Origin of the sequence: Pseudomonas putida, from assembly GCF_030159595.1 — a bacterium.
Lineage (GTDB): Bacteria > Pseudomonadota > Gammaproteobacteria > Pseudomonadales > Pseudomonadaceae > Aquipseudomonas > Aquipseudomonas putida_AC.
In genome coordinates, this window is record NZ_BSKJ01000008.1 from 112,630 (window position 1) to 312,515 (window position 199,886).

Annotated in this window: 173 protein-coding genes, 3 tRNA genes and 3 pseudogenes (1 of these 179 running past the window's edge); 82 read left to right on the forward strand and 97 right to left on the reverse strand. The window is 62.2% G+C overall.

What is annotated here, in order from left to right; genetic code table 11:
• Positions 1 to 1,019: the 3' portion of an OprD family porin gene (locus tag QQL85_RS18605; RefSeq protein ID WP_105947381.1), read on the forward strand. It extends 301 nt beyond the left edge of the window; 1,019 of the gene's 1,320 nt are visible here — the last part of the coding sequence; its start codon lies off the left edge, out of view; it ends in the stop codon at positions 1,017 to 1,019.
• Between the two features lie 30 nt (positions 1,020 to 1,049).
• Here QQL85_RS18605 and QQL85_RS18610 read toward each other — a convergent pair whose 3' ends face one another.
• The 3 genes from QQL85_RS18610 to QQL85_RS18620 all read right to left on the reverse strand — a co-directional run bounded on the left by QQL85_RS18610 (position 1,050) and on the right by QQL85_RS18620 (position 4,946).
• Positions 1,050 to 2,717 carry an FMN-binding glutamate synthase family protein gene (locus QQL85_RS18610; protein WP_284355408.1) on the reverse strand — a complete coding sequence of 556 codons (1,668 nt, stop codon included), beginning with the start codon at positions 2,715 to 2,717 and terminating at the stop codon, positions 1,050 to 1,052.
• Positions 2,718 to 2,854: 137 nt separating this feature from the next.
• A complete protein-coding gene (locus QQL85_RS18615) occupies positions 2,855 to 4,222 on the reverse strand; it encodes an ATP-binding protein (protein WP_284355409.1) in 1,368 nt (455 codons plus the stop codon).
• Between the two features lies 1 nt (position 4,223).
• Positions 4,224 to 4,946: a response regulator gene (locus tag QQL85_RS18620; protein WP_284355410.1), complete on the reverse strand. Its 723-nt coding sequence runs from the start codon at positions 4,944 to 4,946 to the stop codon at positions 4,224 to 4,226.
• A gap of 140 nt (positions 4,947 to 5,086) precedes the next feature.
• Here QQL85_RS18620 and QQL85_RS18625 point away from each other — a divergent pair, with 140 nt between their 5' ends.
• Positions 5,087 to 7,384, forward strand: a complete 2,298-nt coding sequence (locus QQL85_RS18625; RefSeq protein WP_284355411.1) for a TonB-dependent siderophore receptor — start codon at positions 5,087 to 5,089, stop codon at positions 7,382 to 7,384.
• A 184-nt stretch (positions 7,385 to 7,568) separates the two neighbouring features.
• Here the strand turns inward: QQL85_RS18625 and QQL85_RS18630 are convergent, their stop codons facing one another.
• The 11 genes and pseudogenes from QQL85_RS18630 to QQL85_RS18675 form a co-directional block, all read right to left on the reverse strand.
• Positions 7,569 to 8,369, reverse strand: coding sequence for a TylF/MycF/NovP-related O-methyltransferase (locus QQL85_RS18630; protein WP_284355412.1), 801 nt, complete (start codon positions 8,367 to 8,369; stop codon positions 7,569 to 7,571).
• A gap of 21 nt (positions 8,370 to 8,390) precedes the next feature.
• Complete coding sequence (locus QQL85_RS18635; RefSeq protein WP_284355413.1) at positions 8,391 to 9,131, reverse strand: phytanoyl-CoA dioxygenase family protein; 741 nt, start codon at positions 9,129 to 9,131, stop codon at positions 8,391 to 8,393.
• A 708-nt stretch (positions 9,132 to 9,839) separates the two neighbouring features.
• A complete protein-coding gene (locus tag QQL85_RS18640) occupies positions 9,840 to 11,021 on the reverse strand; it encodes an SAVED domain-containing protein (RefSeq protein ID WP_284355414.1) in 1,182 nt (393 codons plus the stop codon).
• Positions 10,990 to 11,496 (reverse strand): Mov34/MPN/PAD-1 family protein, encoded by a 507-nt coding sequence (locus QQL85_RS26660; protein WP_093976203.1) that lies wholly within the window; start codon positions 11,494 to 11,496, stop codon positions 10,990 to 10,992. Before QQL85_RS26660 ends, QQL85_RS18640 begins: the two co-directional genes overlap by 32 nt.
• A complete protein-coding gene (locus tag QQL85_RS18645) occupies positions 11,493 to 13,226 on the reverse strand; it encodes a ThiF family adenylyltransferase (RefSeq protein ID WP_284355415.1) in 1,734 nt (577 codons plus the stop codon). Before QQL85_RS18645 ends, QQL85_RS26660 begins: the two co-directional genes overlap by 4 nt.
• Entirely contained in the window at positions 13,223 to 14,236 is a 1,014-nt protein-coding gene (locus QQL85_RS18650) for a nucleotidyltransferase domain-containing protein (protein ID WP_284355416.1), read from the reverse strand. Before QQL85_RS18650 ends, QQL85_RS18645 begins: the two co-directional genes overlap by 4 nt.
• 194 nt (positions 14,237 to 14,430) lie before the next feature.
• Positions 14,431 to 14,706, reverse strand: coding sequence for a hypothetical protein (locus QQL85_RS18655; protein ID WP_284355417.1), 276 nt, complete (start codon positions 14,704 to 14,706; stop codon positions 14,431 to 14,433).
• Positions 14,703 to 15,629 carry an integrase domain-containing protein gene (locus QQL85_RS18660; RefSeq protein ID WP_284355418.1) on the reverse strand — a complete coding sequence of 309 codons (927 nt, stop codon included), beginning with the start codon at positions 15,627 to 15,629 and terminating at the stop codon, positions 14,703 to 14,705. Before QQL85_RS18660 ends, QQL85_RS18655 begins: the two co-directional genes overlap by 4 nt.
• A 478-nt stretch (positions 15,630 to 16,107) precedes the next feature.
• Positions 16,108 to 16,395: pseudogene (locus tag QQL85_RS18665) on the reverse strand (tyrosine-type recombinase/integrase); the annotation flags it as partial.
• A gap of 251 nt (positions 16,396 to 16,646) precedes the next feature.
• Positions 16,647 to 16,722 (reverse strand) — tRNA-Thr (locus QQL85_RS18670).
• Between the two features lie 98 nt (positions 16,723 to 16,820).
• Entirely contained in the window at positions 16,821 to 17,069 is a 249-nt protein-coding gene (locus QQL85_RS18675) for a hypothetical protein (protein WP_284355419.1), read from the reverse strand.
• Between the two features lie 520 nt (positions 17,070 to 17,589).
• Here QQL85_RS18675 and QQL85_RS18680 point away from each other — a divergent pair.
• A complete protein-coding gene (locus tag QQL85_RS18680) occupies positions 17,590 to 17,865 on the forward strand; it encodes a DUF3077 domain-containing protein (RefSeq protein WP_284355420.1) in 276 nt (91 codons plus the stop codon).
• A gap of 350 nt (positions 17,866 to 18,215) precedes the next feature.
• On the opposite strand, the gene QQL85_RS18685 is transcribed toward QQL85_RS18680, so the two are convergent.
• The 5 genes from QQL85_RS18685 to QQL85_RS18705 all read right to left on the reverse strand — a co-directional run bounded on the left by QQL85_RS18685 (position 18,216) and on the right by QQL85_RS18705 (position 22,522).
• Positions 18,216 to 19,421 (reverse strand): methyltransferase, encoded by a 1,206-nt coding sequence (locus QQL85_RS18685; RefSeq protein WP_284355421.1) that lies wholly within the window; start codon positions 19,419 to 19,421, stop codon positions 18,216 to 18,218.
• A gap of 127 nt (positions 19,422 to 19,548) precedes the next feature.
• Entirely contained in the window at positions 19,549 to 20,238 is a 690-nt protein-coding gene (locus QQL85_RS18690) for an ABC transporter permease (protein WP_012270083.1), read from the reverse strand.
• The gene (locus QQL85_RS18695; RefSeq protein WP_284355422.1) at positions 20,238 to 20,930 is read right to left on the reverse strand and encodes an ABC transporter permease; all 693 of its coding nucleotides are present in this window, start codon (positions 20,928 to 20,930) and stop codon (positions 20,238 to 20,240) included. The genes QQL85_RS18690 and QQL85_RS18695 overlap by 1 nt, the downstream gene beginning before the upstream one ends.
• 54 nt (positions 20,931 to 20,984) lie before the next feature.
• A complete protein-coding gene (locus QQL85_RS18700) occupies positions 20,985 to 21,737 on the reverse strand; it encodes an ABC transporter substrate-binding protein (protein WP_284355423.1) in 753 nt (250 codons plus the stop codon).
• Positions 21,738 to 21,748: 11 nt separating this feature from the next.
• The gene (locus QQL85_RS18705; protein ID WP_003255746.1) at positions 21,749 to 22,522 is read right to left on the reverse strand and encodes an ABC transporter ATP-binding protein; all 774 of its coding nucleotides are present in this window, start codon (positions 22,520 to 22,522) and stop codon (positions 21,749 to 21,751) included.
• Positions 22,523 to 23,164: 642 nt separating this feature from the next.
• Here QQL85_RS18705 and gabP point away from each other — a divergent pair.
• Positions 23,165 to 24,550 (forward strand): GABA permease, encoded by a 1,386-nt coding sequence (gene gabP, locus QQL85_RS18710; protein WP_284355424.1) that lies wholly within the window; start codon positions 23,165 to 23,167, stop codon positions 24,548 to 24,550.
• 66 nt (positions 24,551 to 24,616) lie between these two features.
• Here gabP and QQL85_RS18715 read toward each other — a convergent pair whose 3' ends face one another.
• The 6 genes from QQL85_RS18715 to QQL85_RS18740 form a co-directional block, all read right to left on the reverse strand.
• Entirely contained in the window at positions 24,617 to 25,060 is a 444-nt protein-coding gene (locus tag QQL85_RS18715) for a hypothetical protein (RefSeq protein WP_284355425.1), read from the reverse strand.
• A 59-nt stretch (positions 25,061 to 25,119) separates the two neighbouring features.
• On the reverse strand, positions 25,120 to 26,100 hold the full coding sequence (gene ppk2, locus QQL85_RS18720) for a polyphosphate kinase 2 (RefSeq protein ID WP_284355426.1): 981 nt from the start codon (positions 26,098 to 26,100) through the stop codon (positions 25,120 to 25,122).
• 170 nt (positions 26,101 to 26,270) lie between these two features.
• A tRNA-Phe gene (locus QQL85_RS18725) sits at positions 26,271 to 26,346 on the reverse strand.
• A gap of 90 nt (positions 26,347 to 26,436) precedes the next feature.
• The gene (locus QQL85_RS18730; RefSeq protein WP_086976938.1) at positions 26,437 to 26,709 is read right to left on the reverse strand and encodes an oxidative damage protection protein; all 273 of its coding nucleotides are present in this window, start codon (positions 26,707 to 26,709) and stop codon (positions 26,437 to 26,439) included.
• On the reverse strand, positions 26,706 to 27,773 hold the full coding sequence (gene mutY / locus QQL85_RS18735) for an A/G-specific adenine glycosylase (RefSeq protein WP_284355427.1): 1,068 nt from the start codon (positions 27,771 to 27,773) through the stop codon (positions 26,706 to 26,708). Before mutY ends, QQL85_RS18730 begins: the two co-directional genes overlap by 4 nt.
• Positions 27,770 to 30,004: an AsmA family protein gene (locus QQL85_RS18740; protein WP_284355428.1), complete on the reverse strand. Its 2,235-nt coding sequence runs from the start codon at positions 30,002 to 30,004 to the stop codon at positions 27,770 to 27,772. Before QQL85_RS18740 ends, mutY begins: the two co-directional genes overlap by 4 nt.
• Positions 30,005 to 30,251: 247 nt before the next feature.
• Between QQL85_RS18740 and QQL85_RS18745 the strand changes: the two genes are divergently transcribed.
• The 6 genes from QQL85_RS18745 (at position 30,252) to hisF (ending at position 35,122) form a co-directional block, all read left to right on the forward strand.
• The gene (locus QQL85_RS18745; protein ID WP_284355429.1) at positions 30,252 to 31,913 is read left to right on the forward strand and encodes an OFA family MFS transporter; all 1,662 of its coding nucleotides are present in this window, start codon (positions 30,252 to 30,254) and stop codon (positions 31,911 to 31,913) included.
• Between the two features lie 169 nt (positions 31,914 to 32,082).
• Positions 32,083 to 32,676, forward strand: coding sequence for an imidazoleglycerol-phosphate dehydratase HisB (hisB, locus tag QQL85_RS18750; protein WP_009682881.1), 594 nt, complete (start codon positions 32,083 to 32,085; stop codon positions 32,674 to 32,676).
• Positions 32,677 to 33,315, forward strand: a complete 639-nt coding sequence (gene hisH / locus QQL85_RS18755) for an imidazole glycerol phosphate synthase subunit HisH (protein ID WP_016714499.1) — start codon at positions 32,677 to 32,679, stop codon at positions 33,313 to 33,315. It abuts the gene before it with no gap.
• Entirely contained in the window at positions 33,316 to 33,576 is a 261-nt protein-coding gene (locus tag QQL85_RS18760) for a DUF2164 domain-containing protein (protein ID WP_274082274.1), read from the forward strand. It abuts the gene before it with no gap.
• Positions 33,577 to 33,603: 27 nt separating this feature from the next.
• Entirely contained in the window at positions 33,604 to 34,341 is a 738-nt protein-coding gene (hisA, locus tag QQL85_RS18765; RefSeq protein ID WP_016714501.1) for a 1-(5-phosphoribosyl)-5-[(5-phosphoribosylamino)methylideneamino]imidazole-4-carboxamide isomerase, read from the forward strand.
• A gap of 10 nt (positions 34,342 to 34,351) precedes the next feature.
• On the forward strand, positions 34,352 to 35,122 hold the full coding sequence (hisF, locus tag QQL85_RS18770) for an imidazole glycerol phosphate synthase subunit HisF (protein WP_013970495.1): 771 nt from the start codon (positions 34,352 to 34,354) through the stop codon (positions 35,120 to 35,122).
• Between the two features lie 36 nt (positions 35,123 to 35,158).
• Here hisF and choV read toward each other — a convergent pair whose 3' ends face one another.
• The 3 genes from choV to QQL85_RS18785 all read right to left on the reverse strand — a co-directional run bounded on the left by choV (position 35,159) and on the right by QQL85_RS18785 (position 38,211).
• Positions 35,159 to 36,337: a choline ABC transporter ATP-binding protein gene (gene choV, locus QQL85_RS18775; RefSeq protein ID WP_019471303.1), complete on the reverse strand. Its 1,179-nt coding sequence runs from the start codon at positions 36,335 to 36,337 to the stop codon at positions 35,159 to 35,161.
• On the reverse strand, positions 36,334 to 37,182 hold the full coding sequence (choW, locus tag QQL85_RS18780; protein WP_174244689.1) for a choline ABC transporter permease subunit: 849 nt from the start codon (positions 37,180 to 37,182) through the stop codon (positions 36,334 to 36,336). The genes choV and choW overlap by 4 nt, the downstream gene beginning before the upstream one ends.
• Before the next feature lie 81 nt (positions 37,183 to 37,263).
• Entirely contained in the window at positions 37,264 to 38,211 is a 948-nt protein-coding gene (locus QQL85_RS18785) for a choline ABC transporter substrate-binding protein (RefSeq protein ID WP_284355430.1), read from the reverse strand.
• Between the two features lie 453 nt (positions 38,212 to 38,664).
• On the opposite strand from QQL85_RS18785, the gene QQL85_RS18790 reads away from it, so the two are divergent.
• Together QQL85_RS18790 and QQL85_RS18795 are read left to right on the forward strand one after the other, a co-directional pair.
• The gene (locus tag QQL85_RS18790; protein ID WP_284355431.1) at positions 38,665 to 40,041 is read left to right on the forward strand and encodes an L-serine ammonia-lyase; all 1,377 of its coding nucleotides are present in this window, start codon (positions 38,665 to 38,667) and stop codon (positions 40,039 to 40,041) included.
• Positions 40,042 to 40,552: 511 nt separating this feature from the next.
• Positions 40,553 to 41,659 (forward strand): GlxA family transcriptional regulator, encoded by a 1,107-nt coding sequence (locus tag QQL85_RS18795; RefSeq protein ID WP_264387346.1) that lies wholly within the window; start codon positions 40,553 to 40,555, stop codon positions 41,657 to 41,659.
• 120 nt (positions 41,660 to 41,779) lie between these two features.
• Here QQL85_RS18795 and QQL85_RS18800 read toward each other — a convergent pair whose 3' ends face one another.
• The 5 genes from QQL85_RS18800 to choX form a co-directional block, all read right to left on the reverse strand.
• Complete coding sequence (locus tag QQL85_RS18800) at positions 41,780 to 42,037, reverse strand: hypothetical protein (RefSeq protein WP_012270100.1); 258 nt, start codon at positions 42,035 to 42,037, stop codon at positions 41,780 to 41,782.
• Positions 42,038 to 42,291: 254 nt separating this feature from the next.
• The gene (locus tag QQL85_RS18805) at positions 42,292 to 42,765 is read right to left on the reverse strand and encodes a thioesterase family protein (protein ID WP_284355432.1); all 474 of its coding nucleotides are present in this window, start codon (positions 42,763 to 42,765) and stop codon (positions 42,292 to 42,294) included.
• Positions 42,766 to 42,775: 10 nt separating this feature from the next.
• Entirely contained in the window at positions 42,776 to 43,741 is a 966-nt protein-coding gene (locus QQL85_RS18810) for an L-carnitine dehydrogenase (RefSeq protein ID WP_284355433.1), read from the reverse strand.
• Between the two features lie 19 nt (positions 43,742 to 43,760).
• A complete protein-coding gene (locus QQL85_RS18815) occupies positions 43,761 to 44,645 on the reverse strand; it encodes a 3-keto-5-aminohexanoate cleavage protein (RefSeq protein ID WP_060499148.1) in 885 nt (294 codons plus the stop codon).
• A gap of 123 nt (positions 44,646 to 44,768) precedes the next feature.
• A complete protein-coding gene (gene choX / locus QQL85_RS18820; protein ID WP_284355434.1) occupies positions 44,769 to 45,713 on the reverse strand; it encodes a choline ABC transporter substrate-binding protein in 945 nt (314 codons plus the stop codon).
• 147 nt (positions 45,714 to 45,860) lie between these two features.
• Here choX and QQL85_RS18825 point away from each other — a divergent pair, with 147 nt between their 5' ends.
• Positions 45,861 to 46,805 carry a GlxA family transcriptional regulator gene (locus QQL85_RS18825; RefSeq protein WP_284355435.1) on the forward strand — a complete coding sequence of 315 codons (945 nt, stop codon included), beginning with the start codon at positions 45,861 to 45,863 and terminating at the stop codon, positions 46,803 to 46,805.
• A 45-nt stretch (positions 46,806 to 46,850) separates the two neighbouring features.
• Here the strand turns inward: QQL85_RS18825 and QQL85_RS18830 are convergent, their stop codons facing one another.
• On the reverse strand, positions 46,851 to 47,252 hold the full coding sequence (locus QQL85_RS18830; protein WP_284355436.1) for a lysozyme inhibitor LprI family protein: 402 nt from the start codon (positions 47,250 to 47,252) through the stop codon (positions 46,851 to 46,853).
• Positions 47,253 to 47,537: 285 nt separating this feature from the next.
• Between QQL85_RS18830 and QQL85_RS18835 the strand changes: the two genes are divergently transcribed.
• From QQL85_RS18835 to QQL85_RS18865, 7 genes are all read left to right on the forward strand, one after another.
• Positions 47,538 to 48,515, forward strand: a complete 978-nt coding sequence (locus tag QQL85_RS18835) for a dipeptidase (protein ID WP_033703163.1) — start codon at positions 47,538 to 47,540, stop codon at positions 48,513 to 48,515.
• A 76-nt stretch (positions 48,516 to 48,591) separates the two neighbouring features.
• Positions 48,592 to 49,122 (forward strand): DUF5943 domain-containing protein, encoded by a 531-nt coding sequence (locus tag QQL85_RS18840; protein ID WP_016497619.1) that lies wholly within the window; start codon positions 48,592 to 48,594, stop codon positions 49,120 to 49,122.
• Between the two features lie 15 nt (positions 49,123 to 49,137).
• Positions 49,138 to 51,198, forward strand: coding sequence for a dimethylglycine demethylation protein DgcA (gene dgcA, locus QQL85_RS18845; RefSeq protein WP_284355437.1), 2,061 nt, complete (start codon positions 49,138 to 49,140; stop codon positions 51,196 to 51,198).
• Between the two features lie 48 nt (positions 51,199 to 51,246).
• Complete coding sequence (dgcB, locus tag QQL85_RS18850) at positions 51,247 to 53,199, forward strand: dimethylglycine demethylation protein DgcB (RefSeq protein WP_284355438.1); 1,953 nt, start codon at positions 51,247 to 51,249, stop codon at positions 53,197 to 53,199.
• Positions 53,199 to 54,431 (forward strand): electron transfer flavoprotein subunit alpha/FixB family protein, encoded by a 1,233-nt coding sequence (locus QQL85_RS18855; protein ID WP_284355439.1) that lies wholly within the window; start codon positions 53,199 to 53,201, stop codon positions 54,429 to 54,431. The genes dgcB and QQL85_RS18855 overlap by 1 nt, the downstream gene beginning before the upstream one ends.
• 10 nt (positions 54,432 to 54,441) lie before the next feature.
• A complete protein-coding gene (locus QQL85_RS18860; RefSeq protein WP_284355440.1) occupies positions 54,442 to 55,212 on the forward strand; it encodes an electron transfer flavoprotein subunit beta in 771 nt (256 codons plus the stop codon).
• Between the two features lie 818 nt (positions 55,213 to 56,030).
• Positions 56,031 to 56,798: an RHS repeat-associated core domain-containing protein gene (locus tag QQL85_RS18865; RefSeq protein ID WP_284355441.1), complete on the forward strand. Its 768-nt coding sequence runs from the start codon at positions 56,031 to 56,033 to the stop codon at positions 56,796 to 56,798.
• 34 nt (positions 56,799 to 56,832) lie between these two features.
• Here QQL85_RS18865 and gbcA read toward each other — a convergent pair whose 3' ends face one another.
• Positions 56,833 to 58,125, reverse strand: a complete 1,293-nt coding sequence (gene gbcA, locus QQL85_RS18870) for a glycine-betaine demethylase subunit GbcA (protein WP_284355442.1) — start codon at positions 58,123 to 58,125, stop codon at positions 56,833 to 56,835.
• A gap of 295 nt (positions 58,126 to 58,420) precedes the next feature.
• Here gbcA and gbcB point away from each other — a divergent pair, with 295 nt between their 5' ends.
• Positions 58,421 to 59,521, forward strand: a complete 1,101-nt coding sequence (gene gbcB, locus QQL85_RS18875) for a glycine-betaine demethylase subunit GbcB (RefSeq protein ID WP_284355443.1) — start codon at positions 58,421 to 58,423, stop codon at positions 59,519 to 59,521.
• Between the two features lie 39 nt (positions 59,522 to 59,560).
• Here gbcB and QQL85_RS26800 read toward each other — a convergent pair whose 3' ends face one another.
• Positions 59,561 to 60,433, reverse strand: a complete 873-nt coding sequence (locus tag QQL85_RS26800; protein ID WP_409347974.1) for a methyl-accepting chemotaxis protein — start codon at positions 60,431 to 60,433, stop codon at positions 59,561 to 59,563.
• Positions 60,416 to 61,186, reverse strand: a pseudogene (locus tag QQL85_RS26805) (MCP four helix bundle domain-containing protein); the annotation flags it as partial. The pseudogene QQL85_RS26805 and the gene QQL85_RS26800, both read right to left, overlap by 18 nt.
• Before the next feature lie 275 nt (positions 61,187 to 61,461).
• On the opposite strand from QQL85_RS26805, the gene QQL85_RS18885 reads away from it, so the two are divergent.
• The 4 genes and pseudogenes from QQL85_RS18885 to QQL85_RS26815 all read left to right on the forward strand — a co-directional run bounded on the left by QQL85_RS18885 (position 61,462) and on the right by QQL85_RS26815 (position 64,047).
• On the forward strand, positions 61,462 to 61,689 hold the full coding sequence (locus QQL85_RS18885; RefSeq protein WP_284355445.1) for a hypothetical protein: 228 nt from the start codon (positions 61,462 to 61,464) through the stop codon (positions 61,687 to 61,689).
• Positions 61,686 to 61,988 carry a cell division protein ZapA gene (locus QQL85_RS18890; protein ID WP_284355446.1) on the forward strand — a complete coding sequence of 101 codons (303 nt, stop codon included), beginning with the start codon at positions 61,686 to 61,688 and terminating at the stop codon, positions 61,986 to 61,988. The genes QQL85_RS18885 and QQL85_RS18890 overlap by 4 nt, the downstream gene beginning before the upstream one ends.
• Positions 61,989 to 62,154: 166 nt before the next feature.
• Positions 62,155 to 63,183 (forward strand): annotated as a pseudogene (mcpH, locus tag QQL85_RS26810) (methyl-accepting chemotaxis protein McpH); the annotation flags it as partial.
• Positions 63,184 to 63,318: 135 nt separating this feature from the next.
• Positions 63,319 to 64,047, forward strand: a complete 729-nt coding sequence (locus QQL85_RS26815; RefSeq protein WP_434482151.1) for a methyl-accepting chemotaxis protein — start codon at positions 63,319 to 63,321, stop codon at positions 64,045 to 64,047.
• Between the two features lie 153 nt (positions 64,048 to 64,200).
• Here QQL85_RS26815 and QQL85_RS18900 read toward each other — a convergent pair whose 3' ends face one another.
• Positions 64,201 to 65,241, reverse strand: a complete 1,041-nt coding sequence (locus tag QQL85_RS18900) for a low specificity L-threonine aldolase (RefSeq protein WP_284355448.1) — start codon at positions 65,239 to 65,241, stop codon at positions 64,201 to 64,203.
• A 339-nt stretch (positions 65,242 to 65,580) separates the two neighbouring features.
• On the opposite strand from QQL85_RS18900, the gene QQL85_RS18905 reads away from it, so the two are divergent.
• The 7 genes from QQL85_RS18905 (at position 65,581) to fdhA (ending at position 74,582) form a co-directional block, all read left to right on the forward strand.
• Entirely contained in the window at positions 65,581 to 66,834 is a 1,254-nt protein-coding gene (locus QQL85_RS18905; RefSeq protein ID WP_003255681.1) for a serine hydroxymethyltransferase, read from the forward strand.
• 15 nt (positions 66,835 to 66,849) lie between these two features.
• Entirely contained in the window at positions 66,850 to 68,100 is a 1,251-nt protein-coding gene (locus QQL85_RS18910; RefSeq protein WP_016484536.1) for a sarcosine oxidase subunit beta family protein, read from the forward strand.
• A gap of 14 nt (positions 68,101 to 68,114) precedes the next feature.
• Positions 68,115 to 68,450 carry a sarcosine oxidase subunit delta gene (locus QQL85_RS18915; RefSeq protein ID WP_284355449.1) on the forward strand — a complete coding sequence of 112 codons (336 nt, stop codon included), beginning with the start codon at positions 68,115 to 68,117 and terminating at the stop codon, positions 68,448 to 68,450.
• A complete protein-coding gene (locus tag QQL85_RS18920) occupies positions 68,447 to 71,461 on the forward strand; it encodes a sarcosine oxidase subunit alpha (RefSeq protein WP_284355450.1) in 3,015 nt (1,004 codons plus the stop codon). The genes QQL85_RS18915 and QQL85_RS18920 overlap by 4 nt, the downstream gene beginning before the upstream one ends.
• A gap of 182 nt (positions 71,462 to 71,643) precedes the next feature.
• The gene (locus tag QQL85_RS18925) at positions 71,644 to 72,276 is read left to right on the forward strand and encodes a sarcosine oxidase subunit gamma (protein WP_198749670.1); all 633 of its coding nucleotides are present in this window, start codon (positions 71,644 to 71,646) and stop codon (positions 72,274 to 72,276) included.
• Between the two features lie 12 nt (positions 72,277 to 72,288).
• Complete coding sequence (gene purU / locus QQL85_RS18930) at positions 72,289 to 73,146, forward strand: formyltetrahydrofolate deformylase (protein WP_284355451.1); 858 nt, start codon at positions 72,289 to 72,291, stop codon at positions 73,144 to 73,146.
• A gap of 236 nt (positions 73,147 to 73,382) precedes the next feature.
• Positions 73,383 to 74,582 (forward strand): formaldehyde dehydrogenase, glutathione-independent, encoded by a 1,200-nt coding sequence (gene fdhA, locus QQL85_RS18935; RefSeq protein ID WP_009683378.1) that lies wholly within the window; start codon positions 73,383 to 73,385, stop codon positions 74,580 to 74,582.
• A 56-nt stretch (positions 74,583 to 74,638) separates the two neighbouring features.
• Here the strand turns inward: fdhA and QQL85_RS18940 are convergent, their stop codons facing one another.
• A complete protein-coding gene (locus QQL85_RS18940; RefSeq protein ID WP_284355452.1) occupies positions 74,639 to 75,520 on the reverse strand; it encodes an RHS repeat-associated core domain-containing protein in 882 nt (293 codons plus the stop codon).
• 245 nt (positions 75,521 to 75,765) lie between these two features.
• On the opposite strand from QQL85_RS18940, the gene QQL85_RS18945 reads away from it, so the two are divergent.
• On the forward strand, positions 75,766 to 76,347 hold the full coding sequence (locus QQL85_RS18945; RefSeq protein ID WP_284355453.1) for a DUF2780 domain-containing protein: 582 nt from the start codon (positions 75,766 to 75,768) through the stop codon (positions 76,345 to 76,347).
• Positions 76,348 to 76,451: 104 nt separating this feature from the next.
• On the opposite strand, the gene QQL85_RS18950 is transcribed toward QQL85_RS18945, so the two are convergent.
• Complete coding sequence (locus QQL85_RS18950) at positions 76,452 to 77,339, reverse strand: acyltransferase (protein WP_284355454.1); 888 nt, start codon at positions 77,337 to 77,339, stop codon at positions 76,452 to 76,454.
• 182 nt (positions 77,340 to 77,521) lie between these two features.
• Here QQL85_RS18950 and QQL85_RS18955 point away from each other — a divergent pair, with 182 nt between their 5' ends.
• Positions 77,522 to 78,022 carry an ATP-dependent zinc protease family protein gene (locus QQL85_RS18955; RefSeq protein WP_284355455.1) on the forward strand — a complete coding sequence of 167 codons (501 nt, stop codon included), beginning with the start codon at positions 77,522 to 77,524 and terminating at the stop codon, positions 78,020 to 78,022.
• Positions 78,023 to 78,117: 95 nt separating this feature from the next.
• On the opposite strand, the gene QQL85_RS18960 is transcribed toward QQL85_RS18955, so the two are convergent.
• The 5 genes from QQL85_RS18960 to aceE form a co-directional block, all read right to left on the reverse strand.
• Positions 78,118 to 78,741 (reverse strand): glutathione S-transferase, encoded by a 624-nt coding sequence (locus QQL85_RS18960; protein ID WP_284355456.1) that lies wholly within the window; start codon positions 78,739 to 78,741, stop codon positions 78,118 to 78,120.
• A 3-nt stretch (positions 78,742 to 78,744) separates the two neighbouring features.
• On the reverse strand, positions 78,745 to 79,413 hold the full coding sequence (gene msrA / locus QQL85_RS18965) for a peptide-methionine (S)-S-oxide reductase MsrA (RefSeq protein ID WP_284355457.1): 669 nt from the start codon (positions 79,411 to 79,413) through the stop codon (positions 78,745 to 78,747).
• Positions 79,414 to 79,581: 168 nt separating this feature from the next.
• Positions 79,582 to 82,272 (reverse strand): putative bifunctional diguanylate cyclase/phosphodiesterase, encoded by a 2,691-nt coding sequence (locus tag QQL85_RS18970; RefSeq protein ID WP_284355458.1) that lies wholly within the window; start codon positions 82,270 to 82,272, stop codon positions 79,582 to 79,584.
• A 283-nt stretch (positions 82,273 to 82,555) separates the two neighbouring features.
• The gene (gene aceF, locus QQL85_RS18975; RefSeq protein WP_284355459.1) at positions 82,556 to 84,196 is read right to left on the reverse strand and encodes a dihydrolipoyllysine-residue acetyltransferase; all 1,641 of its coding nucleotides are present in this window, start codon (positions 84,194 to 84,196) and stop codon (positions 82,556 to 82,558) included.
• Between the two features lie 13 nt (positions 84,197 to 84,209).
• Positions 84,210 to 86,855 (reverse strand): pyruvate dehydrogenase (acetyl-transferring), homodimeric type, encoded by a 2,646-nt coding sequence (aceE, locus tag QQL85_RS18980; protein ID WP_284355460.1) that lies wholly within the window; start codon positions 86,853 to 86,855, stop codon positions 84,210 to 84,212.
• 383 nt (positions 86,856 to 87,238) lie between these two features.
• Here aceE and glnE point away from each other — a divergent pair, with 383 nt between their 5' ends.
• The 8 genes from glnE (at position 87,239) to QQL85_RS19020 (ending at position 97,256) form a co-directional block, all read left to right on the forward strand.
• Positions 87,239 to 90,172, forward strand: coding sequence for a bifunctional [glutamate--ammonia ligase]-adenylyl-L-tyrosine phosphorylase/[glutamate--ammonia-ligase] adenylyltransferase (gene glnE / locus QQL85_RS18985; RefSeq protein ID WP_284355461.1), 2,934 nt, complete (start codon positions 87,239 to 87,241; stop codon positions 90,170 to 90,172).
• 123 nt (positions 90,173 to 90,295) lie between these two features.
• On the forward strand, positions 90,296 to 91,345 hold the full coding sequence (gene waaF, locus QQL85_RS18990) for a lipopolysaccharide heptosyltransferase II (RefSeq protein ID WP_284355462.1): 1,050 nt from the start codon (positions 90,296 to 90,298) through the stop codon (positions 91,343 to 91,345).
• On the forward strand, positions 91,346 to 92,404 hold the full coding sequence (gene waaC, locus QQL85_RS18995; RefSeq protein ID WP_284355463.1) for a lipopolysaccharide heptosyltransferase I: 1,059 nt from the start codon (positions 91,346 to 91,348) through the stop codon (positions 92,402 to 92,404).
• Complete coding sequence (locus QQL85_RS19000) at positions 92,404 to 93,528, forward strand: glycosyltransferase family 4 protein (RefSeq protein ID WP_284355464.1); 1,125 nt, start codon at positions 92,404 to 92,406, stop codon at positions 93,526 to 93,528. The genes waaC and QQL85_RS19000 overlap by 1 nt, the downstream gene beginning before the upstream one ends.
• Positions 93,525 to 94,331, forward strand: coding sequence for a lipopolysaccharide core heptose(I) kinase RfaP (gene rfaP, locus QQL85_RS19005; protein WP_284355465.1), 807 nt, complete (start codon positions 93,525 to 93,527; stop codon positions 94,329 to 94,331). The genes QQL85_RS19000 and rfaP overlap by 4 nt, the downstream gene beginning before the upstream one ends.
• Positions 94,331 to 95,065 (forward strand): lipopolysaccharide kinase InaA family protein, encoded by a 735-nt coding sequence (locus QQL85_RS19010; protein WP_284355466.1) that lies wholly within the window; start codon positions 94,331 to 94,333, stop codon positions 95,063 to 95,065. Before rfaP ends, QQL85_RS19010 begins: the two co-directional genes overlap by 1 nt.
• Positions 95,062 to 95,814 carry a lipopolysaccharide kinase InaA family protein gene (locus QQL85_RS19015; protein ID WP_284355467.1) on the forward strand — a complete coding sequence of 251 codons (753 nt, stop codon included), beginning with the start codon at positions 95,062 to 95,064 and terminating at the stop codon, positions 95,812 to 95,814. The genes QQL85_RS19010 and QQL85_RS19015 overlap by 4 nt, the downstream gene beginning before the upstream one ends.
• Positions 95,814 to 97,256: a lipopolysaccharide kinase InaA family protein gene (locus tag QQL85_RS19020; RefSeq protein ID WP_284355468.1), complete on the forward strand. Its 1,443-nt coding sequence runs from the start codon at positions 95,814 to 95,816 to the stop codon at positions 97,254 to 97,256. Before QQL85_RS19015 ends, QQL85_RS19020 begins: the two co-directional genes overlap by 1 nt.
• Here QQL85_RS19020 and QQL85_RS19025 read toward each other — a convergent pair.
• The 8 genes from QQL85_RS19025 to QQL85_RS19060 form a co-directional block, all read right to left on the reverse strand.
• Positions 97,217 to 100,246, reverse strand: coding sequence for a dermonecrotic toxin domain-containing protein (locus QQL85_RS19025; protein WP_284355469.1), 3,030 nt, complete (start codon positions 100,244 to 100,246; stop codon positions 97,217 to 97,219). The two genes, QQL85_RS19020 and QQL85_RS19025, sit on opposite strands and share 40 nt — an antisense overlap.
• Before the next feature lie 71 nt (positions 100,247 to 100,317).
• Entirely contained in the window at positions 100,318 to 100,494 is a 177-nt protein-coding gene (locus QQL85_RS19030) for a hypothetical protein (RefSeq protein ID WP_284355470.1), read from the reverse strand.
• A complete protein-coding gene (locus QQL85_RS19035; protein ID WP_284355471.1) occupies positions 100,491 to 101,603 on the reverse strand; it encodes a PepSY-associated TM helix domain-containing protein in 1,113 nt (370 codons plus the stop codon). The genes QQL85_RS19030 and QQL85_RS19035 overlap by 4 nt, the downstream gene beginning before the upstream one ends.
• A 56-nt stretch (positions 101,604 to 101,659) precedes the next feature.
• A complete protein-coding gene (locus tag QQL85_RS19040) occupies positions 101,660 to 104,095 on the reverse strand; it encodes a TonB-dependent siderophore receptor (protein ID WP_284355472.1) in 2,436 nt (811 codons plus the stop codon).
• Positions 104,096 to 104,203: 108 nt separating this feature from the next.
• Positions 104,204 to 105,160, reverse strand: a complete 957-nt coding sequence (locus QQL85_RS19045) for a FecR domain-containing protein (RefSeq protein ID WP_284355473.1) — start codon at positions 105,158 to 105,160, stop codon at positions 104,204 to 104,206.
• Entirely contained in the window at positions 105,157 to 105,675 is a 519-nt protein-coding gene (locus QQL85_RS19050; RefSeq protein ID WP_284355474.1) for an RNA polymerase sigma factor, read from the reverse strand. Before QQL85_RS19050 ends, QQL85_RS19045 begins: the two co-directional genes overlap by 4 nt.
• A 134-nt stretch (positions 105,676 to 105,809) precedes the next feature.
• Positions 105,810 to 106,520 carry a 3'-5' exonuclease gene (locus tag QQL85_RS19055; protein WP_284355475.1) on the reverse strand — a complete coding sequence of 237 codons (711 nt, stop codon included), beginning with the start codon at positions 106,518 to 106,520 and terminating at the stop codon, positions 105,810 to 105,812.
• The gene (locus tag QQL85_RS19060; RefSeq protein ID WP_284355476.1) at positions 106,517 to 108,454 is read right to left on the reverse strand and encodes a DUF294 nucleotidyltransferase-like domain-containing protein; all 1,938 of its coding nucleotides are present in this window, start codon (positions 108,452 to 108,454) and stop codon (positions 106,517 to 106,519) included. The genes QQL85_RS19055 and QQL85_RS19060 overlap by 4 nt, the downstream gene beginning before the upstream one ends.
• A gap of 116 nt (positions 108,455 to 108,570) precedes the next feature.
• Here QQL85_RS19060 and QQL85_RS19065 point away from each other — a divergent pair, with 116 nt between their 5' ends.
• Positions 108,571 to 109,110: a response regulator gene (locus QQL85_RS19065; RefSeq protein ID WP_284355477.1), complete on the forward strand. Its 540-nt coding sequence runs from the start codon at positions 108,571 to 108,573 to the stop codon at positions 109,108 to 109,110.
• A gap of 138 nt (positions 109,111 to 109,248) precedes the next feature.
• Here the strand turns inward: QQL85_RS19065 and QQL85_RS19070 are convergent, their stop codons facing one another.
• A complete protein-coding gene (locus QQL85_RS19070) occupies positions 109,249 to 111,426 on the reverse strand; it encodes a malate synthase G (protein ID WP_284355478.1) in 2,178 nt (725 codons plus the stop codon).
• A 449-nt stretch (positions 111,427 to 111,875) separates the two neighbouring features.
• Between QQL85_RS19070 and QQL85_RS19075 the strand changes: the two genes are divergently transcribed.
• Entirely contained in the window at positions 111,876 to 112,394 is a 519-nt protein-coding gene (locus QQL85_RS19075) for a glycine cleavage system protein R (RefSeq protein ID WP_284355479.1), read from the forward strand.
• A 248-nt stretch (positions 112,395 to 112,642) separates the two neighbouring features.
• Here the strand turns inward: QQL85_RS19075 and rarD are convergent, their stop codons facing one another.
• The 4 genes from rarD to QQL85_RS19095 form a co-directional block, all read right to left on the reverse strand.
• Positions 112,643 to 113,530, reverse strand: coding sequence for an EamA family transporter RarD (rarD, locus tag QQL85_RS19080; RefSeq protein ID WP_284355480.1), 888 nt, complete (start codon positions 113,528 to 113,530; stop codon positions 112,643 to 112,645).
• Positions 113,531 to 113,594: 64 nt separating this feature from the next.
• Entirely contained in the window at positions 113,595 to 114,569 is a 975-nt protein-coding gene (locus QQL85_RS19085; protein WP_284355481.1) for a serine/threonine protein kinase, read from the reverse strand.
• 162 nt (positions 114,570 to 114,731) lie between these two features.
• Positions 114,732 to 115,496, reverse strand: a complete 765-nt coding sequence (locus QQL85_RS19090; protein WP_284355545.1) for a TOBE domain-containing protein — start codon at positions 115,494 to 115,496, stop codon at positions 114,732 to 114,734.
• A 59-nt stretch (positions 115,497 to 115,555) separates the two neighbouring features.
• The gene (locus QQL85_RS19095) at positions 115,556 to 116,287 is read right to left on the reverse strand and encodes a ComF family protein (protein WP_284355546.1); all 732 of its coding nucleotides are present in this window, start codon (positions 116,285 to 116,287) and stop codon (positions 115,556 to 115,558) included.
• Between the two features lie 89 nt (positions 116,288 to 116,376).
• On the opposite strand from QQL85_RS19095, the gene bioB reads away from it, so the two are divergent.
• The 9 genes from bioB (at position 116,377) to QQL85_RS19140 (ending at position 126,713) form a co-directional block, all read left to right on the forward strand.
• Positions 116,377 to 117,435, forward strand: a complete 1,059-nt coding sequence (gene bioB / locus QQL85_RS19100) for a biotin synthase BioB (RefSeq protein ID WP_016497669.1) — start codon at positions 116,377 to 116,379, stop codon at positions 117,433 to 117,435.
• A gap of 1 nt (position 117,436) precedes the next feature.
• Complete coding sequence (bioF, locus tag QQL85_RS19105) at positions 117,437 to 118,609, forward strand: 8-amino-7-oxononanoate synthase (protein WP_284355482.1); 1,173 nt, start codon at positions 117,437 to 117,439, stop codon at positions 118,607 to 118,609.
• The gene (locus QQL85_RS19110) at positions 118,602 to 119,333 is read left to right on the forward strand and encodes an alpha/beta fold hydrolase (RefSeq protein WP_284355483.1); all 732 of its coding nucleotides are present in this window, start codon (positions 118,602 to 118,604) and stop codon (positions 119,331 to 119,333) included. The genes bioF and QQL85_RS19110 overlap by 8 nt, the downstream gene beginning before the upstream one ends.
• The gene (gene bioC, locus QQL85_RS19115) at positions 119,326 to 120,144 is read left to right on the forward strand and encodes a malonyl-ACP O-methyltransferase BioC (RefSeq protein WP_284355484.1); all 819 of its coding nucleotides are present in this window, start codon (positions 119,326 to 119,328) and stop codon (positions 120,142 to 120,144) included. The genes QQL85_RS19110 and bioC overlap by 8 nt, the downstream gene beginning before the upstream one ends.
• A 10-nt stretch (positions 120,145 to 120,154) precedes the next feature.
• A complete protein-coding gene (bioD, locus tag QQL85_RS19120) occupies positions 120,155 to 120,835 on the forward strand; it encodes a dethiobiotin synthase (RefSeq protein ID WP_043202420.1) in 681 nt (226 codons plus the stop codon).
• 142 nt (positions 120,836 to 120,977) lie between these two features.
• Positions 120,978 to 121,274: a pyrroloquinoline quinone biosynthesis protein PqqE gene (locus QQL85_RS19125; protein ID WP_284355485.1), complete on the forward strand. Its 297-nt coding sequence runs from the start codon at positions 120,978 to 120,980 to the stop codon at positions 121,272 to 121,274.
• 289 nt (positions 121,275 to 121,563) lie between these two features.
• Positions 121,564 to 123,369: a phenylacyl-CoA dehydrogenase gene (locus tag QQL85_RS19130; RefSeq protein ID WP_284355486.1), complete on the forward strand. Its 1,806-nt coding sequence runs from the start codon at positions 121,564 to 121,566 to the stop codon at positions 123,367 to 123,369.
• 156 nt (positions 123,370 to 123,525) lie between these two features.
• Positions 123,526 to 124,809 (forward strand): GGDEF domain-containing protein, encoded by a 1,284-nt coding sequence (locus QQL85_RS19135; protein ID WP_284355487.1) that lies wholly within the window; start codon positions 123,526 to 123,528, stop codon positions 124,807 to 124,809.
• Between the two features lie 125 nt (positions 124,810 to 124,934).
• The gene (locus tag QQL85_RS19140; RefSeq protein ID WP_284355488.1) at positions 124,935 to 126,713 is read left to right on the forward strand and encodes an acyl-CoA dehydrogenase C-terminal domain-containing protein; all 1,779 of its coding nucleotides are present in this window, start codon (positions 124,935 to 124,937) and stop codon (positions 126,711 to 126,713) included.
• Positions 126,714 to 126,992: 279 nt separating this feature from the next.
• Here the strand turns inward: QQL85_RS19140 and QQL85_RS19145 are convergent, their stop codons facing one another.
• The gene (locus QQL85_RS19145; RefSeq protein WP_284355489.1) at positions 126,993 to 127,916 is read right to left on the reverse strand and encodes a LysR family transcriptional regulator; all 924 of its coding nucleotides are present in this window, start codon (positions 127,914 to 127,916) and stop codon (positions 126,993 to 126,995) included.
• Between the two features lie 210 nt (positions 127,917 to 128,126).
• Here QQL85_RS19145 and QQL85_RS19150 point away from each other — a divergent pair, with 210 nt between their 5' ends.
• Both QQL85_RS19150 and QQL85_RS19155 read left to right on the forward strand, forming a co-directional pair.
• Entirely contained in the window at positions 128,127 to 129,407 is a 1,281-nt protein-coding gene (locus QQL85_RS19150) for an aspartate aminotransferase family protein (protein ID WP_284355490.1), read from the forward strand.
• Positions 129,408 to 129,560: 153 nt separating this feature from the next.
• Positions 129,561 to 129,719, forward strand: coding sequence for a YqaE/Pmp3 family membrane protein (locus QQL85_RS19155; RefSeq protein WP_009681539.1), 159 nt, complete (start codon positions 129,561 to 129,563; stop codon positions 129,717 to 129,719).
• A 33-nt stretch (positions 129,720 to 129,752) separates the two neighbouring features.
• Here QQL85_RS19155 and QQL85_RS19160 read toward each other — a convergent pair whose 3' ends face one another.
• The 9 genes from QQL85_RS19160 to QQL85_RS19200 form a co-directional block, all read right to left on the reverse strand.
• A complete protein-coding gene (locus QQL85_RS19160) occupies positions 129,753 to 131,576 on the reverse strand; it encodes a S9 family peptidase (protein ID WP_284355491.1) in 1,824 nt (607 codons plus the stop codon).
• Positions 131,542 to 132,702: a pyrroloquinoline quinone biosynthesis protein PqqE gene (gene pqqE / locus QQL85_RS19165; protein ID WP_434482149.1), complete on the reverse strand. Its 1,161-nt coding sequence runs from the start codon at positions 132,700 to 132,702 to the stop codon at positions 131,542 to 131,544. The genes QQL85_RS19160 and pqqE overlap by 35 nt, the downstream gene beginning before the upstream one ends.
• Positions 132,674 to 132,949, reverse strand: coding sequence for a pyrroloquinoline quinone biosynthesis peptide chaperone PqqD (gene pqqD / locus QQL85_RS19170; RefSeq protein ID WP_284355492.1), 276 nt, complete (start codon positions 132,947 to 132,949; stop codon positions 132,674 to 132,676). The genes pqqE and pqqD overlap by 29 nt, the downstream gene beginning before the upstream one ends.
• Positions 132,946 to 133,701 (reverse strand): pyrroloquinoline-quinone synthase PqqC, encoded by a 756-nt coding sequence (gene pqqC, locus QQL85_RS19175; protein ID WP_284355493.1) that lies wholly within the window; start codon positions 133,699 to 133,701, stop codon positions 132,946 to 132,948. Before pqqC ends, pqqD begins: the two co-directional genes overlap by 4 nt.
• Before the next feature lie 9 nt (positions 133,702 to 133,710).
• Positions 133,711 to 134,622, reverse strand: a complete 912-nt coding sequence (pqqB, locus tag QQL85_RS19180; RefSeq protein ID WP_284355494.1) for a pyrroloquinoline quinone biosynthesis protein PqqB — start codon at positions 134,620 to 134,622, stop codon at positions 133,711 to 133,713.
• A gap of 79 nt (positions 134,623 to 134,701) precedes the next feature.
• A complete protein-coding gene (pqqA, locus tag QQL85_RS19185; RefSeq protein ID WP_003243383.1) occupies positions 134,702 to 134,773 on the reverse strand; it encodes a pyrroloquinoline quinone precursor peptide PqqA in 72 nt (23 codons plus the stop codon).
• Positions 134,774 to 134,944: 171 nt separating this feature from the next.
• Entirely contained in the window at positions 134,945 to 137,233 is a 2,289-nt protein-coding gene (pqqF, locus tag QQL85_RS19190; RefSeq protein ID WP_284355495.1) for a pyrroloquinoline quinone biosynthesis protein PqqF, read from the reverse strand.
• 76 nt (positions 137,234 to 137,309) lie between these two features.
• The gene (locus QQL85_RS19195) at positions 137,310 to 138,104 is read right to left on the reverse strand and encodes a carbon-nitrogen hydrolase family protein (protein ID WP_284355496.1); all 795 of its coding nucleotides are present in this window, start codon (positions 138,102 to 138,104) and stop codon (positions 137,310 to 137,312) included.
• 14 nt (positions 138,105 to 138,118) lie between these two features.
• Complete coding sequence (locus QQL85_RS19200; protein ID WP_284355497.1) at positions 138,119 to 139,801, reverse strand: flavin monoamine oxidase family protein; 1,683 nt, start codon at positions 139,799 to 139,801, stop codon at positions 138,119 to 138,121.
• A gap of 610 nt (positions 139,802 to 140,411) precedes the next feature.
• Between QQL85_RS19200 and QQL85_RS19205 the strand changes: the two genes are divergently transcribed.
• On the forward strand, positions 140,412 to 140,702 hold the full coding sequence (locus QQL85_RS19205; RefSeq protein ID WP_284355498.1) for a hypothetical protein: 291 nt from the start codon (positions 140,412 to 140,414) through the stop codon (positions 140,700 to 140,702).
• Positions 140,703 to 140,706: 4 nt separating this feature from the next.
• On the opposite strand, the gene QQL85_RS19210 is transcribed toward QQL85_RS19205, so the two are convergent.
• Positions 140,707 to 141,168, reverse strand: a complete 462-nt coding sequence (locus QQL85_RS19210) for an Lrp/AsnC family transcriptional regulator (protein ID WP_284355499.1) — start codon at positions 141,166 to 141,168, stop codon at positions 140,707 to 140,709.
• A gap of 135 nt (positions 141,169 to 141,303) precedes the next feature.
• Between QQL85_RS19210 and QQL85_RS19215 the strand changes: the two genes are divergently transcribed.
• From QQL85_RS19215 to QQL85_RS19225, 3 genes are all read left to right on the forward strand, one after another.
• The gene (locus tag QQL85_RS19215; protein WP_284355500.1) at positions 141,304 to 141,858 is read left to right on the forward strand and encodes a serine acetyltransferase; all 555 of its coding nucleotides are present in this window, start codon (positions 141,304 to 141,306) and stop codon (positions 141,856 to 141,858) included.
• A gap of 84 nt (positions 141,859 to 141,942) precedes the next feature.
• The gene (locus QQL85_RS19220) at positions 141,943 to 142,185 is read left to right on the forward strand and encodes a DUF4160 domain-containing protein (RefSeq protein WP_284355501.1); all 243 of its coding nucleotides are present in this window, start codon (positions 141,943 to 141,945) and stop codon (positions 142,183 to 142,185) included.
• Positions 142,182 to 142,712 (forward strand): DUF2442 domain-containing protein, encoded by a 531-nt coding sequence (locus QQL85_RS19225; RefSeq protein WP_284355502.1) that lies wholly within the window; start codon positions 142,182 to 142,184, stop codon positions 142,710 to 142,712. Before QQL85_RS19220 ends, QQL85_RS19225 begins: the two co-directional genes overlap by 4 nt.
• 17 nt (positions 142,713 to 142,729) lie before the next feature.
• Here QQL85_RS19225 and QQL85_RS19230 read toward each other — a convergent pair.
• From QQL85_RS19230 to rpsU, 5 genes are all read right to left on the reverse strand, one after another.
• Positions 142,730 to 142,806: transfer RNA gene (locus QQL85_RS19230), tRNA-Ile, on the reverse strand.
• Between the two features lie 16 nt (positions 142,807 to 142,822).
• Positions 142,823 to 146,566: a bifunctional diguanylate cyclase/phosphodiesterase gene (locus tag QQL85_RS19235; protein WP_284355503.1), complete on the reverse strand. Its 3,744-nt coding sequence runs from the start codon at positions 146,564 to 146,566 to the stop codon at positions 142,823 to 142,825.
• A gap of 127 nt (positions 146,567 to 146,693) precedes the next feature.
• Entirely contained in the window at positions 146,694 to 148,544 is a 1,851-nt protein-coding gene (gene rpoD / locus QQL85_RS19240) for an RNA polymerase sigma factor RpoD (protein WP_284355504.1), read from the reverse strand.
• Between the two features lie 67 nt (positions 148,545 to 148,611).
• Positions 148,612 to 150,594, reverse strand: coding sequence for a DNA primase (dnaG, locus tag QQL85_RS19245; RefSeq protein ID WP_284355505.1), 1,983 nt, complete (start codon positions 150,592 to 150,594; stop codon positions 148,612 to 148,614).
• Between the two features lie 302 nt (positions 150,595 to 150,896).
• Positions 150,897 to 151,112: a 30S ribosomal protein S21 gene (gene rpsU / locus QQL85_RS19250; protein ID WP_003255575.1), complete on the reverse strand. Its 216-nt coding sequence runs from the start codon at positions 151,110 to 151,112 to the stop codon at positions 150,897 to 150,899.
• A gap of 204 nt (positions 151,113 to 151,316) precedes the next feature.
• Here rpsU and tsaD point away from each other — a divergent pair, with 204 nt between their 5' ends.
• Positions 151,317 to 152,342 (forward strand): tRNA (adenosine(37)-N6)-threonylcarbamoyltransferase complex transferase subunit TsaD, encoded by a 1,026-nt coding sequence (gene tsaD / locus QQL85_RS19255; RefSeq protein ID WP_284355506.1) that lies wholly within the window; start codon positions 151,317 to 151,319, stop codon positions 152,340 to 152,342.
• Positions 152,343 to 152,345: 3 nt separating this feature from the next.
• On the opposite strand, the gene plsY is transcribed toward tsaD, so the two are convergent.
• Complete coding sequence (gene plsY, locus QQL85_RS19260; protein ID WP_284355507.1) at positions 152,346 to 152,915, reverse strand: glycerol-3-phosphate 1-O-acyltransferase PlsY; 570 nt, start codon at positions 152,913 to 152,915, stop codon at positions 152,346 to 152,348.
• A 74-nt stretch (positions 152,916 to 152,989) separates the two neighbouring features.
• On the opposite strand from plsY, the gene folB reads away from it, so the two are divergent.
• Positions 152,990 to 153,346, forward strand: coding sequence for a dihydroneopterin aldolase (gene folB / locus QQL85_RS19265; protein WP_284355508.1), 357 nt, complete (start codon positions 152,990 to 152,992; stop codon positions 153,344 to 153,346).
• Positions 153,337 to 153,846, forward strand: a complete 510-nt coding sequence (gene folK, locus QQL85_RS19270) for a 2-amino-4-hydroxy-6-hydroxymethyldihydropteridine diphosphokinase (RefSeq protein WP_284355509.1) — start codon at positions 153,337 to 153,339, stop codon at positions 153,844 to 153,846. Before folB ends, folK begins: the two co-directional genes overlap by 10 nt.
• Positions 153,847 to 153,894: 48 nt before the next feature.
• On the opposite strand, the gene QQL85_RS19275 is transcribed toward folK, so the two are convergent.
• The 11 genes from QQL85_RS19275 to QQL85_RS19325 form a co-directional block, all read right to left on the reverse strand.
• Positions 153,895 to 155,001 (reverse strand): multifunctional CCA addition/repair protein, encoded by a 1,107-nt coding sequence (locus QQL85_RS19275; protein ID WP_284355510.1) that lies wholly within the window; start codon positions 154,999 to 155,001, stop codon positions 153,895 to 153,897.
• A gap of 55 nt (positions 155,002 to 155,056) precedes the next feature.
• Positions 155,057 to 156,625 (reverse strand): SpoVR family protein, encoded by a 1,569-nt coding sequence (locus QQL85_RS19280; protein WP_284355511.1) that lies wholly within the window; start codon positions 156,623 to 156,625, stop codon positions 155,057 to 155,059.
• Positions 156,622 to 157,896, reverse strand: coding sequence for a YeaH/YhbH family protein (locus QQL85_RS19285; RefSeq protein WP_012270194.1), 1,275 nt, complete (start codon positions 157,894 to 157,896; stop codon positions 156,622 to 156,624). The genes QQL85_RS19280 and QQL85_RS19285 overlap by 4 nt, the downstream gene beginning before the upstream one ends.
• Before the next feature lie 133 nt (positions 157,897 to 158,029).
• A complete protein-coding gene (locus tag QQL85_RS19290) occupies positions 158,030 to 159,952 on the reverse strand; it encodes a PrkA family serine protein kinase (RefSeq protein ID WP_284355512.1) in 1,923 nt (640 codons plus the stop codon).
• A gap of 283 nt (positions 159,953 to 160,235) precedes the next feature.
• Positions 160,236 to 160,568, reverse strand: coding sequence for a thiosulfate sulfurtransferase GlpE (gene glpE / locus QQL85_RS19295; RefSeq protein WP_284355513.1), 333 nt, complete (start codon positions 160,566 to 160,568; stop codon positions 160,236 to 160,238).
• A gap of 14 nt (positions 160,569 to 160,582) precedes the next feature.
• Positions 160,583 to 161,449 carry a symmetrical bis(5'-nucleosyl)-tetraphosphatase gene (locus QQL85_RS19300; protein ID WP_284355514.1) on the reverse strand — a complete coding sequence of 289 codons (867 nt, stop codon included), beginning with the start codon at positions 161,447 to 161,449 and terminating at the stop codon, positions 160,583 to 160,585.
• Complete coding sequence (gene apaG, locus QQL85_RS19305; RefSeq protein WP_234228293.1) at positions 161,449 to 161,829, reverse strand: Co2+/Mg2+ efflux protein ApaG; 381 nt, start codon at positions 161,827 to 161,829, stop codon at positions 161,449 to 161,451. The genes QQL85_RS19300 and apaG overlap by 1 nt, the downstream gene beginning before the upstream one ends.
• Positions 161,830 to 162,035: 206 nt before the next feature.
• The gene (gene rsmA, locus QQL85_RS19310) at positions 162,036 to 162,839 is read right to left on the reverse strand and encodes a 16S rRNA (adenine(1518)-N(6)/adenine(1519)-N(6))-dimethyltransferase RsmA (protein WP_284355515.1); all 804 of its coding nucleotides are present in this window, start codon (positions 162,837 to 162,839) and stop codon (positions 162,036 to 162,038) included.
• A complete protein-coding gene (gene pdxA / locus QQL85_RS19315; protein ID WP_284355516.1) occupies positions 162,836 to 163,825 on the reverse strand; it encodes a 4-hydroxythreonine-4-phosphate dehydrogenase PdxA in 990 nt (329 codons plus the stop codon). Before pdxA ends, rsmA begins: the two co-directional genes overlap by 4 nt.
• The gene (gene surA, locus QQL85_RS19320; protein WP_434482150.1) at positions 163,822 to 165,141 is read right to left on the reverse strand and encodes a peptidylprolyl isomerase SurA; all 1,320 of its coding nucleotides are present in this window, start codon (positions 165,139 to 165,141) and stop codon (positions 163,822 to 163,824) included. Before surA ends, pdxA begins: the two co-directional genes overlap by 4 nt.
• Positions 165,122 to 167,959 carry an LPS-assembly protein LptD gene (locus tag QQL85_RS19325; protein WP_284355518.1) on the reverse strand — a complete coding sequence of 946 codons (2,838 nt, stop codon included), beginning with the start codon at positions 167,957 to 167,959 and terminating at the stop codon, positions 165,122 to 165,124. The genes surA and QQL85_RS19325 overlap by 20 nt, the downstream gene beginning before the upstream one ends.
• 130 nt (positions 167,960 to 168,089) lie before the next feature.
• Between QQL85_RS19325 and QQL85_RS19330 the strand changes: the two genes are divergently transcribed.
• Genes QQL85_RS19330 through QQL85_RS19340 form a run of 3 tightly spaced genes read left to right on the forward strand, consistent with a single transcriptional unit; the run spans position 168,090 to position 170,546 of the window.
• Positions 168,090 to 169,109 carry an aminoglycoside phosphotransferase family protein gene (locus QQL85_RS19330; RefSeq protein WP_284355519.1) on the forward strand — a complete coding sequence of 340 codons (1,020 nt, stop codon included), beginning with the start codon at positions 168,090 to 168,092 and terminating at the stop codon, positions 169,107 to 169,109.
• Positions 169,106 to 169,777, forward strand: a complete 672-nt coding sequence (gene murU, locus QQL85_RS19335; protein ID WP_284355520.1) for an N-acetylmuramate alpha-1-phosphate uridylyltransferase MurU — start codon at positions 169,106 to 169,108, stop codon at positions 169,775 to 169,777. Before QQL85_RS19330 ends, murU begins: the two co-directional genes overlap by 4 nt.
• Before the next feature lies 1 nt (position 169,778).
• Positions 169,779 to 170,546, forward strand: a complete 768-nt coding sequence (locus QQL85_RS19340) for a TerB family tellurite resistance protein (RefSeq protein ID WP_284355521.1) — start codon at positions 169,779 to 169,781, stop codon at positions 170,544 to 170,546.
• A 108-nt stretch (positions 170,547 to 170,654) separates the two neighbouring features.
• On the opposite strand, the gene QQL85_RS19345 is transcribed toward QQL85_RS19340, so the two are convergent.
• On the reverse strand, positions 170,655 to 171,653 hold the full coding sequence (locus QQL85_RS19345) for an alpha/beta hydrolase family protein (protein WP_284355522.1): 999 nt from the start codon (positions 171,651 to 171,653) through the stop codon (positions 170,655 to 170,657).
• 95 nt (positions 171,654 to 171,748) lie between these two features.
• Here QQL85_RS19345 and QQL85_RS19350 point away from each other — a divergent pair, with 95 nt between their 5' ends.
• From QQL85_RS19350 to trpE, 9 genes are all read left to right on the forward strand, one after another.
• Positions 171,749 to 174,136 (forward strand): PAS domain-containing sensor histidine kinase, encoded by a 2,388-nt coding sequence (locus QQL85_RS19350; RefSeq protein ID WP_284355523.1) that lies wholly within the window; start codon positions 171,749 to 171,751, stop codon positions 174,134 to 174,136.
• A gap of 7 nt (positions 174,137 to 174,143) precedes the next feature.
• Positions 174,144 to 174,776, forward strand: a complete 633-nt coding sequence (locus QQL85_RS19355) for a response regulator (protein ID WP_284355548.1) — start codon at positions 174,144 to 174,146, stop codon at positions 174,774 to 174,776.
• Positions 174,777 to 175,072: 296 nt separating this feature from the next.
• Positions 175,073 to 176,197 carry an ABC transporter ATP-binding protein gene (locus QQL85_RS19360; protein WP_016715779.1) on the forward strand — a complete coding sequence of 375 codons (1,125 nt, stop codon included), beginning with the start codon at positions 175,073 to 175,075 and terminating at the stop codon, positions 176,195 to 176,197.
• A 40-nt stretch (positions 176,198 to 176,237) separates the two neighbouring features.
• Positions 176,238 to 177,272 (forward strand): ABC transporter substrate-binding protein, encoded by a 1,035-nt coding sequence (locus QQL85_RS19365; RefSeq protein WP_284355524.1) that lies wholly within the window; start codon positions 176,238 to 176,240, stop codon positions 177,270 to 177,272.
• A 159-nt stretch (positions 177,273 to 177,431) separates the two neighbouring features.
• A complete protein-coding gene (locus QQL85_RS19370; RefSeq protein WP_284355525.1) occupies positions 177,432 to 178,679 on the forward strand; it encodes an ABC transporter permease in 1,248 nt (415 codons plus the stop codon).
• An 11-nt stretch (positions 178,680 to 178,690) separates the two neighbouring features.
• Positions 178,691 to 179,518 (forward strand): ABC transporter permease, encoded by an 828-nt coding sequence (locus QQL85_RS19375; RefSeq protein WP_284355526.1) that lies wholly within the window; start codon positions 178,691 to 178,693, stop codon positions 179,516 to 179,518.
• A gap of 197 nt (positions 179,519 to 179,715) precedes the next feature.
• On the forward strand, positions 179,716 to 180,390 hold the full coding sequence (gene rpe / locus QQL85_RS19380; protein ID WP_284355527.1) for a ribulose-phosphate 3-epimerase: 675 nt from the start codon (positions 179,716 to 179,718) through the stop codon (positions 180,388 to 180,390).
• Complete coding sequence (locus QQL85_RS19385) at positions 180,387 to 181,205, forward strand: phosphoglycolate phosphatase (protein WP_284355528.1); 819 nt, start codon at positions 180,387 to 180,389, stop codon at positions 181,203 to 181,205. The genes rpe and QQL85_RS19385 overlap by 4 nt, the downstream gene beginning before the upstream one ends.
• Before the next feature lie 69 nt (positions 181,206 to 181,274).
• Positions 181,275 to 182,756 carry an anthranilate synthase component I gene (trpE, locus tag QQL85_RS19390; RefSeq protein ID WP_284355529.1) on the forward strand — a complete coding sequence of 494 codons (1,482 nt, stop codon included), beginning with the start codon at positions 181,275 to 181,277 and terminating at the stop codon, positions 182,754 to 182,756.
• Positions 182,757 to 182,788: 32 nt separating this feature from the next.
• Here the strand turns inward: trpE and estP are convergent, their stop codons facing one another.
• The gene (gene estP / locus QQL85_RS19395; RefSeq protein WP_284355530.1) at positions 182,789 to 184,669 is read right to left on the reverse strand and encodes an esterase EstP; all 1,881 of its coding nucleotides are present in this window, start codon (positions 184,667 to 184,669) and stop codon (positions 182,789 to 182,791) included.
• Between the two features lie 370 nt (positions 184,670 to 185,039).
• Between estP and QQL85_RS19400 the strand changes: the two genes are divergently transcribed.
• The 4 genes from QQL85_RS19400 (at position 185,040) to QQL85_RS19415 (ending at position 188,394) form a co-directional block, all read left to right on the forward strand.
• Positions 185,040 to 185,633 carry an aminodeoxychorismate/anthranilate synthase component II gene (locus QQL85_RS19400; RefSeq protein WP_284355531.1) on the forward strand — a complete coding sequence of 198 codons (594 nt, stop codon included), beginning with the start codon at positions 185,040 to 185,042 and terminating at the stop codon, positions 185,631 to 185,633.
• Between the two features lie 9 nt (positions 185,634 to 185,642).
• A complete protein-coding gene (gene trpD, locus QQL85_RS19405; protein WP_284355532.1) occupies positions 185,643 to 186,692 on the forward strand; it encodes an anthranilate phosphoribosyltransferase in 1,050 nt (349 codons plus the stop codon).
• Positions 186,689 to 187,522, forward strand: coding sequence for an indole-3-glycerol phosphate synthase TrpC (gene trpC / locus QQL85_RS19410; protein WP_284355533.1), 834 nt, complete (start codon positions 186,689 to 186,691; stop codon positions 187,520 to 187,522). Before trpD ends, trpC begins: the two co-directional genes overlap by 4 nt.
• Before the next feature lie 167 nt (positions 187,523 to 187,689).
• Entirely contained in the window at positions 187,690 to 188,394 is a 705-nt protein-coding gene (locus tag QQL85_RS19415; protein WP_284355534.1) for a lipoate--protein ligase family protein, read from the forward strand.
• Here the strand turns inward: QQL85_RS19415 and crp are convergent.
• Positions 188,391 to 189,035, reverse strand: a complete 645-nt coding sequence (gene crp, locus QQL85_RS19420) for a cAMP-activated global transcriptional regulator CRP (RefSeq protein WP_019436724.1) — start codon at positions 189,033 to 189,035, stop codon at positions 188,391 to 188,393. The two genes, QQL85_RS19415 and crp, sit on opposite strands and share 4 nt — an antisense overlap.
• A gap of 191 nt (positions 189,036 to 189,226) precedes the next feature.
• Here crp and QQL85_RS19425 point away from each other — a divergent pair, with 191 nt between their 5' ends.
• Positions 189,227 to 189,649 (forward strand): OsmC family protein, encoded by a 423-nt coding sequence (locus QQL85_RS19425; RefSeq protein ID WP_016715792.1) that lies wholly within the window; start codon positions 189,227 to 189,229, stop codon positions 189,647 to 189,649.
• Between the two features lie 38 nt (positions 189,650 to 189,687).
• Here QQL85_RS19425 and QQL85_RS19430 read toward each other — a convergent pair whose 3' ends face one another.
• The 6 genes from QQL85_RS19430 to hemJ all read right to left on the reverse strand — a co-directional run bounded on the left by QQL85_RS19430 (position 189,688) and on the right by hemJ (position 194,114).
• A complete protein-coding gene (locus tag QQL85_RS19430; RefSeq protein WP_284355535.1) occupies positions 189,688 to 190,728 on the reverse strand; it encodes a DUF2157 domain-containing protein in 1,041 nt (346 codons plus the stop codon).
• 10 nt (positions 190,729 to 190,738) lie between these two features.
• Positions 190,739 to 191,386: a 2-polyprenyl-3-methyl-6-methoxy-1,4-benzoquinone monooxygenase gene (gene coq7 / locus QQL85_RS19435; RefSeq protein WP_284355536.1), complete on the reverse strand. Its 648-nt coding sequence runs from the start codon at positions 191,384 to 191,386 to the stop codon at positions 190,739 to 190,741.
• A gap of 65 nt (positions 191,387 to 191,451) precedes the next feature.
• Complete coding sequence (locus tag QQL85_RS19440) at positions 191,452 to 191,790, reverse strand: histidine triad nucleotide-binding protein (RefSeq protein WP_003255518.1); 339 nt, start codon at positions 191,788 to 191,790, stop codon at positions 191,452 to 191,454.
• Positions 191,791 to 191,853: 63 nt separating this feature from the next.
• Positions 191,854 to 192,636 carry an SDR family NAD(P)-dependent oxidoreductase gene (locus QQL85_RS19445; protein ID WP_284355537.1) on the reverse strand — a complete coding sequence of 261 codons (783 nt, stop codon included), beginning with the start codon at positions 192,634 to 192,636 and terminating at the stop codon, positions 191,854 to 191,856.
• 67 nt (positions 192,637 to 192,703) lie between these two features.
• Entirely contained in the window at positions 192,704 to 193,660 is a 957-nt protein-coding gene (locus tag QQL85_RS19450; protein WP_284355538.1) for an NAD(P)H-dependent flavin oxidoreductase, read from the reverse strand.
• 28 nt (positions 193,661 to 193,688) lie between these two features.
• Positions 193,689 to 194,114: a protoporphyrinogen oxidase HemJ gene (gene hemJ / locus QQL85_RS19455; RefSeq protein ID WP_284355539.1), complete on the reverse strand. Its 426-nt coding sequence runs from the start codon at positions 194,112 to 194,114 to the stop codon at positions 193,689 to 193,691.
• Between the two features lie 142 nt (positions 194,115 to 194,256).
• Between hemJ and argC the strand changes: the two genes are divergently transcribed.
• The gene (gene argC / locus QQL85_RS19460) at positions 194,257 to 195,291 is read left to right on the forward strand and encodes an N-acetyl-gamma-glutamyl-phosphate reductase (protein ID WP_019472953.1); all 1,035 of its coding nucleotides are present in this window, start codon (positions 194,257 to 194,259) and stop codon (positions 195,289 to 195,291) included.
• Positions 195,292 to 195,437: 146 nt separating this feature from the next.
• Positions 195,438 to 195,788, forward strand: coding sequence for an iron-sulfur cluster insertion protein ErpA (erpA, locus tag QQL85_RS19465; RefSeq protein WP_003255511.1), 351 nt, complete (start codon positions 195,438 to 195,440; stop codon positions 195,786 to 195,788).
• Positions 195,789 to 195,856: 68 nt separating this feature from the next.
• Here the strand turns inward: erpA and QQL85_RS19470 are convergent, their stop codons facing one another.
• The gene (locus QQL85_RS19470) at positions 195,857 to 196,948 is read right to left on the reverse strand and encodes an anhydro-N-acetylmuramic acid kinase (RefSeq protein ID WP_284355540.1); all 1,092 of its coding nucleotides are present in this window, start codon (positions 196,946 to 196,948) and stop codon (positions 195,857 to 195,859) included.
• Positions 196,949 to 196,951: 3 nt separating this feature from the next.
• A complete protein-coding gene (locus QQL85_RS19475) occupies positions 196,952 to 198,373 on the reverse strand; it encodes a peptidoglycan DD-metalloendopeptidase family protein (protein ID WP_284355541.1) in 1,422 nt (473 codons plus the stop codon).
• Positions 198,374 to 198,585: 212 nt separating this feature from the next.
• Here QQL85_RS19475 and tyrS point away from each other — a divergent pair, with 212 nt between their 5' ends.
• Positions 198,586 to 199,785, forward strand: coding sequence for a tyrosine--tRNA ligase (gene tyrS / locus QQL85_RS19480; RefSeq protein WP_284355542.1), 1,200 nt, complete (start codon positions 198,586 to 198,588; stop codon positions 199,783 to 199,785).
• The last annotated feature ends 101 nt before the right edge of the window (positions 199,786 to 199,886 follow it).

The following is a 199,886-nucleotide window of genomic DNA, read 5'->3' on the forward strand; positions in this document are numbered from 1 at the left end:
GCGTCGACTTCTTCAAGCCGCACGAAACCACCAACGCCGAAGGCAACGCCAGCTCGCCGCACAACCTGGCCCGCGCCGGTGCAGCAGTGAAATTCCGCATCTCCAACACCGTGCTGAAGTACGGTGACCAGATGCCAGCACTGCCAGTGCTGCAATACGACGATGCGCGTCTGCTGCCAGAAAGCTACACCGGTACCCTGATCACTTCCAAAGAGATCCAGGGCCTGGAACTGAACGCCGGTCGCTTCACCCAGGAAGCGCGCAAAAGTGCCGAGGGCCGCGATAGTGGCGGTCTGAAGTCGATCAACGTCTTCGGTGGTAGCTACAAGTTCACCGACAACTTCACCGCTTCGCTGTACACCGCCGACACCGAAGACGTGATGAAGAAGCACTACCTGGGCTTGAACTACGTCTTCCCGATTGCCAGCGACCAGTCCCTGACCCTGGACTTCAACGGCTACAAATCGGACATCGACAAGCAGTACGTCCAGGCTGCCGGCCTGAACGGCGACTCCAACACCATCTGGAGCCTGGCTGCCACCTACGCGTACGGTGCACACTCGTTCACCCTCGCCCACCAGCGCAGCACCGGCAGCACGGGCTACAACTACGGCTTCTACCAGAACGCCGGTGGCGTGGGTGACGGTGGTTCGACCATCTACCTGGCCAACTCGTACTGGTCCGACTTCAATGCCGAAGACGAGCGTTCCTGGCAGCTGGGCTATGGCCTGGACTTCGGTGCCTACGGCATCCCGGGCCTGACCTACAAGCTGGCCTATGTGGTGGGTGACAACATCAACACCCGTAACGTCGCCAACCCACAGGGCTTCGGCGAAGGTAAAGAGCGCGAGATCTTCAACCAGATCCGTTATGTGGTGCAGGACGGCCCGGCCAAGGACCTGTCCATCAAGCTGCGTAGCTCGTTCGTGCGTACCAACAACGCCGTCCAGCAGAACGGTTACAACGACGACGGCAACGAAGTCCGCGTGTTCGTCGAGTACCCGATCAGCATCTTCTGATCCTGGTCTGATGTATCGAACAGCCCTGGCTCATGCCGGGGCTGCTTCTTTTCGGCGCACGGCTTTTGCCGCAACCGGCATCACGTCGCCGCTCTCCGGCGCAAAACTGTCGCTGCGTGCCATCCGCCACATCCGCGCATAAAACTCGCTTTCAATCGAGCCACTGAGCAGTTCACCCGGCTTGAGGAATGTGTGCAGGTCCGAGAACAGCCCGATCTCGCTGGGGCTGATACGCCGAGCCAGGTGCTTGGGCTTGAGCTCCGAGGGATGCTCCAGGCCAGCAGCAGCCAGCATCTCGGCCAGTGCATGCAGCGTGTTGCGGTGGAAGCTGGCTACTCGCTCGGCCTTGTCCGGCACCACCAGGGCACGCTGGCGCAGCGGGTCTTGCGTGGCCACACCGGTCGGGCATTTGTTGGTGTGGCAGCTCTGCGACTGGATGCAACCAATGGCGAACATGAAGCCACGTGCCGAGTTGACCCAGTCCGCGCCAATGGCCAGTACGCTGGCGATATCGAAGGCACTGACGATCTTGCCCGCCGCGCCAATACGAATGCTGGAGCGCAGGTTCAGGCCCACCAGGGTGTTGTGCACGAACATCAGGCCTTCGCGCATGGGCACGCCCATGTTGTCGCTGAACTCGCGGGGTGCCGCACCGGTACCGCCTTCCTTGCCATCGACAACGATGAAGTCCGGCGTGATGCCAGTTGCCAACATGGCCTTGGCGATGCCCATGAACTCCCACGGGTGGCCCAGGCAAAACTTGAAACCAACGGGCTTGCCACCCGACAGCTCGCGCAGGCTGGCGACGAACTGCAGCAACTCCACGGGTGTGCGGAAGGCGCTGTGCGCTGCCGGCGAGATGCAGTCCTCGCCTACGCGCACACCACGGGTTTCGGCAATTTCGGGGCTGACCTTGTGCCCTGGCAAGATGCCGCCATGGCCAGGTTTGGCGCCTTGGCTGAGCTTGATCTCGATCATCTTCACCTGCGGCGAGCGCGCCTGTTCGGCGAAGCGCTGCGGATCGAAACGACCGTCCTCGGTACGGCAGCCGAAGTAGCCACTGCCGATTTCCCAGATCAGGTCGCCACCGTGTTCGCGGTGATACGGGCTGATGCTGCCTTCGCCCGTGTCATGGGCAAAACGGCCCATGCGTGCACCACGGTTGAGCGCTGCGATGGCGTTGGCGCTGAGGGCGCCGAAGCTCATGGCCGAAATGTTGAAGATCGAGGCCGAGTAGGGCAGGCGACATTGCGGCCCGCCAATGGCAATACGGAACGATGCCGGGTCTGGCGTGGCCACCGGCAGCATCGAATGGCTGATGAACTCAAAGCCCGGCTTGTAGGCATCGTTGAGCGTGCCGAAGGCTTTCTCGGCGCTTTCGTTCTTGGCGCGGGCGTACACCAGCGAGCGCTGTGAGCGGGAGAACGGCAGCTTGTCGTCGTCGCCTTCGATCAGGTACTGGCGGATTTCCGGGCGGATGGTTTCGATCAGGTAGCGGATATTGCCCAAAATCGGGTAGTTGCGGCGCACGGCGTGGTGGCTCTGGCGCAGGTCGTTCAACCCCACAAGGCTGAGCAGGGCGGTGATCAGCGTGAACGGCCAGAGCCAGGCATGCTGGGGCAGCAGCGGCAGGCTGGCGAAGGTGAACGACAGGCAGATGGCGAGGCAGGCGTAGCGGCTGGGCAGAGAGTGTTTCATGGGTCCATCGCAGGCAGGATGACCGGGCATAGGATAGGCAAAGGCGGGCAGGGGAAAACCTGGGTAATCGGTAAAAGACTGTTACCTGATTGCGTATTCCAGAGCGTTCGCGGTCCTACAGGGGACCGCGTCTGCCTTTAGATGGGCAGCAGTATGCTGACCCGCAACCCACCGCCTTCACGATTTGCCAGCATCAGCTCCCCCCCATGGCTGTTGGCAATCCGTTGAGCGATGCTCAACCCCAACCCATACCCACCGGAAGCCTGGTTACGCGACCCTTCACCGCGCACGAACGGGTCGGTGATGGTCGTCAGCAACGCTGGCGCAATCCCCGGCCCTCGGTCGTCTATGTGGATGAACACCCCCGTGGTAGCCCGTTCCAGTGTGACCGAAACGTCCTTGGCGTATCGCAGTGCGTTGACCAGCAAATTCTGCAGGCAACGCTGCAGCAGCAGGGCATCGAGCTGTGAATGACCCGCTTGGCCATGCACGGGTAGCGGTTCTTCAGGGGTAGCCAGTTCAGCGCACTGGCGTGCCACCAGCCGGTCCAGGTCCACTTGCTGCAAGTTAAGCTGTTCGCCTGCGCGCAGGTAGTCGAGTACCTGGCCGATCATGTCGTCCATCTGCGCAATGTTCTGCTGCAGGCGCTGTCGGTGCTCGTCGTCGGGCAGGCGCTCCAGGCGCAGGCGCATGCGGGTTAGCGGGGTGCGCAGGTCGTGAGACACGGCGGCCAGGAAGTAGGCCTTGTCGTTGACCATCGCAATCAGACGCTGTTGCATGGCGTTGAAGGCCTGGGCGGCCTGGCGCACTTCTTCTGGGCCATCCAGCGCCAATGGCGGCTGTTCCAGATTGCCGCCCAGGCCGCGTGCGGCATCGGCAAGGCGCCGCAATGGGCGCAAGCACAGGCGCACGGCAATCAGGCATACCAGCAACACCGCGACGATGCGCAGTGCATACACCCGCAACAGGTAATCGCTGATCAACACCCAGGCCGACTCGCCGCTCCACCCCTGCAACTCCTGGCCATCGATGGTTAGCCAATGGCCATCGGCCAACGGCACCGCGAACTGGATATGCGCCTGGGCCGTGCGCAGCCCGAACAGGCTGCGCCAGACGATCGGCTGACCCAGTTCATCGGTCAGTTGCACTTTCATCAGACGCACGTCCTGGGCATGCCCCAGTTCGTACTGGAGGGCCTGATGCAGCAGCAACTCGACACGCCTGCGCCCGCGGCGCTCGTCATGCTCCGCGGTGGGCAGGGTTTCGGCGCAACGCAACTGGTAGTGAGCCGGCACCTGCAGCGTTCCAGCATGGCAGTCGGCCTGGGCAATGAGCGGTGCACTGCGTGCGGCGATCAGCCGAATGGGGGCTTCGAGTACCTGGGCGAAACGCACATCGAACCAGATGCTGCTCGACATCAGCTGGATCACCAACGTACCGCTGACCATGATCAGCAGCAGCTGGCCAAACAAGGTGCGTGGCCACAGACGGCGAAGCCAGCGCATCTCAGGCATCCGCCACGTTACTGGCGATGCTCAGCAGGTAGCCTTCATTACGGATGGTGAGGATTTGCGCGGCACCTGCTGGCGCGTGGCGCAGGTGCTGGCGCAGGCGGCTGACGCACATGTCCACCGAACGATCATCGGGCAGGTGGTCGCGGCCGAACGCACTGCGGGTCAGCTGGTCGCGAGAAACCACACGGTTGTTGGCTTCCAGCAGTTCGCGCAGCACGCGGTAGTCGGAGCGCGGCAGGGTCAGGGTTTCGCCATCGGGGCGGGTGAGCAGGCGCTTCACATGTTCCAGGCGGAAGCCCGCGAACTGCTGGGCATCTACCACGGCAGGCTCTTCGGCGGGAGCGTCCAGGCGTTGCGGGCGACGCAGCACGGCCTTGATCCGGGCGATCAGCTCACGCGGCTCGAAGGGCTTGGCCAGGTAGTCGTCGGCGCCTACTTCCAGGCCGATGATGCGGTCCAGCGTGCTGCCCTTGGCCGACAACATGATCACCGCCAGGCCCGGGGTCGCTTGCAGCTGGCGGCACAGGCTGAGGCCATCTTCGCCCGGCAGCATCAAGTCGAGCACCACCAGCTCCACTTTGTGCCGGGCCAGCTGTTCGCGCATCCCTTCACCGTCTGCTGCGGCCAACACGGTATAGCCTGCATCTGTCAGGTAATCACAAAGAAGTTCGCGGATCTCGTCGTCATCATCGACAACCAGCAGGGTCGTGCTCATGTGGAAAAACACCTGTTCGGTGAGTGCCGGTGGCGCTCATTACGTTCAATTACATCCCCGTACATGTCGGGTCTGGAGCCCGGAGGGCCGATCCCTAGAATCCTAACAAAAAATCATCTGCAAATACGAATCCTTCCCAAATGAATCCCAAGAGCACCCCGAACGCCTTCACCTCATTCAGCCGAGGCGGTAGCCGCCTCAAGCCACTGGCCTTCTTCGTTGCCGTCACGATCAGTGGTGGTGCAATGGCCGCCGACAGCAAACCCCTGGAGCTGGACGCCACGCAGATCGAAGACAGCGCCCTGCTGCCCGCCGACGATGCGGGCCAGTTGGGCTACACGGTCGAGCGCACCCGAAGCTCCACCGGCCTGGCGCTGACGCCACGGCAGACGCCACAGTCGGTCACCACCATCACCCGGCAGCAGATGGATGACCGCGATATCCACACCATCGAGCAGGCGCTGGAAACCACGCCGGGCGTAACGGCTAACAAGTCCGAGGTAGGTGGGCGTACCGACTACCGTGCCCGTGGTTACTCGATCAGTAACTGGAAGGTCGATGGCCTGCAGACCCAGGGCGGCTCTGACTTCAGCGGCAGTGGCAACGCGCTGAACATGGACCTGTACGAGCGCATCGACATCGTCCGTGGCGCCAACGGCCTGCTGGGCGGCACCGGCGACCCGTCGGCCACCGTCAACCTGATCCGCAAGGCACCCACCAAAACCTTTGGCGGCAGCGCCTACGTCACCTACGGCAGCTGGGACAAACGCCGCCTGGGCGCCGACCTGAACCTGCCGTTGTCCGAAGACGGCCGCCTGCGTTCGCGCTTCGTCATGACCCAGCAGGACGCCAACTCGTTCCGCGACAACCAGTCCGAGCGCTCCCGCGCCGCGCTGGCCAACTTCGAATTCGACCTGGACGACGCCACTACCCTCGGCGCCGGCTACCAGTATGAGTACAACAAGGTTGTGGGCGGTGGCTGGGGCGCGAACATCCCGCTCTGGTACCGCGACGGCAGCAAGACCGACCTGCCGCGCAGCACCAACGTAGTGCCGAGCTGGAGCTTTGGCGAGTACACCACCCGCACCGCGTTCGGCTCGCTGGAACACCGCTTCGACAACGACTGGACCCTGGACCTGAAAGCCGCCCAGGCCACCACCGAGGCCTTGAACCACCGCGGTCTGGCGAAGGTCAACTCGGCCGGGCGCGGCACCTATGGCGGCTACTGGGACCAGGACGGCAGCGGCGCCGTGCTGAACGGCCTGCACAGCTCCAGCGACACGACCCAACAGTCGGCACAGATCGACCTGTCCGGCCCGTTCCAGCTGTTCGGCCGCACTCACCAGGCCATGGTCGGCTACAACGACAGCCGCACCGTGGGCTGGTCGCCCGAATACACCTGCACCATGGTTGGCGATGGCATGGCCAGTGCGCCCGCATTGGGTTGCCAGTTCCGCGCCAACAACGGCTTCCCGCTGACCGACTGGCGCAATGGCGTGGACGACGACTACGACATCATCGCTTCGCGCACTGGCCGCCACAGCAAGACCACCACGCGCCTGCAGGGCATGTACGCCGCTACCCGCCTGAGCATCACAGACCCGCTGTCGGTGATCGTTGGCGTGCGCACCAGCAACTACTCTTCCGTCACCCGCAGCGTGGCGGGTGCGCGCAGCAGCCAGGAAGAAAACGGCATCGTCACCCCCTACCTGGGTGCGGTGTACGACCTCAACGACAACTACTCGCTGTATGCCAGCTACACCGACATCTTCACGCCGCAAACGTCTGAAACCAGCAGCGGCAGCAAAGTGGAGCCGATTCGTGGGCAGAGCTACGAGACAGGTATCAAGGGTGAGTGGTTCGACGGCCGCCTGAACGCCTCGGCGGCGTACTTCCGCACCAAGCAGGAAAACAAAGCCGTACTGGACGGTGACCTGACCACGCCGACTGGTGGCAACGCCTACAAGGCCGGCTCCGGCCAGGAAACCGACGGTATCGACCTGGAAGTCGCGGGCGCCCTGACCCCGAACTGGAACGTGTATGCCGGCTACACCTACCTGCATTTCCGCCGCGTCGACAGCGACGGCCGCAGCGACCCGTCGCACCTGTTCAAGGCCTCGACCACCTACCGCCTGAGCGGACCGCTCGACCGCCTGACCCTGGGCGCTGGCGTTACTGCGCAAACCAACATCCGCGCCATTTCCAGCCCGGCTGGGCAGCCCACCAATGGCGTGAGCAACGGTGCCACCGACGTGAACTGGTCCGGCTATGCCATCTGGAATGCCATGGCCAAGTATCAGCTGACCGACGACACCAGCGTCAGCCTCAACGCCAACAACCTGTTCGACAAGCATTACTACACCCAGTACGGGTTCTATGCCGGGGCGATCTATGGCGACCCGCGCAACCTGTCGTTGACGGTAAGCACCGCGTTCTGACCAACGCCGTTCGGGGCTGCTTCGCGGCCCCATTCATCCGGCTATATACCGGGGGTGTTGCCCGTTTCGTGGAAAAACCGCAGTCCTTCGTGGAGATTTCGGCCTGCAGTAACGACAAAGCCCGAGGCGCATGCCCCGGGCTTTGTCGTTACTGCAGGCCCGCAAAGAGCCCGCTCAACCACGGTCACTCTTTGATGCAGTAGGCCGTCGGCGTCAGGCACCAAGGGAACTTGCGCAAGGTGACCTTGATGTTGCGCGACTTGACGAACTCATCGAACGCCGTCGCCTCACCACCCCATGGCGGCAGGCCGTACTCGTCGAACACCACCACGCCGCCCGGCACCACCAAGTCCCAGAGCTTTTCCAGGGTGTACAGCGTCGGCTCGTACAGGTCCAGGTCGAAGTGCAGCAGGTTGATACGCAGGCCAGGCGTGGCCTCCAGGAAAGGCCCCAGGGTATCCTGGACCCGACCCTTGATCAGCCGCGAGCGCTCCCGCGCCAGGATGTTGTCTTCGTTGAACAGCCGGGTCAGGGCGAAGATCTCGCCCTCGACCGACTCGGCCGACCAGCCGCCGGACTTCTTGTCGGCCTGCAGATCGTTGACCGCCACACCATCCTTGCTGTTGAAGTCGGACAGGCCTTCGAACGAGTCGAAGCCATAGACTTTCTTGGAGGTGTCGGTGGGCGCGAAGATCTCCAGGAACTTGTGGAAGGTGAAGAACGACACACCACGCGAAACGCCGAGCTCGACGATGCTCCCCGGCAGGTCCACGGTCATCTTGAACAGTTCGAAATGCGCCAGGAAACGCGTCATCAGAATCCGCTTGGTGTACACCGGCCAATGCGTCAGCGTGTGCAGCGTACCGTGCGGATACTGGGTTTGAATGTCTTCCAGATCGTTCCAGAACTTTTTGTCTTTGTCAGACTGCACCCCGTACATCTGTTCGAGGGGTGCGTCATGCGGGGTTAGATCCCAGATCGCCATAGACCACCTTTACTTTGAAAACTACAACGAAGAAACCACGTTGGGTTTGAACGCATGGCTGATGAATTCTGCATTGCCGAAGTCAGCGATCCTGATTTGGATGGTGAACCGCGAGTGTTGCGCGGACGCGACCGGCCGTGACTTGTGTAGCGTGTTGAACTTGAACAGCACCACATCGCCCGGGCAGCACAGCCCTTCGATGGATTGCGCGTGCGCCTGCGGAATAGCCTCGTCCAGCAGCACCGAGTCGGCATAGGTGACATAGGTGTCGCCGGGCCGGGTCCGGTATAGCCGCCCCTGGGTATGCCGATGGGAGATCAGGTCCAGGCCGCCGGTATTCTGGTCCACCGCCGTCAGTGGCACCCAGGCTACCAACGATTGCGGCGAACACACCGAAAACCAGTAATCCTGATGCCAGTCGAACAGGAAACGGTCCTCACCGAACGAGTCGATGCGGCAATTGATATCGATGATCGCCGGTGACGCCACGTTGCCATGCCGACGGGCCAACGCCAGCAGCTCGGGGGAGCTGGCCAGTCTTATCACCGAAGGCAGACGCTTGAAGGCGTTATAGAGCAGCCCGCCCAGTGCCCGGTCATGCGCCTTGAAATGGTTCCAGGCCGCATCCAGCGAGGCGAAGGACTGGCCCGCCAACTGGGCGGCGACGTCGAGCAGTTCCGTCTCGATACCTGAGATGTAAGGCTGGGGAATGGCGTTCGAGAAAATCTCGAAACCATCCGATTCAAGCGAAAAAGCACTCATAAGGCCCCTGCGACTTCCTGGACACGCGACTCTCTGCGCCGCCTCGTTTCTTCAGCGTTGGGCCTGCAGGCCATGGGTCATGGGCCATTGAGACGGCGGCAGCGCGTTGACTAGCTTATCGTCAGGCCTGGCGAAAGCTTGAGCGCGGCGCTCGCCCCCTGCCTCAGACTAGGGGGGGCGTTCAGGCCAACCCTATTCCCATTTGGGCATCATGTTGGCGTGCCAGTTGAGGGCAACGCTTTCGGAGCGTGCGCGCGTTAATTACGGCCTGGGCCTTGGTTTGTTGCTTGGACTGAATGGGGGCTATGCCGCTGGCGAGTTGCTGCTTGATCTTGAAGCGCTTGCGGCGGGCGTTGCTCTGCCCGGCCACTAGGTAGCTGCTGAGGGCGGTCAGGGCTTTGGGCACCAGGAGTCGAAAAAAAATATAAATATATGTTTTTTCGATGTTTTTTTATTCGAGGCTCAACTCTCTATCTCTAAAGCTACCCTTTGGCATTCTCTTGGTCTTCCATGCACTCAAGCGAAGTCGAACTAAGAGCGATTGCCTTCGATTTAAGTCTGCCTGTTGTGCTGATAAGTTGGTCACGGTTCTCCAGCTTCGTTAAACAACAGCAAACGGCTTAAAGTTTCGATTGCTGGAAAGGATCTATCGGCCAGAGGCAGCTGCTCGTGAACCTCCGTCGCGTAGCAGTCGCCTCACTGGTTTACCTACTTTAACTTCAATGCTCGCTTCCATTCGGGCGCCTGCCACTCCCAGACATAGATCTCCTCAAATGTCTTAGGTAGCAACATACGACCAATCTCGACGCTCGCCGATAATGGTGTCGCAGGATATAGATGCACTACCCGTGCCCCCGCTCCTGTCAGTCGCTGAAGGAACCCATCGAATTCACGGCGGAAGTTCAATAGGTGTGTTTCCTTTCGGATAATGCCGCGGTTCGGCAATTCAGCGCGGAACTCAACGACCTCATTGTCGACTGGAAATGCGACCTTACCCGAAATGCTCACGACCACCGACACCTCTCGCGGCAGCACTTTTGGCACGTCGTAGATGTAGCTGGGCTCAGGGCACGTCTCGCGCTTGTCCCATAACCAACCGTCGTTGGGCAGGTCCATAACGTTGGCACGGGTCTTGTCACCAATGAGCGCACCGAGCTTCATCAGCATCGGGATCGGTGCAAACCCGGCAATAGTTAAGTGCGCGTCGCCGTTACGGTCGACGAGCGCGGGCTGAATACGTCGGTCGTAGTGATCGGTCAGCGCCTTCTCCGCACGAGGCCAGAAGTCTGGGTCGTTGTCCTGGAAGTCAAAATCGCTGCGGTTGATGTGGATGTGGCTACCCTGAGGGAACAGTTTATAGTCGCTGTTCTCCAGCATCGCGAAGTGAATCTGCTCTACGTCGATGTTGGTTACATGTGGCCCAATGGGAAACGTCATCAGCAACGGCAAACTTTCCACCACGCCTGTAGCGGAATAGATGCGCTGGATACGAGCCTCATGCTCGCGTTTCATGGCTTGAAGCTGCGGAGTGGTGAACTTGTTCTTCTTTCCATGTCGGTCAATACGAGCGTGGCAGTCATAGCAAGCCAGCATCAGGTTGTTGACGTCCTTGGCTAATCGCTCCGACTCGCCCTTCACGCCTCGTGCGCCTCCAGGACTGTCCGCTATGATGTGCGCGTGCTCGCCTGTGAAGGCCCTTTCTTTGGTCAAGAAGTCACGTCCCACCGGCTTGCAGCAGCCGCGGAATTCACAGCGACCGGCAGCCGCCACCCAAAGGTCGCGGCGCACATCGACGGGAATGCGAGCGCGGTCCTGGGTTCGAGTTTCTTGCGTTTGAGCGGATGCTTTTACAGTCGCGTTACCCGGTGCCATTGCTTTCTTCGTTGCCAATCTTCTTCTCCGGTCTCAACTCTCTAAACGTGCCTCGGCGGCTCAGTGTCCAAATACGGATGCTGCGTGTGCCAATGATTGGAAAAAATAGGCGGTCGCCTTCAAACGTGTCCCCGGATACAGCCTGCTCCCAGTCTCGTCGGTCAATACTACTGGGCGTTGGGTCGAGTTCAGGGTGCGTGTGCCACAGTCCGAGGTAGGCCGACGTGTGCCCTTGCTCTAACCAACGCTGGCGCGCGATGTGCTCGTGTGTGGACGATCGAAAGAAACTGAACCTGCTGCGGCGGTCACTGCTCTGGGGCGTGGACACCTCGTCGACGACTACGTCGTTTGAGTCCAGTAGATGGCGGCCTAATAGAATTCCTCCGGCCTCGCAGTGCCACCACCGTTGCTGCGTATACGCTTGCATCTGTTGCAAGGCATGTTCGACGATTATGAGTCGCTGGGTCGGCGTGACACGGTAAACAAGTCTCATGTTGAACCTATTGGCGTGCGGCAGTGGCGGCACGCGCGCCCGAACACCTGCCGTGTCGCGTCTTCAGGGAGCGTTGTGCGCGCGGCCTGAAACCAAGGCGTTGTGCGTAACCCATGCTCGGCAGCTACTCGGCCCTCTCCTACCCAGAACCTATAGGACGGATCTCTACCTCGATTGCCAGCGGCCATCTCAGTCATCGCCGAAAGGATGTGCTCAGTCGCTAGCAATCCCGTGCGTCTGGCCTGGATGGGGCCGAACGGAACGAAAGCCCCGCCACAGCCCGTGAGATTACGTGTAACGGGCTGATTTGGTTCCAAAAAGGACGTGCGCGGCGCCAGGGATGGCAGTCCCTCATCGTCCCGATAGGCACAGTCTAGGCAGCCTTCACCGTTAGTCCACATCAACACCGAGTGTCCGCCCAAGTCCAAGGCCTCTAGCCAAGTAAAGACGATAGGCAGGTCAAAACGCTTGTCCTTGAGCGCCCGTGAAAATGATCGCTCGATTGACGGAGCACCGAACGCGAGAACAATGCCGTCATATTTGCTGAAATCAGCAGTTTTGAGCCAGTTTTGGGCTGTAGTGCAGACTGGAGTGATGTTTAGTCCTGGGTAACGTCGCTCCAGCGCCAGCTGTAGGCCAAGCGGCTTACCAAGATCGATGTACAGGGGCTGCAGAAGGTGCCGAAAGACGTTGTCTTCCGAATATTCATCGTGATCTACAACCGTGATCTTGCCCACTCCCGCCGCTGCCAGGGTATCCACTACGACACAGCCTATGGCGCCAGCTCCCAGCACAACCACATGCTTGCCGAGCAAGTCCAGAGACGCACCTCCGCGCTCGCGCATATAGCTGGGAGTATGACGGCGCATGGTCAGCGGTGTGACCGCTACCTTCCCGTCAACGATCCCGCGGTGAGCAACGAAGGCGATACCAACCAACGAGCGGCCGCCGGCTTGTCGAGGTACCGACACCAGCAGGGCCAGTTGCTTGGGGCCGTTCTTCGACGGACCGAACAACTCGCCCCATAACTTCAATTGGTCAGGCGACAGGCGTTGGTGAACATCCTCGATGAATGACGCCGTCAGCATATCTGGCCGAACGGGTGGTAATGCTAGCGAGTCGAGGTGAACGTATAACGCCCGCTGCCCCGCAAGCTTGTTGGTATGCACTTCCCAGGGCAAGTCAGTGTCGCGCTCCACGAAGTACCACTTCGATTTGCCAGCTTTCGAGTTCACGAACCCCTTGACCATGCGCGAGGTGCCGTCGACTTCGAAATAGGCGCGGGCACGCAGTGAGCCCGGCAGGTGCAGCCAGTACCCCTCGAGTTCGTTGAAGAACTCCACGTAGCCAGTGGTTGCATCCGCTGCTGAGTTCTCTAGCAGGTAGAATGCTTTGAGGACTGTGTGCGCGACAATGTCAGCGTGACGGCTAGGGTCGAGTGATAGTCCTTGGCCGTCGTCAATGCACACCACGCCGTTGTAGCTAACATGTGCGAGCGGTTCCTCCGGGGGCCGAGTCCAAACCTTCGGTAAGCGCAACTGCTCCTCATTGCAATCGACGTATATAGGCCAAGTGCGCGTTGGGCCTTTGAGCTCAACCCCCAGGCAATTCGGTGCTGGGTCGTCTAGGCGAACAACCACGATGCCATGCAAGCCGCAAGCAGCCATGACAGCCTCAAGCGCGTCATCGACCTTCGAGGGGGTGGCCGCCTCGATGGAGGACTCCGTCATGCAGAGTTTCCCGTGCTGATTACGGCGGGAGAGACCGCCCTAGCTGTCTCGGACTTCTCGGGTACCTTGAAGTCGTCGCCGAACTGCTTCTTCAAGTGCTTGCAGGCATCTTCGGGCAGTTCCTCGTCATAGGCCTTCTGCAGGGAATCGCGCAGTGTCTCGAGCTTCTCCTTAAAATTCTTCATCTGTGTGGCTGTTCGCATTGCCATCAGGTCGGAATACGGCTCCACGGGCAATGCGACCTTCATCCGTAGGTGCAGGCCTTCATCCTGGCTGAATTCGTAGGTGAACTGGCCTAGCATCGAATTAACCCAATCAAGCATCGCCAGCAAGTCGACAGGTTTGCCGGACGTGCCGAAGTTTGGCTTGAACCAGTGAAGTGCAGCCACGGTGAGGGCAATACTCAGCGGTGCGCCGGCGCTCTGAAACTGAACCTGTCTCCAACGTTTAAGGTAGCGGATGCAGCGGCGGTACTGGGCAAGCTTGCTGGAGTCGTCGAATGCACCGCAGACTCGTTTGGTCAGTTCTTTCGGGTCGGAGACCTCCCAAATACGGTGCTCCTCGGCCGAGCCCTCCTTGCCCTTGGCCAAGTAGAGCTTGCCATCATCGCCCTTGGTGTAAACGGCCAAATCGACGTGGTATGCAATCTCACCACCGCTCAAATAGTTGACGGTCACGCACGGCCGACGGATGACCACGGTGCGGAAGTTCGAATTCACCGCATCGCGCACCTTCTTCTTCAGTGCTACCGGGTCGGGGTATTCATCCTTTGTGCAGTCGAAGATGAGGCCAACGTCGATATCGAAGTTGCCATCCAGCGGCACCACACCGGTGTGCATGGAGTAACTACCCTGATTGAAATTGACGAAGGATGGCACGTCGTCGCCGAGCTTCTCCCTCAGCGCCGTAACGATGGTATCTCGCTTCTCGCGTAGGGTCGCTTTCTCATCATCCTCGTCGAAACAGATGGCGCTGTGAAAGTCTTCGAACTGTTTTTGCACTGACGGCATGCGCCCTCCTGAATCGTTGGTGTGTGGCCGCCTTTGAGCAATGGCTTCTGGGCGGTTTACCTGTATGTGAAGACTCATCCAAGTATTTCAAGGGATACTGCTTGCACATCTGCTTAGAGGAACCGGTTGCTCTGCTGGCCATGTCCGCTGAAGGCCGATTGCTTTTGGTTGTGGCCATCTGGTTCAGGTCCCGCTCAGAGATCGAAAACCCATGAAGTTTCTAGGCGTCGAGCGAGCAGCCGAACCGTCAGAACGTAGTAATAGCGCGTCGCCTCACTGCGCTGGCACATGTGATGTTCGAGAAACCAAGCCACATGCTTTCTCTGCCAAGCCCAGGGGGTCTCTCGCTTCCAGCGTTTTGCAATCTCAGTTTGGATAAGCTTCGCTTGACGCAGGTGGCGTTGACGCGTCGCGTGCGAGCCATTCAGGACGGCGGCTAAGAATAGCTCCATGTCGAATGTCTGACTCATGACTGTCCTCCAACGTAGGCAGCGACGACATCGATTCGACCGTGCCCCAGCTCATAGCTGATTTGCCTCCGGGCCTCACGATCTAGGTTCCTATCTGCCTGGCAACATAAGCCGCCGTTGATATGCGCAGGGTGTTGCGTGATTTGCTCATAGCGTTCACATGCGTACGCCGCTCGTAGCTCATGGAAGCCTTTGAGGTTGTGTGCATGCAGGACGTCCCGCGCTGGGCGGATGATTTCCTGCAGAACATTCAGACAGCTTTCGTCTGGCGCAATCAGGTTACGGCTACCTCCAGGCGACACTTGCCGTGCAAACCCAAGTGCGTCTTGAACATGGTGGTCTACCGCAATCCATCGTGGCGCTGAGGCGCCAGCTCGGCCGCCTTTGGTGCCATCTTGGATGTTGATCCTGCCTAGGTCGTTAGCCTCACGGCTCAGCCGTGGCAAGTCGGCTAGGATGGCCTCACGCAAGCGCATGCCGGTAGCTCGCGCCAAAAGAACAATCGCGGCGGCCCGTAGTTGTTGGTCGCAAAGAGCATCAACGATCCGCTTAACCTGTTCGCGGTCTTGGCCCTGAGGTACCGAGTGTCGAGCCCCGGTGCGCTGCATACCCAACGCCTTGCTCGGACTTGGCAACTTCACGTACTGATCACCGCGAAGCGCGGCCATGGCCCTGTTAACGCTGGATAGTTGATTTTGTGCGGTGCTAACAGCGAGATCACCGCGCCTAACCATGTCGTGCAGATACGCCGCATAGTCGGCCAGCACCTCCCGATCAATGAGCCGCGCATCATTGATACCGGGCCCTTGTTCGGAGCAGCACCACTTCACGAATGCCTGCCACCGATCACAGTGTGCCCTCACCGTGCCGTAGTGACCGCCGCCGAACATGTCTTTGAGCGCCAGTGGACCTGCGTAGCTCAATTGCCTGCCGTAGCCGAAATTACGGCCATCGCGTTTAGGTTGCTGCAGGGCAGCGAGGTACGGAGTATCTGGCGCACGAGCGCTATATGTGTAAGACCATCCATCACATGGGTAGTGACCGGGCGAGCTGCCGGATGCGAATCGCCCTTGGGCAGAACCACCGCCAAAACGGCGTGACCTTTAAGGTTCGGGCCACCTGGGTGCTGTCATCGACAGCGCTTGCAACTCCCGGTCTACGCCTGTGGACAATGTTCGTCAAGCAAAGCGATTTCAGGGATTTAGCGCCTGTGGATAAAACTATCCCCTGGTGGACATCACTGGTTTTCCACAGACGTACGCTGTGCCAGCGGTTTTTTTCTTAGGTATGGTCCTTTCAAACGGGGCGGCTTTGCAGCCCCGTTTGAAAGGACCCGCGTGGAGGAGCTTCTTGCGGTGCTGTGGGTAACTTCACAGCGAGTTGAGGTGGTGGTGCGGCGGGTTACTCGGTCCTCTTGGCACTGCGCAGGCGCGTGACGTTCTCGCCCGTCTGCTTGGCAAACTCATGCGGGGTCACATGGTCCTCGCGATTCGCCTCTAGAAACCGGCTCCACCAGGTCATGATCATCCGGCGTTCTTCGAGGAACTCGGCCTTGTGGGTATAAGCGGCCCGCACGTTGTTGCGTTCCTTGTGACTCATCTGCCGCTCGATAGCCGTCTCCGACCACAGCCCGGACTCGACCAGCGCACTGCACGCCATGGCCCGGAACCCGTGGCCGCAGATAGAGACCGTCGCCGTCGAAGAGCTTGTACTCGCGCTCTCTGGGCTTTGCGGTACGACAGGTGGTGTCTGTAAGCGGGGCAGTGGTGCGGGCCATAAGGGTAGTCTCCGATATCGAAACGGACCTCTATCCTTAAAACTACCCTTATTAGCGCTGGCTACCCTCGGAATCCGACGGAACGCCAAAACGAAAAAACCCGCCAGAAGGCGGGTTTTTCGGGGGTTCCAGAGATTTTGAAAGCCTTCTATGGAACCTTGAATGGTGCCGGCACCAGGAATCGAACCCGGGACCTACTGATTACAAGTCAGTTGCTCTACCATCTGAGCTATACCGGCAATGGGGCGTCATTATAACGATCGTTTGGCGCCTGTAAACCACTTCCTTGCAAAAGATCGCAAATGACCTAAGTCACCGCCCTAAAAGGAGAAATTTCCTACCAGCCACGGTGGATTGTGGTGACGCTTGGCTCGCTTTTGCCCGGGTTGAAGAACAGCTTGTCGTTGTCGCAGCCGCGCTTGCGGCAGGGGCTTTCGGCGCGCAGGGGTAGGCCGTTGTCGCCGCCCAACTGCATGCCGGGGTGGTTCCAGCCGAGGTTGCTGTTGGGGTGGGGCGAGGTGCCGTTGGCGCAGCCGGTCAGGGCCAAGGCGAGGGTCAGCAAGGCTAGGGGTTTGGCTTGGGTCACGATGGTCAGGTCCGTTGGTCCACTGTCGGTTCTGGCGCAACGCCAGAAGGTCGCGGGGCTGGCGGGCAGCGCGCGACGTCACTTTTTAATGATTTGGGGGAGGGATGATACACGGTTGCGGGGGTGGAGCATTAGCCTTGTGTTGCCTGATCGGGCCTCTTCGCGGGTGAACCCGCTCCCACAAGGACTGCGTAAGCGGCTGCAATCTGCGTAAGGTAATTCTGAACCATGGGGCCAGGAGCTTCAGGGGTTGGCTGCTTAGGAAGTATCCTACGCGCGCCGCCGAAGTATCGCTGTTGTCGGGGAAGTGGCTCACGGATACCGTTTTCGGGTCGCTCTGGCGACCGGGTGTGAGAACCTGACTCGAATAAGCGCTACCAGTCATGGTGGCCGTACGCGGGCAGACTTTGGTCTGGCCGGGCTTCCTTATTCACTCGGTTTCTCACCCCGCGTACGGCTGCCGCCCCAAATCCGTGAGAAAGATTTCTGGCAGTCCCTTTTCTCTGAATAAGGTTTTGCCATGAAAAAAGATGCTCCTGAGCCAATCACCACCGCAGGCGTAGAAACCTTCCTCGCAGCCGGTGACCCATCCCTCAATCTGCTACGCGTACAGCCCGGCGTCCCGGTCGATGCTGCCTATGAGCATGTCTCGATTCTGATGGGCTATATCAAGCACCTGGTACGCGAGGGGGATATGGAGGATGACCATAAATTCCTGGGTGCTGCCGATTACCTGTGCGATATGGCGAAGGCGCTGATGAACGATATCGAGATTGCCAAGAACAAGGCGCATTGACGATTGTGGGAGTGGGCACCGCGTTGGATGGCACGGGCTTCGCCCGTTTCGCGGGCAAGCCCGCTCCCACAGGAGTTGTGCAAATCTCAGGTTTTGAGCATGACCGACGATCTCGAATAGACCGTGCAAACAGCGCTTGCTACGAACCACAAGAAATGTTTATGCACAAGTGGCATTGACAGCTTGCGCGAAAGGCATGCCGGATTGCTGCGCCGCTGGTCTTTGCGCAAACGCCTGTTTTTACTGGGCTTGACGCATAAGCAGGAATAAGCCAAGCGCTTGAAATAGCGCCTGGATCCAACAGGTAATCAAAAGCTTGTTCACAGACTTATCCACAGGTTGTGCTGCGGCTAACGGTCGCGTTCCGCGAGGATAAGCAGGTTGCGCGGCGTCAGCGGGTAGTCGCAGAAAAGGCCCAGGCGCACCTCAAAGCCTTGTTCTTCGAGGAACAGGGCGCGATCGAGTACCAACCACAACTCCAACGGGCGGCGGAACAGGTTGCGCACGCGCTCCAGATTGCGCACTTCGGCCAGGCGTTGCCAGCCAGCGGCTTCCAGTGCGGCCCAGTCTGGGACACCCGTCAGTTGCAATTGCTTGAGCTCCGCGAGGTCGCGGCAGTACTGCTCGAAGGGCTTTTCCAGCCAGGCTACCGGCAGCGATGGCGTTGGCAGGTAATCGCCGCTCTCGCGTTGCTGGCGTTGTAGCAGGTCGAAGCCCAGGCGCCGGGCCATCGAGGTGTCACGTTGGCGCCGCACGCGAGCCCCAGCGGTGACGGTTTCGCTCAGGGGCAGGCCCAGGTCGTCCAGCGACAGCTGCAGGCTGGACGCTTGAGCGGCTGTGGATAACGCCTGGTATTGCTGCGCCGCAGTGCGGTTGTAGCAGCAGGGGGCTACGGCCAATTGCCGGCAACCTTGCTGGCTGGCCAGTTGCATCAGGCGTACATGCAGGTCGCCGCAGGCGTGCAGGGCAACCACGCTTTTATCACCCGCCAGGTGGCGGGCGCTGTCGCTGGCCATTACATCCTGATGCACATGCTGCGCTGGTAAGTGGTGGTGCGCGCTCAGGGCCTGGCCGGCGGTGACCAGTTCGGCATCGTACTCCAGGCAGGTCAGCTGCTGGCCGGGTTGCAACAGGCGGCGGCCAAGGTGGCCTTTGCCGGAGCACCAGTCCAGCCAGTGGCGGGGCTGGTGGTGGAAGGCCAGGTGGCTGGCGAAAGCTTCGATCTGCTGCCATTTGCGGCCGGGGACGGCGACGTCCAGGCGGTGGGCGGCGGGGGGCAGGTCGGTTGCCGGGAGGTGGCCGAGGGCGGCTAGCTGTTGGGCTTGCTGGGCCAGTTGTGGGAACGGGGCGGGCAAGGCATCAGCGGCGCTATCGGTTTCGGCGTCGGCCAGTGCGCAGTGGCGCAGGTGGTTGGCAAGCTCGGGGTGGGTGGTTTCCCAGTCCAGCTGCAAGGTGGTAAAGGGGCGGGGTTTCCACAGCTGTTGGTGCTCGATCAGGAACTGGTCGAGGGCCTGGAAGCGGGTGCTTAGGTGGTGGCTGTGGAGGTGGCTGGACATGGGAGGATTTGGTTTGGGTTTGAGGGCCATTTCGCGGGTGAACCCGCTCCCACAGGATTAGCACAGGTTTCAAGGCCTGTGATGTACCTGTGGGAGCGGGTTTACCCGCGAAATGGCCAGTAAGGTTTCAGCGACCCTGGCAGGCGTCGACGCGCAACCAGCGTTCCAGCAGCTTGAAACCTTGCACCAGCAAGAACGAGATCACCAAGTAGAACACGCCTGCGGCAAAGAAGATCTCCACCGGCAGGTAGGTACGGGCAATGATGGTACGGGCCATGCCGGTCAGCTCCAGCAGGGTCACGGTACTGGCCAGCGCACTGGCCTTGAGCATCAGGATCACTTCGTTGCTGTAGGCCGGCAGGCCAATGCGCGCAGCACGTGGCAGCATGATGTAGAACAGCGCCTTGCCCCGCGACATGCCCAGCGCCCGTGCCGCTTCGATCTCACCTTTGGGGATCGATTGCAGCGCGCCGCGCAGGATCTCGGCGATGTACGCGGCGGTGTGCAGGGTCATGGTCAGCACCGTGCACCAGAACGGGTCGCGCAGGTACGGCCACAGCGAACTCGAACGCACGGCATCGAACTGCGCCAGGCCGTAGTAGACCAGGAACAGCTGCACCAGCAGCGGCGTGCCACGGAAGAAGAAGATGTAGCTGAACGGCACGGCGCGCACATACCAGTGGCGCGAGGAGCGGGCGATGCCCAGCGGGATGGCCAGGATCAAACCGGCAACCACCGCAATGGCCACCAGCTCCAGGGTCAGGGTTGCGCCCTCGGCCAGGCGTGGCAGCCATTTGAAGATGACTTCCCAATTCATTATTCAGCCCTCGCAAAGCCGCGAGCGGCGCGTTTTTCCATGAAGTGCATGCCGGTCATGGCGATGACGGTCAGGCCCAGGTAGATGCACGCCGCGACCATGTAGAAGGTGAACGGCTCTTTGGTCACGGTCACGCCGATTTGCGAGTGACGCATGATTTCTTCCAGGCCGATCACCGACACCAGTGCGGTGTCCTTCATCAGGATCATGAACAGGTTGCCAAGGCCGGGCAGGGCGATGCGCCACATCTGCGGCAAAATGATCCGCGAGAGGATGCGGCCCTTGGAAAGGCCCAGCGCCAGGCCCGCTTCACGGTGGCCCTTGGGGATCGCCAGGATGGCGCCACGGAAGACTTCGGTGGCATAGGCGCCGAAGCACAGGCCCAGGGCGATGACGCCAGCAGCGAAGGCGCTGAGCTCCAGGCCCGGCATGTTCAGGGCTTCGCCGAGGCTGTTCATCAGCCCGACGGTGCCGAAATAGATAAGCAGCACCCACAGCAGTTCGGGCACGCCGCGAACCAGGGTCGAGTAGAAGCCGCCAAGCCATTGCAGCGGCTTGACCGGGGAGGTCTTGGCCAGGGCGCCGAGCAGGCCCAGCACCAGCCCCAGCAGCAAGGCGCAAAGCGCCAGTTTTACGGTCATCAGGGTGCCGGCCATCATGGCCGGACCGAATCCGTGCAGGTCGATATTCATGGGCAGGTCATTTTAGGGACCGGCGCGCCACGCGGGCGCGCCGGTCAGGGCGGGTCATTCGATGCTGAACGGGAAGTACTTGTCGTTGATCTTCTTGTACGTGCCGTCGGCTTTGATTTCTGCCAAGGCTTTGTTCAGGTCGTCGCGCAGCTTGGTGTCACCTTTGCGCACGGCAATGCCGATCTTGTCGCTGTCCATCACCGGCTCGCCTTTGAACTCGAAGTTCGAGCCGTCTTTGCTCTTCAGCCACTCGTACTGCACGTACTTGTCAGCCAGGATGCCGTCGATGCGGCCGGACACCAGGTCCAGGTAGGCGTTTTCCTGGGTGTCGTACAGCTTGACGTCGACGCCCTTGAAGTTGTCTTCCAGGTAGGTACCGGCCAGGGTAGCGCGCTGGGTGCCGATCGACTTGCCTTTCAGCGACTCTTTGTCAGTCTTGAAGTCGACGTTTTTCGGCGCGATGAATTGCAGCTTGTTGGAGTAGTACGGCTCGGTGAAGTCCACGGCCTGCTTGCGCTCGTCGGTGATCGACAGCGACGACACCAGGAAGTCGAACTTCTTGGCGTTCAGGGCCGGGATGATGCCGTCCCAGTCGGAGGTGACGACCGAGCACTCGACTTTCATCTTGGCGCACAGGGCGTCGCCGATGTCTTTGTCGAAGCCGACCACGTTACCGCTGGCATCCTTGTTGTTGAACGGTGGGTAGGCGGCTTCGATGCCCATGCGCAGTTTTTCTGCGGCCATGGCGTTTGCCGACATCACCAGCGTGGCAGCAGCTGCCAGGAGGAAATTCTTGTAAGTGTGCATGTATTGCTCCGTTAGCGGTGGCTGGACATGAATTGCTTGCAACGCGCCGAGGTCGGGTTTTCGAAGACCTGTTGCGGCGATCCCTGCTCTTCTACCAGGCCCTGGTGCAGGAAGACGACTTCACTGGACACATGGCGGGCAAAGCTCATCTCGTGCGTGACCAGCAGCATGGTACGGCCTTCTTCGGCCAATGCGCGGATAACGTTAAGCACTTCCTGGACCATTTCCGGGTCGAGCGCCGAGGTGGGCTCGTCGAACAGGATGACCTTGGGCTTCATGGCCAGGGTACGGGCAATGGCGGCGCGCTGTTGCTGGCCACCTGAAAGCTGGGCGGGGTAGCTGTGGCGTTTGTCGTAGATGCCGACCTTGTTCAGCAGGGCTTCGGCGGCTTCGATGGCCTCGGCCTTGCTTTGGCCGAGCACGCGGCGTGGCGCCTCGATGATGTTGTCGAGAATCGACATGTGCGGCCACAGGTTGAAGTTCTGGAAGACAAAGCCGATTTCGCTGCGCAGGCGGTTGATCTGGCGGTTGTCGGCAGCGATCAGGTCGCCGTTTTTGGCGGCCTTGAGCTTGAGGGCTTCGCCGGCCACCAGGATTTCACCCTGGTGTGGGTTTTCGAGCAGGTTGATGCAACGCAGCAGGGTGGACTTGCCGGAGCCGGACGACCCCAGGATGGAGATCACGTCACCGTCGCGAGCGGTCAGCGAAATACCCTTGAGAATTTCCTGCTCGCCGTAGCGTTTGTGCAGATTGCGGATTTCCAGCGCGGGCGTGGCCTGAGCCATGTGCGGTCCTCATGTGTTCGGGTGCGTTCCCAGCTGTTGGCGGCCTTCCTGGCGTGCGCCAAGCTAGCATAGCGGCATTATGGCGGCCAACAGGGTCGCTAGGGACTCGGGGCACTGGTGGGGCAGTTTGTCGCATCGCTACAGCGTAACGTCGCGCAGATGTCCGCGAAGGTGTCGCCCAGCACCAGAGCCTTGATGAAAAAAGGCGCGATGGTGCCAGCTTTGGTCGGCTCATGGAAGCGGTTTTAGACCTTTCGCGGGGTAAACCTGACTTATAGGCCAGACGATCCTTGTGGGGGCGGGGTTACCCGCCAAGGCCCCACTGAGGTGATCGGGTTGTACCTGTGGGTTGCGCTTTTTTGCATTGCGGTAGTGCATAGGTGTTACCGGGGAGCACCTTTGGTGCGTTTGTAAGTGGGTATTTCAGTAATCCGATGATTTGGCGCCCTTTCGGTCAGGGTGTGGCCGAAAGCCCTCCAAACCTTGACTTAAAGGGCCTGCAGAATTTTCTGACGAATGCATTCAGCACATGGCGCGCTTATTGCCAGTAGGAAACCGCCGATTGCAGCGACGCCTAGGTCAACCCCTGGCGCGCTCCGTACCCGCAGTCGGAGTGGTCCACTCCTTACAAAGGTAGTTTCAATGAGCGGTAACAATTCCAATGACCTCGCTCAGGGGCTCAAACAACGGCATGTCACCATGCTGTCCATTGCTGGCGTCATCGGTGCCGGCCTGTTCGTAGGCTCCGGCCACGCTATCGCTGCTGCCGGCCCGGCCGTGCTGCTGGCATACGCCGCCGCCGGTACGCTGGTCGTGCTGGTGATGCGCATGCTGGGTGAAATGGCGGTCGCTTCGCCAGACACCGGTTCGTTCTCGACCTATGCCGACCGCGCCATCGGCCGTTGGGCCGGCTTCACCATTGGCTGGCTGTACTGGTGGTTCTGGGTGCTGGTGATTCCGCTGGAGGCCAACGCCGCCGCCGCCATCCTGCATGCCTGGTTCCCTGCGGTCGACCTGTGGGCGTTCTCCCTCATCATTACCCTGGCACTGACCCTGACCAACCTGTGCAGCGTGAAGAACTACGGCGAGTTCGAGTTCTGGTTCGCCCTGCTCAAGGTGCTGGCGATCATTGGCTTCATCGCCGTGGGCTGCGCTGCCATGTTCGGCTTTGTACCGAACAGCCAGGTGAGCGGTGCCAGCCACCTGTTCGATACCCAAGGCTTCATGCCTAACGGCTTGGGCGCAGTGCTGGCAGCCATGCTGACCACCATGTTCTCGTTCATGGGTACTGAAATCGTCACCATCGCCGCTGCTGAGTCGAAGGACCCGGGCAAGCAGATCAGCCGCGCCACCAACTCGGTGATCTGGCGTATCTGCCTGTTCTACCTGGTGTCGATCTTCCTGGTGGTGGCCCTGGTGCCGTGGAACGACCCGGCCCTGGCCGAGACCGGTTCCTACCAGACCGTGCTGAGCCGCATCGGCGTGCCGAATGCCAAGCTGATCGTCGACATCGTTGTGCTGATTGCCGTGACCAGCTGCCTGAACTCGGCGCTGTACACCTCCTCGCGCATGCTGTTCTCGCTGAGCAAGCGTGGCGACGCCCCGGCCATCGCCCAGCGCACCACCAAGGCAGCGACGCCGCATGTGGCGGTTTTGATGTCTACCGCAGCGGCATTCCTCTGCGTGTTCGCCAACTTCGTGGCCCCGGCCCAGGTGTTCGAGTTCCTGTTGGCCAGCTCTGGCGCCATTGCGCTGCTGGTGTACCTGGTGATTGCTGTATCGCAGCTGCGCATGCGTGCTCAGCGTGAAGCCCGCGGCGAGAAGATCACCTTCAAGATGTGGCTGTTCCCGGGGCTGACCTGGGCGACCATTGCCTTCATCGTTGCCATTCTGGTGGTAATGGCGCTGCGTGAGGATCACCGTGCGGAGATCATCGCGACCGCGCTGCTGAGCATCGGTGTGGTGGCGGCTGGCTTGCTGGTGCACCGCAAGCGTGAAGCTGCCGGGCGGGTGGCGCTGGATAACTGATCCGCGCTGACTGAAATGAAAAGGCCGCGCCCTGTGAAGGGTGCGGCCTTTTTTGTTCTGGCCCTATCAGCCAAACTGTTTCTGCTGTTGCTGCTGCTTGGCCACCAGTTCGGACGCGGCGATGTAGGCATCCTGGAACTCGTCGCTCTCCAGCCAGGCCATGGTGGCCTCTTCGTCGGCGCCGTCCAGCCATTTGCGGTAGGCGGTGAACACCAGCACGATGTAGTCGGTGGCGTGTTCTTCCTTGTGCCCCTTGAGCACCAAGGCCAGCAGCGGGTCTACCAGGAATACCGAGATCATCGGTACCAGGCCGCCCTCCTGAGCTTCCTTCATCTTGTTGAACATCGCGTCGTAGCTGCCCGACTCCATGGCCTTGTTGTACACCTGCTCGACGCTGGCGCTGTCGCCGGCACTGGCTTTCACCGCTTGGCCGCTGCGTACCATGCGGTTCTGCTTGGCCTTGCTGGCGGCGCGCTTGGCGCGTTTCTGTTGCTTGGTAGGGGTGGCCATGGGGTGAATCCTTGGGGGGGCGGAAATTGCGCGTATTGAAGCGCAGCTGCCTCGGCGTTTCAACTCGCCAGTGGAGCCGGCTCATCCTCTTCGAACCCGCGCGATGCCCTGCCGACCAGCAGTTCATCTGGCGCATGGGCCACGTTATGGTCCTTGCCCGGGTAGTCCAGCGAGTGCAGGAAGTGGCGGATGCAGTTGATCCGCGCACGCTTCTTGTCATCGGACTTGATTACCGTCCATGGCGCATCGGCGGTGTCGGTGTGGAAGAACATCGCCTCCTTGGCGGCGGTATAGTCTTCCCACTTGTCCAGCGACTTGATGTCGATGGGGGACAGCTTCCAGTGCTTGAGCGGGTCGTCGCGGCGCGAGATGAAGCGGCGCAGTTGTTCTTCGCGGTTTACCGAAAACCAGTACTTGAACAGCAGAATTCCGCTGTTGCACAGCATGCGCTCCAGGTCCGGGGCTTGGCGCATGAACTCCAGGTACTGCAGCGGCGTGCAGAACTCCATCACCTTCTCGACCCCGGCGCGGTTGTACCAGGAGCGGTCGAAGAACACCATTTCGCCTGCGGTGGGCAGGTGCTGGATGTAACGCTGGAAATACCACTGGCCCTGTTCCTGTTCGGAGGGCTTCTCCAGGGCAACGATGCGTGCGCCGCGTGGGTTGAGGTGTTCCATGAAGCGCTTGATGGTGCCGCCCTTGCCTGCGGCATCGCGGCCTTCGAACAGGATCACCACGCGCTGGCCGGTTTCCTTCACCCAGCTTTGTACCTTCAGCAGCTCGATCTGCAGCGCATGCTTGGTCTTTTCGTAGTCCTGACGACGCAGGCGGGTGCGGTAGGGGTAGCTGGCTGGTAGGCGCGCCGAGGTGCTGTCTTCGTTGCTGCCCTTGGGGGCGGTGGCCACTTCCAGTGCGGCGGGTTGCTGGCTGATGGTGGTGATCGTCGGTTCCGGCTTGCGCTGGCGTGGGCGCCGGGTGCGGACTGGATTGGTGGCGGGTTCGCTAGGGGCGGGGAGCAGGAGGGGAGATTCTTCGCTCATGGAGGTCCTTGCTGATCGATTCGGATGTCCGTCTCTGATTCTGAAGGTGGGCGAATGCTGGCTATTTGATGCTGGTCAATGAGCAGAAATTGTAGACAACAAAAAACCCGCACTAGGCGGGTTTCTTGTTGTCGCTTCGGGTAACTTTGCAACCACCAGAAGCTTGAAGGTGGTGCCCAGAGACGGAGTCGAACCGCCGACACGAGGATTTTCAATCCTCTGCTCTACCGACTGAGCTATCTGGGCGACGAGGTGAATTAAATAGATTTCCGGACCGCTCGTCAACGACTTTTTGAAAAAATTTTAAATTAATTCCGTCGCTTACGATTTTTGGGGTCATTCGGCGGGTGGAACGTAGCCTTCCGCCTGCGCGTATTCTTCGCCGGCGAAAAACTTGTCCATCTCGGCCTGGAGGAATTTGCGGTCCTCGGCGTTCATCATGTTCAGGCGCTTTTCGTTGATCAGCATGGTCTGGTGCTTCTGCCAGTCGGCCCAGGCTTTTTGCGAGATGTGTTCGAAGATGTCCTGGCCCTTGGCACCGGGGTAGGGCGGGCGTTCCAGGCCTGGCAGTTCTTCATTGTACTTGCGGCACATCACGGTGCGGGTCATCGGGCGTCTCCTGCATTCAGTTCGTCGGCTGCGCGTTTGAGCAGCTTTTTGACCGGGGCGGCGAGGCCCAGGCGTGGCGGGGTGGCGAGGTTATACCAGAGCCAGTCGGCCTCGGCCATGTGCTGGCCGACCAAGTCGACGCGCACCAGCCAAGGCTCGATCGCCAGCTGGAAGTGGCTGAAGGTGTGGGTCAGGCTTTCCATGGCGTGGCTGTCAGCCAGGCGCAGGCCGTGCTGGTAAGCCAGGTCGTCGAGCTGGGCGATTTCGTCCAGCTCCGGCAGGCTCCACAACCCCCCCCACAGCCCACTGGATGGGCGGCGATAAAGCAGGATGGCGCCTTCGTGGTTGGCCAGCAATGGCATCAGCGTGCGCCGCTGCGGTAGCGCCTTGCGTGGCTTGGGCTCGGGGTAGCGGGTTTCTTCACCGTGCAGGTGCGCTTCGCAGCCTCGCTGCAGCGGGCAGATCAGGCAGCTGGGCTTGCTGCGGGTGCACAGCGTGGCCCCCATGTCCATCATCGCCTGGGTGTAGTGGTTGGCGCGCTGTTGCGGGGTGAAACGCTCGGCCGTGGCCCACAGCTGGTTGGCCACCTTGGGTTCGCCGGGGTAGCCGGCCTGTGCGGTGTAGCGGGCCAGTACGCGTTTGACGTTGCCGTCGAGGACCGGTGCGCGGATGCCCATGCTGATGCTGGCAATGGCGCCGGCAGTGGAGCGGCCGATGCCGGGCAGCTCGGTAAGCTGCTCGACACTGCGTGGGAATTCGCCGCCATGTTGCTCGACGACGATCCTGGCGGCCTTTTGCAGGTTGCGCGCCCGGGTGTAATAGCCCAGCCCCGTCCACAGGTGCAGCACTTCGTCTTCCGGCGCCTCGGCCAGGGCCTGCACGGTCGGCAGGGCCTGCATGAAGCGGTCGAAGTAGTTGAGCACGGTGCTGACCTGGGTCTGCTGCAACATGATTTCCGACACCCACACCCGGTACGGGGTGATGCCCTGTTGCCAGGGCAGGTCGTGCCGGCCGTGCTCGTCATACCAATCCAGCACAGCGCTGGAGAACTGCTCGGGGCTCATCGCTTGAACAGCCCCTTGAGCGCGTCTTTCACTTCCGGGCTCACTTTGTCTCCAAGTTTTTCTTCGATTTTTTCATCCACCTTGTCTTTCAGGCGGTTGCCGGCCAGCTTGGCGGCAACCTTGCCCATGCCGGCCTGATCCAGGCGGCAGGCCTTGGCGCCGAGTTCCAGCGGGCCACGGCAACGCAGGGGTACTTCAACGCCGGCATAGCGTTCGTTGACCTGGCAGGCCGGGTCCGGCATGGCGCGTTGGTCGCCTTCGACGATCACGCCGATGTTGTAGTCCATGCCCAGCACGCGCAGGTCGAGGTCGCCGTTACCGTTCACGGTCAGGCCCGGGATGCGCGCCTTGAGGTCCGGGTTGCTGGCAACGCCATTGCGCACCACCAGGCTGCCGCGCAGTTCCTGGAACGGGGTGTCCTTGCCGCGTGGCTCGCCGCTCAGGGTTTTGCGGTTGAGCGTGGCGATGGCCTGGCACAGCTGCTGTTCGAGGTTGGCATTGACCAGCACGCCGTCGTTGATGGTGAAGTTGGCGTTGCCATTGAGGGTGTCGACCAGAGCCTTCTGGCTGTTGCCGGTGGCGGTCAGGTCGCTGGTCAGGGTCAGCAGGCCCTTGACCGGTGGCGTCTGCTCCTTGCCTTCGGTCTTGATGAAGTGCTCTACCGGCACTCGCTGGATATTGGTGTTCACGCCCAGTTGTGGCACCGCAGGGCGCACGTCGACTGTGCCCTTGGCCTCAAAGGTGCCGTTGTACAGCTCGCCGCGCAGGGTTTGCAGGGTCAGCAGGCCGCCTTGGCCGATGGCTTTGAGCTGAGCGTCCTCGATCGGCAGCTTGTCCAGGGTCAGCGAGCCAAAGGCCAGGTCGGCTTGCAGGTCGAGGGCACGCAGGCGGTCGACCGGCAGCAGCTTGTCGTCACTCCAGGCCACTTGTGTCGGGGCATTAGGCAGCGGCGTAGTACCGGCACCGGCCACGGCGCTGGCTTCCTGTTGCTTGACCTCGGCCTGGCGTGCCGCAGTGGCACCCTTGGCCTCCTCGCTCTTGGCTGGCAAGTAGCGGTCGGCGTCAAAGGTATCGCCCTTGAGCTGCAGGCGCAGGGCCTGCTTGGCGAAGTCTTCCACGGCCACGCGACCGCTGAAGGTGCTGTCATCCAGTTTTACCGCCAAGTCTTCCAGGGCCAGGCTGTTCGGCGTGCCCTGCAGGCGGGTGACCAGTTCCAGCTTGGTGAAGGCTGCCGGGTCGTTGGTGGCCGGCAGCGGGCGGCCGATGCTGTCGAGGAAGGTGCGCAGGTTGAACTGGGCGATGGACAGGCCGCCGCTCAGTTGTGGCGCCTTGTCCAGGTCGCGCAAGTTCAGCTCGCCCAGGGCGCGCAGCTGGTTGGCCGAGACTTTCAGGCCGTTCCAGGAGGCGACATTGGCAGCCATATCCAGCAGCAACTGGCCTTGTGCAGCGAAGGTCACGGATTTGCCGCCGGTCGGCTCACCCGAGGTTTCGCCCGACAGGCGCATGTCTTCGAAGTTGTAGCGTTTGAGCTTGCGGTCGAAGCGCAGTTCACCGGCCAGCTCGGTACGGGCCTTGATGTTCGGCTCGCTGGCGCTGATGAAGGCGCTGGCCTTGAGCGGAATATTAGCGCCTTCGTGGACTGGACCGGTGCTCAGCTGGATGCTCTCGGCGCTGTAGCTTTGGCCGGTCTTGGCATCGGTGTACTGCACGCTGGCGTTGTTCACGGTCAGGCTGTCGATGTCCAGCTTGACGGCACGATCGTTGCCCTCTGCAGGTGCCGGCTTCTGCTCGGCGGGTGCACCGGCTGGGGTGCCGTTTTGCGCGGGCAGCGGCTTGCCGATGTCTTCCCAGTTGCCATGACCGTGTTCGTCACGGGCCAGCGTAAGGTTCAGGCCTTCAACGCGCACGTCGCTCATCTGCACTTCACGGCGCAGTAGGGGCAGCACACGTACAGACAGGCCGAGCATCTGCAGGTCGGCGAACGGCTCCTTGGGCTTGGCCAGGGTAGCGATGCTCGCTTCGTGAAGCTCCAGGCCCAGCCACGGGAACAGGCTCCAGCCGATATCTCCGTTGAGGGTCAGCTCGACGTGAGCCTTGTCGCGTGCCAGCTGGCGAATCTCGTCTTTGTAGTCGTTGGGATCAAAGAGGTGGGTCAGGGCGAAGCCCAGCGCCACGATGATCAGCAGCAACCCGAGAAGCCCCAGTCCCAGGATTTTGCCGAACGCTTTCATGGGCGAGTCCTTGTAGTCCGTTAGTGAAATTCAGGCGGCAGAGTATAACGCCGCAGTGGTTGTCCCTGCGTATTCGACCAGAGATACAGGGCATTTCTTACGCTTGCAGCAGATGGTACGGCTTTCGACAGGCAAACATGACCGTTTCAGCCAGGCAAAAATGAACGATATCAGATTGCGTTCACGCTACTTGATGCTGCTACCCTTGCGCCGCTTTGCGAGCCCCCCTATAAAAAGGATCAGATCCATGACCAGTACCGTCGCGACCGGCTCTGCGGCCAGTGCGCCTGGCTTCCTGTCGAAGGAACGCATCATCGCCCGCCCGGGCTTCAATCGCTGGCTGGTCCCGCCAGCCGCCCTGGCCATTCACCTGTGCATCGGCATGGCCTATGGCTTTTCGGTATTCTGGTTGCCCCTTTCTCAAGCTCTCGGCATCACCGCGCCTGTCGCTTGCGCGGCGGACATGGGCTTCATGGCCCGTATGTTCAGTGCCGAATGCGACTGGCCAATCTCGATGCTGAGCTGGGTCTATACCCTGTTCTTTGTTTTCCTGGGTTGCTCGGCGGCCGTGCTGGGTGGCTGGCTTGAGCATGCCGGCCCGCGCAAGGCCGGCTTGGTCTCGGCGCTGTGCTGGTGCGGCGGCATGCTGATCTCGGCCATTGGCGTGAAAACCCACCAGCTGTGGCTGATGTGGCTGGGCTCCGGTGTGATCGGCGGTATCGGCCTGGGCCTGGGCTATATCTCGCCCGTGTCGACCCTGATCAAATGGTTCCCTGACAAACGTGGCATGGCCACCGGCATGGCGATCATGGGCTTCGGCGGCGGCGCCATGGTGGGTGCGCCACTGGCCACTGCGCTGATGGGGCACTTTGGCAATGAGCACGAAGTGGGCGTATGGCAAAGCTTCGTCGCCATGGCGGCGATCTACTTTGTATTCATGACCGCTGGCGCCCTGGCTTACCGCGTGCCGCCAACTGGCTGGAAGCCCGAAGGCTGGGTCGCACCGGCCAAGAAAGCCGGCAATGCCATGGTCACCGACCGCCATGTGCACGTCAGTGTGGCCTGGAAAACCCCGCAATTCGCCTTGATCTGGCTGGTGCTGTGCCTGAACGTGTCGGCGGGCATCGGCATTCTCGGCATGGCATCGCCACTGCTGCAGGAAGTGTTCGCGGGCAAATTGCTGGGCAACGAGCTGACCTTCAGTGAGCTGAATGCGGCTCAGCTGGCACAGATTGCCGCGATCGCCGCCGGCTTCACCGGCCTGTTGAGCCTGTTCAACATCGGCGGGCGGTTCTTCTGGGCGTCGTTCTCCGACTACATCGGCCGCAAGAACACCTACTTCGCTTTCTTCGCCTTGGGCGTGGGCTTGTACAGCCTGGTGCCGAACATGGGGCACCTGGGTAACGTGGCGCTGTTCGTGGCCGCGTTCTGCATCATCCTTTCGATGTATGGCGGTGGTTTTGCGACCGTGCCGGCGTACCTGGCTGACTTGTTCGGCACGCAGATGGTCGGTGCTATTCATGGTCGTCTGCTGACTGCCTGGGCGGCGGCGGGGGTGCTGGGGCCGGTGTTGATCACTTACCTGCGCGAGTCTCAGTTGGCGGCGGGGGTGGAGCGGGCAGCGGCTTACGACATGACCTTGTACATCCTCGCGGGCCTGCTGGTGCTGGGCTTTGTCTGCAACATGCTGGTACGCCCGGTGGCCGACAAGCACTTCATGAGCGATGCCGAACTGGCGGCCGAGCGGGCGTTGAGCCATGACAAGGGCGCCGACAGCGCGCGGTCGTTGGAGTGGAAGGCAGCGCCGGGGAGCCTGCCGCTGGTGCTGCTGGCCTGGGCGGTGGTGGTTGTGCCGCTGGCCTGGGGCGTGTGGATTACCCTGCAGAAGACGGCGGTACTGTTCCATTGATGTTAGGGCGGGGGCTGCAATGCAGCCCCAATCACCCGGTTGTATAGACCTGTAGCGGCATCCAGCCCGCGTAATTCCTCGCTTTGCCATATGTCATCCGCGTTTCAAGCTGGCGCGTTCTGGGCCTATAATGGAGCCCTTTTCGCCCAATGATTTTGCGGAGCTGGTGATGGTCGAACGTAAGGCTTCCGTCGAGCGCAATACCCTGGAAACCCAGGTCAAGTGCTCGATCAACCTCGATGGCAGTGGCAAGGCCCGATTCGATATCGGTGTGCCTTTCCTTGAACACATGCTGGACCAGATCGCTCGCCATGGGCTGATCGATCTGGATATCGAGTGCAAGGGTGACACGCATATCGACGATCACCATACCGTCGAAGACGTCGGTATCACCCTGGGTATGGCATTTGCCCAGGCTATCGGTGACAAGAAAGGCATCTTCCGCTACGGCCACGCTTATGTGCCGTTGGACGAAGCACTGTCGCGCGTGGTCATCGACTTCTCCGGCCGCCCAGGCCTGCAGATGCATGTGCCGTACACCCGTGCCAGCGTCGGTGGCTTCGATGTCGACCTGTTCCAGGAGTTTTTCCAGGGCTTCGTCAACCACGCCCTGGTCACCCTGCACATCGACAACCTGCGTGGCCACAACACCCACCACCAGATCGAAACCGTGTTCAAGGCATTCGGCCGCGCCTTGCGCATGGCTGTGACCCTCGATGAGCGCATGGCCGGGCAGATGCCGTCCACCAAAGGGTGCCTGTAAATGCAGACGGTAGCTGTAATCGACTATGGCATGGGCAACCTGCACTCGGTGGCCAAGGCGCTTGAGCACGTTGGCGCTGGCAAGGTGCTGGTCACCAGCGACGCTGCGGTCATTCGTGAAGCTGACCGTGTGGTGTTCCCTGGCGTAGGTGCGATTCGCGACTGCATGGCCGAAATCCGCCGCTTGGGCTTCGACAGCCTGGTGCGCGAAGTGAGTCAGGACCGGCCGTTCCTCGGCATCTGCGTTGGCATGCAGGCACTGCTGGAGCACAGCGAAGAGAACGACGGTGTCGACTGCATTGGTCTGTTCCCCGGCCAGGTGCGCTTTTTCGGCAAAGACCTGAAAGAAGACGGCGAGCACCTCAAGGTGCCGCACATGGGCTGGAACGAAGTGGGCCAGACCATCGACCACCCGCTGTGGCACGACATCCCCGACCGTGCGCGTTTCTACTTCGTGCACAGCTACTACATCAATGCCGGCAAGCCGGGCCAGGTAGTCGGCCGCGGCCATTACGGTGTCGATTTCGCCGCTGCGCTGGCTGATGGCTCGCGCTTTGCCGTGCAGTTCCACCCGGAGAAGAGCCATACCCATGGCCTGCAGCTGCTGCAGAACTTCGTCGCCTGGGATGGGCGCTGGTAAATGAGCAGATCGAAGACCAAGGCCCCGGTCATTACCCTGGCCCCCGAGCAGGAGCGCGACGCGCTCGACACGCTCAAGCGCTTTCTCGAAGACCGTTTCGAGCTGCAGTTGGGGTCGTTCGAGGTGGCCGAGGTCCTTGATCTCTTCAGCAAAGAAATTGCACCCCATTACTACAACAGGGCGATTGCCGATGTTCAGCTGCACCTCAAGGAGCGGTTCGAGAGCATCGAAAGCGATCTGTGGGCGCTCGAAAAGCCCTGAAACCCTAAGAACAGACAGGTTCCCAAGATGCTGATTATCCCCGCTATCGATCTGAAGGACGGTGCCTGCGTGCGCCTGCGCCAGGGCCGCATGGAAGACTCCACGGTATTTTCCGACGACCCGGTGAGCATGGCCGCCAAGTGGGTCGAGGGTGGTTGCCGCCGCCTGCACCTGGTCGACCTCAACGGCGCCTTCGAAGGCCAGCCGGTCAACGGTGAGGTGGTCACCGCCATCGCCAAGCGCTACCCGACCCTGCCGATCCAGATTGGCGGCGGCATCCGTTCGCTGGAAACCATCGAGCACTACGTCAAGGCTGGTGTCAGCTACGTCATCATCGGCACCAAGGCGGTTAAAGAGCCTGAGTTCGTGGCCGAAGCGTGCAAGGCCTTCCCGGGCAAGGTCATTGTTGGCCTGGATGCCAAAGACGGCTTCGTTGCCACCGATGGCTGGGCCGAAGTCAGCGCGGTACAGGTTATCGACCTGGCCAAGCGCTTCGAGGCGGATGGCGTGTCGTCGATCGTCTACACCGACATCGCCAAGGACGGGATGATGCAGGGCTGCAACGTGCCGTTCACCAAGGCCCTGGCTGAAGCCACCCGTATTCCGGTGATCGCCTCGGGCGGCATCCACAACCTGGGCGACATCAAGGCCCTGCTGGACGCCAAGGCCCCCGGCATCATCGGCGCCATCACCGGCCGTGCCATCTACGAAGGCACCCTCGATGTCGCCGAGGCCCAGGCCTTCTGCGACAACTACCAAGGCTGAGGACTGAACCATGGCACTGGCCAAGCGCATCATCCCTTGCCTGGACGTGGACAACGGCCGGGTGGTCAAGGGCGTCAAGTTCGAGAACATCCGTGATGCCGGCGACCCGGTGGAAATCGCCCGTCGCTACGACGAGCAGGGTGCTGACGAAATCACCTTCCTCGACATCACCGCCAGCGTCGATGGCCGCGACACCACCTTGCATACCGTCGAGCGCATGGCCAGCCAGGTGTTCATCCCGCTGACCGTGGGCGGTGGCGTGCGTACCGTGCAGGACATTCGCAACCTGCTCAATGCCGGTGCCGATAAGGTGTCGATCAACACGGCGGCGGTGTTCAACCCGGAGTTCGTGGGCGAGGCGGCGGACCGTTTCGGTTCGCAGTGCATCGTTGTGGCTATCGATGCCAAGAAGGTGTCCGGGCCGGGTGAAGAACCGCGCTGGGAAATCTTCACCCACGGCGGGCGCAAGCCGACCGGGCTGGATGCAGTCGAGTGGGCGAAGAAGATGGAAGGCCTGGGTGCTGGCGAGATCCTGCTGACCAGCATGGACCAGGACGGCATGAAAAACGGCTTTGACCTGGGCGTTACCCGCGCCATCAGTGATGCGCTGGGTATTCCGGTGATTGCCTCGGGTGGCGTGGGTAACCTGCAGCACCTGGCCGACGGCATTCTGGAAGGGCATGCCAGCGCGGTGCTGGCGGCCAGTATCTTCCACTTTGGTGAGTACACGGTGCCTGAGGCCAAGGCCTACATGGCTTCCCGGGGCATCGTCGTTCGCTGAACCATTGATTGGGGCCGCAAAGCGGCCCCAATTGCTTCAACCGTGATTCTTGCCGAGCAGCGCGTGATAAAGCTCGGTATCCCCAAGAATCCCCACCACCCGGTCGTTATCCTGCAACACCAGCTTGTTGCCCGTCTGATAACGAATCTGCAGCGCCTCGCGCATGCCGATGTCGGCGTGCACCACGGTCGGCCTGCGTTCCAGCAGCTCCACATCCTGCCCCGGTGCCCAGTTCTGCATGTCCAGCCCGTTCTGGCCCTGGCGCGCACGCTTGAGCGCGCCTCCTTCGCCCAGGTCCAGCCACGAGTCGATACCCGGGTCCAGACACACCGAGCCATTGACCCGCTTGCAGTTGTCCAGGCTGCGCATCAGGCTGCGGCCGCACAGCACGTTCAGCGGGTTGGTGTGGGCAACGAAGGTACGCACATACTCGTCGGCCGGGTTGAGCACGATCTCTTCCGGCTTGCTGTACTGGATGATCCGCCCATCCTTCATGATCGCAATGCGGGTGCCCAACTTCAGCGCTTCGTCCAGGTCGTGGCTGACGAACACGATGGTCTTGCTCAGCTTGGCTTGCAGGCCCAGCAGTTCGTCCTGCAAGCCCTGGCGGATCAGTGGGTCGAGGGCCGAGAACGGTTCGTCCATCAGCAGGATGTCGGCATCCATCGCCAGCGCCCGGGCCAGGCCCACACGCTGTTGCATGCCACCAGACAGCTCGTCCGGCTTCTTGTTACGCCACTGGGTCAGGCCCACCAGCTCAAGCTTCTCGTCGACCAGCTTGCGCCGCTCTTTTTCCGGACGGCCCTGCATTTCCAGGCCAAAGCTGATGTTCTCGCGCACCGTCAGCCAGGGCATCAGGGCGAATTTCTGGAACACCATGGCAATGCGCTTGGTGCGCATCATCTTCAGCTCGGCCGGGGTGCAGTGGGCAATGTCGATGTGCTTGCCTTCGTGCTCGACGAACAACTTGCCGCGGCTGACGGTGTTCAGGCCGTTGATGCAGCGCAGCAGGCTCGACTTGCCCGAACCGGACAGGCCCATCAACACGCAGATCTCGCCCTTGTTGATATCCAGGTTGGCCTTTTCGACGCCCACCACCAGGCCTGTCTGCTTGAGGATCTGCTCGCGAGTCTTGCCTTGGTCCAGCAGCGACAGCGCCTCGCGTGGCTTGTTGGAGAAGATGACGTCGACGTCTTCGAAACGAATGATGCTCATGCCTCACCCCTTACCGGCAGTTCCGGTTGCTTGCAGATACGGTCGAGCATGATCGCCAGCAGCACGATCGCCAGGCCCGCTTCGAAGCCCAGGGAGATATCGGCGGTGTTCAGTGCGTTGACCACAGGTTTGCCCAAGCCGTCAGCGCCGACCAGGGCGGCAATGACCACCATCGACAGCGACAGCATGATGCACTGGGTGACGCCGGCGGCGATGCTTGGCATCGCGTGCGGCAGTTCGATGCGGGTGAGCAACTGGCGACGGGAGCAGCCGAAGGCCTTGCCGGCGTCCATCAGCTCTTGGGGCACGTCGCAGATGCCCAGGTAGGTCAGGCGGATAGGCGCGGCGATGGCGAACACCACCGTAGAGATCAGCCCCGGCACCACGCCCAGGCCGAACAGGGTCAGGGTGGGGATCAGGTAAACGAAGGTCGGCACCGTCTGCATCAAGTCCAGTACCGGCCGCATGGCGGTATAGAACATCGGTTTATGCGCGGCAAGGATGCCCAGCGGCACGCCGATCACCACGCACACCACCGTGGCGAAGGTCACCTGCGCCAGGGTTTCCATGGTTTCCTGCCAGTAACCCAGGTTGAGGATCAGCAGGAACGACAGGGCAACGAACACGGTCAGCGCCCATTTGCGCTGGATCAGATGCGCGAGGGCGGCAAACAGGGCAATCAGGACGAATGGGTTGAACCAGGTCAGGGCACTGGTGACACCATGAATCATGAATTCCAGGCCTTGGGCGATAGCATCGAAATAGTTGGCGCCGTTCTGGGTCAACCACTCGACAAATGAGGCGATGTACTGCCCCAGGGGTATTTTCTGATCGATAAGCATGATAGCGAGCTTCCACCTGCATAGATTGAAATCAACCCGGGGCAGGCACGGTCCTGCCCCGAGGTAGCGCTATTGCGAATTTCGTTATTGCGTGAGCTTGGCCTTGGCCGCCTCAAGGCCCGGTTTGCCATCCACGGTGGTCACGCCGGCCAGCCAGGCATCCAGCTTGCCCGGGTTGTCCTTGAGCCATTTCTTGGCGGCGGCCTCGGGTTTCATCTTGTCGTCCAGGACATAGCCCATCATGGTGCTTTCATCCTTGAGCTCGAACGACAGGTTCTTCAACAGCTGGCCAACGTTGCTGCATTCCTGTGCATAGCCCTTGCGGGTATTGGTCAACACGGTTGCCTTGCCGAAGTCGGGGCCGAAGAACTCGTCCCCGCCGGTCAGGTACTGCATCTTGAAACGGGTGTTCATCGGGTGCGGTTCCCAGCCCAGGAACACCAGGGCCTCGCCGCGTTTCTGCGCGCGGTCGACCTGCGACAGCATGCCGGCCTCGCTCGATTGCACGATCTTGAAACCGGCGTCTTTCAGGCCGAAGGCGTTCTTGTCGATCATGCTCTGGATGGTGCGGTTGCCATCGTTGCCGGGCTCGATGCCGTAGATCTTGCTGTCCAGTTCCTTCTTGAACTTGGGAATGTCGGCGAAATCTTTCAGGCCCTTGTCGTACAGCGCCTGGGGCACGGCCAAGGTGTACTTGGCGTTTTCCAGGTTGGCGCGCACCGTTTCTACGGTGCCGGCATCGCGGTACTGCTTGATGTCGTTCTCCATGGTCGGCATCCAGTTGCCGAGAAACACGTCCAGGTCCTTGCCGGTGGCCAGCGACTTGTAGGTCACCGGTACCGAGATCATGGTGGTGTGGGTTTTGTAACCCAGTGCTTCAAGCACAACGCTGGTGGTCGCGGTCGTGACTGTGATGTCAGTCCAGCCGACATCGGAGAAACGTACCGTCTGACACTGCTCGGGCTCGGCGGCCTGGGCCAGCAAAGGCGCGGACAGCAACGCAACCAGCAACAGCGAGGGTGAACCTTTCATGGATGGACTCCTGTGATTTTGTCTTCGGGTTCGCGTGGGTCGCCGGGCGTTCTGAGGGTCCGGTCGACCAGGCCTGCAGAGGGCAGGATGCGTGGCCGTGCTTTACGAGTCGCTTTCGATAATCCTCCAGCGCCGGGCAATCGCCTACTGGTAGGGTCGTATCCAGTACGGAACGGGTCGTATCCAGTAAGGGCGATGTCGCTTATGGATTTATCCACCCCCTCGGCCGCATTTTTGCGTCACCAGGCCGCCGGAAAGCGGCGTGGCGAGGGCCACTTCCCACACAAAAACAGCGCGGCGCTGCTGGACAAAAGTACGTCGGTTGCAGACGGCGAGGGGTGCGGTAAAAGCCCGATGATGCTGGCATTCAAGGCGGCCCGCTGTTTGAGCCTAGCAGCTGCCCCGCCCTGCGCATGGCGCGCAGAGACAAGCCCAGCAAGAGGTGATTCGACAATGGCCATCAGCGTGTTCGACCTGTTCAAGATCGGTGTCGGGCCCTCCAGCTCCCACACCGTCGGCCCCATGCGTGCTGGCGCCCTGTTCGTTCAGGGCCTGCGCGAACGCGGCGAGCTGGAACGTGTAAAACGGATCGAAGTGCGCCTGTACGGCTCGCTGTCGGCCACCGGCATCGGTCACGGCACCGACAACGCCACGGTCATGGGGCTGATGGGCGAGTGGCCCGACGCCATTGACCCGACCCAGATCGTGCCGCGTATCGCCGACCTGCGCGAAACCAACATCTTGCAGCTGGATAGCCGCCTGCCCATCGAGTTCGTCTGGGCCCGCGACATGCTGCTGTTGGACGAGAACCTGCCGTATCACCCCAACGCCATGACCCTGATTGCCGAAGGCGAGCAAGGCGAGTTGCACCGCGACACTTACTACTCGGTGGGTGGCGGCTTTGTGGTCGATGCCGCCCAGGCCGCCAGCGGTGTGCTGGATGCCGACCAAACGGTGCTGCCGTACGACTTCAACAGCGCTGCCGAACTGCTGCGCCTGTGCAAGCAAAACGACCTCAGCGTGTCGCAATTGATGATGGCCAACGAGAAGGTCTGGCGCAGCGAGGAAGAAATCCGCGCTGGCCTGTACAAGCTCTGGGAAGCCATGCAGGAATGCGTCAACAACGGCCTTAAATACGAGGGCACGCTGCCCGGCGGGCTGAACGTGCGCCGCCGCGCCGCCAAGCTGCACCGCAGCCTGCAGGAGATCGGCAAGCCTAACGTGATCGGCTCGACGATGAGCGCCATGGAGTGGGTGAACCTGTTCGCCCTGGCGGTCAACGAAGAGAACGCCGCCGGCGGGCGCATGGTTACCGCGCCCACCAATGGCGCGGCCGGCATCATCCCGGCCGTGTTGCACTACTACATGCGCTTCAGCGATGAGGTGAACGAGTCCAGCGTGGTCGACTACTTCCTGGCTGCCGCCGCCGTGGGCATCCTGTGCAAGAAGAACGCGTCGATTTCTGGTGCCGAGGTGGGTTGCCAGGGCGAGGTTGGCTCCGCTTGCGCCATGGCCGCTGCTGGCTTGGCCGAAGTGCTTGGCGCCACCCCGCCACAGGTGGAAAACGCCGCTGAAATCGCCCTGGAGCACAACCTTGGCCTGACTTGCGACCCGGTCGGCGGGTTGGTACAGGTGCCGTGCATCGAGCGCAATGCGATTGCGGCAGTAAAGGCCATCAACGCAGTGCAGATGGCCCTGCGCGGTGACGGCGAACACTTTATCTCCCTCGATCAGGTGATCCGCACCATGCGCGACACCGGCGCCGATATGCACGACAAGTACAAAGAGACCTCGCGCGGTGGCCTGGCGGTCAGCGCTATCGAATGCTGATTGCTTGATCCGCCCTCAAGGGCCCCTTCGCGGGTAAACCCGCTCCCACAGGTACTGCATTGCCCTCACAGGTGATGCTGTACCTGTGGGAGCGGGTTTACCCGCGAAGGGGCCCTTGAGGTTAATGCAGGTGCAACTTGATCACCTATGCTCCCTGATGGTGCAAGCGACGCCTACCGATCGTCGGGTGTCGTTATCAGTGCCTGTATTGTCGGTGACACTCAAGAGTGTCGTTTCTGGGCAACCTACACTGTGCGTGTCACCAAATTGCTCAGCCGTTACACGCACGGCGCCTAGCACGCCCGTTTGCGTACACCAGGCCAACTCGATCAAAGCACCTGATTTGCCGAGCAAAGGCGTCGTTTTCAGGTTTTTTTGTACAGCCGTTCAATTTCAGGCACGGCGTTTGCGTTGAGATTGGCAACCAAGCCCCAGCACATGAACCGGGGCCATAACAAGAAATCAGTGCCCGCCTGAGGCACGCCCTGCATTTGTGTGAGGAGAAATCGCGATGACGTCGTACACCTCCGGGAACCCAACCCAGAACCGCACAGCACCCCAGTCCATCGGGTTTCTTCTATTGGACAATTTCACCCTGATTTCCCTGGCGTCGGCCGTGGAGCCGCTGCGCATGGCCAACCAGCTGTCCGGTCGCGAGCTGTACCGCTGGCACACCCTGACCGTCGATGGCGGCCAGGTGTGGGCCAGCGATGGCCTGCAGATCACCCCGGACGCTGCAATCAACAATGCACCGCCTATCGATACCGTGATTGTCTGCGGTGGTGTTGGCATTCAGCGTTCGGTCACCCGCGAACACGTTACCTGGCTGCAATCTCAGGCGCGCCAGTCGCGCCGTCTGGGCGCGGTGTGTACCGGCAGCTGGGCACTGGCCTGTGCCGGTCTGCTCGACGGCTTCGATTGCAGCGTGCACTGGGAATGCCTGGCCGCGATGCAGGAGGCCTTCCCGCGGGTAAACATGAGCACCCGCCTGTTCACCCTCGACCGCAACCGCTTCACCAGCTCTGGCGGCACCGCGCCGCTGGACATGATGCTGCACCTGATCAGCCGCGACCATGGCCGCGAACTGTCGGCGGCCATCTCCGAGATGTTCGTCTACGAGCGCATCCGCAACGAGCAGGACCACCAGCGTGTGCCGCTCAAGCACATGCTCGGCACCAACCAGCCGAAGCTGCAGGAAATCGTCGCGCTCATGGAGGCCAACCTCGAAGAGCCGATCGACCTGGACGAGCTGGCGGTGTATGTGTCGGTTTCGCGTCGGCAGCTTGAGCGGCTGTTCCAGAAGTACCTGCATTGCTCGCCATCGCGTTACTACCTGAAGCTGCGCCTGATCCGCGCGCGGCAGTTGCTTAAACAGACGCCCATGTCGATCATCGAAGTGGCGTCGGTGTGCGGCTTTGTGTCCACACCGCACTTCTCCAAGTGCTACCGCGAGTACTTCGGCATTCCGCCGCGTGACGAGCGCGTGGGCTCCAATACCGCGCAGCAGGTGGCGATGATGCCGATTCCGCAGGCCATGACCCTGTCGCCGCACAGCGGGCCGATGGCGGCCCTGAGCCAGGCGCGCAACGAGTCGACGTTTGCCAGTGTAAGGCTCTGAAACAGCACTGGCCTCTTCGCGGGCAAGCCCGCTCCCAGAGGTACTGCACCGGATTCAAAAGCGGTGCGATACCTGTGGGAGCGGGCTTGCCCGCGAAGAGGCCAGTACAGGAAAAATCAGTTAAGCGCGTTTGTTGAATTGCGCCAGCGCTGGTAACAGCTGTTTGTCGATCGCCTGGCGCACCGCCGGCAGGATGGTCGCGCTACCTGTATACATCTGCTCCACCATCCCCTTCAGCGCCCGAGCATTAGGCTCGGTCAGCCCACGTACCACCGCTTCGCAGGCCTGCTCGGCACTGGCCCCGGCCGGAATCTCGAACCCGCGTGCGCGCAGGTGGCCTGCCAGGTCGTCTTGATCAATCAAATCCGCATGCATCATGGCTGTTGTCCCTTTTATCGCTAAGAGAGTGCTGCTGTGATTTACGACCGATTCTGTGACGCCCGCGACATACCCGCAACAACAAGATGTCGGCATGGCTGCTTTGGCTAAGAACAGGTCGTTTACGGCTAAATCCGCCCCGCGGGAACTGCGCACACTCAAGCCATCTACAGCAACCGAGGGTTTGGTCACCCTCATTCATGCACAGTGGATGTTGCTCGCTCTTGGCCCCGGATGCTCACGGCTTTCCGGGGTTATTTTTTTGGAAGGCCGATCACACGGCCTACATGAACGGGCGCTTGAAGTTGACGCTGTTCGTCCATCAGCCCCTGCAGTAACCCAGCGCTGTTCTCGCTGAACGGCACCGACTTCGGCCCTGCCAGGTCCACATGCAACAGCATTTGCTCACTGGCCGCCAGCACCTCGTCAAACCCAGCCCGGTGCAGGCTGTGGTAGACATGCAGGCGCTTGTGATCAAAACCGATGATCTGCGTCTGCACCCACACCTCGGTACCCAGCTTCACTTCATGCAGGTAGTTGATGTGCGCCTCCAGGGTGAACAGCGAGTTGCCGCTCTGCCCACGGCTGTCGGCGTCCAGGCCGATGCGCTCCATCAGCGCATCGGTGGCGTAGCTGAAGATCAGCAGGTAGAAGGCATCGCGCAGATGCCCGTTGTAGTCGACCCAGTCCTCCTGGACTGGGGTGCGGTAGGTAATCAGTGCGGGCATCGTGGCCTCCTCAATCGCTGAACGACATGCCGTGCTTTTCTTTACTGGTCTTCACCGCTTCCAGCACCGCCAGCAGGGTGTCATCACGATAGCGCTCCAGCGCGGCGATGCTGCGTTCGCCCAGTTGTGCCGAGGTGCCGTCCACCACATCGTCGATCAGCTTGTCGGTCAGCTCCGGTGCTGGCAGGTAGGTCCAGGGCAGTTTCAGCGCCGGGCCGAACTGCGACATGAAGTGGCGCATGCCGGCATCGCCACCTGCCAGGGTGTAGGTGAGGAAGGTGCCCATGAACGACCAGCGCAGCCCGGCACCGAAGCGGATGGCATCGTCGATCTCGCCGGTGGTCGCCACACCGTCATTGACCAGATGCAGGGCCTCGCGCCAGAGCGCTTCGAGCAGGCGGTCGGCAATGAAGCCTGGCACTTCCTTGCGCACATGCAGCGGACGCATACCCAGGGCGGTGTAGATCGTCTTTGCCGCCTCGATGGCTTCAGGCGCGGTGCGGCTGCCGCCGACTATTTCGACCAGCGGCAGCAGGTACACCGGGTTGAACGGGTGGCCGACCACGCAGCGTTCGGGGTGGGTGGAAGACTCATAGAATTCGCTGGGCAACAGGCCTGAGGTACTGGAGCCAATGATGGCCTCAGGCTTGGCAGCGGCGCTGATCTTCGCGTGGAGGTCGAGCTTGAGGTCCAGCCGCTCTGGCGCGCTTTCCTGAATGAAATCGGCGTCGCGCACGCATTCTTCGATGGTGGCAACAAACCTCAGGCGGTCTTGTGATGCACCGGCCACCAGGCCCTGTTTCTCAAGCGCCGGCCAGGCATTGGCAATACGCTTGCGCAGTGCCTGTTCGGCGCCGGGCGCCGGGTCCCAGGCGACCACGTCCAGGCCGTGGGCCAAGGCGCGGGCGACCCAGCCGCTGCCGATCACGCCGCTACCCAGGGCGGCGAAGGTCTTGATCTCGGTGATGAAGGGCATGCGAATTCTCCTGATGGTTTCAGCGGCGCTTGAGGTTCATTTTTTCCCGGCCTTCGGCTGGGGTCAGTACACGGGCGCCAAGGCGCGAGATGATCTCCACTGCGCGCTCGACCAACTGGCCGTTGCTGGCCAGCACGCCACGGTCCAGGTAGAGGTTGTCTTCCAGGCCCACCCGCACGTTGCCGCCCAGCAGCACGGCCTGGGCCGCCATCGGCATTTGCATGCGGCCGATGCCGAAGCCGGCCCAGGTGACGTTGGCTGGCAGGTTGTCGACCATGGCTTTCATGGTGGTGGTGTCGGCCGGGGCACCCCACGGGATGCCCAGGCACAGCTGGAACAGCGGGTCGTCCAGCAGGCCCTCTTTCATCATCTGCTTGGCGAACCACAGGTGGCCGGTGTCGAAAATTTCCAGCTCGGCTTTCACGCCCAGTTCGGTGATGCGTTTGGCTCCAGCGCGCAGTTGCGCCGGGGTGGAAACGTAGATCGAGTTGCCGTCGCCGAAGTTGAGCGTGCCGCAGTCGAGGGTGCAGATTTCCGGCAGCAGTGCCTCGACATGGGCCAGGCGTTCCAGCGGGCCGATCAGGTCGGTGCCAGGGCCGAACTCCAGGGGCGTTTCGCCGGGGCCGATTTCCAGGTCGCCGCCCATGCCGGCGGTGAGGTTGACGATGATGTCCACGTCGGCTTCGCGGATGCGTTCCATCACTTCGCGGTACAGCGCCACATCGCGGCTGAAACGGCCAGTTTGCGGGTCGCGGACGTGGCAGTGGACCACGGTGGCGCCGGCTTTGGCGGCTTCGACGGCGGCTTCGGCGATCTGTTTGGGGGTGACCGGGACCAGGTGGCTTTTCGAGGCGGTGTCGCCGGCGCCGGTGAGGGCACAGGTGATGATGACGTCGTGGTTCATGGTGCGGTTCCTTGTGGTGTCTGTGCTGGCCTTTTCGCGGGTGAACCCGCTCCCACAGGGGGCCGTATGGCCCCTGGCATATGCTTAACCTGTGGGAGCGGGTTTACCCGCGAATAGGACGGATCAGTTGGCGGTAAGCTTGAGGTTGTCCGCAGCCGGCTTGCCGTCGAAGGTGGTCACACCCTCAAGCCAGCGGGCCTTGTCCTCGGGGTGGTCCTTGAGCCACTGGCGGGCCGATTCCAGTGCATCCTTGTGGTCGAGCAGCGGCTGCATCATGCGGCTCTCGTCCTCGGCGCTGAAGTTCAGGTTGGCCAGCAGGCGGTGGGCGTTGGGGCAGCGTTCGGCGTAGTCCGGTGCGGTGACCGTCCATACCGTCGCGCGGCCTTCGTCCGGGCCGAGCGCATCCTGGCTCTCGCCCAGATAGGCCATGTCGATGTTCACGTTCATCGGGTGCGGCGCCCAGCCGAAGAACACCACGGCCTCGTTGCGGCGCACGGCGCGGTCGACGGCGGCGAGCATGCCGGCCTCGCTGGACTCGACCAGCTGGAACTTGCCCAGGTCGAACTGGTTCTTGGTGATCATTGCCTTGATCTGGGTGTTGGCGCCGGAGCCTGGCTCGATGCCATAGATCTTGCCGCCCAGCTCTTTCTCGAACGTGTGGATGTCGGCGAAGGTCTTCAAACCCTTGTCGTAGAGGTATTTCGGCACGGCCAGGGTGGCGCGGGCGTCCTCCAGGCTTGGCTTGTCCAGCACCTTGACCTGGTTGGCGTCGATGAACGGGGTGATGGTCTGGGTCATGATCGGGTTCCAGTAACCCAGGAACATGTCCAGGCGTTTGTCGCGGATGCCGGCGAAGATGATCTGCTGCGAGGCGCTGGTCTGCTTGGTCTGGTAGCCCAGTCCATCGAGCAGCACCTGCGCCATGGCGCTGGTGGCGATGACGTCGGTCCAGTTGACCACGCCCAGGCGGACGTTCTTGCAGGCCGCAGGTTCGGCGGCGTAAAGCGGGGAGGTGGCGATGCTGCTCAGGGCAAGGGTCAACAGGCTGCGGCGGATCAAGCTGTGCATGGTGGCTCTCCATCGGCAGTGCATATTGTTATGGGGTTCCGACCTCTCTGGGCCGTGTGAACACGCTACGCTGCTGAAAGGGTGAAAAATCGCACCCTGGCGACCAACACTTGCACGGAGGCGACCACCTTTGCCGTGGAGCATGCAATGCCGCAAAACATTCATTTCCTGCTGTTGCCCGGGTTCTCGGCCATGGGTTTCATCAGTGCCCTGGAGCCACTGCGGGTGGCCAACCGTTTCAAGGGGCCGTCGTATCGTTGGCAGGTACTGAGCCTGGATGGTGGGGCGGTGCAGGCCAGCAACGGTATGTCGGTGAACGCCGATGCGGCGTTGGCGGCGGGGGAGCCTGCCGGCATTTTGCTGATCGTGGCTGGCTTCGATCCGCTGGCCTGTTACGGGCCAGCGCTACAGCAGGTGCTACGCCGTCTGGACCATGACGGAGTGATTCTGGGTGGCATCGATACCGGTGCCGTGGTGCTGGCTGAGGCCGGCTTGCTCGACGGCCACCGCGCCACCGTGCACTGGGAGGCGCTGGAAGCGTTCAAGGAAAACTACCCGAGCTTGCAGGCGACCCAGGAGTTGTTCGAGATCGACCGGCGGCGCATCACCTGCGCGGGCGGCACGGCTTCGATCGACCTGATGCTCGACCTGATTGCGCAAGCCCACGGCAGTGAGCTGGCGGTACAGGTGTCGGAGCAGTTCGTGCTCGGGCGTATCCGCCAGCGACAGGACCACCAGCGCATGCAGATCGCCAGCCGCTATGGCATCAGCAACAAGAAGCTGGTGAAGGTGATTGGTGAAATGGAGCGCAACACCGAACAGCCGCTTAACACCCAGGTGCTGGCTGAGGCGGTGCAGGTGACCCGGCGGCAGCTGGAGCGGTTGTTTCGCGTGCACCTGGACGACACGCCAAGCGGGTTCTATCTGCGACTGCGGCTGGACAAGGCGCGGCAGTTGTTGCGCCAGACCGACATGAGTGTGCTGGAGGTGGGGGTGGCGTGCGGGTTCGAGTCGGCTTCGTACTTTACCCGCTGTTACCGGGCCAGGTATCAGCGTTGCCCGCGGGAGGACAGGTTGGCCAGGGCAGTTTAATTTCCTCCTGAACTGGCCCTAAGGCCAGTTCAGGAAAGCGGGATTTCACTGTTGACCAATGCTCTGCAAATACTCCGACCGGTCATCACTGCGCTGCGCCACGCAGGTATCCCAAGCCGCCTCGAACGCCTTGCTCCCCTGCTTCTCTGCATAGGTCTCGACCTTGCAATCCGCATCGCGCAGCTGCGTCCACAGCTTCTCGGCTGCATCCATGCGCCCGATCAGGGCGGTGGCCTGGTCGCCTTCGTCGGCATACTGGTCGCGAATACGCTGGATCAAGTCATCGTACGCCGCTTTCAGCTCACGCTCGGCAGTCTGCTTGTTGAACGCAGCGCAGGCGTAGGTTTGCTGGTCGGTCTCGACGTTGTCGCACGGGGTGCTTTCTTCCTCGCCGGCCTGGGCGCCCGATACGACAGCCAGCAGTACCAGCCATGCCAATGATTTCATCCGTTTTCTCCTCAACAGGCTGACGAATCGCAGGGATTCTCGCTCAGCCGAGCGCAAGGCGGTAGCTCTCTGACGAAATGTTCATAAAGCAGCCAGAAACGTCGTTATCGAGACTGTCTCTCATTGCCAGGCAGCGTGCCAGAGGGCGTGTTGTCGCGCATTGACGCTTTCGGCAAACCCCCTGTCGTTTTTGCATCGGGGCGTCGTTGGGCACAGGCATATGCTGGCCCCAAAGCGCCGGCAGAAGGTTTGGCGCGACCCAACTCAATAAAAGGGGACAGCCTGATGAGCCCAGCCGAACTTCACGCCGACAGCATCGTCATCGATGGCCTGATCATTGCCAAATGGAACCGCGAGCTGTTCGAGGACATGCGCAAAGGCGGGCTGACTGCGGCCAACTGCACGGTGTCGGTCTGGGAAGGTTTCAAGGCCACTGTCGACCAGATCGCCGCCAGCCAGAAGCTCATCCGCGACAACGGCGACCTGGTCATGCCGGTGCGCACCACCGCCGACATCCGCAAGGCCAAGGAACTGGGCAAGACCGGCATCCTCTTCGGCTTCCAGAACGCCCATGCCTTCGAAGACCAGATCGCCTATGTGGACGTGTTCAAGCAGCTGGGCGTGGGCATCGTGCAGATGTGCTACAACACCCAGAACCTGGTGGGCACCGGTTGCTACGAGCGTGACGGCGGCCTGTCGGGCTTCGGCCGCGAGATCGTGGCGGAAATGAACCGCGTCGGCATCATGTGCGACCTGTCCCACGTCGGCTCCAAGACTTCCGAAGAAGTCATCCTCGAATCGAAAAAACCGGTGTGCTACTCGCACTGCCTGCCCTCGGGCCTCAAAGAACACCCGCGCAACAAGTCGGATGAAGAGCTGAAGTTCATCGCCGACCACGGCGGCTTCGTCGGGGTGACCATGTTCGCGCCGTTCCTGGCCAAGGGCATCGACTCCACCATCGACGACTACGCCGAAGCCATCGAGTACACCATGAACATCGTCGGTGAAGACGCCATCGGTATCGGTACCGACTTCACTCAGGGCCACGGCCAGGACTTCTTCGAGTACCTGACCCACGACAAGGGTTACGCCCGTCGCCTGACCAACTTCGGCAAGATCATCAACCCGCTCGGCATCCGCACTGTCGGCGAGTTCCCCAACCTCACCGAAACCCTGCTCAAGCGCGGCCATTCCGAGCGCGTGGTACGCAAGATCATGGGCGAGAACTGGGTCAACGTCCTCAAGGACGTCTGGGGCGAGTAAGCCGCTCTCCAAGCCTGATAGCCCCTGCCAGCAACGCCGGGGCACCCACATAAAAAATTACTGGAGTTGAGTTTCCATGGCCAAGATCGCCCCGCAATTGCCAATCGAAGTCGACAGCGAGACCGGTGTCTGGACCAGCGACGCCTTGCCGATGCTGTATGTGCCGCGCCATTTCTTCGTCAACAACCACATCGGCATCGAGGAAGTGCTGGGCGCCGACGCCTATGCCGAGATCCTCTACAAGGCCGGCTACAAGTCCGCCTGGCACTGGTGTGAAAAAGAAGCCGAGTGCCATGGCCTGGAAGGCGTGGCGGTGTTCGAGCACTACATGAAGCGTCTGTCCCAGCGTGGCTGGGGCCTGTTCGAGATCCAGGACATCGACCTGGACAAGGGCACCTGCAGCGTCAAGCTCAAGCACTCTGCGTTTGTGTATGTCTATGGCAAGGTCGGTCGTAAAGTCGACTACATGTTCACCGGCTGGTTCGCCGGCGCCATGGACCAGATTCTCGCTGCCCGCGGCAGCTCGATCCGCACCGTGGCCGAACAGGTCTACGGCGGTTCGGAAGAAGGCCACGAAGATGGCCTGTTCGTTACAAAGCCGTTGTAAGCCGGAGATAGCGTCATGGCATTCGAAGCAATGTTCCAGCCGATTCAGATCGGCAAACTGACCATCCGCAACCGTGTGCTCAGCACCGCGCACGCCGAGGTCTACGCCACTGACGGCGGCATGACGACCGACCGCTATGTGAAGTACTACGAAGAAAAGGCCAAGGGTGGTATCGGCCTGGCGATCTGCGGCGGCTCGTCTGTCGTCGCCATCGACAGCCCGCAGGAGTGGTGGGCTTCGGTCAACCTGTCGACCGACCGCATCATCCCGCACTTCCAGAACCTGGCCGACGCCATGCACAAGCATGGCGCCAAGATCATGATCCAGATTACCCACATGGGCCGTCGCTCGCGTTGGGACGGCTTCAACTGGCCGACCCTGATGTCGCCGTCGGGTATCCGTGAGCCCGTGCACCGCGCCACCTGCAAAACCATCGAGGTGGAAGAGATCTGGCGCGTCATCGGCAACTACGCGCAGGCTGCGCGTCGAGCCAAAGAGGGCGGCCTGGACGGCGTGGAACTGTCGGCGGTGCACCAGCACATGATCGACCAGTTCTGGAGCCCGCGCGTCAACAAGCGTACCGACGAATGGGGCGGTACCTTCGAAGGCCGCATGAAGTTCGGCCTGGAAGTACTGAAAGCTGTGCGTGCCGAGGTCGGTGACGACTTCTGCGTGGGCATGCGTATCTGCGGTGACGAGTTCCACCCCGATGGCCTCAGCCATGAAGACATGAAACAGATCGCCGCCTACTACGACGGCACTGGCATGCTCGACTTCATTGGCGTGGTCGGCTCGGGTTGCGACACCCACAACACCCTGGCCAACGTCATCCCCAACATGAGCTACCCGCCGGAGCCGTTCCTGCACCTGGCGGCGGGTATCAAGGAAGTGGTCAAGGTTCCGGTGCTGCATGCGCAGAACATCAAGGACCCGAACCAGGCCACGCGCATCCTCGAAGGCGGCTACGTCGACATGGTCGGCATGACCCGTGCGCACATGGCCGACCCGCACCTGATCGCCAAGATCAAGATGGGCCAGATCGACCAGATCAAGCAGTGCGTCGGCGCCAACTACTGCATCGACCGCCAGTACCAGGGCCTGGATGTACTGTGCATCCAGAACGCCGCGACCTCGCGTGAATACATGGGCGTGCCGCACATCATCGAGAAGACCACCGGCGTCAAACGCAAGGTGGTGGTGGTTGGCGCAGGCCCGGCCGGCATGGAAGCAGCCCGCGTGGCTGCCGAGCGTGGCCACGATGTGACCCTGTTCGAGAAGAAAGACCAGATCGGCGGGCAGATCACCATCGCCGCCAAGGCACCGCAGCGTGACCAGATCGCCGGCATCACCCGCTGGTACCAACTGGAGCTGGCACGCCTGAAGGTGGACCTGCGCCTGGGTACCGCCGCTGACGTGGCCACCATCCAGGACCTGCGCCCGGACGTGATCGTGCTGGCCGTGGGCGGGCATTCGTTCCTGGAGCAGAACGAGCACTGGGGCGCCGCCGAAGGGCTGGTGGTCAGCAGCTGGGATGTGCTCGACGGCAAGGTTGCGCCGGGCAAGAACGTGCTGGTGTACGACACCATCTGCGAATTCACCGGCATGTCGGTGGCCGACTTCATCGCCGACAAGGGCAGCCAGGTGGAAATCGTCACCGACGACATCAAGCCGGGCGTGGCCATGGGCGGTACCACCTTCCCGACCTACTACCGCAGCATGTACCCCAAAGAAGTGATCATGACCGGCGACATGATGCTGGAAAAGGTCTACCGCGAAGGCGACAAGCTGGTGGCGGTGCTGGAGAACGAATACACCGGTGCCAAGGAAGAACGCGTGGTCGACCAGGTGGTGGTGGAGAACGGCGTGCGCCCTGACGAGCAGCTGTATTACGCCCTGAAGGACGGTTCGCGCAACAAAGGCCAGATCGATGTGGAGGCGCTGTTCGCCATCAAGCCACAGCCGATCCTCAGCCAGCCGGGCGAAGGCTACCTGCTGTACCGCATCGGCGACTGCGTGGCCCAGCGCAACGTGCATGCGGCGATCTACGACGCCTTGCGCCTGTGCAAGGACTTCTGATCGTTATAAATAGCCGCCGCTGAGCGCGGTTCCCTGTGGGAGCCTCCCATGTTGAACACCCTTCTACCCATTCTGCTGTTCGCTGCCCTTGGTCTGGCGGTGCTCGGCGCCCTGCGCCGGGTGCGCATGTGGCGACGTGGCCGGCCCTCCAAGGTCAATCTGATCGGCGGCCTGCTGGCCATGCCGCGCCGTTACCTGGTGGACCTGCACCATGTGGTCGAGCGCGACAAGTACATGTCCAAGACCCATGTGGCCACTGCGGGCGGCTTCGTGCTGTCGGCTGCCCTGGCGATTCTGGTGCATGGCTTCGGCCTGCAGAGCAAGATCCTTGGCTACGCGCTGCTGGTGGCCACGGTGATCATGTTCACCGGCGCCATCTTTGTCTTCAAACGCCGCCTCAACCCGCCTGCGCGCCTGTCCAAGGGCCCGTGGATGCGCCTGCCGAAGAGCCTGCTGGTGTTCGCCGCAAGCTTCTTCATCGCCACGTTGCCGGTCGCTGGCATCCTGCCGGCCAATACGGGTGGCTGGGTGATGGTCGCCGTACTTGGCCTGGGCGTGCTGTGGGGCGTGTCGGAGCTGTTCTTCGGCATGACCTGGGGCGGCCCGATGAAACACGCCTTCGCCGGTGCCCTGCACCTGGCCTGGCACCGCCGCGCGGAACGTTTCGGCGGCGGCCGCTCTACTGGCCTCAAGCCGCTGGACCTGGAAGACCCGAACGCGCCGCTGGGTGTGGAAAAGCCGGCTGACTTCACCTGGAACCAGCTGTTGGGCTTCGACGCCTGTGTGCAGTGCGGTAAATGTGAAGCCATGTGCCCGGCCTTTGCCGCCGGCCAGCCGCTGAACCCGAAAAAGCTCATCCAGGACATGGTCATCGGCCTGGCCGGTGGTACCGACGCGCAGTTCGCTGGCAGCCCGTACCCGGGCAAGCCGATCGGTGAGCACGGTGGTCACCCGCACCAGCCGATCGTCAATGGCTTGGTCGACGCCGAAACGCTGTGGTCGTGCACCACTTGCCGTGCCTGCGTCGAGGAATGCCCGATGATGATCGAGCACGTCGATGCCATCGTCGATATGCGCCGCCACCTCACCCTGGAAAAGGGCGCCACCCCGAACAAGGGCGCCGAGGTCCTGGACAACCTGATCGCCACCGACAACCCAGGCGGCTTCGCCCCTGGCGGGCGCATGAACTGGGCTGCTGACCTGAACCTGCAACTGCTGTCCGAGGTGAAAACCACCGAAGTGCTGTTCTGGGTCGGTGATGGAGCCTTCGACATGCGCAACCAGCGCACCCTGCGTTCGTTCGTCAAAGTGCTGAAGGCCTCGGGCGTGGACTTTGCCGTGCTCGGCCTGGAAGAGCGCGACAGCGGCGACGTGGCCCGTCGTCTGGGCGATGAAGCGACCTTCCAGCAACTGGCCAAACGCAATATCCAGACCCTGGCCAAGTACAAGTTCCAGCGCATCGTCACCTGCGACCCGCACAGCTTCCATGTGCTGAAAAACGAGTACGGCGCCTTGGGTGGCGAGTACCAGGTGCAGCACCACAGCACCTACATCGCCGAACTGATCGCGGCTAACAAGCTCAACCTTGGCCAGCACAAGGGCGGCAGCGTCACCTACCACGACCCGTGCTACCTGGGCCGCTACAACGGTGAGTACGAAGCCCCGCGTGCAGTGTTGAAGGCGTTGGGGATCGAGGTCCGCGAGATGGAGCGCTCGGGCTTCCGTTCCCGTTGCTGCGGTGGGGGGGGCGGTGCGCCGATCACCGACATCCCGGGCAAGCAGCGTATCCCGGACATGCGGATGGACGACATTCGCGAAACCGAGGCCGAGCTGGTGGCCGTGGGTTGCCCACAATGTACCGCCATGCTTGAGGGTGTGGTCGAACCGCGCCCTCAGATCAAGGACCTGGCCGAGCTGGTGGCCGACGTGCTGATCGAAGAGGACGCGGCCACTGTCCCAAAGCCGCAAACGGCCAAACGTGAACCTGCGGAGGTGCACTGATGAGCGACATTATCCGCCGCGACCCACGCGCCGAGTGGATCGCCCGTAACCGCCTGCACCCGCTGCATGCGGCCATGCAGACGCAACAGACCAGCTGGATGGGGCCCAACGGCCTCATCCGCAAGAACCCCCATGCGATTGCCGCAGGCTTCATCGGCCCGGCCGGCATCAAGCGTATCGACCGCAGCGGCGCTCAGCAGGGCACCGGTGTGGGCGGGCGGCGCACGGCGGCGACCGAGGTCAAGTTGCCGCTGCATCAAGTGCCAGCGCCGGCGTTCTACATTGCCGTGGTGCCGGACATGGTCGGTGGCCGCCTGAGCAGCCACGACCGCGATCTGCTCGGCCTGGCCCACAGCCTGGCCGGCAGCGATGGCGCGGTGTTGGCGGTGGTGTTTGGCGAACACAAGGAAAGCAACTTTTCCACAGCCGGTGTCGACCGCCTGCTGGTCATCGAAGGCGAAGCATTCGAGGGTTATGCACCGGAGCAACTGGTGCAGGGCTTGCGGGCTGTGGATAACCAGTTCACCCCGCGCCACTGGCTGCTGCCCGACAGCCGCACCGGTGGCGGGGAGCTGGGCCGGCGCCTGGGCGCGGCACTGGGCGAACGCCCGGCGACGCGGGTGTGGCAGGTCAAGGATGGCCAGTGCATCGGCCGTGCCGGTGCCGGCCAGCAAGACCTGCAGCGCGCCGTGCCACGCTTGATCCTCGCGGCTGCCGAATGCGCCGAGCCGGTCAGCGAAACCCGTCACGAAGCGCTGCCGGTGGAGTTGTCCACAAGCGTGGCGCGCAGCCTGTCGCGTATCGAAGACCTTGGCTCGGTGGCCGTGGACCCGGCCACCATTGCCATGGCCGAAGCCGAATTCATCGTCTCGGGCGGCAACGGGGTCAAGGACTGGGACCTGTACCACAAGGCTACCGCTGCCCTGGGTGCCACCGAAGGCGCCTCGCGGGTGGCGGTGGACGACGGCTTCATGCCGCGCAACCGCCAGGTGGGCGCTACCGGTACCTGGGTCACCGCACGCGTGTATGTGGCTGTGGGTATCTCGGGTGCGATCCAGCACCTGCAAGGTATCGGCGCCTGCGACAAGGTGGTGGCGATCAACATGGACCCGGGCTGCGACATGATCAAACGGGCCGACCTGTCGGTGATTGGCGACAGTTCGGCGATTCTCAAGGCACTGATCGAGGCTGTGGACAACTACCGCAGCGGCGGCCAGCGCGACGCGGCATAAGGGCACGAGCATGAGTACGAAAGTGATCAGCCTGGTATCCATCGGTGCCCACCCAAGCTCCGGCCGCGCCCGCCGCGCCGAGCAGGATGCCCGCGCCGTGGAACTGGGTTTGCAACTGGCTGGGGATAACTTGCAGGTGGTGCATGCCGGCGACCCGCAGGAAGAAGCGCTGCGCGCCTACCTGGGCATGGGCCTGGACCATCTGGATGTGCTGGAGCAGCCAGCCGGTGCCGATGTGCTGGGTGTGCTGGGGGATTACCTGCGCGACGCCGGGGCACAGTTGGTGCTGACCGGCAGCCAGGCCGAGACGGGTGAAGGGTCGGGCATGTTGCCGTTCCTGCTGGCGGAAAAGCTCGGCTGGCCATTGATTGTGGGGTTGGCCGAGGTGGAGTCGATCGACAACGGCACGGCCCAGGTATTGCAGGCCTTGCCGCGTGGTCAGCGGCGCCGGCTGAAAGTGCGCCTGCCGTTGCTGGCGACTGTGGATAACGCTGCGCCAAAGCCACGGCAGAGCGCTTTTGGCCCTGCGCGCCGGGGTGTGCTGGCGGCGCGTAATGTGGCCATTGTCGAAGATGAGCTGTTGGCCGATGCCGAGTTGCAACCGGCCCGTCCTCGCCCCAAGCGCCTGAAGGTGATCAAGGCCAAGAGCGGTGCGGACCGGATGAAAGCGGCGACGGCCAAGGCCAGTGGCGGCGGTGGCAAGGTGCTGAAGGATGTTTCACCGCAGGAAGGCGCCGAGGCGATCCTCAAGCTGTTGGTAGAAGAAGGTGTGCTGCGCTGAAGTTGAAGGGTTGTAGGTCACCTTGTGGGAGCGGGCTTGCCCGCGAAGAATTTGACGCGGTATATGGCACCGGCTTCGCCGGTGTTCGCGGCGGTTCGACGCATCGACAAGCCCGCTCCCACAGTGATCGTGCAACCCCTCACATTATTGCTGTCTCAGTCGCTATCGTCGAACCACTTCGCCGTGCCCACCTGGCGGCTGTGCATAAGTCACTCCTGGAAAATGACAAAGTAGTAGTCATCACCCCATCACATTGCTGCTTTTGACGAAATTGGCAGCACTATCGAGTACGCCTCTGTTTTGCCCACGGAATCTGTTCGCCAAGGTGTGGATAAAGTGTTGGCGCATGACTGTGGGCCTTATGTGGCGGGGCTTACAGAGTTTTGATCATAAAGTGATCAGCGCAGACGAGCCCAATCAGTTACCGATTGATGTGGCTCTTTCTGGTTTTGCCCACAATCGCTGTTAGCGGGTCTGTGGATAATCTGTTCGGCACTACCTGAAAGCCGCGCAGGTCATGGCTTGCGAGGAATTGATCAAAAAACGATCAAATTGGATCGGAAGTCTTCGGATCCATGATTATCAAGGCCTTGAATCGCTTATCCACAGCACAAACGCGGCATGGCTGCGTTTTGCGCACAAACTCTGTTGGTGTCTCTGTGGACAAGGTGTATGAACTCCGCTGTAGCCCAATGAGAATGAGGTCTAGGCAGATATGATCAATTAATGATCAGTGGCCTGCCTGACATTTTTGCCAGTACGATAGTTTCCAGCCAACCATTACCGTATCCACAGGTTTTCGTATTTGTGGATAACTCATGGCGACGTTCCTGCTAAATACCGATCGGCAACACTCTGTACTAGGTGCGCTTCCCGTTGGCCCGCGTGCCTATGTGCCTTACGGCGCCATGAAGGCTGCCCCTGCACCAGGGCTGGCTTTTTGTGGACAGTATCGGGATCCATTGACTGGAAATTACCCGTTGGGAAATGGCCATCGCTCCTATAGTCCAACGCTGATGCGATTCGTGAGGCCGGATAACCTCAGCCCATTTGAGCGTGGGGGTATGAATGCCTATGCATATTGCGTGGGGGACCCTGTCAATCACATAGATCCTAGTGGGCAGAAAGCAGAGGATTATGTGTTGCCCGCCCTGAGTATCCTCACCAACCTGGCAGGCTTGTTCATCAGTGGATTGAGGTTCAGGTCGTTCTACAAACGCGGCGTGGTATCCCGCAGCGCTGTTGGATCATCGAGTCCTGAATTGATGATTACCCGGGCAAGCGCCAAGGACTGGATCATGTCCAGCATCAGTGCGGGGTCTGCGATAGCGGGTTTGACCCTGGGCATCGCAAGGACGGCCGAACCAGGGAAGGAATGGCAAACCTGGGCGCTGGCGGCATTGACTAGCGTTTCGCTCGGCACTTCGACCTATGAGGCTTGGAAGCTCGCACAGGCAAAGCCATGGACGGTGCAGGCACCGGTGACGCCTTTGACGCCTATGTCGCCTTTGGGGAGAACGCAAGCTTCACAAACAGGTGCAAAAATAAGGTCACCTGACATAGGTAGTAACACGCACCCCGAGTAGCGACATGTGTCGCCACTCAGAGTGTGTCGGGGAATTACTGCGCCTGTACTTCCTTCAGATACGGCGCCGGCTCCGCCCCCAGGTTGTTCAGCATGCGCCCGCTGTACCAGTCAATGAAGTTCACCACACCAAACTCGTAAGTCTTCGAGTAAGGCCCAGGCTGATACGCCGTGGAGTTGATCCCGCGCTGGTTTTCTTCCGCCAGCCGGCGGTCCTGGTCGTTGGTGGCGTCCCACACCTTGCGCATGCGCTCTGGGTCGTAGTCCACACCTTCCACGGCGTCCTTGTGCACCAGCCACTTGGTGGTGACCATGGTTTCCTGGGCGCTGATCGGCCACACGGTGAACACGATCATGTGGTCGCCCATGCAGTGGTTCCACGAGTGCGGCAGGTGCAGGATGCGCATCGAGCCCAGGTCCGGGTTCTTGATGCGGCCCATCAGCTTCTGGCAGGCCTGCTTGCCGTCCATGGTCATCGACACGGTGCCCTTGAGCAGCGGCATGCGCACGATGCGGTTACGCAGGCCGTGGCTCTTGTGCAGGTACGGGATTTTCTCGGCTTCCCACGCAGCGGCCGAAGCGGCCACATGGTCCTTGAATTCCTGGCTGGCGCGTGGGTCGTTGGTGTCGTCCCACTCCAGCAGGGTTTGCAGCAACTCCGGGTGCGAACCGCTGCAGTGGTAGCACTCGCGGTTGTTTTCCAGCACCAGCTTCCAGTTGGCCTTTTCCATCAAGGTGGTTTGCACCGCCACCTTGGTGTTCTCCATGTCGTACGGTTCCATGTAGTGGTCCAGGGTGGCCAGGAACTCGTCGATGGCGGGTGGGTTTTCTGCCAGGCTGATGAAGATGTAGCCGCCGGCCACCTTCACGTTCACCGGCTTCAGGCCGTACTCCTTCATGTCGAAGTCGGCGCCCATTTCGGTGCCTGCGAACAGCAGGCGGCCGTCCAGTTCATAGGTCCACTGGTGGTAATGGCACACCAGCTTGGCCACTTTACCCTTGTCGCTCACGCACAAACGCGAACCGCGGTGGCGGCAGACGTTATGGAAGGCGTGCACCTTACCTTCGGCACCGCGCACCACCAGGATCGGGTTGTTGCCGATCTGCAGGGTGATGTAGTTGCCTTTCGCCGGAATTTCGCAAGTCATGCCGGCGATCAGCCATTCTTTCTGGAAGATCTCCTGCATGTCGATCTGGAACAGACGCTCGTCGGTGTAGAAAGGCTGGGGCAGCGAGTAGGTGCGCTCGCGGGTCTGCAGCATCTCGGCGGTGGCCTTGCGTGCAGGTTCCAGTGGATCGCCCAGGCTCAGGGTTGCGGTGACGTCCATCGTGTATTCCTCGGGGCCGTGTGCGGCCGGCAAAAGGTGGCTAATCGTTGTTGTGGTGCCGCAAGGCTGCTCATCAAGAAACAGCTAGTTGTTTTGCCGTGGAGTGTGCGTCCGAAGCCGCCGAGAACCGTATCCATGGGCGACATGGCCGATTTGAATTACGACGCGCCAACCCTTGCCGCGCGGGGCTGGTCGCGATAAGCACGTCGATGTCGCTGGCAGGAATGTACGCAGCCGCAAGCTTGCGCATTATCCAAGCCATAAAAAGCCCGATAGTCGGCTGCTGGAGATGAACATGTCTGATACCTTCCTCAATCCGGTCACCACCCAGACCTGGGCCAACGGCCGCCACATCGTGCGCTGCGTCAAGGTCATCCAGGAGACCTGGGACGTGCGCACCTTCTGCTTCATGGCCGACCAGCCGATCATGTTCTTCTTCAAACCCGGGCAGTTCGTCACCCTGGAGCTGGAGATCGAAGGCAAGCCGGTGATGCGCTCCTACACGATCTCCAGTTCGCCCTCGGTGCCCTACAGCTTCTCGATCACCGTCAAGCGTGTGCCGGGCGGTCTGGTGTCCAACTTCCTGCACGACACCATGCACGAAGGCGCCGAGCTGCCGGTGCACGGCCCGGTGGGGCTGTTCAACGCCATCGATTTCCCGGCGGGCAAGGCGCTGTACCTGTCGGGGGGCGTGGGCATTACCCCGGTGATGTCGATGGCGCGCTGGTTCTACGACACCAACGCCAACGTCGACATGGTGTTCGTGCACAGCGCCCGCTCGCCGAAGGACATCATCTACCACCGCGAGCTGGAACAGATGGCCTCGCGCATCCCTAACTTCAGCCTGCACATCATTTGCGAGAAGCACGGCCTGGGTGAGCCATGGGCGGGGTACCGCGGTTACCTGAACCAGCGCCTGATGGAGCTGATCGCCCCGGACTACATGGACCGCGTGGTGTTCTGCTGCGGCCCGACGCCCTACATGACGGCGGTCAAGCGCATGCTCGAAGCGGTCGGCTTCGACATGAAGAACTACCACGAGGAATCGTTCGGCGCGACCCCACCCGAGGCCAAGGCCGATGCGGTGGAGCACGCCGAGCAGGCGGCTGATGCGCCGGAGCTGGATGCTTCCGACCTCAACCTGGTGGAGTTCATCGGCAGCGAGAAGAGCATCCGCATCGCCCCGGGCGAAACCGTGCATGCGGCGGCGGCCAAGGTTGGCTTGATGATCCCGAAAGCCTGCGGCATGGGCATTTGCGGCACCTGCAAGGTGCTCAAGCTGGGCGGTGAGGTGGAGATGGAGCACAACGGCGGCATTACCGAAGAGGACGAAGCCGAGGGCTACATCCTGTCGTGCTGCAGCGTGCCGAAAGGGGATGTGCGGATCGATTACTGATCCGGAATTACAGGGGGCCGCAAAGCGGCCCCAACTGTTTCAAGTACGGAACCGGGCTACAAGGCCATTGAGGTCCACGGCCAACCGCGACAGCTCGGCACTCGCTGCGCTGGTCTGATGCGCCCCGGTAGCACTCTGCACCGACAGGTCATTGATGTTCACCAGGTTGCGGTCCACTTCCCGCGCCACCTGCGCCTGCTCTTCCGCCGCGCTGGCAATCACCAGGTTACGCTCGTTGATCTGTGCCACTGCCCCGGCAATGGTATCCAGCGCCATGCCCGCGCCCCGGGCGATGTTAAGGGTGGACTCTGCGCGTTCGGTGCTGGTGCGCATCGACTCCACCGCTTCTTCCGTACCGCCCTGAATGCTGCCGATCATGCGCTCGATTTCGCTGGTCGACTGCTGGGTACGATGGGCCAGAGCACGCACTTCATCCGCCACCACGGCAAAACCACGGCCAGCTTCACCGGCACGCGCTGCTTCGATGGCGGCGTTCAGTGCTAACAGGTTGGTCTGGTCTGCCAGGCCGCGGATCACGTCGAGCACTTTGCCGATGTCACGCGACTGTTCGGCCAGGTGGGTAATCAGTTTGGCAGTGGCTTGCACATCACCGCTCATGCGCTCGATGGCGCCCACGGTCTCCATCACTAGGTCACGACCGTCTCCGGTAGAGCGGCTGGCTTCACTGGACGCTTCCGAGGTACTCACGGCGTTGCGCGCCACTTCTTCCACAGCGCTGGTCATTTCGGTGACGGCCGTGGCGGCCTGTTCAATCTCGTTGTTCTGCTGTTGCAGGCCACGGGCACTTTCGTCGGTGACGGCATTCAACTCTTCGGCCGCCGAGGCCAGCTGGGTCGCAGAGCCAGCGATCAGCTGCAGGGTATCGCGCAGCTTGTCCTGCATGCGGGCCATGGCGCGCAGCAAACGGGCGGCTTCGTCGGTGCCTTCGGCGCGGATGACGTGGGTCAGGTCACCGTCGGCGACTTGCTCGGCGCACTTGAGCGCCTCTTCGATCGGTTTGACGATGCTGCGGGTCAGCAGGAAGGCGCAGGCGAAAGTCAGCACGGTGGCGGCAACCAGCAGGCCGATCACCAGGGCGAAAGCCGCAGCGTACTGGCTGGCGGCTTTCTCGTTGGTGGCGCGGGTCTGGTCGGTGTTGATGCGCACCAGGGTGTCCATGACCTTGTTGATCTGCTCGGAATTGGCCAGCAGGTCGCGGTTCAGCAGGTCGCGCAGCTCGTCCAGGCGGTCGGCCTGGCTCAGGGTGCGCATGCGCGACTCCAGCTGGCGGTACTGGTTGAGCAACTGGCTGTACTGGTCGAACGCGGCCTGTTCGTCGGCAGCGGTGATCATGGGCAGGTAGGCCTGGCGTGCGCGGTCGATCTGGCTGTTGCGTTGGTCCAGCAGGTTGAGGGTATCGCGCTGGGTTTCTGGCTCACGGTTGAGCAGCAGGCGGTAGGAGAGGGTGCGCATGCGCAGGTTCAGCGCGGTGAGCTCGTCAAGGATCTTGATGCTGGGCACGCTGACCTGTTCGATGGCCACGCCGGCCTGGCGGATATTACCCATCTGTATCAGCGAAAAGACACCGAGGCCAAGCATCAGCAGGCCAATAAGCGCGAAGCCGAGCAGCGCGCGCGGGGCGATATTCATGTTGCGTAGAGACATGGAGGAGAGGATCCAGGCAAGGGAAAAAGGTGCGCAATTTGCGACAAAACATGACTTGCCGGGCTATCGGTCGTGGCTGGCCAGTCTTGAGTGCGCCCGGCAAAAAATGTGAGGTGGCTAACCTTTTCCTGACCGGCGGTTGACCCAGGTCGGAACAAGGGGGTGGTTACCCTGTCAATCTGCGGGCTAGACACCTTATGAATCCGATATTTAATGGCGATGGGCCGCACTTTTCTTTATCGTGTGCGCCCCTCGCAACAACCTGAGATAGACCCATGCTGGAAGCTTCCCTGAATCAAATCGAGCAACTGGTCAGCGACCTGATGCAGAAAAACGCTCAACTCACCGAGCAGAACGCCACCCTCGGCACGCAACTGGCCCAGGCCAAGGAAGAGAACGAAACCCTGCAACTGTCGCTGATGGAGCAGGAAGAGAAGAACGGCAGCACCGCCGCCCGCCTGCAGGCGCTGGTTGATCGTGCCAGCGCTGGCATCGGCGCATGAGATTGCAAGAGCAGCCGGTCAATGTCGTGTCGATTCTCGGCACCGACTATTCGATCAAGGCGCCCGAAGGCCAGGAAGAAACCCTGGCCCAGGCGGTGCGGATGCTCAACACCGTCTTGAACGAGACCAAGCGTCAGTACCCGACCCTGATCGGTGACAAATTGCTGGTGCTGGCTGCCCTTAACCTGTGCTCCAAACAGGTTGAACTGCAGAAAGAACACCAGCAGACCCTGGCACGTACCCAAGCGCAGATCGACGCCACGGTGAATGCCATCGTGCGGACCATTGCAGAGTCCTGATCGATAGCTGGGGGCGCTTCGCGCCCCCAAGGCCCAACTCATTGTTCCAGGTCACTGGATTAACTGGATACGCAAGTGTATACACTTTCCGCAAAACAATAATGTGCGGGGGAGTAGGGGCATGCGTATCTGGCGTAAAAGCATCCAGTGGCAGTTGATCACCAGCATGGGCGCCGCCCTGCTGGCCAGTATCCTGGTGGTGGTCATCATTTTCACCGTGGCGCTCAATCGCCTCACCGACCGCTATCTGGTCGACACTGCGCTGCCTGCCAGCATCGAAGCTATCCGCAATGACATCGAGCGCATGCTCGGCCAGCCGCTGGTAGCGGCTGCAGACATTGCCGGCAACACCCTGCTGCGCGACTGGCTTGCAGCCGGCGAAGACCCCGCCCAAGCCCCACAATTCATCGAATACCTGGCCGCCGCCAAGCAGCGCAACAAGGCGTTCACCACCCTGTTCGCCTCGACCGAAACCGGCCACTACTACAACGAAAATGGCCTGGACCGCACCCTTGACCGCAGCAACCCCAAGGACAAGTGGTTCTACGGCTACATCGACAGCGGCGCCGAGCGCCTGATCAACATCGACATCGACGGTGCCACCGGTGAGCTGGCGCTGTTCATCGACTATCGCGTGGAGAAGCACGGCCAGCTGGTGGGCGTGGCCGGCATGGGCCTGCGCATGACCGAGCTGTCGAAGCTGATTCACGACTTCAGCTTTGGCGAGCATGGCAAGGTCTTCCTGGTGCGCAACGATGGCCTGATTCAGGTGCACCCGGACGCTGCCTTCAGCGGCAAGCGCCAGCTCGCCGAGCAGCTCGGTACAGACGCTGCCAAGGCTGTGATGACGGGCGGCGAAGGCCTGCGCAACAGCCGTTTCAGCCGTGACGGCGAACGCTACCTGGCGCTGGGCCTGCCCCTGCGCGACCTCAACTGGACGCTGGTGGCCGAGGTGCCGGAGTCGGAAATCTACGCGCCAATGCATCAGGCGGTATGGCTGACCAGCCTGATCGGTGGCGGTGTGGCCTTGGTGTCGCTGCTGCTGGTGGTGCTGCTGGCGCGGGGCCTGGTGCGGCCTATCCGCCGCGTGACCGCTGCGCTGGTGGAGATTGGCAGTGGGGCAGGCGACCTCAGCCACCGCCTGGATGATTCGCGCCAGGATGAACTGGGTGACCTGGCGCGCGGTTTCAACCGCTTCCTCGACAGCCAGCGCAGCCTGATTGGCGAGGTGTTGCAGACCTCCGAACGGCTGCATCGGGCGGTCGAGCAGGTGACCCAAGTTGTGGACAACACAGCTGAGCGCTCAGGGCGGCAGCAGGAAATGACCGAAATGGTTGCCACTGCCGTACACGAGATGGGCCTGACCGTGCAGGATATTGCCCGCAATGCTGGTGATGCGGCCCAGGCCTCGCAGTCTGCACGGGATGAGGCGTTGCAGGCGCGGGAGGTCGTGCAACGCTCGATTCGTGGCATCGAGGGCATGTCGAGCGACATCGGCAAGGCAGCTGACTCAGTCAGCAAGTTAGCCGACGAAGTTGCCTCGATCGACGAAGTTTTAGCGGTTATCCGCAGTATTTCCGAGCAAACCAATTTGCTGGCGCTGAATGCTGCCATCGAGGCTGCGCGGGCAGGGGAAATGGGGCGTGGGTTTGCCGTGGTGGCCGACGAAGTGCGAACGCTGGCGCGACGCACGCAGTTGTCCACCGACGAAGTGCAACAGATGATCCAGCGCCTGAAGCAGGGCGCGGGTTCGGCGGTGAGTTCGATGCACGCGGGGCAGCAGGCGACTGGCAGTGGTGTGGCATCGAGCCAGCGCACCGGGGCGTCGTTGGGCGCGATTACCGACCAGGTGGAGCACATCAGCGACATGAACCATCAGGTGGCCACGGCGACGGAAGAGCAGTCGGCGGTGACTGAGGAAATCAACCGCACGGTGCAGGGCATTTCCGACCTGGCGCGGGAGACGGCGGCAGAGGTGCAAGGGTGTCGGGCAGAGTGCCAGGCGTTGCGCGGCCTAGCGGACGACTTGGCGCGGCAGATGGGGGGATTCAAGCTCTAGATCGGTGCTGGATTCTTCGCGGGCAAGCCCGCTCCCACAGGTTCATCATTGCCTTTGAGAGCAGTGCTGCACCTGTGGCTCTAGCAGGCTCGTCACAGGCCTTGAGGCCTGCGCGGTCCCTGTGGGAGCGGGCTTGCCCGCGAATGCGGCCTGTCAGGCGGTGATGATGCTGCGGATATCCGCCGCCAGCTCGCGCACCCGCTCTTCCTCGGTATCCCACGAACACATGAACCGCGCCCCGCCGCTACCAATGAAGGTATAGAACCGCCACCCCTTGCCCCGCAACGCTTCAATCGCGTGCTCCGGCATCTGCAGAAACACCCCGTTCGCCTCCACCGGGAACATCAGTTCCACCCCCGGCAAATCACTCACCAGCGACGCCAGCAGCTGCGCGCAATGGTTGGCGTGGTTGCCATGGCGCAACCAGGCGCCATCTTCCAGCAGGCCCACCCACGGCGCCGACAGGAAGCGCATTTTCGATGCCAGTTGCCCGGCCTGCTTGCAGCGGTAGTCGAAGTCTTCGGCCAGTTGGCGGTTGAAGAACAGGATCGCCTCACCCACCGCCATGCCGTTCTTGGTGCCGCCAAAGCACAGTACATCGACGCCGGCCTTCCAAGTCAGCTCGGCCGGGCTACAGCCCAGGAACGCGCAGGCATTGGTAAAGCGCGCGCCGTCCATGTGCAGGTTCAGCCCCAGCTCCTTGCAGGTGGCGCTGATCGCCTTCAGCTCGTCGGGGCGGTACACGGTGCCGACTTCAGTGGCCTGGGTAAGGGTCACTACCCGCGGCTTGGGGTAGTGGATGTCCTGGCGCTTGAGCGCCACTTCGCGGATCGACTGTGGCGTCAGCTTGCCGTTGACGCTGGGCGCAGTCAGCAGCTTGGAGCCGTTGGAGAAGAACTCCGGCGCGCCGCATTCGTCGGTTTCGACGTGGGCGGTCTCGGAACAGATCACACTGTGATAGCTCTGGCACAGCGAGGCCAGGGCCAGGGAGTTGGCGGCGGTGCCGTTGAAGGCGAAGAACACCTCGCAGTCGGTTTCGAACAGGTTGCGAAAGTATTCCGAGGCGCGCTCGGTCCACTGGTCGTCGCCGTAGGCGCGGTCGTGGCCGTGGTTGGCTTTTTCCATCGCTGCCCAGGCTTCGGGGCAGATGCCGGAATAGTTGTCGCTGGCGAATTGTTGGCTCTTATCTGTCATGACACGGTCCTGTGAACGACGCAGAACAGCACTCTAAACCATCGATTCAGCAGTTGCCTATACAAGCTGTGCATACGCTCGATTCGAGGTTGTCTGTGCTGGCCTCTTCGCGGGCAAGCCCGCTCCCACAGGGATAGCACAAGCCTTCAGAGCGCCGCCGTACCTGTGGGAGCGGGCTTGCCCGCGAAGAGGCCAGCAGCAACAGCAAAAAAACGAATGTCGTAAACGCGCCATTGCAAGGCGTGCGCAGGCATCTGACCTGCCCCGACCAGTCATAACATCGCCACAAAGGGCCACAGTGCCCCACGACAAAAAACGATCGCTGCCGGGAGATACACGATGTTCAGCAAGCAAGACCAGATCCAGGGTTATGACGACGCACTGCTGGCGGCGATGAATGCCGAAGAACAGCGCCAGGAAGATCACATCGAGCTGATCGCCTCGGAGAACTACACCAGCAAGCGCGTCATGCAGGCCCAAGGCAGCGGCCTGACCAACAAGTACGCCGAAGGCTACCCGGGCAAGCGTTACTACGGTGGCTGCGAGCATGTGGACAAGGTAGAAGCCCTGGCCATCGAGCGCGCCAAGCAGCTGTTCGGTGCCGACTACGCCAACGTACAGCCGCACTCCGGCTCGTCGGCCAACGGTGCTGTTTACCTGGCCCTGCTGCAGGCCGGTGACACCATCCTCGGCATGAGCCTGGCCCACGGCGGCCACCTGACCCACGGCGCCAAAGTGTCGTCCTCGGGCAAACTGTACAACGCTGTTCAGTACGGCATCGACACCAATACTGGCCTGATCGACTACGACGAAGTCGAGCGCCTGGCGGTCGAGCACAAGCCGAAAATGATCGTTGCCGGTTTCTCGGCCTACTCCAAGACCCTCGACTTCCCACGCTTCCGCGCCATCGCCGACAAGGTCGGTGCGCTGCTGTTCGTCGACATGGCCCATGTAGCCGGCCTGGTTGCCGCTGGCCTGTACCCGAACCCGATCCCGTTCGCCGATGTGGTCACCACCACCACCCACAAGACCCTGCGCGGCCCACGTGGCGGTCTGATCCTGGCCAAGTCGAACGAAGAGATCGAGAAAAAGCTGAACGCCGCTGTATTCCCGGGCGCCCAGGGCGGGCCACTGATGCATGTGATCGCCGCCAAGGCTGTGTGCTTCAAGGAAGCACTGGAGCCTGGCTTCAAGGCTTACCAGCAACAAGTGATCGAAAACGCCCAGGCCATGGCCCAGGTGTTCATCGACCGCGGCTACGACGTGGTTTCCGGTGGCACCGACAACCACCTGTTCCTGGTCAGCCTGATCCGTCAGGGCCTGACCGGCAAAGACGCCGACGCCGCCCTGGGGCGCGCGCACATCACCGTCAACAAGAATGCCGTGCCGAACGACCCGCAGTCGCCGTTCGTCACCTCGGGCCTGCGCATCGGCACCCCGGCCGTCACCACCCGCGGCTTCAAGGTTGCGCAGTGCGTGGCCCTGGCCGGCTGGATCTGCGACATCCTCGACAACCTCGGTGACGCAGACGTCGAAGCCGATGTGGCGAAGAACGTCGCGGCGCTGTGCGCAGACTTCCCTGTTTACCGCTGAGTGGAGTAAACGACCATGCAACGCTACTCGGGCTTCGGCCTCTTCAAACACTCCCTCAGCCACCACGAAAACTGGCAGCGCATGTGGCGCACCCCCACCCCTAAAAAGGTGTACGACGTGGTTATCGTCGGCGGTGGCGGCCATGGCCTGGCCACGGCCTACTACCTGGCCAAAGAGCACGGCATCACCAACGTTGCCGTGATCGAGAAGGGCTACCTGGGCGGCGGCAACACCGCCCGTAACACCACCATCGTGCGTTCCAACTACCTGTGGGACGAGTCGGCGCAGTTGTACGAGCACGCCATGAAGCTGTGGGAGGGCCTGTCCCAGGACATCAACTACAACGTGATGTTCTCCCAGCGCGGCGTCTACAACCTGTGCCACACCTTGCAAGACATCCGTGACTCCGAGCGCCGCGTCAGCGCCAACCGCCTCAACGGCGTCGATGGCGAGCTGCTGAACACCGCCCAGGTCGCGGCCGAAATCCCGTACCTGGACTGCTCGAAGAACACCCGTTACCCGATCCTGGGAGCAACCGTTCAGCGCCGTGGTGGCGTGGCCCGCCACGACGCCGTGGCCTGGGGCTATGCCCGTGCCGCCGACGCCCTGGGCGTTGACCTGATCCAGCAAACCGAAGTGATCGGCTTCCGTAAGGAAAACGGCGCGGTCATCGGTGTGGAAACCAACAAAGGCTTCATCGGCGCCAAGCGCGTCGGCGTGGTCACCGCCGGTAACTCCGGGCACATGGCCAAGCTGGCCGGCTTCCGCCTGCCGCTGGAATCGCACCCACTGCAAGCACTGGTATCCGAGCCGATCAAACCGATCATCGACAGCGTGATCATGTCCAACGCCGTGCACGGCTACATCAGCCAGTCCGACAAGGGCGACCTGGTGATCGGTGCCGGTATCGACGGCTGGGTCGGCTACGGCCAGCGCGGTTCGTACCCGGTGATCGAGCACACCCTCCAGGCCATCGTCGAGATGTTCCCCAACCTCTCGCGTGTTCGCATGAACCGCCAGTGGGGCGGCATTGTGGATACCTCGCCGGACGCTTGCCCGATCATCACCAAGACCCCGGTCAAGAACATGTTCTTCAACTGCGGTTGGGGCACTGGCGGCTTCAAGGCGACCCCGGGTTCGGGCAACGTCTTCGCCGCGAGCCTGGCCAAGGGCGAAATGCACCCACTGGCCGCGCCGTTCTCCATGGACCGTTTCTACAACGGCGCACTGATCGACGAACACGGCGCCGCCGCCGTCGCCCACTAACCGGAGACACCGTCATGTTGCATATTTTCTGTCCCCACTGCGGCGAGCTGCGCTCCGAAGAAGAGTTCCACGCCTCTGGCCAGGCGCACATCGCCCGCCCGCTGGACCCTGCCGCCTGCTCCGACGAGGAGTGGGGTACCTACATGTTCTACCGTGACAACCCACGCGGGATTCACCATGAACTGTGGGACCACGTTGCCGGTTGCCGCCAGTACTTCAACGTCACCCGTGACACCGTGACCTACGAAATTCTGGAAACCTACAAGATTGGCGAGAAGCCGCAAGTGACCGCCAACGGCAAGCCAAACAGCGCACCGTCGACCGTCAAAGGCCAAGGGGAAAAAGTATGAGCCAGACCTATCGCCTCGCCAGCGGCGGCCGCATCGACCGCAGCAAGGTCCTGAACTTCACCTTCAACGGCAAGACCTACCAGGGTTATGCCGGTGACAGCCTGGCCGCCGCCCTGTTGGCCAATGGCGTCGACATCGTCGGCCGCAGCTTCAAGTACTCGCGCCCACGCGGCATCATCGCTGCCGGTACCGAAGAGCCGAACGCCATCCTGCAGATCGGCTCCAGCGAAGCCACCCAGATCCCGAACGTGCGCGCCACCCAGCAGGCGCTGTATGCAGGCCTGGTCGCCACCAGCACCAACGGCTGGCCGAACGTCAACAACGACGTCATGGGCATCCTCGGCAAGGTGGGCGGCAGCATGATGCCGCCGGGCTTCTACTACAAAACCTTCATGTACCCGAAATCGTTCTGGATGACGTACGAGAAGTACATCCGCAAGGCAGCAGGCCTTGGCCGTGCACCGCTGCAGAACGACCCGGACAGCTACGACTACATGAACCAGCACTGCGACGTGTTGATCGTCGGTGCCGGCCCTGCAGGCCTGGCCGCTGCACTGGCTGCTGCGCGCAGCGGTGCCCGTGTCATCCTGGCTGACGAGCAGGAAGAGTTTGGCGGCAGCCTGCTCGACAGCCGCGAAACCCTCGACGGCAAGCCTGCCGCCGACTGGGTAAACGCTGTGATCAAAGAGCTGGAAGGCCTGCCGGAAGTGACCCTGCTGCCACGCGCCACGGTCAACGGCTACCACGACCACAACTTCCTGACCATTCACGAGCGCCTCACCGACCACCTCGGCGACCGCGCACCGATTGGCCAGGTGCGCCACCGTGTGCACCGTGTACGCGCCAAGCGCGTGGTACTGGCGCCCGGCGCCCACGAGCGCCCGCTGGTGTACGGCAACAACGACGTACCGGGCAACATGCTGGCCGGTGCTGTCTCCACCTACGTTCGTCGCTACGGCGTGGCCCCGGGCCGCAAGCTGGTGCTGTCGACCAACAACGACCACGCCTACCGCGCCGCGCTGGACTGGCACGACGCAGGCCTGCAAGTGGTCGCCATTGCTGATGCCCGCCACAACCCACGTGGCTCGCTGGTTGAAGAGGCGCGTGCCAAAGGCATTCGCATCCTCACCTCCAGCGCCGTGGTCGAGGCCAAAGGCAGCAAGCATGTCACCGGCGCCCGCGTGGCGGCCATCGATGTACAGGCACACAAAGTCACCAGCCCGGGCGAAACCCTTGAGTGCGACCTGATCGCAACCTCTGGTGGCTACAGCCCGATCGTCCACCTAGCTTCGCACCTGGGCGGTCGCCCGGTATGGCGTGACGACATCCTCGGCTTCGTGCCGGGCGATGCGCCGCAAAAGCGTGAGTGCGTGGGTGGTATCAACGGCGTTTACGCCCTTGGCGACGTGATTGCCGATGGCTTCGAAGGCGGCGTGCGCGCAGCCACCGAAGCGGGCTTCAAAGCCACTGTTGGCACCCTGCCAAAAACCGTGGCGCGCAAGGAAGAGGCCACTGTGGCGCTGTTCCAGGTGCCGCACGACAAAGGCACCAAAGGGCCGAAGCAGTTCGTCGACCAGCAGAACGACGTGACCGCCGCCGGTATCGAGCTGGCCACCCGTGAAGGCTTCGAGTCGGTCGAGCACGTCAAACGCTACACCGCGCTCGGCTTTGGTACCGACCAGGGCAAGCTGGGCAACATCAACGGCCTGGCCATCGCCGCCCGTTCGATCGGCATCACCATTCCGGAAATGGGCACCACCATGTTCCGCCCCAACTACACGCCGGTGACGTTCGGCGCGGTAGCGGGCCGTCACTGTGGTCACCTGTTCGAGCCGGTGCGTTTCACCGCCCTGCATGCCTGGCATGTGAAGAACGGCGCCGAGTTCGAAGACGTCGGCCAGTGGAAGCGCCCTTGGTACTTCCCGAAAGCCGGTGAAGACATCCATGCCGCCGTGGCGCGTGAATGCAAGGCCGTGCGCGACAGCGTGGGCCTGCTGGACGCCTCCACCCTGGGCAAGATCGACATCCAGGGCCCGGACGCCCGTGAGTTCCTCAACCGCATCTACACCAACGCCTGGACCAAGCTCGATGTGGGCAAGGCCCGCTACGGCCTGATGTGCAAGGAAGACGGCATGGTCTTCGACGACGGCGTAACCGCCTGCGTCGGCGACAACCACTTCATCATGACCACCACCACCGGCGGCGCCGCCCGCGTGCTGCAGTGGATGGAGCTGTACCACCAGACCGAATGGCCGGAACTGAAGGTGTACTTCACCTCGGTCACCGACCACTGGGCCACCATGACCCTGTCCGGCCCGAACAGCCGCAAGCTGCTCAGCGAGCTGACCGACATCGACATGGACAAGGAAGCCTTCCCGTTCATGACCTGGAAGGAAGGCAACGTCGGCGGCGTGCCGGCCCGTGTGTTCCGTATCTCGTTCACCGGTGAGCTGTCGTACGAAGTCAACGTGCAGGCCAACTACGCCATGGGCGTGCTGGAACAGATCATCGAGGCCGGCAAGAAGTACAACCTGACCCCGTACGGCACCGAGACCATGCATGTACTGCGTGCCGAGAAGGGCTTCATCATCGTTGGCCAGGACACCGACGGTTCGATGAACCCGGACGACCTGAACATGAGCTGGTGCGTGGGCCGCAACAAGCCGTACTCGTGGATCGGCCTGCGTGGCATGAACCGTGAAGATTGCGTGCGCGAGAACCGCAAGCAGCTGGTAGGCCTGAAGCCGGTCGACCCGACCAAATGGCTGCCGGAAGGCGCCCAACTGGTGTTCGACCCGAAACAGCCGATCCCGATGGACATGGTTGGCCACGTCACCTCCAGCTACGCGTCCAACTCCCTGGGCTATTCGTTCGCCATGGGTGTGGTCAAAGGCGGCCTCAAACGCATGGGCGAGCGCGTCTACTCGCCACAGGCGGATGGCAGCGTGATCGAGGCGGAGATCGTGTCTTCGGTGTTCTTCGATCCGAAGGGTGAGCGGCAGAACGTTTGAGGCTTCACCCGTAGCACTGGTTGAAATGCGGTTTCTGTGGGAGCGGGTTCACCCGCGAATGCGATGGTGGATTCACCGCCCTCTTCGCGGGTAAACCCGCTCCCACATGGGATCCCCACAGTCTGTGACTACAGGTTCTACCTCAGGTCTTCGCGATCAACAGAATTCAAGGCAGGTAAGAAATGAGCGCTATCAACGTCTTCCAGCAAAACCCCGGCGCCGAGGCCAAGGCCCAGTCGCCACTGCACCACGCCGACCTGGCCAGCCTGGTTGGCAAAGGCCGCAAGAACGCAGGCGTGACCCTGCGTGAAAAGAAATTCCTCGGTCACCTCACTATCCGTGGCGATGGCCACAACCCGGAATTCGCCGCCGGCGTGCACAAGGCCCTGGGCCTGGAGCTGCCGGTTGCCCTGACCGTGGTCGCCAACAGCGAGATGTCGCTGCAGTGGATGGGGCCCGACGAGTGGCTGCTGATCGTCCCGGGTGGCCAGGAAGTTGCGGTCGAGCAAAAGCTGCGTGCCGCCCTCGAAGGCCAGCACATCCAGGTGGTCAACGTCAGCGGCGGGCAAAGCCTGCTGGAACTGCGCGGCCCGAACGTGCGCGAAGTGCTGATGAAGTCCACCAGTTATGATGTTCACCCGAACAACTTCCCGGTGGGCAAGGCTGTCGGCACCGTGTTCGCCAAGTCGCAACTGGTGATCCGCCGTACCGCCGAAGACACCTGGGAACTGGTGATTCGCCGCAGCTTCTCCGACTACTGGTGGCTGTGGCTGCAGGACGCTTCGGCTGAATACGGCCTGAGCATCGAGGCTTAAGGAGAGCAGAACATGAGTCGGGCACCGGATACCTGGATTCTCACCGCCGATTGCCCGAGCATGCTCGGTACCGTCGACGTGGTGACGCGTTACCTCTTCGAGCAGCGCTGCTATGTGACGGAGCACCACTCCTTCGATGACCGGCAGTCGGGGCGCTTCTTCATTCGCGTCGAATTCCGCCAGCCGGACGATTTCGACGAGGCGGGCTTCCGTGCCGGCCTCGCCGAGCGCAGCGACGCGTTCGGCATGACGTTCGAGCTGACCGCACCGAATCACCGCCCAAAGGTGGTGATCATGGTGTCCAAGGCCGACCACTGCCTGAACGACTTGCTGTATCGCCAGCGCATCGGCCAACTGGGTATGGACGTGGTTGCGGTGGTGTCCAACCACCCCGACCTTGAACCGTTGGCCCAGTGGCACAAGATTCCTTACTACCACTTCGCGCTCGACCCCAAGGACAAGGCGGGGCAAGAGCGCAAGGTGCTGCAGGTGATCGAGGAGACCGGCGCAGAACTGGTTATCCTCGCCCGCTACATGCAGGTGCTATCGCCCGAGCTGTGCCGGCGCCTGGATGGCTGGGCGATCAACATTCACCACTCGCTGTTGCCTGGGTTCAAGGGCGCCAAGCCTTATCACCAGGCGTACAACAAGGGCGTGAAGATGGTTGGCGCCACGGCGCACTACATCAACAACGACCTTGATGAAGGGCCGATCATTGCCCAGGGTGTCGAGGTGGTGGACCACAGCCATTACCCGGAAGACCTGATTGCCAAAGGGCGTGATATCGAATGCCTGACCCTGGCGCGGGCGGTGGGTTATCACATTGAGCGGCGGGTGTTCCTCAACGCCAACCGGACTGTAGTTCTTTAACAGTCTGTACTGGCCTCTTCGCGGGCGTGCCCGCGAAGAGGCCACCACATTTGTTTTTCTCCTCCATATCCTCCAACGACAACCCTGCCGCTAAAAGGCATCTCCCTGTCGTTCCCAGTCAGTGCATCCCGCCGTATCCGGCCCACAATTCCCTGCATTCCAGTAACACCTGCCGCCCATGGATGGCGGCGCGTTCAACCACCGCTGCATAAATAATAATCAAGCGAGGTAAGAGCATGTCTGGCAATCGTGGAGTGGTATATCTCGGCGCCGGCAAGGTCGAAGTGCAGAAGATCGACTACCCGAAAATGCAGGACCCGCGCGGCAAGAAGATCGAACACGGCGTCATCCTCAAGGTGGTTTCCACCAACATCTGCGGCTCTGACCAGCACATGGTCCGCGGCCGCACCACTGCCCAGGTCGGCTTGGTCCTGGGCCACGAAATCACTGGTGAAATCGTCGAGAAGGGCAGCGACGTCGAGCGCATGCAGATCGGCGACCTGGTATCGGTACCCTTCAACGTCGCTTGCGGCCGCTGCCGCTCGTGCAAAGAGATGCACACAGGTGTCTGCCTTACCGTCAACCCGGCCCGCGCCGGCGGTGCCTACGGCTACGTCGACATGGGTGACTGGACAGGTGGCCAGGCTGAATATGTGCTGGTGCCATACGCCGACTTCAACCTGCTGAAACTGCCCGAGCGCGACAAGGCCATGGAGAAGATCCGTGACCTGACCTGTCTGTCCGACATCCTGCCAACCGGCTACCACGGTGCCGTGACTGCTGGCGTAGGCCCAGGCAGCACCGTTTACGTCGCGGGCGCTGGCCCGGTCGGTTTGGCCGCCGCTGCCTCGGCCCGCCTGCTGGGCGCTGCCTGCGTCATCGTCGGCGACCTCAACCCGGCCCGTCTGGCCCACGCCAAGTCCCAGGGCTTCGAAGTGGTCGACCTGTCCAAGGACACCCCGCTGCACGAGCAGATCGTCGACATTCTCGGTGAGCCGGAAGTGGACTGCGCTGTCGACGCCGTTGGCTTCGAGGCCCGTGGCCATGGCCATGAAGGTGCCAAGCATGAAGCGCCGGCTACCGTGCTGAACTCGCTGATGCAGGTTACCCGCGTTGCCGGCAACATCGGTATCCCGGGCTTGTATGTGACCGAAGACCCGGGCGCGGTAGATGCCGCCGCCAAGATCGGTGCGTTGAGCATTCGCTTTGGCTTGGGCTGGGCGAAGTCGCACAGCTTCCACACCGGCCAGACTCCGACCATGAAGTACAACCGCCAGCTGATGCAGGCGATCATGTGGGACCGGATCAACATTGCTGAGGTGGTGGGTGTGCAGGTGATCAACCTGGATCAGGCGCCGGAAGGGTATGGCGAGTTTGATGCGGGTGTGCCGAAGAAGTTTGTGATTGACCCGCATAAAATGTGGGGTGCGGCGTAATAATCTTAGAATAAAATAGCCCCTCAATTCGAGGGGCTATTTTGAGTTTTCACGAGTTACGAATTATATTGCCACTTGCCATTAGCGTTATGCGTATCCCACATTGTGCGTTTGGTATTAATCGGATTTTGAGGCGTATGTCGTACACTCATCGCTTCTTCGTGTAGCCTAAATGAAAGCTTATCAAGCATGCGTTCGTATTTTGACGCCATTTTTAAGGTTTCTGCACGGTGGTCGTCAATACTTTTAGGTGTTATGGTTATTTTATGTTTTTCAGCATAAGCGCTGTCTTTATTCGACAGTGATGGAAGCACAGGTTGCGCTCGTGATTCATAGGCTTCAGAGTTTTCTAATAAGTTTTTAAAATGGACGTTGCCGTTTTGTTTTAAGTTTGGTCGTGTTGAGTGTTTGTTGATGGCAGTATTGTAGTTGGTGATATCTTCATTGTAGCGTTTAATTCTTTCTACTTTTCTTGTTTTTCTGCCACCGATGTTTTTGATGGTCTTAATGAATGATGGGGTTTTAACATGGCCTGTTGAGTCAGTATTGTTTATAGGATCGCCTTCACAATAGGCGTAGCAATTAACCCCCCCCTCGCTAAAGGGGCTGAGGTTGTCAGGACTATAGAAGCGCTGAAGCGCGGGATTATATAGCCTATATCCATTGCCCATCGCATATGCTTCTGTCGCTGGGTCGAGCCGTTCTCCGTTAAATGCAAGAAGCGCTGTACTTTGCTCCAGGTTCAGGTAGCCATAAGGTGTATACCCTTTCCAGCTAACAGGAATGCCAAGTACAGAGTTGTTGTGGTCGCTTTTTAGAAAACTGACAGATTGTGTAGACTCTAACTGAGCCGCTGGTGTTTCTTGCACCCACAAAATCCGACTATTACCCTGCTCATGCACCTGTGTAGAAATTTTGCCATGTTGGTAAAAGAGCATGGCTTCTCCATTCGCTAGCTCTATAGGCCGTTGAGTGGCTTCTGGATAGTTACGGTCGACCCTGCTGTGCGCCCTGCTCGTCATTTTTTGCTGCCTCTGAGAGTTCGTGTTGGTCAACTCTGCACGTCCTCGTGGATGGCAACAACTAGCAGTTTTAACAGGTTACGAATGGTAGGAACCGATCCCTAAATTGTTAGTCAAACGCCTCGTTTCCCTGGCCATCCCGGCCCACGAGGTCTCTCCCGATGAAAGCATTCACCCTGGCAACCCTGATGACCCTGGCCGCAAGCCCGGTGTTCGCCTTCAACCTCAGCGACGCCGCCAACGCCGTGTCGGCCATGCAAAGCCGGAATCAGAGCCAGCAAGCCCAGGTGCAGGCGCCCGAGGCGCAGGCCAATTTGCTCAATACTTTGGGCAGTGAACTCAAGATCACCCCCGAGCAGGCCGTGGGTGGGGCAGGGGCGATGCTGGGGTTGGCCCGCAATAACCTGAGCAGCGAGGACTATGGCCAACTGACCAAGGCGGTACCGGGGCTGGACCTGCTGGCCGGGGCCAATGCGTTGGGTGGGCTAAGTGGGTTGGGTGAGTTGCTGGGCAAGAACAGCGAAAGCCAGTCGGCGTTGAGCAATGCGCTGGGCAATAATGTGGAAAACCGCAGCGACCTGGACACTGCGTTCAAGGCGCTGGGCATGGATGCCGGGATGATCGGGCAGTTTGCGCCGTTGATTCTGCAATACCTAGGGCAGCAGGGGATTGCCGGGTCGTTGTTGCAGAATCTGGGTAGCTTGTGGACGACGCCGGCGCCGTTGGTTCAGCCGTCCGTCTGAGGTTTTTGCAGCGCCAGAGCAGGCCCTCCCACAGGAACTGCACAGGGCTCAGGCCTGTGAGCGTCCTGTGGGAGCTGGCTTGCCGGCGATAGGGCCATTACAGGTCATCCCATCTCGGCCCGCAGTTGCTCGATCCGCTGGTCCTTCTCCACCCAAAGCTGATTCACCCAGGCCTGCACGGTCTGGCGGAAAGCCGGGTCATTTTCGTAATCCCCCGCCCACAACGCCGGGTCTAGCTCCCGCACCTGAATGTCGATAATCACCCGGCTAATGCTGCCATTGAGCAAGTCCCAGAACCCCGGCGCCTGGTTTCCGGGGTACACAATGGTCACGTCCAGCAAGGCGTCCAGCTGCTCGCCCAACGCCGCCAGTACGAACGCCACGCCACCCGCCTTGGGCTTGAGCAGGTAGCGATACGGCGACTGCTGCTCCTGGCGCTTGGCCTCGGTAAACCGGGTGCCTTCCAGGTAGTTCACCACGGTCACCGGCTGGCGTTTGAACAGCTCGCAGGCGGCCTTGGTGATTTCCAGGTCCTTGCCCTTGAGCTCGGGGTGCTTTTCCAGAAACGCCTTGCTGTAGCGCTTCATGAACGGGTAATCCAGCCCCCACCAGGCCAGGCCCAGCAGCGGTACCCAGATCAGCTCTTTCTTCAGGAAGAACTTGAAGAACGGCGTGCGGCGATTGAGGCTTTCGATCAGTGCGGGGATGTCGACCCAGGTCTGGTGGTTGCTCACCGCCAGGTACGAAGTGTCCTTGCGCAGGTTTTCGACGCCGCGAATGTCCCATTGTGTAGGGATGCACAAGGCGAAGATGGCCTTGTCGATTTCCGACCAGGTTTCGGCTACCCACATCACCGCCCACGAGGCATAGTCGCGGCCACGGCCCGGCAACACCAGTTTGAGCAGGGCGAAGACCAGCAGCGGGCAGATCAACACCACGGTATTGAGCAGCAGCAGGGTGGTAGTTAGGATGCCGGTCAGCAGGCGACGCATAAAGAGACTCTTGTTGTGGGAGATAAACGGTTGGCAATGATAAGCAGCGCCGTGGCCTACGCCAAATGTCCAATGCCCGCTGGTGGAGACAAATGTTTCACAACATGTTGGTTAGGCTTGTGACAGCGAACCTATCCTGCCAGTGCAGTCTAAGCACTGACCCCTCTCAAGGAAGCCTGCCTGTGAAACCTCTGCTTGCCCTGTTGTCGTTGTTGGCACTGCCGGTAATGGCCGCCGAGCCCACGATCTATGGCCGTTACGAAAACATCGCCTTGCCCGAATTGGGCGAAACGTTGAAAGCCAAGATGGACACCGGTGCCTTCACCGCATCGCTGTCGGCCAAGGACATTGAACTGTTCACCCGCGATGGCGAGGAGTGGGTACGCTTCCGCCTGGCCACCAAGGACTCTGACGGCAAGGTGTACGAGCACAAGGTTTCGCGCATCAGCAAGATCAAGGGCCGTGCCGATGAAGAGGAAGAAGGCGATGCGCCGGAAATCTCCAAGCGCCCGGTGGTGGACCTGGAGCTGTGCCTGGGTGACGTGAAGCGCACCGTAGAAGTGAACCTGGTGGACCGCAGCAGCTTCAACTACCCGCTGTTGGTGGGTTCCAAGGCGCTGCGCGAATTCAAGGCGGCGGTCAACCCGGCCAAGAAGTTTACTGCCGGCAAGCCTGATTGCTGATTGCTTTTGTCTGTGCCGGCCTCTTCGCGGGCAAGCCCGCTCCCACGCGTATCAGCTAAACCGTGTGGGGGCGGGTTTACCCGCGAATGTGTCCTTCAGGCCACTGGAGATGTAGCCACCATCGATGGCCGCTTGGCCACTTCGGCATACCAGGCAGCCAGGCCTGGCTGGTGCTCACGCCAGCCAAACTCCGGCTGGCGCAAATCCAGATACCCCAGCGCACAGGCCACGCCAATCGCCGCCAGGTCGAACCCGGACATCAGCTCGGGCAAGTGTTCCTGCTCCAGGTTGGCCAGGCTCCGGCGGATCTTGTCGCCCTGCGCCTGCAACCAGCCGTCCCAGCGCTTGTCTTCGGGCCGCAGGAAGCCCTCATAGCGCGATGACACCGCCGCATCCATGATCGCGTCGGCCTGCGACACCAGCGTCAGGCGCCGCCAGCGCGCCGAGCCTTCACGCGGCAGCAGTGGCAGGCCGACGTGTTGCTGGTCGAGGTATTCGCAGATCACCCGGCTGTCATGCAGCACGGTGCCGTCGTCTAGGCGCAGGGCCGGGATCTTGCCGATCGGGTTGTCCTGGTTGAGCTGCGTGTCGCCGCTCACCGGGCTGATGTTCACCGGCTGCAATTGCACGCGCTCAAGCTGGCCTGTCTCGTGCAGCACCACCATGACCTTGCGCACGAAAGGCGACAATGGCGAGTGGAACAGGGTCATCGTGGCCATGGTTCAGTTGCCCTGTAGGCTGGGTGGCAGGCACACACCGGTGCCGCCGATGCCGCAGTAGCCCTCCGGGTTCTTGGCCAGGTACTGCTGGTGGTAGGCCTCGGCGAAGTACACCGTCGGTGCCTGGTCGATTTCGGTGGTGATTTCACCGAAGCCGGCCTTGTTCAGTTCGGCCTGGAAGGCGTCGCGGCTGGCCTTGGCCTGTGCCAGCTGTTCAGGGCTGGTGCAGTAGATGGCCGAGCGGTACTGGGTGCCGATGTCGTTGCCTTGGCGCATGCCCTGGGTCGGGTTGTGCAATTCCCAGAACATCGCCAGCAGCTCGCGGTAGCTGACCTTGTCCTTGTCGAACACCACCAGCACCACTTCGGTGTGGCCGGTCAGGCCCGAGCAGACTTCTTCGTAGGTAGGGTGGGGGGTGATGCCGCCAGCGTAGCCGACCACGGTGCTGACCACGCCTTCACGCTGCCAGAAGCGCCGCTCCGCGCCCCAGAAGCAACCCAGGCCGAAGATGGCGAAGTCGATGGCGCCTTCGAAGAAGGGGCCGAGCAGCGGGGTGCCTTCGAACACATAGTGGAACTCGGGCAGGCTCATTGGCGTTTCGCGGCCAGGCAGGGCCTGTTCCGCGGTTGGCATGACGTTTTTGTTCACCAGGATTTCCGAACGCAGGACCATGGCCGTTCCTCTGTGTTTATTCAGTTGGATAGGTGGTGGGGCCATCGCCGGCAAGCCAGCTCCCACAGGGACACCACAGGTCTGGAAATCTGTGCGGTCCCTGTGGGAGCTGGCTTGCCGGCGATAGGGCCCGAATGGTCTCTATAGTGCCCGAGGTTTGAGCTGCTGTCAGGCCAAAGGGCCACGCGGGTAGCGCTTCAGGCGTTCAGCCAGTTCCCGCCCCGGAATCGGCCGGTCGAACAGGTAACCCTGACCCACGTCGCAGCGGTGCCGGCGCAGGAACGCCAGTTGCTCCGGCGTCTCGATACCTTCCGCTACCACCTTCAGCTTCAGGTTATGCGCCATGGCCACCACCGCCGAGGTGATTTCCATGTCGTCCTGGTTATCCGGGATTTCATTGATGAAGCTGCGGTCGATCTTGAGGATGTCGATCGGAAACTTCTTCAGGTAGCTGAGCGACGAGTAACCGGTGCCGAAGTCGTCCATGGCCAGGGTCAGGCCCAGGGCTTTCAGTTCGTCCAGCTGACGGTGCGTGTCTTCGCTGGCTTCCAGCAGCAGGCCTTCGGTCAGCTCCAGCTCCAGCAGGTGCGGGGGCAGGGCTTCTTCCTTGAGAATGGTGCTGATCGAGGCCACCAGGTCCGGGTCGGAGAACTGCTTGGGCGACAGGTTGATGGCCACATGCAGGTTGCCCCTGCCAGCCTCGCGCAGTTGCTGGCTCATGCGGCACGACTGGCGGACCACCCATTTGCCGATGGGGATGATCAGGCCGGTTTCTTCCGCCACGCTGATGAACTGGTCCGGGCGGATCATGCCGCGCTCGGGGTGGTTCCAGCGCAACAGCGCTTCCAGCCCAAGCAGGCGGCCGCTGCGCAGGCAGATCTTGGGCTGGTAGAACACTTCCAGCTCGTTCTGGGTCAGCGCACGGCGCAGGTTATTCTCGACGAACAATTTGTAACTGGCTTCGGCGTTGAGCACCTCGGTAAACACCTGCACCTGATGCTTGCCGTTGGCCTTGGCCTTGTGCAACGCCAGGCCTGCGTTCTTCATCAGGCTGGCCGGGTCGGCACCGTGCAGCGGCGCGTAGGCCAGGCCCACCGAGGCCGTGACGTTGATCAACTGGTTGTCGACGAACATCGGCTTGTCGAGGGTGCGCAGCAATTGCTGAGCAACGCCCTGACCGTCTTCCAGGCTGGTGTCGTCGAGCAATACAGCGAACTCGTTACTGGCAAAGCGCGCCAGGATGCCGCTGGTGTCCAGGCTGTTGCGCAGGCGTCGGGCCAGGCTGACCAGCAGCTTGTCGCCGGTCTGGTGGCCAAGGCTGTCGTTGATGCGCTTGAAGTTGTCGATGTCCACCAGCAGCAGGCACATCGCGCTTTCACCATCGCGGGCAAAGCACTCATCCAGGCTGCGGATGAACGCCGGTCGGTTGCCCAGGTTGGTCAGGTTGTCGGTGTAGGCCAGGCGCTCGATGCGCTGCTGGGCCAGTTTGGTCTGGGTGACGTCTTCGTAGATGCCGATGTAATGGGTCAGCTCACGGTTGTCGCCGTACACCTTGGAAATCGACAGTTGGCCCCAGTAGGGCTCCAGGTTCTTGCGTCGGCTCTTGAACTCGCCTTGCCAGCTGTTGCCCATGGCCAGGCTCGACGGTGAGTCGAACAGCAACTCGCTGAGGTTCTCCAGTGCCGGCAGCTCACCCAGGTGGCGGCCCTGCACTTCGTCGGTGCTGTACTGGGTGATGGCGGTAAAACTCGGGTTGACGTACTCCACCCGGCCATCGCGGTTCACCAGCAAAAAGGCACTGGCGCTTTGCTCGACTGCACGCTGAAACAGATGCAGTGCGCTGGCCGCAGTGCGCCGGTTATGGTTGGTGATGACTTGGGCGAACTGGTCGGCCAGCTCGCCTGCAAAGGCAATTTCGTCCGACTGCCAGGCCCGAGGCTGGCCGGTCTGCTCCAGGCACAGCACGCCGACGACTTGGCCATCGACGCGGATACTGGCATCGAGCATGGCCTTGTTTTCCGGGCGCAGGCTTTGTGCCAAGGCGCGGGTGCGCGGGTCGTGACCGGCGTTGTGGGCGTCGATGGCGCGGCTGGCGTGCAGCGCATCGAGGTAGTCGGGGAAACGGCTGGCATCGATGGCTTCGGGCTGGCGGTGTTCCTGCGCGTCGCGGTACCAGGCGGTGATCGGTTCCAGGCGCTGGTCGTCCAGGTGCCAGATGCTGGCGCTGTCGACCTTGTAGATTTCGCAGGCGCTCCGGGTAATCAGCTGCGCAGCTTCCAGCAGCGAGTTACCGGCGCTGTAGCGCTGCCGGGCCAGGCGCAGGATCAGGTCCTGCTGACCCCGCACGCGCTCCAGGTGTTCCAACTGCTCTTGCTGGGCGCGCTGGTTCAGCTGCAGGGCCAACTGCAGGCGGTTGTTGCGTGACTCAAGGTCGCTGGCGTCGGCTTCGCCAGTATCGTCCTGCTGGTCATCGAGCACGCTCAGATAGCCGCGCAACAGCTGGCGGTTATGCTGCTTGTAGGCTTCACCCACCTCCAGCAGGCGCAGCGAGGCGCTTGGCGTGTGCAGGGTATAGCGCACGCGGTAGTAGCCGCGCTGGGTCAGTTGCAACTGGATTTCGTCGTGCAGCTGGTAGCGCGCTTCGGGCTCCATCAGGCTGGCGTAGGGCGCATCCACCAAGGCGCACAGGTCGCCGGCGTGCAGGCCGAACTGGCGTTCGCAGGCGGGGTCCAGGTAGAGCATGGCCCAGGTGGCTTCGTTGAGCCTTTCGAAACGCAGCATGCCGAGCCGCGAGGGCACGGGTAACGGCGTGACGACCTCGGCCGCCACACGGCTGGCGGCATCGGGTTGGCTTTTCATCGAAGACTCGCTTGAAGAGGGAACGCGGCCTTGCGGCGGCGGCGGATTCGGCAAGGTTGCATCATGTCCCGAGGGCTGGCAAGCGGCCATGTGTGATGCTGTGGAAGGGTTATCGGCTTGTGGGCTGGAATCTGTAGTTTGACTGGAGATTCTGGGGCCGCTTTGCGGCCTCGATGTGCCTTACGCCAGGCAAAAAAAAGCCCCGCCAATTGACGGGGTTGAGGTACGAGCGTGGCAGCTCGAAAAGGGTACTGCCCCTCGCAAGGAGGGGCAGTGGGCTGCCTTACAGCAGCATGGTGCGGATATCGCCCAGCACGTCGCCCAGGCGCTTGGTGAAGCGCGCGGCAGCAGCGCCGTTGATCACACGGTGATCGTAGGACAGCGACAGCGGCAGCATCAGCTTCGGCTGGAAGGCCTTGCCATCCCACACGGGCTGCATGGTCGCCTTGGAGACGCCCAGGATCGCCACTTCCGGCGCGTTGACGATCGGCGTGAAGCCGGTGCCGCCAATGTGGCCGAGGCTGGAGATGGTGAAGCAGGCGCCTTGCATGTCGTCGGCCGACAGCTTTTTGGTGCGCGCCTTCTCGGCCAGTGCAGCGGCTTCGGCAGCCAGTTGCAGCAGGCTCTTCTGGTCGACGTTCTTGATCACAGGGACCAGCAGACCGTCCGGAGTGTCCACGGCGAAGCCGATGTGCACATACTTCTTGCGGATGATGGCCTTGCCGCTTGGCGCCAGCGAGCTGTTGAAGTCTGGCAGTTCCTTGAGCAGGAAGGCGCAGGCCTTGAGCAGCAGTGGCAGCACGGTCAGCTTCACGCCGGCTTTCTCGGCCACGGCCTTCTGCGCAACGCGGAAGGCTTCCAGCTCGGTGATGTCGGCGGAGTCGAACTGGGTCACATGCGGCACGTTCAACCAGCTGCGGTGCAGGTTGGCGGCACCGACCTGCATCAGGCGGGTCAGGGCCACTTCTTCCACTTCACCGAACTTGCTGAAGTCGACTACCGGAATCGGCGGGATACCAGCGCCACCGGTTGCGCCGGCGGCTGCCGGGGCTTCCTTGGCCTTTTGCATCATCGCTTTGACGTAAACCTGCACGTCTTCTTTCAGGATGCGACCGTGCGGGCCAGTGGCAGCCACCGCGCCCAGCTCGACACCGAATTCACGCGCCAGCTGACGAACGGCTGGGCCAGCGTGAACCTTGGCGTTGTTGCCAGCAGCCGGTGCGGTAGCAACCGGTGCAGGGGCCGCCGCCGGGGCGGCAGCGGCAGGTGCGGCGGCAGGAGCAGCCTCAGCCTTGGCCGGGGCAGCAGCAGCGGCAGGTGCCGGAGCGGCAGCCGGGGCTGCGCCCGCTACTTTCAGCTTGAAGATCAGGTCACCAGTGCCGACTTCGTCTTCCAGCTTGCACAGGACTTCTTCGACCACGCCAGCAGCTGGCGACGGGATTTCCATGGAGGCCTTGTCGGACTCCAGGGTGATCAGCGACTGGTCGGCTTCGACGGTGTCGCCGACCTTGACCAGCACTTCGATGATCTTGGCCTTGCCCGACGAGCCGATGTCCGGCACATGGATGTCCTGCACGCTGGCGGCAACCGGCGCTGCGGCTGGCGCAGGGGCGGCTTCGGCAGCCGGCGCTGGAGCAGCAGCCGGGGCCGCAGCTGCAGCGGCCGGCGCCTCAGGGGCCGCAGCAGCGGCGCCCTCGGCTTCCAGAACCAGCAGCTCGTCGCCTTCTTTCAGGCGGTCGCCCAGCTTGACCTTCAGTTCCTTGATGACGCCGGCCTTGGGGGCCGGGATTTCCATGGAGGCCTTGTCGGACTCTAGGGTCAGCAGGCTCTGGTCAGCCTCGATACGGTCACCGACCTTGACGAACAGCTCGATGATTTCACCTTCACCGCTGCCGATGTCAGGTACGCGAATGAGTTCGCTCACTTAAAAATACTCCTCAGCAGTCCAGTGGGTTGCGCTTGTCCGGGTCGATACCGAACTTGACGATAGCGTCTGCAACAACCTTGGGTTCGATCTCGCCACGGTCAGCCAGGGCTTCCAGGGCAGCCAGCACCACGAAGTGGCGGTCGACTTCGAAGAAGTGACGCAGTTTCTTGCGGCTGTCGCTGCGGCCGTAACCGTCGGTACCCAGGACCTTGAACTCTTTGCTCGGTACCCACTGGCGAATCTGCTCGGCGAACAGCTTCATGTAGTCGGTAGAAGCGATGACCGGGCCTTTGCGACCGTTCAGGCACTGCTCGACGTAGGTCTCTTGTGGCTTCTGGCCAGGCTTCAGGCGGTTGGCGCGTTCTACGGCCAGGCCGTCGCGGCGCAGTTCGTTGAAGCTGGTGACGCTCCACACGTCGGCACCGACGTTGAACTCTTCACGCAGGATCTTCGCGGCTTCGCGGACTTCGCGCAGGATGGTGCCGGAGCCCATCAGCTGTACATGGTGCGCGGCTTCGCGGGTGTCTTCTTCCAGCAGGTACATGCCCTTGATGATGCCTTCCTCGACACCGGCCGGCATGGCGGGCTGCTGGTAGGATTCGTTCATCACGGTGATGTAGTAGAAGATGTCCTGTTGCTCTTCGGTCATCTTCTTCATGCCGTCCTGGATGATCACCGCCAGCTCGTAGCCGTAGGTTGGATCGTAGGTGCGGCAGTTCGGGATGGTGCCCGCCATCATGTGGCTGTGACCGTCTTCGTGCTGCAGGCCTTCACCGTTCAGGGTGGTACGGCCGGCGGTACCGCCGATCAGGAAGCCACGCGTGCGGCTGTCGCCAGCGGCCCAGGCCAGGTCGCCAATGCGCTGGAAGCCGAACATCGAGTAGAAGATGTAGAACGGCAGCATCGGCTGGTTGTGGCAGCTGTACGAGGTACCGGCAGCAATGAACGACGACATGGCGCCGGCTTCGTTGATGCCTTCCTCGAGGATCTGGCCCTTCTTGTCTTCGCGGTAGAACATCACCTGGTCTTTATCGACTGGCTCGTAGAGCTGGCCGACCGACGAGTAGATGCCCAGCTGGCGGAACATGCCTTCCATACCGAAGGTACGGGCTTCGTCCGGGATGATCGGGACGATGCGCTGGCCGATGTCCTTGTCCTTGACCAGTTGCGCGAGGATACGCACGAAGGCCATGGTGGTGGAGATTTCGCGGTCGCCCGAGCCGTCCAGGATCGCTTTCAGCGTTTCCAGTGGCGGGGTTGGCACGCTGAAGCTCTTGGCGCGGCGCTGTGGCACGAAACCGCCCAGGGCAGCACGGCGCTCGGCCAGGTACTTGGCTTCGGCAGAACCTTCTTCCGGCTTGAAGAACGGCAGGTTCTCAAGGTCGGCATCCTTGACCGGGATGTCGAAGCGGTCACGGAAGTGACGCAGGCTGTCGACGTCGACCTTCTTGGTGTTGTGCGCGGTGTTCTTGGCTTCGCCAGCACCGGTGCCGTAACCCTTGATGGTCTTGGCCAGGATGACGGTCGGCTGCTCTTTGTGGTTAACAGCCTGGTGGTATGCCGCGTAGACCTTGTACGGGTCGTGGCCGCCACGGTTGAGCTTCCAGATCTCGTCGTCGGACAGGTCTTCGACCATGGCCTTGAGCTCTGGGGTGTTGAAGAAGTTTTCACGAACGTACGCGCCGTCTTTGGCTTTGTAGTTCTGGTACTCGCCGTCGATGACTTCGTCCATGCGGCGCTGCAGGGCACCGTTGGTGTCCTTGGCCAGCAGTGGGTCCCAGAAACGGCCCCAGACCACTTTGTTGACGTTCCAGCCACCGCCACGGAACACGCCTTCGAGTTCCTGGATGATCTTGCCGTTGCCGCGAACCGGGCCATCGAGGCGCTGCAGGTTGCAGTTGATGACGAAGATCAGGTTGTCCAGCTTCTCGCGACCGGCCAGGGCGATTGCGCCCAGGGATTCCGGCTCGTCGCACTCGCCGTCGCCCATGAAGCACCAGACTTTCTGCTTGCCGGCCGGGATGAAACCGCGCGCTTCCAGGTACTTCATGAAGCGTGCCTGGTAGATAGCCTGGATCGGGCCCAGACCCATCGATACGGTCGGGAACTGCCAGAAGTCAGGCATCAGCCATGGGTGCGGGTACGAAGACAGGCCGTTGCCGTCCACTTCCTGACGGAAGTTGTTCATCTGGTCTTCGTTGATGCGGCCTTCCATGAAGGCGCGGGCGTAGACGCCTGGCGAAGCGTGGCCCTGGAAGAAGATCAGGTCGCCGCCGTGTTCTTCGGTCGGGGCCTGGAAGAAGTAGTTGAAGCCGATGTCGTACAGGGTGGCGCTGGAGGCGAAGCTGGAGATGTGTCCGCCCAGGTCCGAGTCTTTCAGGTTGGTGCGCATGACCATGGCCAAGGCGTTCCAACGCACCATCGAGCGAATGCGGCGTTCCATGAACAGGTCGCCAGGCATGCGTGCTTCGTGGGTGACAGGGATGGTGTTGCGGTATGGCGTGGTGATCGCATACGGCAGCTGGGAGCCACTGCGGGTGGCCAGCTCGCCCATACGGGTCATCAGGTAATGAGCGCGGTCTTCGCCTTCTTTGTCGAGGACCGACTCCAGGGCATCCAGCCATTCCTGGGTTTCGATTGGATCGAGGTCTTGCATGGCTTGCTCCAGGGCGGAAAGGCAACCAGAATCGATTGCCTGAGATTGCGACTGGCCTTATGGGCAGACGTCGTGAATTCTTGGATTACCGGGGTGTCCTCCGGCGCGTTGTAGTTTTACTACATTTGCGTTCGCATTTCATGCTTTTACACGACACGAGTAGTAGTAAAACTACATTTGTGCGACGTTTGGTCGCACCTTGGCTTGTGAGGAAAAACGTTCATGGTGGTTGGCATTGTGTCGCGAACGGGTGGTTCTTGATGTTTGTTGCCAAGTTTTCGTTTTTTTCAGCTATTTCCAACTTTTGTACGACAGTCCAACCGTGGTCCGGTTTCCCCTTGGCCGCTTTTTCCCCTCTAATTCACGCCGATCAAGGATAGACCATGCGCCTACCTTTGCCGTCCGCTCTGCCCGCCACCCTGCAGCCACTGGTCGCTCGCAACCAGCAATTCATCAGTGATGCGGTGACCGCCCACCCCGAACTCGACCTGAATGCCTGGAGCCCGGTGCACCGGCAACAATTCGACCAGCTTGCCGCTGCCAGCGATTTCGTCCTTGGCCTGGCCCAGCGAGAGCCAGCCATGTTGTTCGCGCTGCTGGCCAGTGGCGAACTGGAACGGCGTTACGCGCCGGGTGAGCTGCGCGGGCGAGTCGCCTCAGCCGCCCAGGCGGCGCAGAGCGACGACGAGCTGGCGCGCAACCTGCGCCGCGAGCGTAACCGCCAGCAGCTGCGCATCATCTGGCGCGACATCACCCGCCAGGCCGAGCTGGGCGAAACCTGTCGCGACCTGTCGGACCTCGCCGATGCCGCCATCGACGAAGCCTACCAATGGCTGTATCCGCGCCATTGCCAGCAGTTCGGCACGCCCATCGGCAACCGCAGTGGCCAGCCGCAGCACATGGTGGTGCTGGGGATGGGCAAGCTGGGGGCGGTGGAGCTGAACTTGTCGTCGGACATCGACCTGATCTTCGGCTTCCCCGAAAACGGTGAAACCGAAGGGGTGAAGCGCTCGCTGGAAAACCAGGAGTTCTTCACCCGCCTGGGCCAGCGGTTGATCAAGGCGCTGGACCCGGTGACCGTCGACGGCTTCGTGTTCCGCGTCGACATGCGCCTGCGCCCCTATGGTTCCGCTGGCGCACTGGTCCTCAGCTTCAATGCCCTGGAGCAGTACTACCAGGACCAGGGCCGCGACTGGGAGCGCTACGCGATGATCAAGGCGCGTGTGGTGGCGGGCGACCAGGCAGCTGGAGCACAACTGCAGGAGATGCTGCGCCCGTTCGTGTACCGCCGCTATCTGGACTTTTCCGCGATCGAAGCGCTGCGCACCATGAAGCAACTGATCCAGCAGGAAGTGCGGCGCAAGGGCATGGCCGACAACATCAAGCTGGGTGCCGGTGGTATCCGTGAGGTGGAGTTCATCGCCCAGGCCTTCCAGCTGATCCACGGCGGGCGCGACCTCAGCCTGCAGCAGCGGCCGTTGCTCAAGGTGCTGGCTACCCTCGAAGGCCAGGGCTATCTGCCACCGGCGGTAGTCGCTGAGCTACGCGAGGGGTATGAGTTCCTGCGTTATACCGAGCACGCCATTCAAGCCATCGCCGACCGCCAGACGCAAATGTTGCCAGAGGGCGAGACCGACCAGGCGCGAGTCGCCTACATCCTTGGCTTTGCCGACTGGGAGAGCTTCCACGCCCAGCTGATGTACTGGCGTGGCCGTATCGACTGGCACTTCCGCCAGGTGATCGCCGACCCGGATGATGAAGACGGTGAAGGCGAACTGGTGGTGGGTGGCGAATGGTCGCCGCTGTGGGAACAGGCGCAGGATGAAGAAGCCGCTGGCCGGCAGCTGGAAGAGGCGGGTTTCAAAGAGCCCGTCGAAGCTTTACGGCGCCTGGCCGGGTTGCGCTCCAGCCCGCAGCTGCGTTCGATGCAACGTATTGGCCGCGAGCGGCTGGATGCCTTTATTCCACGCTTGCTGGCCCAAGCGGTCGAGCATGACAACCCTGACCTGGTGCTGGAACGTGTGCTGCCGCTGGTCGAGGCCGTGGCGCGGCGTTCGGCCTATCTGGTGCTGCTCACCGAAAACCCGGGTGCCCTGCGCCGCCTGCTGACCTTGTGCGCTGCCAGCCCGTGGATTGCCGAACAGATCGCCCTCTACCCGCTGCTGCTCGACGAGCTGCTCAACGAAGGCCGCTTGTTCAGCCCGCCATTGGCGCCAGAGCTGGCCAGCGAGCTGCGTGAGCGCCTGACCCGCATCCCCGAAGATGACCTGGAGCAGCAGATGGAGGCGCTGCGCCACTTCAAGCTGGCCCACAGCCTGCGCGTAGCCGCGTCGGAAATCAGCGGCAACCTGCCGTTGATGAAAGTCAGCGACTACCTGACCTGGCTGGCCGAGGCCATCCTTGACCAGGTGCTGGCCCTGGCCTGGCGCCAGACCGTGGCCCGCCACGGCCAGCCCAAGCGCAGCGACGGCAGTTTGTGCGACCCTGGGTTCATCATCATTGGCTATGGCAAGGTCGGCGGCCTGGAGTTGGGCCATGGCTCGGACCTGGACCTGGTGTTCATCCACGACGGCGACCCGCAAGAGGAAACCGACGGTGCCAAGCCCATCGACAGTGCGCAGTTCTTCACCCGTCTGGGCCAGCGCATCATTCACCTGCTGACCACCCAGACCAACTCGGGCCAGCTGTACGACGTGGACATGCGCCTGCGCCCGTCCGGCGCTTCCGGCCTGCTGGTGAGTTCGCTGGGCGCCTTCGAGCGCTACCAGCAGAACGAAGCCTGGACCTGGGAGCACCAGGCGCTGGTGCGGGCCCGCGTGTTGGTGGGTTGCAAGCAGGTGGGTGCGGCCTTCGAGGGCGTGCGCGCCAAGGTGCTAGGCCAGTCCCGCGACCTGGAAAAACTGCGCACCGAAGTCAGTGAAATGCGCGCCAAGATGCGCGGCAACCTCGGGACCAAGGCCACGGCTGCCGGTACGGCGGCCAACGCCTTCGAGGCCGGCGTGCCCTTCGATATCAAGCAGGATGCCGGCGGTATCGTCGATATCGAATTTATGGTGCAATACGCCGCTTTGGCCTGGTCCCACGACCACCCGGCCATACTCCGATGGACCGATAACATCCGCATTCTGGAAGAGCTGGAGCAGGCGAACTTGATGCCGGCCAGTGACGCGGTGCTGTTGCGTGAAGTGTACAAGGCGTTCCGCTCGGCCTCGCACCGCCAGGCCTTGCAGAAACAGGCCGGGGTGATCGATGCGGCGCAGTTTGCCGATGAACGCCGCGAAGTGCGGCGGATCTGGGGTGAATTGGGTTTGACCTGAAGGGCCGCGATCAGCCATGGACTTGCCTGAGTGGTACACTGTCCGCCACATAGCCTGAATATAAAGAGGGGAGGCCAGGCTGTACCGCAGTCTGTAGCCTCCCCGAGCGTTTCTGGACTAAGCATGAGAATACTGATCATTGGCCCCAGCTGGGTCGGCGACATGGTGATGGCGCAGACCCTGTTCCAGTGCCTGAAACAGCAGCACCCCGACTGCGTGATCGACGTGCTGGCCCCTGAGTGGAGCCGGCCGATCCTGGAGCGCATGCCCGAGGTGCGACAGGCCTTGAGCTTCCCGCTCGGCCATGGCGCGCTGGAACTGGCCACGCGCCGCCGCATCGGCAAGTCCCTGGCCGGCCAGTACGACCAGGCCATCCTGCTGCCCAACTCGCTGAAGTCGGCATTGGTGCCGTTCTTTGCCGGCATCCCCACACGCACCGGCTGGCGCGGCGAAATGCGCTTCGGCCTGCTGAACGATGTGCGCAAGCTGGACAAGGCCCGCTACCCGCTGATGATCGAGCGCTTCATGGCCTTGGCCTACGCGCCCGGCGCCGAGCTGCCGCAGCCGTACCCGCGCCCCAACCTGCAGATCGAAGCGCAAAGCCGCGAAGCCGCCCTGGCCAAGTTCGGCCTTGAGCTGGACCGCCCGGTGCTGGCGCTGTGCCCTGGCGCCGAGTTCGGCGAGGCCAAGCGCTGGCCGGCCGAGCACTATGCCGAGGTGGCCGACGCAATGATCCGCCAGGGCTGGCAGGTATGGCTGTTCGGCTCGAAGAAAGACCACCCGGTCGGTGAGCAGATCCGCGACCGGCTGATCCCGGGTTTCCGTGAAGAGTCGTCCAACCTGGCTGGTGAAACCTCGCTGGCCGAGGCCATCGACCTGATGTCCTGTGCGCATGCCGTGGTGTCCAACGATTCTGGCCTGATGCATGTGGCCGCCGCGCTGAACCGCCCGCTGGTGGCGGTGTACGGCTCGACGTCGCCCGGCTTCACCCCACCGCTGGCCGACCAGGTGGAAGTGGTGCGCACCGGTATCGAGTGCAGCCCCTGCTTCGACCGCACCTGCCGCTTTGGCCACTACAACTGCCTGCGCCTGCTGGAACCGGGCAAAGTCATCGCCGCCCTGCACAGCTTGAGCGGGCCGGACCTGATCGATACCGTGGCCGAGGTCGACTAAGTGCGGGTACTGATCATCAAGACTTCGTCGCTGGGTGATGTGATCCACACCCTGCCGGCGCTCACCGATGCCGCCCACGCCATCCCGGGCATCCGTTTCGACTGGGTAGTGGAAGAGGGCTTTGCCGAAATCCCCGGCTGGCACCCGGCGGTCGACCAGGTTATTCCGGTGGCCATCCGCCGCTGGCGCAAGAACCTTTGGCAAACCCTCAAGAGTGGCGAGTGGAAGGCGTTCAAGCAGCGTGTGCGCGAGCGCAAGTACGACCTGGTGATCGATGCCCAGGGCCTGGTGAAGTCAGCCTGGCTGACCCGCTATGTGAAGGCCCCGGTTGCCGGCCTGGACCGCTACTCGGCCCGCGAAGGTTTGGCCAGCCGCTTCTATGACCGGCGCCTGTCGGTTGCCACCGGCCAGCACGCAGTAGAACGGGTGCGCCAGCTGTTCGCCATGGCCTTGGCTTACGACTTGCCCGAAGGTATCGGCAATTACGGCCTGGACCTCGACCGCCTGCAATTGCCGCCGGCTGCCCCTTATGTGGTGTTCCTGCACGGCACCACCTGGGCGACCAAGCACTGGCCCGAAGCCTACTGGCGCGAACTGGCCGAGCGCATGGGCCGACGCAAGCTGGAGGTGCGTCTGCCATGGGGCAACCCGGCCGAGAAGGCGCGCGCCGAGCGTATCGCACAGGGCTTGAACAATTGCCAGGTGCTCCCCAAATTGAACCTTGTCGGCGTAGCCCGCGTATTGGCGGCGGCAAAAGCCTGCGTCGCGGTCGATACCGGCCTCGGCCACCTGGCCGCAGCACTCGATGTGCCCACCATTTCGCTGTTCGGCCCGACCAACCCGGGCCTGACTGGCGCCTACGGACGGACCCAGATTCACCAGGCCAGTGACTGGCCTTGCGCTCCCTGCCTGCAGAAGAAGTGCACCTACAAACCGAGCGCCGACGACCTGCGCCGGTTCGATCTGAAACGCGAGTGGCCGCTGTGCTTCACTCGCCTGAATCCCGAGCATGTGGCGGGCCGCTTGAGCGCGTTGCTGCTGGCTGAGGATGTCCGTTGATGCAACTGGCTTTCGTGCTTTACAAATATTTCCCCTTCGGCGGGCTGCAGCGCGATTTCATGCGCATTGCCCTGGAGTGCCAGAAGCGGGGCCATCAGATCCGTGTGTACACGCTGATCTGGGAAGGTGACATTCCGCCGGGCTTCGAAGTGCTGGTGGCGCCGGTGAAGGCGATTTTCAACCACCGTCGCAACGAGAAGCTCAGCGCCTGGATGGCCGCCGACCTGGCCAAGCGCCCGGTCGACCGCCTGATTGGCTTCAACAAGATGCCGGGGCTGGATGTGTACTACGCCGCCGACGGCTGCTTCGAAGACAAGGCGCAGACCCTGCGCGGTGGCCTGTACCGCCGCTGGGGCCGCTACCGGCACTTTGCCGAGTACGAGCGTGCGGTGTTCGCCAAGGACGCCCATACCGAAGTGCTGATGATTTCCGAAGTGCAGCAGCCGCTGTTCATCAAGCATTACGGAACCCAGGTAGAACGCTTCCACCTGTTGCCGCCGGGTATTTCCCAGGACCGCCGTGCGCCGGCCAATGCCGCCGAGATCCGCGCCGAGTTTCGCAAGGAATTCAACCTGGGTGATGACGATCTGTTGCTGGTGCAGATTGGCTCGGGCTTCAAGACCAAGGGGGTGGACCGCAGCCTCAAGGCGCTGGCCGCGCTGCCGTCGGCCCTGCGCAAACGTACGAAGCTGATGGTGATCGGCCAGGACGATCCCAAGGTGTTCCAGTTGCAGAGCGCCACGTTGGGTCTGGGCGACCAGGTTCAGTTCCTCAAGGGCCGCAGCGACATCCCGCGCTTCCTGCTGGGTGCCGACCTGCTGATTCACCCGGCGTACAACGAGAATACCGGTACGGTGCTGCTTGAAGCGCTGGTGGCCGGTTTGCCGGTGCTGGTGTCCAAGGTGTGTGGTTATGCCCACTACATTGCCGAGGCCGACTGCGGCCTGGTACTGGACGAACCGTTCGATCAGGACCAGCTCAACGGCTACCTGCAACGCATGCTTGACGACCCGCAGGCCCGCGCCAGCTGGTCGCGCAACGGCCTGGCGTTTGCTGAAACCGCAGACCTGTACAGCATGCCGCAGCATGCCGCCGATGTGATCCTGGGGCAGGAGTCTGCATGAAGCTGATACTGGCCGAACCGTTCAAGCGCCTGTGGGCCGGGCGTGATGCCTTCGATGCCGTAGAAGCGCTGCAAGGCGAGGTGTATCGCGAGCTGGAAGGGCGCCGCACGCTGCGTACCGAAGTGGCTGGTGAGGGCTTTTTCGTCAAGATTCACCGCGGCATCGGTTGGGGCGAGATCTTCAAGAACCTGTTCACCGCCAAGCTGCCGGTGCTCGGTGCCGGCCAGGAATGGCGGGCTATCCAGCGCCTGCATGAGGTGGGCGTGCCGACCATGACCGCTGTCGCCTACGGCGAGCGCGGCAGCAACCCGGCCACGCAGCATTCGTTCATCATCACCGAAGAGCTGGCCCCGACCATCAGCCTGGAAGATTTCAGTATCGACTGGGTCAAGCAGCCGCCCGAGCCGCGCCTGAAGCGTGCGCTGATCGCCGAAGTGGCGAAGATGACGGGTGGCATGCACCGCGCTGGGGTCAACCACCGCGACTGCTATATCTGCCATTTCCTGCTGCACACCGACCGACCGGTGACGGCGGATGACTTCAGGCTGTCGGTCATCGACCTGCACCGCGCCCAGACCCGGGCGACAATCAGCCGCCGCTGGCGCGACAAGGACCTGGCCGCGCTGTACTTCTCGGCGTTGGACATTGGCCTGACCCCGCGCGACAAGCTGCGCTTCCTGCGGGGTTATTTCCAGCGGCCGCTGCGGCAAGTCCTCAAGGACGAAGCCCAGTTGCTCGCCTGGCTGGAGCGCAAGGCGCAGAAACTCTACGACCGCAAGCAACGCTACGGGGATGCGCTCTGATGGCGGGCTGGACACTGGCGCCGGGTTACGAACACCTGGCGGCGGACTTCGGCAGCCTCGATGCGGTATTTGCCCTGCAAGGCGAACGCCTGACCCGCGACCCGCTCAGCGAGGTGGTGCGCATCGCGCGTGACGGGGTCAATTACTACGTCAAGCGCTACACCGGGGCCGGCAAGCACATGCGCCGCTACCTGGGCCGGCCGCGCATCAAGGCCGAATGGCAGAACCTCAAACAGTTCGCCAAGTGGGGCATCCCTACCGCCGAAGTGGTGGCCTGGGGGCTGGAGCGCAATGGCCTGGCCTTTGGTCGCGGGGCGATGATCACCCGCGAGCTGCCGAACACCGAAGACCTGTCGGCGCTGGCCGAGCGCAATGATCCGCGCCTGGCCGATCGGGCCTGGGTCGACCATCTCAGCCGTCAGCTGGCGCACCATACCCGGGTCATGCACGAGCACCGCTTTGCTCACAATGACCTGAAGTGGCGCAACCTGCTGGTCGACGACCAGGGCACGCTATTCTTCATCGACTGCCCCACCGGCGACTTCTGGCGCGGCTTCATGTGGCGGCACCGGATGATCAAGGACCTGGCCTGCCTGGACAAAGTGGCCAAATACCACCTGTCGGCCACCCAGCGCCTGCGCTTTTACCTGCAATACCGTGGCCGCGACCGGCTGAATGTGCGTGACAAGAAGCGCATTCGCCAGGTGCTGGGCTTTTTCGAGGGAAGGGAATGACCGATTACCTGGCCAGCGCGGACCTCGCGCTGCTCAAGCGTCATGGCTTGGACGACTTCGAGGCGCTGTGGGCGCTGCAACTGGAAGCCGTGGATGAACCCAATACCGGCCGTGGTGGGTGGAGCAGCGTGTTTCGCCTGGAGCTCGAAGGCAAGGGCTACTACCTCAAGCGCCAGAGCGACTACCTGACCCGCACCTTGCACCGGCCGTTCGGCGAGCCCACCTTCGCCCGCGAATTCCGCAACATCAGCCGCTACCAGAAACTGCACATTCCGGCCTTGCAGGCGGTGTTCTATGGCGAGCGCAAGCAGGGCGGCAAGCACCGGGCCATCCTGATGACCCGCGCGCTGGACGAGTGGGCCGACCTCGACAGCCTGCTGGCCCAGTGGTCACAACTGGGCGATGCCGAACGCAATGGCATCCTGCAGGCGTGCGGCCAGCTGGCGCGCACCCTGCACAGCGCCGGCCAGGTGCATGGCTGCTTTTACCCCAAGCACATTTTCCTGCGCCAGCGCCGTGAAGGCTGGGACGCGCAACTGATCGATCTGGAAAAGACCCGGCCATTGCTGTTCGGTATGCGTGACCGCCTCAAGGACCTGGAGCCGCTGCTGCGCCGCGCCCCGGCCTGGCGCGAGGCCGATGTGCGCACGATGCTGGCAACCTACTTGGCGCAGCCGGCTGACAGCACGTTGGTCAATACCTGGCTGCAACGCCTGACGCAACGCCGTCGTGAAAAAGAGGCCCGCTGATGCGTTTGTCTGAACTGAAGGATGCTGGGCGCAGCCCGTCGTTACCCCTGAGTATCACCCTGGCCGACGCAGCCGGCAGCGCCGACCTGCAACTGCTCAGCCTGTTGCGCGTGCTGCCGGGCCAGCGCTATGTGGGCGCTGGCGTCTGGCGCGGCACCCCGGTGCTGGCCAAGCTGCTGGTGGGCGGTAACGCTGCCCGGCATTTCCAACGTGAACTGCAAGGCGTGAAGTTGCTGGCCGAGCAGGGCCTTACCACGCCCAAGCTGCTGGCCGACGGCCTCAAGGAAGGCGAGGGCGGCTGGCTGCTGTTCGAGTTCCTCGATGGCGCCGAAAGCCTGGCCGATGCCTGGGCAGCGGTGGAAAACCTGCCTGTGCTGGCTGACGAGCAACACCTGGTGCTGGGCGAAGCGCTAACCGCTGTCGCGCACATGCATGCCCAAGGCCTGTGGCAGGAAGACCTGCACCTGGACAACTTGCTGCGCCACGGCGGCAAGCTGTACCTGATCGATGGCGCTGGCATCAAGGCCGAAACGCCTGGCCAGCAGCTGTCGCGCCCACGCGTGCTGGAAAACCTCGGTGTGTTCTTCGCCCAGCTGCCCAAGCGCCTGGAGCCGTTCATCGAAGAACTGCTGGTGCATTACCTGCTGGCCAATGCCGAACATGCACTGCCGATGGAGGCCTTGCAGAAGCAGGTGGACAAGGTGCGCAACTGGCGCCAGAAGGATTACCTGGAAAAGGCCGGCCGCGAGTGCAGCCTGTTCAGCGTCCAGCGCACCCTGTCGGGCTTGCAGGCGATTCGCCGCAGCGAGGTCGATGCCATGCAGCCTGTGCTGGCGCAGGCTGATGCGTTGATCGACAAGGGCCACCTGTACAAGACCGGTGGTGCCGCCAGCGTGGCGCGCATCGAGGTCAATGGCCGGCAGCTGGTGCTCAAGCGCTACAACATCAAGAACACGGCGCACTGGTTCAAGCGCTTCTGGCGCCCGAGCCGTGCCTGGCATTCGTGGATCGAAGGCCACCGCCTGGAATTTCTCGACATCGCCACACCCAAGCCGCTGGCGGTGCTGGAACAGCGGGTGATGGGCCTGCGCAGCCGCGCCTACCTGGTCACCGAGTATGTCGATGGCCCGGACCTGACTGCCTGCTTCGCGCCCTATGTGGAGAGCGGCGAGGCCCCCGAGGAACAGGTGGATGCCCTGGTACATGTGATGCAACAGCTGATTCGCGAGCGCATCAGCCATGGCGACTTCAAGGGCCACAACCTGTTCTGGGACAACGGCCAATGGTCATTGATCGACCTTGATGCCATGTGCCAGCACGCCACCCAGCTCAGCTTCGCCCCGGCCTACGCCCGGGACCGGGCGCGGCTGCTGCGTAACTGGCCAAGCAGCAGTGCCTTGCATCAGCGGCTGGACCGGCTGCTGCCCAAGCTGGCCGAATAGCCCGAGGGTAACGCCAGCCAGTCGCTGCCGCGGCCGGCCTGGCGAACCCGGATGCGCCATTCACCCTCCTGGTGGCGCAGCACCGCCCAGGCAGGCACTGCGCCAGACAAGCCAGCGGGCAACACCAGGTGATAGTGGCCAGGCAGCAGGTGGCGACGTACCGGCAACTGATGGTTATGCAGTTGCAGGTACCGTGTGCTGCCGTGGTTGAACAGGCGTTCGTCCTCACTCTCTGCGGTGCCCTGAAGCGGTATTGCCAGCCGGCATTGTTCGAGCAGTTGCGTGATGTCTGGCAAGCCGTCATGCCAGCGTACGGGAGAGTCCACTACCCAGTTGCCATCCTGACTGCGCTTGATCGGCAGTTTCAGGTACGCATAAGGCTGGTCGGGATCGGTGGCTCGCCAACGGGTGCCATCAAAACTGACATTGAAGTAGCGGCCCAGGTTATCCCGCACGAAGTACTGGGTCAGCCCGGGGCTGTCCGACAGTTGTTCATAGACGGCCTCACCATGTACCGAGTCGATCCGGTAGCGCAACCTGGCAAGGTCCGGCGCGGTTTCGTAGTGTTTAGGCAGGGGGATCGGCGGCGGTTTGGGCAGCCCCCGCAAGGCACGGCGCATCAAGCTGGAACCTGCCATATCGTTCAGCCCGGCGGTGGCATGGCCGAGAGCAGCCACGGCATGGTGCAAGGCGCCCGTATGGTCGTCGTGGTCAAACGCTTCGAAGCCATCCCATATGGAAATCGCCATACGGCCAAATGCCAAGGCGACCAAAGCCCGTTGCGGCAGTACGAAGGTGACAATATCCAGCACCAGCCGCAGCACATTGACCGAGAACTCCCCTAACAGCTCCTGATTGCTGCGGGTGACGGAGTCGGTGTGCGCGATCAGGTTTCTGACCTCGGCCAGGTAGAGTGCCTGATACAGATCGCCAGTGATGGTGTGCCGTGTAATGGATGCACCACCTACTCGCCCCTTGAGCAACCGCGCCTTGAGCTTTTGGCTGCTGGCCTGTGGCAGGCGCTGGACCAGGTAGTCCTGCAACACCAGGTCGCCGCGAACAGCCCGGATCAACGCTTTGATGTCGCGGTACTCACGCCAATAGTGCCTGTCCGGGACGTCAGGGCAATGAACGACGATTCGATTCGAGTGCTCTGGCGAGACGAGCAGCAAAACGCCCATCAAGGTATCGCCGTGCACGAGCAGTTGCTGAGCGATCACCTGTTGCGCGTTGTAAGGTGGGCGTGCATGGCTGTCGGGGTTGCTGATGACCGTGCTGGCCCAGCCATACCCTTGCGCGAAAGTGTCGGCGAGAAAATGGCCGACATAGCGCGCTTTCACCGCTTCGGCATTCAGGCGGGCGCGGTAGACCTGTGCATAGGCTGCCTGGCGCCAGCGGCCTTCAGGCGAGTCGAGCAGCTGCGTGCGCAGGTATGCCTTGTAACCACTGCCGGCATTCAGGCGCCGTACGATCTGCTTGACCCTCAGTGGGGTGAGCGCTGACAGCGGTTGATCACCGTGAAGATAGACCCGGGCAGTCAACCAGTAGTCCACATCGAACCAGCTGATGTTCAGCAACGCCAGCTCGTCGAGGCGGTAGGTGTGATTCACCAGTTCGACGGTACCGCCCACCTGTTGTCGGCTGACCACCGGAATGTAGCCCACCGTACTGCCCAGCGGTAGAGGGTTCACGATCGGCCCTACCTGGCGGGCAAGGGTGACGCTGATGGTGATATCACGCGGATCGCAGTCCAGACCCGGGTCACGTTGCAAATACTCGCGCAGGCGCAAGTTTACCCAGCGCAGCAGCGAATGCTGCTGGCCGAACTGCTCCAAAGTCAGGATGCCAGGGGCGCTGGCCGCTTCGATGGCCACAATTTGTTCTTGCATGGCCTGCATGATGTGAGCGACACCTTGCCGCGATGTGGTGCGCAGCCAATTGGGCAGGTGCTTCTCCAGCAGCAGGCCGTAGCGGTTGGCCAGTGGGCCACGGCTACCGACGGCGCTGCGTATGTCGAGTGCAGGGGCAAGCGCGTTGTCCAGCTGCTCGATATCGCGCTGCTTGCCTTGGCTCCATGCAAGTTGCCAGGCATGGCTCAAGTGCCTGGCCTGGGCGTCACGCAAGGTCGAGGCCAGGTAGTCGGCCACGTCCTCGGTATACCAGTCATAACGTAAACGCGCCGCGCAACGCGCGCTTTGCTGGTCAGCAGGGGCAATCATGAGCTTGAGCAGGTGCTCGCTCTGCTGCGGGTCTTCAAGTCGTTCGCATACCTCCTTGTGGAGATCGCTCAGGTTGTCGAAGGCTTCGATGCCGTGAGCGACACTGCACAATAGCGCTCGGCCAACCGGTTCATGGTGTTCAAGCATATGCCCTTCGGCCCCCTGTTCAGTCAGCACCAGAAAACCCGGCACATGGCTGCGCCAGTTGGGGTCAGTGCTGGTGAGCAACAGGCGGTAGACCTGAGGGCGTGCGGTGATTGGCAAGTGCCGCCGCTGCCAAGGTTGTGGCAGTTCCAGGCATGTCCTGAGCAGTTGGGCATGCGCTGCAGACAGGGTCTCATCGGTACTGCGCAAGCGAATTTCCGCATCCAGCTGGTCGCGGAACAGCACTGCCAGGCTGACAGCGCGCGTCAGCCCTTTGCTGTTGCGTGTCAGCCAATAGGCTGCCTGGCGCGCGTGCAGTTGCTGGCGAATGGTTTGGCAGAAGTTGCCGATACGGCTGCTGAAATCGGGAGGTAGGCTAAGTGCCGGGTAGTCGGCATGCCTGATGCGGCTACCCGCAGGTAGACGAAAAGTGCCGCCGTCGAACAAATGAAAACCCACCAGCTGCAACAGTTGATGCGTACCGAAAAACAGCGTGCGCGCGCTGATGGAATGGCCCGGGAACAGTTGCGCCAGCATCAGCTCAAGGCTGTGCTCGACGCCATGAATGGGGGGTAGCAGTGCATCAAGCTGGTTATCCAGCGTGTGAAAGTGCGGCAGGGTGGTCATGCTCCGGCTCCTGTTGCGAGGGCGGACCATGCTGCGCCCGGGCGCCAGGACGGCGGTGTTAGCCGGCTACCTCAGCGGCGCCACAGGCCGCGTAGCGAGAACCCTGCTGGTAGGCCGAGCCCGAGCCAGGACAGCCCATCCCACCAACCATCACCCAGCAAGGCGGCGAACAGCCCCAGGGCTCCCAGCAAGGCGATCAGCGCCGGCCAGGCAAAAATGCGCGAGGCGGGTTGCGACTTATGGCTCATGCGCGTGCCTCCTTGGGTTTGCGTTGCTTGCCCCACCACAGGTACAGGCCGCTGCCGAGCACGATGATGGTCAGCACATCGAGCACCGCCCAGAGGATTTGCATCGGGCGCCCGCCGTAATCGCCGAAATGCAAGGGTTGCGACAGGCCCATGGCGTCCATGTACCAGGGGCGCTCGCCGACCGCTGTAACGGCCAAGGTGCGGGCGTCGATCAGTACCGGCGTGAACAGGTGTGAACTCAGGTGTGTGGCACCGTTCATGAACACCGCATAGTGGTGTTCGCTGGAAAAGCGTGTGCCGGGGAAGGCGATGAAGTCCGGGCGCATGCCGGGGGCAGCCTGTTCGGCAATCTCCAGCAGGCGTGTGGCTGGCGCGCGCTCGGTGAGCGGCGGGGCGTCGCGGTAAGGCGCCACCATGGCGGCCAGGCTGTCGTTGCGCCAGGCGGCGATGACCAGGTCGGACAGGGCGCTGATTACACCGGTCACGCCTACCGTGAGTGCCCAGGCCAGGGTTACCACGCCGATCAGATTATGCAGGTCGAGCCAGCGCAGGCGACGGGATTTTTCGTGGCGTACCGTGCCGAAGTCCAGGCGGCGCATGAACGGCGCATAGAGCACGGTGCCGGAGACGATTGCGAGGATGAACAGTACGCCCATGAGCGCCAGCAGCAGCTTGCCTGGCAGGCCGGCGAACATGTCCACATGCAAGCGCAGCATCACCATCATGAAACCGCCATTGGCGGCCGGCATGGCCACGGCTTCGCCGGTGCGGGCGTCGAGCATGAAGGTGTGCGACAAGTTTGGGTCGGTGCCAGCAGTGGCGGCGGTGATGGCGACCACGCCATTGGGTTCGTCTTTGTCGTAGCCGAAGTACTGCATGACCTCGCCGGGGCGGTGCTGCTCCGCTTTCAGTACAAGCTGTTGCAGGTCGAGGTGTGGGGTACCTGCTGGCATTTCACGCAATTGCGGGGCGTCGCCAAGCAGATGTTCGAGTTCGTGGTGGAAAATCAGCGGCAGGCCGGTGAGTGCCAGCAACAGCAGGAACAGGGTGCAGACCAGGCTGCTCCAGGTGTGGATCACGGACCAGCGGCGGATGGTCGGGCTTTTCATCACGGTACCGTTTGTTGTCTGTTGGAACAGGGGGCCGCAAAGCGGCCCCCGTTCACTCAGAACTTGTAGTTGACGCTGGCGACCACGTTGCGTTCGTCGCCGTAGTAGCAGTAGTACCCGTCGCACGTCGACAGGTAGTCCTTGTTGAACAGGTTTTTCGCATCTACGGCCACGGTGACGCCTTTGAGTGTGCTGTTCAGGCGGCCCAGGTCGTAATGTACGGAGGCGTCGTAGACAGTGTACGAGCCCACATGGCCCCAGTCGGTATTCGTGGTGTTGCCGTAGGTGTCGCCCACATAGCGCACGCCAACGCCTACGCCAAAGCCGTCCAGCGCCCCGCTGTGCCAGGTGTAGTCGGCCCAGGCAGTGGCCTGGTTACGCGGAACCTGCGCCATGCGCTTGCCTTTCTCCTCACGGGTGCCTTTGGTGATTTCGCTGTCGTTGTAGGTGTAGGACCCCACCAGCTTGAGGTTCTCGCTCACATCCGAAGTGGCCTCAAGCTCAAGGCCTTTCACACGCACTTCGCCAACCTGGCGGGTGACGCCACCCTCGGTCACCGACATGTTCTGCTGCGTCAGGTCGAATACAGCTGCGGTGAACAGGCTTTTGCTGCCTGGCGGTTGGTATTTGATACCCAGCTCGTACTGCTTGCCTTCGGTCGGCTTGAATGCATCGGTGCTATTGACGGCGGAACCGGTAGCGGCCTGGAACGACTCGGCATAGGAGATGTAAGGCGTCAGGCCGTTATCGAACACATAGCTGAGGGCTGCGTTACCACTGAACTTCTTGTCGCGCTGGGTATTGGTAGCGTCGCCCTGATTGTGGAAGGTGGTGCCGGTGTGTACCCAGTCCTCACGTCCACCCAGGGTCAGGCGCCAGTTGTCCAAGGCCATCTGGTCTTGGGCGTACAGGCCGGTCTGCTGGGTCTTCTGATCGTAGTCGTACATGTCGAAGTACTGGACGTTCGAGAAATCCTGGCCGTATACCGGGTTATGGATATTGCTCGATGGCACGCCGGCCGAGCCCCAACGCCAGCGAGCGTTGCTGTCCGAGCGCTGATGGTCGAGACCTAGCAGCAGGGTATGGGCGAGCTGGCCAGTCTGGAAATCGGCCTGGAAGTTATTGTCCACTGCGAACTGGGAGATATCTTCTTCGACGATACCGGCAGTACGTTGCACGGTGCCATCGGCGCTGACAGCTTCGTCCGGCCCGGCTGGCCAGATCGAGCCACCGGCGGTAATGCCCTTGAAGTCCAGTTCGTTGCGCGCATAGCGTAGGTTCTGGCGGAACTGCCAAGTATCGTTCAGGCGGGTTTCAAACGCATAGCCCAAGTGGTAATAGGTGCGGTCGTAGGACTCCCAATCCGGGTCACCCAGGTTCTTGTGGTGAGAAATCTTGCCAGCGGGGCTGTCCAGCTTGGTGCCTTGCAGAGGCAAGAACTGGCCAGTAATGCCAGTATCATCGCGGGTGTACTGGGAGATGAAGGTCAGCTTGGTGTCGTCGTTGATATTCCAAGTCAGGCTGGGCGCGATGTTATAGCGCTTGTCTGGTATATGGTCGATCGGCGAGCCGCTGTCACGCACGGTACCGCTCACTCGGTACAGGAACTGGCCTGCATCGTCGAGCTTGCCGGTGCTGTCGAAGTTGATCTGCTTGTGATTGTTGCTGCCAACCTGGGCTTCGATTTCATGGCTGCTTTCCAGCTGCGGTCGACGGCTGGTCATGTCCAGCAACCCGCCTGGCGGGGTCTGACCGTACACTGATGAAGCTGGGCCACGCAGCACGGCGATGCGCTCCAGGTTCCAGGGTTCAATCTTGGGGGTGGCATAGTTCCCCTTGGGCAATGGCAGGCCATCAAGGAACTGGGTGGGCACAAAACCACGTACCAGCAACCAGTCGCTGCGGGAGTCGGAGCCGTAGCCGCTGCTCTGCACGCCTGCCGTGTAGCGCAGGGCATCATTCAGGCTGAGTACGGGGCGATCCTCCATCTGCTGCCGGGTGATCACGCTTACCGAGCGGGGTAGTTCGGCGATGGCGGTATCTGTCTTGGTGCCCGCTGCCGTGCGGGTTGCGGTGTAACCCTCGACCGCCCCCCAGGCGCTTTCATAATTGGACGTAGCGTTGATCGCTGTCTCTGGCAGCGCCAGTGCCCCTTCTTGTGTGGCTACCAGGCTGTAGCTGCCTACGCTGCTTTGTTGCAGTTGCAGGCCAGTGCCGCGCAGGGCGGCTTGCAGGGCACCAAGTCCATCGTACTGGCCGGTCACCGGGGCCGAGGTGCGGCCGCTGACCAATGCCGGGTCGATGGCCAGGGCGATACCGGCCTGGCTGGCGATCTGGTTGAGGGTGGTGGCCAACGGGGCGCTGGGCAGGTCATAGGCGCGCGGAGCGGATTGCTCGGCGGCGAACAAGACAGGGCTGGCCAAGGGCGCGGTTACGGCGATGGCAAGGGCCATAAGGCTAGGGCGCAAGATACGATCAACAGCACGGGACATGCAGCGGCTCCTGGACGGATAAGTGCTAACTGCTTCCTTGCCGAGCGAGATTTGAAAAGTGACAGGGCTAATCTGAAAACTATCGAGAATTATTTTTGGCTTACCGCTTTACCTCGGCACCACGTTCACCCACCACTGGGTATGCCGCTCTATCTTCACCGGCAACGCCGGCACCAGCGATGCCAGCGCCAGGTCGGTGTCGGTCAGCGGGAAGCTGCCGGTCACGCGCAGGTCGGCGACCTTGTCGTCCACCCCGAGGTAGCCACTGCGGTACTGGCCGAGTGCAGCCAGCAGGTCGCCCAGGCGCACGTTGTCGACCACCAGCATGCCACGCGTCCAGGCATCGGCGCCGGCAGGCACCGTGCCGATCTGGCCGAGGCCGTTGGCGTTCATCAACACTTGCTGGCCTTCACGCAGCACTTGCTCGTCGCCACTGTTATGCGGCATGGTCGCGACCGAGGCTTGCAGCACTTCCAGGCGCGTACCGTCGGCTTCGCGGCGTACCAGGAAGCGTGTGCCCAGTGGCCGCAGGCGACCGTCGTCGGTGCGTACCAGCAGCGGACGTGGGTCCTGGTGGCCGGTTTCGACCGAAATTTCGCCTTGGTGCAGCACGATCACCCGCTGCTCGCCTGCGTAGTCGATATCCACGGCGGTGTGGGTGTTCAGGCTCAGCAATGTGCCGTCTTGCAGGCGCAAGGTACGCAATTCGCCAGTCGCGGTGCGCTGGTCGGCCAGCCAGTAGCTGGGGGCCAGTGACGGAGCGCCGACCCAGGCCAGTAGCGAGCCGAGCAGGAACATGCCGGCCAGCCCGCCGCCAACCTTGCCGATGCGTCGCCTCAGGCTGACACGCGATTGCTGCAGGGCCTGGCGTGCCGGGCCGGCCGCCGCGCTGACCCGCTGGTCCATGGCGCCGAGCTGGCGCCAGGCCCGTGCGTGTTCTTCGCTCGCGGCATGCCAGCGCATGAATTCGTTGCGTTCATCAGGCGTGCCGCTGGCATCGCCGAGGCTGAGTTTCCAGGCGATGGCGGCTTCCAGTACTCGGGACGAAACCGGCGTGTTGCTCACGTCGGCTCCCCGTACAGGGCCACATAGCATTGGCGCATGCCTTGGGCGATGTACTGGCGCACGCGCGATACCGAAACGCCCAGGCGTTCGGCGATTTCGGCATGGCCCATGCCGTCCAGGCGGTTGTGCAGAAACGCCGCGCGGGCCTTGCTCGACAGCTTGCCGAGCAGGCGGTCGATGGCCTTGAGGTCTTCGAGGATCAGGTGCTGTGCTTCGGGTGAGGGCTGTTCGGCTTCCGGGATCAGTGCCAGCTCGGCCAGGTAGGCCTGCTCCAGCGCCGCGCGGCGGAAGTGGTCGAACATCAGCCCCTTGGCCACGGCGGCAAGGAAGGCGCGAGGTTCGCGGGGCGTGTCCAGTCGTTCGCGGCCAAGCAGGCGCACGAAGGTGTCCTGGCTCAGGTCTTCGGCACGTTGGCGGCAGGCCATGCTGCGTTGCAGCCAGGCGAGCAGCCAGCCGCGATGATCGCGGTACAGCGCACCGACCAGATCGGCGTGTGGGCTCTGTGCAGAAGACAAGCAGCGTCCCCCCGGAACGTATGCATTAACTAACGATAATTATTCGCGATTGTTGCAGAGGGGAGGGGGTGGGTGCAATGGACGCTTATCGGATTGCCACCACCAAAGAAGAGGCCTGCAAGGCCAATACACATTTACAGGCCGTGATTGTGGGCGTTGCGCCGCCGCCACCCACGCAACCGCTGCTCCAGCTGCAGCGGGCTGTCGAGCTGCTGGCGCCGGGCCTGGCTGAACAAGATCAGCGTCAGTTCTGCCGTCACCTGGGCATCGGCACTGGCATGATGACGTTCCTCTACCTGCAAGCCAAACCGCGCCACCCAGTCATCCAGCCCAGCCTCGCGCAGCACCGTGTCGGGGTTGAGCATCGGCGCCAGTTCGGCCACATCGAGGAATGGCGACTGCAAGCGGTAACCCAGGCTTTCCTTCAACGCCCGCGCCAGCATGCGCTGGTCGAATGGCGCGTGAAACGCCAGCACCGGGCTGTCGCCAATGAAATCGAGCAAATCCAGCAAGGCCTCGGCCGGGTCGCAACCGGCAGCCAGTGCGCTCGGCCCCAGCCCGTGAATCAGCACGCTGGCGTTGGTCTTCTGCAAAGGCCGGTGCAAGGTGCGTTCGAACTGTTGGGCAAAATCGATGGCACCGTCTTCGATGGCCACGGCCCCGATCGAAAGCACTTGGTCTCGGTTGGGGTTGAGCCCGCTGGTTTCCAGGTCCAGCACCACCCAGCGCTGCTCGCGCAAGCTGCACACACCCAGCGGCGCGGGCTTGGGCTGCCGGGCCAGGCGCTGACGCGTCGCGTGGTCCAGCTCGGGCGCGCTCGGGCGCAGCCAGGCGAACAGGCTCACAGCTGATACCGCAAGGCCAGGCTGCTTTGCAGGCGTTGGGCCTGGCGCAGGGATTCGCGCAGTATGCGCCGGTCCAGGTGGTTGAGGCTGTCCGGGTCGAGCCGGTTGGAGTACGGCAGGTTGTCGCGGGTCTGGCGCTGATGCTGCTGCATGCGGGTCTGCTGGATGAAGTGATAGGCCTCTTCATAGGCTGCACCGTCCAGTGGCTCGATCACGTCTTTGGCCACCAGTTGGCGCAGGCGCTCAAGGGTATTGCAGGCACCGATGCCATTGGCCAGGGCCAGCAAACGTGCGCCATCAACGAAGGGCGTCAGGCCCTGGACCTTGAGGTCGAGCGTGGCGGCCTTGTCGTTGCCCTGGCGGGTCAGCACGAATTCGCGCAGGCGGCCCACCGGTGGGCGCTGGCGCAAGGCGTTGTCGGCCAGCATGCGCTGGAAGAGGCGGTTATCGGCCACCTGCTCCAGCAGGCCCTGGCGCAGCTGTTCGCAACCTTGCTCATCGCCCCAGACCACGCGCAGGTCGAAGTAGATGCTGGACCCCAACAGGTTCTCCGGGCTGGCTTCGCGGACAAAGCCGGCGAAGCGTCGCGCCCATTCGCTACGCGACAGGCAAAGCTCGGGGTTGCCGGCCATGATGTTGCCCTTGCACAGGGTAAAGCCGCACTGGGCCAGGCACTGGTTGATGTACTGCGCCAGTGGCAGTAGGCGGGTGCGGATGGCTTCGGCCTCGGCGCTGTCTGCAGCCTCGAAGAGGATGCCGTTGTCCTGGTCGGTGTGCAGGGTCTGCTCGCGGCGCCCTTCGCTGCCAAAGCACAGCCAGCTGAATGGCACGCCCGGGTCGCCGCGCTCGGCCAGTGCCAGCTCGATCACCCGGCACACGGTGTGGTCGTTGAGCAAGGTGATGATCTGGGTAATCTGCGTGGAGGATGCACCGTGGGCGAGCATGCGCTCGACCAGTTGGCTGATTTCCCCGCGCAGTGAGACCAAAGCGTCCAGGCGCGGTGCGTGGCGGATGGTACGCGCCAGGTGCACCAGGTCGACCCGTTGCAGCGAGAACAGGTCGCGCTCGGAAACCACCCCGCACAGGCGCCGGTTTTCCACCAGGCACACATGGGCGATATGCCGTTCGGTCATGGCCATGGCTGCGTCGAAGGCACTGGCCTGGGGGCTCAGGTAGAAGGGCTTGGCCGTCATGTGCCGCTCGATGGGCGCGCCCAGGTCGGCATCCAGTGAAGCTACCACCTGGCGCAGGTCGCGCAGGGTGAAGATGCCGACAGGGTAGCGCTGCGGGTCGGTCACCACGATGCTGCCGACCTGCTGCTCGTGCATCAGCCGCACGGCATCGCGCAAAGGTGTATCGGCGCTGCACACCACGGGGTGACGCATGGCCAGCTCACCCAGGGGGGTGTTCAACGAGTACTGGGTGCCGAGGGTTTCCACGGCGCGCTGGCGTACCTGTTGGTTGACCTGGTCGAGCAGGCTACTGACACCACGCAAGGCAAAATCCCGAAACACTTCAGACATCGAGAACACGCGGATGAACGCGGCCTTGTTCAGTTGCAGGCAGAAGGTGTCTTCACCTGCCAGGTGCTCGGTGCGGGTCGCCCGCTCGCCCAGCAGGGCAGCCAGCGGGAAGCATTCGCCGCTGGTGATTTCGAAGGTGGTCTCCACGCCGGGCTTGACCAGGTGCTGGCGCTCACCGACCACGCGGCCCTGCTTGACGATGTAGAAGTGCTCGACCGGCCCGTCGGCAGGCTTGACGATGCTTTCGCCGCTGGCATAGAAGCGCAGCTGGCACTGTTCCACCAGGAAGGCCAGGTGGCTGTGTTCCATCTGGTTGAACGGCGGAAAGCGCTGCAGGAACTGCAGGGTGCCCTGGATGTTCTGCAGCACTGCCGTCCTGCCCGCCTGGTTGTAGGCGTCCTTTTTGCTCATGAAACTGACCGTATCGCTATGCCGAACTATATATATCTATATATAGGTGCCGGCCCTGTTGTTCTCTGCCTCCATGGTCGGCTTGCGGCGGGGTGGTGCCCATTGGACGTAAGTCTATGAGCCCCCCTGTCAAAGACCCGACCAAAGGCGAATCGGGTGACGCAAATAATGTGGTCCTACTGCTGAAGCGGAATTTTTTTGACGAGATGACCATGCCTGAGCACACCGACATCCTGAGCGACGCCGAGCGCGAGGCATTGGCCGTGGTGAGTGCATCCGTGGCGCCCAAGCCATTGGTGCTGGTGGTGGATGACAACGCGGTCAACCGTGAAGCGCTGATCCTGTACTTGAAAAGCCGGGGCATCGATGCGGTGGGGGCGGACGGGGCCGAAGAAGCCAGGCTTTACCTGCACTACCAGAAGCGGATTGGGTTGATGATTACCGATTTGCGCATGCAGCCCGAAGATGGCCTGGATTTGATCCGGACGATTCGTGAGTCGGAGCGGGCGGCGTTGTCGATCATCGTGGTGTCGGGCGACACCGATGTGAAAGAGGCGGTGGACGTGATGCACCTGGGGGTGGTGGACTTCCTGCTCAAGCCGGTGGACCTGGGCAAGCTGTTGGAGCTGGTGAAGAAGGAATTGAAGTTGGAGTAAGCACAGGCCTGTTCCGGCCTCATCGCCGGCAAGCCAGCTCCCACAAAGACCGCACGGATTTCAAGGCCTGTGCAGTCCCTGTGGGAGCTGGCTTGCCGGCGATTGGGCCGCAAAGCGGCCCCCGTTCGCAGGTATTGCTTACAGCCCGTTACGCGCCTTGAACTCGCGGCGACGGCGGTGCAGCACCGGCTCGGTGTAGCCGTTAGGCTGCTTGCCACCTTCCACCACCAGCTCTACAGCCGCCTGGAACGCGACGTTGTCGTCGAAGTTCGGCGCCATCGGGCGGTACAGGGCATCGCTGGCGTTCTGCTGGTCGACCACCACGGCCATGCGCTTGAGGCTTTCCAGCACCTGCTCCTGGCTGACCACGCCATGGCGCAGCCAGTTGGCCAGCAGTTGGGCGGAAATACGCAGGGTGGCACGGTCTTCCATCAGGCCGACGTTGTTGATGTCCGGCACCTTCGAGCAACCCACACCCTGGTCGATCCAGCGAACTACATAGCCAAGGATGCCCTGGGCGTTGTTGTCCAGCTCGTTGCGGATCTCTTCGGCTGACCAGTTGGTGTCGGCAGCCAGCGGGATGGCCAGGATGTCGTCCACCGATGCCGGGGTGCGCGAAGCCAGTTCACGTTGACGCGCCTGCACGTCCACCTTGTGGTAATGCAGGGCGTGCAAGGTAGCGGCAGTTGGCGACGGCACCCAGGCGGTGTTGGCACCGGCCAGCGGGTGGGCGACCTTCTGCTCCAGCATGGCGGCCATCAGGTCGGGCATGGCCCACATGCCTTTGCCGATCTGCGCACGGCCTTGCAGGCCGGTTGCCAGACCAACGTCGACGTTGTTGTTTTCGTAAGCGCCGATCCACTTCTCGTTCTTCATGGCGCCTTTGCGCACCACGGCGCCGGCTTCCATCGAGGTGTGGATTTCATCGCCTGTGCGGTCGAGGAAACCGGTGTTGATGAACGCCACCCGCTCGGCGGCGGCCTTGATGCAGGACTTGAGGTTGACCGTGGTGCGGCGTTCCTCGTCCATGATGCCGACCTTGACGGTGTTGCGCGGCATGCCCAGCAGGTCTTCGACCTGGCTGAAGATTTCGGCGGCGAAGGCGACTTCTTCCGGGCCGTGCATCTTCGGCTTGACGATGTACACACTGCCGCTGCGGGTGTTCTTGCGGCTGGTGTTGCCGTTGAGGTTGTGCAGGGCGATCAGGTTGGTGAACAGGCCGTCCTGGATACCTTCGGGGATTTCGTTGCCCTGGGCATCGAGGATCGCCGGGTTGGTCATCAAGTGGCCAACGTTACGCACGAACAGCAGCGAACGGCCATGCAGGGTCACGCTGCCGCCATTGGGCGCGGCGTACTCGCGGTCCGGGTTCATGGTGCGGGTGAAGGTTTTGCCACCCTTGCTCACGGTTTCGGACAGGTCGCCTTTCATCAGGCCCAGCCAGTTGCGATAAACGATCACCTTGTCGTCGGCATCGACGGCGGCAACCGAGTCTTCGCAGTCCATGATGGTGGTCAGTGCCGATTCCATCAGGATGTCTTTGACGCTGGCAGCGTCGGTGCTGCCAACCGGGGTGCTGGCATCGACCTGGATTTCGAAGTGCAGGCCGTTGTGCTTGAGCAGCACGGCGGTCGGCGCGGCGGCGTCACCGTGGAAGCCGATGAGCTGCGCGTCGTCACGCAGGCCGCTGTTGCTGCCGCCTTTGAGGGCAACGACCAGCTTGCCGCCTTCGATGCGGTAGCCGGTGGAGTCGACGTGCGAGCCGGCGGCCAGTGGCGCGGCTTCGTCGAGGAAGGCGCGGGCGAAGGCGATGACCTTGTCGCCACGGACCTTGTTGTAACCCTGGCCTTTTTCGGCGCCGCCTTCATCGCTGATGGCGTCGGTGCCGTACAGCGCGTCGTACAGCGAGCCCCAGCGGGCGTTGGCGGCGTTCAGGGCGAAGCGGGCGTTCATCACCGGGACGACCAGCTGCGGGCCGGCCATGTGGGCGATTTCTTCGTCCACGTTCTGGGTGGTGGCCTGGAAATCGTCGGCTTGTGGCAGCAGGTAGCCGATTTCCTGGAGGAATGCTTTGTAGGCGACGGCGTCGTGGGCCTGGCCTTTGCGTGCCTGATGGTAGGCGTCGATCTTGGCTTGCAGCTCGTCGCGCTTGGCGAGCAGGGCTTTGTTCTTTGGAGCGAGGTCATTGATGATCTTCTCTGCACCCGCCCAGAACTGCTCGGCGACGATGCCGGTCCCGGGGATGGCTTCGTTGTTCACGAAGTCGTACAGGACCTTGGCGACCTGAAGGCCACCGACTTGAACGTATCCAGTCATTGCTTGCCTCACTCTGCTCAGCTATTTCGCTCTTCTGTATTAAGCCTGTAGCGCTTCTCTAAACACGGCACCAGTGCGTGCCCCCGGGTTGTGCCGGGCGCGGCTGGGTGCGGCCTGCCAGACAGGCTGGCGGGCAGTGTGCGTATTTTCACAGGCGCCTTGGCAGACATCCAAACGACGTTTTGTAGTCCGCGCCACGCGATACTACATGAAGCAGTAGGCGGGGCAAAATCAGACTAAAAGCGCCGTTATGCGACCCGTTGGTCGCGTATGGTCACGCTGGGAGTGGGTATGTTCGCAAAAAACAGGTGGATTGTTCCAGATAAATCTTGAAACAGTACACGATTGGTTGTGCAGATTGCCCTGCGGCAGGTTGCCGCGCCTTGCCTATACTGAGTCGACCCCCCGATTTTCTGCCGCCGGGCGCGGCCCGACACGAGGAAGGGCTTGTGGATCATCTTGTACTGACTGTCATTGCCCCTGACAAGGCCGGCCAGGTTGAGCGCATTGCCCAATGCATCGCCGACCACAGTGGCAACTGGCTGGAAAGCCGCATGTCGCGCATGGCCGGGCAGTTTGCCGGCATCCTGCGGGTGGCGGTGCCGGCTGAAAATTACGATGAGCTGGTGGCATCGCTGCAGGGATTGGCCAGGTATGACATTCGGGTGCTGATTGCCGAGAGCGGCATTGAGCCCTCTTGCACATGGAAACCGATTGCCATGGAACTGGTGGGTAACGACCGACCAGGGATCGTGCGCGACATTACTCGTTTGCTGGCTGACCTGGGGGTGAATCTGGAGCGGTTCACCACTGAGGTGCGGCCGGCTCCGATGAGCAGCGAGCCGTTGTTTCATGCAGATGCATTGCTGGCACTCCCGTTGACCCTTTCGCTGGATGAGTTGCAGCAGAAGCTGGAGAGCCTGGCAGATGACTTGATGGTGGAGTTGCAGTTGCGGGCAGAGGATTGATTCGAGATTGCCGGGGCTGCAAAGCAGCCCCCTGCGGTTATCCCGATATCAAGGGGAAGGCCCTGTGGATAACCTGGGGGTTCCCCTCTCCAGCCCAGGCCGCGCGTGCTTTACGCAGCTTTGCTCAAAAAACATCCAAATATCAGCAGCTTGTGCACAAAGCACGGGGACGAGGGTGTGGATAACCTTTGGAGATGTCTCTGCAGGCCACGCATCACATGGCCTGTAGAGTTTTGATCGTTTTTTGATCAGCTGCGCTTGCGCAAATTCAACCACGCATCGATGCTGTAAATCGCCAAACCCGCCCAAATGAACATGAACGCTACCAAGGTGCTCGACGAAAGGTGCTCATCGAACAGCAGCACCGCTTGCAGCAACACCAGGGTTGGCGCCAAGTACTGAAGGAAGCCCAAGGTGGTGTAAGGCAGGTGCCGCGCGGCAGCGTTGAAGCACACCAACGGTATCAGCGTCACCGGCCCTGCAGCCATCAGCCACAGTGCCTCGCTGCTGGCGTAGAACGCCCCTTGGGCACTCATCGCCGCCGGGTGCAGCAGCAACCAGCCGAGGGCCAGCGGCACCAGCATCCAGGTTTCCACCACCAGGCCCGGCAACGCCGCCACGGGCGCCTGTTTGCGAATCAGCCCGTAAAAACCGAAGCTCAGCGCCAGTACCAGCGACACCCACGGCAGGCTGCCCACTTGCCATACCTGTTGGGCGACACCCACGGTCGCCATGACCACCGCCAGCCATTGGAGGCGGCGCAGGCGTTCGCCAAGAATCAGCATGCCCAGCAGCACATTGATCAGCGGGTTGATGTAGTAACCCAGGCTGGCCTCGAGCATGCGGCCGTTGTTCACCGACCACACATAGGTTAGCCAGTTACCGGCGATGAGGGCCCCGCTGAGCGCCAGGATGCCTAGCCGACGCGGGTTGTCGCGCAGTTCGCGCCACCAGCCGGGGTGCTTCCACACCAGCAGCAGCAGCGAGCCGAACAGTGCCGACCAGAGCACCCGGTGGACAATGATCTCTACCGCCGGGACGCTCTGGATCGCCTTGAAGTAAAGGGGGAACAGGCCCCAGATGATGTAGGCACTGAGGCCCAGTATGTACCCGCGACGCGGGTTTGCGGCGTGCATGCAGAATCCTTGCTTAGGTAGCTAAATAAAGCGACGCCTATTGTAGACAGAGGTGGGCGCGCTTCTAGAACAATTTCAGCGGTGCTTCATCCAGTGCCGCCGTCTGTTCGCGCAGCGCGAGGATTTGGTCACCCCAGTAGCGGGGCTGGCCGAACCACGGGAAGCTGGGCGGAAACGCCGGGTCGTCCCAGCGCCGCGCCAGCCAGGCGCTGTAGTGCAACTGGCGCAGGGCGCGCAGGGGTTCGATCAGGGCCAGCTCGCGCGGGTCGAAGTCGTGGAACTCGTTGTAGCCATCGATCAGTTCTGCCAACTGCCCGAGGCGCTCCTCGCGGCTGCCGGCCAGCATCATCCACAGGTCCTGGACGGCCGGGCCCATGCGGCAGTCGTCCAGGTCGACCACATGGTAGACGTCGTCGCGGTGCATCAGGTTGCCGGGGTGCAGATCGCCATGCAGGCGGATCACATTGTGAGGGGGGCGTGCGTAGGCATCTTCGACCCGCTTGAGCAGGTCTCGGGCAACCGATTCGTAGGCAGGCAGCAGCTCTCGCGGTACGAAGTTGCCCTCCAGCAACGTGTTCAGTGACGCGTGGCCAAAGTTGTCCACCGCCAGCGCTTCTCGATGTTCGAACGGGCGGGTGGCACCGACCGCATGAAGCCGGCCGAGCAACTGACCAAGGCGGTAGAGCTGGTCGAGGTTGCCCGGCTCCGGGGCGTGGCCGCCGCGGCGGGGGAACAGGGTGAAGCGGAAGCCTTGGTGTTCGAACAAGGTGCGGCCGTCGTGCTGCATCGGCGCAACCACCGGCACTTCACAGTCGGCGAGCTCGGCGGTGAAGCTGTGTTCTTCAAGGATGGCCGCATCGCTCCAGCGGCCTGGGCGGTAGAACTTGGCGATTAGCGGCTGCGCGTCCTCGATGCCCACCTGATAGACGCGGTTCTCGTAGCTGTTCAGTGCCAGCACCCGTGCATCGCTGAGAAAGCCGATGCTTTCCACGGCGTCCAGGACCAGGTCGGGGGTGAGTGTGTCGAAGGGGTGGGACATGGTGACTCCGGGTATAGACGGCGTGGGGCCATGGTAGCGCGTTCTACCTGTGCCGGCCTCTTCGCGGGCAAGCCCGCTCCCACAAGTACAGCGCAGCCTTCAAAGTGTGCACAATTCCTGTGGGAGCGGGCTTGCCCGCGAACCGCGCTCAGCGCGGCCAGGTTATGCAGGAACCCCGATCAGCACATAGGAGGGATGGAACTGCACGCGCACCGAACAGCCAGCCGCAGTGTGCTGCCCAGCCAACCAATCCGCCTCGGCAATGGCGCACAGCGTCTGCCCGTTGCCCAGCGCCAGCCGGACCTCACCAGGCCCGTCATCCTCGGTCAGCACGTCTTCCACCGTTGCGCTCAAGCAATTGCTGCCCGCTTCGACCTCTTCCCCCTCCGCCAACAACCGCACCCACCCAGCCTTGAGCAGCGCCACCACCATCGTCCCCAGTGTCAACTCCAGCCGCGCAGTACTGTCATGCGTGATCAGCGCATCAATTTCCAGCCCGCCGCCCAATGCCAGGCTGACGCGGTCATACCGCCCCTCGCGGCGCAGGCCGCTGACCTGGCCCTGCAACTGGTTACGCGCACTGGTGCGCAGCATCAAGCGCCCAAGCAGGTCGAGGTCGCTGGATTCTTCGGCGGCTTCAAGGATTTGCGCCTGCAAGGCCTGCAGCCGCTGATACAAGCGCAGCACCCGCTCACCTTCCGGCGACAAGCGCGCACCGCCACCGCCACGGCCACCCGTGCTGCGTTCCACCAAGGGTTGGCTGGCCAGGTTGTTGAGCTCATCGATGGCATCCCAGGCAGCCTTGTAGCTGATGCCTGCTGCCTTGGCGGCGCGGGTGATCGAGCCTTGTTCGGCAATGTGCTGCAGCAGCGCGATGCGCTGGGGGCGGCGGGCGATGTGCTGGGTGAGCAGAGTGGGCAGCGGCATGAGCATCGAGTCGTTGTCGGTGAAGAACCTGAAGGTGGATTGTGTAGGACTGTGCAGTGTCATGCATACCCCGGCTTGGGCGTGCGTGCCAGGCAATACACATCCACTCGCTGCGCGCCGGCTTTGCGCAGCACTTCGGCAATGGCCTGCGCGGTGGCACTGGTGGTGACTACATCATCGACAATAGCGACATGCTTACCTGTGAAATCGCCCGTGACCGCAAACGCCTGGTACAAATTGCGCTGCCTTGCCTTGGCATCCAGCTGTTGCTGCGCTGGCGTCTCGCGCGTGCGTACCAATGACCGCTCGTCGCAAACCAGCTCAAGTTGTGAAGACAACCAACGCCCAAGCATCCCCGCTTGGTTGAACCCTCGCTCGCGCAGTCGACGCCTGGCCAAGGGCACAGGCAACAGCAAATCAGGGCGGGGCTGCCCTTCGGCAAAGCGGTGAAGCAAACCATGCCCGAGCAACTCAGCCATCAAGCGGCCCAGGGGCCACTGCCGGTTGTGTTTGAAGCGGCTGACCAGCGTATCGACCGGAAAGCCGAATTGCCAAAGCGCAAACACCTGCTCGAAGGCCGGCAGGTTGCGACAGCACTGGGCGCAGGTCAGGCCGGCCATGGGCAGCGGCAGGGCGCAGCGCAGGCAATGATCACCTAGCCAAGGCAATTCCTGTTCGCAGGCGATACACAGGGGGTAGGCCTGCTCGGCAGGCTCATCACACAACAAACACGCATGATCAATAATTGAACACTTGTAAACCGGTATTTTCCAGTGTGGTTGACAGTTCATAGGCCTTCCATGACTATGCGAGCTATCCGTGATGCGCTGGCGGGCTTTCCTGTCCCGGCGCCAGCTACAGCCTAAACAAGGAAACGCCGATGAGCGCCAGCACAACTGCAACAACACGTCACGACTGGTCCCTGGCCGAGGTCAAGGCGCTGTTCCAGCAACCGTTCAATGACCTGCTGTTCCAGGCGCAGACCGTGCACCGCGCGCATTTCGACCCGAACCGCGTGCAGGTTTCGACGCTGCTGTCGATCAAGACCGGCGCCTGCCCGGAAGATTGCAAATATTGTCCACAGTCCGGCCACTACAACACCGGGCTGGAAAAACAGAAGCTGATGGAAGTGCAGAAGGTGCTTGAAGAAGCTGCCCGTGCCAAAGCCATCGGCTCCACCCGTTTCTGCATGGGCGCGGCCTGGAAGCACCCGTCAGCCAAAGACATGCCCTATGTGCTGGAGATGGTCAAAGGCGTGAAGGCCATGGGCCTGGAAACCTGCATGACCCTCGGCAAGCTCGACCAGGAGCAAACCGCAGCCCTGGCCCAGGCGGGCCTGGACTACTACAACCATAACCTCGACACCTCGCCGGAGTTCTACGGCAGCATCATCACTACCCGCACCTACAGCGAGCGCCTGCAAACCCTGGCCTATGTGCGTGATGCCGGCATGAAGATCTGCTCTGGCGGCATCCTGGGCATGGGTGAGTCGCTGGACGACCGCGCCGGCCTGCTGATCCAACTGGCCAACCTGCCCGAGCACCCGGAGTCAGTGCCGATCAACATGCTGGTCAAGGTAGCCGGTACGCCGCTGGCCGAGGAAGAGGACGTCGACCCGTTCGACTTCATCCGCATGCTGGCCGTCGCCCGCCTGCTGATGCCCAAGTCGCATGTGCGCCTGTCCGCCGGCCGTGAGCAAATGAACGAGCAGATGCAGGCCCTGGCCTTCATGGCTGGCGCCAACTCGATCTTCTACGGCGAAAAACTGCTGACCACCGCCAACCCGCAGGCCGACAAGGACATGCAGCTGTTCGCGCGCCTGGGCATCAAGCCCGAAGCGCGTGAAGAGCATGCCGACGAAGTGCACCAGGCAGCCATCGAGCAGGCGTTGGTCGAACAGCGCAGCAGCGAGATGTTCTACAACGCTGCATCGGCCTGAGATGGCCTTCGACCTGGCGGCGCGCCTGGCCGAACGGCGCGCCGCAGACCTGTATCGGCAGCGGCCACTGCTGGAAAGCCCGCAGGGGCCGGAAGTGGTGGTCGACGGTCAGCGTTTGCTGGCCTTCTGCAGCAATGACTACCTTGGCCTGGCCAACCATCCCGAAGTGATCGCGGCCTGGCAGGCCGGGGCGGAGCGCTGGGGTGTGGGCGGTGGCGCTTCGCACCTGGTGGTCGGTCACAGCACGCCGCACCATCAGGTTGAAGAGGCGCTGGCCGAACTGACCGGGCGCCCGCGTGCGTTGCTGTTTTCCACCGGCTACATGGCCAACCTGGGCGCTATCACCGCCTTGGTAGGGCAGGGCGACACGGTGCTGCAAGACCGTCTGAACCATGCCTCACTGTTGGATGGCGGGCTGCTCAGCGGTGCTCGCTTCAACCGCTACCTGCACAACGACCCCGCCAGCCTGGCCAGCCGCCTGGAGAAGGCCGTCGGCAATACCTTGGTGGTGACCGATGGCGTGTTCAGCATGGACGGCGACTTGGCCGACCTGCCGGCGCTGGCCGATGTGGCCCGGGCGCGCGGTGCCTGGTTGATGGTCGACGACGCCCATGGCCTGGGTACCTTGGGTACGCAGGGCGGCGGTATCGTCGAGCACTTCGGCCTGGGCGTGGATGATGTGCCGGTGCTGATCGGCACGCTGGGCAAGGCCTGTGGTACGGCAGGCGCTTTTGTTGCTGGTAGCGAAGAGCTGATCGAGGCGCTGGTGCAGTTCGCCCGCCCTTACATCTACACCACCAGCCAGCCACCGGCGCTTGCCTGTGCCACGCTCAAGAGCCTGGAGCTGCTGCGTCGCGAGACTTGGCGCCGTGAGCATCTGACGGCGTTGATTCGCCAGTTCCGTGAAGGCGCGCAGCAGATCGGGCTGCAACTGATGGACAGCCCGACACCGATCCAGCCCATCGTGATCGGCGACAGCGCGCAGGCGCTGCGCCTGTCGCGCAGGCTGCGCGAGCGCGGCTTGCTGGTGACGGCCATCCGCCCAACCACCGTGCCGGCAGGCAGTGCGCGCCTGCGGGTGACCCTGAGCGCCGCGCACAGCGAAGCGCAGGTGCAGCTATTGTTGAATGCATTGGCCGAGTGTTATCCACAGTTGGAGAACGCCGATGCGTAATCGCCTTGTACTGCTGCCTGGATGGGGCTTGGGCACTGCTTCCCTGGAACCGCTGGCCGCCAGCTTGCGCGCCCAGGATGCCCGCCTGCAGGTAGAGCTGATGCCCTTGCCGGAATTGGCCGACAGCGATGTTCAGGCCTGGGTCGACCACCTGGATCGCAAGCTGCCGAACGATGTCTGGTTGGGCGGTTGGTCGCTGGGCGGCATGCTGGCCAGCGCGCTGGCGCACAAGCGCGGTGACCACTGCTGTGGCCTGCTGACCCTGGCCAGCAACCCCAGCTTCGTGGCCCGTCCGGACTGGCCGCATGGTATGGCCGAAGACACCTTCGGCACCTTCCTCGACGGCTGCCGCAGCCATACCCACGTCACGCTCAAGCGCTTCCGCACGCTGTGCAGCGATGGCGCCCAGCAACCGCGTACTTTGCTGCGGCAGCTGGGTGTCGGCGTGCCGGATACCGACCCGCTGTACCTGGCCACAGGCCTTGAAGTGCTGGCCAAGCTTGATACGCGTGAAGCCCTGCAGGCCTATGCCGGCCCGCAGTTGCATCTGTTTGCCGGTAGCGATGCACTGGTGCCGGCAGAGGCGGCAAAAGCGTTGAGCGAGTTGCTGCCCGATGTGGAGGTGGGCCTGGTCGAAGACAGTTCCCACGCATTCCTGCTGGAGTACCCGCAGGAGCTGGCGGCGGGCATCAAAAGTTTCCTGCATGAGAGTGGCGATGACTGACCTTTCCCGTCCGACTTTACCCGGCGCGTTGCCCGACAAGCGCCAGGTGGCAGCTTCGTTCTCCCGCGCTGCAGCCAGTTATGACAGCGTGGCGGCCTTGCAGCGCGCTGTCGGTCTGAGACTGCTGGAGCAGTTGCCGACTGGCTTGCAGCCGTCGCGCTGGCTGGACCTGGGCAGCGGCACTGGCCATTTCAGCCGCATCCTGGCGCAGCGTTTTACCCAGGCCAGCGGCGTGGCGGTGGATATCGCCGAAGGCATGCTGCGCCATGCCCGTCATGAACAGGGTGGGGCGCAGTATCATGTGGCGGGAGATGCCGAGCGTTTGCCGCTGCGTGAGGGCAGTGTCGACCTGGTGTTTTCCAGCCTGGCCGTGCAGTGGTGCGACCCGTTCGCCAGCGTGCTGGCAGAGGCGTCGCGAGTGCTGCGCCCGGGTGGTGTGCTGGCCTTCAGCAGCCTGTGCGTGGGTACCCTCGACGAACTGCGCGCCAGCTGGCAGGCGGTGGATGGCCTGGTGCATGTGAACCGCTTCCGCCGCTTCGAAGATTATCAACGCCTGTGTGCTGCCAGCGGCTTCGAACAACTTGAGCTGCAGCGCTGCCCGCATGTGCTGTACTACCCGGATGTGCGCAGCCTGACCCACGAACTCAAGGCGTTGGGGGCACACAACCTGAACCCTGGGCGACCTTCCGGCCTTACCGGTCGGGCGCGCATGCAGGGCCTGCTGCAGGCGTACGAGGCATTTCGCCAGCCTGCGGGGCTGCCAGCCACCTATCAAGTGGTCTATGGTGTGTTGCGCAAGCCACAGGCGTAAGGGGAGCGAGATGAGCCAGGCCTATTTCATCGCCGGTACCGATACCGATGTCGGCAAGACCACCATCGCCGCCGGGCTATTGCATGCGGCGCGCTTGCAGGGGATGAGCACGCTGGGGGCCAAGCCGGTGGCCTCTGGGTGCACGATGACGCCGAAAGGGTTGCGCAATAGTGATGCCCAGGCGCTGATCGACGAGAGCACCATCAAGCTGCCCTATGAGCAGGTCAACCCGTTTGCCTTCGAGCCAGCCATTGCCCCGCATGTGGCAGCTCGCGAGGCGGGGGTGACGCTTTCCGTGGCAGAGCTATTGGCCGCGATGCGCAATGTGCTGCAACAAAATGCCGATTTCACCTTGGTTGAAGGGGCTGGTGGCTGGCGTGTGCCGCTGTCGGGCCTGGAAAACCTGTCTGACCTTGCCGTTGCTTTGCAACTGCCGGTGATTCTGGTGGTGGGGGTGCGGCTGGGGTGCATCAGCCATGCATTGCTTAGTGCCGAGGCGATCGAGCGTGACGGGTTGCAACTGGCTGGGTGGGTGGCGAACATCATCGAGCCCCGTACTTCGCGACTCGAAGAGAACCTGGCCAGCCTGGCAGAGCGCTTGCCGGCGCCTTGCCTTGGGCGGGTGCCCAAACTGAAGCAGGCCAGTGCCGACATGGTGGCTGAGCACCTGCAACTGGATCTACTGGATTAGCCGTTTCCAGGCCCGGCCCTTTCGCGGGCATATCCAAGGCCTATTAACTGGCACCGAGCCATTAGGGATTTAAACGGGTCTTTTCAGGCCCGGCCTGCTTTAATTGAGCCTGTTCGTTATCCAGCGTCAATGGAGTCCTGACATGGAAATCACCGGTAGCTCCGCTTATTACGCGGGCTTGAGCGCAATTCAAACCGGCCAGAACCGCATCGATCAGGCCGCCGGCCAGATCGCCAACACCACTGCTGAACGTACCGCCACCAGCCAGTCCAGCGATTTTCAGGCTGAGCGCCTGCGCGCGGTCGACCGCAGCCAGCAGATGGACCTGGCCACCAGCACGGTGCAGATGGCGGTTGGCAAAACCGAAGTCGAGCTTGGCGCAAAGGTGGCCAAGGCATCCGACGAAATGCTCGGCCGGATTATCGATACCTACGCCTGATTCTCGGCGCACTCGTCAGCATTATCACCAACCCCTGTGGGAGCGGGTTTACCCGCGAATGCGTCAGCCCAGACAACATCATTTTCTGGGCGGGCCTATTCGCGGGTAAACCCGCTCCCACAAGGGCTTTTGGCATGCCATGGCATATTTGCCATTTTTCGTGGCGTAAATGGCACCATAGTCCATCCTTGACAGAATGCGGAGCTAAACGTAAGTTTCAAACAACTGTTTGATCGACGGCCGCCAAGAGCTGGTCACCCCCACAGAACTGACTCAGAGGTTCATCGCAATGCCTGATTACAAAGCCCCCTTGCGTGATATCCGCTTCGTTCGCGACGAGCTGCTCGGCTATGAGGCGCACTATCAGAGCCTGCCGGGCTGCCAGGACGCCACGCCCGACATGGTCGACGCGATCCTTGAAGAAGGCGCGAAGTTCTGTGAGCAGGTGCTGTCGCCGCTGAACCGTGTGGGTGACCAGGAAGGCTGCACCTGGAGCGAATCGGGCGTTAAAACCCCGACGGGCTTCAAAGCGGCCTATGAGCAGTTCGTCGAAGGCGGCTGGCCGAGCCTGGCCCATGACGTCGAACATGGCGGCCAAGGCCTGCCGGAGTCGCTGGGCCTGGCCCTGAGCGAAATGGTCGGTGGCTCGAACTGGTCGTGGGGCATGTACCCGGGCCTGTCGCATGGCGCGATGAACACCATCTCCGCGCACGGCACTACCGAGCAGCAGCACACTTACCTGACCAAGCTGGTGTCCGGCGAGTGGACCGGCACTATGTGCCTGACCGAGCCGCACTGCGGTACCGACCTGGGCATGCTGCGCACCAAGGCCGAGCCACAGGCTGACGGCAGCTACAAGGTGTCGGGTACCAAGATCTTCATTTCGGCCGGTGAACACGACATGGCCGACAACATCGTCCATATCGTCCTGGCCCGACTGCCGGACGCACCGGCCGGCACCAAAGGCATTTCGCTGTTCATCGTGCCGAAGTTCCTGCCTAACGCCGAAGGCGGTGTGGGCGAGCGCAACGGCGTGAGCTGCGGTTCCATCGAACACAAGATGGGTATCCACGGTAACGCCACCTGCGTGATGAACTTCGATGCGGCCACCGGCTACCTGATCGGCCCGGCCAACAAAGGCCTGAACTGCATGTTCACCTTCATGAACACTGCTCGCCTGGGTACCGCGCTGCAGGGCCTGGCCCACGCCGAGGTCGCGTTCCAGGGGGGGCTGAAGTACGCCCGTGAGCGCCTGCAGATGCGCTCCCTGACTGGCCCGAAAGCGCCGGACAAGGCCGCTGATCCGATCATCGTCCACCCGGACGTGCGTCGCATGTTGCTGACCATGAAGGCCTTCGCCGAAGGCAACCGCGCGATGGTGTACTTCACCGCCAAGCAGGTAGACATCGTCAAGTACAGCCAGGACGAAGAAGAGCGCAAGAAGGCCGATGCCCTGTTGGCATTCCTGACCCCGATCGCCAAGGCGTTCATGACCGAGGTCGGTTTCGAAGCGGCTAACCATGGTGTGCAGATCTACGGTGGCCATGGCTTCATCGCCGAATGGGGCATGGAGCAGAACGTGCGTGACAGCCGTATCTCCATGCTGTACGAAGGCACCACCGGTATTCAGGCCCTCGACCTGCTCGGCCGTAAAGTGCTGATGACCCAGGGCGAAGCATTGAAGGGCTTCACCAAGATCGTGCACAAGTTCTGCCAGGCGCAAGAAGGCAATGACGCGGTCAAAGAGTTCGTCGAGCCGCTGGCGGCAATCAACAAGGAGTGGGGCGAGCTGACCATGAAAGTGGGCATGGCCGCCATGAAGGACCGCGAAGAAGTGGGTGCGGCCTCGGTGGACTACCTGATGTACTCCGGCTACGCCTGCCTGGCCTACTTCTGGGCCGACATCGCCCGCCTGGCGGCCGAGAAGCTGGCAGCCGGCACCAGCGAAGAGGCGTTCTACACCGCCAAGTTGCAGACGGCGCGCTTCTACTTCCAGCGTATTCTGCCGCGTACCCGTACCCATGTGGCGACCATGCTGTCGGGTGCCAACAACCTGATGGCGATGGACGAAGAAAACTTCGGTCTGTCGTACTGATCCACCGGTTGTACCGAAAACCCGCCTGCCTTCCCGGCAGGCGGGTTTTTCGCATCTGGGGCCATTCAATCCAGCCGCAAATTCAACTGTTCATGTGCACTGCCGATGAAGTAAGGGCACAATGCCACTATTGATCTGCCGGGTTGGAGATTACCCTTGTTTCGTTTTAATGCTGTTCGCGCAAGCCACTTTCTGCCATCGCTGTTTCTTTTGCTGGCTGGGCTCGCTGCGGCGTATGTGAGAGACCTCAGTGTCTTCTTCACTTCGCTGTTCAATGTCCTGCCTACCTTGGTTCTGCTGCTGGGCGGCGCCTACTGCGCGGTATACCGCCGTCAGCGTGAGCTGTTTCTGATGCTCACGGTGTACATCGCCTACTTCCTGCTTGACACCCAGACTGACTTCTACCGTGACCATGGTCGTGTGCGCGAGGACGCTGCGGTGACTTTCCATCTGGTGTGCCTGTTGCTGCCAGCGCTGTTCGGCTTGTATGGCGCCTGGCAGGAACGTACCCACCTGCTGCAGGACCTGGTTGCCCGCGGCGCTGTGCTGTTCGCCGTGGGCAGCGTGGCGGTGGCCCTCGAACAAAGCTACCCGCAAGCGCTGCTGACCTGGTTGGCGGAGATCCGCTGGCCGGCCTTGCATGGCCAGTGGATGAGCCTGATCCAGATGGTCTACCCACTGTTCCTCGTGGTGTTCATCCTGCTGGTGGTGCAATACCTGCGTGCGCCCAGGCCACTGCATGCTGCGCAGGTGACCGGCCTGTTGGGCATTTTCTGGATGCTGCCGCAAACCTTCATCCTGCCATTCACCCTTAACATCATGTGCAGCCAGGTGATGTTGATGATCGCAGCAGCAGTGGCGCACGAGGCCTACCAGATGGCCTTCCGCGACGAGCTGACCGGCCTGCCGGGGCGCCGCGCGCTGAACGAACGCATGCAACGCCTGGGGCGCAACTATGTGATTGCCATGACCGATGTCGACCACTTCAAGAAATTCAACGATACCCATGGCCACGACGTGGGTGACCAGGTGTTGCGCTTGGTGGCCAGCCGTTTGTCCAAGGTGACCGGCGGCGGCCGGGCCTATCGTTATGGCGGCGAGGAGTTCGCCCTGGTGTTCGCTGGCAAGACAGCCGAGGAGTGCGTGCCTCATGTGGAAGCCGTGCGCGAGGTAATCGCCAACTATGAGATGCACCTGCGCGATCAGTACAACCGTCCGCAGGACGATTCGGCCGGGCGACAACGCCGGGCGGGCAGCAGTGGCGGCACGGTATCGGTCACCATCAGTATCGGCGTGGCCGAGCGCCAGACCGATCATCGCAACCCCGAGGCGGTACTGAAATCTGCCGACCAGGCGCTGTACAGCGCCAAAGGCGCGGGGCGCAATTGTGTCATGGTGCATGGGCAACAATCGCAGCGAGGGGCCGTACGCACTGCGTGACCAGGGAGTACCATGCGGTCAGTTGATGACCCTATGTCTCGTAAAAGTTGTTCGGTTACACTGCCTGTAACCCCTGTGTCGCGGTTTCCCCGAGACCGCCCCGACCCGACTAGCGAGAGGTTGTCATGGCTGACTATAAAGCGCCCCTGCGCGACATGCGCTTCGTACTGAATGAAGTCTTCAACGTGGCCGAGCAGTGGGCGCAGTTGCCCGGGCTGGCCGAGGTTGTCGATGCCGACACTGCCATGGCTGTGCTGGAAGAAGCCGGCAAGGTCACCGCCAAGTCCATCGCGCCGCTCAGCCGCGCCGCCGATGAAGAAGGTTGCCACTGGGACAACGGCGCAGTGCGTACCCCCGCCGGTTTCATCGAGGCCTACAACACCTACGCCGAAGGCGGTTGGGTCGGCGTGGGCGGCGACCCGCTGTTCGGCGGCATGGGTATGCCCAAGGCCATCTCGGCCCAGGTCGAGGAAATGGTCAACGCCTCCAGCCTGGCCTTTGGCTTGTACCCGATGTTGACCGCTGGCGCCTGCCTGTCGATCAATGCCCACGCCAGCGAAGCGCTGAAGGAAAAGTACCTGCCGAACATGTATGCGGGTGTGTGGGCGGGCTCCATGTGCCTGACCGAACCACATGCCGGTACAGACCTGGGCATCATCCGCACCAAGGCCGAGCCTCAGGCAGATGGCAGCTACAAGGTCAGCGGCACCAAGATTTTCATTACGGGTGGCGAGCACGACCTGACCGAGAACATCATCCACCTGGTGCTGGCCAAGCTGCCGGACGCACCGGCGGGGCCGAAAGGTATTTCGCTGTTCCTGGTGCCGAAGTTTCTGGTCAACGAAGATGGCAGCCTCGGTGCACGCAACCCGGCCACTTGCGGTTCGATCGAACACAAGATGGGCATCCAGGCCTCGGCTACCTGCGTGATGAACTTCGACGAAGCAGTCGGCTATATCGTCGGTGAGCCGAACAAGGGCCTGGCGGCCATGTTCACCATGATGAACTACGAGCGCCTGGGTGTTGGTATCCAGGGCCTGGCCTCGGCCGAACGCTCCTACCAGAACGCTGTGGAATACGCCCGCGACCGCCTGCAGAGCCGCGCTCCGACCGGCCCACAGTCCAAGGACAAGGCTGCCGACCCGATCATCGTCCACCCGGACGTGCGCCGCATGCTGTTGACCATGAAGGCGCAGATCGAGGGCGGCCGCGCCTTCTCCACCTATGTGGCCATGCAGCTGGACAGTGCCAAGTACAGCGAAGACGCCGCCACGCGCAAACGCAGCGAAGAGTTGGTGGCGCTGTTGACGCCGGTGGCCAAGGCCTTCCTCACCGACCTGGGCCTGGAGTGCACAGTGCACGGCCAGCAGGTGTTCGGCGGGCATGGCTACATTCGTGAATGGGGGCAGGAGCAGTTGGTGCGTGATGTGCGCATCACGCAGATCTACGAAGGCACCAACGGCATCCAGGCCCTCGACCTGATGGGGCGCAAGGTGGTGGCCAGCGGTGGCGCGTACTACCGGCTGTTCTCCGACGAGATTCGCCAGTTCATTGCCAGTGCGGGTAGCGAGCTGGACGCATTTGCCAAGCCGTTGGCGGCCAGCCTCGACCAGCTCGACGGTTTGACCGAGTGGGTGCTGGAGCAGGCCAAGGGTAACCCGAATGAAATTGGTGCGGCTTCGGTCGAGTACCTGCATGCCTTTGGTTATGTGGCCTATGCCTACATGTGGGCACTGATGGCGCGGGCAGCCAAGGCGGGAGAGGGGGACGAGGCGTTCTACGCGGGCAAGCTGGGCACGGCGCGGTTCTACTTTGCGCGGCTGCTGCCACGGGTGGATTCGCTGGTGGCTTCGGTGAAGGCGGGGAGTGAGTCGCTGTACCTGCTGGATGCCGAGCAGTTCTGACATATTTTTGGGGGCTCAGCGGCCCCCATTTTTCGGTATGTCTGGGAATGAATCCCCTTTGTAAGCTTTTTCCTACACGACGTGGTGACTTTTCACCACTGTTCTCAGATTGGATCCACGGTTAATCTTTACCACATGGACGTTGCGCAGGAAGCGCAAAGGACAGATCAAGGACGACGACGAAGGACCACCTGCCAGGACGGCGGGGCGATACGGATGTCACAGGGAAACAGTCTGGGAAACCCCGCTTCGGCGGGGTTTTCTTTGTGCGCGTGTTTTTTAGCCCAGCACATCCAGCGGTGACGCCCCCAGCAGGCGGGCGTCCGTCTCTTCCTCCAGCAGCGTGCGCAGCAGCTCCACAGAGGCTTGCTGACGCTGGGCATCGCGGAACACCAAGCCAACCTTCAGCGGCACCCGTGGCTCGCTCAATGGCTTCCACAGCAGGCCCTGGTCATCTTCGGCCGCTTCCTTGGCCCGCCCCGGCAGGATAGTTGCCAGTGCAGTGTGCGACAGGCTGTCGAGAATCCCCGCCATATTGTTCATCTCTGCCTGAACCTGCGGTCGACGGCCCTGGCTGGCCAGTTGCGCCTGCCATATCTGACGGATCTGGAACTCCTCGCCCAGCATCAGCATGGGCAACTCGGCGGCCTGTCGGATGGACACCTTCTTGAAGTCCTTCAGGGGATGGGTATCGGGTATGACCAGTTGCAGCTCATCTTCGTACAGCAACAGGCCATGCAGCCCGGGCTGGCGCGGCGGCAGGTAGCTGATGCCGATGTCCAGGCTGCCGTTGAGCAGGCGCCTTTCGATCTCCAACCCCGACAACTCGTAGATCTGCACGACAAGGTGCGGCTGGGCCTTGCGTAGCCGCTCGAGCAGTTGTGGCACCAGGCTCGGTCGCACGGTCTGCAGCACGCCGATGGCCAAGGTGCGCAGCGACTGGCCCTTGAAGTTACGCATGGCTTCGTGGGCGCGCTGTAGGCCGTCGAGCAATGGCAAGGCGTGGTTGTACAGGGTATGGGCAGCCAAGGTGGGCAGCAGGCGCTTGTTGCTGCGCTCGAACAGGCTCAAATCAAGGCTGTGCTCCAGCTGTCGGATCTGCTGGGAGAGTGCCGGCTGGGACAGTGACAGGCGTTCTGCAGCGCGGCCCACATGGCCTTCTTCATACACCGCGACGAAATAACGCAGTTGGCGGAAATCCATAAGTAACACTTATCGAAAATGCTGGAAAAACGAAATGGTCGAAAACCCTCGCGAAGCCTAGTCTATCGCCGTATTCCAACGGGTTACAGCGATGAATCGGTCGATTGTTACCCCGGATGAAAAACACTTTTGATAGGCAAGGCAAAATATCGAGTGCCGGCACCAAGACCGCACCGTTGCCACCCTTTACCGTGATTGGTTGGAGCCCTGATGAACCTGTTCAACTTGCGCCGCTCGGCCCCTGCCGCTGTCGCCGAGCCCAAGCGTGCGCCGGTGATCGTGCCGCAAGCTTCCGAGTTGTCGCGTGAGCGCCTGATGCCAAGCGCCGAACGGGCCGAGCAGGTGTTCGTGCGTGGCCAGGGTTCCTGGTTGTGGGACAACGCAGGGCACGCCTATCTGGACTTCACCCAGGGTGGTGCCGTCAACAGCCTGGGCCACAGCCCCAGCGTGCTGGTGAAAGCGCTGAGCAACCAGGCCCAGGCGTTGATCAACCCGGGGTCGGGCTTTCATAGCCGAGGCTTGCTGGGACTGGTCAATCGCTTGTGCCAGAGTACCGACAGTGACCAGGCCTACTTGCTCAACAGCGGTGCCGAGGCCTGCGAAGGTGCAATCAAGCTGGCGCGCAAGTGGGGCCAGCTGCACCGCAACGGCGCCTATCACATCATCACGGCCAGCCAAGCCTGCCACGGCCGCAGCCTGGGCGCGTTGTCGGCCTCCGATCCGCTGCCGTGCAACCGGTGCGAGCCTGGTCTGCCGGGCTTCAGCAAGGTGCCTTTCAATGACCTTGCCGCACTGCATGCCACAGTAGATTCGCGGACAGTGGCCATCATGCTTGAGCCAATCCAGGGCGAGGCAGGTGTCATCCCTGCCACCCAGGAATACTTGAAGGGCGTGGAAACACTGTGCCGTGAACTGGGCATTCTGCTGATCCTCGATGAGGTGCAAACCGGCATTGGCCGCTGTGGTGCGCTGCTTGCTGAAGAAACCTATGGCGTGCGCGCCGACATCATCACGCTGGGCAAGGGCTTAGGGGGTGGTGTACCGCTGGCCGCCTTGTTGGCCCGGGGCACGGCGTGCTGCGCTGAGCCCGGCGAACTGGAAGGCAGCCATCACGGCAACGCGCTGATGTGCGCCGCCGGCCTGGCGGTGCTGGACGCCGTGCTGGAGCCTGGCTTTTTCACCCAGGTGCAGGACAACGGCTGTCACCTGCGTGAAGGCCTGAGCCGGCTGGCCGGGCGTTATGGCCAAGGGCAAGTGCGCGGGCAAGGCCTGCTGTGGGCGTTGCAACTCAAAGAAAACCTGGCCCGCGAACTGGTGGCTGCGGCCCTTCACGAAGGCCTGCTGCTCAATGCGCCGCAAGCGGATGTGGTGCGCTTTTCGCCGGCGCTGACCGTGAGCAAGGGCAATATCGACGAAATGTTGCTGCGCCTGGCCCGTGCCTTCGCCCGCCTGCACGCCCAGCAGAAGGCCCGCCGCGAAGTGCCGGCGTGACTGTGTAGCAACACTGAGAATTCAACGAACCGTCTGGCGTTCCTGCGCATCGCCCCTGGCCTGTTTCATTCGGCCCGGGGCGTTTTTTTTTGCTTGTGGAACCTCCAAGACGGGCGGCTAGTCTGTGAAGTAACCCTTTCAGGAGAGACTCGCATGGACTTTATTCGCATCATCATCGCCATCATCCTGCCGCCGCTGGGCGTGTTCTTGCAGGTGGGGTTTGGCGGGGCGTTCTGGCTGAATATTCTGCTGACCTTGCTGGGCTACATTCCGGGGATCGTGCATGCGGTGTACATCATCGCCAAACGGTGAGGTTTTCTGGGGCCGCAAAGCGGCCCCAGAATTTCAGCCTTTCAACACCCGGCAATAGAACTTCCACTCTTCTTCCAGCGCATGTGCCAGGTTCTCTGCCTTGCGGAACCCATGTCGCTCGCCCGCATAGAAGTGCCCTTCAGCCTCGATCCCGTTGGCCTGCAACGCCGCGAGCATCGAGCGCGTCTGTTCCGGCACCACCACCGCGTCCAGCTCACCCTGGAAGAAAATCACCGGCACCTTTATCTGCCCCGCATGCAGCAGCGGTGTGCGCTGGCGGTAGCGCTCGGCATCCTGCTGCGGGTCGCCGATCAGCCAGTCCAGGTAGTCCCCTTCGAACTTGTGCGTGGCACGGCCCAGGGCAACCGGATCGCTGACTCCGTACAAGCTGGCTCCCGCGCGGAATACGTCGTGGAAGGCCAAGGCACAGAGGGTGGTGTAGCCACCTGCGCTACCACCGCGGATGAACGCTTTGTGCTTGTCGATCAAGCCTTGAGCCGCCAGGTATTCGACCGCTGCGCAGGCATCGACCACATCGCTTTCACCCCAACGCAGGTGAAGTGCCTGGCGGTAGTCCCGACCGTAGCCGGTGCTGCCCCGGTAGTTCAGGTCGGCCACGGCAAAGCCGCGCTGGGTCCAGTACTGGATGCGTGGTTCGAGCACTGGATAACAGGCCGAGGTCGGCCCGCCGTGGATGAACACCACCAGCGGCGTGGCGCCTTGCGCGAGCGCTGCCGGGTAGAAGAAACCATGGGCGCGCTTGCCGTCACTGCCATAGTGGATCGACTGCGGCAGGCTGATCTGCGCTGCCGGCAGCATCTCGGCGCCACCCGCCAGCACGCGTACTGCGTGGTTGCGGCGGTCGATGGCAATCACTGCCGGTGGGCTGATGGGCGAGGCGGCAATGGCATAGAGGTGTTCGGCATCCATGGCGAGGCTGCGAAACCGTGTATAGGCACTGGCGAAGCGCTCAATGCGGCCATCGGCGCTACGCAGCCCCAATTGCCCGAAACCCTCCTCGAACCAGCTGGCCAGGTAGCTTTGCGCTCCCAGTGCCAACCAAGTGCAGGTACCCAGTTGCCAGGGCGCAGCAGCATGGTCCGCAGGCTTGGCGGGCAATGCCTGCCAGTGGCCATCGACTTCGCCCCAGGGCTGCCAGAAGCCATTGCGGTCGGACAGGCAGTACAGCCGCCCTTCGCCATCGAAACGTGGCTGCTGCAGCGACTCGTCAGCGCTGGCGATACACTGCGCCAGCCCCCATTGGCCACTGTGGTCGCGTGCGCGGCACATCAATCGGGTGAAGGTCCAGGGCTGTGCCGGGCGGTCCCATTCGATCCAGGCCAAACGCTGGCCGTCGGCGCTCACAGTGGGGGCCGCGTAGAAGTCGGCGCCCTCGGCCAGTACTTCGCGGCTGCTTTCACCCAACGCGACCAGGCGATGCTCCACCTGCTCGGCATGGCGTTCCTCGACGGCCAGCACCTGGCCATCGTGCCACTGCACATCGCCGTAGCGGCAGTTGGCATCCTGGCTCAGCGCACGCGGTAGCGGGTCGTCCAGCCGCTGTGTGTAGACCTGCTGGTCCTTTTCGTTGACGAACACCAGCCCATCGCCACCCAGGCAGAAGCTGCCACCGCCATACTCGTAGACCCGGCTGCGTACGCTGAAGCCATCCGGCGTCAGGCAGCGGGCTTGGTAACACAGCCAGTGCCAGATACGGCAAGCACCATCAGCTGGGCGAAATTCGAGCCAGAACAGCCCGTCGGCACCGACTTTGAGTTCGGCGAAGTCAGTGCCGGCGGCAACCGCCTGGACTGCGCTGAATTCAGCCGCGGGCGATGACACGTGAGTTTCGATCATTGCGGAAGGTCATCTGTTCGATGGCGAGCTGGGCGGTTTCCGCTTCCTCGCGGGCCTTGAGGATGATGCCGTGGTCGGCCGACTTGGCGCAGACCGGATCGGCGTTGCTGGCATCGCCGGTCAGCATGAAAGCCTGGCAGCGGCAGCCGCCGAAGTCCTTTTCCTTTTCATCGCAGGAGCGACACGGTTCACGCATCCACTCGTAACCACGGAAGCGGTTGAAGCCGAACGACTCGTACCAGATATGGTGCAGGTCGTGGTCGCGTACATTGGGGAACTGCACCGGCAGCTGGCGGGCGCCGTGGCAGGGCAGCGCGGTGCCGTCCGGGGTGATGGTGAGGAACAGGTTGCCCCAACCATTCATGCAGGCCTTGGGGCGCTCTTCGTAGTAGTCCGGGGTGACGAAGATCAGCTTGCACGGGTTGCCCTCGGCCTTGAGCTTGTCCCGGTACTCATTGGTGATGCGTTCGGCACGCTCCAGCTGCGCACGGGTCGGCAGCAGGCCCAGGCGGTTGAGGTGCGCCCAACCGTAGAACTGGCAGGTGGCAAGCTCGACGAAGTCGGCCTCCAGGGCGATGCACAGCTCGATGATGCGGTCGATCTTGTCGATGTTGTGCCGGTGGGTGACGAAGTTGAGCACCATCGGGTAACCGTGGGCCTTTACCGCACGGGCCATCTCCAGCTTTTGCGCAAAGGCCTTCTTCGAGCCGGCCAGCAGGTTGTTCACCTGCTCGTCGCTGGCCTGGAAGCTGATCTGGATATGGTCCAGCCCGGCCTTCTTGAAGTCGGCGATACGCGCCTCGGTCAGGCCGATGCCCGAGGTGATCAGGTTGGTGTAGTAACCCAGGCGGCGGGCTTCGCCGATCAGCTCGGCAAGGTCCTGGCGCACCAACGGCTCACCGCCTGAAAAGCCGATTTGCGCGGCGCCCATTTCCCGTGCTTCGGCCATCACCTTGAACCACTGTTCGGTGCTCAGCTCCTGGCCCTGGGCGGCGAAGTCCAGCGGGTTGGAGCAGTACGGGCACTGCAGCGGGCAGCGATAGGTGAGCTCGGCCAGCAGCCACAGCGGCAGGCCGACCTCGGGCGTGGGCGGCAATTCAGGCGAGGACGATCCAGTGTTCGGCACGGGCCACCTCCATGAACTGCTCGATGTCGTCGGCCACTTCCGGGACATCAGGGAATTGCTGTTCGAGTTCGCTGATGATCGCTGCCACATCACGCTGGCCGTCGATCAAGCCGCCAATCAGGCTGGCACTGTCGTTGAGCTTGATCATGCCCTCGGGGTACAGCAGCACATGACCCTTTTGCGCCGGCTCGTACTGGAAGCGGTAGCCGGGGCGCCAGTTCGGTACTTGATTGCGGTCGAAAGTCATAGGGTGATCCCCTTGTGCCACACCCGGTCCTGGGTGACGGAGTGGTAGGGCGGGCGGTTCAGCTCGTAAGCCATGCTCATGGCGTCGAGCATGCTCCAGAGGATATCCAGCTTGAATTGCAGGATCTCCAGCATACGCTCCTGGCCCGCGCGGGTGGTGTAGTGCTGCAGGGTAATTGCCAGTCCATGCTCCACATCACGCCGGGCCTGGCCCAGGCGAGTGCGGAAGTACTCGTAGCCGGCCGGGTCGATCCAGGGGTAGTGCTGTGGCCAGCTGTCCAGGCGCGACTGGTGGATGTGCGGGGCGAACAGTTCGGTCAGTGAGCTGCTGGCTGCTTCCTGCCAGCAGGCGCGGCGGGCGAAGTTGACATAGGCGTCGACGGCAAAGCGTACACCTGGCAGTACCAGCTCCTGGGAGCGCAGCTGGTCCGGGTCCAGGCCGACGGCCTGGCCCAGGCGCAGCCAGGCTTCGATGCCACCGTCCTCGCCGGGTGCGCCATCGTGGTCGAGCAGGCGCTGGATCCACTCGCGGCGCACTTCGCGGTCCGGGCAGTTGGCCAGGATCGCGGCATCCTTCATCGGGATGTTGACCTGGTAATAGAAGCGGTTGGCAACCCAACCCTGGATCTGCTCGCGGGTGGCGTGGCCCTGGTACATCGCCACATGGTACGGGTGATGAATGTGGTAGTAGGCGCCCTTGGCGCGCAGGGCCTGCTCGAATTCGGCAGGGGACATTGGCAGTGCGTCGCTCATCGGGTCTCCTTACAACTCAATGCTCATTCCGTCGAAGGCAACTTCCACACCGCGGCGCTGGACTTCGGCGCGCTCCGGGGAGTCTTCATCGAGAATCGGGTTTGTGTTGTTGATGTGGATAAGCACTTTGCGCTGGCGCGGGAAAGCGTCCAGCACTTCGAGCATGCCGCCTGGGCCGTTCTGCGCAAGATGGCCCATTTCGCGACCGGTGCGGGTACCCACGCCACGTCGCTGCATTTCGTCGTCCTCCCACAGGGTGCCGTCGACCAGCAGGCAGTCGGCGCCGTGCATCATCGCCAGCAGCTTGTCATCGACCTGGCCCAGCCCTGGGGCGTAGAACAGCTTGCCGCCGGTACGGGTGTCCTCGACCAGCAGGCCAAGGTTGTCGCCCGGGTGCGGGTCGAAGCGGTGTGGAGAATAAGGCGGCGCGGCGCTGCGCAGGGGGAACGGGGTGAAGCGCAGGTTGGGGCAGGCGTCGATCACGAAGCTGCCTTCCAGCTCGATGCGGTTCCACTGCAGGCCACCGTTCCAGTGGCTGAGCATGTTGAACAATGGGAAGCCAGTGGTGAGGTCCTGGTGGACCATGTCGGTGCACCATACCTGGTGCGGGCAGCCTTCACGCAGGCTCAGCAGGCCGGTGGTGTGGTCGATCTGGCTGTCCAGCAGCACGATGGCGTTGATGCCGGTGTCGCGCAGGGCCCGGGCCGGCTGCATCGGCGCGAAGGCCTGGAGCTGGGCGCGGATATCGGGCGAGGCATTGCACAGCACCCAGTGTACGCCGTCGTCGGACAGGGCGATGGACGACTGGGTGCGCGCCGTGGCCCGCAGGGTGCCATCACGGAAGCCCTTGCAGTTGACGCAGTTGCAGTTCCACTGCGGGAACCCGCCGCCGGCGGCGGAGCCGAGAACCTGGATGTACATGGCCACTCTCTATGCAGAAAACCGGATCGGAAAAACGAAAACGCCCCGGCAGGCCGAGGCGTGGAACCCTGAGCCGGGCTTAGCGGTTAGCGAAGTACATGGTGACTTCGAAGCCGATACGCAGATCAGTGTATGCAGGTTTGGTCCACATGGGATTACTCCTTCCGGATGGGTTTGGGGTTGCTCAGTTACTACTTGGGTACCACCACGCAAAGGCGGTTCCCGGAACTGGGATTGCGCTATCTTACAAGAAAAATTTGTACCGGAAGGTTAATTATTCGAAAAGTGCCGTTGCAATTCGCGTAACAATCACGGGCCTGGATCACTTCCATGTAGGCGTTGGCGCGGCAGCGTTGGCCAAACATAACCAGGAGGCGTCTGCATCGAGCAGGTTGCCCAGCAGGTGGTCCAGATCCGTCTGCCGCGTGTTCAGAATAGCCCTGCGCAACGTATCCAGCCTGCCGGGTTGTGTAGCCAGGTGTGTCTGCCACGCCCATTCGGCGACCTCGGCGTTGGCCATGGCCTGCTCGTCAAATTGACTGGCCAAGGCGTGTTGGGTGGCCGGGTCAAGGGTAATGCCCTTGCGTAGCAGCGTGAGCAGGTGGTCGAGGATCTGTGCCGGGGGGGTGTGAGGCGATTGCACCCCGAACAGCAGGCCGCCGACCCCCTCTATCTGACGAAAGGTGCTGAAAACCGCGTAGCCAAGTTGCAGTTCTACCCGCAGGCGTTGATAAACCGGCCCTTGCAGCAGTTGCGCGAGCAAGCGTCCGCTGGCTTCGCTGGCCGCAGGAAGCGGGCAGAACAGCAGCAAGGCGTGTTCACTGCCCGGTACTTCGGCATGCTGCCAACGGTGATTGGCCCCTGTGGGCAGGGGGCTTGGCAGTGAGCCGTGCCCTGGGCAGTGCTGCAATGCAGTACCCAGGGCGTTCAGGGCGGCATCGTCGAAGCCTGCGGCCAGGCCGTGCCAGCGTGTTTGCTGCCACAGGCTTTCGAGTTGCTGTTGCTCCAGTGCGCAGGCAGGCACAGCTGGGGGCGGGGTGCCGAGTACCGCGTCTGGCAGTTGCTTGAGCAAGGCCCTGATGGGGATCAGCGTCGGGGGCGGTGCTGTGCAAGGCAACCAGCATCTGGCCGGGGGGGTGAGCATCAACGTCAAGGCCTGCTCCACTGCCCGCAGCACCGCTGCCGGTAGCCCGGCGCAGCGCAACTGCCAGTACTCCCCGGCAGCTGTGTATTGCAGTTGTACCGAGGCGCGTTCACAGCGCTCCTGCAGTGGCGCGAGGGCCCGTTCGAGCACGCCCTGCAAACGCTGGCGTAAAGGTGAGGGGACGTGCCAGCGCAGGTAGAGCGCTGCGTATTGGCGGGTGCCAGGCAACTGCTCACTGACCCGCAGTGCTGCTGGTAGAGGTTTTGCATTGGCATTGGGCAGATCAGCCATCAGCAAGGGGTCGGCCAAGGGCATGTGCCATTGGCCATACACGCTGCATGGCAGGCCTTGCAGCACGGCTTGAAGGGCCTGCACACCGTGCGCATCCAACTTGGCGAATGGCTGCCCCGTACTGTCACGGCGGGCCAGCTCAAGTGCACTGGCGCTGCGTTCGCGGCTGTGCTGCAGCAGGCCGAATTCGCGGTTCAGCAGCTCGAGGTCGGCCTGGCGGATGAAGCTGAACCAGCCGTGCAACAGGGCGCTGGCTTCGTCTGGGCAGGCGTCGGCGCTGAGCTTAAGGTCGAGGTGCCACAGCAGCTGGCCGGCAAAGGCATACAGCGTTTCGGCCTTGAAACTTTGCAGCCAGCCACGCTCGCGAAGTGCGCCCAGCCAGGTACCCGGGCGGCTGTCGCCGAGGCAGGCGATCAGCAGCTCCAGCGCTTGCTCGGCACCTGCCGGGAGGTATTCGTGAGTGAAGGCAAATGGTGTAGTCGTCGCCGACAATGGCGGCGGCTCCGTGTGCGGCACATGCTTGCCTGTGGCGAACAGCTCCGCATGCTGCCGGCCAAGTTGCTCCAGCTCATCCAGCGGCTGCGGCCCGCACAGGCTCAAGACGATCTGGCCGCCCTGGTAGAAGCGTTGGTGGAAGCCCGTAAGTGCTTGCTGAAAGGCAGGGGCCCGCAGGGCCAGGGTGTATCGGTTGCCTGCATGAAATGCGCCCAGCGGATGGCCTGGCGACACTGACTGCAACAAGGCGAATTGCCGCTGGGCCTGCGGGTTGCGTGACCAGGCAATGAACTCGGCGTGGATCACTTCACGCTCGCGGCGTTGGCGTTCGATGCCCAGATCCGGTTCGGCCAGCATCTGGCACAGGCGCTCGAGGCCCCCGGCCAAGGCGTTGGGCGGGACTTCAAAGAAAAAATCGGTGGTGCGTTCTCGGGTGCTGGCATTGACCTGGCCGCCCAAGGTCTGCACATAACGCATCAGGCCGTCGTCCAGCGCAAAGCGTGGGGTGCCGAGGAAGAACAGGTGTTCGAGGAAGTGGGCCAGGCCCGGCCATTTACCTGGTGAATCGTGGCTGCCGGCGTGCACCCGCAGGGCGGCGGCCGAACGCTTCAGGCGTGGGGCGTGGCGCAGGGTCAGTTGCAGGCCATTGGCGAGGGTAAGGTGGCGGGTGGCGTCAGGCATGGGGGCTCCGGTTGCTGCTGTCCATGCTAACCCATTTGTTTGCAGGCCCGGCGATTGGGCCGCACCGCGGCCCCTGTCAGCGGTTACGCAGATGCAGCTCCGGGCGCAGATCTGTCAGGTAAGGAAATGCCATCCGCCCATTCACCACTTGCTCATGCTCCAGCTCGGCCAGCAACAGGCATTCATCCCGCCCGCCCATGGCCAACACACTACCATCCGGGCCAATGATGCTGCTCTGACCGCAATACTGGATCTCGTCTTCCGCGCCGCAGTAATTGGCGTACACCAGGTAGCACTGGTTCTCCTGCGCCCGTGCCCTGACGGTCACCTGGCAGATGAAGTCATACGGCGCCATGTTCGCCGTCGGCACCAGGATCAGCTCAGCACCCTCCAACGCCAGGCGCCGGGCGTTCTCCGGGAACTCGATGTCGTAGCAGATCAGCAGGCCGACTTTCCAGCCTTCAAGCTCTACCACCGGAAAGTGGTCCGGGCCTGCGCTGAACATCGAACGGTCCAGTTCACCGAACAGGTGGGTCTTGCGGTAGTTGCACAGGCTGCGGCCATGCGCATCGATCAACTGCACGCTGTTGTAGATCGCGCCATCGTCTGCCCGCTCCGGGTAGCCATAGACAATGGCGATGCGGTGCGTCTGGGCGATTTCCACCACTTCCATGGCCGCCAGGCCATCGTCGGCCTCGGCCAGGCGCTCGACCTGGGGCAGGCCGATGTTGTAGCCGGTCAGGAACATCTCCGGGCACACCAGCAACTGTGCGCCGCGCTCGGCTGCCAACTGCGCCTGCTGGCGCAGCCGTTGCAAGTTGCCGGGCACGTCCAGTGGCTTGGGTATGCCCTGGAACAGAGCGATGCGCATGACGCCTCCTTGATTCAGTCTGCCAGGGCAATCGGGCCGATTTCATCGAACACATCGCCCGGGCCGGGGTTGTCCGGGTGGGTGTGGCCACCGAAGTGGTTCATGATACCCCACACCGCATTCAGCGATGTTTGCACCGCGCCCTCCACCCAGGCGGGTGTCCACGATACATCGTCACCGGCGATGAACATGCCGCGCTGCTCGGCGGGCATGTCCTGCTGCATGAAGTGTGCATACATGCGCTGGTTGTAGCGGTAGTGGCCCGGCAGTGCGCCCTTGAAGGCGCCAAGGAAGTGCGGATCGGCCTCCCAGGAAATGGTGATCGGGTCGCCGATGATATGCCCGGCGATATCGGTTTTCGGGTAAATCTTCTTCAGCGCATCCAGGGCCAGCTGCACGCGCTTTTCTACCGGATGCGGCAGCATTTTCAGCGCATCGCTCATCCACGCATAGGACAGGCAGATCACCCCCGGCTTGTCGTCGCCGTTGTCGAACAGGTAGGTGCCGCGGGTGAGGCGGTCGGTGAGGGTCATGCTCATCAGGTCACGACCGGTTTCCGGGTCCTTGTCCTTCCAGAATGGCCGGTCGACCATGACGAACGTCTTCGACGACTGCATGTAGCGGGTGCGGTCCAGGGCCATCCACATCTTTTGCGAGAACAGTGATTCCTCACAGTCGATCTGGGTGGTCAGCAGCCAGGTCTGGCAGGTGGCGAGCACGGCGCTGTAGTGACGGGTGTCGCCCCAGCTGTCGGTGACTGCCAGACGGCCATCGGCAGCACGGGCAATACGCTTCACCCCGGTGCGCGGCGCGCCGCCATGCAGGCCGCTCAGGCTGGTGCCCTCCGGCCAGTGGGCGCAGCGCTCCGGCACATGGCGCCAGATACCTTGCGGCACCTGCTCCACACCACCGACGACCAGGTGTTGGTGGTCGTCGCAGTTGGTCATCACCACGCGGAAGATTTCCAGCATCGAGTTGGGGAAATCCGAGTCCCAGCCGCCGGTACCGAAGCCGACCTGGCCGAACACTTCACGGTGCTGGAAGCTCAGTTTGGCGAACGAGCGCGAAGTGGCGACGAAGTCGTAGAAGGTGCGGTCGTCCCACAGCGGTACCAGCTTGTTCCACAGTTCTTTCAGGCGCGGCACGTCGCGATCGCGGATGGCTTGCTGGATGTCCGCGAACTGGGCGCCGCTTTCCAGTGCGTCGGCCCAGGCGTCGGCCACTTCGTGGAACAACTTGGGCAGGTCGCTGGTTTTTTCGGCGTAGTAGGTCTGGCCTTCCAGGTCGATCACCGTGCTGCCCGAGGCCGGGGTCAGCGGGTTGGGGAAGGGCTTGGTCTCCAGGCCCAGCTTGTCCACATAGTGGTAGAAGGCGGTGGACGACACTGGGAAGCGCATACCGCCAAGCTCCGCGATGATCCCGTCGGTGCCATTGAAGGCCTGTGAACGCAGCCGGCCACCCAGCTTGGAGGCCTCGTACACCACCGGCTTCAAGCCCAGCTTCATCAGCTCGTAAGCCGCCACCAGGCCGGCGATACCGGCACCCACGATGGCCACTTCTTCACCCTGGCGCTCAGCCGGGATGCTGCCCAGACCTGCGGGGTGCTCCAGCCAGTCGTCGAAGGCGAAAGGGAAGTCAGGGCCGAAGATGGTGATGGGCTTTTTGCCGTCGGCGGGGTGGCGGTTTTTCTTGTTCATGAAGTGACCTTGCCAGAGGGGCTGCGCGGGTGGCGGAGCCTGAGTATAGGAGATGGCTGGAGGTCATTTTAGGGGGTGGGGTGTTCGTTAATAAGATGCATATTGATGTCTGAATGTATGTTGTTTCGTCAAAGTGAGCTTATTCATGAACATTTAGACGGTGCAGGCAAATGAGCAATTCAGGAGCTGCGCCGGCCCCTGTGGGAGCGGGTTCACCCGCGAATGCGTCGGTCGATTCTCCACAGCATTCGCGGGTGAACCCGCTCCTACAGGGGACAGTGCTGCCCTTGCGATGCGGGTGATCAGACACTTCCTACACCCATGGCTTGAAATAAAGAATTACCCTACACCCGCTATCGCCTTGGTCTGGCAGCGTGGGAAACGCTTCAGCGTTAACTTCACGGAGTCGCCGTTTTTCGGGCGATTGGGTGTGAGAACCCATCCTCCAACTTCGCACCAAGGCTTATGTCATGGCAGCCGTGCGCGGGCAGGCTTTCGCCTGGCCGGATTTCCAAGTTGGCCGGTTTCTCACCCCGTGCATGGCTACCACCTATTCCTGTGAGAAGGTTTTGGTAGGCGGTTTCCACAATCTCAATTTGGAAATTGCATCATGAAGCCGACTGATTCTGACCAAGCTGGAAAACTGCAATCCACCGCTGAAAATGCCTTTTGCAACTGCGAATCCAGCCACCCGCCGTTATTCGCCATCCGCCCCGGGATCGACGCCGCAGACGCCCTGGTCCACGCCTGCCTATTGGCCCGAGGCCTTAACCAGATCGCCACTGACTACGCCCAACACCACGCCCCCGAGCGCAGCCGTGACATCGTCTGGTCGATGCAGCATTCTGCCGAGAGCCTTTCGGCGATTCTGGAGGGACTGCTTGACGGGCAGGAGGTCTGACTGATCAGAGCGGTTGCCCGCGATCCACCTTGCTGCTGAGAATGATCGACGTGGTGGTCTTCTCCACCCCGTCGACACTGCCGATCTGGTCGAGCAACTGGTCCAGCTGTTCGGGTGAATCCGCAAGCAGCCAGGCCACATAGTCGAACTCGCCGCTCACTGCACACAGCTGCTGGACTTGGCCCATGGCACTCAGGCGCCGCACCACTTCCTTGCCGGAGCGCGGCTGCACCTTGATCCCCACATACGCCTGCAGCCCGCCACCCAGCACCCGCTGGCCCAGGCGCACGCCATAACCGGAGATGACCTTGTTCTTCTCCAGCCGCTCCAGGCGCGAGTTGACCGTGGTACGGGCGATGCCCAGCAGGCGGGCGAGGGTGGCGACGCTTTCGCGGGCGTTGATCTGCAGCAGGGCGATCAGCTGGCGATCGATTTCATCCAGCGTGATGGAGCGGGAATCCGACATGGCGAGTCTCTTCGGTTGGCCCGCTAGCCTAGCGAGCGAGTGCCAATCAGGGCAAGACCGCTTCTACAGCGACCGCGCTGGCCTGAAGGCTGAGCCTTCGGCATGATGAAACGCTAGTCCAACGAGAACCTGAGCGTGAACCTCGACAACCTGCTCGAATGCTGGCGACTGGAAGTCTCCAACAAGAAAGGGCCAGGACGCCGCATCAGTCTGCTGTTCAACGTGCTGCGCCGCGCACGCAAGGACAACAAACTGCGCTTTCTCTTTGCCTACCGTCTGGCCCAATACCTTGATGCTCGCGGCGGCCTGGCCCGGCGTCACGCCCGGCGCATGCAGCAGCGGCTCAACCTCAAGTATGCGGTGGACATCGACATTGGCGCACAAATCGCGCCCGGCCTGCGCATTGCTCACCTACCGGGGGTGGTGATTACTCGGCATGTCAGCATCGGGCGAAACTTCTTCATTCGGCAGAGCTGCTCGATCGGTATCAAGACCCTTGGATTGCAAGAGTATGCGCTGCGCATTGGTGAGAACGTCAGCATGGGTGCGAGCAGCTGCATCGTTGCCGATCGCATCGACATTGGCGATGACGTCGTGATCGGCGCGATGTCGCTGGTTACGCGGGATATCCCTGCTGGGATGGTTTTCTACAACCAGAGGCAGGTCGAGATGCGGCATATAGGGGAGTAATGTGAGGAGTTACATTTTTGGGGCTGTGAGCGGATAGCTCGGATGCTACTGTCTGGTGCAACCATTGCACTGTATGATCAGCCTATGCCCACGATCCATCGATTGTCCAATTGCGTAATCTGCCTGTATGCAAATGATCATCTACCTCCGCATTTCCATCTGCGATTCAGTGATGGTCGACAGGCACTGATCGCGATCGATGGCCTGACTCAGTTGGCCGGTTTCGGTAATTCGCGGGTGTCCCTGCGCGAGATGAGTGAAGCGCTTGAATGGGCTTCTGAGAACAGGGCTCGACTGCTAGCAGTGTGGGAGGAGCTGAATCCATGACCAACAAACATTTCCTACTGACCGAGGTGGCGGTGGTGGCCCCTGGGTCTTTGCTGCTGACCTTCGCGGACGGGCAGCAATTCACTGTGGCTTTGGATGAAATCATCCTGAAACACGCGTCTTTGGCCCCTCTTGCCGACCCTAAGGTATTCGCAACCGCTGCAATGGGTGAGTGGAAAGACACGGTCATCTGGGCAGGTGACGACAATCTTGAGCTTGCTGCCGACAACCTGCGCGCACGAGCACTCGAACAGGCAGGGGAGTGTTCGCATGAGCTCATCTGGAACTGGATGGCCAAGCATGGGTTGACGTTAGATCGCGCAGCTCAGGAGCTGGGCTTGAGCAGGCGCATGCTGGCTTACTATCGTAGCGGCGAGAAACCTGTGCCTAGGACAGTCGCTTTAGCGATGAAGGGATGGGAAGCACTGCGGATGGCTGATGAGGCAAGCGCGGCGGCTGGGCATGCCTCGAAGAAACGGACGTCATGCTTTGAAAGGACAACAGGCATAAAAAAAGCCGCGCATTAGCGCGGCTTTGTCGTATCTGGTGGGCCCACACGGACTCGAACCGTGGACCAAAGGATTATGAGTCCTCTGCTCTAACCGACTGAGCTATAGGCCCTCAGTAAGTGGCCGGATTATAACGAGGGTTTCGCACCTGTGCCATCTGAAAGATCCGATAGTGCTATGCGAAGAAACGCGGCCGCAAACTCCTCGGGCGGCAGCGGCAGGCTGACGATGTAGCCCTGGATCTGCTCGCACCCTTCGGCTGCCAGAAAACGCTGCTGGGCCTGGTTTTCCACGCCCTCGGCAATGATCGTCAGTTGCATGCTGCGGCCCAGGGCGATGATCGCACGGGCGATGGCAGCGTCGTGTGGGTCGTCAGGCAGGCCACGGATGAACGACTTGTCGATCTTGAGGATGTCCAGCGGCAGGCGCTTGAGATAGCTCAGCGATGAGTAGCCGGTGCCAAAGTCGTCGATGGCCAACTGCACGCCCAGTTTTTTCAGCTGGTACAGCACGGCCAAGGCCTCTTCTGCCTGGCTCATGATGAAGTTTTCGGTGATTTCCAGCTGCAAGTCGCCGGCCTTGAGCTGGTGCTGTTTGAGCAGTTGTTCGATGCGTCGGGCCAGGTGTGGGTGGCGTAGCTGGGCGCCGGCGAGGTTGATCGACAGTGGGCCGAACGGTTCGTAGTGCTGCTTCCAGGCCTGCATCTGCCGGCAGGCTTGCTCCAGCACCCAGTCGCCGAGCTGGAGAATGGTGCCGTTCTCTTCCGCCAGGTGGATGAAGTGCTCCGGTGGCACTTCACCAAAGGTGGGGTGGCTCCAGCGGATCAGCGCTTCGGCGCCCACCAGGCTCTGGGTCTTGAGGCTGAGCTTGGGTTGGAAGCACAGACTCATTTCGTTGCGTTCGACGGCGCGGCGCAGCTCGTGCTCAAGGGCGATGCGCTCGCTGGCCTGAGCCGTGAGGTCGCGGGTGTAGGCTTCGACACGGTTGCGGCCTTTGGCCTTGGAGCGGTACATGGCGGCGTCGGCGTTGCGGATCAGCGTGGCAACGTCGGTGCCGTCCTGTGGGTACAGGCTGATGCCGATGCTGGCGCTGGTGAAGAACTCGTGCTCCCCGGCCTGGAACGGCGCGACGAAGCAGGCCAGCAGCTTGTTGGCGATGCTACTGGCGTCGCTGGGCTTGTGCAGGCCAGGCAGCAGGATGATGAACTCGTCGCCGCCCAGGCGGGCCACGGTGTCGACGTCACGCACCTGCTCCTTCAGGCGCTGGGCGATGCCTTTGAGCAGCAGGTCGCCGACCGGGTGGCCGAGGCTGTCGTTGATGTGCTTGAAGCGGTCGAGGTCGAGGAACAACACCGCGCCTTGGCGGTTGGACACCTGTGCGCAGGTAAGCACGGCCTGCAGGCGGTTTTCGAACAGGGCGCGGTTAGGCAAGCCGGTCAGCGGGTCGTGGTGGGCCTGGTAGTCGAGCTTGGCCTGGGCGTGCTTGAGGCTGGAGATGTCGGCGAAAACGGCGACAAAGTGGGTGATCTCGCGCTCGTTGTTGCGCACGGCGCTGATGGTCAGCCAGCCGGGGTACAGTTCACCGTTCTTGCGCTTGTTGTAGATCTCGCCTTGCCAGTGGCCTTCATCGGTAAGCTGGTGCCACATGGCGGCATAAAAGGCGCTGTCGTGCTGGCCGGAAGCGAGCAGACGCGGGGTCTGGCCGAGGGCTTCAATCTCGCTGTAGCCGGTGATTTCGCTGAACGCACGGTTGACGGCACTGATGCGCTGGTCGATGTCGGTGATCAGCACGCCTTCGGCGGTGTTTTCGAACACGGTGGCGGCCAGTTGCAGCTTTTCCTGCATCAGATGGCGTTCGGTGATGTCGCGGGCAATGGTCAGCATGCAGTCGACGCCGGCAATCGGCAGCGGCCTGGCAGACAGCTCGCAAAGGCGGATCTGCCCATCGCTGCGGCGGATGTGGCAGGTAAAGTCGCGCACGAAACCGTCGCGATTGAGCTGGTCGACCAGGCGCTTGCGCTCGTTGAGGTCTACCCAGATGCCCAGATCCAGCGAGGTCTGGTCGATGGTCGGGTTGAGGTCATAGCCGGTGAGACGGCAGAAGCCTTCGTTCACCTCAAGCAGCAAACCATCACTTTGGCGCGACAGTAACAGGCCGTCGGGCGAGGCGTGGAAGGCCTTGGCGAATTTCTCTTCCGACGTTTGCAGCTGTTCCTGGGTTTCCTTGAGCTGGCTGATATCGCGGACTGCCACCACTAACGCCGGGGTGCCGTCGAGCTCGAAGGTTTCGGCCGAAGTCAGGCCGGTGAACAGTTGGCCGTTGCTGCGGCGGAAGCTCATTTCCAGGTTACGGATACCGCCTTGGTGCAGGCGTTCGAGTACCCGCGGCCCGCTGCCTTCGACGCCCCACAGGTTGAGGTCGGTGGCGGTGCGGCCAATCACCTGGCCTGGGGTCAGGCCGATCTGTTCTTCGAAGGCTTCGTTCACCTCCAACAGGCAGCCGTCGCTGTGACGGGCGATTAGCAAAATATCGGGGCACTGCTGGAACACTGAAGCGAACTTCTGCTCGGACAGGCGCAGGGCGTCCTCGGTACGCTTGGTTTCGCTGATGTCGATCATCAGCCCGCGCATCACCGGCTGGTGGCCGTGCTCGATCATGCTGACGATGTTGCGTACCCAGAGGGGCTGGCCGTCGGCGCGGATAACGCGGTAGTCCAGGCTGTGGTCTCGCCCGGCTGCGGTTTCGCTGTCGCAGTAGGCCTGGGCCCAGAGGGCGTCCTCCGGGTGCAGGATGCTGCGCCAGAACCCGGGCTTGAGCCAGTCACTCAAGGGGTAGCCGAGCAGGTCTTCGGCATGCGGTGAAACGTAGCTGTAGGTGAAGTCGTTGGCATCGGCTTCCCAGGCGATGGCCGACAGGCTCTCTATCAGCCCGCGGTAGTGGTACTCGCTGCTGCGCAGTTCCTGCTCCAGGGCGATGCGCCGGGAAATTTCCGAGCTGAGCCGACGGTTGATGCGGATGACAACGGCCAGCACGGCCATCAGCAACAGCACCGTTGGCAGGCCATACACCAGCAGGTCGGACCAGAACATCCGCTGGTCGACCACATTGCCTACCCAGCGCTGCTGGATCTGGCTGACTTCGCTGCTGCTCATGTCAGCCATCACTTTGTCGAGAATGCCAACCAACATGCTGTTGTTGCGGGGGACGGCCATCGCCAGTTGGTAGCGGTAGGGTGTTTCGCCGCTGACGTACAGGCCGTCGAGCTTGAGCTGGCGCAGGCTCCAGATGCTTGAGGCCAGGTCGCCGACCACAGCATCTACTTGATCGGTGGCCAAGGCTTGCAGTGTGGAGCTTACATTGGGCAGTGCCACCAGGTTGAGGTCCGGGTGGTGGGTGCGCAGTAACTCGTGCGGGGCGTAGTTCTCGACCACGGCGATTTTCAGGCCGTACAGGTCCTCCAGCTTGCGCGGTTGTGCGCCGCCTTTGTGGGCGAGGATGACAATCGGGAAGTCGAGGTACGGACGGGTGAAGGCCAGATAGCCCTGGCGTTCGGGTGTGGACATGATGCCGGGCAGCAGGTCTATGCGGTTTTCGCGCGCCTGCGCCAATACTTCGGTCCAGCTACTGGGTTCGACCGGTTTGAGCGTCACACCCAGACGTTGCTGGATCATGGCGATGTAATCGGCGGCCAATCCCTGGTACCGGCCCTCCTGGTCGCGAAACTCGAACGGTGGCCAAGAGGCGTCTACACCCAGGCTTAGCTGCGGGTGGGCAGCCAACCAGGCTTTTTCCTCGTCTGTCAGGGTCAGGGCGCCGGCCGTTGTGTTCCACAGAATCAGGAGCAGCAACAGAATGGCCGGCTTCAAGGACATGGCAGCCTCGCATTCAGGTGGTCTGAAGTCGAGTGTAGACGGGCATTGCTGCAGATGTGCAGTGGGAGGCGGGCTTTATGTTACGGGCCACTAAAGAAAAACCCCGGCCTGGGCCGGGGTTTTGTCATCACTCGTCGAGGAAGGAGCGCAGGTGCTCGCTGCGAGTCGGGTGGCGCAGTTTGCGCAACGCCTTCGCTTCGATTTGACGGATCCGCTCACGCGTGACGTCAAACTGCTTGCCCACCTCTTCGAGGGTGTGGTCGGTGTTCATGTCGATGCCGAAACGCATGCGCAGCACTTTGGCTTCACGTGCGGTCAGGCCCGAGAGCACGTCACGCGTAGCTTCCTTGAGGCTTTCGACCGTGGCCACGTCGATCGGGGACTGCATGGTCGAGTCCTCGATGAAGTCGCCCAGGTGCGAATCTTCGTCGTCACCGATCGGGGTTTCCATGGAGATCGGCTCTTTGGCGATCTTCAGTACCTTGCGGATCTTGTCCTCAGGCATTTCCATGCGCTCGCCCAGCTCTTCCGGGGTCGGTTCGCGACCCATTTCCTGCAGCATCTGGCGGGAAATACGGTTGAGCTTGTTGATCGTCTCGATCATGTGCACCGGAATACGGATGGTGCGCGCCTGGTCGGCGATCGAACGGGTGATCGCCTGACGGATCCACCAGGTGGCATAGGTCGAGAACTTGTAGCCGCGACGGTATTCGAACTTGTCCACCGCTTTCATCAAACCGATGTTGCCTTCCTGGATCAGGTCGAGGAACTGCAGGCCACGGTTGGTGTACTTCTTGGCGATGGAGATCACCAGACGCAGGTTCGCCTCGACCATTTCTTTCTTGGCGCGGCGGGCCTTGGCTTCACCGATCGACATGCGACGGTTGATGTCTTTGATCTCGGCAACGGTCAGGCCGGTTTCGGTCTCAAGGTCGATCAGCTTCTGCTGGCAAGCAACGATGGCAGCGTCCTTTTCACCCAGGGCGGCGGCCCATTTGGTGTTGCGCTTGGCCAGGTCACCGCTCCAGGTCTGGTCGGTTTCGTTGCTTGGGAACATGCGCAGGAAGTCGGCACGCGGCATGCGGGCGTCACGTACGCACAGTTGCATGATGGCGCGTTCTTGCTGGCGCAGGAGGTTCAGGGCGTCACGTACACGCTCGACCAGTACCTCGAACTGCTTCGGTACCAGCTTGATCGGCATGAACAGGTCGGCAAGGGCCTGCAGGGCCTCGATGCTTTCCTTGTGGGTACGACCGTTTTTCTTCAGGACCTTGCTGGTTGCCTGAAGCTGGTCGGATACCGCACCGAAACGCTGGGCCGCGACTACCGGGTCCGGGCCACTCTCGGCCTCTTCCTCGTCGTCACTGCCTTCGGACTCTTCCTCTTCGTCGTCGGACTCTTCCTTCGCTGCGGCGGCCTTGGCGCCTGGGATCGGCACCTCTTCGGTCGGCGCGGCGATGTTGTCGTCAGGGTCGATGTAACCGCTGAGAACGTCGGACAGACGGCCACCTTCGGTGGTCACGCGGTCATATTCGCCGAGAATGTAGTCGACAGTACCCGGGAAGTGGGCGATGGCGCCCATGACTTCACGGATGCCTTCTTCGATACGCTTGGCGATTTCGATCTCGCCTTCACGGGTCAGCAGCTCGACAGTACCCATTTCGCGCATGTACATGCGCACCGGGTCGGTCGTGCGGCCGATATCGGTTTCAACTGCCGCCAACGCTGCAGCGGCTTCTTCGGCTGCGGCTTCGTCGGTGTCGGCTTCCGCCAACAGAAGAGCATCCGCATCCGGAGCACTCTCGAATACGTTGATCCCCATGTCGTTGATCATGCGGATGATGTCTTCCACCTGCTCCGGATCTGAAATATCCTCAGGCAGGTGGTCGTTGACCTCCGCGTAAGTCAGGTAGCCCTGCTCACGACCGCGGGTGATCAACTCTTTGATACGAGACTGCTGTTGCGCTTTTCCGGACATAACACCCTATCCACTGAAGGTCTTGGCGGGCAAAAAACAAGCCGAGGATTATACCCGAGCATGGGCCTCACGCGCCAGATGAGGTCGGCGTTTGTGCGGGAACATTCCGGCTCAGCAGGGCGAGGAGCTGGGTTTTTTCCTCGCTGGTCAATTCGCTTTGACGTGATTTCCTGAGCAGTTGTTCCAGGCTGCGCTCGCGTTGGCGGGCGGACAAGCTAGTTATAGTGTCGAAAAACTGTTGTTCAAGGTTGTCGGCCACGATCAACCATTCCTTTTCCGCCAAGGCCCGCAGCAGGCGGCCCTGTTCGGTGCCGTGCCACCGCGCGATCAACTGCATTGAGCTTAGCCCAGGATTTTTCTGCGCGGCTTCAATCAGTGCGACCAGCAGCTGGCTGTACAGGTGTTCTTCGTCGGCAAAGTGGCTGGCATCTTCCACCTTGCCGGCCAGCAATGGGTGATGCAGCAGGGTGCGCAGGGCGGCCAGGGCGGGCGGTTCGACCGGTGCTGGCACGCGGGGTGGCGCTTCGTCGCGTTGCTGCCAAGGCTTGCCGCCCTTGCGGTTCTTGTCCCACGGCTTGTCGCTCCATTGCTTCTTGCCGCCGCCCTTGTTCGGCTTCCACGCCTGTTCCTGATGAACGGGGGCGTAGTCGTGCTGCGGCATATCGCCGTAGTCGGGGGTGTAGCTGGCCATGGCGTCGTAGTCGTAGCCAGGGTCGTAGTCCGGCATGCTGCTGGCCGCTGGCGCTTGTTGCGCCAGATGCTCGACCTGCTGTGGGTCGAGGCCGGTGATTTCCTTCAGGCGGTTGCGCATCAGCTGGCGCAGGTTGGCGCCGGGGATCTTTTCGATCAACGGTGCGGCCAGGGTTGCCATGTGCGCTTTGCCTTCAAGCGAGCGCGGGTCGGCTTCGACGCTCAGCTGTTCGAAGAAGTAGTCGGCCAGCGGCTGGGCGTGCTGGTTGATACGGGCCATGAAGGCATCGGTACCTTCGGCCCGGACCAGGCTATCCGGGTCTTCGCCTTCCGGCAGGAACAGGAAGCGCGCACGGCGGCCATCCTGAAGGTTCGACAGGGTCGACTCCAGGGCACGCCAGGCGGCCTTGCGCCCGGCCTGGTCGCCGTCGAAGCAGAACAGCACGCTGGGTACCACCCGAAACAGCCGCTTGAGGTGCTCTTCGCTGGTGGCGGTGCCCAGGGTGGCCACGGCATTGCGCAGGCCTTGCTGGGCCAGGGCGATGACGTCCATGTAGCCCTCGACGACGATGATTTCGTCGAGGTTACGGTTGTGCTTGCGCGCCTCGTACAGCCCGTACAGTTCCTGGCCCTTGTGGAATACCGGGGTTTCCGGGGAGTTCAGGTACTTGGGTTTGTCGTCGCCGAGCACCCGGCCGCCGAAGGCGATAATGCGCCCGCGGCTGTCGCGGATCGGGAACATCACCCGGTCGCGGAAGCGGTCGTAGCGCTTGCCGCTTTCGGCGTTCTCGATCAGCAGGCCGGCATCGATCATCACTTTCTGCTGAAGGGTGTCGGCACCCAGGTGCTTGAGCAGGTTGTCCCAGCCGGGCGGGGCGAAGCCCAGGCCGAAGTCGCGGGCAATTTCCCCGGACAGGCCGCGTCCCTTGAGATAATCCACCGCTGCCTTGCGGGTCGGGTGGCTGCGCAGGGCCTGGCGGTAGAACTCCGAGGCGGCATCCAGTAGCGGGTACAGCGGCGAGTCGGTGGGCTGGCGCGGCTTGTGGTCGCGACGGCCTTGTTCGCGGGGCACTTCCATGCCGGCGGCGCGGGCCAGTTCCTCGACGGCCTGGGGGAAGTCCAGGTTGTCGTGGTCCATGACGAAGCCCAGGGCGTTGCCGCCGGCGCCGCAGCCGAAGCAGTAGTAGAACTGCTTGTCTGGGCTGACCGTGAAGGAAGGGGTCTTTTCCTTGTGGAACGGGCAGCAGGCGGAGTAGTTCTTGCCGGTTTTTTTCAGCTGGACGCGCGAACTCACCACGTCGACGATGTCGAGGCGGTTGATCAGGTCGTCAATGAAGCTCTGGGGAATCAGCCCGGCCATGGCAGTCTCGTCATCTGGCAACTGGCAAGTCTAATCGCTCACGCGCCGAATGGGGCAGGTGTTGCTCGGGGAGGTGCGAGGGAGTGTGCTCGTCGCCGGCCCTTTAGGGCCCGTCAGTCGGACGTGCACGTCTGGTCATACAGCAAGAAGGACCAGCTCTGACGTTTCAGGCAGGTTGCCCATGGGCAGTTCGCATTGAAGCTTGTGCAGGGCCTTGAGCTAGCTGCTCAAGTTTGAAGCGACCACTGCCATCGCCCGGCGGTTAGCCGGGCAGGGCAGAAGCTTTGCGTTGAACGCCTGTATTAGTACAGACGAACGGCGCGGCGCTGTTCGCGCTGAACTTTCTTGGCGTGACGCTTAACAGCAGCAGCTGCTTTGCGCTTACGCTCTGCGGTCGGCTTCTCGTAAAACTCGCGGCTACGAACTTCAGCCAGTACACCGGCTTTTTCGCAGGAGCGCTTGAAACGACGCAGAGCTACGTCGAAGGGTTCGTTCTCTTTAACTTTGACGGCTGGCATCCAGGGCTACCTTAATTCATTACCGGGGTAGACGTGCTCCTGGCAAAACAAAGGTGTGCTGGAGAACGTCGGTTTTCAAGGGTTGCGGATGTTAACCCTTAGCAAGCAGGAATGCAAAGCCTCTGATCGAAAACCGCTGGTCGGCATCCGACACGCGGACTATCATGCGCGGCTTCGAATTCAGCCCCCACAAGGGACGAACCCATGCTAGTACTGGGATTGGAAACATCCTGCGACGAAACTGGCGTCGCATTATACGACAGTGAACGCGGCTTGTTGGCCGACGCACTGTTTAGCCAGATCGACCTGCACCGCGTGTTTGGCGGCGTGGTGCCCGAACTTGCCTCGCGTGATCATGTAAAGCGTATGCTGCCGCTCATCCGTCAGGTGCTGGACGAGGCGGGTTGCGTCGCCACCGAGATCGACGCCATCGCCTACACCGCAGGTCCCGGCCTGGTCGGCGCCTTGCTGGTGGGTGCCTCTTGCGCCCAGGCGCTGGCCTTTGCGTGGGATATCCCTGCGATTGGTGTGCACCACATGGAAGGCCACCTGCTGGCACCTATGCTGGAAGCAAACCCGCCTGAGTTCCCGTTCGTCGCTTTGTTGGTTTCCGGTGGTCACACCCAGCTGGTACGCGTCGATGGTATAGGCCAGTACGAACTGCTGGGCGAGAGCCTGGATGACGCCGCCGGTGAAGCGTTCGACAAAACCGCCAAGCTGATCGGCCTCAACTACCCGGGTGGTCCGGAAATCGCGCGCCTGGCCGAGCAGGGCGTGCCTGGCCGCTTTGTATTCCCACGGCCGATGACCGACCGCCCGGGCCTGGAGTTCAGCTTCAGCGGCCTCAAGACCTTCGCCCTGAACACCTGGCAGCAATGCAAGAATGCTGGCGACGACGGTGAGCAAACGCGTTGCGACGTGTCCCTGGCATTCCAGCAGGCGGTGGTGGAGACTTTGACCATCAAGTGCAAGCGTGCCCTCAAGCAGACTGGCCTCAAACGCTTGGTCATCGCGGGGGGGGTGAGTGCCAACAAGGCCTTGCGCGCGTCCCTCGAGGACATGCTGGGCAGTATCAAGGGCAACGTGTACTACGCTCGTCCGCAGTTCTGCACCGACAACGGCGCGATGATCGCCTACGCCGGCTGCCAACGCCTGTTGGCTGGGCAGCAGCAGGACCTGGCCATCAGCGTGCAGGCACGCTGGCCGATGGAGCAGTTGCCTGCGCTGTGAGGTTCAGAAGTGTCGCTCGCGCCCGGCAAACAGGTCGCGCAGGTTGTTACGGTGGCGCCACACGATCATCACCGTCAGCACGCTGATCGGCAGCAGCGCCTCTGGCTCGCGCCAGGCCAGCAATGGCAAGGTCAGCGGCGTGGCAATAAGCGCCGCCAGCGAGCTGGTACGGGTGAGGTAGAACGTCAGTAGCCAGGCGCCGATGGCCAGCAGGGCAGCCGGGAAGTACAGGCCCATGAGCATGCCGGCGGCGGTGGCCACGCCTTTGCCGCCACGGAAGCGGAAGTACAGCGGAAACAGGTGGCCCAGCACCGCGCATACGCCCACCCAGGCCTGCGCGTGCAGGTCCAGCCCGGCAAAGCGGGCAAGCAATACCGGCAAAAGGCCCTTGCACAGGTCGCCAAGCAGGGTCAGGATCGCCAGTTTGCGGCCTGCCAGGCGTAGCATGTTGGTAGCGCCGGCATTGCCTGAGCCGCTGGAGCGCGGGTCCGGGCTGCCCGAGAGGCGGCTGAGGACGATGGCGAAGGACAGCGAGCCGAGCAGGTAGGCGAGCAACGCCAGTAACCAAAACATGCTAACTATTCCGGGCGAGGACGCCCTGATTCTAACGGCGCCAGTCGCCCTTGTCGTGCTGTGGAGAGAAGTGCTTGGACAGAGTGTTCATCGAAGGCCTGGAAGTCGATACCGTCATCGGTGCCTATGACTGGGAGCGGGATATTCGCCAGTGCTTGCGCCTGGACCTGAGCTTCGCCTGGGACAACCGCCCGGCTGCGGCGGGCGACGACCTCAGCCTGGCGCTGGACTACGCCAGCGTGTCGGCGCGCATCCAGGCATTTGCCGAGCAGGCACGTTTCGAATTGGTGGAGACTTTCGCCGAACGCTTGGTGGCAACCTTGATGGAAGAGTTCCAGATCCCGTGGGTGCGGTTGAAGCTGACCAAGCCAGGCGCAGTGCCAGCGGCCCGTGGTGGTGTTGGCGTGGAGATCGAGCGCGGATGTCTCTGAGCACGGTTTACCTGGGCCTTGGCAGCAACATCGACCGCGAAGCGCACTTGCGCGCCGGGCTCGATGCGCTGGCGGGCATTCTTACCGATATGCGCTGTTCGCCGGCGTTCGAAAGCCAGGCGGTGGGCATCAAGAGCGGGCCTTTCATCAACTTCGTGGTGACCGGGCAAACCGCACTGCCGCTGATCGAACTGGACCGCCGGCTGAAGTTCATCGAGGCCGACAATGGGCGCTATGCGCCGGACCGCAAAGGGTTGCCGCTGGATATCGACGTACTGATGTATGACGATCTGCACGGCACGTTCGATGGGCTGGTGCTGCCCCGGGCCGAGATCCTGAAGAATGCCTTTGTGCTGTGGCCGCTGTCGTTGCTGGCACCTGAGCTGGTGCATCCAGGGCCGGGCAAGACCATGGCGCAGCTGTGGGAGGAGGCGCAGATCGATCAGGTACTGGCCCCGGTCGCCTTTGAGTGGCATGGGTTGCAGCTGACACCGGCATAAGCCTGTAATGGCCTCTTCGCGGCTTTAGCCGCGAAGAGGCCGGTATGATCAATCCTGCTGGTAAGCCTGAAGTGCTTTCAGCCGCTCACCTTTGAGCGCCTCGCCCAGTGCCTGGCCTGTCAGCCCGGCCTGCACCAACGGCTTCACATCCACCGCCCGTACCGCCGCCGCTGCGCCACGCAGATACTCCGCCTGTGGATAACTCGCCTCGCCATCACCCAGCGCCGCCATCTCACACACCGCAATAAAATCCTCGAACCGCTGCGGCCGCCGATACACATCGAACTTCTGCAACAGCTCCAGCAGTGCCGCAGCAGGTAACGTCAGTGCCTGATTGCCCTGTGCCAGGCATTCCCCTGTCAGCAGTGCCAGTTCCTGGCATTCGCGCGGCGCCTTGAGGCGTTGGTTGACCGATTTGATCGAGGCGGGGGCCAGCGCGTGCAGCAGGCAGGCCCAGCGTATGTGCAGGGGGTGTGCATGCAGCGCGGCCTGTTCAAGTGTCGCCAGGGCCTGAGCATCCTCATCAAGCTCAGGCAGCAGCTCCTGCAGGGCTCCACAGGCACGCAGCACCTGGAAGAACACCTGCGGCTGCGCCTCCATCAGCGCCCGCTCGATTTCCTTCCAGCTGCGTTCGGCGGTCAATGCCTGCAGCTCACCCGAAACGCTGATCTGGCGCATCAGCTCCAAGGTCTCATCGGCAACCCGGAAGCCCAGTGGTGCATAACGGGCAGCAAAGCGGGCAACGCGCAGCACACGCAAAGGATCTTCGGCGAATGCCGGGGAAACGTGGCGTAAAATTCGCTGGTCGAGATCGTTCTTTCCGCAGTGGGGGTCGTATACCGTACCCGCTTCATCCTCAGCCATCGCATTGATGGTCAGGTCGCGGCGGATGAGGTCTTCTTCCAGGGTCACGTCAGGGCTGGCGTGAAAGGTGAACCCGCCATAGCCGCGCCCGCTTTTGCGCTCGGTGCGCGCCAACGCGTATTCCTCGCCGGTTTTCGGGTGCAAGAATACCGGAAAATCGGCGCCCACTGGCCGATAGCCCTTGGCGAGCATTTCTTCGACGGTAGCGCCCACCACCAGCCAGTCGATATCACTGACCGGGCGGCCGAGCAGGCGGTCGCGCACGGCGCCGCCGACTTTGTAGATGTGCATGTACAGCTCTCCATAACTGCCGACAGGATACCTTGTCGGCAGTTATGGCGTTGCGTTAGAGGTGGTGGATAACGGCCAGGTCCATGCGTCCGTAATCGGCGGTTTCACCGTGTTCGCCACGCGGGGGCATGTGATGGGTTTTCATCACCTGCTCGCCTTGCACGGTTTCCAGATGGATATCGAAGCCCCACAGGCGATGCAGGTGCTTGAGCACTTCATCGGTCGAGTCGCCCAGCGGCTTACGGTTGTGCTGCTGGTGGCGCAGGGTCAGCGAGCGGTCGCCACGGCGGTCGACGCTCCAGATCTGCACGTTCGGCTCACGGTTGCCCAGGTTGTACTGCGCTGCCAGCAGCTCACGAATCACCCGATAACCGGCTTCGTCATGAATGGCGGGCACCAGCAAGTCGTCGCGCTGGTCATCATCGAGGATGCTGAACAGCTTGAGGTCGCGCATCACCTTGGGCGACAGGTACTGCAGGATAAAGCTCTCGTCCTTGAAGCTGCTCATGGCGAACTTGATGGTAGAAAGCCAGTCGCTGCCGGCAATGTCGGGGAACCAGTGGCGATCCTCCTCGGTCGGGTTTTCGCACATGCGGCGGATGTCGGTGTACATGGCAAAGCCCAGTGCGTACGGGTTGATGCCGCTGTAGTAGGGGCTGTCGAAGCCGGGCTGGAACACCACGCTGGTGTGCGACTGCAAGAACTCCATCATGAAGCCTTCAGTGATCAGCCCCTCGTCGTACAGGTCGTTCATCAGGGTGTAGTGCCAGAACGTCGCCCAGCCTTCGTTCATCACCTGGGTCTGGCGTTGTGGGTAGAAGTACTGCGCGATCTTGCGCACGATGCGCACCACTTCGCGCTGCCACGGCTCGAGCAGTGGTGCGTTCTTCTCGATGAAATACAGGATGTTTTCCTGCGGTTCGGCAGGGAAGCGCCCATCATCGCGTTCGTTACCCTTGTCGGCGCTTTTAGGGATGGTCCGCCACAGGTCGTTGATCTGGCGCTGAAGGTGCTCTTCGCGCTCCTGCTGGCGGCGCCGCTCTTCTTCGGCGGAAATAGGGTAGGGCCGCTTGTAGCGGTCGACGCCGTAGTTCATCAGGGCATGGCAGGAGTCGATCAAGTCTTCCACTGCATCAATGCCATGACGCTCTTCGCACTGGGCGATGTACTGCTTGGCGAACACCAGGTAGTCGATGATCGAACTGGCATCCGTCCAGGTGCGGAACAGGTAGTTGCCTTTGAAGAAACTGTTATGGCCGTAGCAGGCATGGGCGATCACCAGTGCCTGCATGCACATGGTGTTTTCTTCCATCAGGTAGGCGATACACGGGTCGGAGTTGATCACGATCTCGTAAGCCAGGCCCATCTGGCCGCGGCTGTACGACTTTTCCGTGCTGAGGAACTGCTTGCCATAGGACCAGTGGTGGTAGCCCAGCGGCATGCCGACCGAGGCGTAGGCGTCCATCATCTGCTCGGCCGTGATCACCTCGATCTGGTTGGGGTAGGTGTCCAGGGCGTAACGCTCGGCCAGGCGGCTGATTTCCCGATCGTAGGTCTGGATCAGCTCGAACGTCCACTCGGACCCGGTGGAAATGGGTTGGCGTCTCTGTGCTCTGGCGGTCATGTGGCTAACCTGCGCTGGAAGAGTTCACGGAAGACCGGGTAGATGTCGCCGGCCGATACCAACTGCTGCTGGGCGAACGTGTCGGGGTAGGCTTCACCGATGCGTTCGTATTCATACCACAGCGCCTGGTGCTCACGGGGGGTGATCTCGACGTAAGTGTAGTACTGCACATGCGGCATGATCTGCTTGGAGAGGATGTCGCGGCAGATGGGCGAGTCGTCGTTCCAGTTATCGCCGTCAGAGGCCTGCGCGGCATAGATGTTCCAGTCGCTGGCCGGGTAGCGTTCAGCCATGATCTCCTGCATCAGCTTGAGCGCACTGGAGACGATGGTGCCGCCGGTTTCGCGTGAATAGAAGAACTCTTCTTCGTCGACTTCCCGGGCGCTGGTGTGGTGGCGGATGAACACCACTTCGATACGGTCGTAGTTACGCTTGAGGAACAGGTACAGCAGGATGAAGAAGCGCTTGGCGATGTCCTTGGTGGCCTGGGTCATCGAGCCTGACACGTCCATCAGGCAGAACATTACCGCCTTGGAGCTGGGGTTGGGCTGCTTGACCAGCAGGTTGTACTTGAGGTCGAAGGTGTCGAGGAAGGGCAGGCGGTTGATGCGTGCCTTCAAACGCTCGATTTCTTGTTCGACTTCCTGGATATCGGTGAAGTTGTCCGGTTCTTCGACGCGTAGGCGGTCGAGTTCCTTCTGTGCTTCGCGCAGCAGTGCGCGGCTGCTGCCCGTCAGCGCAATGCGCCGGGCATGGGCCGAGCGCAGGGTACGCACGATGTTGATGCGCGACGGGTTGCCTTCGTTGGCGATACCGGCGCGCACGGTCTTGAAGGTGTCGGCGCCTGTCAGGTGACGCTTGACCAGGTTGGGCAGTTCGAGGTCTTCGAACATGAACTCGAGAAACTCTTCCTGGGTGATCTGGAAGACGAATTCGTCCATGCCTTCGCCGGAATTGCCGGCCTTGCCACGGCCGCCGCCGCCGCCTCCCCCGCCTTGTGGCCGTGGGATGTGCTCACCAGCAGTGAATTCCTTGTTGCCAGGATGCACGATGGTCTGTTTGCCCCCGCGACCATGGTGCAGCACCGGTTCGTCGATGTCGCGACCGGGAATGCTGATCTGCTCGCCATGTTCCATGTCCATGATGGAACGGCGGCTTACCGCCTCTTCGACGGCCTTCTTGATGTGTTCGCGGTACCGCCGCAAGAAACGCTGGCGATTGACCGTGCTCTTGTTCTTGCCGTTCAGGCGTCGGTCTATAACGTAGCTCATGGTCCCTCCGGTAGCTGGGAACAGCTGCACGCTTCAAGCTACGAGCTGACGCTGCACATAAAGGCAGCAAACCAGCTGCCGCCGCCCAAGGCTGTCATGGACGCCTTGGGCGTGCGGTGTATAGCTTGTCGCTTTATTGCGATTTCCTGACCCGCAGGTACCATTCCGACAGCAGGCGCACCTGTTTGTCGGTGTATCCACGCTCCACCATCCGGGTGACGAAGTCGTTGTGTTTCTTCTGGTCCTCTTTGCTGGCCTTGGCGTTGAAGCTGATGACGGGCAGCAGGTCTTCGGTGTTGGAGAACATTTTCTTCTCGATCACTACCCGCAGCTTTTCATAACTCAGCCAGCTTGGATTCTTGCCATTGTTGTTGGCGCGTGCGCGCAGTACGAAGTTGACGATCTCGTTGCGGAAGTCTTTCGGGTTGCTGATGCCGGCCGGTTTCTCGATCTTCTCCAGCTCCTCGTTGAGGGCGATGCGGTTGAGGATTTCGCCGGTTTCCGGGTCGCGGTATTCCTGGTCCTGGATCCAGAAGTCGGCGTACAGCACATAGCGGTCGAAGATGTTCTGGCCGTATTCGCTGTAGGACTCCAGGTAAGCGGTCTGGATTTCCTTGCCGATGAACTCGATGTAGCGGGGTGCCAGGTATTCTTTCAGGTAGCGCAGGTAGCGTTCGCGCACTTCAGCCGGGAACTGTTCCTGTTCGATCTGCTGTTCGAGCACATACAGCAGGTGCACCGGGTTGGCTGCAATCTCGTGCGGGTCGAAGTTGAACACCTTGGACAGAATCTTGAAGGCGAAGCGAGTCGACAGGCCGTTCATGCCTTCGTCAACGCCAGCCGAGTCCCGGTACTCCTGGATCGACTTGGCCTTTGGATCGGTATCCTTGAGGTTTTCCCCGTCGTAAACGCGCATCTTGGAATAGATATTGGAGTTTTCTGGCTCTTTGAGGCGAGAAAGCACCGTGAACTGAGCCAGCATCTTGAGTGTGTCGGGCGCGCAGTGGGCTTTGGACAGCGAACTGTTGACCAGCAGTTTGTCGTAAATCTTGATTTCATCGCTGACGCGCAGGCAGTACGGCACCTTGACGATGTAGATCCGGTCGATGAACGCTTCGTTGTTCTTGTTGTTGCGGAAGGTATGCCACTCCGATTCGTTGGAGTGCGCCAGCAGGATACCGGTATAGGGAATCGCCCCAAGGCCTTCGGTACTGTTGTAGTTGCCTTCCTGGGTGGCGGTGAGCAAGGGGTGCAGTACCTTGATCGGCGCCTTGAACATTTCGACAAATTCCATCAGGCCCTGGTTGGCCCGGCACAGTGCGCCCGAGTAGCTGTAAGCATCGGCGTCGTTCTGTGGGTACTCTTCAAGCTTGCGAATATCGACCTTGCCGACCAGGGCAGAAATGTCCTGGTTGTTCTCATCGCCGGGTTCAGTCTTGGCAATGGCGATCTGGTTGAGAATCGACGGGTAAAGTTTCACCACCTTGAACTTGGAAATATCGCCGCCAAACTCCTGCAAGCGCTTGGTGGCCCATGGCGACATGATGGTGTTCAGGTAGCGCCGCGAGATGCCGAACTCTTCCTCGAGAATGGCCCCGTCTTCGGTGGCATTGAACAAGCCCAACGGGGACTCGAATACTGGCGAGCCCTTGATCGCGTAGAACGGCACCTTTTCCATCAGCTGCTTGAGTTTTTCGGCCAGCGACGACTTGCCGCCACCCACCGGGCCCAGCAGATAGAGTATCTGTTTCTTCTCTTCCAGGCCTTGGGCGGCATGGCGGAAGTACGAGACGATCTGGTCGATGCACTCTTCCATGCCATGGAAGTCGGCAAAGGCCGGATAGCGGCGGATAACCTTGTTGGAGAAGATGCGCGACAGCCTGGAGTTGGTAGAGGTGTCGATCAGCTCTGGCTCACCGATGGCCAGCAACAGCCGCTCGGCCGCCGATGCGTAGGCACTGCGATCCTCTTTGCACAGCTCGAGGTACTCCTGCAGCGAGAGTTCTTCCTGGCGCGTAGACTCGAAACGTTGTTGGAAGTGGCTAAAAATACTCATGACGTCACCTCGCTCGATACGTGGAGACGACGCCGGATCAGTCAGCTGATGCTGGCATGCAATCGGGTTCGCCGATTGCTGTATACCCCCCAGAACACCCTGTAACGCTACCGATGACCCGCACGCCGGTGTACCGGCTCTCCCCTTTTTGGATGGCCTGAGCTTAAGCGTAGTTGGTTATCTGCAAGGTCAAGGGGCGAGGAGGGCAGAAGTTACGAACGACCGTTCGTCAGATAAGCCGCAAGCCCGCGCGGGACGCGGGCTGCAGGAATAATGAAAATATTTATTCAACGGTGCCTTGAGCGGTCTCGGCTGGGTAGGTGGCGCGCCACAGCTCAAAGCCGCCGTCCACGCTGTATACGTTGGAAAAGCCCTGGCCTACCAGGTAGGCGGCAGCGCTCTGGCTGGAGTTGCCGTGGTAGCAGACCACGAGGGTCGGGGCGTCGAGGTCGGCATTGCGGATGAACTCGGCAACCGAATGGTTATCCAGATGCTGCGCACCGGTGATGTGGCCGGCCGCGAAAGCCTGCGGGTCGCGAATGTCGACGACGACCGCACCTTCTTGCTTGCGAAGCTCCAAGGCCTGCTCGGGAGGGATGCGCTTGAATTCGCTCATGGGTACTACTTCCTTCAGGTGTGATCGTTGAGTGTAGTGGGTTGTGCCGGTTGGCGCAGGGTGCCGTCGTCGGCACAGTCGCAGCGGTGGTATTCACCGCTGTCGACGTTGTACAGGGTCATGGCACCGCCCCACACGCAGCCGGTGTCCAAGGCGATGATGCCAGGCTCGTCGACCTCACCCTGCAGTGCGGCCCAATGGCCAAAGATGATCTTTACATGGCGCGAGCGGCGGTCCTTGTGCGCGTACCAGGCCTTGTAGCCTTTGGGCGCGGTGCCCAGGCCTTCCTTGCTCTTGAGGTCGAGCTTGCCCTCGGCGGTACAGAAGCGCATGCGGGTGAAGTAGTTGGTGATGACCCGCAGGCGTTCGATGCCGGTGAGGTTCTTGCTCCACTTGTTCGGCTCGTTGCCGTACATACCGTCGAGGTAAAGCTTCAGGCGGCCGTCGTCGCGCAGTACTTCCTCCACCTCGGCAGCGAGCTTGAGGGCTTGGCCGAGCGTCCACTGTGGTGGTATGCCCGCGTGCGCCATGGCAATGCCGCGTGCCTCGTCGTAATGCAGCAGCTTTTGCTGGCGCAGCCAGTCGAACAGCAGGTCGGCGTCCGGCGCTTCGATGATCTCGCGTAGGGTGTCGCTTTTCTTCAGGCGCTCGACGTTGTGCCAAGCGGCCAGCAGGTGCAAGTCATGGTTGCCCAGCACGCAGACCAGCGACTGGCGGATCGAATACAGGAAGCGCAGGGTTTCCAGTGATTCGGGGCCGCGGTTGACCAGGTCGCCGACCAGCCACAGGCGGTCGACGGCCGGGTTGAAACTAACGCGTTCGAGCAGGCACTTGAGGGGCTGCAGGCAGCCCTGCAGGTCACCGACGGCGTAGGTGGCCATCAGTGCAGCGCCCCGGGCACCGCGAGGCGGAAGGGGGCGATCTCGGCGTCGAAGCGCTTACCGTCTTCGGCGAACATCTGGTAACTGCCCTGCATGGTGCCCACGCGGGTGCTGATGACCGCACCGCTGCTGTAGGTGTGGCTCTGGCCCGGGTCGATGTTGGGCTGTTGGCCAACCACACCGGAGCCGCGCACTTCCTCGACCTCGCCGTCACCATTGGTGATCAGCCAGTGGCGTGACAGCAGCTTGGCCTTGAGCGAGCCGCTGTTGTGCACGGTGATGGTGTAGGCGAAGGCGAAACGACTGTTTTCGGGGTCGGATTGTTCTTTGAGGTAGCGGGTCACGACGCTGACGTCGATCAGATAGCGAGGATCGGACATGCAATGGCCTTGGGCGAGCTGACGCAATAATGCAGTCTAGGCCATTGGGAGGGGGGAGGGCCAGCGGTGTAGGGCTTGCGGATGAGTGTTGTCGGTGCTGGCCCTATCGCCGGCAAGCCAGCTTCCACAGGTACAGCACCGTTCTTGAGTGCTGTGGAGTTCCTGTGGGAGCTGGCTTGCCGGCGATAGGGCCGGTACAGGCTGGATCAGGCGTGTTGCTGATCTGCCAGCTGGTCAGCCAGGCGCACAAAGGCCGCCAGGTCCAGCTGCTCGGGGCGCAAGCTGCCATCCACGCCGGCTGCCTCGATGGCTGCACTGTCGAGCAGGCCTTTCAGGGTATTGCGCAGTGTCTTGCGACGCTGGTTGAAGGCTTCGCGAACGACGCGCTCCAGCAGCAGGTGGTCCTTGGCCGGGAACGGCAGCACTTCGTGCGGTACCAGGCGGACGATGGCCGAGTCCACTTTCGGCGGCGGATTGAAGGCACCAGGGCCTACGTTGAACAGGTGCTCGACCCGGCAGTGGTACTGCACCATGATCGACAAGCGCCCCCAGTCACCGCCACCAGGGCCGGCAGCCATGCGCTCGACCACTTCCTTCTGCAGCATGAAGTGCATGTCGCGGATCAGCCCGGCATGGCTGAGGAGGTGGAAGATCAGTGGGGTGGAGATGTTGTAGGGCAGGTTGCCCACCACCTTGAGGCTGCGCGGTGGTACGCCCAGCTGGTTGAAGTCGAACTTCAGGGCGTCGCCCTGATGCAGGCGGAAGTTGCTGCGGTCAGCGAACTTGTGCTGCAGGATCGGCACGAGGTCTTTGTCCAGTTCCACCACGTCCAGCTGTGCGCCGCTGCCCAGCAGGCCTTCGGTCAGGGCGCCCTGGCCCGGGCCGATCTCCAGCAGGTGTTCACCGGCCTTGGCGTTGATGGCGCGCAGGATGCGGTCGATGATGCCGGCGTCGTGCAGGAAGTTCTGGCCGAAGCGCTTGCGCGCCCGGTGTTGGTATTGCTCGTTCATGGTCGGTTCTCGGCCATCTGGTAGGCGGTTTCCAGCGCGACACGCAGGCTGCCGGTGTCGACCTTGCCGCTGCCGGCCAGGTCCAGGGCGGTGCCGTGATCGACCGACGTGCGGATGATCGGCAGGCCCAGGGTCACGTTGACCGCTGCGCCGAAGCCTTTGTACTTGAGTACGGGCAGGCCTTGGTCGTGGTACATCGCCAGCACCGCGTCGCAGTGCTCCAGATATTTGGGGGTAAACAGGGTATCGGCCGGCAACGGCCCGCGCAGGTCCATGCCTTCGGTGCGCAGGCGGGCCAGGGTCGGCTCGATGATGTCGATTTCTTCGCGGCCCAGGTGGCCGCCCTCACCCGCGTGCGGGTTGAGGCCGCACACCAGGATGCGCGGTTTGGCAATGCCGAACTTGTCGCGCATGTCGGCATGCAGGATACGGGTTACACGTTCGACGCGCTCGGCAGTGATAGCGTCGGCGATATCACGCAACGGCAGGTGCGTGGTCACCAGGGCCACGCGCAGGCCGTGGGTGGCCAGCATCATCACCACTTGCGCGGTGTGGGTTAGCTCGGCAAGGAATTCGGTATGCCCGGAGAAGGCGATACCGCTTTCGTTGATCACGCCTTTGTGTACAGGGGCGGTGATCATCCCGGCGAAGTGCCCGTCCAGGCAGCCTTGCCCGGCGCGGGTCAGGGTTTCCAGTACGAACGCGGCATTGGCCTTGTCGAGCTGGCCTGCCACTACGGGGGCCGCCAAGGGGGTATCCCAGACATACAGGCTACCTGCTGGTGCCGGCTGGTCGGGCCATTGGCCCGGGGCTACCGGCAGCAGGCTGACAGCCAGCCCCAGCTGCGTGGCCCGCTCGGCGAGCAGGTCACGGCTGGTGATGGCGATCAGGGGGTGGGACTGGGCGTCTGCGGCGAGCAGCAGGCACAGGTCGGGGCCTATGCCGGCCGGCTCGCCGGGGGTGACGGCGAAGCGCAGGGGCTTCACTGGGCGGCCTGGTCAGCGCCAGGCAGCTTGATTTCAACGTAGGCTTCGTCGCGAATCTGGCGCAGCCAGGTTTGCAGCTCTTCGTCGTACTTGCGGTTGCGCAGAACGCTCAGGGCCTGTTGCTCACGTGCCTGCTCGGTGCTGTCGGTGGCGCGGCGGCCCAGCACTTCCAGTACATGCCAGCCGTACTGGGTCTTGAACGGTTTGGTCACGACGCCTTGCTGGGCGTTGGCCATTTGTTCACGGAACTCTGGTACCAGGCTGTTCGGGTCTACCCAGTTGAGGTCGCCGCCGTTAAGTGCCGAGCCTGGGTCTTCCGAGAAACTCTTCGCCAGTTCGCCGAAGTCTTCACCGTTCTTGATGCGGTCGTACAGGCGCTCAGCCAGCTGCTCGGTGGCCGCATCGCTGCGGATCTCGCTTGGCTTGATCAGGATGTGGCGCACATGCACTTCGTCACGCAGCACGTTTTCGCTGCCCCCGCGCTTCTCCTCAAGTTTGAGGATGATGAAGCCGTTGGGGATGCGGATAGGCTGAGTAATTTCGCCGACCGGCATGCTGCTGAGCATCTTGGCGAAGTCGGGTGGCAGTTGGCCGGCTTTACGCCAGCCCATTTCGCCGCCTTCCAGGGCGTTTTCGCTGGCGGAACGGGCAATGGCCATCTGGCCGAAGTCGGCGCCTTGCTTGAGCTGCTGGTACACATCGCCGACCTGGCGAGCAGCCGCCTGGATGGCTTCCGAGTTGGCGCCTTCCGGGGTCGGAATCAGGATGTTGGCCAGGCGGTACTCTTCCGACATCTGCATCTTGCCCATGTCGGAAGCCAGGAAGTTTTTCACTTCCTGCTCCGACACCTGGATGCGCTCGGCCACGCGGCGCTGGCGCACGCGGCTGATGATCATCTCGCGCTTGACCTGCTCGCGAGCGTCGTCGAACGACAGGCCGTCATGGGCCAGGGCGGCGCGGAACTGGTCCAGCGACATGCCATTGCGCTGGGCAATGGTGCCGATGGCCTGGTTCAGTTCTTCGTCGGTGATGCGGATGCCGGAGCGCTCGCCGATCTGCAGCTGCAGGTTCTCGACGATCAGGCGTTCCAGCACCTGCTGTTCCAGGGCGCCGGTTGGCGGCACACCGCCGCCGCGCTTGGCGATGGTTTGCTGCACCTCGTGGACACGCTGGTCCAGCTGGCTTTGCATGACCACGTCGTTGTCGACGATGGCCACCACGCGATCAAGAGGTTGCACCGCGGCATGCACCGCGCCACTCAGCATTGCAACGCCCAGCAACGCCGGGCGCAGTCGATCAATAAGCTTGGTCTTCACGTTCACGGTAACCTTGAATGCCTTGGTCGAGGAAAGATTCGACCTTGTTGCCAACTACGCCACCGAGGCCTTTCAGGACGATCTGAAGGAAGACACCGTGGTCGCCTTTTTCGTTCGCCGGGAGGGCTTGGCTGAAGTCGTCGTAATCGATCCAGTAGCGGTTGATCAGGCGCAGCTTCCAGCAGCAGTTGTCGTACTCGAAACCGCCCATGGCTTCCAGGGTGCGGTTGCGGTTGTAGTCATGCTGCCAGCGAGCGATAACGTTCCACTGCGGAACGATCGGCCAGATGACCGAGAAATCGTGCTGCTGGATCTTGTAGTAGTCCTTGATGTAGTTCGGGTTGCCCGGGGTGCCGTAGTCGCCGCCGCCCACTTTCCAGGTACCGGTCTGGGAGTCGTAGGAAATGGTGTCGTTGCGGTAGCGATAACCGAGGTTGAGCACCTTGTTCGGATTGTCTTCAGGCTGGTAGTGGAACATCGCGCTGCCCGAGCGGGTGCTGCGGCTGTCCGGGTCCCAGTTGAAGTCCGAATTGAAGCGCCAGTCGCGGTTGAAGAAGTAGTTGTACACCAGGGCGTATGGCGATACGTCGGATTGCGAGTCAGTGCGGGTCTTGTAGTTGATACCCGGCAGCTGGACTTTGCGGTCCTTGAAGTAGTACGCCTGACCGATGCTGAAGTTCTGGCGCTCGAAACCGTTGTCCTCGATCCAGCGAGTGGTCACGCCCAGCGACAACTTGTTTTCGTCGCCGATACGATCGGTACCGCTGAAGCGGTTGTCGCGGAACAACGAATCGTAGCTGAACAGTGTTTCGCCCGAGTCGAACAGCGGGATGTCCTTCTGGTCCTTGTACGGGACGTAGAGATAGAACAGGCGTGGTTCGAGCGTCTGCTTGTAGTTGGTGCCGAACATCGACGTATTGCGGTCGAAGTACAGCCCGCTGTCCACGCTGAAGATCGGGACATCACGGTTCACCGTGCCGCTGTAGCTACCATAGGCCACCGGATCCAGAGCCTGAAGGCGAATGGCATCGGCCTTGCCCTTGCTGTCCAGATCAAGATCGTAATGGGTGTAAGCGTATTTCAGCTTCGGCGTCAGGTAGCCGTAACTGGCTTCCATTGGCAGGCTGATCGAGGGGGCGAAGTTCAGGCGTGTGCCATTCGCGCGGGCAATGCCTGCGATGTTCTCGTCCAGTCGTCGGCCACCCAAAATGGCATTGGTTACCGGATCTCTCACAACACCCGCTGTTGTATCCGCTTGCCCATCCTTGTTAAACACCAGATCATTTTTCAGATCGCGATCAAACCGTACTGCCTCGGTTTCGTACCCGAGATTCAGCCCGCCCGGCTCAAACGGCAATTTACCATTGAAGGTAATCTGCGGCAGGCGATCATACGGCGTGATCTGCGAAATGGTCGCCATCTCGTAGGCATGCACGTTCAACCGCGCGGTGTAGCTGTCGCCACGGTAGGTCAGCGCACCCTGCTGGTTCAGCAGGTCCTGGCTTTCAACACCGATCTGGTCGGACTCCAGGTCCTGGAAGTAGAACGGGTCGCTGATGTCGGTGTAGTCGACCTCGGCCATCAGGCGCTCGTCCAGCCCGCCCTTGTGCTGCCAGTTGACCATCCAGCGCTGATCTTTGTAGTCAGTCTGGTCTTTGCGGTCGTCGTTCTTGTCGTTCAGGTACGCACCGCCGAACTGACCTTCGCTCGAAGGCGTCAGGTAGCGGAACTCGCCTTCCATCAGCAAGCCGCGCTTGGCCATGTAACGCGGGTACAACGTGGCGTCGTAGTTAGGCGCCAGGTTGAAGTAGTACGGCGTGACCAGCATGAAGCCGGTGTCGCTGCTGGTGCTGAACGATGGCGGCAGGAAGCCGGACTGGCGACGGTCGTCGATCGGGAAGTAGATGTACGGTGTGTAGAACACCGGGAAATCCTTGACCCGCAGCGTCACGTTGGTCGCGGTACCGAAACCGGTGGCCGGGTTCAGGGTGATGTTGTTGCCCTTCAGCTGCCAGGCGTTGCTGCCCGGTTCGCAGGTGGTGTATGTACCGTCCTTGAGGCGGATGATGGCGTTTTCGCCACGTTTGGCGTACAGGGCGCTGCCGCGGATGTGCGACTTGTGCATCACATATTCGGCGTTGTCGACCTGGGCTTCGCCCGTGTCGAGCTGAATCTGTGCCTCGTCACCTACCACCAGCGAGCCGTTGTCACGGATCTTGACGTTGCCCTTGAGCTCGCCACGGTTTTCGGTCTGGTAGAGGTTGGCCTCGTCGGCTTCGGCCTGCATGCTGCCCTGGCGCATGACCACGTCACCGGCGAGGGTAGCGATCTGCTGCTCCTGCTGGTACTTGGACACCTTGGCGTTGATGTAGGTTGGCGATTCGTCCTTCGGCGTGGTGTCGGCCATGCCCGGGCGGGTGGGCTCGACGTACGCGCCACCGCAGTACGGGCCGGTTTCGGCCAGCTGCGCGGCGGTGAGCTTCTCACGCGGAACCCAGTCCAGGTGGCTGTAGTCTTCGCTGCGCGACTTCAGGGCGCGGCCTTTGGCCTCGGTGACCAGCATTGGCCGGTCCGCGGTTTCGCCTTCGCTCGCGGCTTCGGTGCCTGTGCTGACAGCAGCACCTTCGTGCACCGGGCGCGGCGGCAGGTTGTTGACTGGGGCCTTGGGCTTGCAGTCCCAACCACCGGCGGCGGACACTTGGCAGTCGAACTGTTCGGCGGCCACCACGTACGACGTGGCCAGAGGTTGCAGGGCCAGCAGACCGCCGGTTACCAGCAACGGAAACTTTCTACGAAACGCGGGGGATTTCAATGCCATCTTATTAGTCCGGGCTTCCTGCGTGCCATCTGCCCGCGTGTGGGGCCGCACGCCTCTCGATGGTCTGAAAAAGATGCTGGATAATAAAGCATGACCCGCTTGACGGCTAGGGCCGTCGGAGACCCTTGTAATGCCTGAACACGATGTACGCCTGCAACAACTGACGGTCTGGCTCGATGAGCAGCTCAACGATCTTTTCCGCAACAACGCCTGGGGCGAAGTGCCCGCCGGCAGCCTGACGGCGGCCAGCAGCGACGCCAGCTTCCGCCGCTATTTCCGCTGGCAGGGCGCCGGCCACAGCTTCGTGATCATGGATGCGCCACCGCCGCAGGAAAACTGCCGACCGTTCGTCGCCATCGACCACCTGCTGGCCAGTGCTGGTGTGCATGTGCCGCTGATCCACGCTGAAGACCTGGAGCGCGGCTTCCTGCTGCTGGGTGATCTGGGTCATCAGACATACCTTGATGTGATTAATGCCGGTAACGCCGACGGCCTGTTCGCCGATGCCATCGATGCACTGCTGGCCTTCCAGCGCCTGCCAATGGACGCACCACTGCCCAGCTACGACGACGCCCTGCTGCGCCGTGAAGTGGAGCTGTTCCCTGAGTGGTATGTAGGGCGCGAGCTGGGCCTGACCTTCAGCGAAGCGCAGAAAGCCACCTGGCAGCGCGTCAGCCAGGTGCTGATCGACAGTGCCCTGGCCCAGCCAAAGGTGCTGGTGCACCGCGACTACATGCCGCGCAACCTGATGCAGAGTGCCCCCAACCCTGGTGTGCTGGACTTCCAGGACGCCGTGTACGGCCCGGTCACCTACGACATCACCTGCCTGTTCAAGGACGCCTTTCTCAGTTGGCCGCAGGCGCGGGTCGAAGGCTGGCTGCGCGACTACTGGCAGAAGGCAAAGGCTGCCGGTATCCCGGTGCACGCCGACTTCGAGGCGTTCCAGCGTGCCAGCGACCTGATGGGCGTGCAGCGTCACCTGAAAGTGATCGGTATTTTTGCCCGCATCTGCCACCGCGACGGCAAACCGCGTTACCTGGGCGACGTGCCGCGTTTCTTCGCCTATATAGAAGAAGTGATCAGCCGCCGGCCTGAATTGGCGGAGCTGGGTGAGCTGATTGTGCAGTTGCAGGCCGGAGCGCGTGCATGAAGGCAATGATTCTGGCAGCGGGCAAAGGCGAACGCATGCGCCCGTTGACCCTGCATACCCCCAAACCGCTGGTCCCGGTGGCCGGTCAGGCGCTGATCGAGTATCACCTGCGTGCCTTGGCGGCGGCAGGCATTACCGAGGTGGTGATCAACCATGCCTGGCTCGGCCAGCAGATCGAAGACCACCTGGGTGACGGCAGCCGCTTTGGCTTGAGCATCCGTTATTCGCCTGAAGGCGAGCCGCTGGAAACCGGCGGCGGTATCTTCAAGGCCCTGCCTTTGTTGGGTGATGCGCCATTCCTGCTGGTGAACGGCGATGTCTGGACCGACTACGACTTCGCGCGTTTGCAGACCCCGCTGCAAGGCCTGGCTCACCTGGTGCTGGTCGACAACCCTGGCCATCACGGCGGTGGCGACTTCCGCCTGTCTGGCAAGCAGGTGGTCGATGGTGACGACGCGCCTGGCACGCTGACGTTCAGTGGCATTTCGGTGCTGCACCCCGCGTTGTTCGAAGGGTGCCAGGCCGGTGCTTTCAAGTTGGCACCGTTGCTGCGTCAGGCCATGGCGGCCGGCAAGGTCTCAGGCGAACACTACCGTGGGCACTGGGTGGATGTAGGCACGCTCGAGCGCTTGGCCGAAGCCGAGCGCCTGATTGGCGAGCGCGCCTGATATGTGGTGGCCAGGTACACTGATTGGCGCCGGCGCCGGCTTTGCCGTGGCCAGCATTCCGGGCGCCTTGCTCGGCGTATTGCTCGGGCAGGCATTTGACCGCCGTATGCGCCTGGAAGGCTGGGATGACATGCGCGAGCGCCTGGGCGGGCGCCCGGCCTTGCGCGATGACGAGTTGCTGTTCGTGATGCTCGGGCGCCTGGCCAAGTGCGATGGCCGGGTAGGCGAGCAGCATATCCAGCAGGCGCGTCAGGAGATGGTGCGCCTGGACCTGGCCGAAACGGCCCGGCTGCGCGCTATCAATGCGTTCAACCGCGGCAAGGCGGGCAAGGACCGGCTTGGCAGGCACTTGCGGCGCATTCGCCAGCAGCCTCACGCGGCGGAAGGTACCTTGCGTGCCTGTTGGCGCATGGTCTGGGCCGACGGCAAGATGGGCAACAAGGAGCGCGAGCTGTTGCTGGACTGGGGGCAGAAACTGGGCCTGAGCCGGCGGCAGGTGCAGGCCATGTCGCTGGAGTACGAGCCGCGCAAGGCTGCGGGAGCAGAAGGCGTCCCCATGACTTATGCAGCTGCGTTGCGCTTGCTGGCGGTAGAGGCGGATACCGATGCTGACAAGGTCAAGCAGGCCTACCGTCGGCTGATCAGCCGTCACCACCCGGATAAGCTGGCGGGCACGGGTGCCAGTGAGGCGCAGGTGCGTGATGCAACCGAGCGTACCCGCGAGCTGCACCAGGCTTATGCCATGATCCGGAAGCGGCGGGGCCTTTGATGGCCTCATCGCCGGCAAGCCAGCTCCCACAGGCAATACACAAGTCCTGAATGTTGCGGGACACCTGTGGGAGCTGGCTTGCCGGCGATAGGGCCATCATGGCGAATCTCAACCCTGCGGGCTCATCCACCCCCGCACCCGGCGGAACAACTGCTCTTGTTCTGCAGCCTTGTTCCCTGGCATGGCAATCAACGACAACTGCCGGTACTGGCTGTCCTTCTGCCGCTTGCTGGCCTGCAGGCGCTGCTCGGCGGTGTTGCGGTCGCTGCTACGCGTGACGTAATAGATATCGGCAGTCGGCACCTTCAAGGTTGGCGCCAGGCTTTCCAGGTCATGCTCCACCCGCGCTGGAGTCTGCGCGGCGACCATCACCAGTTTCTGCACCTGCGGTGGCTGCTTCTCGCTCAGGTAGCGGGCCGCCCAGTACGCACCGCTGCCATGCCCGATCAACACGATGCTGCGGGCATTTTGCTGCTGGGCAAACGCTACTGCAGCGTCCAGGCGGGCGAAAATGCGCGCTGCATCGGCTGGGTCTGCCTGCTCGCTGGCCTGTTCGGCGTCAGTATTTTCCGCCGTGTCGGCATCGGCAGCCGTGGCCTGGGCGACGTTGGCATTGGCGTCGGCGGGTACGTCTTTGGCCGGTGCACTTTCACCCTTGGCCTTTTCTGGTTCGGCAGCCGGCGTGGCCTCGACCCGCGCCTGCGGGCTGTCTGCCAGCAGGTCTGGCAGGCTGAGGCTCAGGCTGTGCCAGCCGACATCTGGGAATTTCTGCCGCAGGGGGCCTACGGCAGTTGGCCAGTCGGCCGTTTCACCAGCCCCCGGGACGATGATCACCGCCCCCTGGGGGTCGCTGTCGTTGGCCGGCTTCCACAAGGCCAGGAAACTGTCGGCGCCAGCTTGCAACGTCTGCTGCTCGGCCTTGGGCACCAGCCGCTCCAGCGCTTGGGCATCTTCCTGGCTGCGCTCCAGCAGGGGCGGGCGCGGCGCTTCTGCAGCGGGTGCTTCGGTTGTGGCGGTTGTTTTTTCTGCATCGGCGGCCAAGGCACCGAGCGGAAGGAGCGAGGCCAGGCAGCACATTGCCAGCGTCGTGCGATAAAGTGTGGACATGCGTCAACCCAAGGCCAGAATGATACCGGCAGCCTAATAGTATTTGCCCGTGACGGCCATGCTGCATGGCCGCCTTTGCCAAGACGAGCGTGTAGATGAAGCGAGTGCGTCGCCTGTTGGTTATCGGCTGCTTGTGGCTGCCCTTGATAGCCTTGGCCAGGACCGAGGCGGAGCCCACGGTTGTACTGGAACCTGCGCAGCAGCAGTGGCTGGACAGCCATCGCAGCCTGCGTGTCGGCCTGGTGCTGCAGGCGCCCTACGCCCAGTTCGACCGGCGCCTGCAGCAACTGTACGGGGCCAATGTAGAGCTGGTGGACAGCCTTGCGCAGGTGCTGCGGCTTGACCTTACCTGGCGCAACTTTGCCGATCAGGCCAGCCTTGAGCATGCCTTGCAGGCCGGGGAAATCGACTTTGCCCCAGGCCTTACCCAAACGCCGGCGAGCCTGCGCCTGTGGTTGTTCAGCGACCCGTACATGCGCGTGCCGCAACTGGTGGTTGGGCCGCGTACCGGGGCCATGGCGGTGGAGCTGGAAAAGCTCGAAACCGAGCAGCGCGTGGCGGTGCGCATGCCCAGCCAGCTGGCGGATTATCTGCGTGGCAACTACGGCAACCTCAATCTGCAGGGGGTGCCCAACGAGCGTGAGGCCTTGCAACTGGTGGTCGGTGGCCAGGCCAGTTTCGCCGTGCTGGATGAAGCCCAACTCAGCCGCCTGTCGCGTGAGAGCGAGTTCAGTGAGCTGGCGGTGGTCGGCGATATAGGCCTGCCACAGCTACTGCGCATTGGCTCGCGGCGCGATTGGCCGCTGCTGGCCGACGTGCTGGAGCGTGGCTTGCAGGCACTGCCGGCCAAGGAACTGGAGCAGATGCACCAGCGCTGGTTGCAGCCGAAGTACCCGCGCCTGAGCGAGTCGCCTGGCTTCTGGCAGAACCTTGCCTTGCTGTTGGGCATGCTGTTGTTGTGCGCACTGGCCACGCTGGTGTGGCAACGCCGGCAGCAGCGTCAGCTGGAGCGCAACCTGCTGGCCACGCGGGAAAGCCTGGTGGAGCGCCAGGTGCGCGAAGAGGCGTTGCGCCTGAGCCAGTTCGCCATCGACCAGAGCACGGTGGGTATCCTTTGGGTCAACTGGGACAGCCATGTGCGCTACGCCAACCACGCTGCCGAGCGCATGCTGGGTTACGCAGAGGGCGAGCTGCTGGAGCGGCCGCTGAGCGACTTCGAGCCTAGCCTGAGCATGGACCGCTGGCTGGAACTGTGGAAGGGCGCGCGCACGGGGGCGGGTGGCGTCGGCCAGTTCGAGACGCAATGCCGACGGGCCGACCACAGCCTGCTGCCGGTCGAACTGTCGCTGAGTTTTTTGCGCTTTCGTGATTCCGAATACCTGGTGGTCTACCTCGCCGATGTCACCGAGCGCCATCGCGCCCTGGCGGCCCTGCGCGAAAGCGAGGCGCGGTTGAAGGGTATCGCTGGCAACGTGCCGGGGCTGGTATTTCGTCTGGAGCGCGACCCGGCCGAGGGCGACCTGGAATTTCCCTACATCAGTGAGGGCAGCGAGGCGCTGGTGGGGTATACCCCCGGCGAAATCCAGCACCCGCAGATGGGCCTGCGTAACCTGGTGCACCCTGAGGACCGCACCGATTACCACAAGGTGCAGGACCTGGCCCTGGCCAGTGACCAGGACTGGTCCTGGCAGGGGCGCATCCTTACCCGCCAGGGCGAGCAGCGCTGGGCCGACTTCAAGGCCAGTACCCGGCGCCTGGGCAACGGCCAGGTGGTGTGGGACGGCGTGGTGTGGGACATCACCCAGGGCAAACGGGCGGAAATGGCACTGGCCAAGTCCCAGGAGCAACTGCGTGAACTGTCGGCCCATTTGGAGAGCGTGCGTGAAGAAGAGAAGGCCCGCATCGCCCGGGAAGTGCATGATGAACTGGGCCAGATGCTGACTGTGCTCAAACTGGAAGTGTCGATGTGCGAGCTGGCCTTCGCTGAGCTGGATCCAGGCCTGAACGAGCGCCTGGGCAGCATGAAACGCCTGATTGCCCAGCTGTTCCAGTTAGTGCGCGACGTGGCCACCGCCTTGCGTCCGCCGATCCTCGATGCCGGCATCGCCTCGGCCATCGAATGGCAGGCACGGCGCTTCGAGGCGCGCACGCAGATCCCGTGCCTGGTACAAGTGCCGGATAATCTGCCAGCATTGAGCGATGCCAAGGCCACCGGGTTGTTCCGTATCCTCCAGGAGGCGCTGACCAACGTGATGCGTCATGCCCAGGCGCACAGCGTGGAAATTGAGCTGGTGCACGAGGCTGGGCAATTGCGCATGACGGTCAGCGACGATGGCCAGGGCTTTTGCCGTGAGCAGACCCGGCCCACCTCGTTTGGCCTGGTGGGCGTGCGTGAGCGGGTGCTGATGCTGGGGGGCAGCATGGCGCTGGACAGTGAACCGGGCGAAGGCACCAGCCTTAGCGTGGCCATACCGTTGGAGTAGGAGAGCGATCGTGATTCGAGTGCTGGTGGCCGAAGACCACACCATTGTCCGTGAAGGTATCAAGCAACTGATTGGCCTGGCCAAGGACATGCAAGTGGCGGGGGAGGCCGGTAATGGCGAGCAACTCCTTGAAACCCTGCGCCACACGCCGTGTGAGGTGGTGTTGCTGGATATCTCGATGCCGGGCGTAAATGGCCTGGAGGCGATCCCTCGGATCCGTGCGTTGCACGATGCACCGGCAATCCTGATGTTGTCGATGCACGATGAGGCGCAGATGGCGGCGCGGGCGCTGAAGGCCGGTGCGGCGGGCTATGCCACCAAGGACAGTGACCCAGCGCTGTTGCTGACGGCGATTCGCCGGGTGGCGGCTGGCGGGCGTTACATCGACCCGTCGCTGGCTGACCGTATGGTGTTCGAAGTGGGCCTGACGGAGTCGCGGCCGTTGCACACGTTGCTGTCGGAGCGGGAGTTCTCGGTGTTCGAGCGCCTGGCCCAGGGCGCCAACGTCAACGACATTGCCCAGCAGCTGGCGCTGTCGAGCAAAACCATCAGCACCCACAAGGCGCGCCTGATGCAGAAGCTGAAAGTGAACTCGCTGGCGGAGTTGGTGAAGTACGCCATGGAGCACAAGCTGGTCTGATTGCGACATAGGCTTTTCGCAGCCTGCACCGGCCCCTTGTGGGAGCGGGTTCACCCGCGAAGAGGCCGGCCCAGGCGCCGCACATGGCAGGCCAGGCCCTTTCGCGGGTGAACCCGCTCCCACAGGGGGCGTGGCAGGGCTGAGGAAAGTGTTCAAAACCCGCCATCCTTGTAGGGCAATCCCTACAACAAATCTTCCATCCGGATGATGGCATTCTCTCAGCACCCCCGATTTTCGGGCGCTTGCGCCTCTTCTACTCTTTTGCCTACGCAGTCATCCAACAAGAAGGTGCAGGCATGAGCGAGGCGAAGTCGAACGCTGCAACCAGCGAAACGCTGGTCAGCTTCCGTGGTGTGCAGAAGAGCTACGACGGCGAGTCGCTGATCGTCAAAGACCTCAACCTGGAAATCCGCAAGGGCGAGTTCCTCACCCTGCTCGGCCCGTCCGGCTCGGGCAAGACCACCAGCCTGATGATGCTGGCCGGCTTCGAAACCCCTACTGCAGGTGAAATCCAGCTGGCCGGGCGCTCGATCAACAATGTGCCGCCGCACAAGCGCGACATCGGCATGGTGTTCCAGAACTACGCGCTGTTCCCGCACATGACCGTGGCCGAGAACCTGGCCTTTCCGCTGACCGTACGCAACCTGAGCAAGACCGACATCAGCGAGCGGGTCAAACGCGTGCTGAACATGGTCCAGCTCGATGCCTTCGCCAAGCGTTACCCCGGCCAGCTGTCTGGTGGCCAGCAGCAGCGCGTGGCGTTGGCCCGTGCGCTGGTGTTCGAGCCGCAGCTGGTGCTGATGGACGAACCGCTTGGCGCGCTGGACAAGCAACTCCGTGAACACATGCAGATGGAGATCAAGCACATCCACCAGCGCCTGGGCGTGACCGTGGTGTATGTGACCCACGACCAAGGCGAAGCGCTGACCATGTCCGACCGTGTGGCGGTGTTCCACCAGGGCGAGATCCAGCAGATCGCCGACCCGCGCACGCTGTACGAAGAACCGTGCAACACCTTCGTCGCCAACTTCATCGGCGAGAACAACCGCATCAACGGCACTCTGCTGGCCAGTGATGGCAAGCGCTGCCAGGTGCAGTTGCCGCGCGGCGAGCGGGTCGAGGCGCTGGCGGTGAATGTCGGCCAGGCCGGCGAGCCGGTCACCCTGTCGATCCGCCCCGAACGCGTGCGCCTGAACGGCCACAGCGAAAGCTGCGTGAACCGCTTCTCTGGCCGGGTGGCCGAATTCATTTACCTGGGCGACCACGTGCGGGTGCGCCTGGAGGTTTGCGGCAAGGGCGACTTCTTCGTGAAGCAGCCAATTGCCGAACTCGACCCGGCCCTGGCCGTGGGCGATGTGGTACCGCTGGGCTGGGAGGTGGAGCACGCCCGCGCGCTCGATCCGATTGCCGAAGCCCATTGATGGATTGCTTCACCAACCCTGTACTGTGGAGAGAATAAGAATGCGCAAGCAGTTGAAACTGACCGCCCTGGCCTTGGGGCTGTTCGCCGCTGGCCAGGTCATGGCCGCAGACCTCACCGTGATCTCGTTCGGGGGTGCCAACAAGGCGGCCCAGGTAAAGGCGTTCTACGAGCCGTGGGAGAAAGCGGGCAATGGCAAGATCGTCGCGGGTGAATACAACGGCGAAATGGCCAAGGTCAAGGCGATGGTCGACACCAAGAGCGTGTCGTGGAACCTGGTAGAGGTTGAATCGCCAGAGCTGGCGCGCGGTTGCGATGAGGGCATGTTCGAAGAACTCGACCCGGCCCTGTTCGGCAACGAGGGGGATTATGTACCCGGCGCCATCCAGCCGTGCGGCGTGGGCTTCTTCGTCTGGTCCACGGTCATGGCCTACAACGCCGACAAGTTGAAAACCGCACCCACCAGCTGGGCCGATTTCTGGGACACCAAGCAGTTCCCGGGTAAGCGTGGCCTGCGCAAGGGCGCCAAGTACACCATGGAATTCGCACTGATGGCCGATGGCGTTGCGCCCAAGGACGTCTACAAAGTGCTGGCCACCAAGGAAGGCCAGGACCGCGCCTTCAAGAAACTCGATGAACTCAAACCCAGCATCCAATGGTGGGAAGCGGGTGCACAGCCACCGCAGTTCCTGGCCTCGGGCGACGTGGTCATGAGCTCTGCCTACAACGGCCGTATTGCCGCAGTGCAGAAAGAGAGCAACCTCAAGGTGGTGTGGAACGGCGGCATCTACGACTTTGACGCCTGGGCGATCCCTAAAGGTGCCAAGAACGTCGAAGAGGCGAAGAAATTCATCGCCTACAGCGTCAAGCCCGAGCAACAGAAGATTTACTCCGAGAACATCGCCTACGGCCCGGCCAACGCCAAGGCTGTGAGCCTGCTGTCGGACGAGGTGAAGAAAGATATGCCGACCACGCCTGAGAACATCGCCAATCAGGTGCAGATCGATGTGGCCTTCTGGGCTGACAACAGCGAGCAGCTGGAGCAACGCTTCAACGCCTGGGCGGCGAAGAAGTAAAGGTCCGGTGTAGGGGGCCGCTTTGCGGCCCATCGCAGGCAAGCCAGCGCCCACAGGGACCGCACCGTCCCTGAGGGCAATGCAGTACCTGTGGGAGCTGGCTTGCCTGCGATGGGCTGCGCGGCAGCCCCATTTTCAGTTCGTATCGCGGAGTTCGCCATGGCCATTGCAGTGCCCCTCAACGAAGGCGCAGGTCCAAGTCTCAAGCAGCGCCTCAAGCACGCCGAGCGGGTCAACCGCTGGAAGGCGCAGGCGTTGATCGCGCCGCTGGCGCTGTTTCTTCTGCTGGTGTTTCTGGTGCCGATCGCGGCGCTGCTGTACAAGAGCGTCGGCAACCCGGAAGTGGTCGGCGGCCTGCCGCGCACGGTCGAAGTCATCAGCCAGTGGGATGGCAAGAGCCTGCCCGGTGAGGACGTGTACAAGGCGCTGAGCCAGGACCTGGCCGAGTCGCGCAAGAACCAGACCCTCGGCGACCTTTCCAAGCGTTTGAACATGGAACTGGCCGGCTACCGCAGTTTGTTGACCAAGACAGCCCGGGCACTGCCATTCAAGGCTGAGCCTACCTCTTATAAAGACGCCTTGCAGGCCGTCGACGAGCGTTGGGGCGACCCGGCCTACTGGCAGGCGATACGCCGCAATACCAGCACGGTGACCTCGTTCTACCTGCTGGCCTCTGTCGACCACCGTATCGATGACCTTGGCGAGCTGGCCAAGGCCACTCCGGACCAGGCCATCTACCTGGATATCTTTGCCCGCACCCTGTGGATGGGTGTGGTGATCACCGCCATCTGCCTGGTGCTGGCCTACCCGTTGGCCTATTTGCTGGCCAACCTGCCGACCCGGCAGAGCAACCTGCTGATGATTCTGGTGCTGCTGCCGTTCTGGACCTCGATCCTGGTGCGGGTGGCGGCGTGGATCGTGCTGCTGCAATCGGGTGGCCTGATCAACAGTGCACTGATGGCCATGGGCATCATCGACCAGCCGCTTGAACTGGTGTTCAACCGCACTGGCGTGTACATCTCCATGGTGCATATCCTGCTGCCGTTCATGATCCTGCCGCTGTACAGCGTGATGAAGGGCATTTCGCCCAGCTACATGCGTGCGGCAATTTCGCTGGGCTGCCACCCGTTCGCCAGCTTCTGGCGGGTGTACTTCCCGCAGACCTACGCCGGTGTTGGTGCCGGTTGCCTGCTGGTGTTCATCCTGGCCATCGGCTACTACATCACCCCGGCATTGCTGGGCAGCCCGAACGACCAGATGGTCAGCTATTTCGTTGCGTTCTACACCAACACCAGCATCAACTGGGGCATGGCCACCGCGCTGGGCGGGCTGTTGCTGCTGGCAACCGTGCTGTTGTACTTGATCTATAGCTGGCTGGTCGGCGCCAGCCGCCTGCGCCTGAGCTGAGGAGCCTTGTCATGCTGAGCCCATACATGTCGCCCGTGGAGCGGGTCTGGTTCTACAGCCTGCGCATTCTTTGCGGCTTGATCCTGCTGTTTCTGATCTTGCCGGTACTGGTGATCGTGCCGCTGTCATTCAACAGTGGCAGCTTCCTGGTGTACCCGCTGCAGGGCTTCTCGCTGCAGTGGTACCAGGACTTCTTCGGCTCGGCCGAGTGGATGCGGGCACTGAAGAACAGCATCATCGTCGCCCCGGCGGCCACGGTGCTGGCCATGGTGTTTGGCACCCTGGCGGCCATCGGACTGACCCGTGGCGATTTCCCCGGCAAGTCGCTGGTGATGGCGCTGGTGATTTCGCCGATGGTGGTGCCGGTGGTGATCATCGGTGTGGCCAGCTACCTGTTCTTCGCCCCGCTGGGGATGGGCAACAGCTTCACGTCGTTGATCCTGGTGCATGCAGTGCTGGGCGTGCCGTTCGTCATCATTACTGTGTCGGCAACCTTGCAGGGCTTCAACTACAACCTGGTGCGGGCGGCGGCCAGCCTGGGGGCATCGCCGCTGCTGGCGTTCCGTCGGGTGACCTTGCCGCTGATCGCGCCTGGGGTGATTTCGGGGGCGCTGTTCGCCTTTGCCACGTCGTTTGACGAAGTGGTGGTGACGCTGTTCCTGGCCGGGCCGGAGCAGGCGACCCTGCCGCGGCAGATGTTCAGTGGTATCCGCGAGAACCTGAGCCCGACCATTGCGGCGGCGGCGACCTTGCTGATTGCCTTCTCGGTGATATTGCTGCTGACCCTGGAGTGGTTGCGTGGGCGCAGCGAGAAGCTGAGAACCCAGCAGCCTGCCTGATGTGGGTAGCTTGTACCGGCCTCTTCGCGGCTAAAGCCGCTCCCACAGGATTGCGCGGCCCCTGTGGGTGCGGCTTTAGCCGCGAAGAGGCCGGTACAGGTTGAAACAGCTGGTCGACACGGATTGATACCAATCAGCCTCTACCCGTTTGCCTGAGTTACAATGCGCGCCACCGTGATTCTGCCAACAGGTGCGCCATGCAGCCCTACGCTATTGCCCCCTCCATTCTCTCTGCCGATTTCGCCCGCCTGGGTGAGGACGTCGACAAGGTATTGGCTGCGGGTGCCGACATCGTCCACTTCGATGTCATGGACAACCACTACGTCCCCAACCTGACCATCGGCCCGATGGTGTGCACTGCTCTGCGCAAGTACGGCGTCACCGCGCCGATCGACGTGCACCTTATGGTCAGCCCGGTCGACCGTATCATCGGTGACTTCATCGAGGCCGGCGCCACCTACATCACCTTCCACCCGGAAGCGACTCAGCACATCGACCGCTCGCTGCAGTTGATCAAGGACGGCGGCTGCAAGGCCGGCCTGGTGTTCAACCCGGCCACCAGCCTGGACGCCCTGAAGTATGTGATGGACAAGATCGACATGGTGCTGCTGATGAGCGTCAACCCAGGCTTCGGCGGGCAGAAGTTCATCCCCGGCACCCTCGACAAGCTGCGCGAAGCGCGTGCACTGATCGACGCCAGTGGCCGTGATATCCGCCTGGAAATCGACGGCGGCGTCAACGTCAACAACATCCGCGAGATCGCTGCCGCTGGCGCCGACACCTTCGTGGCCGGCTCGGCGATCTTCAACGCCCCGGACTACCAGGAAGTCATTGCCAGGATGCGCGCCGAAATGGCCCAGGCCCGCCCATGAGTGGCTTCGAGCAGCTGTTCCCGGGGACGCTGCCCAGGCTGGTGATGTTCGATCTGGACGGTACCCTGATCGATTCCGTGCCAGACCTGGCCGCCGCCGTGGACCGTATGCTGCTCGAACTGGGGCGCCCGTCTGCTGGCCTTGAGGCAGTACGCCACTGGGTCGGCAATGGCGCCCAGGTGCTCGTGCGCCGGGCGTTGGCAGGTGGCATCGACCACACCGACGTGGACGATACGCTGGCCGAGCAGGCGCTGGCGCTGTTCATGGACGCCTATGCCGAAAGCCATGAGTTGACCGTGGTCTACCCCGGCGTCAAGGACACCCTGCGCTGGCTGCGCAAGCAGGGCGTGGAAATGGCGCTGATCACCAACAAGCCCGAGCGTTTCGTCGGCCCGCTGCTGGACCAGATGAAGATCGGCAACTACTTCCGCTGGATCATTGGTGGCGACACCCTCGCGCAGAAAAAGCCCGACCCGGCGGCGCTGCTGTTCGTCATGCAGATGGCCGGGGTTACCCCGCAGCAGTCGCTGTTTGTCGGCGATTCGCGCAGTGACGTGCTGGCGGCCAAGGCGGCTGGCGTGCAGTGCGTGGGCCTGACCTACGGCTACAACCATGGCCGGCCGATCCACGACGAATCCCCCAGCCTTGTGATCGATGACCTGCGCGCCTTGTTGCCCGGTTGCGCAGACCCGGCCACTGGGATAACGTTGGCGGACCTTCAAGCCTCACAAGACAGAGAGTCCACCGTGGCGGTTACTGGCAAATTCTGGATGAAAGTCATCAAGGCCCTGGCCCGTTGGCGTTGGCGCGCCTGACTTGAGCCTGCCGGCGTGTGCCGGCCCATCCGTTTGCCTGACTTATTGCTGCTTGCCACGAGGCTACTCATGAACCGCGAAGAATTCCTGCGCCTGGCCGCTGCCGGCTACAACCGTATTCCACTGGCCTGCGAAACCCTGGCCGACTTCGACACGCCGCTGTCGATCTACCTGAAACTGGCCGACCAGCCCAACTCGTACCTGCTCGAATCGGTGCAGGGCGGGGAGAAGTGGGGCCGTTACTCGATGATCGGCCTGCCGTCGCGCACCGTTATGCGCGTGCATGGCTATCACGTCAGCATCCTGCAGGATGGCGTCGAGGTGGAAAGCCACGATGTCGAAGACCCGCTGGCGTTCGTCGAAAGCTTCAAGGACCGTTACAAGGTCGCCGACATCCCTGGCCTGCCGCGCTTCAACGGCGGCCTGGTCGGCTACTTCGGTTACGACTGCGTGCGCTATGTGGAAAAGCGCCTGGGCGCCAGCCCCAACCCAGACCCGCTGGGTGTGCCGGATATCCTGCTGATGGTGTCCGATGCGGTGGTGGTGTTCGACAACCTGGCGGGCAAGATGCACGCCATCGTGCTGGTCGACCCAGCTGAAGAACAGGCCTTCGAACAGGGCCAGGCACGCCTGCAAGGCCTGCTGGAAACCCTGCGTCAGCCGATCACCCCGCGCCGCGGCCTGGACCTGAGCGGCCCGCAGGCAGCCGAGCCGGAATTCCGCTCCAGCTATACCCGCGACGACTATGAGAACGCGGTCGGCCGTATCAAGGAGTACATCCTGGCCGGTGACTGCATGCAGGTGGTGCCGTCGCAGCGCATGTCGATCGACTTCAAGGCTGCGCCTATAGACCTGTACCGTGCGCTGCGCTGCTTCAACCCGACGCCGTACATGTACTTCTTCAACTTCGGTGACTTCCATGTGGTTGGCAGTTCGCCCGAGGTGCTGGTGCGTGTCGAGGACAACCTGGTTACGGTGCGCCCGATCGCCGGTACCCGCCCGCGTGGCGCGACCGAAGAGGCCGACCGCGCGCTGGAAGATGACCTGCTGTCGGACGACAAGGAAATTGCCGAGCACCTGATGCTGATCGACCTGGGCCGCAACGATGTGGGTCGCGTGTCCTCGACCGGCAGCGTGCGCCTGACCGAGAAAATGGTGATCGAGCGTTACTCCAACGTGATGCACATTGTCTCCAACGTCACCGGCCAACTGCGTGAAGGGCTGACGGCGATGGATGCACTGCGGGCGATCCTGCCGGCAGGCACTCTGTCGGGTGCACCGAAGATCCGCGCGATGGAGATCATCGACGAGTTGGAACCGGTCAAGCGTGGGGTTTACGGCGGTGCAGTCGGCTACTTTGCCTGGAACGGCAACATGGACACCGCGATTGCTATTCGTACCGCAGTCATCAAGGACGGCGAGCTGCATGTGCAGGCGGGGGGCGGCATTGTTGCCGACTCGGTGCCGGCGCTGGAGTGGGAAGAAACCATCAACAAGCGCCGGGCGATGTTCCGTGCGGTCGCCTTGGCCGAGCAGACTTCAGCCAAGTAGACAGATTGGGGCCGCACAGCGGCCCCATCTATTCAGAAGTCCACGCTGATCCCCAGGCTCACCCCCTGCTGGGTCAATTCATCACTGTTGCGCCAGTTGTAATTGCCGCGCAAGTGCACCCCTGCCACCAGTTCATGGCTCACCCCCAGGCTCGCCCGGGTGAGGTCGCTGTGCGGCGTATACCCGGTCAGGGTGAAGTCATTCGCCGGCAAGCTGGCGAGGTGCATGGTCACATCCTGCCGGTCATCCTCGAACTCATGTTCCTGCGCCACTTCGGTGAACAGCCGGGTACTCGGCAACACCTGCACACTGGCCTGCAACCCCAGGCCCAGGCGGCGTGACGTGCGCTCTTGGTCGTCGAAGCCCAGCGCCGTCGAGCGCCCACTCTTCTCGTCGTAGCCATCCACCTTCACGCGCGCATAGTCGGCATTGATGAAGGGGGCCAGTTGCCAGTTGCTGCCATCGGCCGCCAGGTTGTAGCCCAGCCGACCCGACATCGCCCAGGCCTCGCCATCAGTGTCGCCCTTTTCGCTGCGGTCATTCACGCCAAGGGCGAAGGTGCGCTTGAGGTCGCTGTAGTTCAGGTGCCCGGCGGTCAGCGCGGCATCGGCCCACCAGCGGTCCTGGCGGTATTGGGCAAAGGCACTGGCCAGGTAGCTGTTCAGCGTGTAGTCCGAGCCCTGTTCGCCGGCCTCCAGCTTCTGCCGGTATACGCCCCCGGCCAGGCCCAGGCGCCAGGCGTCGTTCAGGCGGTAGCTGCCGCCCACGGTCAGGTTGTAGCCGTGGCCATCGCCACCGGCCGCGCTGCTCTGGCCGTCGAAGTCCAGGTCCTGAGCGCCGCTGGCGACAAAGGCTTGCCACTGGCCAACGGCTTGCCAGGGTGTCTGCCACTGGTTGCGCAGTTCGTCCTGGTGGGCACGCAGGCTTGCATGGGCCATCTCCGGGAGCAGGGTCAGTTCCCACGGTGCGGAGAGGATCGAGTAGGCGTAGTCGGCTATCAGTTGCTGACCTGCGATGGTCGGGTGCACCAAGTCGTTGAAGAGCAGCTTGGTAGGGTCTGGCGTTGTGCCGTTGGCGCCATACACCTGGTTTTCCACGCAGCCTTCGCCGCTGTAGCAGGTGCCCACCAGGTTTTGGTCACTGGCCAGGCCGAACTGGTTGGGGCTGGCCAGTGCTTCGCTCAGCAGCATGGGGACGTTCAGCGGGATGATCTCGGCATCAATCTGCCCCAGTTGGCTAAGCAGCGACTGGTTGAAGACGCCAGACAACAATGACAGCGGGTTCTGTTGCGGCGTGCCGCTGAAGTTGGGCGTTTGGCCGAGGTCGGGGAGCAGCCAGACCATGATGTAGCGGGCGCCACCTTGTTGCAGGGCCTGGGCGCTGGCGGCCAGGCGGGCGCCGGCGGCTGCGGCATCAGCGGGGCTGTTGACCAGGCCTTGAAGGAAGTCGTTGCCGCCGCCAGTCAGGTAGTACAGCGCGTTGGGGTCGGCACGCAGGCCGTTGGCCAGGTAGCCCGGCTTTTCGCGCAGTACCTGCCCGGCGCCGGGGCGCCCTGGTGGGATGACCGTCTCGGAGGTGCTGGTGATCGAGTCCAGGATCTGTTGGGTGGTGTAGCCACCGACTGCCCAGTTATTGCCGTCGGGGAGCCCCAATGCCGGATTGAGAGGGGAGGTGGAAGGGCCAAGCTCGGCCGGGCTCACACCCAGCCGCCCGCCCAGGATCATCGGCGACACTGGAGCATAATTGCCATTGGCATCGAGGTTGGTGAAGCGCACGCCGCCAAACTGACCTGCGTCGCTGAGGCTATCGCCAAACACAATCATGCTGGAGTAGGGCGAGGGTGCAGCGAATGCCTGGCTGCAGGCCAATGCCAATGAGGCGAGGGTAAAGCGCAATAACGGGGCTTTTCGCATCAGGGAACATCCTTTTCTTTGTTTTTATGCGGGGCTGCCCGATCGACCTTAGCAAATCGCAGTGCATCCCTCCCAAGTCCATTCGTTTCCCCGTGTTTACAGGCATATTGCGCCCGCAGCCCCGGTAGGCTACTGTGCCGGGACGTATGAGCGAGACCTATCCTGTGTTGATCGTCAGCAAACTCTTGATGCGCGTAATCAAGGCCCACGCCCGTTGGCGTTGGCGCGCCTGACTTTATCTCCTGCCGGCCCGCCCGGCCCGCCCCCGTTTGCCTTCTTCTTTTACTGCCCATTTGTGGCAAAGCCGTGCCTGCGGCAACTGCAAGAAGGTTCGAATCATGAAGTCAGTAAATTCAAGAGGTTTAACACCATGTTACTGATGATCGACAATTACGACTCATTCACTTACAACGTCGTTCAGTACCTTGGCGAGCTGGGTGCCGAGGTAAAGGTTATTCGCAATGACGAAATGACCATCGCCCAGATCGAAGCCCTCAATCCCGAGCGCATCGTCGTATCCCCAGGCCCATGCACGCCGAGCGAGGCGGGCGTGTCCATCGAGGCCATCCTGCACTTTGCCGGCAAGCTGCCGATCCTGGGCGTTTGCCTGGGGCACCAGTCCATCGGGCAGGCTTTTGGCGGTGACGTGGTACGTGCCCGCCAGGTGATGCACGGCAAGACCAGCCCGGTACACCATCGCGACCTGGGCGTGTTCACCAGCCTTAACAACCCGCTGACCGTTACCCGCTACCACTCGCTGGTGGTCAAGCGCGACACCTTGCCCGATTGCCTGGAAGTCACTGCCTGGACCGCCCACGAAGATGGCACAGTCGACGAAATCATGGGGCTGCGCCACAAGACCCTTAATATAGAAGGGGTGCAGTTCCACCCCGAGTCGATCCTGACCGAGCAGGGCCACGAGCTGTTCGCCAACTTCCTCAAGCAGACCGGCGGCCGCCGCTAAGGACCGAACATGGATATCAAGAGTGCGTTGAGCCGTATCGTCGGCCACCTGGACCTCTCTACCGATGAAATGCGTGACGTCATGCGCCAGATCATGACCGGCCAGTGCAGCGAAGCGCAGATTGGCGCCTTCCTGATGGGCATGCGCATGAAGAGCGAGAGCATCGACGAAATCGTCGGTGCGGTGTCGGTGATGCGCGAGCTGGCCGAAAAGGTCGAACTGCAAAGTCTCGATGGGGTGGTCGACATCGTCGGTACCGGCGGTGATGGCGCCAACATCTTCAACGTTTCCACCGCTTCGTCGTTCGTTCTGGCAGCAGCGGGCTGCACCGTGGCCAAGCACGGCAACCGCGCGGTGTCGGGCAAGAGCGGCAGTGCCGACCTGCTGGAAGCCGCCGGCATCTACCTGAACCTGACGCCCACTCAAGTGGCCCGCTGCATTGATAGCCTGGGTATTGGTTTCATGTTCGCGCAAAGCCACCACTCGGCCATGAAACATGCCGCCGGCCCGCGTCGCGACCTGGGGTTGCGTACCCTGTTCAATATGCTCGGCCCGCTTACGAATCCGGCTGGAGTGAAGCACCAGGTGGTCGGTGTGTTCGCCCAGGCCCTGTGCCGCCCGTTGGCCGAGGTACTGCAACGCCTGGGTAGCAAGCATGTGCTGGTGGTGCACTCGAAGGACGGCCTGGATGAATTCAGCCTGGCTGCGCCCACCTTCGTTGCCGAACTTAAGAACGGCGAAATCACTGAATATTGGGTCGAGCCGGAAGACCTCGGCATGAAGAGTCAGAGCCTGCATGGCCTGGCCGTCGAGAACCCGCAGGCGTCGCTGGAGCTGATCCGTGATGCACTGGGCCGCCGCAAGACCGAAAACGGCCAGAAGGCTGCCGAAATGATCGTGCTCAACGCGGGTGCTGCGCTCTATGCTGCCGATCATGCAATGACCCTGGCCCAAGGCGTGGAACTGGCCCACGATGTACTGCACACCGGCCTGGCCTGGGAAAAGCTGCAGGAGCTGGGTGCCTTTACTGCAGTATTCAAGGTGGAGAACGAAGCATGAGTGTGCCGACGGTGCTGGAAAGGATCATTGCCCGCAAGTTTCAGGAAGTCGCCGAGCGCAGCGCGCGCGTCAGTCTTGCTGAGCTGGAGCGACTGGCCAAGGTCGCCGATGCCCCGCGTGGCTTCGCCAACGCGCTGATCGAGCAGGCCAAGCGCAAGCAGCCAGCGGTGATTGCCGAAATCAAGAAAGCCTCGCCGAGCAAGGGTGTTATCCGCGAGCATTTCGTACCGGCGGAAATCGCTGTCAGCTACGAGAAGGGCGGCGCTACTTGCCTGTCGGTGCTGACCGATGTCGATTACTTCCAGGGTGCCGATGAGTATTTGCAGCAAGCCCGCGCAGCGGTATCGCTGCCAGTGATCCGCAAAGACTTCATGGTCGACCCTTACCAGATCGTCGAAGCCCGGGCCTTGGGGGCGGACTGTGTGCTGCTGATCGTCTCGGCGCTGGATGATGTGAAGATGACCGAGCTTGCAGCTACCGCCAAGGAGGTCGGCCTCGACGTGTTGGTGGAAGTGCACGACGGTGATGAACTGGAACGCGCGCTGAAAACCCTGGATACGCCGCTGGTAGGGGTAAACAACCGCAACCTGCACACCTTCGAGGTCAGCCTGGAAACCACCCTCGACCTGCTGCCGCGTATTCCGCGTGACCGCCTGGCAATTACCGAGAGTGGCATTCTCAACCGGGCCGATGTGGAGCTGATGGCGATCAACGAGGTTTACTCGTTCCTGGTGGGCGAAGCGTTCATGCGCGCCGAGCAGCCTGGGTTGGAGTTGCAGCGGTTGTTCTTCCCGGAGCAGGTGAAGAAGACCGTTCAGCAACTTGACTGATCAAATGAAGCCGGCGTTTTTGCCGGCTTTTTTCTAAGCCTGCAATGGCCTCTTCGCGGGTAAACCCGCTCCCACAGGATGCTCACTGCCTGTAGGTCCTGTGATATCCCTGTGGGAGCGGGTTCACCCGCGAAGAGGCCGGTGAAAACAACAAAATAGGTGGATCAATGATCGATCAACCCCTGGCCCTGACAGTCGAACAAGGCCTGCACGCCGAACAGGATCTGCTGGCCGCCGTCTGCCGTGGCGAGCGCGACAGTGGCGTGCTGTTCTGGCGCCCCACCGACCATGCGCTGGTCATGCCCCGTCGCATGAGCCGTCTGGATAACTTCGAAGCCGCTTGCTCGGAGCTGGCGATTGCCGGCTGGCCGGTGCTGCTGCGTGAGACGGGCGGTGAGCCTGTGCCGCAGTCCCATTCGACCGTGAACGTTGCCTTGGTCTACGTCGCCCCGCGCAGCGAAGGTGACCATGGCCGCATCGAAAATGCCTACGAGCGCCTGTGCCTGCCGCTGTGCGATGTGCTGCGTGAGTGGGGTGGGGTCGCGTCGGTGGGGGAAATCGACGGTGCCTTTTGCGATGGACGCTACAACGTCAACCTCAATGGTCGCAAATTGGTAGGTACCGCCCAGCGCTGGCGCCAGGGTTTGGGTGGCAAGCGCCCGGTGGTGCTGGTGCACGGTGCCTTGCTGCTAGATAACGAGCGCGAGTCGATGGTGGCCGCGGTCAACCGCTTCAATGAGTGCTGCGAGCTGGAGCAGCGCTGCCGTGCCGATGCGCACATCGCCTTGCATGAGGTGGCCCCCGCAGCGCCCTGGTTCGAGCGCCTTTCTCAGGCCTACGCAAGGGTACTGGCGGACCTGCCCAGGGACTAGCGAGTGCCGTAGACCACCATGGTCTTGCCCTTGACCTGCACCAGGCTGCGCTCTTCAAGGTCCTTGAGGACGCGGCCGACCATTTCCCGCGAGCAACCGACGATGCGGCCGATTTCCTGACGGGTAATCTTGATCTGCATGCCGTCGGGGTGGGTCATGGCATCAGGCTGCTTGCACAGTTCCAGCAGGCAACGGGCAACCCGCCCGGTCACGTCGAAAAAGGCCAGGTCGCCGACCTTGCGCGTGGTGTTGCGCAGGCGCTGGGCCATCTGGCTGCCCAGAGCGTAGAGGATTTCCGGGTCCTGACGTGCCAGTTCGCGGAATTTCTCATAGCTGATTTCGGCCACTTCGCATTCGGTCTTGGCCCGCACCCAGGCACTGCGCTGCTGTTCGCCATCAACCGGTTCGAACAGGCCCAGTTCACCAAAGAAATCACCATTGTTGAGGTAGGCGATGATCATTTCATGGCCGTCGTCGTCCTCGATGAGGATGGTTACCGAACCCTTGATGATGAAGGACAGTGTCTCGGCCCGGTCACCCGCGCAGATAATGTTGCTCTTGGCGGTATAGCGGCGGCGCTGGCAGTGCACCAGCAGCTTGTCGATGTTCTTGATCTTGGCGGGTAGGGCGGAGGCAACCATCACGAAATCCTGTTCGATACGACGCATAGGCTTTTTATAGAGGTTGGCTGGCGGCAAGCGCCAGTCATTTGGCGCCAGCTTATCAGACACTACGAGATGTTTCGGTACTAAACCGACACCTCTCGTACTTTTCCCACAGCCGCACAAGGTCTAAGCTGACACCCTTTTCCGAAAATCAGGAGTGCGGGTAGATGAAGGCACGTATCCAGTGGGCCGGTGAGGCCATGTTCCTCGGCGAATCGGGGAGTGGCCATGTCGTCGTGATGGACGGCCCGCCCGAGGCCGGCGGCCGCAACCTGGGTGTGCGCCCGATGGAAATGCTGCTGTTGGGCCTGGGTGGCTGCAGCAGCTTTGATGTGGTGAGCATCCTGAAGAAGTCGCGCCAGGCGGTGGAAAGCTGCGAGGCGTTCCTGGAAGCCGAGCGCGCCAGCGAAGACCCGAAGGTGTTCACCAAGATTCACATGAACTTCGTGGTGAAAGGCCGTGCGTTGAAAGAAGCCCAGGTCAAGCGGGCGGTAGAGCTGTCGGCGGAGAAGTACTGCTCGGCTTCGATCATGCTCGAGCGTGCCGGGGTTGAGATTACCCATGGGTATGAAATCGTAGAGCTTGGTTAAGGCCACTATTCTGGGGCCGCAAAGCGGCCCCGGCATTATCAGCTCCGAAGCGCCGGCAGTGCAGCCCGCAGCCACCCCGGCAACCATCCCCGCATCACTTGGCTCAACCGCTCTCGCCGCTTCTGGTAAACCAGACCCAGCCAGATAACTCCCAGCCCGATCAAAGTCACTACCACCGGGAACAGCAGCGATTCGGCAAACACCTCGTATGACAGATACCCGAGGTAAGCCGCCACCCCCAGTGCCCCAAACACCATGAACACTGGCCGGCGCAACAGCACCGCCATGCCCATCAGCGCAATGTTGATCAGGCAGTACATGGCCTTGCCCAGCTCACTGCCGCTGTCCAGCAGCGTCAACCCGCCCCAGAATGCCGCCAGCCCGGCCAGGTAGCCCCACCGGGCGTAGTCCTCTTGCGTGCGGCCGTCTACCACCAGGAACACCACCAGCAACCCCAACCCGAACCACAGCGAAACCTCGCGGCGCTGCTCCCAGCTGAACGGCGAGCCGAAGAACCATTCGCTCAGGTCCATCGACATGAACCACAGGGCCACGGCCATCGGCATGACGACGAACGGGTAGGGAATCAGCCGCAGCATCAGCAACCCGGCAAGCACCGTGGCCGCTTCCATCGCCAGCCAGCCGCCCTGCACATAGGTGTAGTACTGGTGATAGTTGGCTTGCGCGTCGTCCAGTGGCCACCAGCCTGCCAGGCGTTCGATGGCGAACACCGCCAGTGGCACGATGCTGACCGCCACCGCTGCCAACACCCCGGCAGCGACAGGCTGGGCGCGCCGTTGCAGATGGAGGGCGAACAACGTGATCAGCAGGATGTACACGCTGGCGATGACCAGCAGTGCGCCGTCACCGATGCGCATCCAGGCTTCGGTGAGAAGCCAGCCCATGGCCGCCATGATCAGCATGGCGCCAAAGTAGAAGGCGACATGGGCCAGCTGGAAGCTGCCCCGGCGTGCGGGTTGCTGGCGCAGGAATGCAAGCAGGGCCTGGTCTTGGCCCGGCTGGAGAATGCCGGCTTGCACGGCACGCGCCAGGTCCTTGGCGTCGAAGCGGTCCGTCATGAGGGGGCCTTCAGATGCGGTAGGTGCTCTTGGTCATGACCTTGGCCAGCAAGCTCATGCCAAAGCGGACCGGGGCCGGGAAGCGATAGCCACCGGCTTCCAGGGCGGACTCGGCGTGCTGCGCTTCGTCTATGCGCATCTGCTCCAGAATGGCCCGGGACTTTTCATCTTCGTGCGGGATCTGCTCCAGGTGCTCGTCGAGGTGCTTGCACACCTGATGCTCGGTGGCGGCGACGAAGCCCAGGCTTACCTTGTCGCTGACCAGCCCGGCGAGCGCGCCGATGCCGAACGACATGCCGTAGAACAGGGGGTTGAGCACGCTAGGGTGGCTGTTCAGCTGGCGAATGCGTTGTTCGCACCAGGCCAGGTGGTCGACTTCTTCCTCGGCGGCATGCTCCATGGCCTTGCGCACTTCGGGCAGCTTGGCAGTCAGTGCCTGGCCCTGGTACAGCGCCTGGGCGCACACTTCACCTGTGTGGTTGATACGCATCAAGCCGGCGATGTGGCGGGTCTGCTGCTCGTCCAGGTCAACGTCTGGCTGGACGATGGCCGGCGATGGTCGGGCGGGTTGGCCGCTGAAGGGCAGCAAGGTGCGCATGGCGGTATCGGCCTGCAGCAACAAGCGGTCGAGCGGCGAATAGTGACGTTCGGTAGCCATCGGGCACCTCCGCAAGAATGTGCCCGACAGTTTACCGCAATAGCGGCGGGGTCGCTTGCCGTGGATCAGCCGGGTGGCCAGTTCATCTGGCGCTGGCCAAGCACATGCATATGGATGTGGTAGACGGTCTGGCCACCTTTCGGGTTGCAGTTCATGACCACGCGGAAGCCTTCCTCGCAGCCTTGCTCGACAGCCAGGCGCTGGGCGGTGAACAGGATGTGGCCAGCCAGGGCCTTGTCTTCTTCGGTCAGGTCGTTGAGCGTGCGGATGTGCTTTTTCGGGATGACCAGAAAATGTACCGGTGCCGCGGGTGCAATGTCCTTGAAGGCCAGGATCTGGTCGTCTTCGTAGATGATATCCGCCGGGATTTCCCGGTTGATGATTTTGAGGAATAGATCGTCCACAGCACTTGCTCCATGGTGAGGGTCGGGCCGAGTGTACTCAGCCAGGCGCCGCTCGCCCAGTGGCTATTCCATGCCGGCCGGGCAATAGCGGCGGTGGATGGCCCCGGCAAGCTTGCGCACCAGCCAGCGCGGTAGCAAGCGTGGGGCGAATGCCAGCCAGCGGTTGCGTCGGCCGGGCATGATCAGCGCGCGATTCTTGTCCAGCGCACGCACGGTGTACAGCGCCACTTCCTCGGGGCTGAGGCAGCGTGGTTTGCCATCGAGCCGGGCAATGCGCCGGCGCGAGGAGCGCACCGGGCCGGGGCACAGCACCGAGACCTTGATGCCGGTGCGCTTGAGCTCTTCGCGCAAGGCTTGGGAAAAACTCAATACATATGCCTTGCTGGCGGCATAGGCCGCCATCCACGGGCCAGGGGCGACACCGGCCAGGCCCGCGACGTTGAGGATCTGCCCGCCACCCTGCACGGCCATCAGGTTGCCGATGGCATGGCACAGGCGGCTCAGGGCCAGTACGTTGACTTCCAGCAGGTCTTGCTCGTCTGCCCACTCATGGGCCAGGAATGGCCCGTAGGTGCGCAGACCGGCACAATTCACCAGCAGGTCGATGCGCCGTTCGCCTTCTTCCAGTTCCAGCACGAAGCCTGACAGGCGCAGTGGTTGGCTGAGGTCGCAGGCGCGGAACAGCACCTCGACACCAAAGCGCTGGGTCAGCTCAATGGCCACGGGTTCCAGCGTTTCACGCTGGCGTGCCACCAGGATCAGGTTGCGCCCGCGCCGCGCCAGGGCTTCCGCCAGGGCCAGGCCCAGGCCGCTGGAAGCACCAGTGATCATGGCGTAACGGGTCATGCAAGGCTCCTGGGGGCGGAAGAGGGCGCCTAGTGTACAGCTTGACCGGGCAAGGTGTTGCGTTTTGCTACAAGGTACGGGCGCGCAGGGCCTGGCAGCGTTGCAGTGCTTCCAGGTACTCGTTGTGCAGGCGCTCGATCAGCACGCTGGCGCTGGGCAGGTCGTCGATACCGCCGACACCCTGGCCCGCCGACCAGACGGTTTTCCAGGCTTTTGCTTCGTCGTCGATCGGCTTGAGCTTGCCTGGTTCGTGGCCGCCCTTGATGGCATTCATGTCGTAGCCGGCCTGCTCTAGGCTCGGGCGCAGGAAACTGGCGGGAATGCCGGACACCGCCGGGGTGTGGATGATGTCGGCGGCATGGGCATCGAGTAGCATCTGCTTGTAGTCATCCTGGGCCTGGCTTTCTGTGGTGGCGATGAAGCGCGTGCCCATGTACGCCAAGTCCGCGCCCAGCAGTTGCGCGGCCAGGATTTCGTGGCCGTGGTTGAGGCAGCCAGCCAGCAACAGGGTCTTGTCGAAGAACTGGCGAATTTCTGCGGCCAAGGCGAACGGGCTCCAGGTTCCGGCATGGCCACCCGCGCCGGCGGCGACAGCAATCAGCCCGTCGACGCCTGCCTCGGCGGCCTTTTCGGCATGACGGCGGGTGGTGACATCGTGGAACACCATCCCACCGTAACGGTGCACGGCATCGACCACTTCCTTCACTGCACCCAGGCTGGTGATGACGATCGGTACGCGGTGCTCCACGCACAAGGCCAAATCGGCCTGCAGGCGCGGGTTGGTCGGGTGGACGATCAGGTTGACCGCGTAGGGGGCTGGCGCCTGCAGTTGTGCCAGACCTGCCTCGATTTCTTCCAGCCACGCCTTGAAGCCGGCGCTGTCACGCTGGTTCAGGGCCGGGAAGCTGCCCACTACACCGTTGGCGCAGCAGGCCAGCACCAGCTTTGGGTTGGAGATCAGGAACATCGGTGCTGCAACCACGGGCAGGCGCAGGTGTTGTTCGAGCGAGGCGGGTAGCGACATGGCGAGGCTCCTTGAGCGGGTGGCTATGTCAGAACGGTTTGACCACCACCAGAATGACGATGCCCAGCAGGAACAGCACGGGCACTTCGTTGAACCAGCGATAGTAGACGTGGCTGCGGGTGTTGTTGCCGCTGGCGAAGCGTTTGCGTTGGGCACCGCACATGTGATGGTAGCCGGTCAGCAGGATGACCAGGGTCAGCTTGGCATGCAGCCACCCTTGGCTCAGCCAGCCAGGGGTGAGGTAAAGCATCCACGCACCGAACACATAGGTGGCGATCATCGCCGGGTTCATGATGCCGCGGTACAGCTTGCGTTCCATGGTTACGAAGCGATCATGGCTGATGCTGTCCTGGCTCTGGGCGTGGTAGACAAACAGCCTGGGCAGGTAGAACAGGCCGGCGAACCAGCAGACCACGCTGACGATATGCAGCGCTTTGATCCATAGGTAAAGCATTGAGGGAGTTCCTTCAGGTATTCACGGTCGTCAGATAGTAGTGGTCAAGCGCCCGAAGGGTCACCCGAAGAGTTGTTACAGGCGCCTCGCGCCCCTATTATCGTGCGCTTTCCAGACGGCTCGTTGATAAGGGGCAAGCGTTATGATCAAGGTCGGTATCGTCGGCGGCACGGGTTACACCGGCGTCGAACTGTTGCGTCTGCTGGCACAGCATCCACAGGCCGAAGTGGCGGTCATCACTTCGCGCTCCGAGGCGGGCGTAGCGGTGGCGGACATGTACCCGAACCTGCGCGGCCACTATGACGGGCTGGCGTTCAGCGTGCCGGACAGCAAGGCCCTGGCCGCTTGCGATGTGGTGTTCTTCGCCACCCCGCACGGTGTTGCCCACGCCCTGGCCGGTGAGCTGCTGGCGGCGGGCACCAAGGTGATCGACTTGTCGGCCGACTTCCGTCTGCAGGATGCCACCGAGTGGGGCAAGTGGTATGGCCAGCCGCACGGTGCGCCAGAGCTGCTCAAGGACGCGGTGTACGGCCTGCCTGAAGTCAACCGCGAGAAGATTCGCCAGGCGCGCCTGATCGCCGTGCCGGGTTGCTACCCAACGGCCACCCAGTTGGGCTTCCTGCCGCTGCTGGAAGCAGGCCTGGCCGACCCGTCGCGCCTGATCGCTGACTGCAAGTCGGGTGTCAGCGGCGCTGGCCGTGGTGCGGCAGTGGGTTCGCTGTTCTGCGAAGCCGGCGAAAGCATGAAGGCTTATGCGGTCAAGGGCCATCGCCACCTGCCGGAAATCAGCCAAGGCCTGCGCCTGGCCGCTGGCAAGGACATCGGCCTGACCTTCGTACCGCACCTGACGCCGATGATCCGTGGCATTCACGCCACCCTGTACGCGAATGTCGTCGATACCTCGGTCGACTTGCAGGCGCTGTTCGAGAAGCGCTACGCCGATGAACCGTTCGTCGACGTGATGCCAGCGGGCAGCCACCCGGAAACGCGTAGCGTGCGCGGTGCCAACGTCTGCCGCATTGCTGTTCATCGCCCGCAGGGCGGTGACCTGGTGGTGGTGCTGTCGGTGATCGACAACCTGGTCAAGGGTGCCTCCGGCCAGGCGGTACAGAACCTGAACATCCTGTTTGGCCTGGACGAGCGCATGGGCCTGTCCCACGCCGGCTTGCTGCCGTAAGCCGCCAGTGTTCGAAAAGGCCCGCGTCGTGCGGGCCTTTTTGCATGTCGCGACTAAAGCCGCACAATTCTTGACCGATTTTCTCGGGAAAGCGGATAATGCGCGTCATCGAGTTTTATGGCGGCTACCGCGCCGGGAGAATCAACATGAGCGTCGAAACCTTCACCCCTACCGGCTTGGAATTCACCCATGGGGCAGCCCAGAAGGTGAAGAACCTGGTCAATGAGGAAGGCAATGAACGTCTGAAACTGCGGGTGTTCGTGACCGGTGGCGGTTGTTCGGGCTTTCAGTACGGCTTCACCTTCGATGAAGACGTGGCCGAAGACGACACCATCGTCGAGCGCGAGGGTGTTTCCCTGGTGGTTGACCCGATGAGCTTTCAGTACCTTGCCGGCGCCGAAGTGGACTACCAGGAAGGCCTGGAAGGTTCGCGTTTCGTGATCAAGAACCCGAATGCAGCCACTACCTGCGGTTGTGGGTCCTCGTTCTCGATCTGAGGCTTGGCGATACGAAAACGCCGCGCAATTGCGCGGCGTTTTGCTTTCTGGCGTATCTGGCGAGGCGGTTATGCCGGGTAGATCGCGCCCAGTACGCGTAGGCCCTTGGCAGCCGTGACGCTTGGGCGGTTGGCGGCGATGCCCTCCAGGCAGCAGTGGGCCAGCCAGGCGAAAGCCATGGCCTCTACCCAGTCCGGGTCAATGCCATGGATGCCGGTGCTCGCGACACTGGCCTCGGGCAAGAGCTGGCCGAGTCGGGCCACCAGCGCGCCGTTATGTGCACCGCCACCACATACCAGCAGCGCTTCGGTGCCTTGTTGGGCGTTGATCAGCGAGTCGATGATGCTCCGTGCGGTCAGTTCCAGCAGTGTCGCCTGTACATCCGCGTCGGTGTAGGCAGGCAGGCGGGCCAGGTGGCCATCCAGCCAAGGCAGGTTGAACACTTCACGGCCAGTGCTCTTCGGGCCACTGCCGGCGAAGAACGGGTCGGCCAGCAACGTGCTGAGCAAGCCGGCCTGCACCACCCCAGACGCCGCCCAGGCGCCATCGGCATCATAGGCCTGGCCGCGCTTGCGCTCGATCCAGGCATCCAGCAGCACGTTGCCGGGGCCGCAGTCGAAACCGTGGACCGGCTTGTCCTGCTCGATCAGGCTGAGGTTGCTGAAGCCACCCACGTTCAGGACTGCCAGGCGCTGGCCAAGGTGGCTGAACAGGGTGTCGTGGAAGGCCGGTACCAGCGGTGCACCTTGGCCTCCAGCGGCGACATCGCGTCGGCGGAAGTCGGCCACCACACTGATGCCGGTAAGCTCGGCGAGCAGCGCCGGGTTGCCGATCTGCACGGTAAAGCCGCGCGCAGGCTCGTGGCGAATGGTCTGGCCGTGGCTGCCGATGGCGCGGATGGTCTCGGCCTGCAAGCCCTCACGGGCCAGCAGCTGGCGGATGCCTTCGCCTGCCAGGCTGGCCCAGCGGTTTTCCGCCAGCGCCGCGCGAGCGATCTCGTCAGGGCCGCTGCTGCACAGGGCAAGCAGTTCCTGACGCAGGTCGCCGGGCATGGGCAGGTAATGGGTGGCGAGCAGTTCAGGCTGCTCGCCTTGTTCGATCAGGGCAATGTCCAGGCCATCCAGGCTAGTGCCGGACATCACCCCCAGGTAGAGCGCCATGGCTTAGCGCTTGTTCGCTGCGAGCAGGGTGGCCTTTTCCTGATCCATACGGGCGATCAGGGGCTGGCTCTGCTGCTGGAAGCGCTGGCGCTCGTTCTTGGCGATCGGATCGGCCATCGGCACTTTCTGGCTCAACGGGTCGACGTGCACACCGTTGACCTGGAACTCGTAGTGCAGGTGCGGTCCGGTGGACAGGCCAGTGGTGCCAATGTAGCCAATGATCTGACCCTGTTTCACGGTGCTACCCGTCTTGATGCCCTTGGCAAAGCCCTGCATGTGGCCGTACAGCGTCTTGTAGCGGTTGCCGTGCTGGATGATCACGGTATTGCCGTAACCGCCGCGGCGCCCGGCCAGTTCGATGCGACCGTCACCGGCTGCCTTGATTGGCGTACCGCGCGGGGCGGCATAATCGACGCCCTTGTGAGCGCGGATTTTGTTCAGGATCGGGTGCTTGCGGCCTGCGGAGAAGCGCGAGCTGATACGGGCAAAGTCCACCGGGGTACGGATGAAGGCCTTGCGCAGGCTGTTGCCGTCGGCCGTGTAGTAGGTGGTGTTGCCTTGCTTGTTGGTATAGCGCACGGCGGTGTAGGTCTTGCCGCGGTTGGTGAAGCGGGCGGACAGAATGTTGCCGGTGCCGACGACTTTGCCGTCCATCACCTTCTGCTCGTAGACCACGTCAAATTCATCGCCAGGGCGAATATCCTGAGCGAAGTCGATGTCGTAACCCAGCACGCGGGCCATGTCCATCGTCATGCTGTGAGACAGCCCGGCACGCTGGGCCGAAGCTGACAGCGAGCTCTTGATCACGCCGTGGGCATAGGCGGTACGCACCACCGGCTTGCTGATTTCACGGTTGAAGGTGTAGCCCTTGGCGGTCTTGGTCAGGCGAATGGTTTCGAGGTTGCTGACCTTACTGTGCAAGCTGGCCAGTTGGCCATCCTTGTCCAGTTCAAATTGCAGGACCTGGCCGTGCTTGAGCTGGCTGAACTGCTTGGCCTGCTTGTTACTGGTCAGCAGGTCATGCACCGCATTGGCTGGCAAGCCGACCTTGGCGAACAAGGTGGACAGGGTGTCGCCACGGGCAACGGTGACTTCGCGGTGACCGGGCGCCTTGACCGCTTCTGCAACTTGTTCGGTGGCGGGGGCTTTCTGCTCGGCCTTCTGGGTCTCGGGGGCTGCTTCTTCAATTTGTGCGAACGGCGAGCCTTGCTCGCCTGCTGCCTGCACCAGAGGCGCAGCACGGGATTCGTCCTTCAGTTGCTCGGCAGGGCTTTCCAGCTCGAGGTTGAGGGTGGTTTTCTTGGCTTCCACTTCGCTGGAGGGAAATACCAGCAGAGCAAGGCTGAGCAGGGCGGCAATGCCGCTGGCGGCCAACAGATGGCTTTTCGGATAAAGCGGGGGCGCTTTAGGCGGTTCGTTGGTCATGGGTAAGGTGACTTTGAAAAAGTGAAATGGAAAAGATGAATGACATGATGAAGATGAAATAACTGTATAAAATATAACCAAATCCATTTTCACGCAAGGGCGCGTAGACGCCGCAAACCCGTGTTCGGGTCACATTCCTTTGCGAAACTTGTAATTGACGGCCGATCTTGTATGGTTGGCTCCCCCTGAATCTGAGCCTTGCGGGTTTGTCTATGAAGTCGGTTGAAGAGCAGCTGGCGCTTATCAAGCGCGGTGCGGAAGAAGTACTGGTCGAGTCGGAACTGGTGGAGAAGCTCAAGCGCGGCCAGCCTCTGCGCATCAAGGCCGGCTTCGACCCGACCGCCCCTGACCTGCACCTTGGTCACACGGTGCTGATCAACAAGCTGCGCCAGTTCCAGGAGCTGGGGCACCAGGTCATCTTCCTGATCGGTGACTTCACCGGCATGATCGGTGACCCGAGCGGCAAAAGCGCCACGCGCCCGCCCTTGACCCGTGAGCAGGTGCTGGACAATGCTGAGACTTATAAACAGCAGGTGTTCAAGATTCTCGATCCGGCCAAGACCGAGGTCGCGTTCAACTCCACCTGGATGGACAAGCTGACCCCGGCCGACTTCATTCGCCTGGCATCGCAATACACCGTGGCGCGCATGCTGGAGCGTGACGACTTCGACAAGCGCTACACCACCAATCAGCCGATCGCTATCCACGAGTTTCTCTACCCGCTGGTGCAGGGCTATGACTCGGTGGCGCTGAAGGCCGACGTCGAGCTGGGTGGTACCGACCAGAAGTTCAACCTGTTGATGGGGCGCGAGCTGCAGCGTGCCTATGGCCAGGAAGCGCAGAACATCGTGACCATGCCGCTGCTCGAAGGGCTCGACGGCGTGAAGAAGATGTCCAAGTCGCTGGGCAACTATGTCGGTATCCAGGAAGCGCCAGGGGTGATGTACAGCAAGCTGGTGTCGATCCCGGATACCTTGATGTGGCGTTACTTCGAGCTGCTGAGCTTCCGCTCGATGGAAGAGATCGAGCAGTTCCGTGCCGACGTCGCCAATGGTGCCAACCCGCGTGACATCAAGATCAAGCTGGCGGAAGAGATTGTTGCGCGCTTCCACGGTGAAGAGGCTGCGGCCAACGCTCACCGTGCTGCGGGTAACCGCATGAAGGAAGGCGAGCTGCCGGAAGATCTGCCAGAAATCGAAGTGAACGCGGCGGAAGATCTGCCGATTGCTGCTGTGCTGAACCGGGCCGGCCTGGTGAAAAACTCGGCGCAGGCACGGGATCTGCTGAGTGGCGGTGCGGTGAAGGTTGATGGCGCAGTGGTCGACAAGGACTTCATGTTTGTCCTCGGTGCTACTCATGTGTGCCAGGCGGGCAAGAAGTCGTTTGGCCGGGTGACCCTCAAAGCCGAGTGATCGCTTGGTGGTGTAGCTATATAGAAGCGGGGAGGCCGGTAGGCCTCCCCGCTTTGTTTTTCAGCGATATTAACGTTTCTTGAAATTAAGGGTTGACGCGC

Coding starts and splice junctions, on each gene's coding strand:
- QQL85_RS18610 (WP_284355408.1), bottom strand. CDS start 2,717: ATGAAACACTCTCTGCCCAGCCGCTACGCCTGCCTCGCCATCTGCCTG.
- QQL85_RS18615 (WP_284355409.1), bottom strand. CDS start 4,222: ATGCGCTGGCTTCGCCGTCTGTGGCCACGCACCTTGTTTGGCCAGCTG.
- QQL85_RS18620 (WP_284355410.1), bottom strand. CDS start 4,946: ATGAGCACGACCCTGCTGGTTGTCGATGATGACGACGAGATCCGCGAA.
- QQL85_RS18625 (WP_284355411.1), top strand. CDS start 5,087: ATGAATCCCAAGAGCACCCCGAACGCCTTCACCTCATTCAGCCGAGGC.
- QQL85_RS18630 (WP_284355412.1), bottom strand. CDS start 8,369: ATGGCGATCTGGGATCTAACCCCGCATGACGCACCCCTCGAACAGATG.
- QQL85_RS18635 (WP_284355413.1), bottom strand. CDS start 9,131: ATGAGTGCTTTTTCGCTTGAATCGGATGGTTTCGAGATTTTCTCGAAC.
- QQL85_RS26660 (WP_093976203.1), bottom strand. CDS start 11,496: ATGAGACTTGTTTACCGTGTCACGCCGACCCAGCGACTCATAATCGTC.
- QQL85_RS18645 (WP_284355415.1), bottom strand. CDS start 13,226: ATGACGGAGTCCTCCATCGAGGCGGCCACCCCCTCGAAGGTCGATGAC.
- QQL85_RS18650 (WP_284355416.1), bottom strand. CDS start 14,236: ATGCCGTCAGTGCAAAAACAGTTCGAAGACTTTCACAGCGCCATCTGT.
- QQL85_RS18655 (WP_284355417.1), bottom strand. CDS start 14,706: ATGAGTCAGACATTCGACATGGAGCTATTCTTAGCCGCCGTCCTGAAT.
- QQL85_RS18680 (WP_284355420.1), top strand. CDS start 17,590: ATGAAAAAAGATGCTCCTGAGCCAATCACCACCGCAGGCGTAGAAACC.
- QQL85_RS18685 (WP_284355421.1), bottom strand. CDS start 19,421: ATGTCCAGCCACCTCCACAGCCACCACCTAAGCACCCGCTTCCAGGCC.
- QQL85_RS18690 (WP_012270083.1), bottom strand. CDS start 20,238: ATGAATTGGGAAGTCATCTTCAAATGGCTGCCACGCCTGGCCGAGGGC.
- QQL85_RS18695 (WP_284355422.1), bottom strand. CDS start 20,930: ATGAATATCGACCTGCACGGATTCGGTCCGGCCATGATGGCCGGCACC.
- QQL85_RS18700 (WP_284355423.1), bottom strand. CDS start 21,737: ATGCACACTTACAAGAATTTCCTCCTGGCAGCTGCTGCCACGCTGGTG.
- QQL85_RS18705 (WP_003255746.1), bottom strand. CDS start 22,522: ATGGCTCAGGCCACGCCCGCGCTGGAAATCCGCAATCTGCACAAACGC.
- gabP (WP_284355424.1), top strand. CDS start 23,165: ATGAGCGGTAACAATTCCAATGACCTCGCTCAGGGGCTCAAACAACGG.
- QQL85_RS18715 (WP_284355425.1), bottom strand. CDS start 25,060: ATGGCCACCCCTACCAAGCAACAGAAACGCGCCAAGCGCGCCGCCAGC.
- ppk2 (WP_284355426.1), bottom strand. CDS start 26,100: ATGAGCGAAGAATCTCCCCTCCTGCTCCCCGCCCCTAGCGAACCCGCC.
- QQL85_RS18730 (WP_086976938.1), bottom strand. CDS start 26,709: ATGACCCGCACCGTGATGTGCCGCAAGTACAATGAAGAACTGCCAGGC.
- mutY (WP_284355427.1), bottom strand. CDS start 27,773: ATGAGCCCCGAGCAGTTCTCCAGCGCTGTGCTGGATTGGTATGACGAG.
- QQL85_RS18740 (WP_284355428.1), bottom strand. CDS start 30,004: ATGAAAGCGTTCGGCAAAATCCTGGGACTGGGGCTTCTCGGGTTGCTG.
- QQL85_RS18745 (WP_284355429.1), top strand. CDS start 30,252: ATGACCAGTACCGTCGCGACCGGCTCTGCGGCCAGTGCGCCTGGCTTC.
- hisB (WP_009682881.1), top strand. CDS start 32,083: ATGGTCGAACGTAAGGCTTCCGTCGAGCGCAATACCCTGGAAACCCAG.
- hisH (WP_016714499.1), top strand. CDS start 32,677: ATGCAGACGGTAGCTGTAATCGACTATGGCATGGGCAACCTGCACTCG.
- QQL85_RS18760 (WP_274082274.1), top strand. CDS start 33,316: ATGAGCAGATCGAAGACCAAGGCCCCGGTCATTACCCTGGCCCCCGAG.
- hisA (WP_016714501.1), top strand. CDS start 33,604: ATGCTGATTATCCCCGCTATCGATCTGAAGGACGGTGCCTGCGTGCGC.
- hisF (WP_013970495.1), top strand. CDS start 34,352: ATGGCACTGGCCAAGCGCATCATCCCTTGCCTGGACGTGGACAACGGC.
- choV (WP_019471303.1), bottom strand. CDS start 36,337: ATGAGCATCATTCGTTTCGAAGACGTCGACGTCATCTTCTCCAACAAG.
- QQL85_RS18785 (WP_284355430.1), bottom strand. CDS start 38,211: ATGAAAGGTTCACCCTCGCTGTTGCTGGTTGCGTTGCTGTCCGCGCCT.
- QQL85_RS18790 (WP_284355431.1), top strand. CDS start 38,665: ATGGCCATCAGCGTGTTCGACCTGTTCAAGATCGGTGTCGGGCCCTCC.
- QQL85_RS18795 (WP_264387346.1), top strand. CDS start 40,553: ATGACGTCGTACACCTCCGGGAACCCAACCCAGAACCGCACAGCACCC.
- QQL85_RS18800 (WP_012270100.1), bottom strand. CDS start 42,037: ATGATGCATGCGGATTTGATTGATCAAGACGACCTGGCAGGCCACCTG.
- QQL85_RS18805 (WP_284355432.1), bottom strand. CDS start 42,765: ATGCCCGCACTGATTACCTACCGCACCCCAGTCCAGGAGGACTGGGTC.
- QQL85_RS18810 (WP_284355433.1), bottom strand. CDS start 43,741: ATGCCCTTCATCACCGAGATCAAGACCTTCGCCGCCCTGGGTAGCGGC.
- QQL85_RS18815 (WP_060499148.1), bottom strand. CDS start 44,645: ATGAACCACGACGTCATCATCACCTGTGCCCTCACCGGCGCCGGCGAC.
- choX (WP_284355434.1), bottom strand. CDS start 45,713: ATGCACAGCTTGATCCGCCGCAGCCTGTTGACCCTTGCCCTGAGCAGC.
- QQL85_RS18825 (WP_284355435.1), top strand. CDS start 45,861: ATGCCGCAAAACATTCATTTCCTGCTGTTGCCCGGGTTCTCGGCCATG.
- QQL85_RS18830 (WP_284355436.1), bottom strand. CDS start 47,252: ATGAAATCATTGGCATGGCTGGTACTGCTGGCTGTCGTATCGGGCGCC.
- QQL85_RS18835 (WP_033703163.1), top strand. CDS start 47,538: ATGAGCCCAGCCGAACTTCACGCCGACAGCATCGTCATCGATGGCCTG.
- QQL85_RS18840 (WP_016497619.1), top strand. CDS start 48,592: ATGGCCAAGATCGCCCCGCAATTGCCAATCGAAGTCGACAGCGAGACC.
- dgcA (WP_284355437.1), top strand. CDS start 49,138: ATGGCATTCGAAGCAATGTTCCAGCCGATTCAGATCGGCAAACTGACC.
- dgcB (WP_284355438.1), top strand. CDS start 51,247: ATGTTGAACACCCTTCTACCCATTCTGCTGTTCGCTGCCCTTGGTCTG.
- QQL85_RS18855 (WP_284355439.1), top strand. CDS start 53,199: ATGAGCGACATTATCCGCCGCGACCCACGCGCCGAGTGGATCGCCCGT.
- QQL85_RS18860 (WP_284355440.1), top strand. CDS start 54,442: ATGAGTACGAAAGTGATCAGCCTGGTATCCATCGGTGCCCACCCAAGC.
- QQL85_RS18865 (WP_284355441.1), top strand. CDS start 56,031: ATGGCGACGTTCCTGCTAAATACCGATCGGCAACACTCTGTACTAGGT.
- gbcA (WP_284355442.1), bottom strand. CDS start 58,125: ATGGACGTCACCGCAACCCTGAGCCTGGGCGATCCACTGGAACCTGCA.
- gbcB (WP_284355443.1), top strand. CDS start 58,421: ATGTCTGATACCTTCCTCAATCCGGTCACCACCCAGACCTGGGCCAAC.
- QQL85_RS26800 (WP_409347974.1), bottom strand. CDS start 60,433: ATGGCCCGCATGCAGGACAAGCTGCGCGATACCCTGCAGCTGATCGCT.
- QQL85_RS18885 (WP_284355445.1), top strand. CDS start 61,462: ATGCTGGAAGCTTCCCTGAATCAAATCGAGCAACTGGTCAGCGACCTG.
- QQL85_RS18890 (WP_284355446.1), top strand. CDS start 61,686: ATGAGATTGCAAGAGCAGCCGGTCAATGTCGTGTCGATTCTCGGCACC.
- QQL85_RS26815 (WP_434482151.1), top strand. CDS start 63,319: ATGGTTGCCACTGCCGTACACGAGATGGGCCTGACCGTGCAGGATATT.
- QQL85_RS18900 (WP_284355448.1), bottom strand. CDS start 65,241: ATGACAGATAAGAGCCAACAATTCGCCAGCGACAACTATTCCGGCATC.
- QQL85_RS18905 (WP_003255681.1), top strand. CDS start 65,581: ATGTTCAGCAAGCAAGACCAGATCCAGGGTTATGACGACGCACTGCTG.
- QQL85_RS18910 (WP_016484536.1), top strand. CDS start 66,850: ATGCAACGCTACTCGGGCTTCGGCCTCTTCAAACACTCCCTCAGCCAC.
- QQL85_RS18915 (WP_284355449.1), top strand. CDS start 68,115: ATGTTGCATATTTTCTGTCCCCACTGCGGCGAGCTGCGCTCCGAAGAA.
- QQL85_RS18920 (WP_284355450.1), top strand. CDS start 68,447: ATGAGCCAGACCTATCGCCTCGCCAGCGGCGGCCGCATCGACCGCAGC.
- QQL85_RS18925 (WP_198749670.1), top strand. CDS start 71,644: ATGAGCGCTATCAACGTCTTCCAGCAAAACCCCGGCGCCGAGGCCAAG.
- purU (WP_284355451.1), top strand. CDS start 72,289: ATGAGTCGGGCACCGGATACCTGGATTCTCACCGCCGATTGCCCGAGC.
- fdhA (WP_009683378.1), top strand. CDS start 73,383: ATGTCTGGCAATCGTGGAGTGGTATATCTCGGCGCCGGCAAGGTCGAA.
- QQL85_RS18940 (WP_284355452.1), bottom strand. CDS start 75,520: ATGCTCTTTTACCAACATGGCAAAATTTCTACACAGGTGCATGAGCAG.
- QQL85_RS18945 (WP_284355453.1), top strand. CDS start 75,766: ATGAAAGCATTCACCCTGGCAACCCTGATGACCCTGGCCGCAAGCCCG.
- QQL85_RS18950 (WP_284355454.1), bottom strand. CDS start 77,339: ATGCGTCGCCTGCTGACCGGCATCCTAACTACCACCCTGCTGCTGCTC.
- QQL85_RS18960 (WP_284355456.1), bottom strand. CDS start 78,741: ATGGCCACGATGACCCTGTTCCACTCGCCATTGTCGCCTTTCGTGCGC.
- msrA (WP_284355457.1), bottom strand. CDS start 79,413: ATGGTCCTGCGTTCGGAAATCCTGGTGAACAAAAACGTCATGCCAACC.
- QQL85_RS18970 (WP_284355458.1), bottom strand. CDS start 82,272: ATGAAAAGCCAACCCGATGCCGCCAGCCGTGTGGCGGCCGAGGTCGTC.
- aceE (WP_284355460.1), bottom strand. CDS start 86,855: ATGCAAGACCTCGATCCAATCGAAACCCAGGAATGGCTGGATGCCCTG.
- glnE (WP_284355461.1), top strand. CDS start 87,239: ATGCGCCTACCTTTGCCGTCCGCTCTGCCCGCCACCCTGCAGCCACTG.
- waaF (WP_284355462.1), top strand. CDS start 90,296: ATGAGAATACTGATCATTGGCCCCAGCTGGGTCGGCGACATGGTGATG.
- QQL85_RS19000 (WP_284355464.1), top strand. CDS start 92,404: ATGCAACTGGCTTTCGTGCTTTACAAATATTTCCCCTTCGGCGGGCTG.
- rfaP (WP_284355465.1), top strand. CDS start 93,525: ATGAAGCTGATACTGGCCGAACCGTTCAAGCGCCTGTGGGCCGGGCGT.
- QQL85_RS19010 (WP_284355466.1), top strand. CDS start 94,331: ATGGCGGGCTGGACACTGGCGCCGGGTTACGAACACCTGGCGGCGGAC.
- QQL85_RS19015 (WP_284355467.1), top strand. CDS start 95,062: ATGACCGATTACCTGGCCAGCGCGGACCTCGCGCTGCTCAAGCGTCAT.
- QQL85_RS19020 (WP_284355468.1), top strand. CDS start 95,814: ATGCGTTTGTCTGAACTGAAGGATGCTGGGCGCAGCCCGTCGTTACCC.
- QQL85_RS19025 (WP_284355469.1), bottom strand. CDS start 100,246: ATGACCACCCTGCCGCACTTTCACACGCTGGATAACCAGCTTGATGCA.
- QQL85_RS19030 (WP_284355470.1), bottom strand. CDS start 100,494: ATGAGCCATAAGTCGCAACCCGCCTCGCGCATTTTTGCCTGGCCGGCG.
- QQL85_RS19035 (WP_284355471.1), bottom strand. CDS start 101,603: ATGAAAAGCCCGACCATCCGCCGCTGGTCCGTGATCCACACCTGGAGC.
- QQL85_RS19040 (WP_284355472.1), bottom strand. CDS start 104,095: ATGTCCCGTGCTGTTGATCGTATCTTGCGCCCTAGCCTTATGGCCCTT.
- QQL85_RS19060 (WP_284355476.1), bottom strand. CDS start 108,454: ATGAGCAAAAAGGACGCCTACAACCAGGCGGGCAGGACGGCAGTGCTG.
- QQL85_RS19065 (WP_284355477.1), top strand. CDS start 108,571: ATGAGCCCCCCTGTCAAAGACCCGACCAAAGGCGAATCGGGTGACGCA.
- QQL85_RS19070 (WP_284355478.1), bottom strand. CDS start 111,426: ATGACTGGATACGTTCAAGTCGGTGGCCTTCAGGTCGCCAAGGTCCTG.
- rarD (WP_284355480.1), bottom strand. CDS start 113,530: ATGCACGCCGCAAACCCGCGTCGCGGGTACATACTGGGCCTCAGTGCC.
- QQL85_RS19085 (WP_284355481.1), bottom strand. CDS start 114,569: ATGTCCCACCCCTTCGACACACTCACCCCCGACCTGGTCCTGGACGCC.
- QQL85_RS19090 (WP_284355545.1), bottom strand. CDS start 115,496: ATGCCGCTGCCCACTCTGCTCACCCAGCACATCGCCCGCCGCCCCCAG.
- QQL85_RS19095 (WP_284355546.1), bottom strand. CDS start 116,287: ATGAACTGTCAACCACACTGGAAAATACCGGTTTACAAGTGTTCAATT.
- bioB (WP_016497669.1), top strand. CDS start 116,377: ATGAGCGCCAGCACAACTGCAACAACACGTCACGACTGGTCCCTGGCC.
- bioF (WP_284355482.1), top strand. CDS start 117,437: ATGGCCTTCGACCTGGCGGCGCGCCTGGCCGAACGGCGCGCCGCAGAC.
- QQL85_RS19110 (WP_284355483.1), top strand. CDS start 118,602: ATGCGTAATCGCCTTGTACTGCTGCCTGGATGGGGCTTGGGCACTGCT.
- bioC (WP_284355484.1), top strand. CDS start 119,326: ATGACTGACCTTTCCCGTCCGACTTTACCCGGCGCGTTGCCCGACAAG.
- bioD (WP_043202420.1), top strand. CDS start 120,155: ATGAGCCAGGCCTATTTCATCGCCGGTACCGATACCGATGTCGGCAAG.
- QQL85_RS19125 (WP_284355485.1), top strand. CDS start 120,978: ATGGAAATCACCGGTAGCTCCGCTTATTACGCGGGCTTGAGCGCAATT.
- QQL85_RS19130 (WP_284355486.1), top strand. CDS start 121,564: ATGCCTGATTACAAAGCCCCCTTGCGTGATATCCGCTTCGTTCGCGAC.
- QQL85_RS19140 (WP_284355488.1), top strand. CDS start 124,935: ATGGCTGACTATAAAGCGCCCCTGCGCGACATGCGCTTCGTACTGAAT.
- QQL85_RS19145 (WP_284355489.1), bottom strand. CDS start 127,916: ATGGATTTCCGCCAACTGCGTTATTTCGTCGCGGTGTATGAAGAAGGC.
- QQL85_RS19150 (WP_284355490.1), top strand. CDS start 128,127: ATGAACCTGTTCAACTTGCGCCGCTCGGCCCCTGCCGCTGTCGCCGAG.
- QQL85_RS19155 (WP_009681539.1), top strand. CDS start 129,561: ATGGACTTTATTCGCATCATCATCGCCATCATCCTGCCGCCGCTGGGC.
- QQL85_RS19160 (WP_284355491.1), bottom strand. CDS start 131,576: ATGATCGAAACTCACGTGTCATCGCCCGCGGCTGAATTCAGCGCAGTC.
- pqqD (WP_284355492.1), bottom strand. CDS start 132,949: ATGACTTTCGACCGCAATCAAGTACCGAACTGGCGCCCCGGCTACCGC.
- pqqC (WP_284355493.1), bottom strand. CDS start 133,701: ATGAGCGACGCACTGCCAATGTCCCCTGCCGAATTCGAGCAGGCCCTG.
- pqqB (WP_284355494.1), bottom strand. CDS start 134,622: ATGTACATCCAGGTTCTCGGCTCCGCCGCCGGCGGCGGGTTCCCGCAG.
- pqqF (WP_284355495.1), bottom strand. CDS start 137,233: ATGCCTGACGCCACCCGCCACCTTACCCTCGCCAATGGCCTGCAACTG.
- QQL85_RS19195 (WP_284355496.1), bottom strand. CDS start 138,104: ATGCGCATCGCTCTGTTCCAGGGCATACCCAAGCCACTGGACGTGCCC.
- QQL85_RS19200 (WP_284355497.1), bottom strand. CDS start 139,801: ATGAACAAGAAAAACCGCCACCCCGCCGACGGCAAAAAGCCCATCACC.
- QQL85_RS19205 (WP_284355498.1), top strand. CDS start 140,412: ATGAAGCCGACTGATTCTGACCAAGCTGGAAAACTGCAATCCACCGCT.
- QQL85_RS19210 (WP_284355499.1), bottom strand. CDS start 141,168: ATGTCGGATTCCCGCTCCATCACGCTGGATGAAATCGATCGCCAGCTG.
- QQL85_RS19220 (WP_284355501.1), top strand. CDS start 141,943: ATGCCCACGATCCATCGATTGTCCAATTGCGTAATCTGCCTGTATGCA.
- QQL85_RS19225 (WP_284355502.1), top strand. CDS start 142,182: ATGACCAACAAACATTTCCTACTGACCGAGGTGGCGGTGGTGGCCCCT.
- QQL85_RS19235 (WP_284355503.1), bottom strand. CDS start 146,566: ATGTCCTTGAAGCCGGCCATTCTGTTGCTGCTCCTGATTCTGTGGAAC.
- rpoD (WP_284355504.1), bottom strand. CDS start 148,544: ATGTCCGGAAAAGCGCAACAGCAGTCTCGTATCAAAGAGTTGATCACC.
- dnaG (WP_284355505.1), bottom strand. CDS start 150,594: ATGGCCGGGCTGATTCCCCAGAGCTTCATTGACGACCTGATCAACCGC.
- rpsU (WP_003255575.1), bottom strand. CDS start 151,112: ATGCCAGCCGTCAAAGTTAAAGAGAACGAACCCTTCGACGTAGCTCTG.
- tsaD (WP_284355506.1), top strand. CDS start 151,317: ATGCTAGTACTGGGATTGGAAACATCCTGCGACGAAACTGGCGTCGCA.
- plsY (WP_284355507.1), bottom strand. CDS start 152,915: ATGTTTTGGTTACTGGCGTTGCTCGCCTACCTGCTCGGCTCGCTGTCC.
- folK (WP_284355509.1), top strand. CDS start 153,337: ATGTCTCTGAGCACGGTTTACCTGGGCCTTGGCAGCAACATCGACCGC.
- QQL85_RS19275 (WP_284355510.1), bottom strand. CDS start 155,001: ATGCACATCTACAAAGTCGGCGGCGCCGTGCGCGACCGCCTGCTCGGC.
- QQL85_RS19280 (WP_284355511.1), bottom strand. CDS start 156,625: ATGACCGCCAGAGCACAGAGACGCCAACCCATTTCCACCGGGTCCGAG.
- QQL85_RS19285 (WP_012270194.1), bottom strand. CDS start 157,896: ATGAGCTACGTTATAGACCGACGCCTGAACGGCAAGAACAAGAGCACG.
- QQL85_RS19290 (WP_284355512.1), bottom strand. CDS start 159,952: ATGAGTATTTTTAGCCACTTCCAACAACGTTTCGAGTCTACGCGCCAG.
- glpE (WP_284355513.1), bottom strand. CDS start 160,568: ATGAGCGAATTCAAGCGCATCCCTCCCGAGCAGGCCTTGGAGCTTCGC.
- QQL85_RS19300 (WP_284355514.1), bottom strand. CDS start 161,449: ATGGCCACCTACGCCGTCGGTGACCTGCAGGGCTGCCTGCAGCCCCTC.
- apaG (WP_234228293.1), bottom strand. CDS start 161,829: ATGTCCGATCCTCGCTATCTGATCGACGTCAGCGTCGTGACCCGCTAC.
- rsmA (WP_284355515.1), bottom strand. CDS start 162,839: ATGAACGAGCAATACCAACACCGGGCGCGCAAGCGCTTCGGCCAGAAC.
- QQL85_RS19325 (WP_284355518.1), bottom strand. CDS start 167,959: ATGGCATTGAAATCCCCCGCGTTTCGTAGAAAGTTTCCGTTGCTGGTA.
- QQL85_RS19330 (WP_284355519.1), top strand. CDS start 168,090: ATGCCTGAACACGATGTACGCCTGCAACAACTGACGGTCTGGCTCGAT.
- murU (WP_284355520.1), top strand. CDS start 169,106: ATGAAGGCAATGATTCTGGCAGCGGGCAAAGGCGAACGCATGCGCCCG.
- QQL85_RS19340 (WP_284355521.1), top strand. CDS start 169,779: ATGTGGTGGCCAGGTACACTGATTGGCGCCGGCGCCGGCTTTGCCGTG.
- QQL85_RS19345 (WP_284355522.1), bottom strand. CDS start 171,653: ATGTCCACACTTTATCGCACGACGCTGGCAATGTGCTGCCTGGCCTCG.
- QQL85_RS19350 (WP_284355523.1), top strand. CDS start 171,749: ATGAAGCGAGTGCGTCGCCTGTTGGTTATCGGCTGCTTGTGGCTGCCC.
- QQL85_RS19360 (WP_016715779.1), top strand. CDS start 175,073: ATGAGCGAGGCGAAGTCGAACGCTGCAACCAGCGAAACGCTGGTCAGC.
- QQL85_RS19365 (WP_284355524.1), top strand. CDS start 176,238: ATGCGCAAGCAGTTGAAACTGACCGCCCTGGCCTTGGGGCTGTTCGCC.
- QQL85_RS19370 (WP_284355525.1), top strand. CDS start 177,432: ATGGCCATTGCAGTGCCCCTCAACGAAGGCGCAGGTCCAAGTCTCAAG.
- QQL85_RS19375 (WP_284355526.1), top strand. CDS start 178,691: ATGCTGAGCCCATACATGTCGCCCGTGGAGCGGGTCTGGTTCTACAGC.
- rpe (WP_284355527.1), top strand. CDS start 179,716: ATGCAGCCCTACGCTATTGCCCCCTCCATTCTCTCTGCCGATTTCGCC.
- QQL85_RS19385 (WP_284355528.1), top strand. CDS start 180,387: ATGAGTGGCTTCGAGCAGCTGTTCCCGGGGACGCTGCCCAGGCTGGTG.
- trpE (WP_284355529.1), top strand. CDS start 181,275: ATGAACCGCGAAGAATTCCTGCGCCTGGCCGCTGCCGGCTACAACCGT.
- estP (WP_284355530.1), bottom strand. CDS start 184,669: ATGCGAAAAGCCCCGTTATTGCGCTTTACCCTCGCCTCATTGGCATTG.
- QQL85_RS19400 (WP_284355531.1), top strand. CDS start 185,040: ATGTTACTGATGATCGACAATTACGACTCATTCACTTACAACGTCGTT.
- trpD (WP_284355532.1), top strand. CDS start 185,643: ATGGATATCAAGAGTGCGTTGAGCCGTATCGTCGGCCACCTGGACCTC.
- trpC (WP_284355533.1), top strand. CDS start 186,689: ATGAGTGTGCCGACGGTGCTGGAAAGGATCATTGCCCGCAAGTTTCAG.
- QQL85_RS19415 (WP_284355534.1), top strand. CDS start 187,690: ATGATCGATCAACCCCTGGCCCTGACAGTCGAACAAGGCCTGCACGCC.
- crp (WP_019436724.1), bottom strand. CDS start 189,035: ATGGTTGCCTCCGCCCTACCCGCCAAGATCAAGAACATCGACAAGCTG.
- QQL85_RS19425 (WP_016715792.1), top strand. CDS start 189,227: ATGAAGGCACGTATCCAGTGGGCCGGTGAGGCCATGTTCCTCGGCGAA.
- QQL85_RS19430 (WP_284355535.1), bottom strand. CDS start 190,728: ATGACGGACCGCTTCGACGCCAAGGACCTGGCGCGTGCCGTGCAAGCC.
- coq7 (WP_284355536.1), bottom strand. CDS start 191,386: ATGGCTACCGAACGTCACTATTCGCCGCTCGACCGCTTGTTGCTGCAG.
- QQL85_RS19445 (WP_284355537.1), bottom strand. CDS start 192,636: ATGACCCGTTACGCCATGATCACTGGTGCTTCCAGCGGCCTGGGCCTG.
- QQL85_RS19450 (WP_284355538.1), bottom strand. CDS start 193,660: ATGTCGCTACCCGCCTCGCTCGAACAACACCTGCGCCTGCCCGTGGTT.
- hemJ (WP_284355539.1), bottom strand. CDS start 194,114: ATGCTTTACCTATGGATCAAAGCGCTGCATATCGTCAGCGTGGTCTGC.
- argC (WP_019472953.1), top strand. CDS start 194,257: ATGATCAAGGTCGGTATCGTCGGCGGCACGGGTTACACCGGCGTCGAA.
- erpA (WP_003255511.1), top strand. CDS start 195,438: ATGAGCGTCGAAACCTTCACCCCTACCGGCTTGGAATTCACCCATGGG.
- QQL85_RS19470 (WP_284355540.1), bottom strand. CDS start 196,948: ATGGCGCTCTACCTGGGGGTGATGTCCGGCACTAGCCTGGATGGCCTG.
- QQL85_RS19475 (WP_284355541.1), bottom strand. CDS start 198,373: ATGACCAACGAACCGCCTAAAGCGCCCCCGCTTTATCCGAAAAGCCAT.
- tyrS (WP_284355542.1), top strand. CDS start 198,586: ATGAAGTCGGTTGAAGAGCAGCTGGCGCTTATCAAGCGCGGTGCGGAA.